The 230686-nt window shown below is 57.9% G+C and carries 195 protein-coding genes, 4 tRNA genes, 1 pseudogene and 2 CRISPR repeat arrays (2 of these 202 running past the window's edge); of the genes and pseudogenes, 65 read left to right on the forward strand and 135 right to left on the reverse strand.

Annotation, left to right across the window (positions count from 1 at the left end):
• The 4 genes from K5845_RS07970 to K5845_RS07985 form a co-directional block, all read right to left on the reverse strand.
• On the reverse strand, positions 1-829 hold the start of the coding sequence (locus K5845_RS07970) for a GMC family oxidoreductase N-terminal domain-containing protein (RefSeq protein WP_287958753.1). 833 nt of this gene lie to the left of the window's left edge; 829 of the gene's 1662 nt are visible here — the first part of the coding sequence; its start codon is at positions 827-829; its stop codon lies off the left edge, out of view.
• A 193-nt stretch (positions 830-1022) separates the two neighbouring features.
• Entirely contained in the window at positions 1023-2072 is a 1050-nt protein-coding gene (locus K5845_RS07975; RefSeq protein WP_287958754.1) for an NAD(P)/FAD-dependent oxidoreductase, read from the reverse strand.
• A 65-nt stretch (positions 2073-2137) separates the two neighbouring features.
• Positions 2138-2458 (reverse strand): 2Fe-2S iron-sulfur cluster-binding protein, encoded by a 321-nt coding sequence (locus K5845_RS07980; RefSeq protein WP_046478704.1) that lies wholly within the window; start codon positions 2456-2458, stop codon positions 2138-2140.
• 202 nt (positions 2459-2660) lie between these two features.
• The gene (locus K5845_RS07985) at positions 2661-3011 is read right to left on the reverse strand and encodes an Hpt domain-containing protein (protein ID WP_287958755.1); all 351 of its coding nucleotides are present in this window, start codon (positions 3009-3011) and stop codon (positions 2661-2663) included.
• A 369-nt stretch (positions 3012-3380) separates the two neighbouring features.
• Between K5845_RS07985 and K5845_RS07990 the strand changes: the two genes are divergently transcribed.
• The gene (locus K5845_RS07990) at positions 3381-6587 is read left to right on the forward strand and encodes an apolipoprotein A1/A4/E domain-containing protein (protein ID WP_052743941.1); all 3207 of its coding nucleotides are present in this window, start codon (positions 3381-3383) and stop codon (positions 6585-6587) included.
• Between the two features lie 59 nt (positions 6588-6646).
• Entirely contained in the window at positions 6647-7627 is a 981-nt protein-coding gene (dgcA, locus tag K5845_RS07995; RefSeq protein WP_287958756.1) for an N-acetyl-D-Glu racemase DgcA, read from the forward strand.
• Between the two features lie 3 nt (positions 7628-7630).
• On the opposite strand, the gene K5845_RS08000 is transcribed toward dgcA, so the two are convergent.
• From K5845_RS08000 to kdsA, 8 genes are all read right to left on the reverse strand, one after another.
• Positions 7631-8899 (reverse strand): MFS transporter, encoded by a 1269-nt coding sequence (locus tag K5845_RS08000; protein ID WP_287958757.1) that lies wholly within the window; start codon positions 8897-8899, stop codon positions 7631-7633.
• 248 nt (positions 8900-9147) lie between these two features.
• Positions 9148-9978 (reverse strand): bifunctional hydroxymethylpyrimidine kinase/phosphomethylpyrimidine kinase, encoded by an 831-nt coding sequence (thiD, locus tag K5845_RS08005; protein ID WP_244464928.1) that lies wholly within the window; start codon positions 9976-9978, stop codon positions 9148-9150.
• Complete coding sequence (locus K5845_RS08010) at positions 9975-10775, reverse strand: cytochrome c biogenesis CcdA family protein (RefSeq protein ID WP_046478717.1); 801 nt, start codon at positions 10773-10775, stop codon at positions 9975-9977. The genes thiD and K5845_RS08010 overlap by 4 nt, the downstream gene beginning before the upstream one ends.
• A gap of 193 nt (positions 10776-10968) precedes the next feature.
• Complete coding sequence (gene soxA, locus K5845_RS08015) at positions 10969-11802, reverse strand: sulfur oxidation c-type cytochrome SoxA (protein ID WP_046478720.1); 834 nt, start codon at positions 11800-11802, stop codon at positions 10969-10971.
• A gap of 43 nt (positions 11803-11845) precedes the next feature.
• A complete protein-coding gene (locus K5845_RS08020) occupies positions 11846-12475 on the reverse strand; it encodes a c-type cytochrome (protein ID WP_052743940.1) in 630 nt (209 codons plus the stop codon).
• 206 nt (positions 12476-12681) lie between these two features.
• Complete coding sequence (locus K5845_RS08025) at positions 12682-13884, reverse strand: phosphoglycerate kinase (protein WP_090229241.1); 1203 nt, start codon at positions 13882-13884, stop codon at positions 12682-12684.
• A 66-nt stretch (positions 13885-13950) separates the two neighbouring features.
• Positions 13951-15963, reverse strand: a complete 2013-nt coding sequence (gene tkt, locus K5845_RS08030; RefSeq protein WP_287958758.1) for a transketolase — start codon at positions 15961-15963, stop codon at positions 13951-13953.
• Positions 15964-16150: 187 nt separating this feature from the next.
• Positions 16151-17008 carry a 3-deoxy-8-phosphooctulonate synthase gene (gene kdsA, locus K5845_RS08035; protein WP_197540918.1) on the reverse strand — a complete coding sequence of 286 codons (858 nt, stop codon included), beginning with the start codon at positions 17006-17008 and terminating at the stop codon, positions 16151-16153.
• Between the two features lie 384 nt (positions 17009-17392).
• On the opposite strand from kdsA, the gene K5845_RS08040 reads away from it, so the two are divergent.
• A complete protein-coding gene (locus tag K5845_RS08040) occupies positions 17393-17974 on the forward strand; it encodes a YcbK family protein (protein WP_287958759.1) in 582 nt (193 codons plus the stop codon).
• 99 nt (positions 17975-18073) lie between these two features.
• Here K5845_RS08040 and pyrG read toward each other — a convergent pair whose 3' ends face one another.
• From pyrG to K5845_RS08055, 3 genes are all read right to left on the reverse strand, one after another.
• Positions 18074-19699 carry a CTP synthase gene (gene pyrG, locus K5845_RS08045; RefSeq protein ID WP_046478731.1) on the reverse strand — a complete coding sequence of 542 codons (1626 nt, stop codon included), beginning with the start codon at positions 19697-19699 and terminating at the stop codon, positions 18074-18076.
• A 175-nt stretch (positions 19700-19874) separates the two neighbouring features.
• Positions 19875-20276 carry a preprotein translocase subunit SecG gene (secG, locus tag K5845_RS08050; RefSeq protein ID WP_046478733.1) on the reverse strand — a complete coding sequence of 134 codons (402 nt, stop codon included), beginning with the start codon at positions 20274-20276 and terminating at the stop codon, positions 19875-19877.
• Between the two features lie 131 nt (positions 20277-20407).
• Positions 20408-20857 carry a hypothetical protein gene (locus K5845_RS08055; RefSeq protein ID WP_090229233.1) on the reverse strand — a complete coding sequence of 150 codons (450 nt, stop codon included), beginning with the start codon at positions 20855-20857 and terminating at the stop codon, positions 20408-20410.
• 242 nt (positions 20858-21099) lie between these two features.
• On the opposite strand from K5845_RS08055, the gene K5845_RS08060 reads away from it, so the two are divergent.
• Positions 21100-21480 (forward strand): YkvA family protein, encoded by a 381-nt coding sequence (locus tag K5845_RS08060; RefSeq protein WP_287958760.1) that lies wholly within the window; start codon positions 21100-21102, stop codon positions 21478-21480.
• Between the two features lie 14 nt (positions 21481-21494).
• On the opposite strand, the gene tpiA is transcribed toward K5845_RS08060, so the two are convergent.
• On the reverse strand, positions 21495-22277 hold the full coding sequence (gene tpiA, locus K5845_RS08065) for a triose-phosphate isomerase (RefSeq protein ID WP_287958761.1): 783 nt from the start codon (positions 22275-22277) through the stop codon (positions 21495-21497).
• 243 nt (positions 22278-22520) lie between these two features.
• Here tpiA and K5845_RS08070 point away from each other — a divergent pair, with 243 nt between their 5' ends.
• From K5845_RS08070 to lexA, 10 genes are all read left to right on the forward strand, one after another.
• A complete protein-coding gene (locus K5845_RS08070; RefSeq protein ID WP_287958762.1) occupies positions 22521-24434 on the forward strand; it encodes a SurA N-terminal domain-containing protein in 1914 nt (637 codons plus the stop codon).
• Positions 24431-26020, forward strand: a complete 1590-nt coding sequence (gene trpE / locus K5845_RS08075) for an anthranilate synthase component I (protein ID WP_090229228.1) — start codon at positions 24431-24433, stop codon at positions 26018-26020. Before K5845_RS08070 ends, trpE begins: the two co-directional genes overlap by 4 nt.
• 7 nt (positions 26021-26027) lie before the next feature.
• On the forward strand, positions 26028-26546 hold the full coding sequence (locus K5845_RS08080; RefSeq protein WP_046480515.1) for a SixA phosphatase family protein: 519 nt from the start codon (positions 26028-26030) through the stop codon (positions 26544-26546).
• A gap of 56 nt (positions 26547-26602) precedes the next feature.
• Complete coding sequence (locus K5845_RS08085; protein WP_090229225.1) at positions 26603-27220, forward strand: anthranilate synthase component II; 618 nt, start codon at positions 26603-26605, stop codon at positions 27218-27220.
• Between the two features lie 15 nt (positions 27221-27235).
• Positions 27236-28285 (forward strand): anthranilate phosphoribosyltransferase, encoded by a 1050-nt coding sequence (gene trpD, locus K5845_RS08090; RefSeq protein ID WP_046478745.1) that lies wholly within the window; start codon positions 27236-27238, stop codon positions 28283-28285.
• Positions 28286-28288: 3 nt separating this feature from the next.
• Positions 28289-29095 carry an indole-3-glycerol phosphate synthase TrpC gene (trpC, locus tag K5845_RS08095; RefSeq protein WP_046478747.1) on the forward strand — a complete coding sequence of 269 codons (807 nt, stop codon included), beginning with the start codon at positions 28289-28291 and terminating at the stop codon, positions 29093-29095.
• A complete protein-coding gene (gene moaC, locus K5845_RS08100; protein WP_090229223.1) occupies positions 29092-29574 on the forward strand; it encodes a cyclic pyranopterin monophosphate synthase MoaC in 483 nt (160 codons plus the stop codon). Before trpC ends, moaC begins: the two co-directional genes overlap by 4 nt.
• Before the next feature lie 2 nt (positions 29575-29576).
• Entirely contained in the window at positions 29577-30782 is a 1206-nt protein-coding gene (locus tag K5845_RS08105) for a molybdopterin molybdotransferase MoeA (RefSeq protein ID WP_046478752.1), read from the forward strand.
• Positions 30783-30931: 149 nt separating this feature from the next.
• The gene (locus tag K5845_RS08110; RefSeq protein ID WP_046478754.1) at positions 30932-31342 is read left to right on the forward strand and encodes a hypothetical protein; all 411 of its coding nucleotides are present in this window, start codon (positions 30932-30934) and stop codon (positions 31340-31342) included.
• Between the two features lie 224 nt (positions 31343-31566).
• The gene (lexA, locus tag K5845_RS08115; protein ID WP_046480517.1) at positions 31567-32277 is read left to right on the forward strand and encodes a transcriptional repressor LexA; all 711 of its coding nucleotides are present in this window, start codon (positions 31567-31569) and stop codon (positions 32275-32277) included.
• A 169-nt stretch (positions 32278-32446) separates the two neighbouring features.
• Here lexA and K5845_RS08120 read toward each other — a convergent pair whose 3' ends face one another.
• Positions 32447-34609 carry a ComEC/Rec2 family competence protein gene (locus K5845_RS08120; RefSeq protein ID WP_287958763.1) on the reverse strand — a complete coding sequence of 721 codons (2163 nt, stop codon included), beginning with the start codon at positions 34607-34609 and terminating at the stop codon, positions 32447-32449.
• A 127-nt stretch (positions 34610-34736) separates the two neighbouring features.
• Between K5845_RS08120 and gltX (K5845_RS08125) the strand changes: the two genes are divergently transcribed.
• Both gltX (K5845_RS08125) and gltA read left to right on the forward strand, forming a co-directional pair.
• Positions 34737-36179 carry a glutamate--tRNA ligase gene (gene gltX, locus K5845_RS08125; protein ID WP_287958764.1) on the forward strand — a complete coding sequence of 481 codons (1443 nt, stop codon included), beginning with the start codon at positions 34737-34739 and terminating at the stop codon, positions 36177-36179.
• A gap of 268 nt (positions 36180-36447) precedes the next feature.
• Positions 36448-37755, forward strand: coding sequence for a citrate synthase (gltA, locus tag K5845_RS08130; RefSeq protein WP_046478758.1), 1308 nt, complete (start codon positions 36448-36450; stop codon positions 37753-37755).
• An 84-nt stretch (positions 37756-37839) separates the two neighbouring features.
• Here gltA and lpxB read toward each other — a convergent pair whose 3' ends face one another.
• The 15 genes from lpxB to dnaE form a co-directional block, all read right to left on the reverse strand.
• Positions 37840-39129 (reverse strand): lipid-A-disaccharide synthase, encoded by a 1290-nt coding sequence (gene lpxB / locus K5845_RS08135; RefSeq protein ID WP_090229212.1) that lies wholly within the window; start codon positions 39127-39129, stop codon positions 37840-37842.
• Positions 39126-40430 (reverse strand): LpxI family protein, encoded by a 1305-nt coding sequence (locus K5845_RS08140; RefSeq protein WP_287958765.1) that lies wholly within the window; start codon positions 40428-40430, stop codon positions 39126-39128. The genes lpxB and K5845_RS08140 overlap by 4 nt, the downstream gene beginning before the upstream one ends.
• Before the next feature lie 69 nt (positions 40431-40499).
• Positions 40500-41300, reverse strand: a complete 801-nt coding sequence (lpxA, locus tag K5845_RS08145; protein WP_046478762.1) for an acyl-ACP--UDP-N-acetylglucosamine O-acyltransferase — start codon at positions 41298-41300, stop codon at positions 40500-40502.
• Positions 41293-41793, reverse strand: a complete 501-nt coding sequence (gene fabZ, locus K5845_RS08150) for a 3-hydroxyacyl-ACP dehydratase FabZ (protein ID WP_046478764.1) — start codon at positions 41791-41793, stop codon at positions 41293-41295. Before fabZ ends, lpxA begins: the two co-directional genes overlap by 8 nt.
• A 149-nt stretch (positions 41794-41942) precedes the next feature.
• Positions 41943-42974 (reverse strand): UDP-3-O-(3-hydroxymyristoyl)glucosamine N-acyltransferase, encoded by a 1032-nt coding sequence (lpxD, locus tag K5845_RS08155; RefSeq protein ID WP_046478765.1) that lies wholly within the window; start codon positions 42972-42974, stop codon positions 41943-41945.
• 272 nt (positions 42975-43246) lie between these two features.
• Entirely contained in the window at positions 43247-45619 is a 2373-nt protein-coding gene (bamA, locus tag K5845_RS08160; RefSeq protein WP_046478768.1) for an outer membrane protein assembly factor BamA, read from the reverse strand.
• 307 nt (positions 45620-45926) lie between these two features.
• Positions 45927-47087, reverse strand: a complete 1161-nt coding sequence (gene rseP / locus K5845_RS08165) for an RIP metalloprotease RseP (protein ID WP_046478771.1) — start codon at positions 47085-47087, stop codon at positions 45927-45929.
• A gap of 64 nt (positions 47088-47151) precedes the next feature.
• Positions 47152-48387: a 1-deoxy-D-xylulose-5-phosphate reductoisomerase gene (gene dxr / locus K5845_RS08170; RefSeq protein ID WP_046478774.1), complete on the reverse strand. Its 1236-nt coding sequence runs from the start codon at positions 48385-48387 to the stop codon at positions 47152-47154.
• Between the two features lie 94 nt (positions 48388-48481).
• Positions 48482-49360: a phosphatidate cytidylyltransferase gene (locus K5845_RS08175; RefSeq protein ID WP_287958766.1), complete on the reverse strand. Its 879-nt coding sequence runs from the start codon at positions 49358-49360 to the stop codon at positions 48482-48484.
• A gap of 11 nt (positions 49361-49371) precedes the next feature.
• The gene (locus K5845_RS08180; RefSeq protein ID WP_046478775.1) at positions 49372-50130 is read right to left on the reverse strand and encodes an isoprenyl transferase; all 759 of its coding nucleotides are present in this window, start codon (positions 50128-50130) and stop codon (positions 49372-49374) included.
• 51 nt (positions 50131-50181) lie between these two features.
• Positions 50182-50742, reverse strand: a complete 561-nt coding sequence (gene frr / locus K5845_RS08185; protein ID WP_046478778.1) for a ribosome recycling factor — start codon at positions 50740-50742, stop codon at positions 50182-50184.
• 146 nt (positions 50743-50888) lie between these two features.
• Entirely contained in the window at positions 50889-51620 is a 732-nt protein-coding gene (pyrH, locus tag K5845_RS08190; protein ID WP_046478780.1) for a UMP kinase, read from the reverse strand.
• A gap of 181 nt (positions 51621-51801) precedes the next feature.
• Entirely contained in the window at positions 51802-52734 is a 933-nt protein-coding gene (gene tsf / locus K5845_RS08195) for a translation elongation factor Ts (protein WP_046480525.1), read from the reverse strand.
• A gap of 93 nt (positions 52735-52827) precedes the next feature.
• The gene (locus K5845_RS08200) at positions 52828-53823 is read right to left on the reverse strand and encodes a 30S ribosomal protein S2 (protein ID WP_046480526.1); all 996 of its coding nucleotides are present in this window, start codon (positions 53821-53823) and stop codon (positions 52828-52830) included.
• A 267-nt stretch (positions 53824-54090) separates the two neighbouring features.
• Complete coding sequence (dnaE, locus tag K5845_RS08205; RefSeq protein ID WP_090229195.1) at positions 54091-57672, reverse strand: DNA polymerase III subunit alpha; 3582 nt, start codon at positions 57670-57672, stop codon at positions 54091-54093.
• A gap of 451 nt (positions 57673-58123) precedes the next feature.
• Here dnaE and K5845_RS08210 point away from each other — a divergent pair, with 451 nt between their 5' ends.
• Together K5845_RS08210 and K5845_RS08215 are read left to right on the forward strand one after the other, a co-directional pair.
• Positions 58124-58576, forward strand: a complete 453-nt coding sequence (locus K5845_RS08210) for a protein tyrosine phosphatase family protein (RefSeq protein WP_287958767.1) — start codon at positions 58124-58126, stop codon at positions 58574-58576.
• Positions 58577-58798: 222 nt separating this feature from the next.
• Complete coding sequence (locus K5845_RS08215) at positions 58799-59815, forward strand: tetratricopeptide repeat protein (protein ID WP_287958768.1); 1017 nt, start codon at positions 58799-58801, stop codon at positions 59813-59815.
• A 149-nt stretch (positions 59816-59964) separates the two neighbouring features.
• On the opposite strand, the gene K5845_RS08220 is transcribed toward K5845_RS08215, so the two are convergent.
• The 5 genes from K5845_RS08220 to K5845_RS08240 form a co-directional block, all read right to left on the reverse strand.
• On the reverse strand, positions 59965-60420 hold the full coding sequence (locus K5845_RS08220) for a globin family protein (RefSeq protein WP_287958981.1): 456 nt from the start codon (positions 60418-60420) through the stop codon (positions 59965-59967).
• 84 nt (positions 60421-60504) lie between these two features.
• Positions 60505-61086 (reverse strand): Tll0287-like domain-containing protein, encoded by a 582-nt coding sequence (locus tag K5845_RS08225; protein ID WP_287958769.1) that lies wholly within the window; start codon positions 61084-61086, stop codon positions 60505-60507.
• 64 nt (positions 61087-61150) lie between these two features.
• On the reverse strand, positions 61151-62578 hold the full coding sequence (locus tag K5845_RS08230) for a cytochrome c3 family protein (protein WP_287958770.1): 1428 nt from the start codon (positions 62576-62578) through the stop codon (positions 61151-61153).
• A 10-nt stretch (positions 62579-62588) separates the two neighbouring features.
• Positions 62589-64604, reverse strand: coding sequence for an FAD-dependent oxidoreductase (locus K5845_RS08235; protein WP_287958771.1), 2016 nt, complete (start codon positions 64602-64604; stop codon positions 62589-62591).
• A 563-nt stretch (positions 64605-65167) separates the two neighbouring features.
• Complete coding sequence (locus K5845_RS08240) at positions 65168-66751, reverse strand: gamma-glutamyltransferase family protein (RefSeq protein ID WP_287958772.1); 1584 nt, start codon at positions 66749-66751, stop codon at positions 65168-65170.
• 244 nt (positions 66752-66995) lie between these two features.
• Here K5845_RS08240 and K5845_RS08245 point away from each other — a divergent pair, with 244 nt between their 5' ends.
• Genes K5845_RS08245 through K5845_RS08255 form a run of 3 tightly spaced genes read left to right on the forward strand, consistent with a single transcriptional unit; the run spans position 66996 to position 69969 of the window.
• Positions 66996-68084, forward strand: coding sequence for a TRAP transporter substrate-binding protein (locus tag K5845_RS08245; RefSeq protein WP_046478798.1), 1089 nt, complete (start codon positions 66996-66998; stop codon positions 68082-68084).
• Between the two features lie 21 nt (positions 68085-68105).
• Entirely contained in the window at positions 68106-68657 is a 552-nt protein-coding gene (locus K5845_RS08250) for a TRAP transporter small permease subunit (RefSeq protein ID WP_046478800.1), read from the forward strand.
• Positions 68647-69969, forward strand: coding sequence for a TRAP transporter large permease (locus K5845_RS08255; protein WP_287958773.1), 1323 nt, complete (start codon positions 68647-68649; stop codon positions 69967-69969). Before K5845_RS08250 ends, K5845_RS08255 begins: the two co-directional genes overlap by 11 nt.
• Before the next feature lie 88 nt (positions 69970-70057).
• On the opposite strand, the gene K5845_RS08260 is transcribed toward K5845_RS08255, so the two are convergent.
• The 23 genes from K5845_RS08260 to rpoZ all read right to left on the reverse strand — a co-directional run bounded on the left by K5845_RS08260 (position 70058) and on the right by rpoZ (position 94943).
• Positions 70058-70771: an ABC transporter ATP-binding protein gene (locus K5845_RS08260; RefSeq protein ID WP_076605337.1), complete on the reverse strand. Its 714-nt coding sequence runs from the start codon at positions 70769-70771 to the stop codon at positions 70058-70060.
• Positions 70772-70782: 11 nt separating this feature from the next.
• A complete protein-coding gene (locus K5845_RS08265) occupies positions 70783-72066 on the reverse strand; it encodes a lipoprotein-releasing ABC transporter permease subunit (protein ID WP_046478807.1) in 1284 nt (427 codons plus the stop codon).
• Between the two features lie 38 nt (positions 72067-72104).
• The gene (gene proS, locus K5845_RS08270) at positions 72105-73451 is read right to left on the reverse strand and encodes a proline--tRNA ligase (RefSeq protein ID WP_046478808.1); all 1347 of its coding nucleotides are present in this window, start codon (positions 73449-73451) and stop codon (positions 72105-72107) included.
• Between the two features lie 558 nt (positions 73452-74009).
• Entirely contained in the window at positions 74010-74279 is a 270-nt protein-coding gene (locus K5845_RS08275; protein WP_046478812.1) for a DUF1467 family protein, read from the reverse strand.
• Positions 74280-74363: 84 nt separating this feature from the next.
• The gene (gene mce, locus K5845_RS08280) at positions 74364-74768 is read right to left on the reverse strand and encodes a methylmalonyl-CoA epimerase (RefSeq protein ID WP_287958774.1); all 405 of its coding nucleotides are present in this window, start codon (positions 74766-74768) and stop codon (positions 74364-74366) included.
• Between the two features lie 32 nt (positions 74769-74800).
• Positions 74801-76510: a ribonuclease J gene (locus K5845_RS08285; RefSeq protein WP_090229181.1), complete on the reverse strand. Its 1710-nt coding sequence runs from the start codon at positions 76508-76510 to the stop codon at positions 74801-74803.
• 75 nt (positions 76511-76585) lie between these two features.
• Positions 76586-77347 (reverse strand): biotin--[acetyl-CoA-carboxylase] ligase, encoded by a 762-nt coding sequence (locus K5845_RS08290; protein ID WP_287958775.1) that lies wholly within the window; start codon positions 77345-77347, stop codon positions 76586-76588.
• 17 nt (positions 77348-77364) lie between these two features.
• On the reverse strand, positions 77365-78819 hold the full coding sequence (nuoN, locus tag K5845_RS08295) for an NADH-quinone oxidoreductase subunit NuoN (RefSeq protein ID WP_046478823.1): 1455 nt from the start codon (positions 78817-78819) through the stop codon (positions 77365-77367).
• 16 nt (positions 78820-78835) lie between these two features.
• Entirely contained in the window at positions 78836-80335 is a 1500-nt protein-coding gene (locus K5845_RS08300; protein ID WP_046480530.1) for an NADH-quinone oxidoreductase subunit M, read from the reverse strand.
• Positions 80336-80337: 2 nt separating this feature from the next.
• Positions 80338-82299: an NADH-quinone oxidoreductase subunit L gene (nuoL, locus tag K5845_RS08305; RefSeq protein WP_090229178.1), complete on the reverse strand. Its 1962-nt coding sequence runs from the start codon at positions 82297-82299 to the stop codon at positions 80338-80340.
• Between the two features lie 28 nt (positions 82300-82327).
• Positions 82328-82636 (reverse strand): NADH-quinone oxidoreductase subunit NuoK, encoded by a 309-nt coding sequence (nuoK, locus tag K5845_RS08310; protein ID WP_046478828.1) that lies wholly within the window; start codon positions 82634-82636, stop codon positions 82328-82330.
• A gap of 54 nt (positions 82637-82690) precedes the next feature.
• A complete protein-coding gene (locus K5845_RS08315; RefSeq protein WP_090229175.1) occupies positions 82691-83335 on the reverse strand; it encodes an NADH-quinone oxidoreductase subunit J in 645 nt (214 codons plus the stop codon).
• 63 nt (positions 83336-83398) lie between these two features.
• Complete coding sequence (locus K5845_RS08320) at positions 83399-83746, reverse strand: hypothetical protein (RefSeq protein ID WP_090229173.1); 348 nt, start codon at positions 83744-83746, stop codon at positions 83399-83401.
• Positions 83721-84209, reverse strand: a complete 489-nt coding sequence (gene nuoI, locus K5845_RS08325; protein ID WP_046478833.1) for an NADH-quinone oxidoreductase subunit NuoI — start codon at positions 84207-84209, stop codon at positions 83721-83723. The genes K5845_RS08320 and nuoI overlap by 26 nt, the downstream gene beginning before the upstream one ends.
• A 167-nt stretch (positions 84210-84376) precedes the next feature.
• Positions 84377-85444 (reverse strand): NADH-quinone oxidoreductase subunit NuoH, encoded by a 1068-nt coding sequence (gene nuoH, locus K5845_RS08330; RefSeq protein ID WP_090229170.1) that lies wholly within the window; start codon positions 85442-85444, stop codon positions 84377-84379.
• On the reverse strand, positions 85441-87594 hold the full coding sequence (gene nuoG, locus K5845_RS08335; protein ID WP_287958776.1) for an NADH-quinone oxidoreductase subunit NuoG: 2154 nt from the start codon (positions 87592-87594) through the stop codon (positions 85441-85443). Before nuoG ends, nuoH begins: the two co-directional genes overlap by 4 nt.
• A 181-nt stretch (positions 87595-87775) precedes the next feature.
• Positions 87776-88702: a GTPase Era gene (gene era / locus K5845_RS08340; protein WP_046478838.1), complete on the reverse strand. Its 927-nt coding sequence runs from the start codon at positions 88700-88702 to the stop codon at positions 87776-87778.
• A complete protein-coding gene (rnc, locus tag K5845_RS08345) occupies positions 88695-89432 on the reverse strand; it encodes a ribonuclease III (protein ID WP_244466771.1) in 738 nt (245 codons plus the stop codon). Before rnc ends, era begins: the two co-directional genes overlap by 8 nt.
• A 10-nt stretch (positions 89433-89442) precedes the next feature.
• Positions 89443-90213 carry a signal peptidase I gene (gene lepB, locus K5845_RS08350; protein ID WP_046478841.1) on the reverse strand — a complete coding sequence of 257 codons (771 nt, stop codon included), beginning with the start codon at positions 90211-90213 and terminating at the stop codon, positions 89443-89445.
• A 332-nt stretch (positions 90214-90545) separates the two neighbouring features.
• The gene (locus tag K5845_RS08355; protein WP_046478843.1) at positions 90546-91343 is read right to left on the reverse strand and encodes a pyridoxine 5'-phosphate synthase; all 798 of its coding nucleotides are present in this window, start codon (positions 91341-91343) and stop codon (positions 90546-90548) included.
• Entirely contained in the window at positions 91340-91966 is a 627-nt protein-coding gene (locus K5845_RS08360) for a DUF2062 domain-containing protein (protein ID WP_046478846.1), read from the reverse strand. The genes K5845_RS08355 and K5845_RS08360 overlap by 4 nt, the downstream gene beginning before the upstream one ends.
• Before the next feature lie 58 nt (positions 91967-92024).
• Positions 92025-94268, reverse strand: a complete 2244-nt coding sequence (locus K5845_RS08365; RefSeq protein WP_287958777.1) for a RelA/SpoT family protein — start codon at positions 94266-94268, stop codon at positions 92025-92027.
• 249 nt (positions 94269-94517) lie between these two features.
• Entirely contained in the window at positions 94518-94943 is a 426-nt protein-coding gene (gene rpoZ, locus K5845_RS08370; RefSeq protein WP_046478849.1) for a DNA-directed RNA polymerase subunit omega, read from the reverse strand.
• 609 nt (positions 94944-95552) lie between these two features.
• Here rpoZ and K5845_RS08375 point away from each other — a divergent pair.
• A complete protein-coding gene (locus K5845_RS08375) occupies positions 95553-96185 on the forward strand; it encodes a LabA-like NYN domain-containing protein (protein ID WP_046478850.1) in 633 nt (210 codons plus the stop codon).
• Positions 96186-96229: 44 nt separating this feature from the next.
• On the forward strand, positions 96230-96922 hold the full coding sequence (locus tag K5845_RS08380) for a uracil-DNA glycosylase (protein WP_052743934.1): 693 nt from the start codon (positions 96230-96232) through the stop codon (positions 96920-96922).
• Here K5845_RS08380 and K5845_RS08385 read toward each other — a convergent pair.
• The 3 genes from K5845_RS08385 to dapA all read right to left on the reverse strand — a co-directional run bounded on the left by K5845_RS08385 (position 96885) and on the right by dapA (position 98904).
• Positions 96885-97445, reverse strand: a complete 561-nt coding sequence (locus tag K5845_RS08385) for a peroxiredoxin (protein ID WP_046478851.1) — start codon at positions 97443-97445, stop codon at positions 96885-96887. The two genes, K5845_RS08380 and K5845_RS08385, sit on opposite strands and share 38 nt — an antisense overlap.
• Before the next feature lie 4 nt (positions 97446-97449).
• Positions 97450-97926 carry an SsrA-binding protein SmpB gene (gene smpB, locus K5845_RS08390; protein ID WP_046478852.1) on the reverse strand — a complete coding sequence of 159 codons (477 nt, stop codon included), beginning with the start codon at positions 97924-97926 and terminating at the stop codon, positions 97450-97452.
• A gap of 87 nt (positions 97927-98013) precedes the next feature.
• Positions 98014-98904, reverse strand: coding sequence for a 4-hydroxy-tetrahydrodipicolinate synthase (gene dapA / locus K5845_RS08395; protein ID WP_046478853.1), 891 nt, complete (start codon positions 98902-98904; stop codon positions 98014-98016).
• A 288-nt stretch (positions 98905-99192) separates the two neighbouring features.
• Here dapA and K5845_RS08400 point away from each other — a divergent pair, with 288 nt between their 5' ends.
• Positions 99193-101535: a lytic transglycosylase domain-containing protein gene (locus tag K5845_RS08400; RefSeq protein WP_287958778.1), complete on the forward strand. Its 2343-nt coding sequence runs from the start codon at positions 99193-99195 to the stop codon at positions 101533-101535.
• A 248-nt stretch (positions 101536-101783) separates the two neighbouring features.
• Entirely contained in the window at positions 101784-102740 is a 957-nt protein-coding gene (locus K5845_RS08405; RefSeq protein WP_076605338.1) for an alpha/beta fold hydrolase, read from the forward strand.
• Positions 102741-102767: 27 nt separating this feature from the next.
• On the opposite strand, the gene K5845_RS08410 is transcribed toward K5845_RS08405, so the two are convergent.
• From K5845_RS08410 to miaA, 7 genes are all read right to left on the reverse strand, one after another.
• Positions 102768-104582 (reverse strand): helix-hairpin-helix domain-containing protein, encoded by a 1815-nt coding sequence (locus tag K5845_RS08410; RefSeq protein WP_287958779.1) that lies wholly within the window; start codon positions 104580-104582, stop codon positions 102768-102770.
• Positions 104583-104769: 187 nt separating this feature from the next.
• A complete protein-coding gene (locus K5845_RS08415) occupies positions 104770-107295 on the reverse strand; it encodes an OmpA family protein (RefSeq protein WP_287958780.1) in 2526 nt (841 codons plus the stop codon).
• A gap of 429 nt (positions 107296-107724) precedes the next feature.
• A complete protein-coding gene (gene ilvN, locus K5845_RS08420; protein ID WP_046478855.1) occupies positions 107725-108273 on the reverse strand; it encodes an acetolactate synthase small subunit in 549 nt (182 codons plus the stop codon).
• 55 nt (positions 108274-108328) lie between these two features.
• Entirely contained in the window at positions 108329-109015 is a 687-nt protein-coding gene (locus K5845_RS08425) for a glutathione S-transferase family protein (RefSeq protein ID WP_287958781.1), read from the reverse strand.
• A gap of 14 nt (positions 109016-109029) precedes the next feature.
• Positions 109030-110091, reverse strand: a complete 1062-nt coding sequence (locus K5845_RS08430; RefSeq protein WP_287958782.1) for a glycosyltransferase — start codon at positions 110089-110091, stop codon at positions 109030-109032.
• A 236-nt stretch (positions 110092-110327) separates the two neighbouring features.
• Positions 110328-112094: an acetolactate synthase 3 large subunit gene (locus tag K5845_RS08435; protein WP_046478858.1), complete on the reverse strand. Its 1767-nt coding sequence runs from the start codon at positions 112092-112094 to the stop codon at positions 110328-110330.
• A 111-nt stretch (positions 112095-112205) separates the two neighbouring features.
• On the reverse strand, positions 112206-113129 hold the full coding sequence (miaA, locus tag K5845_RS08440) for a tRNA (adenosine(37)-N6)-dimethylallyltransferase MiaA (RefSeq protein WP_287958783.1): 924 nt from the start codon (positions 113127-113129) through the stop codon (positions 112206-112208).
• 73 nt (positions 113130-113202) lie between these two features.
• Here miaA and serB point away from each other — a divergent pair, with 73 nt between their 5' ends.
• The gene (gene serB, locus K5845_RS08445; protein WP_280140635.1) at positions 113203-114120 is read left to right on the forward strand and encodes a phosphoserine phosphatase SerB; all 918 of its coding nucleotides are present in this window, start codon (positions 113203-113205) and stop codon (positions 114118-114120) included.
• Positions 114121-114139: 19 nt separating this feature from the next.
• On the opposite strand, the gene K5845_RS08450 is transcribed toward serB, so the two are convergent.
• Both K5845_RS08450 and K5845_RS08455 read right to left on the reverse strand, forming a co-directional pair.
• Positions 114140-116080 (reverse strand): ABCB family ABC transporter ATP-binding protein/permease, encoded by a 1941-nt coding sequence (locus tag K5845_RS08450; RefSeq protein WP_052743931.1) that lies wholly within the window; start codon positions 116078-116080, stop codon positions 114140-114142.
• Between the two features lie 182 nt (positions 116081-116262).
• Positions 116263-118176: a LysM peptidoglycan-binding domain-containing protein gene (locus K5845_RS08455; RefSeq protein WP_287958784.1), complete on the reverse strand. Its 1914-nt coding sequence runs from the start codon at positions 118174-118176 to the stop codon at positions 116263-116265.
• 389 nt (positions 118177-118565) lie between these two features.
• Here K5845_RS08455 and K5845_RS08460 point away from each other — a divergent pair, with 389 nt between their 5' ends.
• The 3 genes and pseudogenes from K5845_RS08460 to K5845_RS21200 all read left to right on the forward strand — a co-directional run.
• Positions 118566-119225 carry an LOG family protein gene (locus K5845_RS08460; protein ID WP_082101135.1) on the forward strand — a complete coding sequence of 220 codons (660 nt, stop codon included), beginning with the start codon at positions 118566-118568 and terminating at the stop codon, positions 119223-119225.
• Between the two features lie 124 nt (positions 119226-119349).
• The gene (locus K5845_RS08465) at positions 119350-120324 is read left to right on the forward strand and encodes a zinc metalloprotease HtpX (protein WP_052743930.1); all 975 of its coding nucleotides are present in this window, start codon (positions 119350-119352) and stop codon (positions 120322-120324) included.
• Positions 120325-120553: 229 nt separating this feature from the next.
• A pseudogene (locus K5845_RS21200) lies at positions 120554-120964 on the forward strand (DUF6600 domain-containing protein); the annotation flags it as partial.
• Between the two features lie 243 nt (positions 120965-121207).
• On the opposite strand, the gene K5845_RS08470 reads toward K5845_RS21200, so the two are convergent.
• The gene (locus tag K5845_RS08470; protein WP_287958785.1) at positions 121208-121588 is read right to left on the reverse strand and encodes a hypothetical protein; all 381 of its coding nucleotides are present in this window, start codon (positions 121586-121588) and stop codon (positions 121208-121210) included.
• Positions 121589-121860: 272 nt separating this feature from the next.
• Between K5845_RS08470 and meaB the strand changes: the two genes are divergently transcribed.
• Positions 121861-122841, forward strand: a complete 981-nt coding sequence (meaB, locus tag K5845_RS08475) for a methylmalonyl Co-A mutase-associated GTPase MeaB (protein ID WP_090229135.1) — start codon at positions 121861-121863, stop codon at positions 122839-122841.
• Between the two features lie 349 nt (positions 122842-123190).
• Positions 123191-124693 carry a DEAD/DEAH box helicase gene (locus K5845_RS08480; protein WP_090229133.1) on the forward strand — a complete coding sequence of 501 codons (1503 nt, stop codon included), beginning with the start codon at positions 123191-123193 and terminating at the stop codon, positions 124691-124693.
• A 79-nt stretch (positions 124694-124772) separates the two neighbouring features.
• Here the strand turns inward: K5845_RS08480 and K5845_RS08485 are convergent, their stop codons facing one another.
• The 3 genes from K5845_RS08485 to cysS all read right to left on the reverse strand — a co-directional run bounded on the left by K5845_RS08485 (position 124773) and on the right by cysS (position 129299).
• The gene (locus tag K5845_RS08485; RefSeq protein ID WP_287958786.1) at positions 124773-125603 is read right to left on the reverse strand and encodes a MipA/OmpV family protein; all 831 of its coding nucleotides are present in this window, start codon (positions 125601-125603) and stop codon (positions 124773-124775) included.
• A 191-nt stretch (positions 125604-125794) separates the two neighbouring features.
• Positions 125795-127429, reverse strand: a complete 1635-nt coding sequence (gene cimA, locus K5845_RS08490) for a citramalate synthase (protein ID WP_090229128.1) — start codon at positions 127427-127429, stop codon at positions 125795-125797.
• Between the two features lie 409 nt (positions 127430-127838).
• Complete coding sequence (gene cysS, locus K5845_RS08495; RefSeq protein ID WP_287958787.1) at positions 127839-129299, reverse strand: cysteine--tRNA ligase; 1461 nt, start codon at positions 129297-129299, stop codon at positions 127839-127841.
• Between the two features lie 416 nt (positions 129300-129715).
• Between cysS and K5845_RS08500 the strand changes: the two genes are divergently transcribed.
• Together K5845_RS08500 and K5845_RS08505 are read left to right on the forward strand one after the other, a co-directional pair.
• Positions 129716-130810 carry a DUF2865 domain-containing protein gene (locus K5845_RS08500; protein WP_160298712.1) on the forward strand — a complete coding sequence of 365 codons (1095 nt, stop codon included), beginning with the start codon at positions 129716-129718 and terminating at the stop codon, positions 130808-130810.
• 209 nt (positions 130811-131019) lie between these two features.
• Positions 131020-131586, forward strand: a complete 567-nt coding sequence (locus K5845_RS08505) for a GNAT family N-acetyltransferase (RefSeq protein ID WP_052743927.1) — start codon at positions 131020-131022, stop codon at positions 131584-131586.
• 14 nt (positions 131587-131600) lie between these two features.
• Here the strand turns inward: K5845_RS08505 and gltX (K5845_RS08510) are convergent, their stop codons facing one another.
• The 8 genes from gltX (K5845_RS08510) to queA all read right to left on the reverse strand — a co-directional run bounded on the left by gltX (K5845_RS08510) (position 131601) and on the right by queA (position 142442).
• Positions 131601-132971, reverse strand: a complete 1371-nt coding sequence (gene gltX, locus K5845_RS08510) for a glutamate--tRNA ligase (protein WP_046478866.1) — start codon at positions 132969-132971, stop codon at positions 131601-131603.
• Positions 132972-133071: 100 nt separating this feature from the next.
• The gene (locus K5845_RS08515) at positions 133072-133521 is read right to left on the reverse strand and encodes a hypothetical protein (RefSeq protein WP_152025010.1); all 450 of its coding nucleotides are present in this window, start codon (positions 133519-133521) and stop codon (positions 133072-133074) included.
• 126 nt (positions 133522-133647) lie between these two features.
• The gene (locus K5845_RS08520) at positions 133648-135846 is read right to left on the reverse strand and encodes a sensor domain-containing diguanylate cyclase (RefSeq protein WP_287958788.1); all 2199 of its coding nucleotides are present in this window, start codon (positions 135844-135846) and stop codon (positions 133648-133650) included.
• Positions 135847-136099: 253 nt separating this feature from the next.
• The gene (locus K5845_RS08525) at positions 136100-137743 is read right to left on the reverse strand and encodes an NAD+ synthase (RefSeq protein WP_090229117.1); all 1644 of its coding nucleotides are present in this window, start codon (positions 137741-137743) and stop codon (positions 136100-136102) included.
• Positions 137744-137858: 115 nt separating this feature from the next.
• Positions 137859-139241 carry a class II 3-deoxy-7-phosphoheptulonate synthase gene (locus K5845_RS08530; RefSeq protein WP_046478870.1) on the reverse strand — a complete coding sequence of 461 codons (1383 nt, stop codon included), beginning with the start codon at positions 139239-139241 and terminating at the stop codon, positions 137859-137861.
• 188 nt (positions 139242-139429) lie between these two features.
• Entirely contained in the window at positions 139430-140047 is a 618-nt protein-coding gene (locus tag K5845_RS08535; protein ID WP_046478871.1) for a YceI family protein, read from the reverse strand.
• Positions 140048-140164: 117 nt separating this feature from the next.
• Complete coding sequence (gene tgt, locus K5845_RS08540) at positions 140165-141328, reverse strand: tRNA guanosine(34) transglycosylase Tgt (protein WP_287958789.1); 1164 nt, start codon at positions 141326-141328, stop codon at positions 140165-140167.
• 40 nt (positions 141329-141368) lie between these two features.
• Positions 141369-142442 carry a tRNA preQ1(34) S-adenosylmethionine ribosyltransferase-isomerase QueA gene (gene queA, locus K5845_RS08545; RefSeq protein WP_090229112.1) on the reverse strand — a complete coding sequence of 358 codons (1074 nt, stop codon included), beginning with the start codon at positions 142440-142442 and terminating at the stop codon, positions 141369-141371.
• Between the two features lie 166 nt (positions 142443-142608).
• On the opposite strand from queA, the gene K5845_RS08550 reads away from it, so the two are divergent.
• Positions 142609-144249, forward strand: coding sequence for a peptide chain release factor 3 (locus tag K5845_RS08550; RefSeq protein ID WP_082101133.1), 1641 nt, complete (start codon positions 142609-142611; stop codon positions 144247-144249).
• 34 nt (positions 144250-144283) lie between these two features.
• On the opposite strand, the gene K5845_RS08555 is transcribed toward K5845_RS08550, so the two are convergent.
• The 3 genes from K5845_RS08555 to K5845_RS08565 form a co-directional block, all read right to left on the reverse strand.
• Positions 144284-144832, reverse strand: coding sequence for a glyoxalase superfamily protein (locus K5845_RS08555; protein WP_046480563.1), 549 nt, complete (start codon positions 144830-144832; stop codon positions 144284-144286).
• Positions 144833-145096: 264 nt separating this feature from the next.
• Positions 145097-147367, reverse strand: coding sequence for a TonB-dependent receptor (locus K5845_RS08560; RefSeq protein ID WP_046478875.1), 2271 nt, complete (start codon positions 147365-147367; stop codon positions 145097-145099).
• A 125-nt stretch (positions 147368-147492) separates the two neighbouring features.
• Positions 147493-147951 carry a DUF2946 family protein gene (locus tag K5845_RS08565; protein WP_287958790.1) on the reverse strand — a complete coding sequence of 153 codons (459 nt, stop codon included), beginning with the start codon at positions 147949-147951 and terminating at the stop codon, positions 147493-147495.
• A gap of 283 nt (positions 147952-148234) precedes the next feature.
• Between K5845_RS08565 and uvrA the strand changes: the two genes are divergently transcribed.
• From uvrA to K5845_RS08580, 3 genes are all read left to right on the forward strand, one after another.
• The gene (gene uvrA, locus K5845_RS08570; protein ID WP_170832467.1) at positions 148235-151306 is read left to right on the forward strand and encodes an excinuclease ABC subunit UvrA; all 3072 of its coding nucleotides are present in this window, start codon (positions 148235-148237) and stop codon (positions 151304-151306) included.
• A 15-nt stretch (positions 151307-151321) separates the two neighbouring features.
• Positions 151322-151753 (forward strand): hypothetical protein, encoded by a 432-nt coding sequence (locus K5845_RS08575; RefSeq protein WP_287958791.1) that lies wholly within the window; start codon positions 151322-151324, stop codon positions 151751-151753.
• Positions 151754-151925: 172 nt separating this feature from the next.
• Positions 151926-152726 carry a L,D-transpeptidase gene (locus K5845_RS08580; protein ID WP_244464930.1) on the forward strand — a complete coding sequence of 267 codons (801 nt, stop codon included), beginning with the start codon at positions 151926-151928 and terminating at the stop codon, positions 152724-152726.
• Between the two features lie 7 nt (positions 152727-152733).
• Here K5845_RS08580 and K5845_RS08585 read toward each other — a convergent pair whose 3' ends face one another.
• Together K5845_RS08585 and K5845_RS08590 are read right to left on the reverse strand one after the other, a co-directional pair.
• A complete protein-coding gene (locus K5845_RS08585; protein ID WP_287958792.1) occupies positions 152734-153999 on the reverse strand; it encodes a DUF1134 domain-containing protein in 1266 nt (421 codons plus the stop codon).
• Between the two features lie 113 nt (positions 154000-154112).
• Positions 154113-154946 (reverse strand): polysaccharide deacetylase family protein, encoded by an 834-nt coding sequence (locus K5845_RS08590; protein WP_052743925.1) that lies wholly within the window; start codon positions 154944-154946, stop codon positions 154113-154115.
• 500 nt (positions 154947-155446) lie between these two features.
• On the opposite strand from K5845_RS08590, the gene K5845_RS08595 reads away from it, so the two are divergent.
• Positions 155447-155845 carry a hypothetical protein gene (locus K5845_RS08595; RefSeq protein WP_046478885.1) on the forward strand — a complete coding sequence of 133 codons (399 nt, stop codon included), beginning with the start codon at positions 155447-155449 and terminating at the stop codon, positions 155843-155845.
• A gap of 36 nt (positions 155846-155881) precedes the next feature.
• Here the strand turns inward: K5845_RS08595 and K5845_RS08600 are convergent, their stop codons facing one another.
• On the reverse strand, positions 155882-157660 hold the full coding sequence (locus K5845_RS08600; RefSeq protein ID WP_287958793.1) for a tetratricopeptide repeat protein: 1779 nt from the start codon (positions 157658-157660) through the stop codon (positions 155882-155884).
• A gap of 158 nt (positions 157661-157818) precedes the next feature.
• Positions 157819-159306, reverse strand: coding sequence for a bifunctional ADP-dependent NAD(P)H-hydrate dehydratase/NAD(P)H-hydrate epimerase (locus K5845_RS08605; protein ID WP_046478889.1), 1488 nt, complete (start codon positions 159304-159306; stop codon positions 157819-157821).
• A gap of 252 nt (positions 159307-159558) precedes the next feature.
• On the opposite strand from K5845_RS08605, the gene K5845_RS08610 reads away from it, so the two are divergent.
• Together K5845_RS08610 and glnA are read left to right on the forward strand one after the other, a co-directional pair.
• Complete coding sequence (locus tag K5845_RS08610; RefSeq protein ID WP_046478891.1) at positions 159559-159897, forward strand: P-II family nitrogen regulator; 339 nt, start codon at positions 159559-159561, stop codon at positions 159895-159897.
• A gap of 82 nt (positions 159898-159979) precedes the next feature.
• Positions 159980-161389, forward strand: coding sequence for a type I glutamate--ammonia ligase (gene glnA / locus K5845_RS08615; RefSeq protein WP_046478894.1), 1410 nt, complete (start codon positions 159980-159982; stop codon positions 161387-161389).
• A gap of 94 nt (positions 161390-161483) precedes the next feature.
• Here glnA and K5845_RS08620 read toward each other — a convergent pair whose 3' ends face one another.
• Positions 161484-161798 carry a hypothetical protein gene (locus tag K5845_RS08620; RefSeq protein ID WP_046478895.1) on the reverse strand — a complete coding sequence of 105 codons (315 nt, stop codon included), beginning with the start codon at positions 161796-161798 and terminating at the stop codon, positions 161484-161486.
• 754 nt (positions 161799-162552) lie between these two features.
• Positions 162553-163845 carry an O-acetylhomoserine aminocarboxypropyltransferase gene (locus tag K5845_RS08625; RefSeq protein ID WP_090229094.1) on the reverse strand — a complete coding sequence of 431 codons (1293 nt, stop codon included), beginning with the start codon at positions 163843-163845 and terminating at the stop codon, positions 162553-162555.
• Between the two features lie 789 nt (positions 163846-164634).
• Between K5845_RS08625 and K5845_RS08630 the strand changes: the two genes are divergently transcribed.
• The 5 genes from K5845_RS08630 to egtD all read left to right on the forward strand — a co-directional run bounded on the left by K5845_RS08630 (position 164635) and on the right by egtD (position 170253).
• Positions 164635-166221 carry an AMP-binding protein gene (locus K5845_RS08630; RefSeq protein ID WP_287958794.1) on the forward strand — a complete coding sequence of 529 codons (1587 nt, stop codon included), beginning with the start codon at positions 164635-164637 and terminating at the stop codon, positions 166219-166221.
• Positions 166222-166384: 163 nt separating this feature from the next.
• Entirely contained in the window at positions 166385-166648 is a 264-nt protein-coding gene (locus K5845_RS08635) for a hypothetical protein (RefSeq protein WP_046478899.1), read from the forward strand.
• 334 nt (positions 166649-166982) lie between these two features.
• On the forward strand, positions 166983-167741 hold the full coding sequence (locus tag K5845_RS08640; RefSeq protein ID WP_046478902.1) for an arginyltransferase: 759 nt from the start codon (positions 166983-166985) through the stop codon (positions 167739-167741).
• Between the two features lie 215 nt (positions 167742-167956).
• Entirely contained in the window at positions 167957-169270 is a 1314-nt protein-coding gene (egtB, locus tag K5845_RS08645; protein ID WP_090229088.1) for an ergothioneine biosynthesis protein EgtB, read from the forward strand.
• Positions 169271-169272: 2 nt separating this feature from the next.
• Positions 169273-170253, forward strand: a complete 981-nt coding sequence (egtD, locus tag K5845_RS08650) for an L-histidine N(alpha)-methyltransferase (RefSeq protein ID WP_287958795.1) — start codon at positions 169273-169275, stop codon at positions 170251-170253.
• Positions 170254-170325: 72 nt separating this feature from the next.
• Here egtD and K5845_RS08655 read toward each other — a convergent pair whose 3' ends face one another.
• The 3 genes from K5845_RS08655 to parC all read right to left on the reverse strand — a co-directional run bounded on the left by K5845_RS08655 (position 170326) and on the right by parC (position 175009).
• Positions 170326-171477: a PcfJ domain-containing protein gene (locus K5845_RS08655; RefSeq protein ID WP_170832464.1), complete on the reverse strand. Its 1152-nt coding sequence runs from the start codon at positions 171475-171477 to the stop codon at positions 170326-170328.
• A gap of 526 nt (positions 171478-172003) precedes the next feature.
• A complete protein-coding gene (locus K5845_RS08660; protein ID WP_244464931.1) occupies positions 172004-172450 on the reverse strand; it encodes a hypothetical protein in 447 nt (148 codons plus the stop codon).
• A 306-nt stretch (positions 172451-172756) separates the two neighbouring features.
• Complete coding sequence (gene parC, locus K5845_RS08665; protein ID WP_046478911.1) at positions 172757-175009, reverse strand: DNA topoisomerase IV subunit A; 2253 nt, start codon at positions 175007-175009, stop codon at positions 172757-172759.
• Positions 175010-175189: 180 nt separating this feature from the next.
• Between parC and K5845_RS08670 the strand changes: the two genes are divergently transcribed.
• The gene (locus K5845_RS08670; RefSeq protein WP_287958796.1) at positions 175190-175888 is read left to right on the forward strand and encodes a CAP domain-containing protein; all 699 of its coding nucleotides are present in this window, start codon (positions 175190-175192) and stop codon (positions 175886-175888) included.
• Positions 175889-175903: 15 nt separating this feature from the next.
• Here K5845_RS08670 and recO read toward each other — a convergent pair whose 3' ends face one another.
• From recO to K5845_RS08775, 21 genes are all read right to left on the reverse strand, one after another.
• Positions 175904-176641, reverse strand: coding sequence for a DNA repair protein RecO (gene recO, locus K5845_RS08675; RefSeq protein WP_046478917.1), 738 nt, complete (start codon positions 176639-176641; stop codon positions 175904-175906).
• Positions 176642-176723: 82 nt separating this feature from the next.
• Entirely contained in the window at positions 176724-178007 is a 1284-nt protein-coding gene (gene nuoF / locus K5845_RS08680; RefSeq protein ID WP_090229078.1) for an NADH-quinone oxidoreductase subunit NuoF, read from the reverse strand.
• Positions 178008-178082: 75 nt separating this feature from the next.
• Positions 178083-178748: an NADH-quinone oxidoreductase subunit NuoE gene (gene nuoE, locus K5845_RS08685; protein ID WP_090229451.1), complete on the reverse strand. Its 666-nt coding sequence runs from the start codon at positions 178746-178748 to the stop codon at positions 178083-178085.
• A 322-nt stretch (positions 178749-179070) separates the two neighbouring features.
• Positions 179071-179406, reverse strand: a complete 336-nt coding sequence (locus tag K5845_RS08690) for a hypothetical protein (RefSeq protein WP_287958797.1) — start codon at positions 179404-179406, stop codon at positions 179071-179073.
• A 132-nt stretch (positions 179407-179538) separates the two neighbouring features.
• Positions 179539-179934: a DUF4267 domain-containing protein gene (locus K5845_RS08695; RefSeq protein ID WP_046478924.1), complete on the reverse strand. Its 396-nt coding sequence runs from the start codon at positions 179932-179934 to the stop codon at positions 179539-179541.
• An 80-nt stretch (positions 179935-180014) separates the two neighbouring features.
• The gene (locus K5845_RS08700; RefSeq protein ID WP_287958798.1) at positions 180015-181205 is read right to left on the reverse strand and encodes an NADH-quinone oxidoreductase subunit D; all 1191 of its coding nucleotides are present in this window, start codon (positions 181203-181205) and stop codon (positions 180015-180017) included.
• 9 nt (positions 181206-181214) lie between these two features.
• Entirely contained in the window at positions 181215-181673 is a 459-nt protein-coding gene (locus K5845_RS08705) for a GFA family protein (RefSeq protein WP_090229448.1), read from the reverse strand.
• Between the two features lie 26 nt (positions 181674-181699).
• A complete protein-coding gene (locus K5845_RS08710) occupies positions 181700-182149 on the reverse strand; it encodes a thioesterase family protein (protein WP_046478927.1) in 450 nt (149 codons plus the stop codon).
• Between the two features lie 5 nt (positions 182150-182154).
• On the reverse strand, positions 182155-182775 hold the full coding sequence (locus K5845_RS08715; protein ID WP_046480592.1) for an NADH-quinone oxidoreductase subunit C: 621 nt from the start codon (positions 182773-182775) through the stop codon (positions 182155-182157).
• A gap of 63 nt (positions 182776-182838) precedes the next feature.
• Positions 182839-183414: a NuoB/complex I 20 kDa subunit family protein gene (locus tag K5845_RS08720; RefSeq protein ID WP_046478930.1), complete on the reverse strand. Its 576-nt coding sequence runs from the start codon at positions 183412-183414 to the stop codon at positions 182839-182841.
• The gene (locus tag K5845_RS08725; protein ID WP_046478933.1) at positions 183405-183770 is read right to left on the reverse strand and encodes an NADH-quinone oxidoreductase subunit A; all 366 of its coding nucleotides are present in this window, start codon (positions 183768-183770) and stop codon (positions 183405-183407) included. Before K5845_RS08725 ends, K5845_RS08720 begins: the two co-directional genes overlap by 10 nt.
• Before the next feature lie 297 nt (positions 183771-184067).
• A tRNA-Asp gene (locus K5845_RS08730) sits at positions 184068-184144 on the reverse strand.
• A gap of 104 nt (positions 184145-184248) precedes the next feature.
• On the reverse strand, positions 184249-184446 hold the full coding sequence (locus K5845_RS08735) for a hypothetical protein (RefSeq protein ID WP_046478935.1): 198 nt from the start codon (positions 184444-184446) through the stop codon (positions 184249-184251).
• Positions 184447-184821: 375 nt separating this feature from the next.
• Positions 184822-184896, reverse strand: a tRNA-Val gene (locus K5845_RS08740).
• A gap of 187 nt (positions 184897-185083) precedes the next feature.
• Positions 185084-185356, reverse strand: a complete 273-nt coding sequence (locus K5845_RS08745; RefSeq protein WP_046480594.1) for an HU family DNA-binding protein — start codon at positions 185354-185356, stop codon at positions 185084-185086.
• A gap of 267 nt (positions 185357-185623) precedes the next feature.
• A complete protein-coding gene (gene lon, locus K5845_RS08750; protein ID WP_287958799.1) occupies positions 185624-188053 on the reverse strand; it encodes an endopeptidase La in 2430 nt (809 codons plus the stop codon).
• Between the two features lie 350 nt (positions 188054-188403).
• Positions 188404-189657 carry an ATP-dependent Clp protease ATP-binding subunit ClpX gene (clpX, locus tag K5845_RS08755; RefSeq protein ID WP_046478941.1) on the reverse strand — a complete coding sequence of 418 codons (1254 nt, stop codon included), beginning with the start codon at positions 189655-189657 and terminating at the stop codon, positions 188404-188406.
• A 491-nt stretch (positions 189658-190148) separates the two neighbouring features.
• Positions 190149-190796 carry an ATP-dependent Clp protease proteolytic subunit gene (locus K5845_RS08760; RefSeq protein WP_046478944.1) on the reverse strand — a complete coding sequence of 216 codons (648 nt, stop codon included), beginning with the start codon at positions 190794-190796 and terminating at the stop codon, positions 190149-190151.
• 212 nt (positions 190797-191008) lie between these two features.
• Positions 191009-192367, reverse strand: a complete 1359-nt coding sequence (gene tig, locus K5845_RS08765) for a trigger factor (protein ID WP_287958800.1) — start codon at positions 192365-192367, stop codon at positions 191009-191011.
• Positions 192368-192502: 135 nt separating this feature from the next.
• Positions 192503-192587, reverse strand: a tRNA-Leu gene (locus K5845_RS08770).
• Positions 192588-192888: 301 nt separating this feature from the next.
• Entirely contained in the window at positions 192889-193716 is an 828-nt protein-coding gene (locus K5845_RS08775) for an outer membrane protein (RefSeq protein WP_046478951.1), read from the reverse strand.
• A 242-nt stretch (positions 193717-193958) separates the two neighbouring features.
• On the opposite strand from K5845_RS08775, the gene K5845_RS08780 reads away from it, so the two are divergent.
• Together K5845_RS08780 and sseA are read left to right on the forward strand one after the other, a co-directional pair.
• Complete coding sequence (locus tag K5845_RS08780; protein ID WP_046478953.1) at positions 193959-195008, forward strand: cysteine synthase A; 1050 nt, start codon at positions 193959-193961, stop codon at positions 195006-195008.
• Positions 195009-195087: 79 nt separating this feature from the next.
• Positions 195088-195948: a 3-mercaptopyruvate sulfurtransferase gene (gene sseA / locus K5845_RS08785; protein ID WP_082101132.1), complete on the forward strand. Its 861-nt coding sequence runs from the start codon at positions 195088-195090 to the stop codon at positions 195946-195948.
• 28 nt (positions 195949-195976) lie between these two features.
• Here sseA and K5845_RS08790 read toward each other — a convergent pair whose 3' ends face one another.
• Both K5845_RS08790 and K5845_RS08795 read right to left on the reverse strand, forming a co-directional pair.
• Positions 195977-196948 (reverse strand): lysophospholipid acyltransferase family protein, encoded by a 972-nt coding sequence (locus K5845_RS08790; protein ID WP_353736539.1) that lies wholly within the window; start codon positions 196946-196948, stop codon positions 195977-195979.
• 70 nt (positions 196949-197018) lie between these two features.
• On the reverse strand, positions 197019-197936 hold the full coding sequence (locus K5845_RS08795; protein WP_287958801.1) for a pirin family protein: 918 nt from the start codon (positions 197934-197936) through the stop codon (positions 197019-197021).
• Between the two features lie 504 nt (positions 197937-198440).
• Between K5845_RS08795 and K5845_RS08800 the strand changes: the two genes are divergently transcribed.
• From K5845_RS08800 to K5845_RS08810, 3 genes are all read left to right on the forward strand, one after another.
• On the forward strand, positions 198441-199298 hold the full coding sequence (locus K5845_RS08800; protein ID WP_046478958.1) for a glycine/sarcosine N-methyltransferase: 858 nt from the start codon (positions 198441-198443) through the stop codon (positions 199296-199298).
• On the forward strand, positions 199295-200131 hold the full coding sequence (locus tag K5845_RS08805; protein ID WP_287958802.1) for an SAM-dependent methyltransferase: 837 nt from the start codon (positions 199295-199297) through the stop codon (positions 200129-200131). Before K5845_RS08800 ends, K5845_RS08805 begins: the two co-directional genes overlap by 4 nt.
• 203 nt (positions 200132-200334) lie before the next feature.
• Positions 200335-200751, forward strand: a complete 417-nt coding sequence (locus K5845_RS08810; RefSeq protein ID WP_287958803.1) for a response regulator — start codon at positions 200335-200337, stop codon at positions 200749-200751.
• On the opposite strand, the gene K5845_RS08815 is transcribed toward K5845_RS08810, so the two are convergent.
• Positions 200748-201452: a cytochrome b/b6 domain-containing protein gene (locus tag K5845_RS08815; protein WP_287958804.1), complete on the reverse strand. Its 705-nt coding sequence runs from the start codon at positions 201450-201452 to the stop codon at positions 200748-200750. The genes K5845_RS08810 and K5845_RS08815 overlap by 4 nt on opposite strands.
• 430 nt (positions 201453-201882) lie before the next feature.
• Here K5845_RS08815 and K5845_RS08820 point away from each other — a divergent pair, with 430 nt between their 5' ends.
• Genes K5845_RS08820 through K5845_RS08835 form a run of 4 tightly spaced genes read left to right on the forward strand, consistent with a single transcriptional unit; the run spans position 201883 to position 206495 of the window.
• On the forward strand, positions 201883-202335 hold the full coding sequence (locus K5845_RS08820; protein WP_046478962.1) for a c-type cytochrome: 453 nt from the start codon (positions 201883-201885) through the stop codon (positions 202333-202335).
• Positions 202336-202349: 14 nt separating this feature from the next.
• Entirely contained in the window at positions 202350-203699 is a 1350-nt protein-coding gene (locus tag K5845_RS08825; protein WP_046478964.1) for a cbb3-type cytochrome c oxidase subunit I, read from the forward strand.
• A 57-nt stretch (positions 203700-203756) separates the two neighbouring features.
• Positions 203757-204572, forward strand: a complete 816-nt coding sequence (locus K5845_RS08830) for a CbbQ/NirQ/NorQ/GpvN family protein (protein WP_090229445.1) — start codon at positions 203757-203759, stop codon at positions 204570-204572.
• Positions 204573-204578: 6 nt separating this feature from the next.
• A complete protein-coding gene (locus tag K5845_RS08835; RefSeq protein WP_090229062.1) occupies positions 204579-206495 on the forward strand; it encodes a nitric oxide reductase activation protein NorD in 1917 nt (638 codons plus the stop codon).
• A 327-nt stretch (positions 206496-206822) separates the two neighbouring features.
• Here the strand turns inward: K5845_RS08835 and K5845_RS08840 are convergent, their stop codons facing one another.
• The 11 genes from K5845_RS08840 to K5845_RS08890 all read right to left on the reverse strand — a co-directional run bounded on the left by K5845_RS08840 (position 206823) and on the right by K5845_RS08890 (position 220783).
• Positions 206823-207401 (reverse strand): hypothetical protein, encoded by a 579-nt coding sequence (locus K5845_RS08840; RefSeq protein ID WP_287958805.1) that lies wholly within the window; start codon positions 207399-207401, stop codon positions 206823-206825.
• Positions 207402-208276: 875 nt separating this feature from the next.
• A complete protein-coding gene (locus tag K5845_RS08845) occupies positions 208277-208519 on the reverse strand; it encodes a hypothetical protein (RefSeq protein ID WP_287958806.1) in 243 nt (80 codons plus the stop codon).
• A gap of 340 nt (positions 208520-208859) precedes the next feature.
• Positions 208860-210291: direct repeats of the CRISPR family, unit length 29 nt; unit sequence CGGTTCAGCCCCGCATGCGCGGGGAACAG.
• A 135-nt stretch (positions 210292-210426) separates the two neighbouring features.
• Entirely contained in the window at positions 210427-210741 is a 315-nt protein-coding gene (gene cas2e, locus K5845_RS08850; protein WP_287958807.1) for a type I-E CRISPR-associated endoribonuclease Cas2e, read from the reverse strand.
• On the reverse strand, positions 210722-211663 hold the full coding sequence (gene cas1e, locus K5845_RS08855; RefSeq protein WP_287958808.1) for a type I-E CRISPR-associated endonuclease Cas1e: 942 nt from the start codon (positions 211661-211663) through the stop codon (positions 210722-210724). The genes cas2e and cas1e overlap by 20 nt, the downstream gene beginning before the upstream one ends.
• A 9-nt stretch (positions 211664-211672) precedes the next feature.
• Entirely contained in the window at positions 211673-212383 is a 711-nt protein-coding gene (cas6e, locus tag K5845_RS08860) for a type I-E CRISPR-associated protein Cas6/Cse3/CasE (RefSeq protein ID WP_287958809.1), read from the reverse strand.
• A 2-nt stretch (positions 212384-212385) separates the two neighbouring features.
• Positions 212386-213141, reverse strand: a complete 756-nt coding sequence (gene cas5e / locus K5845_RS08865) for a type I-E CRISPR-associated protein Cas5/CasD (protein WP_287958810.1) — start codon at positions 213139-213141, stop codon at positions 212386-212388.
• A 6-nt stretch (positions 213142-213147) separates the two neighbouring features.
• A complete protein-coding gene (gene cas7e / locus K5845_RS08870) occupies positions 213148-214230 on the reverse strand; it encodes a type I-E CRISPR-associated protein Cas7/Cse4/CasC (RefSeq protein ID WP_287958811.1) in 1083 nt (360 codons plus the stop codon).
• Positions 214231-214248: 18 nt separating this feature from the next.
• The gene (casB, locus tag K5845_RS08875) at positions 214249-214815 is read right to left on the reverse strand and encodes a type I-E CRISPR-associated protein Cse2/CasB (RefSeq protein ID WP_287958812.1); all 567 of its coding nucleotides are present in this window, start codon (positions 214813-214815) and stop codon (positions 214249-214251) included.
• Positions 214812-216497 carry a type I-E CRISPR-associated protein Cse1/CasA gene (casA, locus tag K5845_RS08880; protein WP_287958813.1) on the reverse strand — a complete coding sequence of 562 codons (1686 nt, stop codon included), beginning with the start codon at positions 216495-216497 and terminating at the stop codon, positions 214812-214814. Before casA ends, casB begins: the two co-directional genes overlap by 4 nt.
• Before the next feature lie 123 nt (positions 216498-216620).
• A CRISPR array of direct repeats spans positions 216621-217381; the repeat unit is 29 nt; unit sequence CGGTTCAGCCCCGCGTGCGCGGGGAACAG.
• A 155-nt stretch (positions 217382-217536) separates the two neighbouring features.
• On the reverse strand, positions 217537-220224 hold the full coding sequence (cas3, locus tag K5845_RS08885) for a CRISPR-associated helicase Cas3' (protein ID WP_287958814.1): 2688 nt from the start codon (positions 220222-220224) through the stop codon (positions 217537-217539).
• Between the two features lie 337 nt (positions 220225-220561).
• Positions 220562-220783: a hypothetical protein gene (locus tag K5845_RS08890; RefSeq protein ID WP_287958815.1), complete on the reverse strand. Its 222-nt coding sequence runs from the start codon at positions 220781-220783 to the stop codon at positions 220562-220564.
• 747 nt (positions 220784-221530) lie between these two features.
• Between K5845_RS08890 and K5845_RS08895 the strand changes: the two genes are divergently transcribed.
• The 8 genes from K5845_RS08895 (at position 221531) to K5845_RS08930 (ending at position 226268) form a co-directional block, all read left to right on the forward strand.
• Positions 221531-221833 carry an RNA-binding domain-containing protein gene (locus tag K5845_RS08895; protein WP_287958816.1) on the forward strand — a complete coding sequence of 101 codons (303 nt, stop codon included), beginning with the start codon at positions 221531-221533 and terminating at the stop codon, positions 221831-221833.
• Positions 221834-222199: 366 nt separating this feature from the next.
• Positions 222200-222397, forward strand: coding sequence for a hypothetical protein (locus tag K5845_RS08900; RefSeq protein ID WP_287958817.1), 198 nt, complete (start codon positions 222200-222202; stop codon positions 222395-222397).
• A gap of 59 nt (positions 222398-222456) precedes the next feature.
• Positions 222457-223779 carry a hypothetical protein gene (locus K5845_RS08905; protein WP_287958818.1) on the forward strand — a complete coding sequence of 441 codons (1323 nt, stop codon included), beginning with the start codon at positions 222457-222459 and terminating at the stop codon, positions 223777-223779.
• A gap of 15 nt (positions 223780-223794) precedes the next feature.
• Positions 223795-223977 carry a hypothetical protein gene (locus tag K5845_RS08910; protein WP_287958819.1) on the forward strand — a complete coding sequence of 61 codons (183 nt, stop codon included), beginning with the start codon at positions 223795-223797 and terminating at the stop codon, positions 223975-223977.
• A 156-nt stretch (positions 223978-224133) separates the two neighbouring features.
• A complete protein-coding gene (locus K5845_RS08915; RefSeq protein WP_287958820.1) occupies positions 224134-224592 on the forward strand; it encodes a hypothetical protein in 459 nt (152 codons plus the stop codon).
• A gap of 183 nt (positions 224593-224775) precedes the next feature.
• Complete coding sequence (locus tag K5845_RS08920; RefSeq protein WP_287958821.1) at positions 224776-225207, forward strand: ComEA family DNA-binding protein; 432 nt, start codon at positions 224776-224778, stop codon at positions 225205-225207.
• Between the two features lie 5 nt (positions 225208-225212).
• Positions 225213-225362: a hypothetical protein gene (locus tag K5845_RS08925; RefSeq protein ID WP_287958822.1), complete on the forward strand. Its 150-nt coding sequence runs from the start codon at positions 225213-225215 to the stop codon at positions 225360-225362.
• A 54-nt stretch (positions 225363-225416) separates the two neighbouring features.
• On the forward strand, positions 225417-226268 hold the full coding sequence (locus K5845_RS08930) for a hypothetical protein (RefSeq protein WP_287958823.1): 852 nt from the start codon (positions 225417-225419) through the stop codon (positions 226266-226268).
• Here the strand turns inward: K5845_RS08930 and K5845_RS08935 are convergent.
• From K5845_RS08935 to K5845_RS08945, 3 genes are all read right to left on the reverse strand, one after another.
• Positions 226247-226471 (reverse strand): hypothetical protein, encoded by a 225-nt coding sequence (locus K5845_RS08935; RefSeq protein ID WP_287958824.1) that lies wholly within the window; start codon positions 226469-226471, stop codon positions 226247-226249. The two genes, K5845_RS08930 and K5845_RS08935, sit on opposite strands and share 22 nt — an antisense overlap.
• A 470-nt stretch (positions 226472-226941) precedes the next feature.
• Positions 226942-228258, reverse strand: a complete 1317-nt coding sequence (locus K5845_RS08940) for a site-specific integrase (protein WP_287958825.1) — start codon at positions 228256-228258, stop codon at positions 226942-226944.
• 113 nt (positions 228259-228371) lie between these two features.
• A tRNA-Lys gene (locus K5845_RS08945) sits at positions 228372-228446 on the reverse strand.
• A 270-nt stretch (positions 228447-228716) separates the two neighbouring features.
• Between K5845_RS08945 and K5845_RS08950 the strand changes: the two genes are divergently transcribed.
• Entirely contained in the window at positions 228717-229574 is an 858-nt protein-coding gene (locus tag K5845_RS08950; RefSeq protein WP_287958826.1) for a DMT family transporter, read from the forward strand.
• Positions 229575-229636: 62 nt separating this feature from the next.
• On the opposite strand, the gene K5845_RS08955 is transcribed toward K5845_RS08950, so the two are convergent.
• Positions 229637-230011 (reverse strand): hypothetical protein, encoded by a 375-nt coding sequence (locus tag K5845_RS08955; protein WP_046478970.1) that lies wholly within the window; start codon positions 230009-230011, stop codon positions 229637-229639.
• A gap of 410 nt (positions 230012-230421) precedes the next feature.
• On the opposite strand from K5845_RS08955, the gene K5845_RS08960 reads away from it, so the two are divergent.
• Positions 230422-230686, forward strand: the start of a protein-coding gene (locus K5845_RS08960) for a two-component system sensor histidine kinase NtrB (protein WP_287958827.1). It continues 1208 nt past the right edge of the window; 265 of the gene's 1473 nt are visible here — the first part of the coding sequence; it begins with the start codon at positions 230422-230424; its stop codon lies off the right edge, out of view.

Consider the following 230686-nt stretch of genomic DNA (forward strand, 5'->3'; position numbering starts at 1 on the left):
ATTCCGTGGTGCCCAGCGTGCCGGCAGCGAGAACGACGATCGGCGCCTCGATGCGCCTGGGCGCGCAAGCGTTTTCGCCGGACAGATCCTGGACAACGACCGCCCAGCCGTTTGCTGCCTTGGAGATCATCTGGACACGGCTCTCGCAAAGGACCGTCGCTCCATGGTCCACCGCATCGGCAATGTAGGTGATGCCAACGGTGTTCTTCGCACCTACGTTGCACCCCGACCAGCAGTCTCCGCAGTACTTGCAGGCGTACTGCATGACGCCCGCAGCGTTCGGTCCGGGACGATGCGAGATCGTCATGGGCGGCAACTGAACCTTGCAGCCGACAGCTTCGGCCGCCCGGCGCATCCCGGCATATTTGGCAAAGCGCTGCGGATGAGGGACTGGCGCGACGCCCAGCATCGTCTCTGCTCTGGAAAGCCCTTCGCGCAGAAGTCCGTCGCCGATGACCGCCTCAGGCCAGCCGGCCTTGCGCAATCTGTTCAGATCGGGTCGCAGAACAACGCCGGCGTTGATCAGCGATCCACCGCCGAGCCCAGATGCGCCGAACACGGTCAGTCCTTTGCCAACGGAGAGGTAGTACAGGCCCGTGGGATCACCGAGTCTCGGTGCGCGGCCTGTTAACCGTGTCGTCTTGCGCCGCGCCTTGGCCGTGATCGGAAAGTCGCCGGGACGCCAAAGTCGCCCCTGTTCCAGGATCACCACGCGCAGCCCCATGCGCGCGAGGCGGGATGCGGCGACGCCGCCGCCGTAGCCAGAACCGATGACGACCGCATCGTAGGCTGGCATCGCATCGCCGATTGTTCTGTTTGCAAAGACCATGAACCGCGTGATCCGTCTTCGGAAAGAACTCGTTCGTCCCTTCCACAAGTAGTTCACGGAGACGCGGATGCCCACCAGTGCGAGCGAATTTGACTAATAGCTTTGTTTTGAGTGGACAAAAATAAACCGTTACCCGGGATATTTTCCGGAACTGCCGACTTAGTACGGAGCGGGCTCGTACTGGGCTGGCCCTTTAGCGCACACCGAGCTTTTTCTGAAGGCTGGAGGACGATGTGGTGTATTGGAACAGCAGCTTCTTATCCGGGTAGATGATGTGGTGTGCTTGCTGTGCCATCAACGCGGCTTCGTGGAAGCCGGACAGGATCAGCTTCAGTTTGCCCGGATAGGAGTTGATATCGCCGATGGCGAAGATGCCCGGCTCGTTCGTCTCGAACTTTTCCGTATCAACCGGAATAAGGTTTTCTTCGAGATTGAGGCCCCAGTCCGCAACGGGACCGAGCTTCATCGTCAAACCGAAGAAGGGCAGCATCGTATCGACGTCGAGACGTTCTTCGCCTTCCTTGGTTTTGATTGTGACGCCTTCAAGCCGGCCGCCGCTGCCTTGTAACGCGGTGACCTGTCCAATTCGCAGCTGCATTTGATCGCCGGCCACCAGCTCGCGCATTTTGGCGACCGAATGCGGCGCGCCGCGGAATTCGTCGCGCCGATGCAAAAGCGTCAGGCTTTTCGCGATCGGCTGAAGGTTTAGGGTCCAGTCGAGCGCAGAATCTCCGCCGCCAACGATGAGAATCTTGCGGTCGCGGAAGTCCTCCATTCGGCGAACAGAGTAGTGGACGGATGTTCCTTCATAGCCTTCGATCCCTTCCAGTGGCGGGCGCTTAGGCGTGAAGGACCCGCCACCAGCGGCGATAACGACCACCTTGGCGAGAAAGCGATTGCCGATATCCGTCTTAAGTAAGAAGCGCCCATCGGGCTGACGCGTTAGCTCGTCGATGCGCTGACCGAAATGGAAGGTCGGTTCGAACGGCTTGATCTGCTCAAGCAGACGGTCGGTCAACTCCTGCCCGGTAACGATCGGAAGGGCAGGAATGTCGTAAATTGGCTTTTCCGGATAGAGCTCGGCACACTGTCCCCCGGGCTTGTCCAGGATGTCGATGACATGCGCACGAATGTCGAGAAGTCCGAGCTCGAAAACAGCAAACAGGCCGACCGGACCAGCGCCGATGATCACGACATCGGTTTCGATCAATTCGTTCGCGGCCGACGTATCAATTGCAGCCATGTCTTGCTCGTTCTCTTCAATAGCCTAGCGAAGCAGGGCGCCCCGGTGTCACATCGCAGATGAGATCAAAATTGCTTGGCGGGGACAGAAAGCACAAGTCCATCCAATGCATCCGTCACCTTTATTTGACAGCTCAGGCGGCTCGACTCGCGGACATCGAAGGCGAAGTCGAGCATATCCTCTTCCATCTCCGAAGGTGCGCCAACCTGCTCGCGCCAATCGTCAGAAACGTAGACATGGCAGGTCGCGCAGGCGCAGGCTCCACCGCATTCAGCCTCAATTCCAGGCACGCCGTTCAGTTTGGCTGCCTCCATCACCGTGGTTCCCGGCGTCGCCTCGACGACCTGAGTGCTGCCATCGGGCTGGATGAACGTAATTTTCGCCATAACCGGGCACGGGCTCCATTCGGTTTAAGACTGAGGATCACACGGATGCGCGCCGCTCCTGTCGCCACACGCAACCAGCGGACGGGTAACAGCGCAAATAAGCTTGGGAAGACTTGCTCCACACTTAACGGCCGATGGCCCTGACATCAAGTCCAACGACGGCCGGCGCGGCGGCATGGCGCGCTGCTGAGCGGTGTGATTTTTACGGTCTATGTGCGCTGAGGAAGGCCGCAACGGCTTGAGCCTCGCGCTCGATGACCACGAAGGCTTTATGGCGACTGTCCGGATCGGAAGGGTCAGAAATCGATTCAGCGGCTTGAGCGGAATCTGCAAGTGATCCAGCACCGACCGTCCGTGCCGAACCTTTCAAGGTATGGGCGGCGCGTAGCCACTCCTGCGCCGTTTCGGCACTTTTCAGTTTGCCGAGAGATGTTTCGAGTTGTGCAACAAACAACTCAAGTATTTCTTTTTGAAGATCTGCATCGCCGAGCGTGTAACGCTGCAAAAATGCGAGATCTATCGCTGGGGAGGGTGTGTCATCCAAAGGAGACATAGACGCTCAGCCTCTCATTCGCTTCCACTTCGGTGCAGGGTTGGGAGGCCTTCAAGCGGACCATCAATTTAGAGGAGCATGCCGCGTGTTTGGTAACTTCTGGTAAACGAGATTGCGCAATTTTGGGTGCTCTGGTGTAGATTTCATTAACTGTGGGTCTGCTCCAAGGAGTCGTGGATAATCTTGGTTTTGCCCAAAATTCCTCCTAGACTCAAACTTTAACGGGGTGTGTGAGTGGGGCGTTCTTCAGGTGCATGGCGAGATTCGTCTGCGTACAACCACGACAAGCTGTTTGAGCCTGTCTGGCTGATTGACTATCCTGCTTCGTGAGGGATTGCTGAGGGACTGCGATTCCATTCGGACGGGCGGATGGCAAAAGACAAGCAAAATAACCTCAAGGGTTCAGGCGCGGCAAAGGCCGACGCCGGCAAACCACGCTCATCAAGCCTAGAGGCGCGATTGGCTACGGTGAGTTCGGCTACGGTTGGCAATACTGCCGTATCCCTGCCGCCGCCTCTGCCCATTCCAACCGGGGAGTTCAACCCCGGTGAAACTAAGGATGTTTCCGACTCGCCTATGACCAATTCAGTTTCCGCAGCGGCGGCGAAATCCGAAACATCTCTGCCAAAGAATTCTCCATCCGAGGGCGACGACGCGCCGGCGAAGCCGCCGCTTCCGCCGCCACTCCAGGATGCGCCTGACGCATCCAGCTCGGCTGCGCCAAAGCGGGAGGATCCGGAGACGGCTCCTCGCCGGCGTGCTGCGCGCCGGCGCCCCGCTGGTCCCGTCCGTGGCCGTATGGCGGCCAACGATGATGCGCCGTCTATCGGCGGGCTTATCTTCGCACTCCAGCAGACGCCATCATCAAAGCCCTTCAAGTACGCGACCATCGCAAGTGTCGTATGGGTCGTGTTGGGAACGGCGTTCCTTTGGTTGACGCTGTCAGCAGACCTTGACCAAGGTGAGACGCTGCTGCGCGTGCTCTCCAAGCCCACAACCTTCCTGATGCTTACGGCTGTAGCGGTTCCGATCGCCGTAATCTGGTTCCTCGCGCTTTTGGCGTGGCGCTCAGAGGAATTGCGTTTGCGCTCCTCAACCATGGCGGAAGTGGCGGTGCGGCTTGCCGAACCCGACCGCATGGCTGAGCAATCGGTAGCGTCGTTGGGGCAGGCTGTGCGCCGGCAGGTCTCCTTCATGAACGACGCCGTGAGCCGTGCTCTGGGCCGCGCTGGTGAATTGGAAGCGCTTGTCCATAACGAAGTTACGGCTCTGGAGCGCTCTTACGAAGAGAACGAACAGAAAATTCGTGGTTTGATCAACGAGTTGTCCAGCGAGCGCGGTGCGCTTGTTCGCACGGGGGACGACTTTGCGGTGACCTTGCGGGCCCTGGGTTCTGAGGTTCCAGCTCTGATTGAGAGCCTTTCGGCACAGCAGACAAAGCTTGCTTCGATCATCCAGGGTGCAGGAGAAAACCTGACGAGTCTCGAATCGTCCCTGGCCCAAAGTGCAGGCAAGTTGGAAACTTCGCTTGGTGCCCGTGCAGAAGAAGTTAAGGGTGTCATCGGTCAGTATACGACCGCTCTTGATAGCGCGCTGACGTCACGAACGGAGCAGCTTCAGGAAGTTCTCGCAGAGCACTCCAAGGAGCTTGGAGCCACGTTGGGCACGCGTTCGGAGGAAATCCGCGGCGCGTTGGAGCATCATACGGACAAGCTCGGCAGTACCCTCGGCGACACCAGCCAAAAAATGCAGGGTATGCTGGAGGACTACACGGCTGGTCTTGCTGCCGCGTTGGGCTCGCGTACTGAGCAGATGCAGCAGGCTTTCGACGATTACATGTCATCGCTCGACGAGTCGATTGCGACAAGGACCGACAATCTCCAGGCGGTGTTTGAGGAATACGCGCGTGCGCTGGACACGACGCTTTCAAATCGCGCCCAGGCTCTCGACACGCAGCTTGTTCAACGTACACGCGCATTGGACAATGCGTTCAATGAGCGCCTGCGCTTGTTTGACGAGTCCGTCATGCGCAGTACGTCAGCCATCGACGAGGCGGTGGGTGAACGTGCTCATGCACTGACAACTGCGCTCGATGCGCACGCCAAAACGTTCCGCGAAACGATCTCCCGGCAATCGGCCGACTTCGACGACTCGCTGGCCCAAGGCATTAACGCTGTTCGCCGTTCGAGCGAGAACATCACGCGCCAGTCTCTCAAGGCGATCGAGGGGCTCGCGAACCAGTCGGATCTCCTCAAGAACGTATCGGAGAATCTGCTCGGCCAGATCAACACGGTTACCAATCGCTTCGAAAACCAGGGCCAATCCATTATGCGTGCGGCCAATGCGTTGGAGAGTGCGAACCACAAGATCGATTCCACGCTGCAGCTGCGGCACACGGAGCTTTCCGATACGCTCGATCGTCTATCAGGGAAAGCTGACGAATTCTCCAACTTCATCGAAGGCTACTCGACGACGCTCGTCGGCTCACTCAATGAAGCCGATGCCCGCGCCCGAGAAACTGCGGAGCAATTGCGCAAGGGTACGGAGACCCAACAGCGCGCTGCCATGGAGGACATTCGGCGCTTCAAGGCCGAAGCTGACGCAGAAAGCACGCGCGCGCTGCAGGACCTTCGCAAGCGCTTTTCGACAGTCTCTCGCGAAGTCACCTCACATCTCGGCAACCTGTCAACGCAGTTCGATGTGAGCTCCGAGAAATTGCGGGAACGCGCGCAGCAAGCCACGCAGGCTATCGAGGAAGAACAGGCGCGTTTACAAGCGGAACTCGCCAGCATTCCCACGAGCACAAAAGAGAGTGCGGAGGCTATGCGCCGGGCGCTGCAAGACCAGCTGCGTGCCCTCGAGCAATTGTCTCAGCTCACGACGCGAGAAGCCTCTCAGCGCGACGTCTCGACACCGCAAAATGCCGCCCGGCCCGGTGAAGCTGGGGGAGAACGTCGGCTCGCTTCAGAGCGCCAACTTTCGAGCCTTACGTCGAGCCTCGCGCGAGAAATGCAATCACAAGTTCAAACCGCGCATACCCCGGCTCAGGGCCATTCGCAACAGCCTGGCGGTCCTGCCCGGCAAGGCGGTGGTGCAAACCTCCCCGTAGCTACAGGTTCTTCGCCTTCACAGTATGATGCTGGGGGCGATCGCTGGGCTCTAGGAGATCTGCTCAAGCGCGCTTCGGTAGAAGAAGAAGCTAGCGCACCTCATGAGGCTGCCCCGGTCGCACCTCGCAGCGGCCCTGTGCTTCCAGATGTCGAACTGATGGTGCACGCAATCGACCCGGCAACCGCGTCAGCCATCTGGCAACGTTTGCGCGCCGGCCAGCGCGGCATCATGGTACCGAGCATGTACAATGGCGCTGCGCGGTCTGCATTCGATGAGCTGTCTCGCCGCTACCATTCCGACGCGGAGCTACAGCAAGCCGTGAGCCGGTTCCTGGTAGACTTCGAGCGCACGCTGCGCGACGCCGAACAGCGTGATCCCAGCGGGCGGCTTTTGCAAAGCCATCTCGTCTCTGAGATGGGCCGGGTGTATCTATTCCTTGGTCATGCGAGCGGGCGGCTGGGTTAAGTCCGTTGCCGTAATCGCGTCTCTGCTTCAGCTGGACCCAATTCGGATTTCCTAGCCTCATGGCGGACAATGGCAAGCTTCGCATTAATGCCGCAGCAGAGGATTGGCGGCTTGCGCAAGCATTCGTCATCTCACGCGGCGCTAAAACCGAAGCGCGTGTCATCGTTGCCCATATTAGTGACGGCGAGGTCTGCGGGCGCGGTGAGGCCGTGCCTTATGCGCGCTACGGAGAAGACGTCGAAGCATCACTTAATCTGATCAAGTCGTGTCATGCTCGCAGTCGCGAAGAGCTACAATCCGCGATGCCAGCGGGCGCAGCGCGTAATGCGTTAGATTGTGCTTTCTGGGATTTTGAAGCCAAACGTGCGGGCGTTGCTGTCTCCGAATTGGCTGGCGTGCCCGAGGTTCGGCCGGTGGAGACAGCCTACACGCTGTCGCTGGACAGCCCGTCTGCGATGGCGGAGCAAGCCCGACGCGTGGCGCATCTGAATATTCTCAAGCTCAAGTTGGGTGCAGATGGTGACGCTGAGCGCATGCGCGCCGTGCGTGACGCTCGACCTGACGCCCGCATGATCATCGATGCGAACGAGGGATGGGCTGTTGACGCGCTCTCCGGCTTGATGGCCGTTGCGGCGGATGTCGGCGTTGAGTTGATCGAGCAGCCGTTGCCAGCGGGTCGCGATAACGTTCTGAGCCAGGTTCAACGACCCGTGGCTGTTTGCGCTGATGAAAGCGCGCTGACATCTTCCGATCTCGGCCGACTTGTCGGATGCTACGACGCGGTCAATATCAAACTCGACAAGGCCGGGGGACTTACCGAAGCGTTGACGATGCGAGATGCCGCCCGCGCAAAGCGTTTCAAGATTATGGTCGGATCAATGGTGGCGACGTCGTTGGCCGTGGCTCCTGCCCTGATCCTTGCGCAAGGGGCAGATTGGGTCGATCTCGATGGCCCCTTGCTCCTGGCCGAAGACCGGCCGCACGGACTTGCCATTCGCGATGGTTGGATCACGCCCGCGTCTCCCGATTTGTGGGGCTGATGATCACGCTTTTTGGATGTGGAGCTCAATGACATAGCCACCACGCCAGAGACGTGCCATCGCCAAAGCGGCTATGAGCCCGAGCGCCGCAAGGCCAGCCATTCCGAGATAAGCGCCACCGGCGAAGCGCTCATAGAGAACACCAGAGATGAGTGTCGCGATGGCCATTGCGAGCCCCATGCCCACGCTCGCATAAAGCGCCTGTGCCGTACCTGCCAATTTTTCGGGTACCGCTTGCGACATGAAGTGAATGGCAGCGATATGGGCGGCCCCGAATGTCATGCCATGAAGAAGTTGCAGCGGGAAAAGCGCCCAAAGCGGCGGATCAACACTCATGGCGGTCCATCGGATGACGGCGCTGGCGGCTGCCGTGATGAGAAGGCCACGAATGCCGATCCAGGCAACGACGCGACCTGAAAAGGCGAAGAGCACCACTTCCGCGATTACGCCCAATGCCCAGAGCGCTCCTATGATCAGCGGCGTAATACCCTGGCTTGTCCAGTGGAGGGTCGCGAAGGTGTAATAGGTTGCATGAGCGGCCTGAACAGTGCCTCCTGCTATGAGGAACAACACGAAGAGTGGTGTCACAGCCAGTCGTGCGGCCATGCCTAAGCTCAAGGCGTGTGTGCCTTCGCTTTGCGACATATCGCGATCCGCTCTGGGAAGAAAATGCGCCGCTATCAACGTTATTGCGAACGCTGCCGCCAGCATCCAAACCACACTGGAGCTACCTGTTCGGGCAATGACTTCCGCTGCGCCGACGTTTGCCACGACGAACGTCAGCGATCCCCACAAACGCACGCGGCCATAGTCGTAACCTGTCGTCTTCATGCCGTGCAGTGCGATCACTTCGGTCAGCGGCATGGTGGTCGTCATCGCTATCGAGGCCGCAACGGCGAAGATCAATATCGGCCAGAACCCCGACGTCTGGCTTAGTGCCAACGTCGCAGCCACGCCGATCCAGGCGAGCATTATGATGGTCCGGCGATGGTTTGCTGTCCGGTCCGCATAGAACGCGACAGCTGGCGTCACGAGGTCACGCAGAATGTAGGGCGTGGCTGTAATGATCGCGATCTGGCCGACGCTGAGGCCTTGCCCCTTCAGCCACAACGGCATGTAAGGGAGATATACGCCGTAGATGAGAAAGAGGGCTCCGAAGAAAACGGAGACGCGCACCGCATAGCCGGTGGACAGGTGAGGTGGAGTTTGCGGTTTGGGCTTTGCAGGACGGTGCATGCTTACAATGTGAGGTGTCGCGGGCGATCCGTCCAAATCGGATAACGTTCCAGATTAAACGGCCCGATTTGTAATTAATGTAAAAAGCCGGCCCGGAGTATCTCCGAACCGGCTTTCTTTGCCGAGGTGCGGCCTTTTCGGCGCTCCCAGCCTCCCCCGTCAGCCCCCATCAGATCTACGTTGGCGATCTGAAACTGACGCTGGTTAATCTGCTGGATTGTGCGGGAGATTCAAGTCTAACTGCACAGTTAGTGTCAAAGCGGTTGGGCGGCGATGCAAACAGGTCACATGCAGGTGCGCGTGCCAAGGGCGTGCATGTGGTCAAGCGGGCCTGATCCGTGCCCCAGCTTTTGCTGCGTAGCGCTTTCCAGCGCATGCCAGACAAACTCTTTCGCACATCCTACCGCGCTTCTGAGGTCTTGCCCCATCGCAAGATAGGCTGTGATGGCTGCAGACAGGGTGCATCCAGTGCCGTGGGTGTTTTGCGTTATGAGGCGCGGCCGCTCGAAGATCTGGCAGCCTGCTTTATCGACCAATAGATCGATCGCGACGTCGCCGCTGCCGTGACCACCTTTAATCAGCACAGCGCCGCAGCCGAGCTTCAAGAGCCGGCGGGCCTGATCTTCAACGGCATGGATGTCTTCAACCGGCTGTTCTTGAAGTAAATCGGCCGCTTCAATCAGGTTCGGCGTCAGCAGATCCACGCGCGGGATTAGCTCTTCGCGTAGCGCTGCGATTGCGTCGGCTGCAAGTAATCGATCGCCGCTCGTCGCCACCATGACAGGATCAAGGACAATGGGATGAAGCCGGTAGGTCTCAATCGCGGCGGCGACGGTCTTGATGATTTCCGCGTTGGCCAACATTCCGATCTTGCTGGCATTGACCTTCAAGTCATCAAGGACGGCGGCAATCTGCGCTTTGAGGAACTCGACCGGCGTTGTGTGAACTCCTCGAACACCAACGGTGTTTTGTGCGGTAAGCGCAGTAATCGCAGAAGCGCCGTAAACCCCAAGAACGGTGAAGGTCTTCAGGTCGGCCTGTATGCCGGCGCCCCCGGAACTATCAGATCCTGCAATCGTCAGAGCGACGGCCGGCGTCTTAGCGTGGTCGATCAATTCTCCAAGCTCTTCTTCATGATGTCATGCTGCAACGAATCCGGCGTTGCCCACGCTTCCACCTGTGCAAGCCAAGGGAATGTTTCAAGCATCCATTGACCGAAGAAATTCATGGAGCCAGTTAGGAACAGGACGCCGGTGAGCACTAATAGCACACCCATTCCTTTTTCAACGACGCCAAGATGGCGACGAAAGCGCTGCATGAATGACAGGAATGGTCGGATCGCGACGGCTGCCAGGATGAACGGCACGCCAAGCCCTAGCGAATAAGCCAGAAGTAGACTGACCCCGGCACCAAGTGTCCCTTCATTGGCGGCGACCGCGAGGACAGTTGCCAGAATAGGGCCGACGCATGGGGTCCAGCCAAAGGCGAATGCCAGTCCAATCAGATAGGCGCCAAGGAAACTCGCGCCTGTCATTTCTGCATGGTAGCGCTTTTCAGCGTACAGGAACGGGATTTTGAAAATGCCGAGAAAATGAAGCCCGAAGAGAATGATCACCACACCGGCGATCATCGATAGCGTGCTCTTATGTGCCTGGATGAGCTGACCAAAAACCGATGCGCCGGCGCCCAAGCCGACAAAAACGGTGGTGAACCCCAGAACAAAGAATATCGAGGCTGCCACGACGCGACGCCACACCCGAGCTTCCAGGCCTTTTTCCGCCGTCATCTGATCGATGGTTGTGCCACCGAGATACCCAAGGTAAGGCGGCACAAGCGGCAGGACGCATGGACTTAGGAAGCTGACAAGGCCCGCAAGGGCAACGCCCAGATAGATGTGTAGGTCGGCAAACATCCCGCACCATTCTCCCCGATCGCTCGATTATCTGAGCAACTGCAATAAATCCGCCGGCCCTCACAACGTGTTCAGCGGTCGCAAGCTTATGTATGCGGCGCGAGACGGGCGCAACACTGCGCCCATCACTTCGCCGGGAGTTGTGCGTGAGTTTGGACCTTTCGGTCGTAACTCACGGTGTGCCCATTGGGTCTTAGCGCCTGACGGATGGTGTTTCGATCGGCAGTCCCTGACCGCGCCAAGCCAAGTAAAGCTCCAGATTGACGTACTCGTCGGAGCCGCGGTCGAAAGCTTTGGACCGCACCTGTTCGTTGCAGCCACGGAAACGACGATGAAGCGTCCCGGGCTTTTGCCACTTCAGCCGGTAGGTTGGAAAGCCGTTGGACTGCCCCTGGCTCAGGGTCTCTGCGCGGATGTGCTGGCCGTAGTTGCCCTCGTGGCAATGTTTGCAAGCCATGTCGAGCTGGCCACGCCGCTGATAGTAGAACTCTTTGCCTTTTTCGAAGAAGGGGGCTGCGGGCCCATCGATCTTGACGTCCACCGGCATGCCGCGCGATTGCGACTTAACGTGGATCATCATGCCGATCATCTGATCGCTTTCCCACTTGTAGGGCTTTGCCTTCATATTGTTTTCGCGGCAGTAGTTGATGCGCTGTTCGAGCACCATCATCTTCTTCCACGGTTCGAAGTAGACGGGATAGCGCGCGCCCACACCTTTCATGGATTGCGCTGCGTCGTCGTGGCAGCTGGCGCAGGATTTACCTGCTTCGCCTTCGACTTTGCTCCACTCTTCCTCGCCGATGGCCTGCCAGGGTCCCGACGGATTTGCGAACTCGTCGTCCTGCATTTCCTGCGTCGTTTCCGATGCCCATTTTTTTCCGGACCAGAGCTCTTTTAGCGGATTGTCCTTAGACGCTGGCTTAACCGCCTCGGTCACCCCATCCGCTGCGGACAGCGCGCCAACACCCGCAAAGCTTGCTGCCACTAAGATCGCTACCGGAAGTGCAATTGATTTGAAAATATTCATCTTCGTTATCCTCCCACAGCTCACATCGGTCTGTGTGTCATTGTCACTTCAGCGTTTTCAGGAACGCCACAACGTCTTCAACCTGTTGAGCGTTGAAGATCGCCAAGCCCTGACAATCTGGGTGAACACGCGTGAAACCGGAGTTCTTGTGAAAGGCCGGCATGATGGTGTCGGGGAACGCCGTCTTTGGGTCGACAACCAGCATGCGTAGTTCGCCCTCGGTGTAGCGGTTAGCTACGCCGTCTAACGGAGGGCCGATTTCTCCGTGAATGCCGAGAGGCATGGATGATGTCTTGCCATTCAGAGCCGTGACCTTAATGCTCGGGGTCTTTTCGGCCATGGCCAAGACCTTGGAGATCTTGTGGCAGGCGAGGCAGTTACCCAGTCGCCGATGCGCCATCCATCCCAGACCTTTATCGGCATCGCCCGTCTTCCCATCGAGCGGTTCGTTGATTGCCTTTTCGAGCGTTTCGCCCTTGCTGATTTTATATGTTGCGACCTCGGAGGGTTCGCCATCCTGGCAACGGTCTTTAGCCTTCGGTGGTGCCTTTGCTTCGCTCTTTGCCGCAGCAGCCGGTGCATCCTTAGCTGCGGTTGGCGCAGTCTGTGCCGATGCTGGAATGGCGAATCCAAACATCGCCGCGGCCAGCACGGCCATTGCAATACGTACCATTCGGCAATCCTCCCCTTTATCCCTGCGCACTTTGGCGCCGACGTTTTCCTATATATCCAACGAAACCTGCCGAAAATCCATTGGCAGATCGTCAATCGGGCATAACGGCGGTCTGTGATTGGCGTGGGGGTGAGTTTAGCCGTATTTCAGTGTTGCACAATTCTATTGCAAACGTTGTCGAACCGAAGCGTGTCGCAACGTGCGTTTTATTCGCTCAGAAGAGCGGCGACGCCTGGTAATTCGCGACCTTCCAGCCACTCCAGGAACGCGCCGCCTGCTGTCGATACGTAGGTGAAATTCTTACCCACACCTGCAGCGTTCAATGCTGCGACGGTGTCGCCGCCGCCTGCAACGGAAACCAGGGCGCCAGCCTTCGTTAGGGCCGCGGCGGCTCTAGCAAGTGCGAACGTTCCTTCGCCGAAGGGTTCGATTTCAAAGGCGCCCAGGGGGCCATTCCATAACAACGTCTGGCAGCTGCCGAGGACGTGAGTCAGGTGGGCAACCGATTTTGGGCCAACGTCGAGGATCATGGCGTCGGCTGGTACGGCGTCGATCGGGACCGTGTTGCATTCCGCCTGCACCTTGAATTCTCGCGCCACTACGGCGTCATCGGGCAGAAGAATCTCGCAGCCACTCTCCGCTGCAGCGGCCATGATCTGACGGGCTGTGTCGTGAAAATCTGGCTCCGCAAGGGATTTGCCGACTTCCACGCCCTTGGCCTGAAGGAACGTGTTGGCCATACCGCCACCGATGATCAGCTTGTCCACCTTTGCAACGAGGTGCGTGAGGATCGGTATCTTGGTCGAGACCTTTGCGCCTCCAACAACGGCTACCGTCGGTCGCTTCGGTTCTTCGAGCGCGGCTCGCAGCGCGTTGATTTCCTCAAGCATCAGAGGCCCTGCGTAGGAGGGCAGCAAATGCGTAATTGCTTCCGTCGATGCGTGAGCACGATGTGAGGTGGAAAATGCTTCGCCAACAAAGATATCTGCGTTTCGCGCCAGCTCTTGGGCGAATGCGGGATCGTTGGCTTCTTCCCCTGGGTGGAACCGCAGATTCTCAAAAAGCGCGATATCGCCAGGCGCAAGGTGTTCAACGGCATCGCGCGCCTCCGGGCCAATACAGTCTGCAGCGAAACGGATGGGTTTCTGCAGGACCTCTCCCATTCGCCCGGCTACGGGCACGAGGGAGAACTCTTTCAGAGGCTTACCTTTCGGGCGGCCGAAGTGGGAGATGACGATAACCTTGGCGCCGCGCGACGCGAGGTCGAGCAAACAGGGGGCGATGCGGACAATACGAGTTGCGTCGGTGACAACGCCATCGCGCAAGGGCACGTTGAGATCTACGCGCACCATGACGCGCTTCCCGTCGACGTCGAGGCCTTCGGTTGTTCTCAGTTTTGAAAAGTCCATTTTCCCGCCCTGCGCATATTTTTCTGAGGCGCTTGCCGGGATCCCGCACAAGCGCCTCTCGTTTGTTTATTTGACGAGTTCAGTGGCAATGCCGGCGATATGGTCCGCGGTCAGGCCAAATTGCTTGTAGAGCTCACCGGCCGGCGCGGATGCGCCGAAATCTTTGAGGCCAACGAAACGGTCGCCAGGGCGCAGCCACTCGTACCAGCTCTGAGCAATTGCAGCTTCGATGGCGATGCGCGGTGCAGCGCCTAAGGTCTCCTCCCGGTATGCGTCATCCTGAGCCCGGAAAAGTTCCATCGATGGCATAGATACGACGGCCGCTTTGATGCCGCGTTCTGCCAGCTGCTTGGCTGCACTGCGTGCGAGGTCGACTTCTGTACCCGTGGCGATGAGAGTGATGTCACGTGCTCCCTCGGCCTCATTGAGAACGTAGGCACCCTTCGCGCAACGGTTTACGCTGCTTGCATCGGTTCGCAGACGCGGCACGCCCTGACGCGAAAGAGCAAGGATCGTTGGAGTTTTCGTGGCGCCGATGGCGAGTTCCCAACATTCGGCGGTCTCGACGCCATCTGCCGGCCTCATAACGTGCAAATTGGGAATCGCACGCAGCGCCGAAAGGTGCTCAACAGGCTGGTGAGTCGGCCCGTCTTCGCCAAGACCAATGGAATCGTGCGTCATGACGTAAATGACGCGTTGATGCATCAGCGCGGACAGGCGGATTGAAGGACGGCAATAATCCGTAAACACCAGGAAGGTGGCGCCGTAAGGGATGATGCTTCCCGACAGAGCCAATCCGTTCATTGCGGCAGCCATGCCGTGTTCGCGGACGCCGTAGTGAATGTAGTTCGCGGAAAAGTCGTCGGGCGTCACAGATTTATGGTGAGACGTTCGTGTGCCGTTAGACCCCGTCAGATCGGCGGAGCCGCCGATAAGTTCGGGAAGTGCAGGGACGAGATGTTCCAGCGTCAGCTGCGACCAGACGCGCGTTGCCTTCTGGCTTTCGTCCGCCGCGAACTGTGTTTTGGCGGCGGTCACGGCAGCTGCGAGGGCTTTCGCGCGCGGCTCGGCGACTGGCTTGGCGAACAGAGCCTGAACATCAGAGGATGCTGAGGCTACTCGCTTGTCCCACGCTTCAACTTCGCCCTTGTGAGCGGCCCCAAGTGCCCGCCAAGCGTTGAGGACGTCCTCGGGCACTTCGAAGGGCTGATACGGCCAGCCGAGCTTTTCTCGGGTCGCAGTGATTTCGTCGGGACCCAGCGGTTCACCATGGGCCTTGGCGGTGCCAGCCCGTGCTGGCGAGCCGTATCCGATGACGGTGCGGCAGGCGATGAGCCACGGTTTGGAACTGTCCGCACGCGCCGCGGCGAGCGCCTTGCTGATCGCCTCGGGATCATGGCCGTCGATCCGCATCGTATTCCAGCCGCTCGCCGCGAACCGGGCAACTTGATCGTCAGAAACAGCTAGGCTCGTTGACCCATCGATCGATATGCCGTTGTCGTCAAAGAGCACAATTAGTTTGCCGAGACGCAGATGGCCCGCGAGCGAGATCGCTTCCTGCGAAATGCCTTCCATGAGGCAGCCATCACCAGCGATACAATAGATGTGGTGATTGATGAGATCGTTACCTGCGCGCGCGTTGAGCAAGCGCTCAGATAAGGCCATGCCGACAGCATTAGCGATGCCCTGCCCCAACGGGCCGGTCGTCGTTTCGATGCCTGCGGCGTGACCATATTCAGGGTGACCGGCGGTATTGGAGCCCCATTGGCGGAAATTCTTGATTTCCTCGATGGTCATACCCGGATAGCCGGTGAGGTAGAGCAGGGAATAAAGCAGCATCGAACCGTGACCGGCCGATAGAACGAAACGGTCGCGGTTTGGCCAATCCGGAGCGTTCGCGGAAAAGCGCAAAACGTCCCTGTAAAGAACGGTGGCAACATCGGCCATTCCCATCGGCATGCCGGGGTGGCCGGACTTTGCGGCCTGTACGGCATCCATCGACAAGGCCCGAATGGCATTGGCCATGTCGGCATGGCTGACCGCTTCGGTGGCGCCCGTGCGGGTCTGCGCCTCGTTCATTTGCTCTCCCTTCCAGGTCTCTCAGGTCTCGTATCGGCGACCTTTAGCGAGGTCGCGGGCGGGCGTCTATGCCGTTGCAATCAGACTTTGTGCCCGGCAATGCAATATTAGCGGCTGCGGCGACAGTGGCCGCATACGGGTTTCACCCATACTCTCAATGAATGAGTTCGTGTCTTTGCGTGCCGGTTTACACCGGCGCGCGTGCCGACTTAACCACGCGATCAATCGCCTGCAAGTCTTTCATGAGAGCTTCGAAGTCGCACAACGGGACCATGTTGGGACCGTCCGACGGCGCGTGGTCTGGATCTGGATGCGTTTCAATAAAGAGACCCGCGACGCCGACAGCTACTGCTGCGCGAGCCAAAACCGGCACGTATCGCCGGTCTCCGCCCGACGATGCGCCTTGGCCACCAGGCTGCTGTACAGAGTGTGTCGCGTCGAAAATTACAGGGCATCCGGTCTCGGCCATGATCGGCAGGGCTCTCATATCGCTTACGAGAGTGTTGTAGCCGAAAGATGCGCCACGTTCCGTCAGAAGGACGTTGGCGTTGCCGGACCCAACGACTTTGTCGACCGCATTCTTCATATCCCAAGGAGCAAGGAACTGCCCCTTCTTGATCTTGATGATCCGGCCCGTCTTGGCGGCGGCAATCAACAGGTCCGTCTGGCGGCATAAAAAGGCCGGGATCTGCAAAACGTCGATGACTTCGGCAACCACGGCGCACTGCTCGGGTTCATGTACGTCTGTCACAACGGGAAGACCCAAGGTTTCTCGGATCTCTGCGAAGACGGGGAGCGCAGCTGCGAGCCCCATGCCCCGTTTGCCACTCAACGACGTACGATTAGCCTTGTCGAACGACGACTTGTAGATCAGGCCGATGCCAAGCCGCTCGGCGATCTCTTTTAGCGCGGAAGCACATTCCAGCGCGTGTTCACGGCTTTCCATCTGACACGGGCCAGCAAATACGGCAATCGGAGCTGCGTTGGCTAGCGTGACGCCCGCAATCGAGACGGAGCTATTAGGACGGGGTGGGTGCATGGACATGGCGGACTTATAGCGCCCGTGTCGCGCCATGACGAGAGCGTTAATCGCTCCGCAGCTGTTCCCCACATCGCAATTTCGTGCGAACGCCACGGACTATGTTGCACAAATCCCACTGAATACTTTCGTCGCAGGCTGGCGTCCAAGTGGATTTTATTAAAAAGCGCAAGGAACCCTTTGAAAACGGGGCCTTGCAACTTCTTACGGCTTCGCAATTCGCGCGCATGAGCCTCTGATAAATCTAGCCATTTTGTCGCACTTCGCACGCTTCGTCTCGTTGCTGCCGCATTTCGGTTCGACCTGCCCGCCGCGCCTCGATGAGTGGGGGACAAAAATAGAACACGCCCATCGAGCGCCAACGGGAACAAAATCGGAGTGATTGTAGCAATGTGTAAACTGAGCGGGCTGTCGCGCCTGGGCGCGATCCTTTTTGCCCTAACTTGTTTTGCTTTTGTCGAGGCTTCTACTGTTACGGCGCAGGCCTCCTGCCTGCCGAGCGGCCTCAAAGCAAAGCTCAGCCAAATCCGTGCGAAGTTCGGCCCCGTACGTATCGTTTCAACCCATCGGCCGGGCGCCCGAATCGCCGGTTCCGGTAAGCGCAGCTATCACGCGTCCTGCCGTGCGGTAGACTTCCACCCGCCCAAGGGTAAGCACAGTCAAGTCGTTGCTTGGCTAAAGGCCAACCATGGTGGCGGTGTCGGAACGTATAGCTGCGGAATGCACCACATCCATATCGACAATGGACCGCGTGTGCGTTTCCACCATTGTGTGAATGCCAAAGGTACGCCCATCGGCAAGGGTCGCAGTTACGCTTCGAAAAAGCGTTCAGGCAATAAGAAGTACGCTTCTTACAAAGGTAAGAAGAAGAGCTCAGGTGCGCGTTACGCCAAGAAGGGTACCACGCGTCCGAGCATCGGCTATGCCGCGCCGAAGCGTTCAAACTTCAAGATTACCGCTTATGCTCACTGACATCTGGCGACTCAACCTCTGTTGAGCCGGCTAAAAAAATACGGGCGGGGGACTTCCCTCGCCCGTACGCATTTTCAGATCGCTCTAACTCGAGAAAGATCAAACAAGCCGGCTTTGCTCGAGCGCTGCGTGGATAAAGCTCTTGAACAACGGATGCGGTTCAAAGGGGCGTGATTTCAGCTCTGGGTGGAACTGGACGCCAATGAACCATGGGTGGCCCTTGAACTCGACGATTTCCGGTAGGAGCCCGTCGGGCGAGACCCCGGAAAATATGAGACCGGCGTTTTCAAGCAATTCCCGGTAGCGCATGTTGACTTCGTAGCGGTGACGGTGACGTTCCGAAATCTTGGTCGAACCGTAGATTTCTGCGACGGCACTGCCAGGCTTTAGCTCAGCAGCGTAGGCGCCGAGGCGCATCGTTCCGCCAAGATCATCCCTGCCGGTGCGTTGTTCCATTTCGTTACCGCGCATCCATTCCGTCATAAGGCCGACAACGGGTTCGTCGGTCGGTCCGAATTCAGTGGATGAGGCATTCGTAAGGCCAGCTGAACGAGCCACTTCGACGGTGGCCATCTGCATACCGAAGCAGATTCCGAAGTAGGGAACCCCTCGGCTGCGCGCAAAGCGCGCTGCGAGCATCTTACCTTCCGAGCCGCGCTCACCGAAGCCGCCAGGAACAAGGATGCCGTTTACGCCTTCAAGGTAAGGCGCAGGGTCCTCGCGTTCGAAGACTTCCGATTCGATCCATTCCAGCTTTACCCGCACCCGGTTGGCGATGGCGCCGTGAATAAGCGCCTCGTTCAATGATTTGTAGGCGTCTTTGAGTCCCGTGTACTTGCCGACGATGGCAATCGTCACTTCGCCCTCAGGGGTCGCAATGGCTTCTGAGATCGTCTGCCAGCGGCTCAAATCTGGTTCTTTGGCATCCGTGATACCGAAAGCGGCAAGGACCTGTTTGTCCAACCCCTCACGATGGTAAGCCAGAGGAACGTCATAGATCGAAGCTACGTCCAAAGCCTGGATTACAGCATCCTCGCGGACATTGCAGAACAGCGCGATCTTCTTGCGTTCCGACAGCGGGATGTGCGTGTTGGCCCGGCACATCAGGATGTCTGGCTGAATACCGATGCCGCGAAGCTCTTTGACGGAGTGCTGCGTCGGCTTAGTCTTCAACTCGCCGGCCGATGGGATGAACGGCAGAAGCGTCAGATGGATGAAGATCGACGCGCCGCGCGGCAAATCGTTACCCAACTGACGGATAGCTTCGAAGAATGGCAGACCTTCGATGTCGCCGACCGTTCCGCCGATTTCAACCAAGACGAAATCAACGCCTTCATTGCCCTTCAGCACGAATTCTTTGATGGCATCGGTGACATGCGGGATTACCTGGACGGTAGCGCCCAAGTACTCGCCGCGGCGCTCCTTGGCCAGAATGTCCTGATAGATACGTCCGGTTGTCACGTTGTCGGCTTTGGACGCCGGCACTCCGGTAAAGCGTTCGTAGTGACCGAGGTCGAGGTCCGTTTCGGCACCATCATCGGTAACGAACACTTCGCCGTGTTGATACGGGCTCATCGTGCCCGGATCGACGTTCAGGTAAGGGTCAAGCTTGCGCAGGCGCACGGAATATCCGCGAGCCTGGAGCAGAGCTCCCAGCGCGGCTGATGCGAGGCCTTTGCCGAGTGAGGAGACCACGCCGCCGGTAATGAAAATGTACCGTTGCATGGGCTTTGGGTTTCGCATGGATCGGCCATGATTCGTAGCGGCATTATCGCCACATCCACGAGACTTGGTAGGTCGGGGTGCAACCGGATGACAACTTTACGTCGCCCAAGACCAGCCGCGATGACCTCTGGTAAGAACAGAGGCCATATTTCCGCCTACCGCGAAAAATCAGCTTTTAGCGCGTGCCAGGAACGGTCGGCAGCGGCGCACGTCCGCGTTCCAGATCATCAAGCAGTCCGCCTCCACCGCCATCGGTGGGCGCTGACGGGGCCGATTTCTCTGTGCCGGCTTTCGTATCCGTCGCCGCAGGTTGGCCCGCGTTATCGAATACCGAGCCCCGCGGGCCGCCGGAATTGGCAAGCAATGTCAGAACAATGCTGGTCGCAAAGAAGCACATTGCCAAAACGGCGGTCGTTCGGGTGAGCAGGTTTGCCGTGCCGCGTCCGGTCAGGAAGCCGCCTCCGCCTCCGCCTCCTCCACCCATACCAAGTGCCCCGCCTTCCGAACGCTGCATAAGCACAACGACGATCAGCGCGACGGCGATCATGATGTGGACGACAAGGATGACGGTTATCATAAGGTTGCAGATCCCAATTCAAGGCGCTGTCGGTCGGGCAGCAGGTTGCTGGATGGGCGGCTTCTACACCAGCCGCACTCATGCCGCCACCCCCTGCGATTAATTGGACGGTCCAGCCGAACTCTTAGTCCTCAGCGGGTCGCCCGCTCCGGTAGCGGTGGCCCTGGGGGTGCAGGTTGCGGCTTTGCACGTGCCATCGTCACGGGCTTTCTCTCCGGCAGCATGGGGTTCTTGGCAAATTCCGCCAAGCGTTCTGCCCAACGTTTTGCCTCGAGAGCCTCCTGACGTGCCCGCTCCTCTTCGGCTTTCACCGCTGCAGAAGCAAAAACTTCTGGGCAGCGAAACTTCAATTGTTCGTCTAGGTGGATATAGCGCATGATTTGCTGCAGCCGGTTCGCTGGCAGGTTGGACCGCGCCCACTCCGGCCCTTTTTGCATATCCGCATCGACTCCCGTCGCCACGAGTGTTGTACGCTCGGTCTCATAGGCACGGCATTGGGCGACATCGGCTTCAAGATCTCCAGCCGTTGCGGCTGTGCTTAAAAGCACGAAAAATACGGGAGTTATCCTGCTGAGACGCATGGTGCCTCTACTCTGATCGCCGCCTGCCAAGGACTTATTATGGGGGTTCTCGCTGCCCCCTGCAACGAAGGCCGTTCGCATTACCTTAGGTGCCAGAGGCCGACGTTACGCACTGAATTGCAAAGAAAGTGTGGGAGGCGGAAGCTGGTTACCTGCCTACGGTTTGGGTTGAACCCTATTACCGATTGCCATGCGATATACATGCGCTCTTTGCCAGAGGATTAATTTTCAGAGGCGGCCAGTTGCTTGAACACCTGAAAGCTTGGGCAAAAGCGGTCAAGCGTGACGTGATCGCTCTTTGGATCGCGGCTCGCGACCGACGCACACCTTGTCTCGCGAAACTTCTGGCTGCGCTGGTTGCGGGCTATGCCCTTTCTCCAATCGACCTGATCCCCGATTTTATCCCGGTCCTGGGATACCTCGATGACGTCGTAATTCTTCCGCTTGGCATCGTCGCCGCAGTATCATTGATCCCCGCGGCTCTGATGGCTGAATTTCGCGTCGAGGCAGAGAAAATCTCTGCTCGACCGAAAAACCGAATTGCCGTTGCGGTGATTATCGCTACCTGGATCGGGACGACCATTTTGGCGGGCTGGCTCGTTTCCCGGTATCTCGCGGCATAACCCTCGCCAGCCAATTACTTGCAGTAGGCTTCCAGGATTTGGATCAAATCCACGGCTTTAAGGCTGGCGCCGCCGACCAAAGCTCCATTTACGTTTGCGACGCTCATCAATTCGGCGGCGTTCGAGCCCTTTACGGAGCCTCCATACAGGATCCGCATGCGGATCCCCGCGACATCGAAGCGTTTCTGTAAGGCCTCGCGGATCATCGCGTGCACTTCGGCGACATCGTCGGCTGTCGGCGTCAGTCCCGTGCCGATTGCCCAGACCGGCTCATAAGCAACGATTGTATTTTCCGCCGTCACTGCGTCGGGAATGGAGCCTTCCAACTGACGGGCAACGACTGGAAGCGTTAGCCCAGCCCCGCGCTGACCTGCGGTTTCGCCGACACAGACGATGGCCGTCAATCCGGCACGGTGGGCAGCTTCTACTTTGGCGCGAACACCATTGTCGGTTTCCGCGTGGTCGGAACGGCGTTCAGAGTGGCCGAGAATGACAGCACTGGCCCCTGCATCGGCCAACATTTCAGCGGAGATGTCGCCGGTGTGGGCGCCTGATGCCAGGGGATGACAGTCCTGCCCGCCAATCAAAACCTTACCGTTGGAGCACAATTCGGCCATGACCATCGTCAATGTGGCTGGAGGGCAGATCATCGTATCCGCCTTCAAAGTGTTACCCGCGCTATCGATCCAATCCGATATCGCAATCACTTCAGCCAGAGCGGCCTTGGTCCCGTTCATTTTCCAGTTTCCCGCCACAAGCGGCTGGATGGCGGGGAGAGGGGAACCGGCGTCCGTCATTCGTTAATCCTTGTTTTGCGCAGTGATGGCAGGCGTAGGAATGATCTAAGTGCCAAAAAACGCCCATTTCGCAAAGCGCCATATCGCACGCACCCTTGCTTTCGCGGACAGCCTGCGCTTGATATCACCCACGAAATGCTCAGGTTGCGCGGATTGGGATGATCGCGCATAGGGCCGTCGCTGGCGCGGTTCAGCGTCAGGCAATATCTAGAAGTCAGCGAACACAGCGGAAAATTACGCGCAATGCTCGAATCACTCAAACGCTGGGCCTCCGGTTGGGTCGCCTTTTTCATGATGTCTCTTTTGATCCTCAGCTTCGCGATCTGGGGCATCGCCGATTACATTACCGGCGTAGACCGCTCTGCTTTGGCAACCGTCGGCAGTGACGAGATTTCCGCGGACCAATTCCAGCAGGCCTTCCAGAACGAGTTGAACGCGATTTCCCAGCAAGCCGGTCAGCGCATCAGCTATGAGCAGGCGCGCGCCGTCGGTCTTGACCAACGGGTCCTCTCGCAGCTCGTTGGGTCGGCCGCCGTCGCAGAACATGCGCGCTCACTCAATCTGGCGCTCTCGCAAGAGGCCATTGTCGAAGGCCTGATGCGGGACCCTGCGTTCGAAGGTCCCGATGGAAAGTTTTCGCGGACGGCCTTGAATGCGGCTCTTCGCGAGCTTGGTCTTAGCGAAGCGCAGCTGCTTCAACGGCGTCGCCGCGATGAACTCCAGCAGCAACTAACCACGGCGCTGCTGCGCAGCACGGTTGTGCCGAGCCCGATGATCGACCTGCTTCACCAGCGGCGCGAAGAGAAGCGGGCGATTGAACACTTCACCATAGTAGCGGAAAAGGCCGTCATCATCCCTGAGCCGACGGAAGAGCAGCTGAAAGAAACGTATGATCAGAACAAATCGCGTTTTATGACAGCGCCCACCCGACATCTGTCCGTTCTGATGTTGTCCGTCGATGGTATTAAGAAGCAGGCGGATATTACAGACGAACAGCTGAAGGAGAGCTACGAGCAGACGAAAGCCAGCTACGACAAGCCCGAAAAACGGCAGGTCCAGCAAATCTCTTTCAAGGATAAGGCTGCTGCGGAAGCGGCTAAAGCTGAAATAGCTGGCGGCAAAGACTTTCTTGAGGTTGCGAAGGCCAACGGCGCCGATGCCAGCGATGTTGACCTTGGCCTGTTGGAACGCGGCCAGCTGATTGATTCCAAGATCGCAGAGGCGGCCTTCTCCCTGGAGAAGGACCAAGTGTCCGACGTCATCGAAGGGACGTTTGCGACTGTGCTCCTTCGGGTTACGGAAATTCAGCCGGGAGAGCAGAGCACGTTCGAGGGCTCGAAAGATCAAGTGCGCAATCATCTCGCCGAGACCTGGGCCCGCAATCAACTGCAAACGCTCTACTATAAGGTCGACGACGGTCGCGCAGCCGGCAAGCCTCTGAAGGAAATCGCGTCGGAGATGCAGCTGCCGTTTTATGACATCGAGTCTGTCACGCGCGATAACACAACGCCCGATGGCAAGCGTGCGCTTGATGTTGCAGACGCTTCCGCGATCATCACTGAAGGATTCCGCGGTGAGGTGGGCATCGAGTCCGATCCAGTTCGTTTGCAAGATGGCGGTTACGCGTGGGTCGACGTTCTTGATCAAACGCCGTCGACTCAGCGCCCGTTCGAAGAGGTGCAAGACGACGTCAAGAAACTCTGGTCCGACACCCAGCGCCGTCAGAAACTGTCGGCCCTTGCCAAGACTTTGACCGATCGGGTCAAGGGCGGTGAAGACATGGCCAAGGTCGCCGAAGAGGTTGGCGGAAGCGTTGTGATGGCTCCCCCAACAACACGTGCACGTCTTCCCGATGGTCTCACACAGGCAGCTATGGGACAGGCGTTCGTGCTCCCGCAGGGCGGCGTCGGCAATGCAGAAACATCTGACGGAAAGTCACGCACCGTGTTTCGCGTCGCGGAAATTACGGCGGCCGGCCCGGCGACGGAGGCCCAACGCAAAGCTCTGCAGACCGAGCTGCAACAGCAGCTTCGCGCGGACCAGATCGCTGAGTATGTGGGCGCCCTGCGTAACCGTTATGGGGTGAAAATCAACGAATCGGCCTTCCGGCGTATTACCGGCGCAGATACGGACGATCCGTCGGGGAGGGCATTTTGAGCACATTTGAGCGGCGTAGCGGGGCACCAGAAGCCTTACCGTCGCTGGCGGCCTTTAGCGAGCGTTTCGATAACGGCACGGCACAGGTCGTTTATACGCGCCTTGTCGCGGACCTCGAGACCCCGGTCTCCGCTTATCTCAAGCTCGCGGGTAAACCCGGCACGATCGGGTTTCTCCTTGAATCGGTGGAAGGCGGCGCTCAGCGCGGACGGTATTCGATCATCGGGTTGGAACCCGATCTGATCTGGCGCGCGCATGGAGATGCGGCGGAAATCAATCGCACGGCGCAAACAGATATCGAGACGTTTACGCCTGAAGATAAGCCGACGCTGGAAGCTCTGCGTTCGCTTCTGGCTGAAAGCTCGATCTCACTCCCAGACGAACTCCCTCCCATGGCTGCCGGGGTGTTCGGCTACATGGGATACGATACCGTCCGTTTGATCGAACGGCTTCCCGATGAACCGCAGGATGATCTGGGCGTGCCCGATGCCCTGTTCGTTCGTCCGACAATCATGGTGATCTTCGACAACGTGCGGGACGAGATGACCCTCGTTACTCCAGTACGTCCAGAGGGTCGCGATAATGCGGCTGCGGCGTACAAAGCAGCATGTTCACGGCTTGAGAAGGTCGTGTCAGCGTTGGAAGCGCCCCTCGCTCACGAAACGGCATCAATCGAGCGGGAGCTAGCCGCACCGGACCCTGTCTCCAACACTTCTTCTGCTGAATACCTCGATATGGTAGCCCGGGCGAAGGAATACATCGTCGCCGGCGATATCTTCCAGGTTGTTCTGTCTCAGAGATTTTCGGCACCATTTGATCTGCCGTCGTTCGCTCTCTATCGCGTATTGCGGCGGCTCAATCCGTCTCCGTTTCTCTTTCACCTCGACTTCGGTGACTTTTCGCTCGTCGGGTCTTCGCCAGAAATCCTGGTGCGCGTGCGCGATGGCGAAGTTACGATTCGTCCCATTGCCGGAACACGACGTCGCGGCGAAACCTCCACCGAGGACGCCCATCTTGAGGCAGATCTTCTGGCCGACCCAAAGGAGCGGGCAGAACACCTCATGTTGCTCGATCTAGGCCGGAACGATGTCGGACGAGTTGCAGAAGTCGGCACCGTCAACGTCACCGCTCAGTTTGTTATCGAGCGTTACAGTCATGTGATGCACATCGTCTCGAACGTTGTCGGACGTTTGGACAGCAAGACCCATGATGCTGTTGACGCGTTGATGGCCGGTTTTCCAGCGGGCACCGTGTCGGGCGCGCCCAAAGTTCGCGCGATGGAGATCATCGACGAATTGGAGAAATCCAAGCGCGGTCCTTATGCCGGTTGCGTGGGCTACTTCTCCGCGGACGGAAACATGGACACGTGCATCGTGTTGCGAACGGCGTTGGTAAAGGACGGTATGCTGCACGTTCAAGCCGGCGCCGGCATCGTGCACGACTCCGTCCCTGAAAGTGAACAGCAGGAATGCGTGAACAAGGCCAAAGCTATCGTGCGTGCAGCAGAAGTCGCCGTGCGATTTGCGTCCGGGACGGCACGCTCAGCGCCGGAAGCCTCCAGCAGCAATGGCGGATTGTTCGGGTGATCGGCACATGCTGACGTTATCCTTGTTGCGCCATGCAAAATCGAGTTGGGATGAGCCTGATCTACCCGATCACGAGCGGACGCTCTCAAAGCGGGGCACAAAGGCGGCGACGGAGATCGGACGCTACATTGAGCGCAATGAGGGCCGTCCTGAACTCATCTTGTCGTCAGATTCGGTACGGACCCGCGCAACTGTGTCCCTGGTTCTGGCAGAACTCTCCGGCAATCCGCCCGAAGTCGTGTTCGACGAGGGTCTTTATCTCGCCTTACCCGCGATGATTTTGGAACGGCTGCGCAAGGTAAAGGGCGGGCAAAAGCACGTCATGGTCGTCGGGCATAACCCCGGGTTGCATGCGCTTGCATTGTCCTTGACCGGAAGCGGGGATCGCAAGGCGATTCAGAAAATGGCGATGAAATTTCCAACTGCCGGGCTTGCCGTAATCACCTTCGATGCCGACGATTGGAATGCCATAAAACCGGCTGCCGGCACACTGAAGGACTTCATTATCCCTCGCGAGCTGGCTTGACGCGCTAGGGCCCGCTTTCTACAGCTTTGAGCTGGACTTTTGGAGTGCCGCCAAAGATGCTGCTGCTCATCGATAACTACGACAGTTTTACCTATAACCTCGTGCATTTTCTGGGTGAACTTGGCGCGGAAAGCACCGTGCGCCGGAACGACCAGATTAGCGTCGATGAGGCGTTGAAGCTCAAGCCGCAGGCGATTGTTCTCTCGCCTGGGCCTTGCACGCCCAACGAAGCCGGGGTTTGCCTCGACCTCATCGAAAAGGCGGCGGGGAGAATCCCACTGCTCGGCGTATGCCTAGGTCACCAGTCGATAGGTCAAGCCTATGGCGGCAAGGTGGTGCGTGCGCCCATTCCGATGCACGGCAAGTTATCGACGATCCGTAGGCGTGATACCGGCATCTTCAAAGGACTGCCGGAAACCTTCGAGGTCACTCGCTATCATTCGCTGATTGTCGAACGGGAGAGCCTGCCGGACTGCCTCGAGATCACAGCTGAGACTGATGACGGCATCATCATGGGACTTCAGCACCGCGAGCATCCTGTGCACGGCGTTCAGTTTCACCCTGAGAGCATCGCGTCAGAGAAAGGGCACGATCTGCTGGCGAATTTCCTCGAACTCGCAGGCTTCACGCCCAATCGGCGTGACACGGTCACGCCGCGGCCGCGCGCCGCCTAACCAACCGGGAATGCGATGGGGCAAGTAGACATAGCTGCGGCGCGTGGAGACGGTATCAAGACCGTTCTCGACAAAGTGGCTAGCGGCACGACCTTTAGCGAGGACGAAATCAGAACAGCGCTCGAGCTGTTGATGACAAGTGCCGCTAGCGATGTGCACCGCGCCGCTTTCCTGATGGGGCTGCGCGTGCGCGGTGAAACCATCGCAGAGATCACCGGCGCTGCACGCCTGCTGCGCGCGCGCATGCATGCGGTGTCCGCGCCGCCAGGCACCATCGATATCGTGGGGACGGGCGGCGACGGTCATGGGACTTATAACGTGTCGACATGCGCCGCGCTCGTTGCTGCCGGTGCCGGCGCTACAGTCGCCAAGCACGGCAATCGCTCGGTATCTTCGCGCTCCGGAGCCTCGGACGTTCTCAGTGCGCTTGGCGTCAAGATCGACATTGATGCCGATAAGGTCGCGGACGCTATTCGACAAGCGGGCATCGGCTTCATGTGGGCGCCCATGCATCATCCGGCGATGAAGACGTGGGCGCCGGCTCGCGCGGAACTCAAAGTACGGACATTGTTCAACGTGCTCGGTCCGATTGCGAATCCGGCGAACGTCAAACGACAGGTCGTTGGCGTGTACGATGTGCGGTGGGTGGAACCTATCGCAGATGCCTTGAAGGGCTTGGGGTCGGAGCACGCATGGGTCGTGCATGGATCTGATGGGCTCGATGAATTGACGACCACTGGCCCGTCAACCGTGGCAGAGGTCAAAGATGGGGCCGTTTCTGTGTTTGAAATTTCCCCCGAGCAGGCGGGGCTTGAACGCACATCACTTTCGTCCCTGCAAGGGGGGGATGCGCAAGAGAACGCCGCGGCGATCCGTGCGGTGCTCGATGGTGCGGCCGGACCCTTCCGGGATATCGTGTTGTTGAACACGGCCGCTGCCCTGGTGGTTGCAGACAAGGCGGCCAATCTCATTGACGGCGTTGAGATTGCGTCGCGCGCAATCGATAGCGGTGCGGCGCGTGCCGTGCTTGATAAGCTCGTCGCCGTTACCAACGCGGACGCATGACATATGGCTGCTGACATTTTGGAAAAAATCACCGCGTACAAGCGGGAAGAAGTCGCGGCGGCTAAAGCAGAAGCTCCGCTGCAGATCATCGCCGAGTATGCACGTAGCGCCGGACGGCCGCGTGGTTTCGTTGCCGCGATCAACGCGCGCATGGCATCGGGACAGCCCGCGCTTATTGCCGAGATCAAGAAGGCAAGTCCATCAAAGGGGCTTATTCGCGCAGACTTCGATCCCCCCGCGCTTGCCGAAGCCTATGCCGCGGGCGGCGCAACCTGTCTGTCCGTGCTAACCGACGCACCCTCGTTCCAAGGTTCGCCGGACTATCTGAGGGCTGCACGTGCAGCATGCACGCTCCCCGCTCTACGCAAGGACTTCATGATCGACACGTATCAGGTCGTCGAGGCACGAGCATGGGGCGCGGATTGCATCCTCATCATCCTGGCGCAGGTCGACGATGAAACGGCTGCGAAGCTCATCGCCGCCGCGGCGGACTGGGGTATGGACGCGCTCGTTGAAGTGCATGACTCCGCGGAATTGGCGCGCGCCGCATCGCTTGGCGCGACTTTCATTGGAATCAACAATCGCAATCTGCGCACATTCGAGACGACGCTAGAGACCACCGAGCGTCTCGTGCCCGAGGCTCCGGCGGGGGCCACGCTCGTGACGGAAAGCGGCATCTTTACCGCTGCCGATGTCGCACGGATGCAGCGCGTCGGGGTGAACGCTTTTCTGGTGGGCGAAAGCCTTATGCGGCAAGCCGATGTGCGTCGTGCGACCGAGGCTTTGATTGGCAGGACGGAGGCCGCGTGAAAAAGCTTTCCCATCTCAACGAGAAGGGCGAAGCCCGTATGGTCGACGTCTCCGAAAAGGGCGTCACCAGCCGGACGGCCATTGCGGTGGGTTTCGTCGCGATGCAGCCCGAGACGCTGGCACTTGTCGAATCCGGAGAAGCCAAGAAGGGTGACGTTCTCGCGACTGCGCGCATCGCCGGCATCATGGCGGCCAAGCGGACGCACGAGTTGATCCCGCTATGCCATCCGCTCGCGATCACCAAGGCCAGCGTCGAATTTGAAGCGTCTCACGCCCCCGCAGGGATTCGCGTTCGGGCCGAGGTTAAAGTCGCCGGTCAGACAGGCGTTGAGATGGAGGCGCTGACTGCTGTTTCGGTTGCCTGTCTGACGATCTACGACATGCTGAAGGCTGCCGATAAGGGCATGGTATTCAAAGACATCCGACTGATTGAAAAAACGGGCGGACGGTCGGGAACATTCCGCGCAGAAGGACAATAATAATGGCGCCGCTTTCCGTGCCCGAAGCCCTCGCGCGCATTCTCGACGGCGTTCGCGCAACCGAGATGGAAGAGGTTGATCTGTTTGGGGGACGCGGACGCATTCTTGCCAGCACGTTGACCGCGCAATTCTCCCAGCCGCCGTTTGATGCGTCCGCGATGGACGGCTACGCTGTGCGTGATGCAGATGTGGCAACGCTTCCAGCCCGTTTGACGGTGATCGGCGAAGCTGCGGCTGGACATCCCTTCGCCGGCACGGTCGCAGAGGGACAGGCCGTTAGAATTTTCACAGGCGCGCCGGTTCCAGAAGGAGCCGATGCGATCGTCATCCAGGAAAATACCGATCGCGAGGGTGATGTTGTCGTTGTCCGCGAGGGCAAACCGGATCCTGCGCATGTCCGCAAACGCGGAGGTGATTTCACGAAGGGCGATGAACTTCTTCCTGCAGGCCTGAAACTTGCCCCGAGGCATTTGTCGCTGGCCGCAGCCATGGGCTACGGCAAACTCCCGGTGATGCGCCGTCCGGTCGTTGCAATCCTGGCAACGGGCGACGAGTTGGTCGAGCCCGGGACACCGGTTGCGGCAGGACAGATTGTCTGCTCCAACCCATACGGCATTGCGGCGATGGCTGAAGCCGTGGGTGCGGAAGCGCGATTGATCGGCATTGCACGTGACACAGTGGACAGTCTGACTGAAAAGATCGCTACCGCTGAAGGTGCAGACATCCTTGTCACGATCGGCGGAGCGTCCGTCGGCGATCACGACCTCGTCGCCAAAGTTCTCCAAGCGAACGGCATGACGCTCGATTTTTGGAAGATCGCTATGCGGCCAGGCAAGCCGTTGATCTTCGGACGTCGTGGCGCGCAACGCGTGATCGGCGTACCAGGTAATCCTGTGTCGTCCTTGATCTGTACGCGCGTCTTCGTTGTTCCCCTCATCCGCAAACTGCTGGGCCTCGATACTGGAACCGACGCTCTCATGACTGCGCGGCTAACCCACGCAATCGAGAAAAACGGGCCGCGCCAGCACTATATGCGCGCACGTCTCATGACGGGCGAAAATGGTGTCATGGAAGTTCGCGCCGCGGGATCGCAGGACTCATCGCTGTTGGAGCCGCTGTCGGCTGCGAATTGTCTGATCGTGCGCCCGGCCGATGCTGAAGCGCTTCCGGAAGGCGCGTCCGTCAACGTGCTGCGTATTGATTTTTGAGGCCGCCTTCGCTGGCATTTCTCCCGCGACGCAAAACTACAACAGCCAGTGAGCTAATATGATGTAAGCTGTTGATCAGTTGCCTAATTTGAATTGAGTAATACTCAGTCCACGTCTAATCTCCCCACAATTTATGGGGAGGAACCTCAATGCGCGGCAATTTTTTTGTCGGATTGATCGGTGTAGTTTTGGGTGGATGTGCCTCCGCTTCGAGCGAAATTACGGCTCAATACGTTTCGCCAATTCCATATCAGAACTACACATGCGATCAGATTGGCGCGGAAGCTGCCCGAATTTCTCAACGGGCGGCTCAACTCGCCGGTATTCAAGATTCAAAATCCACAAATGATGCTGTCGCAATGGGCGTCGGGCTAGTGCTTTTCTGGCCGTCGTTGTTCTTCATAAAAGGTGATGGTCAGACCGCAGCAGAACTTGGCCGACTAAGGGGTGAGTTCGAAGCTTTGGAGCAGGTATCAATTCAAAAAAACTGTGGCCACAAATTTAGACGCGACATCCAATCTTCACCAACGACGACAAGTTCAGTCACTCCGCCAACGTAAGGCAGTTGTGTCGTCGGTGGCTGCCTATTTCTCAATACCTTCGCTGCGCCCTCTTGTAGAACGTGTCAAGAACGGTTAGTGTCTGTTCATGGTTTGTACAGATTCTGTCCTAAACGCGGCGAGAGAGTTGAGGGATGTTCTCCACGCCCATTCGGGCTTGGTTTTGAGAACGCCTGAAGCTTGCGTCGCCGATGAGAAAGCGGCTAGCGGGGCGCGCTGAAATTATGCTGACACAAAAACAAAAAGAGCTTCTTCTGTTCATTCATGAGCGCATGAGTGAGACGGGTGTTCCGCCGTCGTTCGATGAAATGAAGGACGCGCTCGAACTCAAATCGAAGTCTGGTATCCATCGGCTCATTACGGCATTGGTGGAGCGTGGCTTCATTCGACGGCTTCCTCATCGAGCACGCGCTATCGAGGTCATCAAGCTTCCTGAAGGCTCAGAATCGGGTGGTGTCAAAGTCGGCGGCTTCAGGCCAAGCGTGATCGAAGGCGGAGGCGGCTCCAAGCCAGTCGAGCTCTCAGCGCCGAGCACAACTGTGATCGACTCCCAAACGGTATCCGTGCCGATGATGGGCCGTATTGCGGCGGGCGTTCCGATTAGTGCGATCCAGAACCATACCCATGATATTTCCTGCCCACCCGACCTTCTGGCTAAGGGCGAACATTTCGCGCTGGAAGTCCACGGCGATTCGATGATCGACGCCGGCATCCATGACGGCGATATCGTCATTATCAAGCGGTGCCATACGGCGGAGAACGGCGACATCGTTGTGGCTCTTGTCGATCGGGAAGAGGCGACGCTTAAGCGCTTGCGTAAGAAAGGCTCCACCGTCGCTCTCGAAGCTGCCAATCCGCAATTCAAGACGCGTATTTTTGGTCCCGATCAAGTGGATGTGCAGGGACGGCTTATCGGATTGATCCGACGGTATTGATATGTTGTTTGGCGGATAGAAATTGCCGAAGCCCTTTCGCTAATCATCATCCTGGCATTCATTGCCGAGATCCAATCTGGCACTGGGGAGGCCGTTGTCTGGTTGTGCTTTCCCCCATTGCGTTGGCCCGGGTTGAACCGCGGATCCTGGGAACACTCCCCGAGATGTCTCACGGCGCTGCTTCATCCGTGCTTTGATAGGCCGCTGTCCACGGCCTTCTTCCCCGAGCGCCTTCAACCGTTTCGACGCGTAATGCGCCAGATTTGTCGAGATAAACCGCGTGCGTTCCCTCGCGTTCTAATGCGGATCGATCGATGATGAGTTGGGGCTGCGTGCAAGATCGCGGACGTGTGCCCTGGACAATCAGTATGTGCGCTTGACGGCAATCATCACGTAACGCTGCGGGGTGGCGCGTGATGGCTACGATCTTTCCATCAATCGCACCGACGCACCCGACACCGTCGCAGGTCAAAGCGGGTGCGCGGGTTACATCGGCAGGTCTTCGTGCATCTCCGTCACGCGCAAGCCAGCGTGAGAGTTCGAATTCATCGCGCGAACTGCTGAGGCCGTTGAGGAAGCCGTCCGCTCCGCGCAGGAGCACGAGATTCCCGGTTCCGCCGACAAGAAGCGCAGGGCGTTCTGCAGTTGGGGCAAGAGCAATGCCGGCAGCAATCACTAGGACGCCTAACAATCGCCAGCGGTACCGCATCAGCGCCAACCACAAGCACCCCGCCGCGACAAGAGCGATTGCGACATTGGGAACAACTGGTAGAAGGCTGACAGCGCCTTTGAGGCCGGCAACCCAGGTGGCGGCCGCGGTCATTGCTTCAATGCCGTACCCCATTACAATGAGCGGCAGCGTCTCTAAGCCCAGTGGCATCAAGACGAGCGTTGTCAACGCAGCCGGCATGACAACGATATTGCAGATCGGGATTACGGCGAGGTTGGCCAGAACCGCATAGTGCTGGTTTTGATGAAAGTGGTAGATGGCGAAGGGTGCGATCGCCGCGCTGGCAATAATGGTCGATAGAACGATCCCGCTGAAAAAATAAAAGAACCGCATGTGCACGCCGCGATGGGGACCAGACGGCGCACGGAACCGTTGATTGATAGCTTCGTAACTTGCGACCAGAGCAATCACGGCGGCGAAGGACATCTGGAAACCGGGATCGATGACGCTTTCTGGAAATAGAATGAGAAGTATGAATGCTGCGACGGCAACGTTACGGAGGGCCACGGCCTGGCGATCTAACAGCATGGCTGAGAACATGACGGTGATCATGAGAAACGCGCGCACCGTGGCGAAGGTACCGCCTGAGATCATGAGATAGCCAAAAGCGCCGAACATCGCGCCGACAGCAGCCCATTTCTTTATTGGGAAGCGCAGGGCGATGGACGGAAAGAGTGCAAAGAGGAAGCGTAGTGCGACGAAGACAGAGCCCCCCATGATCGCCATGTGTAGGCCTGAAATCGACAGGATGTGATAGATGCCCGACGCACGATAAATCTCGTTTGTCGCATCGGAGATGCCGCCGCGCTCGCCAGTGATCAGGGCCGTCGCGATCGCGCCGCGTTCATCCGGCAACGCGGCTGTTATGCGATCCCCGATATGTTTGCGCAGGCGTGCAACCCAAGTTTCCAGCTTCTGGGCGAGGTTTTCTGGTGCGCCGTCTTCGATGACAATTGGAGGAGAGGTGGAATACCCGACGGCTCCGATGCCTCGATACCAAGCGTATCGCGCAAAATCATAACCTCCTGGAAGTGCCGCACGCGGTGGCGGCGACAGGTTGGCTGTGAGTGTTATTTGATCTCCCAAGCTCACGCCTGCCGTTGGATTTCTCGTAGTCACGCGAATGCGCGCGGGCAGTGCGTTTGGGGTGAGCTTGTCAACGCTTAGGGGGCGTAAGGTTAAGCGCTCGCCCCCCTCCGCTTTCGGCTCGATCAGTTCCACGATTCCGCGCACCGCCACGGGCCCGATTTGCGTTTGTAACACTGGCGCGCGGACCCACTCGGTCCGCAGTTTTGCCACAACCAATCCGAGGCCTGCTAGTCCGGTGAACGCAATCAGACTGCCGAGCAAAGTGGCGCTAGGCCGCATTATGATGAGTACCGTCGCAGCCAACGACACCGCTAAGAAGAACCAAACAGCCGGTTCAAGGGGCAGTGCAAAATATAAGGCGCAGCCTGTTCCAAAAGCCACGGGCTGCCAGTAGAACCACGCTGCCCGTTCCGCTTCGAGTTGCGCAGACAGCCATGCAAAGGGCGCGCGTAAGAGCCCCGTGCGGCGCGGGGCAGCAATCACATCGCTGGGCTCGTCCCGCAAAAGCGTCATAGGCTCGGTCCCGCCTCCCCCTCACCGGCTCCTTAACCTTCGCGCTCGCCTATGCTACAGGGCCTGCAAAACAAAACCAGCCGTTGCGGCAGCTGATGTCGCGACTGCGCTCAAAACATGTGAGCTCATGACAAAACCTTCGAAGGCGGGCAGCGCCGCTCCCGTCGTCCGCTTCGCTCCTTCACCCACCGGTTTTCTTCACATCGGAGGGGCCCGTACAGCGTTATTCAATTGGCTTTACGCCAAAGCGAGGGGAGGACGTTTTCTACTCCGGATCGAGGACACCGATCGTGCCCGGAACAGTCCCGAGGCCGTTGCCGCCATTCTCGACGGTTTGAAGTGGCTCGAACTGGACTGGGAAGGTGATCCCGTCTCCCAGTACTCGCGCGCAGAGCGCCATCGCGAAGTCGCCCACGCTCTTCTGGAGGCGGGTGGCGCTTATCGCTGCTACCTGACACAGGACGAGCTCGCCCAGATGCGCGCGGAAGCTGAGGCGGAAAAGCGTCCATTCCAGGTGCGCTCACCGTGGCGGGACAAACCGGCCTCGGATGCCCCGCAAGACAAACCCTTTGCCATCCGCTTGAAGGCTCCGCGCGAAGGGGAGACGACGATCGCTGATCATGTGCAAGGGGACGTCACATACTCGAATAAAGAACTAGACGACCTCATCATTCTGCGATCGGACGGTTCGCCGACGTACAATCTCGCGGTCGTGGTAGATGATCACGATATGGGCGTGACGCACGTTGTTCGCGGCGTGGACCACCTCACGAACGCCGCTCGTCAAACGCAGATTTATCAGCTCATGGGATGGGACGTGCCGGAATGGGCGCATGTTCCGCTGATTCACGGGCCTGACGGTGCGAAACTGTCGAAACGGCACGGAGCCCTCGGCGTCGAGGCATACCGGGCGATGGGCTATCTTCCGGCCGCGCTGCGCAACTATCTCGTTCGGCTCGGCTGGAGCCACGGAGATGACGAAATCATCTCGACCGATCAGATGATCTCCTGGTTCGATTTGGACGGTATCGGCAAGAGCCCTGCGCGTTTTGACTTCGCCAAGCTGGAGGCCTTGAACGGTCACTACATTCGTTCAACGGACGATGCGGAGCTCGTCGCTCGAACCGAAGCGATTTTGCCTGAGATTGAACGTGGTCGCGATATTCCGACGAGCCTCGATGATCTCGGCCGCGCTCGGCTCGTTGCCTCGATGCCGGGATTGAAGGAACGCGCGAAAACACTTGTCGAACTGATCAACAGTGCGAGCTATCTGTTCGCGCAACGGCCCCTTAACCTGCAGGAAAAAGCAGAAAAACTCTTGGACACCGATACGCGGGCTATGCTGGGCCGTCTTTTGCCGCGTTTTGAATCGTTGTCCGGCTGGGAAGCGGTCGACCTTGAAACGGAAGTGCGGACCTTTAGCGAGCAAGAAAACCTGAAGCTTGGCAAGGTCGCGCAACCCTTGCGTGCCGCACTTACGGGTTCGACGGTTTCGCCGCCTGTTTTTGACGTGATGGCCGTGCTTGGCCGTGAGGAAGCGCTTGCGCGCTTACGAGATCAAGTTGCCTAGCCAATCTCTCCAAGGCTTTGAAAGCCATGGTGTATTTTTCTGCATCGGCTCAACTTATTCAGTCGATTGCTTAGAATTTCGGCACGGGCTTGCGTAAAAAGTTCGGCTGATGTTCTAGCTGACAATCCCACCATAGGTTATCTTGCCGCGCGTGCGAATGTGCAGTACGAGGGCTGCATTCTCAAGCGATGACGGCCCTTTCGACCCCCGTCGGGCCTACCTTCAATCATCGCCCCGAGCCGCAACGCCTGACTCGAGGGATACCATCATGACCGCGCAAAACGATGCCAGTGGCAACGCCACTCTCACGCTGCACGACAAGAAGACCGACCTAGCGGTTCGCGCAGGTACAATCGGTCCCGACGTCATTGACGTCGGCAAGCTCTACAAAGACACGGGTTGTTTCACTTACGACCCCGGTTTCACATCAACGGCAAACTGCTCGTCGAAAATCACCTATATCGATGGTGACGCCGGGATCCTGCTGCATCGCGGCTATCCTATTGATCAGCTTGCGGAACAGTCTAACTTCATTGAAGTTTGCTATCTGCTGCTGAACGGAGAACTGCCAAACGAGCAGCAATATCGCGAGTTTGACCGGGCGATCACTCAGCACACCATGGTGCATGAGCAGATGAACCGGTTCTTCACCGGCTTCCGTCGCGACGCGCACCCCATGGCGGTTATCTGCGGTGTCGTTGGTGCGCTCTCGGCCTTCTACCACGACTCCACGGACATTAACGATCCTCACCAGCGGACGGTGGCGGCCCGGCGTATGATCGCGAAAATGCCGACGATTGCCGCTATGGCTTATAAGTATGCCATCGGACAGCCGTTTATCTATCCGCGGAACGATCTCGACTACACGTCGAACTTCTTACAGATGTGCTTTGCGGTTCCTTGCGAGCCATATTACGTCAACCCGGTCGTCTCGCGCGCGCTGGACAAGATCTTCATCTTGCACGCCGACCACGAACAGAACGCTTCGACCTCGACGGTACGGTTGGCCGGTTCGTCCGGAGCTAATCCCTTCGCCTGCATCGCCGCCGGTGTAGCCTGCCTCTGGGGCCCGGCACATGGCGGCGCCAACGAAGCCGCGCTCAACATGCTGGCCGAAATCGGAACGGTCGACCGCATTCCGGAATACATCGACAAGGCGAAAGACAAGACCTCCGGCTTCCGTCTCATGGGCTTCGGCCACCGCGTCTATAAGAACTACGATCCGCGCGCGAAGGTCATGCAGAAAACCTGTCACGAGGTGCTCGATGCGCTTGGTGGGCATGATGAGCCGCTTCTGAAGGTTGCGCTTGAGCTAGAGCGTATTGCCCTTGAGGACGACTACTTCATCGAAAAGAAGTTGTATCCGAATATCGATTTTTATTCGGGCATCACGCTGCGTGCGATGGGCTTCCCGGTTTCTATGTTTACGGCTCTGTTCGCCGTAGCGCGCACCACGGGTTGGATCGCGCAGTGGAATGAGATGATCGAAGATCCCGAGCAACGGATCGGTCGTCCACGGCAGCTTTACATCGGATCGCCGCAGCGCGATTTTGTGCCACTCAATCAGCGTGACTGACCGCCGAACCCTGTGTTCAGTTGTCTCGCTGTAGTTAGGAAATAAGGGCCGGAGGGAAAAAGACGCTCCCGGCCTTTTGCTTTTTTATTCGTCTTTCTTGGCCGCGGCTTCCGCCGACGTTGGCATGGCCGCTTGGCGGCCTTCGAGGATGAACCGGTGAACGATTGCGGCTGCGGTTTCACTTGGACTGTCGCCCTCGAACCGCATTTTATCTGGGAATTTCTCCAGCGCGTTCAGCTGCGCTTGGCGTTCCGGCGTGTCCTTGAGCAGCAACTCTACAGCGTTGGCCAATTTTTCAGGTGAGCACTCTTCCTGGAGGAATTCAGGGAACGCGTTCTCCCCAAGCACGAGGTTGGCAAGAACGACCGACGGCACCTTGAGCAGGAAGCGCAACCGCGCGGCTAGCGGATCGACGCGGTAGGCCACAACCATTGGGGTGCCGACCACGGCAAGCTCCAATGTTACCGTGCCGGACGCAGCAAGGGCCGCATCTGCGAGCGCGAAGGCCTTGAACTTATCTTCTTCACCTTCAACGATATGCACGGGCCCTGGCCAGGAGGCCGCATGCTGATCGATGAGTTCGCGCACCCAGGGTACAGCTGGAATGATGATCTGTGGGAGAGACTCACGTTTTTCCAGGAGAGAAAGTGCCGCGCCAAACGGGCCCATAAGGCGGCTAACTTCAGAGGCACGGCTTCCCGGCAAGACGACCAGAACGGGGCGCTTGGGATCAATCCCGCGACGGCGGGCCAAATCCAGACCATTCATAGCCCTGAGCGATTGCATGCGTTCGCTCAGGGGATGGCCGACATATGTGCAAGGTGGACCGCCGAGCCGTTCATGAGCCTCTGGTTCGAAAGGCAGTAGAGCGAGAAGATGATCGACATAGGCGGCCATTTTTGCCGCCCGACCTTCCCGCCATGCCCAGACGCTGGGGCTCACGTAATTGATAATCGGGATCGCTGGACGACGTTTGCGTATGCGCTTTGCGATGGCGTGTGTGAATTCTGGACTGTCTATGATGACGACAACATCGGGTTCGGCAGCAACGCAGGCGTTGACCGTGTGATACACACGGCGCACGAGACGCGGAAGACGCGATAGAATTGATAACGGCCCCATCACCGCGACATCAGAAAGCGGGAACTGCGAGATCAGTCCGTGCCGCTCCATTTCCTCCCCGCCGACGCCTAGGTAGCGAACACGACCAGAGAGACGCTTGTTTAGCGCTGCCATGAGCGGACCACCAAGCGCGTCGCCGGAGTGTTCCCCAGCAACGATAAAGACGCAGAACTGACGGCTGTCCTCTTCTATGACGAGCTTGCCCCTCTGCTTGATCTTCGCGGCCTCTTTCGTGTCCGCCGAAGCTGTCATCCTGGTTCTCCCTGCCCCCACGTCAAGCCAGCGATGAACAGTCCGCGCTTGTCGGCCTCTTCGATCACCTTCCGTTCGATAGCTAGCGCGGAATCCCCAAGCATGACCGCAATGCCAGCCAAGCCGGTTTCCGCCGCGCGGGCCAGTAAAGTCGCATCCAGGTCACGACTATCGGCCAGAACCGTCACGCCAGCATTACGCATCCATACTCCTCGGCCCCATTGGCGTAAATCGCCACTTCGCAACAGGATCTGATCAATACCTTCGCCTGTTTCGATTGCGAGCACATGCGCGCGATGGACCACCGTAGCGGCTGCGGCCACCCCCTCTTGGGCCAGCACAGTCAGTACGCCACCACCCTTGATGCAATCCGACCGCTGAGTTGCGCTGGCACGGCGCCGTCCAAAGACCTGAAGATCGAGCGTTACCCTGTCGGCCTTGGCGCGTTTCTGCAATTCCCCAAGGGCAACACCTTCAACGTAAACCCCCGCGGCATCAGCCGTATTTCGCAAATCATTGCGTTCTGCCGTCAGCGTGCATCCTACAGCAACGGCGATTCCGGATAATCCTGCCGCTTGAACGTTATGCACCGTGTTTGGACCAATAGTCGGCAAATCGATTCGCATCTCTTGGCCGGGTTTCGGCCCTTTGGTGAGCACGCCGCATTCCAAGTAGTTTTGATTTGCACGCCTCGCGACCAGCCGTTGGAGCATTCTATCGGTGCCTTCGGCTCCCTCTACGGCCAGCACAACGCCCTGTGCGACCACAACACCTTGGCCGACGTCAAAGGGTGCCAGTCTCCGGATGACCGCCAAGCCTTTGGCTATGTCGAGTTTTTGCCGGCTGTCGGCACCGTGACGCCCCAACGGGCCTGAAGATACCAAAAGTTCAGGAACCACATCAGCAGGGCCCACAATGCGAACCCCGTGTTTTTCAAAAAACGCGATGACCCCGCGCAGTACAGCATCGTCTCCGCCGGCGCGGATGAGCCGGATCACTGTTGGGACTGCGCGAAAAAAGCCGAGGTCGGGTTTGATGTTTGCCAGATCCGGGCGCTTGACGGAGCCTATGATGAGCATTTCCGTCAGCTTGTCATTTTTCAGGACGCTGAGAATCTTGCCAATCTGGGCGAAATCGACGCTCGTCTGCAGCGTCGCATCGTCCTTGATCTCAGCTGCGCCATTGATTGCCAGGATGTGGACGTGATCGCCACGCGCCTTAAGGCGATACGCGATTTCTTGCGGCAGGCTGCCGCCTCCTGCCAAGATGGCGATGCGTCGGGGCAAAGGGCTACCTGTCAACGATCCTCTGGCTCCCCAGTGCTCCGTATGTCGAATACGAGCCGGCAGCGAGCGAACATGCGCCCCGAATCAGGGCGCGTCCTTTGGCGTGCATAATGACCGCTTACCGCCTTCGCGTATGAAGTCCAGTATCTCGACGACGATGGCGTGGTCTGCAAATTCCTGCGCGACATCTTCCATTCGTTCGGCGAGGTTACCTTCATCGGCGAACAGCAACCGATATGCGCGTCGTAAATCATGGATTTGCTGGCGGGTAAAACCGCGACGCTGAAGGCCTACGATATTCAGGCCTGACAGGTATGCACGGTTGCCAAGCGCCATGCCGTAAGGGATTAAATCGTTTTCGAGCCCCGACATACCCCCTAAAAATGCATGCGCGCCGACACGTGCAAATTGGATGACAGCGGCGCCTCCACCCAAAATCACGTAGTCACCGACCTGGCAGTGTCCGGCCAGCATGACATTGTTAGAGAAAATCACATGACTACCGACGTGACAGTCATGCCCGATGTGTGAGTTTGCGAGAAACGCACAATGGTCGCCAACGGTAGTTTCCATACCGCCGCCTTCAGTGCCGGGGTTCATCGTAACACCTTCGCGGATCATACAGTCGGCGCCGATCGTCAACGTCGACGGCTCGCCCTTGTACTTGAGATCCTGCGGCTGATGCCCGATTGACGCGAACGGAAAGATCCGCGTGCGTGCCCCAATTTTTGTGCGCCCCTGCACCACCACATGGCTTAGGAGTTCGACATCCTCGGCCAGTTCGACCTGAGGACCGACGATGCAGTATGGGCCAATGCGGCACCCCGCACCGACCTTGGCTCCATCTTCGATAATTGCCGTGGGATGGATCTGCAGATCAGCCATTCTTACTCGCAAAGGCACGTGCTTCGGCTGTATCAGCCAGCATAGCTGAAATTTCAGCTTCGGCGGCGATTTCACCGTTTACCTTTGCTTCGCCGTAGAATCTCCAGACGCGACCGCGATTGCGGATCTTGCGCACATGGTAGTGGAGTTGGTCGCCGGGGAGTACCGGCTTGCGGAACTTGGCCTTGTCGATTCCCATAAAGTACACGAGCTCGGCCTTATAACCTTCGCCAAGGCTGTGAACGCACAAAGCACCGGCCGTTTGAGCCAAACCTTCAATGATCAGCACACCGGGCATCACGGGATACTGAGGAAAGTGGCCCGTAAAGAACGGCTCGTTGATTGTGACGTTCTTCAGTCCAACCGCACTTTGATCGCCGTCCATATCGTAGATGCGATCAACGAGCAGGAACGGGTATCGATGCGGCAACAGCTGCATGACACGCGCGATGTCCGCCGTGCCCATCACCGGATTCTCGACCACCTCATCCATTTCCTTTTCGCTCCACTTCAATCATTCCGGGCGCGATGGCGAAGTTTTAAAGCACTCGCATCGCTCACGGCAAACTCTTCAATTACCAAGGCTTAGCCTTTGGCAAGTGTTAAACTCGCGACGGCGCATCAGCACACCGCCATAACACGTCAGTCCTCGCGTTTCGCCAGCCGCGTTAAAGCTGCCAGCTCCCGGCCCCATTGACGCAACGGCCGCGCCGGTGTTCCACCGACACGTGCTCCCGCTGGAATATCGTCCTTTGGGTGGGACGCTCCAGCCACCTGGGCGCCGGTGCCAATTTTGATGTGGCCGACGGTGCCCGACTGGCCGCCCATCACTACAAAGTCTCCCAGTTCGGTAGAACCCGAAATACCAGTGTGGGCCACGATCACGCAGTGCCGTCCGATACAGACGTTGTGCCCGATCTGTACAAGATTATCAATTTTCGTGCCCTCACCGATGACGGTATCCTTAAGAGCACCTCTATCTATTGTTGTATTAGCTCCAATCTCAACGTTATCTTGAATGATGACGCGGCCAATTTGCGGCACTTTCAGATGCCCGTCCGGCCCCATGGCGAAGCCGAATCCATCCTGTCCGATGCGTGCTCCGGCGTGGATGATGACTCGGTTGCCGAGCAATGCATGCTGCAGCGTCGCTTGCGGACCGATGTAGCTGTCGCGTCCGACGTACACGCGGTACCCGATTACTGCGCCAGCAGCGATGCGGGAGCCGCGGCCGATAGAGGCCTGCGGGCCGATGATCGCGCCAGGTTCGATCGTGCAATCAGGCTCGATATGAGCCGAGGGATCGATGTTGGCACTTCCAGGCTCTGCAACGCGTGGCCAAAGCGCTTGCGGGTAAAAAGTACGAAGCGCGAGCGCAAAGCCGTGATATGGCCGCTTCGTGAGAAGCGGCACGGTCGCTTTCGGAACCCGCTCTACGAACGCAGGCGTCACGAGACAAGCTCCGGCGCGCGTTTCACTCAAGAGCGGCAGATATTTGCGGTTATCGAGAAATGCCACATCGTCGGGTCCTGCATCGGCGAGGGTGCGGACGTCCGACAGCCTGCGGCTGGCCAATTCATCGGGAAGGCCTGCAGGAAGCGTTGCGGCCGTAGCTTTCGCGACCTCAGATATTGCGATCGGAGCTGCCCGGTCGAAGAAGCCTGGATGATCCATCGGCGCCCCCAAATTCCCGACATATCTTAAGGGTGGTACAGAACGGGCCACCAAGCGGACTATAGTTCCGGAAAGGTGGCTGGCGGGTGTCAATTGATAGCCATGTCCATAGAGGCTGAAAACCCTCTTGGGAAGCGCGATCCATGGACGCGTCACGGCGTTGCCATCTGAGGGATCGCTTTGCGCCAGAACCTTAAGGCGTTGGCTTTTGAGCTGAAACTGCTGAAGTGTAACGAAATAAGGGGGCCGAAGCCCCCTTAAATTCAATGGACTTAGAATTTCGATGAGGCGCCGAAGCGGAACCACTGCTCGTCGTCGTACTCTTCCGATGCGAGAACTTTGGAGAAGTCGACACGCAGCGGACCTACGGGCGAATTCCACAGAAGGCTTGCACCAACGGAAGCACGTACCGAGGCGTCATCTTCAAGGTTGTTGCCCAAAATGTCCTTCACGTGCTGGGAGGCATTAAAGAGCGAACCAGCGTCAGCAAAGACTGCACCACCAAGTCCGAGCTCTTCAGGCACGAACGGGATCGGGAAGCGGAGTTCCGCAGTTGCCGCCCAGTATGTCTTACCGCCGAGCGCGTCACCGGTTCGTGCGTCACGTGGTCCGAAACCCGAGCGGTCAAAGCCACGGACGGTCTCACCACCACGGAAGAACTGGTCGAGCACGCGGACATCCTCGTCACCCCAGCCTTCGATATGGCCGCCAACAACGCGGCTGACGAAGGTGATGTTTTCCGTAACCGGGTAGTAGCCACGGGCTTCAGCCTGGACGCGGACGTATTCTGCGTCGCCACCGAGGCCAGCGAAGTCTGCCGTACCTTGCAGGTAGTAGCCGCTCGTTGGGTTGGTTGGGTGGTTACGCTTATCGTAGGTGATCATCGTGCCGGCGGACGAAGTCCAGTACGTACCGTCGCCACAGTTAGCTCGGTTTGTCGCCAGGACCGTATCACCGCATGCGTCCTTGATCGCCAGCGATGCGTCATCTTCCACGTCGAAGATCTGATCGCGCGACAGCGAGTAGCTGGTCTGCATCCAGAGATCTTCCGACAGCGGGAAGCCAAGGCGCAGCTGACCGCCGCTCTTACGAGACCGGAAACCGGACTGATCGCGTTGATCGAGTTCCTTGTGATACAGGTCGAAGCCGGCCGACAGGTTACGGTCGAGGAAGCGCGGTTCCGTGAAGCTCAAGTCAACCTGGGCACGCTCGATGGAGCCACCGACACGGAGCCGGATGTACTGACCGTTGCCGAGCAGGTTGCGCTCACTGATGGATACGTCACCGATGACGCCTTCCGCTGTCGAGTAACCGGCACCAAACGAGAGCTCACCAGTTGATTGCTCGGTTACCTGCACGTCAAGAACGACACGATCGGGAGCAGAACCTGGGCGGCGCTTGACGTCGACGGCCTTGAAGAAGCCAAGCGCCTTCAAACGCTTCTCGGCGCGATCAACCATCAGCGGGTTAAAGGCATCACCTTCGGCCAGACGGAACTCACGACGAATAACGTGATCCTTCGTGCGCTCGTTACCCGAGATATTGATACGTTCGATATAAACCCGCGGGCCCTCGTCGATCACATAGTTGATCGCGATCGTGCGAGCGTACATGTCGGGTGTGGCGCGGGGACGGACACGAGCAAAGGCAAAGCCACGTTCCGCGACAGCAAGGGTCAAACGCTCAACGGTCTTGTCGAGCAGCGAGCCGTTATAGACGTCGCCGCTATAGGTCAGCAGGTCGCCGCTCAGGGACGCAGCATCCAACCCCGTGAGCGAGCTGTCGATCACGATATTGCCGAAGTGATAGAGCTCGCCCTCTTCAACCGTGAAGGTCAGGAAGAAACCTGAACCGTCGCGATCGAGTTCGGCGTTAGCTGAAGTCACGCGGGCGTCGGCATATCCGTTCTTCAGGTAATACTGACGCAGAAGCTCACGGTCGAGATTCATGCGATCTGGATCGTAGATGCTGGTGCCGGATAGGAAATCGAACCAGCCAGCCTGCGTCGTAGAAATGATGTCGCGCAGCTGCGCGTCACTGAAGGCGCGGTTGCCGATGAAGTTGATGCTCTTCACCTTCGTCGCGGAACCTTCCATGATCTCGAAAACGAGATTCACACGGTTCTGCTCAAGTTCGATGATTTTCGGCTCGACGTTAGCGGCATATCGGCCCTGACGGCTATAGACGTCAAGGATGCGCTGAACGTCAGCCTGAACGCGAGCGCGCGTATAGATCGAGCGCGGCTTCAGCTGAACTTCGGCTTGGAGAGTGTTGGTATCGACTTCGGAGTTACCTTCGAAGGCAACTTGGTTGATCACAGGGTTTTCTTCGACCCGGACCCGAACCACATTGCCGTCACGGAAAATCTCAACGTCTGCAAACAGTCCCGTCGCGAAAAGTGCGCGCAAAGACTGATCGACGCGCCCAGCGTCGTAGACATCACCCGTCGTGAACTTCAAGTACGACCGAACCGTCTCGGGTTCGACACGCCGATTACCAATAACTTGAATTTCGCTGACAACGACTTGCGCATGCGCCGGAGTCGAAAATCCTACTGCATCGACACTGATGACTACGAACGCAGTCAAGAACAGTGAAAGAGCGACGCGTAGGGCCCCCAACGACATGATCCGATACTGAGACATTCGCGGATCTGCCCTCGTTTTGCCGATCCCCAGAGATGCGGTGCCTGTCGGCAACTGAACACCACACCTTGACCTTCTTTAAGGCGCGCAACCCGCCACCACGATCACTCGTAGTGCTTCCCTCGGGTCGTTACACCAAAGCTCACTATGGGTTTTAACGATTCCGCAAGCAGTAGGGAAGTGGCAAGAATGCGTCACCCGCACTGATTTCACTTCGTTTTCTCGGGTCAGCGCCCCTTTTTTAAGCGCAATAATTGGGAACCAAGACGGCCTGCAACGCACTGTTCGTCCCCAATTTTCTCACCGCTTAGCTGAACCAGGAGAACCATCGCGCCAAAATTCCACGATCGTTGTAGAAGCCGAACACCATCAGCATAACGATCAATGCCAACCCGATTCTGAAACTGAATTCCTGCGCACCCTCACTCATGGGCCGCCCTCGCACGGCCTCGATGCCGTAAAAGAGCAAATGTCCGCCATCGAGAAGTGGGATCGGGAAAAGATTTACTAAGCCGATGCTCACTGAAATGAATGCTGTGAACAGAATCAGCTCGGCCACTCCAAGGGCCGCGAACTTACCTGCGGCGTCAGCAATTCTGACAATCCCACCAATCTGTTCCGCGCCCTGGCGGCCCGTAAAGACATCGCCAATGTAGGACAACGTGCCCGCGGCGATATCCCACGTGCGTTCCGTACCTAGCCAAACGGCTTCGAGCGGACCAACATCGCGATGAACAATCCGGCTTGTTTCCCCTGAGGCTTCGATCCCGATAACTGGTCGGCGATGTTTCCCGGCTATGGCATCGTTCAGCTCACGCAGAGCTGGTGTTACCATCAAAATGAGCTTTTGCCCGTCACGTTCGACCTCGAACGCGAGTTTTCGCCCGACGCTGGTCGAGACGACCTGCTGAACGGTTGCGAAGCCATCCACCGGTGTTCCATCAATCGCAACGATGAGATCGCCCGCCTGGAAGCCCGCCGAAGCTGCTGGCGAGTCGGGCGCCACACGTCCCACACGCGGTTCCATCGTGCGATTGCCGAACAACCAAAACATCATCGCAAATATCAGAATTGCCAGGATGAAATTGGCCGCCGGGCCTGCAGCGACGACGGCTGCTCGTTGCCACAAAGGCTTGAGCTGAAACGCGCCTTTGCGCTCCTCCTCGGTCAGACCGCTCAGCGCGTCGCGCGATGGGACGCTGGCGGCATTCTCATCGTCCATAAACTTTACGTAGCCACCGACCGGAATCCAGGCGATGCGCCAGCGGGTTCCATGACGATCCGTGAACGAATAAATCTCTTTACCGAAGCCGATTGAGAACGCCTTCACAGTAACGCCGCACCAGCGCGCCACCAGAAAGTGTCCCATCTCATGGATGAAGACGACGATCGTTAAGGCGAACAGGAAACCGATCGCAATGATGAGCGCTCCCGATAGGTTTGCGCCAAGTTGCGAGATGAAATCCATGAACCGAGTTCCTTACGAGTGTGTCGACGGTTGGGGTGCTCGCGGATGTAACGCGACAGGATAATCAGGACAACCGTTCCAGAGCGATGGCGGCCAAGCGCCTCGCTTCGTGATCTATGCTCAGGATGTCGTCGAGACAAGCGGCTGGAGCAATTACACCCGCCCGATCGGCCTGTTCCAGACAGTTTTCTACGGATCTGGCGATATCGAGGAATCTTATACGCCCCGCCAGAAACGCTTCAACGGCTATTTCATTCGCGGCGTTGAACACTGCAGGCGCAGTTTCTCCGCGCGCCAACACTTCACGCGCAAGCCGCATCGCGGGGAATCGGTCTTCATCGGGGGGCTCGAAGGTGAGCTGGCCGATCTCCGCCAGATCAAGTCGCTTCGTCGGTGCCTGCATCCGGGCAGGCCAAGAGAGTGCCAGCGCGATCGGCGTGCGCATATCGGGTTCGGACAGTTGCGCCAATACGGAACCGTCGGCAAAGGCGACTAAGCAGTGCACGATTGACTGCGGATGCACGACAGCGCTGAGTTGATGGGGTTCCACCGGAAACAAGTGATACGCCTCGATCAACTCCAGCGCTTTGTTCATCAAGGTTGCCGAATCGATCGTGATCTTGGCTCCCATCGACCAGTTGGGATGACGGAGCGCCTCTTCACGCGTTGCCTTTTCGAGCCGTTCGCGTGACCACTCTCGGAAGGGTCCACCAGAAGCCGTCAGAGTAATCTTTTCAATTGCCGAGGGCTCTCCTGTTCCAATGAGCTGGAAACAGGCGGAATGCTCGCTGTCGACCGGGACGAGTTCGGCTCCCTGGCGTTCAACTTCGGCCATAAAAACGCTGCCTGCTGAAACGAGGCATTCCTTGTTGGCCAGGGCCAACCGGCTGCCTTGTGCAAGCGCCGCAAACGAGGGCTCAAGGCCCGCAGCCCCAACAATGGCAGCCATGACGCAATCTGCCGGCTCACAGGCCGCCGTTACGAGGGCTTCTGGTCCCGCCGCTGGCTTCACCGACGTTCCAGCCAGCAGACTCTTCAGTTCAGCAAACCGCGTCGCATCACCTATCACTGCGTAAGCCGCGTTGTGCTTGACCGCGAGACGCGCGAGTTCTGCCACGCTGTTTTGCGCCGTGAGAGCAACGATTTCGAACTCTTTGGGCTGGCGAGCGACGAGATCGAGGGTGCTCTGGCCGATCGAACCGGTGGCGCCCAGTATACTTAACCTACGCGCCCGAGGGGAACGGGTGCCGCGCGCCGTCTCGGTCCGATCAGGGACAACGCTGAGCCGTCCTGGTTCCACTCGTCATTTCCTCCAGCGTTGGCCACATCGGCAAAGAATTTTTAGTCTGCCCGAGAACGTAGAAACGAATTCACAGCTTCACGCAAGGCCAGGGTCACGCACCGAACAGGAGCGCCTTGGCAGGCTGGTTGATATCCATCAGCAGGCAGATCAGAGCGGCAAAGGCCGCCGCAGCGGCGATTCCGTCCAGACGATCCATGAATCCGCCATGGCCAGGGATCAGATTACTGGCATCCTTAAGCCTATATACGCGCTTAAATGCGGATTCCGCGAGGTCACCTGCCAGAGCCACCAACCCGAGCACCGTCGTACAGATGATCAGATAGAGTGACGGCGCCCCCGTCAGTAGGAACGAGAATATCGCACCGACCAACGCACTCGCGACGAGGGCTGAGCAGGTTCCCGCCCACGTCTTATTCGGCGATATACTGGGCCAAAATTTTACTCCACCGACTGTCTTGCCCCCAACATAAGCGGCGGTGTCGGCGGCCCAGACGATAGAAAAGATCAGTAGAATCGCTGTGAAGCCATAAGGGACGTCATTGCGGAGCCAGACGAGCGAAATCGCTGGGATCCCGATGTAAAAAAGCCCGGCGGCCGACATTAGTCCATTCTGCCTGCCATAGGTGGCCGCCATAGCGATCGCAGCCACACCTAACGCGACAAGGGCAAGTTGAGATCTGCCAATTGCGGCGAGCGCAATGCAAACGACGATGGCTGCTGCGTGCAGGAGAAAGCCGAAATCGTAGCGTCGGGAGCGAACGATTCCACCCCATTCCCAAGCCATCATAATCGCCATAACTGCTACGAGCCCAGCGAAGGCATACGACCCGGCGAAGGTTGCGCCGAGGCTCACCAACCCGAGAAAGACACCGGACGCGATACGCGCGATCAACCGGCGCGGATGATGTCCGGTTGCACGTGAACGCGCATCTTCGCCGGTCCAAGGCTCATGCCAGGAGGGTTCGTGCATTGTGGTCATCCTCACGCCGTGGATCGACGCGACAATCCACCGTAACGGCGATCTCGGACGTGATACTTTGCGATTGCTTCTTCAAGCTGGTCTCGCCCGAAATCGGGCCACAGGCAATCCAGGAAGACAAATTCCGTATAGGCCGCCTGCCACAGCAAGAAATTCGACAGCCGTTGTTCACCACTCGTCCGGATCAGGAGATCCGGATCCGGGACGCCGCTGGTATCGAGAGCCTGAGAGATCGCATCGACATCAATGGATTCCAGGCTCAACCGCCCTTCAGCAACTTCCGTTGCGAGATGCCGGGCCGCACGGGCAATTTCATTGCGGGCGCCATAGTTGAAGGCAATGACCAACGTCAGGCCAGTATTCGTGCTGGTAAGGTCCGTTGTCTCGTCCACAAGAGACAGCAGTTCGGGATCTACGCCTTCTCGGTCTCCAATCACCAGAATGCGGACATTGGCCTGATGAAGTTCGGCCAAGTCCCGGCGGATGAAACGCTTCATCAGCCCCATCAACTCGTCGATTTCTTCCGCAGGCCGTGACCAGTTCTCAGACGAAAAACTGTAAATCGTGAGATAGGGGATGGAGAGTTCGATGGCGGCCTGCACGGTCCGCCGGACGGCTTCGACACCTTCACGATGGCCAATGCTTCGCGGAAGGCCGCGTTTTTTGGCCCAGCGCCCATTGCCGTCCATGATGACCGCGACGTGTCGGGGCGCCTGCGGACCGAGTGGGGGTGTTCGCGGTGTCTGCGATAAATCGGCCAACGACTGGCCCCTATCTAGATGTTGCGGACATGTCTGAGAGAAGTATACGCCTCAAACCGTCTGAATTTCGGTTTCTTTCGTGGCCAACAAATTGTCGATCTCTTTGACGTACTTGTCGGTCAATTCTTGGACCTTGCTCGAGTTTTTGTGCTGCTCGTCCTCGCTCATGTCTCCAGACTTCTCGAGCTTTTTGAGCAGGTCCATACCTTCGCGGCGTACGTTGCGGACTGCAACACGCGACTGCTCGGCGTATTTGTGTGCCACCTTCACGAGCTCTTGACGCCGCTCGGCGGTAAGAGCCGGAATTGGAAGGCGTAAAACAGCTCCGTCGATCACTGGATTAAGGCCCAGGCTCGACTCGCGAATGGCCTTTTCAACGGCGGAGACGTTCGACTTGTCCCAGACCTGGACGGAAATGAGACGAGGCTCCGGAACAGAAACTGTTGCGACCTGGTTGAGAGGCATCCTGGCGCCATAAACCATCACCTGGATAGGATCGAGCAGATGGGTGCTGGCGCGTCCCGTACGCAGGCCACTCAGCTCACGCTTCAAGGCATCCATTGAAGCCATCATGCTTACTTCAAGATCGTCCAAACTAAATGTGTCGCTCATTTCCAATTTCCTTGCCGGTGCCGGCCGAGTTCACCCGACCGACCGAGCCACCTCTTTCGACGGGCTTCATCCCGCTCATAGCGTGCATGGCATCGAAAGACCAGCCGATGCCGCTGTATTCCGTTCAGAACCCCAATTCCCGCGCTTTAGCCGGGCTGGATTACTGTGGCGCGCGCCTCTCCCTTCAATAGTTTGAGGAGATTGCCTGGTTCAGCGATAGAAAACACAACTACCGGAAGACGATTATCGCGGGCAAGTGCGATCGCCGCGCCATCCATCACCTTCAAGTCTCGAGCAAGGACCTCGGAGTAACTCAGCGCATCATAGCGCACCGCATCCGGCGTCGTCTTGGGGTCTGCAGAATATATTCCGTCAACCTGCGTGGCCTTGACGACCGCGTCGCAACCCATCTCGATGGCGCGGAGTGTTGCCGCCGTATCGGTTGTGAAAAACGGATTGCCAGTGCCCGCCGCGAAAATTACGACGCGGCCTTTTCTCAGGTGATGCAAGGCCTTGGGACGAACGTAAGATTCGCAGACGGTCGTCATGGGAATCGCCGAGAGCACGCGCGAAGATGTCTTGAGCTGCGACAGTGCGCCGGATAGGGCCAGCGCGTTCATGACGGTTGCCAGCATTCCCATGTAGTCGGCCGTTGCGCGCTCCATGCCGCGGGCGGCACCCTGCAGGCCACGGAAGATGTTCCCGCCCCCAACGACAACAGAAATTTGGCATCCAGCGGCTGCGGCTTCGGAAATTTCCTTAGCAAGGCGCCCAACGACCTCAGGATCGATGCCGTATGCGCCGTCGCCTGCAAGAGCTTCACCGGAGAGCTTTAATAGAAGACGTTTGTATTTCAGTTCACTCTGGGTCCCGCTCATGATCCCTCCCGTGGCGTGTCCAGTTCAGCAGTGATCGACGACCTTGGGATCGCCCGTTGGCAGCTCATTGGCGGCCAAGACATGCCGCATCCCGGGGTACATGACCAGAGGTTAAAAAATACCGGCTGACTGCGAAAGCAGCCAGCCGGTATCATTTTTTGAATTTTCGCGGGTTATCGGCTTATTTTGCGCCCGAAGCCGCAGCAACTTCAGCAGCGAAGTCGTCTTCCTTCTTTTCGATACCTTCGCCCAGACCATAGCGCACGAAGCCCGTTACCTTGATGGGGGCGCCAACGGTCTTGGCTGCATTGGCAATCGCCTGCTCCACGCTAGCCTTGCCATCGAGCACAAATACCTGCTGAGGCAGAACAACCTGCTGGAAGAATTCCTTCCGCAGGCGGCCTTCCACCATCTTTTCGATGATTTCAGCCGGCTTTCCGGATGCTGCAGCCTGCTCCGTATAGATCGCCCGTTCGCGCTCAATGACGGTGTTGTCGAGTTCTTCCGGAGAGAGTGCCAGCGGGTTTGCCGCGGCGATATGCATAGCGACCTGGCGGCCGAATTCAGCGAGCTTGCTCTTGTCGCCAGAGCTTTCGAGGGCGACGAGAACGCCGATCTTTCCAAGGCCGTCAGCGGCCTTGTTGTGGACGTACTCAGCTACGACGCCATCGCTGACTTTAAGCGTGGCGGTCCGGCGTACCGTCATGTTTTCGCCGATCGTCGCGACCATTTCCTTGACGTAGTCTTCGACGGTCAGGGATTTGCCAGGATAGTTCATCGCCAGCAGCTTTGCGACATCGCCCTGCGCTTCGCTTGCAAGGGACGCAATGGTACGAACCATGTCCTGGAACTGGTCGTTACGTGCAACGAAGTCCGTTTCGGAGTTGACCTCGACAACGGCGCCTTCCGTTCCGGAGGCGGTTACCGCGACCAAACCTTCCGCGGCAACGCGGTCAGACTTCTTAGCAGCCTTTGACAGGCCTTTTTTGCGCAGCCAGTCGATGGCGGCTTCCATATCACCGCCGTTTTCCGTCAGCGCCGCCTTGCAATCCATCATGCCCGCGCCGGTTTTTTCGCGCAGCTCTTTCACCATCGAGGCGGAAATCGTCGTCATATCAATGCTCATTTGTTGGCGGGCTCAGCCAGTGCTAAGCCCGCTGCTTAAAGACTTTGTGACGCCTGCCACCGCTTGGGCGACAATTGCCGTTTAAGCGGCCGACTGTGCAACGATCTTCTTGGCGGCGTCGATCCAACCCTCGGTTGCGATCTGCCCCTTGAGCTTCAGCAGACGGTCAAGCGCTTCAGCCTGCTCTGCGTCAAGATCTGCAATTTGCCAGTAATGGAAGACGCCGGCGTCGTTGAGGCGCTGCTCAAGCTTCGGGTTGATGCCGGTAATCGCCTTGAGATCGTCCGGTTCGCCGCGTGGAGCTTCGATGCCCTTGAACGTCACCACAGCTACTGGCAGATCTTCAGCTACCGGCGCCTCCGAAGCGCCGATATCCACGCCGGATGCGGTTTGGCTGCGTTCTAGACCATCCAGTGCCGCGCGTGAGACCAAGTCGCAGTAAAGAGTGATCGCTCGGCCTGCGTCGTCGTTGCCCGGGATTGGGAAGTCGATGCCGTCAGGATCGCAGTTCGTATCAACGATCGCAATAATCGGGATACCCAACTTACGAGCTTCCTTGATCGCGATAGATTCCTTGTTCGTGTCGATAACGAACAGAAGGTCCGGCACACCACCCATATCCTTAATACCACCCAGCGACTGGTTGAGCTTGTCGCGCTCACGCTGGATGTTGAGGATTTCCTTCTTGGTGCGCCCTGAAGGCTCGGCGAGGATGTCATCAAGCTGACGCAGACGGCGGATTGACTGAGATACGGTCTTCCAGTTCGTCAGCGTACCACCTAGCCAACGGTGGTTCATGAAGTACTGCGCCGAACGCTGAGCAGAATCCGCAATTGCTTCCGAGGCCTGACGCTTTGTCGCGACAAAGAGTACGCGGCCGCCACCAGCAACGGTGTCGGAAATCTTAACCAACGCCTGATGCAGCAGCGGCACCGTTTGCGTCAGGTCGATAATGTGAATGTTATTGCGTGCGCCGTAGATAAAGGGCGCCATCTTGGGGTTCCAGCGGTGTGCCTGGTGACCGAAGTGAACGCCAGCTTCCAATAGCTGACGCATGTTGAAGGCGGGAAGCGCCATCTCGCAAATATCCTTGTTTTCCGGTTGGACCGCCGCGAACCTGGAGAAAGGCGCACCCCATACATATCTGGGGCCGACCTCACCGGAGCGACCGGACGGGGCTTTTAATCCGCCAAGCGCTGAAGGTTCGCGTGTGAAGTGCGACGGCTTATACGAGTCTTCGGCCGTGATTGCAAGAAGGGCGGGCAATTTCGGCTAGCACGCGTTCGTCACGGTCTCAGGGCGAGCCACGGGGCTCTAACTCACTTGTATCAGCGCCCATCCGGATCAGATTTCTACAATCTGCTCAATGCCACGTACGGTTGCCAAGATTCCTGCCTGGGCCGGGGAAACGTCATATTTCCCCGGAAGAGCGAACTCCAGCTCACGGTCTTTGACGGGCAGCACAAAACGCACCTGTCCGCCGCGCGCGCCGGGCGCGGGTGGCTTGAGGTAACTTTTCAACTCGTCGAAAGTTGCATCGGCGTTTTTGATGTGGGCTGGGCTGAAGCGCAGTAACAGTCCACGATCTATGGCCGCCGTGGCCGCATCCAGGCTTTCGAGACGCTGGACGCGCATTTTGACCGTGTCGCCATCGCGTTCGGCTTCGACGGTCACGAGAACGGGCGTGCCCGCCTGGAGCAGATCGCGTCCGGCAGCCAGGGTATCGGAGAAGATGACAGCCTCGAACTGACCGCTGGCATCCGAGAACATTGCAAAGGCAAACTTATTTCCCTTCGCCGAGCGCCGTTCGCGCGCCGATACTACGATGGCCGCAAGTCGAGCCGAGGTTGCCCCCTTCGCCGTTGCGAGCTCGAACTCCGCATAGCGGCGGACGCCGAGCTTTTCGAGAACCATGGCGTACTGGTCCAAGGGGTGACCAGACAGATAGAACCCGACACTGGCAAACTCGTTTTCCAAACGCTCTAAAGGCGTCCAGCCTTTGGCGGGGCGCAATGCCAATGTGGGCTCGGTTTCGCCCAATCCGAACAAATCGTTTGTGCCCGCTGCTGCATCGGCATCGCGCCGCTGTGCCGCTGCGAGGATAAGGTCGGCATTTGCACACACGATCGCGCGATCGGGTTCGAGCGCGTCGAGCCCGCCCGACTGTGCCAACATTTCGATCGCGCGTTTGTTGACCGCCTTTGGATTCAGGCGGCTCGCAAAGTCGGCCAATGACTTATAGCGGCCGTTCTCCTCACGCGCCGCCACGATGGTTTCGACGGCGGCCGGACCTACGTTCTTCAACGCCGCGAGAGCATAGCGGATTGCTCCCCGTGCAGGCTGAGGCCCTGACGGTGCCTCCTCGGGTGAGGGTTCAGCGAGAAACTCAACCTCGGACGCATTCACGCACGGTGGCTTGATCTCGATGCCGCTTCGTCGTGCTTCGGCGACAAACACAGCAAGCTTGTCGGTGTTGGCCATATCGAGCGTCATCGACGCCGCAAGAAACTCTTCGCGGTAGTTCGCTTTGAGGTAGGCCGTGTGATAGCTGACCAGCGCGTAGGCGGCGGCGTGAGATTTGTTGAAGCCGTACCCGGCGAATTTGTTGACCAGTTCAAAGATATAAGCTGCGTCGGCTTTCTTCACACCGCGCTCGACGGCCCCCTCAATGAACCGCGCCTCGTGGCGCGCCATCTCGGCTTTGTCTTTCTTACCCATGGCGCGCCGAAGCATGTCGGCTTGACCAAGCGTGTAGCCGCCCATCACCTGGGCAATCTGAATGACCTGCTCCTGGTAGATGATAACGCCGTAGGTTTCCGAAAGGATGCCCTCGAGCATCGAATGGAGACAATCAACGGGCTCTTCGCCATGTTTGCGATTGATGTAGGTGGGGATGTTGTCCATCGGGCCAGGCCGATAGAGAGCAACCATAGCGATAATATCTTCGAAGCGGTCGGGCTTGAGACGCTTCAAGCTCTCGCGCATGCCCGTGGATTCCAACTGGAACACACCGACCGTATCAGCCCGAGCTAGAAGCTCGTAGCTCTTGCGATCGTCGAGCGGCAGCGCTGAAAGATCAATCTTTATGCCTCGACAGCGTTCGACCATTTCAACGGCCTTCTGCAGGACTGTCAGCGTTTTGAGGCCGAGGAAGTCGAATTTCACGAGGCCCGCGGCCTCCACCATCTTCCAGTTGAACTGGGTGACGGGCATCTGCGATTTCGGATCGCGGTAGAGGGGGACGAGTTCGTTGAGCGGCCGGTCCCCGATCACCATACCAGCGGCGTGCGTCGACGCGTGACGGTAAAGCCCCTCAAGCTTCTGCGCTTTTTCTAGAAGCTGAGCGACGATGGGTTCGGCATCTCGCTCCTCCTGGAGACGTGGTTCGGTCTCGATCGCCTCCGCCAATGTGACTGGATTGGCCGGGTTGTTGGGAACGAGCTTGCAGAGCTTGTCGACCTGCCCATACGGCATCTGCAGCACGCGGCCGACGTCGCGTAGAACCGCGCGTGCTTGCAGCTTACCGTGCGTGATGATCTGGGCGACACGATCCGCCCCATACTTTTCCTGCACGTAACGGATTGTTTCGTCACGCCGGTCCTGACAGAAGTCGATGTCAAAGTCCGGCATCGAGACGCGTTCGGGGTTCAGGAAGCGTTCGAACAGAAGGCCAAACCGCAACGGATCGAGGTCTGTAATTGTCAGCGCGTAAGCAACCAACGAGCCCGCGCCGGAGCCGCGCCCAGGACCCACCGGGATGCCCTGCGACTTACTCCATTTGATGAAGTCAGAAACGATGAGAAAGTAGCCGGGGAACTTCATCTTCGAGATAACGTCAACCTCGTAGGCAAGCCGCTTCTCGTAATCTTCCCGAGTAAAACCCGCCGCGAGAGGATGAGCCGCCAATCGCCGCTCCAGACCCTCTTCCGCCTGACGTTTAAGTTCGGCGGCCTCCTCTTCGAGCAGATCTTGCTCAGTCTTGCCTTCCAGGCTTGCAACGAACCGCGGCAAAATCGGCTTGCGGCCGAGCGGCCGGTAATGGCAGCGCTGTGCGATCTCAACGGTGTTCGCCAGGGCCTCAGGAAGGTCCGCGAATGTCTGAATCATCTCCTCGCGGGATTTGAAGTAATGCTCCCGCGTCAGGCGCCGCCGGTTGTCTTCAACGACGTAGGACCCTTCAGCGATGCAGATCAGGGCATCGTGGGCCTCATAGTCATCCGGCGTCGCGAAGTAGGCCTGGTTGGTGGCAACGATTGGAATTTCAAGATCATACGCCAGTTGCAGAAGTTGTGGCTCGTTTGTCTTTTCGACGCGGACACCGTGCCGCTGAATTTCAACGTACAGACGATCGCCGAAGGCCGCTCTCAGCTTTGTCAGCCGTTCATGGGCGAGTTGCTGTCGATCCTGCGCCAAGGCCGTATCGATCGGTCCGTCGGGGCCGCCTGTGAGGACGATAAGCCCTTCGGCCAGTTCGCAGAGAGCAGAAAACTTCACATGCGGTGGCTCTCCATCAGCCACATCCAAATGCGCCGCGCTGACCAACTTCATGAGGTTTGCGTAGCCGGTCTCGGAGGCCGCCATCAGTGCAAGGTAGCCATCTCGTGCAAAGCCGACGGGCCTTTCGGCGCGGCGCAGCTCATCCTTTTCCCCATCCTCAAAATCGACGCTCAGCGTTGCGCCGACGATGGGCTGAATGCCGGCTCCGGCTATCTTTTCTGAAAACTCTAGGGCGCCAAACAGATTATTCGTATCCGTAAGTCCCAAAGCCGGATAGCCATGCGTGGCGGCCAAGCCCGTGAGCTTTCCGATCGGCAAGGCGCCTTCCAGTAGCGAGTAAGCAGAATGCACCCGCAGATGCACAAAACCTGGCTGCGCCGTCGCAGCTACCGGTTTGGCGGTCACGGAGGATGGAGTTGGAGCGTTCATAACGGGCGAACTTATAGGATTCTATCCTCCGAAAGCGAGTAGGTCCCGTCGTCCTGTTAACAAGCTGGTGATGGCTGGCGTGGAGGATTTCCGTGGCTCGGAGAAAACACACGACCCGAAATAAACGGCACGTGTCCTTTCGAACACTAAACACTCAACAATGTCGCCATATCACACTCAGTTGAACGTTCGGCAATCCCTGGCAAAACGGCGCATTCCATCCCCCCGCGACGCAGGCGAATCGCTGACGAAATAAAAAACGAAGCTTTCCTCCAGCTATATTCTTCATTCGACTTTAAACTCAGGTTTTTTTTCGGGGAACATTTCGCCCAGTGCGGTCGTTGCTTTTTTGACAACACCACCGCAAGTCGGTGACATGCTGGGGAAATCGGCGCGTAGCGTCTCGATCACCGGCCATAATCTAGTAGCCTCGTGGAGACGAACTTGGGCGATGCAAAACTTAATTACGATAAACAAAGATTTTGCCGTCGCGAAATCTGAACCACACCCAGAGCAGCTGAAGGAATTCGCTGCTGATGGTTTTCGTTCGATCGTAAATCTGCAGCCCAAAGAAGAAAAACAAAAGATTCCCGAGGATGTCGAAAGGCGATTGGCTAAAGAAGCTGGGCTTACTTACCGCCACATCGCTGTTTCGAGGAATGAGCTGGATAGCCAGGTCGTGGAGAAATTTCGACAGGAAGTCGAAACGCTTCCCAAGCCCGTGGTAGTCCATTGCGCTTCCGGCAAGCGTGCAGGGGCGCTTACAATGATGCATGTCGGTGTGACGACAAATCAGTCGGGAGAGGAGACTCTCCAGCACGCCAAAGCAATAGGATTTGACTGTGACACGCCACAACTCGCAAACTTCATCCGGGACTACGTCGACCGCGCCCACGGTGCGTAAAATGGGTTCGCCTGCCCCTCTTGACGTAAGACATGCGGCTGGCTTGGTGCTGTACGGCTCCGTAGATGGAACCTCTGTTGCGCTCAAGCAATTCATTCGATTAGCGAAGAATGATCGCTCGCTTATCGAGAAGCTTCGCTAGATCGGCGTGCTCCCCAGAGCTCGTTTCATAATGGAGTTCCCCGCGTAACATCCCACAGCATTTGGAGCCCGTAGAGTTTGGTGAACCGGATAACGCGCTTTTGCGTTGTCCCCATCACCTCAAAGGGCCGCAATGCTATGCGTCGGGCAATCTCCGTTCTTGGAATTGGCATTCTTTCGCTTTGGGCTTCCGTTCCTAGTTTTGCCGGGATGCAGAAGGATTTGAAGGACTGCGCTGCTGCAAACCGTACGCAGAGTGCGGGAGCATGCACACGCATCCTCGCCAGCGGCCGTCTTCCGAAAAAGCAGTACTACATCGCATACTTCAATCGCGGCTGGTCCCACCGCAACGCGGACGACAATGCGAAGGCGTTGGCTGATTTCAATCGTGCCGCGAAATACTATCCCGACTACTCTCGGACATATGCGAGCCGCGCTCTTGTCCACAACGACCTGGGAAACCTCGAGGAGGCCGTTCGTGACCTCGACCGCGCGATCGCGCTGAACTCGGAGGATTGGTCCGCGTTTTTCAGCCGGGCCGTTATCCTCCGCAAACTCTCGCGTCGCGAGGATGCGCTCACCGATCTGGATAGATCCGCGCAACTCAAGAAGGACGAAGCCAAGGTCGGCATCTTGCGCGGGCTCATTCTCGCGGAATTGGGCCGCTTCGATGCGGCGCACCGACAAGTTGAAGACCTCGCGTCTACGAAAGCCAGCAAGGCGGAAGTTTCGTATGTGCGCGGCGTGCTGGATCTGCGCGAAGGAAATTTATCGAACGCATTGGCTCACTCCAACACTGCTATAGATCTGGAGCCGACATTTACCGCAGCATATGCCTTGAAGGGCGAGATCATGGAAGCACGCGGCGATAATGCGGCGGCCAAGATAGCGTACGAGCGAGCGCTCAGCGCGCCTCCTCGCCTCCTGGATGGCAAGCAGGCCAAGCTCACAGCGCAAGAGCGTGTTGCGAGTCTGACCGGCAGGCTGCCTTCCGGAACGACGGCGATGCAGAACAAACCTTCCGTTTCAGATGGTCCGTTAGGATGTCGCCGGTACATCCCCGGAGCGTCACTGACGATCGCTGTTGCTTGCGACTAGGTCCGGCAGCAACGCTGCTTCCTTCTCAGAGACAATTTTCGAATATCAGTCGGGCGGTAGACCCATTAGATCCACCGCCCGGCTGCCCCCGATCGCGTCACCCTGCATGATACTAAGACGCGCCTTGGCTCACGCCGAATAGTGCGACGCTAGCCAAACATTTTTGCGAAGAAGCCTTTCTTTTTAGGAGGGGCGGCCGCAGCTTCGGCGGCTTTGGTCATTACGCCTTCGAGAGTTGTATACGTAACGAGCCAGGCTTCTTTCGTCTCTGGCGTAAAGTCATCACCCAACCCCTTCTCCAGAGTGTAGATGAGCGCGGCACCCACAGGCTTATAGTGCTCGGCCGTTACGCCATATCCGACGTGACGACGTCCGAGATCTTCCACGGCCGGCACAATCTTCTCGATCTGATGAAGATTGGTGACCGCAGTTGCCAGCATGCTCATCAACTTATCCTTCTGACCTGAAAGGTCTTCGGGAAAGAGAGGACGAACTTCAGGCGCGATCTCGAACAGGCGCGTGTAGAAAATATCCGCCGCCTGTGGTGCGATCGGCACGACTTTCTTGAAACTCTCCTGGACGAGTTTGACTTGCTCCGGTGTCATCATTTATCTCCGACGTTGTCCAATGGCCGACCGCCGCGCGCTTGTTGCCCAGCGCACTGAGCACACGCTTGGCTACGTTGTTCCTTACTCGGTCATCGGAATGCGGATCACGACGCCGCCCAACACGTCTCCCAACTTGAAATCCGTGCGCGGACTGTCTTTGTGACCGTTGTGGCAAGATGCACAAACCGGCGCCACGGCAACGTCTGCATAGACGGCGGTGAAGTACTTCTTGCCGCCGAGCTCTTCGACCGCGGTGTACTTCTCGTCCTTGTTTTTAGATACGAATTCCAAGCCAGCCTTTTCAGCGTCTGTGCGCGGAGCGTTTTGCTTGTTGATCGGCCACAGCGACAAGAGCGAGTAGGAAAACTTGTCAGTCTTGTCAGCGACCATCTCAGCGCCGAACCGGAACATCTGCGCCGGCAAAGGGAGCGCCTTGTTGTCTTCGAAGTGCTCGCTTGCCGTAATCACTTTGTCTTTTGTGGTGAGGCGCCCAACGACCTGCTTGGTGTACACGGTGCGGTCGGCGACCATGACTGCGATCAGCATGTCGGCCACATCTTCATAAGCCACACCCTTTGCGTTGACCGCAGCTGCAGCACCCGCACACAACACAACAGCGCCAGACAGCCCCGCTACGACGGCCGACTTCGAAAATTTGATCATGTCCTTCTCTCCTTTTCACCACCTGTTAGACTTCTCGAAACTCCGACGTTTTCTTTGATGGCCATTATTGGTTGGCCTTGGCTTTCTCCCGTTCCTCAACACGCTTCTTCACCCAGTCGATGCTTTCGACCTTCACGGCGGGCTGTCCCGAAAAATTGCGTTTGATGAGGTTTTGATCGGCGAGGGCATCGATCGAAAAACCGAGTCCATGACACTCCATGCAGACGGAGCGGATCATCTTTTCGTTGGGTCTCAGATTGTCGTTCTGATTGTGGTTTGCGACGATGCGTTCACTGTAGGTCGCAGGATCTTCGACCCATTGCCGTGGCATATGGCAGGTCGCGCAACTGACGCCCGTTCCCTTCGGTTTGACGCCTGCGATTTCGTCTTGCCAGAGCTTGTAATGAGCCGATCGCTCATAGGCCTTCGTGTGCTCGTCAGCGTGACAGGACGTGCAGCTCTCGACCTGGGCTTTCACCGCATCGAAGGTGTGGGCGCTATGGCAGCTTGTGCAGGTAAGTTGTTCCGCATGGGCTTTGCTCGACATCGGCAAACGCGCCATTGAAACCTGCATGGGCGTCAGTGGCTTGTCGCGGAAGATGCCGAAGAGGCCTGCAACTTCGCTTTTCATTCCTTTTGCCAAACGCATGCCGTGCTTGCCTTGGGTGAAGGACGAGGCTTCGGGCGCATGGCATGTCGTGCAGACGGCGGTACTGGGCTTGTCGGTCCAGGCGTCAGCTATTTCGGCTGCGTCCTTTTTGTCGGGTGCGTGACAGCCCGCACAATTCACACCGGCTTGTGCGTGGGTGGTGGCCAACCAATCATTGTTGATCTTTTGGTCGCTCAGCTTGTCTGCTGGTGCATTGGCCACGCCGATAGTGATCAACGGTTCGCGCGGTTCAAGCGGCTCATTCTTTTCCGCGCGCAGCTTGAAGATTGCCAGCTCTTTCACATCCTGCTGGCCGGCGTGCTTTTCCAAGAAATCTTCATAGAGAGCGCGGTTGTCATGGTAGTTGTGGCACCCCGCGGACGCACAAGTATCAAAGCCAATATTCAAGTGGCTCGGACGATCCTTGCCGACTTTCTCGTGGCACAGTTCGCAATAGTCGCCGGGCAGCGTGACGCCCATCGGCCCCGTGATGTCCGGCTTGTGCTCTCGATGGCAGGTTACGCATTGCGTCGCGTTGAGCTTGGCCAATCGGTCGGCATTACGAGGATCGCGAAACTTCTTGAGCGGGTGTGAATCCTTGGCGGCGGCAAGCTCGGCCTTGTGGCAGCTGAGACAGGCTTCCTGCAGCACCTCTCCTCCACCAAACGGTGAAGTATGGCAGGCTTCGCAGGCCAGTTCGATCTGGTGATGACCACTCGTAGTCTTCCCAATTAGAAGGCTGGCGCGCAGAGGTCCTCCGTAGATCATCGCAGCCAGCAAGATGCCGCCGCCGACGAGCGTTGAAACTACCCACAAGATCCATAATTTTGCGGTGCGGCTCACGGGTGCGACCTCAATAAAAATAGACGCTGAGGATGTGCAGCGAGAGCAGCGTCGGCAGAGGCCAAAAGGCCAAGAGGTGCAACCAGAACGATGCATCCTTTAGTGTCGCCGCAGTCCGTGCATTACCGAACAACCGGTGTTCCAAAGCCGTTGCTATCCCTGCCGCCACGCCTGCTAGCGCGAGGGTTAGAAAGCTCGCCATCAGCCAAAGATTGAGATTGTCTCCCAGACGAAATCCGGTGTGCGCGGCGAGGACCGCCAGCGCGGTAACGCCTATGAGGATGTGGAACACGCGCCAGCCCGCGTAACCTCCGAGCTTGCGCAGGATGGGGACACGCTTACGCACCGATAAAACGACGGCGAGTACGGACAACGCCAGCAAGACGTAGCCGCTGATCTGTTTCGTGATACCGTCAAGAAAGAGGAGTTCGGGTAAGCCGCGTCCCGTGATCGTGGTCGCTGTCGACCAGATCGGCAGAACCAATATCAGCGCCGCGAGGATCGCTGCTATGCCAGATGTCACCGCGATTGCCGTTGCCGCGCCGGCAGGTTCGCGTTTCGGCGGCGCTCCCAACAATTCGCCGATGTGTATTTTACAGCTTCCGCACACGGTCGACGCGCCGGTGTCGCGCTTGATGTCGTCGAGTGATCCCGCACCAAGCGCAATCGCATCACCAATCTGGCCGCGTGTTACGCCTGTGCAATTGCAAACGGTCGCGGCGCGCGGCCAATCACGCACGGATTGAGGTTCGCGTTCCGGCCAGACGATGCCATTCGCTTTGAAGCGGAACCGCTGCCAGGGCAGCAGAAGCATCTGCTTCCTGATTGCTTCCTGCAGCCGATTGATTTCAGACCAATCGCCGATCGCGACCGCACCGACAAGGCGGCCACGCTTCAAGACCAGGCGGCGATAAATTTTGCCGTCGGCGTCGGCATAGGTCAGGCTGTCGAGTTCTGGGCGCTGATCAAGTTGTTCGGTATCGCCCATGCTGAAGACATCGGTGCCGATGACTTTCAGCTTCGTCACGGGCATCGAACCGTCGTATGTCGAAGCCTGACCTGTTATGTGGCGGGCGGCGATCGCCGCTTGGTCCAGGCCGGGTCCCACCAGACCATAGACGTGTCCGTTGAACTCCGCGCATTCGCCAGCGGCATAGACGTCAGGATCGCTCGTTTGAAGTGTGGGGCCGACCTTGATGCCGCGTCCTACGGCCAAGCCGACATCGCGGGCGAGTTCCATGTTCGGGCGGATGCCGGTGCAGATTATGATTGTATCGCAGTCCAGCACTTCGCCGGATACCAGCTCCAACCCGGTTACGCGATCTTCTCCAACGATGCGGCTGACCGTGCTTCCCGTGCGCACGCCGATGCCCATTGCTTCGACGTCACGTGCCAAGAGTTCACCGGCGCACGCATCGAGTTGGCGCGCCATGAGGTAGCTTTCGTGTTCAACAACAACCGTGTCGACGCCCCGGTCCGCCATACCGCGCGCGGCTTCCAGGCCCAGAAGTCCACCCCCGATGACGATGGCTCGTCTGGCGCGAAACGAGCGCGCGACAAGCTTTTCGACATCATCGAAATTGCGGAACGTGTAGACGCCATTTTTGTCCGCTCCCGGAATGGGGGGAACGTGGGCGCGTGAACCGGTGCAGATGATCAACTTGCCATAGGGCCAGATGCTGCCTTGGCCGGTCGTGACGACCTTATTGGTGCGGTCTATGTCGACGACGCTATGACCGGAATATACGGCGACCGTTCCTGGCCCGGAAAACTCCAAGCTTTGCGTGACTTGTCCAAGCTGGACTTCTCCGGACAACAAAGGTGTGAGCTTCACGCGGTTATAAGGACGCCAGCGTTCGGCGTTGAATACGATGACGTTCTTGCCGGCACGTGACAGTTCCTGAGCGGCGCGAATGCCCGCCGGACCACCGCCGATAACGACGATGGGGTCCTGTGCGATGCCGCGCTTTCCGTCGACGAGGGTCGATGCGTCTTTCAGTGTTTCGGCGCGGGCCGTGACGTTCATGACCGCAACTCCCAGGTACGCCTGGAGGCGGTTCTCGTCACGCTGTGGATAGTGGCTCTGTTAGAGTCGTTCAATCGTGCCCCCGCGAATTTTTGGTGCGGCGCGCCCGATGGCAGTTGCTGCCCGAACGCGCCGCTTCTATCCCGAAGGCCACTAAGGCCCCCGATGCGGCGGAGCTCCTTGCCGAGCGGCTCCAACCGCGGGTGCAGTGCGAATGACGGTCGCAGAGTTCGCACATGCGATCTGCTTAAGAACAAGATCTGTGCCAATCTGCTGCAACGCAGCATTGGCGGGCTTTCGCGAGATAAAAGCGGTATCAATCAGTGTGGAATTGACTGCCGAATTGGCAGTGTTGCCATGTAAATGTTCACGCCATCTCTAATGGGCGCGAAAATCTCGCGGCGCGGCGAGGGAAGCCCATTTCCATTGGGGCCAACGCAGTCGTTTCGGGCACTTGAACGCTCTGCAAACGGGAATAAAAATAATAATCGCAGCAATAAATGCGAGGCGACGTGCGTGATATTCCACCACGCCGCCTCGGTCATTTTCTGAGGTCGGCGACCTTAAAGGGATGCCGTTGCGCCGTCAGCGCGTGGATCCGTGGCACCTGAAATGACGCCGTCCGGTCCGATCGAAACCATGCCGGCATGCCCCATCATGTCGTCGTAAGCCTCAACGACTTCGACGTCATGACCAACCTTCCGCAGCGCATCGATCAGTTCCGGCGCGAACCGGCTTTCGACTTTCAAGTTTGTAGAGTCTTCTCCCCACGTCCGGCCGAGTAGCCATCTCGGTGCGGAAACGGCAGCCTGCATATCCTGTCCGAAGAGAACGTGGCGGGTGAAGATCGCGGCCTGTGTTTGCGGCTGCCCCTCGCCTCCCATCGTGCCGTAAGCGACCGTGCGCCCATCATTTAGCCGCGCGAGAGAGGGGTTCAGCGTATGGAACGGCAAGCGGCCGGGTTCCAATTCGTTTGGACCTGGGTGAAGCGTGAAGCTCGCTCCCCGGTTCTGCCATACGACTCCAGTGTCAGGGACGACCAGTCCAGAACCAAATTCCCAGTAGATGCTCTGGATATAGCTGACAACGTTGCCGTGTCTGTCGGCCGCGCCCATCCAAATCGTATCGCCAGGCTTTGCCGTGTGAGGCCACGGCGCTGCACTTGCGGTGTCGACCGCGGCCGCTTCGCGATCGAGTGTCGCCTGCTCAAGCCAAGTTTTCCAGATATCGCCCATGCGATCTGGATCGCCCAAGTGAGCGTTACGATGGATGAAGGCTCGCTTCGTTGACTCGACAAGACCGTGGATGTGATCGAACCCGTCTGGCTTTTTAACGCCGAGACGCTCAAACACACCCAAGATCATCAATGCCGACGCGCCCTGCGTTGGAGGTGGCATGTTGTAGATATCGCCAACGGCGAGACGGACGGTGGCAGGTGTCACGCGTTTGGCGCGGAATGCTTCGAGATCTTTTAAACTTAGAGGGCTGCCCGTCGCCTCCAATCCGGCTCCTAGCTTGCGCGCGAGATCGCCGCGATAGAAATCATCAAGCCCCGCATCCACGAGCTGTTGCAGCGTGCTTGCGAGTGCCGGTTGCTTCAGGACTTGCGCGAGCTTCGGCGGTCCATCGGAGGCGAACGTTGCCGTGAAGCCCGGCACGTCTTTCAGTTCGCTCCACTTGGCTTGCGTTAGGTGGACCTGTGATGCCGTGACAGGCACACCATCGCGCGCATGCCGGATGGCGTCTTCAAGCAACCGTGCAATCGGCACGCGCCCTCCGGCCTCAGCCGCCAGACTGTGCGCTTCCGCCCATCCCGAGATGGCTCCGGCAACGGTCAGCGCCGCACGCGGTCCTCGCGTCGGTATCGCGGAATCACCATGCTCTTCGTAGAAGGCCTTCGTCGCTCTCGCCGCAGCTGGTCCACATGCGCGTACGCCGACCGGCTCTTTGCCGGGGCGGGAAATCACCCAAAAGCCATCTCCGCCAATGCCATTCATGTGTGGATAGACGACCGCTACGGCTGCTGCTGAAGCGATCATAGCCTCGATGGCATTGCCACCCTCACGCAGGATTGTGGCGCCAGCCTCCGCCGCCAGATGGTGCGGTGCGGTGACCATCCCTCCGAGACATGTGCGTGTGCGAAGCATGTTTTCGTCCTTCTCTTTCTGGATATCCCGAGCTAGTCTTCCGTTGTCTGCACATTAATCAGGCACCATCAGACCTGAACCGGACTAGGCAGGATACGGACTGATCAATCTCTAAGCATTGTGACCTTCGATCGAGCAGCGAGTTATTCTGCCGAATGCAAAACTGGCGCGGATTCAATTGGTTATTCACTGGCATGGCAGTTGCTAGCATGTTTGGGTCCGCAACACGGGTAGGAGGATTGCTATGAAACGACGGGATTTTCTAAAGGCCGCCGGTGTGACGTCTGCAAGCACCGCTGCAGTCGTCGCCGCACCAGCGATCGCGAGGGCACAGAGCTCGTTCAGCTTTAAGATGACGAACGCGTACCCACCGGGAGCGCCTTTCTACACAGTAGGGCCGGGCAGTCCGACCGACTTCTGTAAGAAGGTCGAGACAATGTCAGGTGGCCGCCTCAAAATCCAGCACTTTGCAGCCGGTGAGTTGATCCCTGCTCTTGAAGGTTTCGATGCAGTCCAGGCCGGCACCGTCGAAATGAATGCCGCCAACGCCTACTTCTGGGCCGGCAAACTGTTCGCTGCTCAGTACTTTACGACCGTCCCATTCGGCCTGAACTTTTCAGGCGTGAATGCATGGCTCTATCACGGCGGCGGTCTGGAGCTCTGGCACGAATTGTACAAACCGCTCGGTCTTATCGCGTTCCCGATGGGGAACACGGGCTTGCAGATGACCGGCTGGTTCCGCAATCCGATCAAGTCGGTCGACGACTTCAAGGGCCTCAAGATGCGTATCCCGGGCCTTGCGGGGAAGGTCTACAAGGAGCTTGGCGTCGATGTGAAGCTGTTGCCGGGTGGCGAAATCTTCCCGGCTCTGGAGCGCGGCGTTATCGATGCTGCCGAGTTCGTCGGACCGTTTCAGGATCGCCGACTGGGACTGCAGAACGCAGCGAAGTACTACTACACGACGGGCTGGCATGAGCCTTCCAACGTTACGGAACTCCTTATCAGCCTCAAGGCTTGGGAGTCGCTGCCACCAGACCTCCAGCAAATCGTCAAGACGGCGGCTATGGCTTGCAACCTGGAAAGCTATGCCTGGTCTGAAGCCAACAACGCCGATGCGCTTGAGGATCTCGTCAAGAACCATGGTGTGAAGGCGGACGTTCTCCCGCCAGATGTCGTGACGAAGCTTCGTGAAATTACCTTCAAGGTCTTGGACGAAGAAGCCGCCAAGGATCCGCGTACGAAGAAAGTTCACGATGCATTCATGGCCTTCCGGGCGAAACATCGTTCCTGGTCAAACCTCAGCGAGAAGCCGTACCACGACTCTCTCGAATAGCTCCGGGGCGAAATTGCTCTCATGCGAACAACGCTCATGTCCGCCGTCGGCCGGATCGACAGTTTTGTCGGTCTGGCCGGCAGGGTGACCGCATGGCTAGTCCTTGGACTGGTTCTGTTGGTCGCCTTCAACGTGCTCCTGCGCTACGGCTTCGCGGTCGGCACTGTGGCTTCACAAGAACTCGAATGGCACATCATGGCGGTTACTGCTCTGATCGGTATGTCATACGGGATCAACAGGGGAGATGAAGTCCGCGTTGATATTCTCTACGCAGACTACGGCCCGAGGATGAAAGCTGCCGTCGATGTGCTGGCAGGTGTTCTGACGTTTTTCATCGCTCTCGTTTTCGCCTACCTCTCTCTGGCTTATGTGGCGCAGAGCTATTCCTTCCAGGAGGGATCTCCTGATCCGGGTGGGCTACCTTACCGCTACATTCTCAAGGCGTTTCTAACGGTCGGATTTGTATTGCTTGCGCTGCAAGCGATCGTGCAGACGGCCCGAGCCCTTGTTGCTTTCCTCGATGCCGGGAAGAGTGGCGCACAACAAGCGAGTGTTTCCCCAAATGGAAAATGACGTTTTGGCCATGTTGATGGTCGGTGGGTTCTTCCTGCTGCTCATCACAGGGATTCCAGTTGGGATCAGTCTTGCTGTTTCCGGATTGGTTTGCGGTTATCTCGGCTTCGGTCCGGGCCTCTTCAACCTCCTGCCGGCACGGGTCTACGGCGTCGTTACGAATTATACGCTGCTCGCTCTGCCGTTATTTATCTTCATGGGGGTGATGCTCGAAAAATCCCGGTTAGCGGAGGACTTGTTAGAGACGATAGGGCTCGCGATGGGCGGGCTGCGGGGGGGAATGGCGCTCGCCATCATTCTCGTGGGCGTGCTCATGGGGGCTTCGTCCGGCATCGTCGGTGCGACTGTTGTAACGGCCGGCCTGATCGCGTTGCGTCCGCTCATCAAGCGCGGCTACGATCACGGGGTTTCCTGCGGCGTCATTTGCGCATCCGGCACGCTCGGCCAGATCATCCCTCCTAGTCTCGTTCTCATTCTGCTTGCCGACATTATGGGGGAATCTGTCGGCACTTTGTTTGCCGCTGCTCTCTTTCCTGGGCTGCTGCTTTCCGGCCTCTTCGTGCTCTACGTTCTCGGGCTGGGACTACTGGCTCCCAAGACAGTCCCGGCCATCCCGCAAGACGAACGCCAGGCTCTCTCGAGAGGTGAGCTCGCGAAACGATTGGTGAAAGTCGTCCTCCCGCCGATTGGTCTCGTCATAGCGGTCCTTGGCTCGATTATCGGCGGGGTCGCCGCCCCAACGGAAGCAGCTTCGCTCGGTGCGTTTGGCAGCGCTTTGCTCGCGTTGGCATCCGGGCGGCTTTCCTGGAATGTGTTACGTCAAGTCTCTCGTGCGACGCTGTCGACGAGCGCCATGGTGTTCTTCATCCTGATTTGTTCTCAGCCTTTCAGCCTGTCCTTCCGCGGGCTTGGGGGCGAGCACATGGTCCAGGAGATGTTCGCCTTCGTCCCAGGCGGTCTTGAAGGTCAGATCCTGTTCTTGATGCTGATCCTGTTCGTGCTCGGCTTCTTCCTTGAGTGGATCGAGATTTCTTACATCGCGCTGCCGATGTTCCTCCCGATCTTCGCATCTGCCGGCGTGGACATGACCTGGATCGCAATCCTGGTTGCGGTCAACCTGCAGACGTCGTTCCTGACCCCACCTTTCGGATGGGCACTCTTCTTCCTGAAAGGGGTCGCACCTCCAGAAATCATCACTGGGGACATCTATAGAGGCGTTGTGCCCTTCATCATGATTCAGTTGGTCGGGCTCAGCATGCTGTTCTTCTTTCCGGGCATTGCCACGTGGCTACCGAATGCCATTGGTTGGTAGCGCTCACCAAACGCAAACGGGCAGCGAAATTCGCTGCCCGTTTCGGTTTCATTCCTCTCGGTTTCATTCCCCTCGAACGCATTGACGGTCAGACGAGTTGACCCGGCGTCATTTCCACGAGATGGCCGTCGGCCAATCGCACAACACGATCCATACTCGCGGCCAATTGTAGATTGTGCGTCGCGATGAGCGCGGAAACGCCAGTGCGGCGGATCAGATCAATCAGCGATTCAAATACATGATCCGACGTTTTCGGATCGAGGTTGCCAGTCGGCTCATCAGCAAGAAGCAGGCGCGGCGCATTGGCGAGCGCACGGCAGATGGCTGTGCGTTGCTGTTCGCCACCCGACAATTCCGCCGGCCTATGATGCAGACGTTCCGCGAGCCCCATGTTGCTTAGCAATTCACTGGCGCGGTGATTGGCTTGCCGCCGTGACGTGCCCAGGATCAATTGCGGAATAACGACGTTTTCGACCGCGGAGAACTCTGGCAGCAGTTGGTGGAACTGGTACACGAACCCCATCTCATGCCGGCGCACGCGCGTCCGTTCACGATCCGAAAGCTTCGAACAGTCGCGCCCTCCAATAAGGACGTGACCTGAATCCGGTGTCTCCAACAGGCCGGCGACATGTAGCAGCGTCGATTTACCCGCGCCGGACGGACCGACGAGAGCGACGGCTTGGCCGGGGTAGATTTCGATACTCGCACCGTCGAGCACGCGGATCTCACGGTTGCCCTGACGATAGTGGCGCCGCAGATCTGCGAGTTGAAGAACGGGGTGGATGCGGGGTGCCTCAGTCACGGTAGGTTGCCTCACTCGTAACGAAGGGCTTCGACGGGATCGAGCGTAGAGGCTCGCCATGATGGATACAGCGTCGCGAGGATCGACAACGCCAACGCCATTAGCACGATGTAGATTGTCTCATGAACATCGATGCTGGCGGGCAAACGTGTCAGGTAATAGACGCTCGGATCAAAGATCTGCGTGTTCGTGATCCAAGCCACGAACTGACGGACCTCCTCGATGTTCGCGCAGAACACAATGCCAAGAATCAATCCTGCGAAGGTTCCCACGATACCAATCGAAGCGCCGGTGATCAGGAACACGCGCATCATTGCGCCTCGGCTGGCCCCCATCGTTCGCAAGATTGCGATATCTCGTCCCTTGTCTTTGACCAGCATCATCATGCCGGAAATGATGTTGAGCGCCGCGACAAGGATGATCAGCGACAAGATGATGAACATGACATTGCGTTCGACTTCGAGCACGGTGAAGAAGGACGCATTGCGCTGCCGCCAGTCTGTGACCTGCACTCCCTCTCCGGCCGCCGCTCGTATGGCATTCGCGTATTCGCCAACCCGTTCGGGATTATCGACAACAACTTCGAGAACGTCGGCAGCGCCGTTTCGCGAGAAGTACTTCTGCGCCTCGTCGAGCGGCATGAAGATCATCGTGCGGTCGTATTCGGACATGCCCATCTCGAACACGGCCTGGATCTTGTAGGCCTTGGTGCGCGGCGCAGTCCCGAACGGGGTGGTGGCGCCACGCGGGGATACGAGAGTTATAGAGTCGCCAAGCATCACGCCCAGCGCGTTTGCCAAGCGCGTGCCTATGGCGATGCCGCGGGCTTGGTCAAAGCCATCAAGCGTTCCGAATTGGATGTTGTCGGAAATGAGCTTAAGGGCTTTGACGCCATCTTCGGTTATGCCGCGGACCAAGCCGCCGGTTGCTTGCGCCGGCGAGGAGACCATGACCTGGCCTTCAACCAGGGGAAGCGCATGGTGTACGCCGGGCACCCTTTCGATCCGCGCTGCCACATCATTGTAGTCGGTGAACGGTTCATTGGTTTTCAGCACGACGATGTGACCGTTTAACCCGAGGATTTTTGAGAAAAGATCCTCGCGGAAGCCGTTCATGACCGCCATCACGATGATGAGCGTGGCGACGCCGAGCATAATGCCGATAAAGGAGAAACCCGCGATAACGGAGATAAAGCCTTCTTTACGGCGGGCCCGCAGATAACGCCAAGCCAACATCCATTCGAAGGGCGCAAACGGAGCCGTGTCAGGTATCGACGTCTGCTTCACGTTTGCCATCCGCTTTCCTCTGGTTGCTACCGTCTGTCCGCTGCGTCCTAGCAGAGAACCCGCCCGGACTGCACCAGATCTATGACGCGCGCAAGGCCAGCTTCGAGCGAAACGGTCTCACGGGTGCCGTCGGCACGCACCTTAACCTCAAGTTCGCCCGTTTTGAGGCCCTTAGGCCCGACGATCAGTTGATACGGTATGCCTATGATATCCATAGTGGAAAATTTCGCCCCGGCGCGTTCGTCGGTATCGTCATATAGAACATCGATGCCGGCGTTGCGCAGTTTCCCGTAGAGATCTGCACATGCCGCATCCGTTGCCGCGTCGCCGGTGCGCAGGTTGAGAAGCCCGACTTCGAACGGTGCAACAGGCAGAGGCCAAACGATCCCTGCGTCGTCGTGGCTTGCTTCGATAATCGCCCCGACGAGACGGGACACCCCAATGCCATAAGACCCCATTTGGAGCGTAACCATCTGGCCGTCCGGGCCCTGCACACGCGCGCCCATGGGCTCTGCGTATTTCGTGCCGAAGAAGAAGATGTGTCCGATCTCGATGCCCCGCGCCGTAACTTGGCTTTCTGCGGGTACTTCTGTGTCGAAGCGCTTCGCATCGTGCATTTCATCGGTCGCCGCGTAAAGCGATGTCCAGGCGTCAACGATCGGAGACAGATCTCCCAGGAAGTCGGTATCCGCTGGGGGAATTGCGCCTTCGATGAGGTCGCGATGGCAGAAGACCTGGCTCTCACCCGTATCGGCGAGAATGATGAACTCGTGGCTCAAATCACCGCCTATGGGGCCGGTATCCGCGGCCATAGGTACTGCCTTCAGTCCCATACGGGCAAACGTGCGAAGGTAAGCGACGAACATGCGCTGATAGCTGCGCCGCGCGTCTTCCGCGGTAAGATCGAACGAATAGGCATCCTTCATAAGGAACTCGCGACCACGCATCACCCCAAAGCGGGGGCGGATCTCGTCGCGGAACTTCCACTGGATGTTGTAAAGGTTCTTGGGAAGGTCGCGGTAGCTCTTCACGCTGTCACGAAAAATAGCGGTGATCACTTCTTCGGCAGTCGGGCCATACAGCATGTCGCGCTCATGGCGATCGGTGATGCGCAACATCTCCTTCCCATAGGCCTCATAGCGCCCGGATTCGCGCCAGAGATCGGCCGATTGCACCGTCGGCATAAGTACTTCAACAGCGCCTGCGCGGTTTTGTTCTTCGCGCACAATCGCTTCAATCTTCTTGAGCACCTTGAGCCCCAGAGGGAGCCAAGAATAGATCCCCGCGGCGGACTGCTTGATCATGCCCGCGCGTAGCATCAGCTGGTGGGAGACGATCTCCGCTTCCTTAGGCGTGTCTCGCAGAACAGGAAGGAAATAACGGGAAAGATGCATGACGCGCGTTTCGTCTCCTAAGATGGGATCGCAGATGTTTCGCGGATCGCGGCAGCTCGGAGCAACGGAAGCACGAAGACGATCCCGCTCCTCATGCGTCAAACGTCAAATCTATACGGCCGTCGACCTGTGCCGCTCATAACCATGATTGGTGTAGCTTGCAATCCTGCCCGCGATTTATGCCGCGTTCTGCAGGGTTATATGCTGTTCTCAGTCCCAGCTTTTCGCGACACGAAAATCCGTTTTCTCGGCTTCGAATTTTCTTTGCAGATTCTGCACTTTCCACCGTGACAGTCGGCCGCAGCTGAGCTATGTTCCGGCCGTCAAGAAAAAGGGTCGAAGCCGATGTATCGAGCGGTAAGCGCCCAAGTCTAGGGGAAGAAGCACCATTAGAGCCGACTCGTTTGGCTCCAATGTACTCCAGTTACCCTGTTCGTGTAGCAGGGGGAGGTCCTAATAAGAAAGGCGGTTCAGCCGCCGACCAAGAAAGGAGCAGCGGCTTACACCGGGCTCCTTTTTTGTTGTCTATTGCTCGTCGGTTCACAAAGTTCGTAGCGTTCAACTGGGGCGTGCGCCCGGTGCCGTCGGCATTCCAACATCGATGAGCCGATACGTAATGACGACCCAGACGATCGCAAACACGATGGCGGCAACCAACGTGTTGATGAGGAAAGTCCGCAGCATTCGCGGCCTTGCTGGAGCACTTTCCGGCGTACCTGGCACAATCTCCCCTTCTTCATCTTGGCTCCGGACGCCAAAGGGAAGCACCGCAAACAGCGTCAACCACCAGATAATGAAGTATAATGCCGCCCCGAGGGTGAAGTTCATTTTTCATGTTCCTTAGGTGCGTTGGCTCGCCGCTTGTCGGGCTCTGCGTCCGACGCGGGAGGCCTATGGCGTTGTCGCGAGGACTTACGCTTGCTCCAATTCGGTCAGCGTTCCGCAGAAGTCTTTCGGGTGCAGAAACAAGACCGGCTTACCATGTGCGCCAATTTTCGGCTCTCCGTCACCGAGCACACGCGCACCTTGCGCTTTCAATTGGTCTCGCGCAGCGATGATGTCATCGACTTCATAGCAAACGTGATGAATGCCACCATCAGGATTGCGCTCTAGAAATTTGGCAATCGGCGAGGTCTCGCCCAGCGGCTCCAAGAATTCGATCTTGGTGTTCGGCAGTGTCACGAAGACGACCGTTACGCCGTGGTCAGGCTCGGCCGTAGGTTCGGAAACAGTGGCACCTAGCGCATTGCGATAGACGGATACCGCCGCGTCGAGATCGCGCACAGCGATCGCCACATGGTTCAAACGGCCGATCATTCTTGAAGTCTCCTGAATTCTGAAGTTGCTTGTTATTTCGAGCGGGGCGCCGACTGCTGGTCGATCACATGTAGCAATACTTTTACGATCGGCTTCTTTCCCCACTCCTCATAGATAGAGGAGCGTACCGCACGGCGAACCGCATCACGGACCATCTCGTGGTCCTTGCGTCTTGCCACCGGAATGCTGGCCATTGTGGCATCGACGGCATCGAGCGCAACATCTTCCATAGCATCGCCATCCTCCGTAACGAAGGGGATACCATCCATTGCGAGATCGGCTTCGCCAATCATGATGCCACGACGGGACAAGGCGATCGATACCACCACAATTCCAACGACAGAAAGCTTGCGGCGCTCGCGGACGGGACCTTCTTCAGCGGGAATGATCAAACGGCCATCGCGATAGAGTCGGCTGGTTGGGACGTTCTCTAAGATCTCGGCTGGCTGCGGTGCGAGCCGAACGATATCGCCGTTCAATGGGCTCACAACCTGCGGCACGCCGGCGTTGGTTGCTAGGCGCGCGTGCTCTCGTAGATGGCGTGCTTCTCCGTGCATCGGCACGGCCACCTCCGGTTTGATCCAGCTGTAAAGCTGCTTGAGTTCATCGCGGCGTGGGTGGCCCGTAACGTGCACGAGCGCTTCATTATCTGTGAGCACGTCGCAACCTATTTGCGCGAGCTTGTTTTGTATGCGGCCCACTGCCTTTTCGTTTCCGGGAATGTTCCGGGACGAGAAGATCACCAGGTCGCCCTTGGAGAGTTGTATATCTGGATGTTCGTTGTCTGCTACGCGCGCCATCGCCGCGCGGGACTCTCCCTGGCTTCCGGTCAGGAGCAACACGACGTCGGAGCGGTCGATGTATTTGAATTCCTGCTGATCCAGATACTGCAGCTTCTCAGGCAGATAGCCGGTTTCTTTCGCGACCTCTATCACGCGATGCAGGGCGCGGCCCGCGACGACGAGTTGTCGGCCGGATGCTGTGGCTGCCTCGGCGACGGCTTTGACGCGACCGACATTCGAGGCGAAGGTCGTAACAGCGACGCGATGCGTGGCCTTTTTGATGATTTCGGTCAACGACCGCGCAACCTTGCTTTCGGAAGGAGAGATCCCTTCCCGCAAGGCGTTGGTTGAATCGCAGATCATCGCGTGGACGCCCTCGGCTCCGAGAGCCTGGAGCTTCGCGGCATCGGTTGGTTCGCCCGTCATAGGCTCGGGATCGATCTTCCAATCGCTCGTGTGCAAAGCCGTGCCGACGGATGTGCGCAAAATCAGGCCGGAGGTTTCCGGAATAGAGTGGGCCATGGAGACCAACTCAACGTCAAAGGGGCCAGCCTGAAAGCGCCCGCCGACCGGGATCTCGTTAATCTCGATGGCCATTTGTCCGCCGAACTGCGCCAACTTTGCGCGCAACATTCCGACTGTGAACGGCGTTGCATAAATCGGGACCTGAAGGCTCGGCCATAGCTCTATGACGGCACCAATGTGGTCTTCGTGCGCGTGCGTGATAACGATCCCAGCGAGCGCATCTCGCTGCGCTTCGATGAAACGCAGATCCGGCAGCACCACATCAACGCCCGGCTCGCCCTCTCCGGGAAACGTAATCCCCAGATCGACCATCAGCCATTTGCGCGACTTCTTTGCGCCGACCCCGTACAGGTAGGCGTTCATACCGATTTCGCCCAGCCCGCCGAGGGCTAAGAATACGAGTTCGTCTTCGCCATTGGCGGGTTTGCGCGCCATCAATGCCTTCTTTTTGTTTTCAGTTCGTCGGATGGGCAATTTCGTCGGCCGAGAAATTCCCGGTAGTCGGAGGGTTTAGGCAAGAGCGTCCACAATCTCGCCAAATGCAATCCGGCGAATCGTCCCGCCGTCTTCCTTCAGCAAAAGTGCCCCGTCGAGATCCAACCCGGCGTAACGGCCTGAAAAGCGGGTTCCAGAGGCATTCACGGAGATTGCCTCGCCAGGTGTCCCCGCGAAGCGCTGCCATTCCGCACAAATGACTGGAAAACCAAGCCCTAATTTCCAATCCCCCATGCGCCGCCCCATCGTGGCGTCCAAGCTCGCAAGCAGGGCCGAGCTGTCAGTCACCATCCCGTGGTCATAAAGGCATGTCACGGCCCGGTCGAGCCCCTCGGGGCTGGCTTTAATGTTAACGCCGAAGCCAATCACACAAGCGAGCTGGCGCGCCTCGATCACGCTGGTCTCGACCAATATCCCGGCACATTTTGCCGTTCCAAGCAGCAAGTCATTCGGCCACTTAAGCCTGAGGTTGCCTGCTACACGCTCAAAGCCCGGTTGTTCTGCGACGGCTTCCCGCAATGCGAGGCCGGCGACAAGGGAGAGCTGAGTGGCGGTTATCGGCTCGCAGGCCAGCCTGATGAGGAGGCTCGCACTGAGATTTCCGGGCGGCGATGTCCACGTACGTCCCTGCCGACCTCGTCCGCCAGTTTGTTTTTCGGAGGTAACCCAAAAGGGGCCCGCCTCACCAGCGAGGGTGAGGCGCATAGCCTCGGCGTTCGTCGAGGCGCATTCTTCGAGCTGCAAAACTGGAGCAAAGAACTCAGAGTGATCACTCATTACGTCAAATGCACTTGTCAAAATCTCAGCGATTTAGCTGCCGCACCAGCTGCGTCAACGATAAGTCCGCCGACAAATGGCGTCGCAAATACGAAGATGAAAACTAAGGACGCAGCCATTACGAAGCCAAGCTTCCCGGACACCGGCGCGAATTTCTCTTCCGGGTCCTTCACGAACATAATGAGTACAATGCGAATATAGTAGTAGGCACCTACGACACTCGCCAAAACGCCAATGACCGCGAGCGGGAAGAGCCCTGCCTGAACGGCGGCGCTAAACACGTAAAGCTTGGCAAAGAAACCGGCGAGCGGCGGGATTCCAGCGAGCGAGAACATGAGCATGCCCAGCGTAAAAGCCATGGGCAGATTTGTCTGGGCCAGTCCCGATAGCTGATCAATTTCTTCGATCATCTCGTCGCCGCGGCGCATCGACAGAATGCATGCGAACGTTCCCAGCGTCATCACGATGTAAATCACAAGATAAATGAGAACGGCTTGCGCTCCCTCATGCGTTCCGGCGGCAAGACCGACGAGCGCAAAGCCGACATGACCAATCGACGAATAGGCCATCAGCCGCTTGATGTTTGTCTGGCCGATCGCAGCGAACGAGCCGAGCAACATCGACGCGATGGCGACAAACCAGATGATCTGGAGCCATTGCGGTTCAAGACCGGGGAAGGCTACGCCCAGCGAGCGCATCAAAAGCGCCATTGCTGCGATCTTCGGTGCGCTCGCGAAGAACGCTGTCACAGGCGTTGGCGCCCCTTCGTACACGTCGGGCGTCCACATATGGAAAGGAACCGCAGACACCTTGAAGGCAAGACCGACAAGGAGAAACACGAGGCCCACAATCAATCCGACGTTCTGAGCGGCATCGTGGGCTTGGGCGACTCCGGCGATGACGGGGAAGCTCGTCGAGCCTGTGAAGCCGTAGATCAACGATGCGCCGTACAGCAGCATGCCGGAGGCCAGGGCGCCCAGGACGAAATATTTCAAACCCGCTTCACTTGACCGAAGATTTTCCCGCTGCATCGACGCCAAAACGTAGAGCGCCATGCTCTGCAATTCGAGGCCAAGGTAAAGCGCGATGAGGTCGTTGGCGGAAACCATCATCATCATGCCGACCGTGGAGAGAAGTACGAGCACCGCGTACTCGAACTTCATCAGTCGTTTCTTCTTCAGGTAATCCACCGACAGCAAGAGCGCGCCGGCCGAACCCAACAGCACCAGCAGTTTTATAAACCTGCTGAAGCGGTCAACGACAAAGGCTCCCTCGAAGAGTTGCTCGGTCTTGGGCGGTTGCAGAACTATAAGCGCCGCTGCGGCAACGATCAGCAAGAGGGCCAGCCACGTGATCTGCTCGCCGGATTTTTCGTTGTCGGGACCGAAGGCGCCCAGCATCAGCAGCGCCATCGCGCCAACCGCTAGCAAGATCTCGGGCAGGACCGGAGCGTAACCGACCAATATGGACATGCGTTGGTCCCTTCCCTTATTGCGCGGCGACCGCTGCGGCCTGGCCGATAGCAGCTTGATAGTTCATCACGAGATTCTTCACCGACACCGCCATAACATCGAGCAGTGGCGCCGGATAGAAGCCGAAGAAGATCGTCAGGATGACCAACGGAGCAATGATGGCGATCTCACGCGGTTTCATATCCGCAATGTTCATCAGCGACTGCTTTTCGAGCGGCCCGAACACGACACGACGGTAGAGGTAAAGCGCATAGCCCGCCGACAGAATGATGCCCGTCGCCGCAAGGAACGCCACCCACGTATTGGCTTGAAACGCCCCGAGCATGGTCAAGAATTCGCCAATGAACCCAGAGGTCCCCGGCAAACCGACGTTGGCCATAGTGAAGACCATAAAGCAGAATGCGTAGATGGGCATACGCGCGGCAAGTCCACCGTATGCTGCGATTTCGCGCGTGTGCATACGGTCGTAGATGATGCCAACGCAGAGGAAGAGCGCTGCCGAAACAATGCCGTGCGAGAGCATCTGGAAGATGGCGCCATCGATTCCCTGATGCGTGAACGTGAAGATGCCCATGGTCACGAAGCCCATATGCGCCACTGAGGAGTAGGCGATGAGCTTCTTGATGTCTTCCTGCGCGAGTGCCACGAGCGACGTGTAGATGATGGCCGTCACGGACAAGACGAAGATGAGCGGAGCCAGCTCATGGCTTGCCAGCGGGAACATCGGCAGCGAGAAGCGCAAGAAGCCGTAGCCACCCATCTTCAGCAGAATGGCCGCCAGGATGACCGAACCCGCAGTCGGGGCTTCAACGTGCGCATCCGGCAACCAGGTGTGGACCGGCCACATCGGCATCTTCACCGCGAACGAGGCGAAGAACGCCAACCACAACCACCACTGCATGTCGCGTGGGAACTCTGTCTGCATCAGGGTCGGGATATCGGTGGTCCCGGCCTGCCAGTACATCGCCAGCATGGCGATCAGCATGAGCACTGAGCCCAGCAACGTATAGAGGAAGAACTTGAAACTCGCGTAGATGCGCCGCTTACCGCCCCAGATGCCGATGATGAGGAACATCGGGATGAGACCGGCTTCGAAGAACAGGTAGAACAGGATCAGATCCAGCGCGCAGAAGACGCCGATCATCAACGTCTCAAGCACCAGGAACGCGATCATGTATTCCTTGACGCGGTGGTTGACGGATTCCCAGCTCGCCAGAATGCACAGCGGCATCAGGAACGTCGTCAGGATGACGAACAGCATCGAAATACCGTCGACACCCATCTTGTAGCGCAGGGGCCCGAGCCACGCGTGCTCTTCCACGAACTGGAAATCAGCCGTCGTTGGATCGAAGTTGAGCCAGATCAACAATGATATAACGAAGGTGAACAGCGTCGCGTAAAGCGCGATCCAACGGGCATTGCGATCGCCCGCCGGTGTGCTTGGCAAGAATGCGATGCATAAAACGCCAAGCAGCGGCAGGAAGGTGATGATCGATAGGATCGGCGTAGTGGTCAGATTCATTGGCCAGCTCCACCTGTCATCACGAGGCTGCGCAGGAAGTAGGTCAGGATCAGCGCGACGCCGATCAGCATGGCGAACGCATAGTGATAGATGTAGCCGCTTTGCAGTTTGACGACGCGTCCCGTTGTCCATTGCACGCTGTCGGCCGTGCCATTGATGGTGCCATCAATGACGGCGCCATCGCCCGCCTTCCAAAGGAAGCGGCCCAGACCTTTGGCGCTCCTGACAAACAGCCAGTTATAGAGTTCGTCGAAGTACCACTTATTCAGCAGGAACAGGTAGATCGGGCGGAATGTGCGTGCCGTCGCTTCGGGCAGCCAGGGAGCCTGGACGTAGAAGATCCATGACAGCGCAAAGCCTGAAGCCATGGCCAGGAACGGTGCCCAGTAGACCCACTCTTCGACGTGATGCATGTCGTGAAGAATGTGATTTGAGGGAGCGGTGAAAAGCGCCTTGCCCCAGAACTCAGCGTAGCTTTCCCCGATGAAGTAGGGCGCGAACACAAAGCCTGCGACAACGGCACCAAAGGCCAAAACGAACAACGGCACGAGCATGACCCAAGGGCTTTCGTGGGCATGCTTGAAGACGTCAGGCGCGGCGCGCGTTTTGCCGTGGAATGTCATAAAGACGAGCCGCCACGAGTAGAACGCGGTCAGGAAGGCCGTGAACACGAGCACCCAGAAGACGAAGTTGCCAGGCGTGTGCGCGGCGAAGGTTGCCTCGATGATGGCATCCTTTGAGTGGAAGCCTGCGAACCCAGCCACATGCGGAATACCAACACCGGTCAAAGCCAGCGTGCCGATCAGCATCATTGCCCAGGTGATGGGAATTTTGCCGGCGAGGCCACCCATGTTCCGCATGTCCTGCTCGTGATGCATTGCGTGGATCACGGACCCGGCTCCGAGGAAGAGCAAAGCTTTGAAGAAAGCATGGGTGAACAGGTGGAAGATGCCGACGCTATAGGCCCCGACGCCCAAGGCTGCAAACATGTAGCCCAGCTGAGAACACGTCGAATAAGCGATGACCCGCTTGATATCGTTTTGAACGAGGCCGACGGTAGCTGCGAAGAATGCGGTAACGGTCCCAACCAGCGTCACGACCTCGAGCGCAGTGGGTGCATACTCGAAAATGGGTGATAGCCGGGCGACCATGAAGACACCGGCGGTTACCATCGTTGCTGCGTGGATCAGGGCGGAAACTGGAGTTGGGCCTTCCATCGCGTCCGGCAGCCAGGTGTGCAGCAGGAACTGCGCCGACTTACCCATGGCTCCCATGAACAGCAGCAGGCACAGCGTCGTCAGAATATCGACCTCGTACCCGAGGAAGTTGAACGATTTGCCGGCGGCCTGCGCGGTCGCTTCAAACAGCGGATCGAAGTTCAGCGTGTTGAAGACGAAGAACAAGCCGAACATGCCAAGCATGAAACCGAAGTCGCCGACACGGTTCACGACAAAAGCCTTGATAGCGGCGGCATTCGCTTCCGGCTTCGTGTACCAAAACCCAATCAGCAAGTACGAGGCGAGGCCAACGCCTTCCCAGCCAAAGAACATCTGAAGCAGGTTGTCGCTGGTCACGAGCATGAGCATCGCGAAGGTAAAGAGCGACAGGTAAGCGAAGAAGCGAGAGCGGCTAGGATCTTCGTGCATATAGCCGATGGAGTAAACATGCACGAGTGCAGACACAGTCGTCACCACAACCAGCATGACGGCCGTCAAGGTATCGATGCGTAACGACCACGCGATGTCGAGTTCACCGGAGGTGATCCATCGCATAACCGGGACGCGGGCCGTCTCGGCATCGAAGCCAACGCGCACAAAAGCAACCCACGAGAGAACGGTGGCGATGATGAGCAAGCCGGTCGTGATGAATTCCGAGGCCCGCGCTCCGATAAAGCGCCCAAATAGCCCGGCAATCAGCGCGCCAACAATCGGCAGAAAGACGATGGCAAGATAAATCATGGAGGCCGGCTCCTAGCAGCGCGGGCTGCTAGCCCTTCATCATGTTGATGTCTTCGACGGCGATGGAGCCGCGATTGCGGAAGTAGACGACGATGATGGCAAGGCCGATGGCACTTTCGGCCGCCGCCACGGTCAGGACGAACAGAGCGAACACCTGGCCGACCAGATCACCTAAGAAATGAGAAAACGCGACCAGGTTGACGTTGACCGCCAGGAGCATCAGCTCGACCGACATCAAAATGACGATGACGTTCTTGCGGTTGAGGAAGATTCCAAAGATGCCGAGCGTGAATAAACACGCGGCAACCGTCAGGTAATGCCCGATGCCGATATCCATCTCAATTCCCCCTCAACCCGCGCACATGGCGGGGCCTGATGAAGTGCGGCTCAATCATGAATTCTGTCCTTGGCTAGAAGGAACGATGGCGCTGCCGGACGGAACCTTCACGACTTCAACGGCCGTAGCTGGATTACGTGCGACCTGAGCAGCAATCGATTGGCGTTTCACGCCTTCCTTGTGGCGCAGCGTCAGTACGATTGCGCCGATCATCGCGACGAGCAAAATGAGACCAGAAGCCTGAAAGAAGTAGACGTACTTGGTGTAGATGAGCCGGCCCAATGCCTCGGTATTCGCGATCCCTGATTCTATTGGCGGCGTTGCAGCCTGCAGCTTTCCTGCGGTGCCAAGATCGAACCCGTGGACAATGAACAATAACGCCAGCTCCACCAGGACAATGCCGCCGACGACGGCGCCCACAGGGGCATTCTTGATGAAACCCGCCTTCAGCTCGGCGAAATCGACGTCAAGCATCATAACGACGAACAGGAACAACACTGCCACAGCGCCGACGTAGACGATGACAAGCAGCATCGCCAGGAACTCGGCACCGAGCAGCACGAAAAGTCCCGCTGCATTGAAGAATGCCAAGATCAAGAACAACACCGCGTGAACCGGATTGCGCGCGATGATGACCATTGCCGCCGACGCGATGCATAGGACAGCGAACACATAGAAGAAGAAGGCAATCAACGTCATTTCGATCCCGCGTGCTTTTCGTCGTCCCTGATGGACCTCCGACCCGACGGTCCGTTCGCTTGTTCAGTTCGCATCGCCCTGGCGGCGACGCGCCATCTCCTGTTTCACTGCCGCACAGTGGCCTTGCCACAGCCGTCGAATTTTGGCGCTGCGCCAAGGCCAATAGAGCAATCCGACCGCTGCCACCGACGCGTAGAGCGTCGACATGTCCGGCCCCTGCCGCGCGGCACGCCACACAAGCCAGACCGTCAGTGCGACGGAGGTCGCGAGCAGGAATAACTGGGCCCAGGCCCAACGGCGCTCCTGTCGCACCTGATCCATGGCCATAGCGGCGTACTGGTCGAGTTCCTCGTCACTCAGGACCTTGAGAAGCTCGCCCCAGCCCTCACCGGAATTTAGCGTCGAGCCCAATGTTCTTTGCTATCTCCCTCTCCCAACGATCGCCGTTATCAAGGAGGCGTTCCTTGTCATAGAACAGCTCCTCTCGGGTTTCGGTGGCAAATTCAAAATTTGGCCCTTCCACGATAGCCTCGACCGGGCAAGCCTCCTGGCAAAGACCACAATAGATGCACTTCGTCATATCGATGTCGTAGCGCGTCGTGCGGCGTGTGCCGTCATTGCGCCGGGGCCCAGCCTCAATGGTAATCGCCAAGGCCGGGCAAATTGCTTCGCACAATTTGCAGGCAATGCACCGCTCCTGGCCATTCGGATAACGCCGCAGCGCATGCTCCCCGCGAAATCTTGGGCTGAGTGGCCCCTTTTCGAACGGGTAGTTCACCGTCTTCTTCGGCATGAAGAAGTAGCGCATGGCGAGAAAGAACGCCGAGACGAACTCGGTGAGGAACATCGACCTGACTGCTTGGGCGATCGCCATATTTTAATTCGCCTCCAGGTATCGTCGAACCGCATAACGGGCGGGGGTCCGCCGCGAATATGCCGTAACAATCGGGCCCAGGACATACCTGAGCGTCATCAATAAGGCCAGCCCTTAGAGAGCCGTAATCCCGTCATTACTCCAACCGGTTGTCCGGCTGTGCGCATTCACACGAACCCGCCGTATTGGAGGACGCCGGCAACCACGACGACCATCAGGAGCGACAACGGCAGGAATACCTTCCACCCCAGGCGCATGAGCTGGTCGTAGCGGTATCGTGGAACCATCGCCTTGACCATGGCGAACATGAAGAACACCGCCACGACCTTCAGGAGGAACCAAAAGAACCCAGGGATCCAGTTGAAGGGCGCAACATCGATCGGCGGCAGCCAACCGCCCAGAAACAGGATCGTAGTCAAGGCGCACATGGTGGTGATGGCCACGTACTCGCCGAGCATAAACAATAGATAGGGGGTCGAAGAGTATTCGACCATGAAGCCTGCCACGAGTTCAGATTCAGCTTCTGGTAGATCAAAGGGCGGCCTGTTCGTCTCGGCCAGGGCCGAGATGAAAAACACTACGAACATCGGCAGCAAGGGCAGCCAGTACCAGTCGAGGAACGAATTCGGCAAACCTATGCCGGTACCGAGCCCCTCCTGCTGTGCATTCACGATTTCCGTAAGGTTCAGTGAACCGGCGCAAAGCAGCACGGTGACAATGACGAGGCCGATGGAGACTTCATAGGAAACCATCTGCGCGGCTGAGCGCAGGGATCCCATAAACGGGTATTTCGAGTTCGATGCCCAACCGCCCATGATAATGCCGTAGACACCGAGGGATGAGATTGCCAACAGGTATAGAACCCCGACATTGAGATCGGCGATTACCCAGCGCCCCCAATCGTTTTCACTCACTGGGATTACGGCCCAAGCAGTGAGTGCAAGAGTTGCCGTGGCGACCGGCGCGGCGAGAAACACGCCTTTATCGGCTCCCGCCGGAATCACAGGCTCCTTGAAAACGAACTTCAGAAGGTCGGCGAACGATTGGAATAGTCCGAAGGGCCCGACGACGTTGGGTCCCTTGCGCATTTGCACCGCAGCCCAGACCTTACGATCCATCAGCAGCAAATAAGCGATGATTAGCAGCAGGCCGACGATCATCAGGAGGCTGAAGCCGATGACCGTCAGCAGCCAGATTCCGTAGGTCCAAAGCGTGTCTATGGTTTCCTGCGTCATGCCTCTGGGCTCATCTGGTATTGGACGGACGCTTCGTCCGTACCGAACGGCGTCACGCGGGCGTCGGTTGCCGCGGCGGCTTTCAACGCGCTTAACTGGGCCATGACACGGGATGCGCGCGCGATGGGATTGGTGAGGTAGAAGTCGGAAATCACCTCGGCAAACGGCGTATCACTCACTTTGCCCTCTCGTGCGATGAGTGCCGAACAGGGATCTTCCGTAGCCGGGGTGACGTCGTCAATACGCTGAAGTTGAGGGGCCTGCTTGTACATGGCAGCGCGCAACTCGGTCAGATTATCGAAGGGCAGGGTATGACCGAGCTGCGCCGACAGCGCCCGTAAGATCGCCCAGTCCTCCTTGGCTTCCCCCGGGGCAAAGACCGCTTTGAGCCCCAACTGCACGCGTCCTTCGGTGTTCGCGTAAGTGGCGCTTTTTTCTGTGTAAGCGGAGCCGGGAAGGATCACGTCCGCGCGGTGTGCGCCCGCGTCACCATGGCTGCCTTGGTAGATGACGAACACATCGTCAGGCGGCGGCATATCGAATTCGTCAGCACCCAGCAGATAGAGCACTTCAAGCCCGTCATGCTTGGCAAATTCGAGCATGCCGGCCGTATCAAGGCCGCCTTTGCCAGGCACGAACTCAAGGTCCAGGCCTGCAACGCGTGCGGCGGCAGTATGAAGCACGTTGAACACGCGCCAGTCGGCAGCTTTGTCTTTTCCTGCGGCTCGTGCGATGCGTGCAGCAAGAGCCATGACCGCTTCGCCGTCAAACCGCCGATAGGCTCCGGCTCCAACGATCACCATTGGCGCCTTCGCCTTGCTCAGAATTTCTGCGAAGGCATGTTTTCCATCGGCCAGCTCAGAAAGCGCGGCAGGCCCTGTTCCCAGATGTTCGTAGCGATATGTCAGGGGCACCTGAGCCCCAACGAGAGCAATCTCACAACCGCCCTTTAGATAGCGCTTGCGAATACGCGCGTTGAGAATCGGGGCTTCCAGACGCGGGTTCGTTCCCACGAGGAGGATCGCGTCGGCCTCGTCGATGCCCTCGATTGTCGTGTTGAACAGATAGCTTGAGCGCGGAAGCGAGGGATCAAATGCTTCGTGGGCTGCGCGGCAATCAACGTTGGCCACACCCATGCGATCCATCAAGGATTTGAGTGCGAACATCTCCTCGGCGCCACACAGATCGCCTGCGATAACGCCGATCCGGGAGGCTTCCGTCTGAGCTAATTTCTGCGTCACTACCCCCAGCGCCTCTTCCCACGTCGCAGGACGCAGTTTGCCGCCACGGCGGACGTAGGGCTGGTCAAGCCGCTGTGTCTTGAGGCCGTCCCAGACGTGACGCGTCTTATCCGAGATCCACTCCTCATTCACTGAATCGTTGTTCCGTGGAAGAATGCGCATGACTTCCGGCCCGCGCGAATCGACCCTGATGTTGGAACCGACGGCGTCCATGACGTCGATCGTTTCGGTTTTCCGCAGCTCCCATGGCCGCGCCGTGTTGGACCACGGGCGATGGGTGAGTGCACCCACAGGGCACAGATCGTTGACATTGGCGGAGAGCTCAGAGAGCATTCCGTGCTCAAGGTAGGTCGTTATCTCCGCGTCTTCACCGCGTCCGATGAGACCCAATTCGTCGACGCCGGCAACCTCAGTCATGAAGCGCACACAGCGCGTGCAATGAATGCAGCGGGTCATGAACGTGCGGATCAGCGGGCCGAGGTACTTTTCTTCAACAGCGCGCTTGTTCTCAACGTAGCGCGAACCGCCGACCCCATAGGCCATCGCCTGGTCCTGCAAGTCGCACTCGCCGCCCTGATCGCAGATTGGGCAATCAAGCGGGTGGTTGATCAGCAGAAATTCCATCACACCCTCGCGCGCTTTCTTAACAAGCGCGCTCTTGGTGAGAATGACGTTCGGCGAACCGTCTGGATTGGGGCGCAGTTCGTTCACGGTCTGCGCGCATGAGGCTATGGGCTTTGGCGCGCCTTTGACCTCGACGAGGCACATGCGGCAGTTGCCGGCAATGGACAATCGTTCGTGGTAACAAAACCGCGGAATCTCGGCGCCCGCCTGCTCGCAGGCCTGAAGCAGCGTGATACCGTCTTCAACCTCGATTTCAGTGTCGTCGATGATGAGCTTCTTGGACATTGGTTCTCCCGCGCAGAACCGCTTCCGGCGTCGTCGACAGCCAGGCTCACAAAGTGATGTTTCCTGGTAACGCGTGAACGACGCTATGGAAAGAGTGACATGCTGACCGGATCGTCGGCACTCCTGTAACCGCTAGAACCCCACAAGCGCAAGCGACATTGCCGCAAAGCCCAAAGGTCGATCAATCTTTTGGGAAATTGAGCCCCATTTCACGATAGCGTTCAGGATCGCCCTCCCATCCTTCGCGGACCTTGACGAACAGGAACAGATGAACTTTCGTCTCAAGTATCCCTTGGATTTCCTGACGTGCCTGCGATGAAATCTGCTTGATCGTCTGTCCGCCTTTGCCCAGCACGATGCTCTTCTGACTGGCGCGCCCGACAAAGATCGTCTGTTCGATACGAACAGATTTATCGCGCAGTTCCTTCCAACTCGTCGTCTCCACCGTAATCGCGTACGGTAATTCCTCGTGGAGCCAGTGATATATGCGCTCGCGTGTGATTTCGGCCGCCAACAAACGCATGGGCGCGTCCGAAATATCTTCTTCGGGATAGTGCCAAGGCCCTTCAGGCGCCGCTGCGGCCAACCAGGTCTTCAAATCCTCGACACCATCGGTATTTAGGGCCGAGATCATGAAAACCCGCTCGAACGGAACGCGCGCGGACAACTTGGCCGCAAGATCAAGCAATGTCGCCTTGTTGGCGACCCTGTCGACCTTGTTGAGGATTAGGATGCGCGGTAGCGAGATATCCGCCAGCCTACCGACAATCGCGTCGACGCTTTCCTCCAATCCCCGTGCGGCATCAACGATCAAAGCAACGATATCTGCCTCGCCCGCCCCACTCCATGCGGCATCAACCATGGCCCGATCGAGCCGTCGTCGCGGCCGGAAAATTCCCGGAGTATCGATGAAGATAAGTTGGCTCGGGCCCGATATCGCAATGCCACGAATGGGAGCCCGGGTCGTCTGAACCTTGTGGCTGACGATCGTGACTTTGGCTCCCACGAGGGCGTTTACGAGGGTCGACTTTCCAGCATTCGTCGCGCCGATAATGGCAACAAAGCCACACTTGGTGCCTCCCGGCGTGGCAGCTTCTGAATTAGGCATTGTCATTGGTTACCCGCCGCACGCCTTCGCGCTGCAAAACAGAACTCGCCGCAGCCTGTTCGGCTGCGCGCTTGGATGGGCCTTCGCCACGGCCCGGCTCAGTGCCGTCGATTTGTACTTCCGCTATGAAAACGGGTGCGTGATCGGGGCCGGTCCGAGAAATCTCCACATAGCGCGGCAACGGCATTCCGCGGCCTTGTGCCCACTCCTGAAGTGCAGACTTCGCGTCCTGGTCGCTACATGATGGTTGACGGCACTGTGGCTCCCATAGGCTGCGCACGGTCGCGCGGGCCTTAGGAAAGCCACCGTCGAGAAAAATTGCAGCAAGCAGGGCTTCCATGGCATCGGCCAAAATCGTGTCCTTGTCACGCCCGCCATTGTCGGATTCGCTCGGAGAAAGAATAAGGTAGCGTCCGAGATTTATCTGTCGCGCTACGGTGGCGCAGGTTTCACGGCGTACGAGTTGATTGAAGCGGCGTGCAAGATCGCCCTCGCGGGCGGTCGGCATCGTTTCGCCGAGCAATTCGGCCATCACCAGCCCGAGCACTCGATCTCCAATAAATTCGAGGCGTTCGTTATCGTCGGTATCGGCATCCACGCTGCGCGCACTTGAGTGCGTCAACGCGCAGCGCAGCAAATCATGTGACTTAAATTTATAGCCCAGCGCCGTTTCAAGCGCCTTCAGGTCTTTGTTCTTTTTGATCATGCGGCCAGTTAAGTAGGCCAGCATTCGAGCCCTATCAACGGACAAGTTTGAAAAAACGCGTCCAACGAATGTCAAACGGCCAAGTCCACGGGGTGAGCAGATTAAACGCCCCCGGCTCATCCACAGCTGCGGAGAAGAAAATGATCTCGGCACGTCCTATCAGGTTTTCGTAGGGAACATACCCAACACCCCAAAGCGCGCGGCTGTCTGTGGAGTTGTCGCGGTTGTCGCCCATCATAAAATAGTGGCCCGCGGGCACCTTATAGGGGCCCACATTATCGAACGGGCCATTGGGCTCGGCGTCCAGAACATCATAGGAGACACCATTGGGGAGCGTTTCCCGATACCGGGGAATCGTCTCCGTGACACCTCCGTCCTCGTATGTCTTGAACGTTCCGGCAGGTGTTCGCTTCACTTCATCGCCGTTGATGAAGAGTATACCGCCGCGCACGACAATCTCATCGCCCGGCAAGCCTATGACGCGCTTGATGTAATCGGTCGAGTTATCGCGCGGGAGTTTGAAAACAACGACGTCGCCGCGATGTGGCTCAGCGCCAAAAATGCGACCATCGAAGAGGTCAAGGCTCAACGGAAACGAATAGCGGCTGTAGCCATAAGACAGCTTAGATACGAACAAGTAGTCACCAACCAGCAACGTGTCCTTCATAGATCCTGAAGGGATGTTGAAGGGCTGATAGAAAAACACTCGCACGATCATGGCGATGGCGAGAGCCTGAATCACGATCTTGATGGTTTCCCACCATCCGTTAGCGCGACTCCTGCTTGCGTTCGTATCCAGGCTCATCGGTTGATCTCCACCGCCGACTTTTCGGGCGACTCATTCAAGGTCTTTATCAACCGGCAGCTTGCGTAAGCCGGATGGGTTTTAACTATTGGCCCGCTATAGCCACTTATGGTGACCGCTGCAAACGAGCAGCTTGTCCAAGTGCGGACTTTTCTAGTAGCGCCAATGCGGAATCGAGGTGCTGGAGCATTACCGGTTTAGGCAAAGGCTCACGTAGCTCATATTTAATTGGGCACTATCGCTGAGGGTTCTGTTTGCGCGAGCACGTAGGTTGTCACGCGGCGAAATGTCTTTCTGAACTATGGATTTAGACTCTTTGGCTAAGATATGGCTCACGATAGCTGATCTGCCATACGCCGCGCGCGGGCTTCGCTTTCGCGGCGCGCCTCATTCATCAATTCGCGCATATGCCTGACAGCCGCATTCAGCCCGCCAAAGATTGCCTCGCCCACCAAAAAGTGACCAATATTCAGCTCGACAACCTCGGGCAGCGCCGCAATCGCTTTAACCGTGTTGTAGGTCAGCCCGTGCCCTGCATGAACCTCAAGTCCGGAGTCAGCGGCCATGGCTGTTGCCTGGGTGATCCGGTTTAGTTCTCCGGCGAGTGCCTTAGCGTTGTCTTCCAACGCCTTTTCGCAATACGCGCCTGTGTGGAGCTCGACGATGTCAGCGCCGATTTTCGCGGACGCGGCAATGGCGCGTTCATCCGGCTCAACAAAAAGCGACACACGAATTCCCGCAGCCTTCAGCTCTTCCACAATACGCCGCAACCGGTCTCCTCCGGCAATTACGTCAAGCCCGCCCTCGGTTGTGCGCTCTTCCCGCCGCTCGGGTACGATGCAGCAGGCGTTGGGAATATGGCGTAGCGCGATCGCCAGCATCTCATCGGTCGCAGCCATTTCGAGATTGAGTGGGCGCGTCAGCTCGGCCTTCAGGCGCGCGATATCCGAATCGGAAATATGCCGCCGGTCTTCACGAAGATGTGCCGTAATACCATCGGCACCCGCTTCGACGGCGATGTGCGCGGCGCGCAATGGGTCCGGGTGACGACCACCCCGTGCATTACGAATGGTCGCGACATGATCGATATTCACGCCTAGGCGCAAAGGCTTGGCCAAGCGGTTACTCATGAGTATTCCGGATCATACGTCGCCAGCAGATCGCCGAGCGGATACCCGCTGCCTTGCGGCGACAATCTGCGGCGACGTTGTTGATGCGCGTGCGCCGCACGCTTACAGAAGATATAGCAAACAGTGGCGATAACAGCGCCGACGGGCAATGTGCCAATTAGCATCGGCTTCATATAGGGCCACGCCAATCCTAATGCGGCGAGGATCATCTCGGGAGACAACTGCCAGACGGTATCCCAGAAGAGGCTAAGCTGCTGCGCAAGGTCGGCTGTCTTGGTTGCTGCCGGTATTCCAAGCAAAAAACTGCCTGTTGCATAAGTTGCAGGCCAAACGATAGCCCACGTCAGCGGATTTCCGAAAAACGTGCCAAGCATTGCTGCCGTGAAGCTCGCCCGCAGAGCCAGGGTGATTACCCCCGCGATCAGCATCTGAATGCCTACCAACGGCGTAATCGCAGCGAAAACACCCACGGCAAAGCCCAGCGCCAACTGGTGAGGTGTCGCACGCACGCGCATCAGCCGCAAGGCGATGTACTTTAGTGATCTTTCCCAGGTATGCCGCGGCCACACAAGAACCCGCACCCGCTCAAGGAAGGTTGGCGGCGTACGCCGCTTGAAGATCATCTATCAGGCCCCCCGACCTGTGGTCTTGACGATGCCGCACATGCCTACTTCCCTCAGCTCAATCAAACACGCGGTCTGCATGGCTGACAACGCTTTGCGACTTCAAACCTGACAAAATCATATTCAAATGTTCCAGATCCCACACTTCCACCTCTATGAGCATTTTGGTAAAGTCAGGGCCTCGACCGACCATTCTGACTTGGTCGATGTTGCCGCTAGCTTCGCCAATTACATGGGCGATCTGGGCTAAAGTTCCAGGCTCATTAAGGGCGGTGACTGCGATGCGGGCTGGAAAGCGCTCTGGCTGGTCACGATTGATATCCCATGTGACGTCGATCCAACGTTCATGCTCGTACGCCTTCAAGCGCGGCGAGTGGATCTGGAAGATGCGGATTCCCTCCCCTGGCGTCAACACACCGACGATGCGATCACCGGGGACAGCGCCTCCATCCTCAAATGTCACAGGAATATCGCTCTTGAGCCCCCGCAAGGGAATGCTGCCAGGCAGCGACATTCCTTCTTCGATCTCTTGCCCGACACGAAATTTCAGGCCCATCACCTTGGAAAGATTGAACCATCCTTCTTGGTTCGAGGGCTGGTGCCGGCGGGCTTTCGCGCGCGGCGATTTCGCCAGCGCCGGCAAGTTGGCATCTGGGAGAATGGCTCGCACAACCTCGTCGACCGCAATTTCATTGCGTGCCACGCCAGCGAGCACGTCTTCCACCGTTTTCCCGCCGGCGATGCGCGGAAGCGCACCTTTGAGCCGATCGTCAGAGTAGCTTTCGCTTTGAGCCTGAAGGGCAGAGGTTACGAGCCGGCGCCCAAGTTCCGTGTACTGCCGCCGCATCGTATCGCGGGCTGCGCGGCGAATTGCACTTCTGGCTCTACCCGTAACGGCAAAATGCTCCCAGGCAGCCGGAGGGGTGTGCGTCTTCGACGTTAAAATCTCGACTTCGTCGCCATTGCGGAGCTGGGTGTCGATAGGCATATGCCGACCGTTAATGTACGCCCCAACCGCGGCATTGCCGATATCCGTATGGACAGCATAGGCAAAATCGAGGGGTGTCGCTCCGTGGGGCAGCGCAATGAGGCGCCCTTTTGGCGAGAAGCAGAAGACCTGATCCTGGAACAATTCCAGCTTGGTATGCTCTAAGAACTCAACGGGATTTGACCCCTCCAGCAGAGTGTCGACCAATCTACGCAGCCAGTGATACGGGCCGCTGTCGGGATTGAGCACCGTTGAGCTACCGTTGCCTGAGGCCCCATTTGTCGGTTCTTTGTAGAAGGTGTGCGCGGCAACCCCGTATTCGGCCACATCGTGCATTTCCTTCGTCCGGATCTGCAGCTCAACGCGCTGATGACGCGGCCCTACAATGGTCGTGTGGATCGATTGGTAGCCGTTCTGTTTGGGCGTTGAGATGTAGTCCTTGAACCGGCCGGGAACGGTTCGCCATGTCGTGTGAGCGACCCCGAGCACGCGATAACAGTCGGCAATGTTTTCGACGATGATGCGAAAACCGTAGATATCGGAGAGTTGCTCCAATCCGATCTGCTTGTTCTGCATCTTGCGCCAAATCGAATAGGGCTTCTTTTCCCGACCGTGTACGGCAGCCTGTATTCCAACGTCTGAAAGCTTAGCTTCAAGCGCTATACGGATTTCTTCGACAAGCCCTTCATTTTTCTCGTGAATATCAACCAGTTTGTGAACGACCGTTTCATACGCTTCCGGATAGAGCCGGCGAAACGAGAGGTCCTCAAGTTCCTCACGCATGGCCTGCATACCCATCCGTCCGGCCAGCGGCGCGTAAACCTCGAGTGTCTCCTCCGAGATGCGCTGTCGGCTTGCCGGCTTCATGTATTCCAGCGTGCGCATGTTGTGGAGACGATCCGCAAGCTTAACGAGTAGGACGCGGATATCACTTGAGATTGCAATCAAGAGCTTGCGGAAATTCTCCGCCTGCTCCGCCTGCTTCGAGACGAGGTCGAGCCGCTTGATCTTGGTCAGTCCATCGACCAAAGCCCCGATTTCTGCCCCGAACAGCTGATCGATTTCCGCGCGCGTTGCATCGGTATCTTCGATCACGTCGTGTAGCAGCGCCGTGGTAATGGTCGCGCTATCCAAATGGAGATCGGTCAAGATCGCCGCAACTTCGAGAGGATGTGAAAAATAAGGGTCGCCGGAGGCACGCTTTTGGTGACCGTGCGCCTTCATGGCATAGACATAGGCCCGGTTCAGGAGAACCTCATCTGCGCCAGGATCATATTTCGTTACGCGTTCAACCAGCTCATACTGGCGCATCATCGAAAGGCGTGCTCCCAATCGCAGTCCTCGGGGAAGGTCAAGGGCTACACATTACAACAGCGGTGCGGTCGCGCATCCGGCCTTGACGCCAACTCGCGCGGGGCGCTCAGAATTCAACTAGGCGGCATAGCATCTAGCAGCGCAGACAGGAATAGGGGCGACACATGCTGCGCCGCCCCTGTCTCGTCAATGGGTTACAATCCTATCAAGGCTTGGGACAAGCTGGGACGCTCATGCCGAGCCTGCAGCTTAACGGCCGCGATCACGAGGCCCATTGCCGCCGGAGGCTGATGGCTCCATAGGGGTCATGGTCTCAAGCCCGCGCAGAAGCTGCTCTTCCGTCAAAACATCAACGACGTTGTCGCTCGATTGATCATCGCGACCCAACATTGGCGCGCGTCGCTCAACTGCGAGCACCGGTGCCGCGCCGGCTTCGGGTTCGTCGACTTCCACGTTACGCTGCAACGTGTGGATAAGACCTTCGCGCATGTCCTCGGGAGGAATCGTTTCTTCCGCAATTTCACGAAGTGCGATAACCGGATTCTTGTCGTTATCGGGATCAATCGTAATCGAGCTGCCGCCCGAAATGTTGCGAGCGCGGTGAGCCGCGAGCAAGACAAGCTCAAAGCGGTTAGGGATTTTATCGACGCAATCCTCAACGGTGACGCGTGCCATTCGTCAAAAACCTTTCGGAGCTAGAAATAGCTACTCGCCACGACGCACTTCAACACGTGCGGAATAATGCAATTCCACATCGATTGGAGGCGCTGCGGCGCTGTTATCAATTTAGTCTAACGCATTTTGGTAATCGCGCAAGCTGCGGGCTATGGCTATAGCCCTGGTTGCACCAACTTCTACTCGTTATATGCTCAAGTATATCCCAGACGATTTTCCCGCCTTCCAAATACTTGCCCGAACAAAGGCTGGCGTTTTTCTAATGCTGCATACCTCATATTCCACTCCTTTCGTCGAAATTGACGACGTGGGGAGAAGCAATATGATTTTTTTTCACTTTCCTTGGTGTGTTACGGGGAACTTACCTGCATGGCGCGACGTTTCGCCACAAAACCCTAGAGTTCTTGACGGTGAATATTCTTTGCCTCTCAATACATATCTGTTATGCACGCTGTTCATCAAAAAGTTGGCACCTTAGCTTTGTAGGCTCCCCACGTATGCCTTTGATATTATTATAGGCATGCCAGACTTCGATGAACTACCCCAACTACACATGATTTTCGTCGCGCCTCCTGATTTGAGCCGCTGACGCACAGCAAGGAAATCCGAATGTTCTTTTACCCGAACGAGCGTGTTGCTCTGTTTATCGATGGTGCGAACCTCTACGCAACATCGAAGGCGCTCGGTTTTGATATTGATTACAAGCGGCTACTCGCTCACTTCCGGCAGAAGGGGCATCTTGTTCGCGCGCTTTATTATACGGCGCTGGCGGAAGATCAGGAGTATTCGTCCATTCGCCCGTTGATAGATTGGCTCGATTACAACGGCTTTACGATGGTGACGAAGCCCACCAAGGAATTCACGGACGCGACTGGACGCCGCAAAGTTAAAGGCAACATGGATATCGAGCTGACGGTTGACGCCATGCGTCTTGCCGAGCACCTTGATCACATCGTTCTCTTCTCTGGTGACGGTGACTTCCGTTGCCTCGTGGCTGCCCTTCAGCAGATGGGGCGGCGTGTCAGTGTCGTCTCCACGTTGCAAACGCAGCCTCCCATGGTCGCCGACGAGTTGCGCCGGCAGTCGGATCAGTTCATTGATCTGGCGGAACTCGAAGCTCTCATCGGCCGCGACGCCGGACGCGGACCCCAACGTGAACGGGCCGCGCCACACGGCGGTTATCGCGGCGAGAATGACCCTGTTCCGTATGAAGACGACGATCTGTCGGAAGAGGAAGTTTAAGAGGGGCGCTTTGATTGCCCCCATACTGGTAGGGGGCACGAAACGTGCGGCTTGGTACGACGGAAGAACGGGCGGTTCCCCAGCAAATTACGCCGGAACCGCCACATGATTGCGCCTTGTGCCCGCGCCTTGTTGCCTACCGTAATGAAAACAAACGCGCTGAACCCGGTTGGTATAACGGGGCGGTCGGCTCGTTCGGCGAAGAAACAGCTCGCTTATTGATCGTGGGATTGGCGCCGGGACGCGGTGGCGCCAATCGTACGGGACGTCCCTTCACCGGTGATTACGCCGGTGATTTGCTCTACGCGACGCTTCTGGATTTCGGCTTTGCGGAAGGGAGCTATCAAGCTCGACCAGACGATGGGCTTGAGCTTCGCGATTGCATGATCACGAATGCAGTGCGGTGTGTTCCCCCTGAGAACAAACCTACCGGCGTGGAGATTTCCACCTGTCGTCAGTTCTTTAGCGCGCGTATGGAAACGCTTCCCAACCTCTCCGTTATCTTGGCGCTTGGGCGCATCGCACATGATCAAACGCTTTCAGCGCTAGCGTTGCGCAAATCAGCGTTCAAGTTTGGGCATGGCGCGCGCCACGAACTCGGTGGAGGGCGACTTCTCTTCGACAGCTTTCACTGCTCCCGTTACAACACCAACACCGGCAGGCTGACGACGGAAATGTTCCACGCTGTATTTGATGCGATCAGGCGTGAGCTTGACCAGATGCCGCCACGCGCTTGAACACCTCATGCGCATGGGTGTGGGGAGGATGCACGGGATAGTCCACGTGCTCAATGCATCCATCTGCGATGATCAGCGTCAACCGCGCTAGATAGCTCGTGTCTCCCGCTTTAAAGGTGGGGAGCTTAAGCGCTCGGGCGAAGGCAAATTCTGCATCGCTCAGCAACGGAAAGGGCAGCCCGATCCGTTCTGCGAATTCGGCTTGCCAGTCTGTGTCTTGGGTACTCAGGCCATATACGGAAATTTCCATCTCGCGAAGGCGCGGATATAGCTTGGCGAACCCTTCTGCCTCGGGCGTTGATCCATGGGCACCGGGAATGTCATCCCATCCCGGAGGGTTGGGCATACCCGGTTGCCCCGTCCATGGATAAGCGAACACGATCGAACGGCCTGGCAAATTTGCCAACGCAATACGATCGCCCGATGTTGCGTACAGGGGAATTTCGGGAAGCTTCAGCCCCACCCGCAGGTGGTCGGCGGCCCCATCGTCCAACGGTGCGGGATATGGCCACGGCTCGGCCATGGTTTCACCCCTTATCACGCAGCAATCGCGCTTTTTCCCGATTCCAATCGCGCTTTGCCGCGTCCTCTCGCTTATCGTGCAGCTTCTTACCTTGCGCTACGGCGAGACGAACTTTGGCGAGACCGCGCGGATTGAAATAGAGTTCCAATGGAACGATCGTCATGCCCTGGCGCGAGCTCGCGATCCATAGCTTGTGGATCTCCTTCTTGTGCATGAGCAAGCGGCGTTTCCGGCGCGGCTCGTGCTGGAAGAAGTTGCCCGCGGATAAGTACTCGGGGATGTTGGCATTGATGAGCCAAACGCCCCCATCCTCGATGGCTGCATAACTTTCAGCGATATTCGCTTGGCCTTTGCGCAGGGATTTGACCTCGGTGCCCGTCAAGACGATCCCAGCTTCATATGTTTCGCCGATCGCGAATTCGTAGCGCGCCTTCCGGTTTTCGGCGATGACCCGGCGGCCGGCATCTTTTTTGGCCGCCATGACGGACCTCTCGTGACTTAATGTGGTTTGGCGCTACGTCTCGGAAGCCGTAGCGCTCACCTATCGTGCGTCGCGTATCTTGCGATTTTACTCGGCAGCCTTGGCGCGTAGGAGTCCGACTTTGACGAGCGCGTTATCCACTGCCTGCTTTGTGGCTTCTGTGAGCGGAACAAGGGGAAGCCGAGTGTCGGGCGTGCACATCCCAATCCGCCAGAGAGCATATTTAACCGGTGATGGGTTTGTTTCAAGGAACAGCACATCGTGCAGCGGCATCAAACGATCCTGCAATCCCAGCGCGGTCGCATAATCGCCCTTCAGGCAGGCGTTCTGGAACTCCGCGCAGAGTCTTGGCGCAACGTTCGAGGCAACCGAGATGCAGCCTTGTCCACCGTGCGCCATAAAGCCAAGTGCCGTCGCGTCTTCACCCGAGAGCTGATTGAACTCAGGCCCCATGGCCGCACGTTGCTGAGAGACGCGTGCGAGATTCGCCGTTGCATCCTTGACGCCGACAACGTTGGGCAACTCAAAGCACCGGCGCATCGTCGCGACAGACATATCGATCACGGAGCGGCCCGGAATGTTGTAAATAATGATCGGCAGGTCTACGGCGTCGCTGATCGCCTTGTAGTGCTGATAGAGACCTTCTTGTGTCGGCTTATTGTAATACGGGGTGACAACAAGAGCGGCGCTCGCGCCTACAGACTTCGCATGCTTCGTGAACTCAACGGCCTCTTTCGTGGAATTCGAGCCGGCTCCAGCGATGACAGGCACACGACCTCGTGCGGTGGCTACTGTCAGCTCGACGACACGCTTGTGCTCGTCGTGAGATAAGGTGGGGCTTTCACCTGTCGTGCCGACCGGCACCAAACCATGTGTACCTTCTTCAATCTGCCACTCTACGATGCGAACAAATGCATCTTCGTCGAGTGCACCGTCACGGAACGGCGTAATCAGCGCAGTATAGGAGCCCTTGAACATCGTGACCGTCTTTCCCCGTTGCCAAAATGGCACGTTTTTAATTCGTGTTGACCAAATAGATTTCAGCTTACCGGTGCCGGCAATTGCTGTCTGCTTTCGCCATGACGCTGACAGTCAGGGCACGCGGCCGGCAGCACAATCCTTGAACGGGATTGACTCGCTTGTTAGGGTCCAGGCAAACGCGCACGCTTGTGCTGGCGCGAGTTGATTCGACCGCCGAGCAGTAGATTACGTGTTTGACTGACAGCTCGCAAGCGATGCCATGGGGCCGGGCAAAGCGAGGCAACGTTGAAGTATTTTAACCCTATCATTGGCTTTACATCAGTGCGGCGCATTCACCAGTCGTGGGGGACGCTCACAGGCCAATCTGGACACCGGCATTCAGAGCATCTCGGCCGTGTCGGGTGGCTTCTTGCGGTCGCGTTCGCGGCCTATACGATGTTGCTCCCCGCAGCACATGCGCAGCCGCCTCCACCACCCGGTACGAATCCTGAACGCGATCTCCAGTCGCTCAAGGCTGCCTACCGATTGCTGGATCACGATGGTCAACTCACGACGATCCGGATTTCCGAAGCGGAAGCCCGTTCCAACGCCATTTTTGACAAAGCCATCGCACCGGTGCGCACGCTTCCGCTTAGTCCGGCGGATGGTGAGGCTCTAAAGGCCGCTTTTGATGCCATTGGAAAAAATGATTTCGCGAATGCGAAATCTTTGCGCGGGCAAATCGATAACCCTGTCGCGCAAAAGCTGATTGATTGGGGGCTTCTGCGTCGGGGCGAGGGCGCGATCGAAAGCTACCAGGCGTTTCTTGCGGCCAATCCACAGTGGCCTAATCGCTGGCTGCTGATCGAACATCTGGAAGCCATGATGCTTCAGGTTTCCAATCCGCGCGTGGTGCTCGGGTATTTTTCTGGTCGAGAGCCTGAGACGGCTGCGGGTGAAGCAGCACTCGCGGCCGCCTATGCTGCGAGCGGTCAACGGAACCATGCCGTGAAGCTCGCCTCTAAGGCGTGGCGGGATGGCGATATTCCGGATGACTATGAGGACGATATTTTGGAGCGCATCGGATCGCTCCTGACGCATGCGGATCATAAATGGCGCCTGGATCGGCTTCTTACGGACGACTTCCGATGGAGCTCTTCGCGCAATACCCGGGCGGCAGTCGTTCGTCGCCAGATGAAACGTGTTTCCGAATTCGAACAAGCCAAAGCCAAGGCGCGCTTGTCGGTCTTCTTGCGTCAAAACGCTGCCGGGAAATTACTCGCAGACCTACCTGAAAAAGCACATACGGATTGGGGTGTGAGCTTCCATCGCATCATGCACCTGCGCCGCAGCGGCAATAAGGAGGAGGCTGCGAAGCTCCTGCTCAGCGCCCCGATCACCAAATCGGAAACAGTCAATCCGGATGCCTGGTGGGATGAGCGACGACTTACGGCCTATGCAGCGCTGGATGATGACAATCCGCAACTTGCCTATGAACTTGTGCGCGATGCGGGTCCGCTGTCTGTAAATCCGCTCAAAGAGCAAGCCTTCGTCGCAGGCTGGATCGCGCTGCGCTACCTCGGTGATGCGAAAGCAGCGATCAAACATTTTCGGGTGATGCACGAAGCTGCAGACGGTCCTCTCAGCAGAGCAAAATCCGGATATTGGCTGGGTCGGGCGCTCGAAGCGGTTGGCGATAAGGCGGCGGCCCGGGACTATTACAAACAGGCTGCGGAGCAGTTCGACACCTTTCACGGCCAGCTCGCTATGCAGCGGCTGAAGCCCGGCATTCAAGCTCTGCCGATTAGGCCGCCGCAAGCGCCGACGTCTGAACAAATCGCGCGCTTCCAAAGCAACGACGCCGTGCACGCCGCAGTCATCGCCGATAAAGCAGGGCTGGGCCGCAGCATTACGCGTCCCTTTTTAGCAAATCTGGGTGCGCTCGCAGATAATGAGGCGGACGCTGCGCTTGTGGCTCACTTAATGCGTGCTCTTGGGGATACCCAGCAGTCTTTGCGTATTGGGAAGCGGGCCATCGGTGCGGGCATGAACCTGCATTACTACGCCTACCCCGTGCAGGCGCTCCCTAAATACAAACCATTGCGGACGCCTCCTGAGACCGCTTTCCTGTTCGGCATTGCCCGGCAAGAAAGCGAATTCAATACTCAGATCGTATCAGGCGCTGGCGCGCGTGGCATCTTGCAGGTCATGCCGGTCACGGCGAAGCATGTTTGCCGCGACTACAGACTTAAATGTGAGATCTCGCGCCTGGGACGGGATGAAGCCTACAACCTGATGATCGCTTCAGCGTACATCGGCGACCGCATGGGGGAATTCCGCGGATCCTACGTGCTTGGTCTCGCAGGTTATAATGCGGGGCCTGGACGTGCGCGGCAGTGGATCCGTGAGTTAGGCGATCCGCGTGCTGCTGATCTCGATCCGATCGATTGGGTCGAGCGCATTCCGTTCAAGGAGACACGTGAGTACGTCGCGAAGGTTCTCTCTAATATCCAAGTCTATCGTGCGCGCCTCGGCGCCGGCGACAAGGCGCTCCGCCTTGAGGAAGACCTCGCGCGCGCCCAAGCCAGTGGGTCGCGCCGCAAATATGCTCCTGGTGCACGACGGACACGAGCTGCGAAGGACGGCTAAAATTCTTCACCGCAGACTTCGGTCTTGATTTGCGTCGCACGGCTGTTCGGCCGCAAAATGCTCCGAAACGGAGGAAACGGATATTTGTTTGCTCGCTCAGCGCCGGAGAAAACCCGGCTCCTGGGAAGCGCACAAAAACTTTAGCTAGCCAGACCACTGTGAGGGCGGGTGTTCTGGCTAGTATGGCTGTGGCTTACGTGATGGCGGCTAGTAGGCGCCATAGCGCTTTTTTTTGCGGGGATGTTCGCATGTCGGTCATGCAGAACCATTTTGACGATTTATTTTTTCGTGTTCGCGATGGGCTCAAATTGCACGGTCGCGTTTATCGCGCGCCGGCGTCACGGCTTAGACCTGTCGTTTGCCTGCCGGGGCTTTCGCGCAATTGCAAAGATTTCCACGATCTGGCTTGCTATCTTTCTGCTGCCGGTGCTCACGCGCGCGATGTTTATGTGCTGGACTATCGGGGTCGCGGGCAATCCGAGTGGGACCCTGATTGGAAAAACTATACGGTGCCAACTGAGGCGCTCGACGTCCTCGACTTCCTGGCTTTTGCGGGCCTCGATCATGTCGCGATCATTGGCACATCGCGCGGCGGTCTTATCGCAACCATTCTTGCAGCTCTTCAACCGGCCAGTGTCGGCACGATCATCCTCAACGATATCGGCCCCGTGATTGAAACAGACGGGCTGATGCGCATTGCAGGTTATGTGGGACGCATTCCGTTGCCGCGCTCTTGGGAAGAAGCTACCGCGCTTATGCGAGATATCAATCAGCGGCGCTTCCCCAACGTCCGCGCGGAAGACTGGGAGCTTCTGGCGCGCCAATGGTACAATGAAAAAAACGGCAAACCGGCCGTCAGCTACGATCCGAAACTCAAGAACACGATGTCCATTCTCGATGGGCCGATGCCGGCCTTGTGGCCGCAGTTCGAAGCATTGAAGCGTGTCCCGGTGCTCGTATTGCGCGGCGAGAATTCAGACATTCTCTCTCGCGCTACCGTGGAGGAAATGCACCGTCGGCATCCGGCTCTGTCCGATCTTGAAGTCCCCGGCGAGGGTCACGCCCCATTGTTGCGGGACGAATGGAGCATGCAGGCTATCGCTTCGTATCTTTCTACACACGACGGGACGCAACCGGCTTCTCACTCTGCGCATGCAGGATCAGTCAGCCCGAGAAGCCTCGCCCAGCGGGTCCTTGCGAGTTAGTCACTCGAAGGGGGGGACCATTGCAGGCTATCCACGGTCAAGGCGGCTGGAAAATTCCGTCTGCCCACCGGAAGCGAGGATGCGCGCCTGTTCTACCCAAGCTTCGCGTTCGATCCGCCCCTTGAAGTCGAGCACCTGACTGATCCTATCGATTTCAGCAGCACTCCAGTTGGCGATCTGCTCGTAGCGGTTGATACCCAGAGAGTTCAGTTTTTTCTCGATAAGTACGCCAATTCCTCGGATGCGTTTGAGATCGTCATAGCCTGTTTCGGTCTTCGCTTCGCCGCCGTTGAGCAAGGGTGACTTTACCGAACGCAAACCGGAGAGATCGGCCTCCATCGGCTCCGCGTAGCTTTGCTCTGCCTCGCCGACAGGCACCTCGACGATAGGGGTCGCGATAGCATCGGCGACGTCGAAGTTCTCTACGGTGGCATCCTTCACGGACGGTGCAGGGGTCTCTTCCGGAGAAGCTTCGAGGACTTCAGTTTCTCGCGCTTCGACGTCGGCAAACCGAGGCTGTTCGTGCCAGACTGGTTGCGGTTCCAAGCGTTGGCGACGAGAAAAAGCAGTCTCGCCTCCACCGGCAAGAATTTGCGCCTGTTCTATCCAATTTTCCTGACGGATGCGTCCGACCGGACCAATCAAGCCTTCGAAACGGCGCACCTCGTCTGGGTTCCAATTTGCAACCTGTTCGAACCGGTTCACGCCATTCGCGGACAAGATCGCGACTGCATCGCCATTGATACCGCGGATGCGCAGGAGATCATCAGTGACCGGCGGTGGTGCATCGATAGGAGCAAGGGCCGCCCTGGATGATGCGTCGTCGTTATCCGACTGATTGTCATCTGTCTGGGTTTGGGCTTTCGCAAGCACAGCCGCCGCTGCCATGATTGCCGCCATTTCATCGGCGGCCTCTGCGCTCGACTTCGTTTCAGCGCTTTCGGCTTTAGAGGTGTCGTCCCCTTCCTCAACCGGTGGCTTTGCGATCTCTTCAGTCGTGCTTAGATCCTCGCGAGGCTCCCCTAGAGCTGCTTCTTGCGGCGCGTCTGTCAGACCTTCCGAGCTCCCCGACGTTTCCGGGATGGTATCGACTTCCGGCTCCATGCCCTCCCGATAGACCTCGGCGGGGGTTGGCAGAGGCTCGCCTTTTCCTGAAAGTCGGCGTGCGTAGACCGTCTCGTGTCCACTGGCGAGGAGCTTGGCCTGTTCGATCCACCCCTCCCGGGAGATCCGCTGCTGGCCAAGGCTCGCTTCAACTCTGTCAACGTCTGCGCGTGTCAGACCCGCCAAGCGCGCATAGGAGGCCATGCCCAGTTCAGCCAAACGCGTTGCTGTTTCCTCATCGATGGCATGAATGCGCGTGAGGTCGTCAGGGCTTTGCGTCACAGAAGGTGCCAACGGCGCTGACGCACCTGTCACCCCGCCCGAGCTACCGGCGGCTGGCAAACTCGGAAATCCTTCACCCTGCGAAACCGGAGCGGATGTGGATGGGGGCTCATAAGGCGGAACGGCTGGAGCCGGAACGACGACGCGCGCCGGGGGCTGCCCGGCTTCGATAACGGGTGCGGTCTCTTGCGAACGCAAGTCACCGACTGACTTCAGACGCGTCCCAACAAGCGCGCGTTCGAACCTATTTTCATGCGACAGGTCCGCGACTTCCGGCGCCGGACCTGTCGCGGTCTCGATCATGGGCTGATCCGAAATTGCCGCTCCTGCAGCAACCAAGCTGTCGTCCGCGCTGATTGGAGCCACGAGCATTCGGTGCAACCAGCACCCACACATGGCTCCGAGCACGTACACCGTCAGCAACAAAAGCGCTGTCTGCAAAGTCAGAAACATCATTTGAGCTGCCCTTTTCCTTTACGCGCGTACTCCCGTTCGCATGCGATCAAGCGAGGCTTAGTCACGCGCACGGCTGCAGGAAAACCAGCCGACAAACAAGCCGATGGCGAAGGCGATAGCCAGATACCAAATCAGTTTGACGAACAGATAATCCATGCCCGTCTCCTCCCGATTACATTGAAGCCGGTCAATCCGTCTTTACAGAGAATTCGATCCGCCGGTTTCTCGCCCGATTACTCGCGGACGTATTAGGTACTATCGGACGCGTTTCACCGTATCCAGTTGCCGAAAGGCGAGACGTGTCGATGCCGGCATTGGTCAGATAATTGATGACAACTTGCGCGCGCTCTTTGGACAGTATGAGATTTTGATCACTGGGCCCGATAGCATCAGTGTGCCCGATGACCTCAATGCGGAAGTCTGGGCATCCCTTCACGATCTCGACCAAACGGTCCAGAGTTCCCGTGCTGCCGCTTTCAAGACGTGCACTGGCGAACCGGAAGCGTATCGAGCCCGTCGCTGCTGCAGACTGTAGCAGCTCTTCGCAACGGCTAGCTTCCGCCTTGCGTTGCTTCTGCTGTTCAGTTGACGGCGATGGATCGTTATTCGGCTTATTCGCAGCTCGTGCTTGTGCTGCTGCGGCTGCAGCCGTCTCGGCTTCGCGTCGCCGGTCGGCCTCCTCTTCAGCTTTACGTCGCGCTTCCTCAGCAGCCTTCTGAGCCGCTTCTTCCTCGGCAGCGCGGCGTGTGGCTTCCTCCGTTGCCCGCTGCGTCTCAAGGCGCGCTTGTTCTTCCTGCTTGCGCGCTTCCGCTTCAGCCGCCTGGCGTTGCGCCTCTTCTTCGGCGACGCGATCGGCCTCTTCTTTTTGCTTCGCCGCTTCCTCAGCCTGACGGCGCGCGGCCTCCTCAGCAGCTTTGCGCTTGGCTTCCTTATCCGCCCAGATCATGGCCTCTGAACGCACAATGATTTCAGGCTTTCCGACGTACCCCTTAGGCAGCGTATGCGAAATCTGATCTTTGACTGCGGAGGCAACCGCTGCGTCGCTTGCTTCTCCGCGCAACGTCAATTGCTGGCCATCAAGGATGGCCTCACCACGGCGCAATTTCGCGAGGAGCTGCAAGGCAGCAACGGAAACCTTTTGCCATTTTTCTGACGTTCCCGAAGCAAGCGTCATCTTGTTGATCAAACGTGCCCCGGAGAAAAGCTGCTCGGCGCTGCTAACCAAGAGCGTCTCGCTCGCTTTATCCGGCACCTCGCCTTCCAGTGTTAGTTCACCGTTGCCAGTGCTTTCAGCGCGCCACTTGAGATTAGGCTCGGGGGGAACGTCCAAAGCGATCTCAAGCTTGCTGTCGCATGCGCGATTGGCGGCGGCGCGCACCTGAGCCGGCAAAGCCTCTGCAAGCGCTTCATCCCGCGTTCTGCCAGTGAGTTGCATGGAACGATCGCTTAACGCGAGTGTGCCGTTTCCAAGTTTTGCCAAAGCATCCAGCCCCGCGAAGAGGCATGCCTGCCAGCCTTCCGGTGCCCCAGACCCCAGCGCGAGTTTGTCAACGGACTTCGCATCGGGCAGAAGTTTCTGGAGTTGCGTCATCACGGCGGTCCGCGCCGCATCACTTGGCACATATCCCGTGAGACTTACAAAACCCGGCCTCATCTCAATGTGTGTCGTGAAGGGACTAACAATCGGCGGCGGCGGCGGCGGATAACTCAAATCTGTGCGCGCTTTGAATGTCGCGGGAAGCGCACTCTGAAGCGCAGCTACCACGCGCGCGGCCGTCGCCTCATCGAGGGTGCGCCCCTTTAACGTGATGGCGCCATCCGATGCCTGTACGTCTGCCTCGCTGAGGCTTAGCAGGCTATTCAAAACCGCAACAGCGGCAGCATACCATCCTTCCTGCGCTCCACCGGCGACTTCCATCCGGTCGATGATTGCGAGCTTTGGGAATGTGGTTTTCGCTTTGTCAAACAGCTGCTCGCGTGTGCTCTGGTCCGGTACGTAGCCGTTCAAGACGATCTGTGTCGCTGTCTTCTGCATACCCCACTTAAAAGGGGATACGACCGGCGGCGTAATTTTATCGGCGATCAAGGTGGCCCCCGGGGGCAGATCACCGGAGAGCGCAGACTTGGCGCTTCTGTACGCAGCATGAGAAAGCGCTTCACCCGATACGGACAGCGCCAGTTGGTGAACCTCTACATTTCCAGATTTGACTTGGCCAAGACGGTCCAACCCAAAGCCGATCGTCTTGAGCCACGGATCGGGGTCGGGGCCTCCCAGACCGATCTTCATTCGATCGTCGATCGGCCGATCGGGAAAACGCTCGCGGACCAATCCGATAACGGTATTGCGTTTTGTCTCGTCAGGAACGTATCCCGCCAAGCGAATACCGCTGTCGGCCGCTTCCGCCTGCCAGAAATAATCACTTATCGTGTCGGCTCGCCTGATATCGGCTGCCAACGTCCGGACGCCCCAAACGCTGTGCGCGATTTGAATGGCCTTTTCTGGTTCGGAGTCATGCGACGTGTGTCCGGCCAAAGTGCCTTCACGACCCGAGAACGTCAGATTTGCCCAATCGACTCCGGCAACCTTCAGCGCTTGCTGCGTGCGCGCCGTCAAGTCGGCTTCGATACGCGGGCGCTCTTCCACCACCGTCAGCCAAACCAGTATGGCCAACGGAAGGAGCCCCCAAAGCCAGCGCCAAGGATTGCAACTCATCTGGCCTTCTGCTCCCACGTTCGTTGCGGATGGCTATTTCCGCGCGTTCCGATCTGGCGTTGCGGCTGACGGCCATCTACTGGCCACCGTGCCTGACGTGCCTATTGGTCGCCGACACTCTTGAGGATCGAGGATCCTGTTACCGCAAACTCGACTTGTAGCACCACAAGTGCAGATCCGTACTTATAACGCACGATCCGCCCAAGGCCCCCTATTGAGCCGTGTGGCAGGCCAAGGTGCAAGCCCCAGGATCATATTCGATCTGCCGGAGAGCATCATTTCGCAGGCAGGTGTGACCGGGCAATGACGGCTACGTAGAGGTAGAGCATCCATGTAACCAGGATATTGGCCCGTTTACCATGAACGAGTTGCCCTTGCCTCCAGCCCTATTTCCATCGTTGATCCCGGAACCGTCTGCGCTACACCAGCTCAGACAAGCCCGCGTCCGCGTGCGATTGCCGCGATGCCGGTACGGGCGACTTCGACGAGGCCGAGTTCGTTCATGATTGAAATAAACTGATCGACCTTTGATGAACGCGCACTGAACTCAAACACAAAGTGTTCTGTCGACGCATCAATCACTTCCGCCCGAAAGATTTCCGCCATACGCAACGCTTCAATACGCTTTTCGCCCTTGCCCTGAACTTTTACCAGGGCCAGTTCGCGCTCCAAGGGTTGTCCTGTCTCGGTCAGATCATGAACGCGGTGCACCGGCACCAGTCGTTCGAGCTGGTGCTTGATCTGCTCGATAACCATCGGGGTGCCTTTGGTTGCGATCGTGATGCGCGAGATGTGCTTCTCGTGCTCGGTCTCCGTCACCGTCAAGGAGTCAATGTTGTAACCACGCCCGGAAAACAAACCGATCACGCGTGCGAGAACGCCAGGTTCGTTGTCAACGATCACGGAGAGCGTTCGGGAAACGATCTCTTCGTGGGTTGAGAGGTTCGGGTAGTGAGACTGCGTTGTCGTTTGTGTCATAGGACGGTATCCATTTTCTTATGTGATGGTGTTTGATCTGATACGGGGTGCTGTTTCAGGCGGTGGCCTCGGCGCGAAGGTCAGCGACCACTTCATGGCCCTCTTCGTAGGCGTGAATTGTCCAGGTTTCCTTGAGGGCTTCCCGGTTCCAGCGCACGAATTCCGGATACGCGAGGACAGCGTCCATGTACGCCCGCGTCTCAGGCCGAACCTTGATCTGATAGGTATCGAGACGTGTCACGACCGGTGCGAACATCGCGTCCGCTGCGCAGAAGTCACCAAACAGGAATGGCCCATCCCCCGCGAAGCGCTCACGCGTCGTCATGAAAATCTCTTCGATGCGTGCAACGTCCGCCGCAACGTTCTCGCCGAAGTCGCGCGGAGCAAAGCGCTTACCCAGGTTCATGGGGCACGCTTGGCGGAGTGCTTGAAAGCCGCCGTGCATTTCCATCGAAATAGACTTCGCATGAGCGCGCGCGGCATCTCGGCCGGGCCAAACCGGCTTATCGGGAAAGCGGTCTGCTAGATAAGAAATGATCGCGAGGCTTTCCCAGACGACGACGTCGCCCGAGATCAATACGGGCACCTTGCCACTGGGCGAAAATTCGCGAATGCGTTCACTAGAATCCGGCTGTCGTAATGGAATGACAGTCTCTGTGAAGTCGAGCGCAATGGCACGCATCACAAGCCAGGGACGCATCGACCACGATGAGTAAAGTTTATTCGCGATAATCAAATGCATTGCGACGTTCCGCTTCAATGAGTGGTGGCAACGAGATCCCGTTGCCGAACATTGCTCCCCGCTGCAAACGCATGCTCGGAGAACGTCCAGTTCTGCGCCCAGGTGCCGCCCATCGTGAAATCGCAGATGAAACGGGCAACGCATGTCTCATTCATGGTCGCGATTGCCTTCTCGCGCCCGGCGCGTGCCATCTTGCGCCAGGGTTCGCCAGGACCCAGCGCGGTGACGAGCCTCCTCGATAGGTCAGCAAGACCATCGAAGAACAGCATCTCGTCTTCGCTAAACACGGCGTCATAGCCTGACGCCCTGGGCGTCGCCAGGAGCAGGCCGTTACCCAGGAACTGGCCCATGCGATCGGAAGCGTATAAGTCACCATCGCGGCGGTTAAGGTTGAGACCAATCTTCGTGTGGGACAGCGTATCGACGTAGTCAGCGCCGCGCAGCGCGTCCCCCGTTTTGTTTCCGTACAGTCCGACGCGAATGCTCGAAGGCAGTTCTTTTTGCAGTGCGGCTATGAACTGCCAGCGCGCATCGACTGGCGGCTGGTGACAGGCGAAAAAAAGCTCGAAGCGATGTTTCGTTTCGGCGAAGGCTTGTCCCGTATCGATTGAAAGATCGATGGGGTTCGGGATGAACGCGACAGGTTTGCTTCCCGCAAAATCCTGGAGGGTCTCCCCGCCTGTCGTGGCAAAGCCCGCATCGGCCGCCTCTAATAGATAGCGGAATTGCGCAGCCGGTCTTTCATGGTCGATATCGTCAATACAGATCGCGGCGATCTTAATGCCCGGCACCAATTCGCGAATACGACGCACCGTTTGCGGTGTAATCAAATAGCTGAGCAGGAGAACCATCATTTCCGGCCGCAGCTCTTTGGCTATGTCGAGCAAACGCTTGTTGGCCAGCCAGCTCCCAATTTGGCGAACACCCAGCGCGTAATCAGCCGTGTCTCGATCGCTGTAGGCGTAGACGAAGTGGCCGGACCGGATGAAGCCGTTGATCAAGCGCCGATGGAAGGCGTAGTAGAAGCCTCCCCCGTACTTGTGATTATTACCGGGCCCGACAAATAGGATTTTCATGCGGAAATCCTTCTGGACTTCAGCGTTTTTCTCGCCTGTATCGATACAGTCCGGGCCATAACCAAACAGAGTTCCGTATTCGATGACGTCTTCAACGGGGCGGCAAACTCGGTCTCAGTTCGCGCCGCTAACCTTTGCCTGCTGTGCCCACGGATTTGCTGTTCATTCGTCCGAGCGGAAGGCGCCGACAGCGATTGCCGGCGCCCAATCGGTAACTTCCAAAGACCCGGCTTGGGTCAGACGAGCACCTTGCCCTCTTCGCCGATGGCATTTTCGACATCTTCGTCGGAAACGTCCTCGCCTAGCAGCATCTCATTGTGCGCCTTGCCCGACGGGATCATCGGGAAGCAATTGGCGAGCGCTGCTACACGACAATCGAAGATCACCGGCTCCGGCGTATCGATCATTTCACGGATAGCGTCATCCAGGTCTCCGGGCTTGTCGCAGATCATCCCCTTCCAGCCATAGGCTTCGGCGAGCTTGACGAAGTCGGGCAATGCCTCCGTATAGCTCTCGGAAAGGCGGTTGCCGTGCAGCAACTGCTGCCACTGGCGCACCATGCCCATGTACTGGTTGTTCAGGATGAACACTTTCACCGGAAGACGGTACTGAACGGCGGTCGACGCCTCCTGGATATTCATGAGGATCGAGGCATCGCCAGCGATGTCGATAACCAGCGACTTGGGGTGTGCCAACTGCGCGCCAATAGCCGCCGGGAGGCCGTAACCCATGGTTCCGAGACCGCCCGATGTCATCCAGCGGTTGGGCTCTTCGAATTTGAAGAATTGCGCCGCCCACATTTGATGCTGACCGACTTCGGTCGTGACATAAGGGTCGCGATCTTTCGTCAGTTCATAGAGTCGTTCCACCGCGTATTGCGGCATGATGACGTCTTCGTTCTGCTTGTAAGAAAGCGACTTCTTCATCCGCCACTTATCGATCTGCTTCCACCAAGTTTTGTGGGCAGCCTTTTCGAGTTGAGGCGCCTTCGCCTTCCAGACGCGCAAAATGTCTTCCAGCGTGTAGGCGACATCACCGACGATCGGAATATCAACGCGAACGTTCTTGTTGATCGACGAGGGATCGATGTCGATGTGGATTTTCTTGGAATTCGGCGAGAAGGCATCGAGCCGCCCGGTGATGCGGTCGTCAAACCGCGCGCCGATGGAGATCATAACGTCGCAATCGTGCATGGCCATGTTGGCTTCGTAAGTGCCATGCATGCCGAGCATTCCTAGAAACTGCTGATCAGAGGCCGGAAATGCGCCGAGCCCCATCAGGGTCGATGTGACCGGGTAGCCCGTCAGCTTGGCGAACTCCCGCAGCAGCAGACTTGCTTTCGGCCCGGAATTAATGACGCCACCGCCCGTATAGAGGATCGGCCTCTTGGCATTGGCCAACAGGTCGACGGCCTTGCGGACGGCCATCTGATCCGGCTTCATGCGCGGCTTATACGTTTTGTGCTGTACGTTCGACGGACCGACGTAATTGCCCGTGGAGAACTGCACGTCCTTTGGAATGTCGACGACAACCGGTCCGGGGCGTCCTGACTTGGCGATCTGGAAAGCTTCATGCAGGACGCGCGACAGGTCGTTCACGTCCTTAACGAGCCAGTTGTGTTTTGTGCACGGACGCGTGATGCCGACGGTATCGCATTCCTGAAATGCATCATTGCCGATCAGATGCGTCGGGACCTGCCCCGTTATGCAGACGACGGGGATCGAATCCATCAAAGCGTCGGTGAGCCCGGTCACGGCATTCGTCGCACCCGGACCTGAGGTCACAAGAACAACGCCGACCTTGCCCGTCGAGCGTGCATAGCCTTCGGCTGCATGGACGGCCCCACCTTCCTGACGAACGAGGATGTGACGAACCTTTTCCTGCTGAAACAGCTCATCGTAAATTGGCAGAACAGCACCACCAGGATAACCGAAAACATGCTCGACGCCCTGGTCTGCCAGCGCCTTGATTACCATTTCGGCGCCCGTCATCGTTCTCGCCATAACTTTTAAGTCTCCTCTCGTTAGAGGCAGGTCGATTTGAATAGCCGTTTTATGAAGGCCGGCGGCCGGTCAGGCCTGCCCAGTCCGCCCTATGTGGCGGATGCAGCGAGGTCAGTCAACGAAACTAAAGCCTGATCGCTTAATTTGTTCCATTTCTTTCGTTTGAATCCATTTCCACGAAATCATATTTCGCCTCAGCCACGTTAGCTGCCGCCGAATGTAATGTCGGGTATCTCGACACGTGAGCCCCGAAGCCTCTTCAAGGGATATTTCTCCTGCTGTGCACGCCATCAGCGGCGCCAGCCCCAATGCCCGGGTTGCCGGCAAATCGGGATCAAGTTGCATTGACCTCATAAGGACGACCTCTTCCAAAGCTCCCTCAGAGATCATCTGGGCGAAGCGGGTATCCGCACGAGCATAAAGGTCCTCGCGGGGACGATCGACGACGAGGCCGACATACTCCTCGGGGCTAAGGAGCGGCGTGCCGGGCTTTTCCTGCCACTGTGCCAATGGTGTTCCCGTGGCTTCGTACACCTCAAGGGCGCGCACGATGCGCTGGCGATCGCTTTCGCGCAGCCGCGCAGCCGTAATAGGATCCCGGCGGCATAGCTCCTGATAAAGCTCTTTCACCGGGCGTTCACACGCCGCCTGCCGCCAGTATCTGCGTATATCGTCGGGTATGGATGGCACTGGGGAAAGGCCGCGTGTCAAAGCCATGAAGTAAAGGCCTGTCCCGCCGATGATAATCGGGACGCCCCCCGAGGCGCGCACATCGCGAATTGCCGCTTCGACATCTTTTAGCCAGGTAGCAACGGAATAATTTTGGGTGACACTGACGTGGCCATAAAGGCGGTGTGGCGCAATTTCCTCGTCGGCGGGCATCGGACGGGCTGTCAGAATCCTTAGCTCCGCATAAACCTGCATTGAATCGGCATTGATAATCGTTCCGCCGCAGGACTTGGCGATGGCTATCGCTAAGGCCGACTTGCCGCTTGCTGTCGGCCCTGCGATAAGAATTGCCCGATTTTGTTCCATATGACTTAGCTTAACCCGAGCTCGCTCAATCCGCGAGACAACGTGGCCCTCCTTACCGGACTTTTGGCGCGCGATGACCGATTCCAATGGGCAGATTCTTATCGCAACGTGCGCACACGATGCACCCTGCCTTAACCGAACGCTGACGGATACGATGGCGCGGCTTCTCGCCAAAGACGCCGTCATCGATCAACGGTGGCTGTGTGAAGGCGAGGCGTGGGAACTCAAATTTGTCGCCCAGGCCGATGGGGGCGCGCACGTCAAGAAACAAGCAAAAACAGCTACAATCGGCCTGCCTGTCGACATCAATATCGTACCCGACGAAGGTCCCCGCCGTCGCAAGCGCCTGCTGCTGGCCGACATGGATTCCACCATCATCCAGCAGGAGTGCATTGACGAACTCGCCGATGCCGTCGGTCTCGGGGACGAAGTGGCTAGCATCACCGAGCGGGCGATGCAGGGGGAACTGAATTTCGATGAAAGCCTTCGAACGCGCGTTGCATTACTCAAAGGGCTCTCGTCGGACGTGCTTGAGGCTGTGCTCGGGACACGTATTTCGCTGATGCCGGGAGCACGCACTCTGGTGGAGACAATGAAAGAGCACGGCGCGTTTTGTGCCCTCGTCTCCGGAGGGTTTACAATTTTCGCCGGACGTGTGGCGGAGGTCGTCGGCTTTGATGACCATCAAGCCAACGTGCTTGAGATCGCGGACGGCACGCTTTCGGGCCGTGTTGTTGAACCCATCCTCGGCCAGGAAGGCAAGCGAGACGCGCTCACACGCTTTGCCAAAGAGTTGAATATTCCCCTTGGCGATACGCTTGCCGTAGGGGACGGCGCAAACGATCTCGGCATGATAGCTGCAGCTGGCCTAGGAGTCGCGTTCCGTGCGAAGCCCGTCGTTGCTTCCGCTGCGAGGGTTTCTCTCAACCACAGCGATTTACGTGCCCTTCTGTATCTGCAGGGCTATGGCCGCGAAGAATTCTCCGGCTAGGGCTGACAGCAGACATCCGTCATTCAAAGGTATCGTATGCGTCGGCCTTCCGGGGAATGGCGCCTACACGTTCGGCTTCTTCTATAGCGTGGGCCAATTCCTCGCGGGCCTTCTCGGCTTCGCGCTGCCGGTTCCAGAGGCTGGCGTAGAGCCCGCCCTTGGCCATCAACTCGCCGTGGGTGCCCTGCTCAACTAGCTGTCCCTTTTCCAAGACGAGAATGTTGTCGGCATGCACGATCGTTGAGAGGCGATGTGCGATGACGAGTGTCGTGCGGTCCTTGGCAACCTGATCGAGCGCGTCCTGAATTTCCTTTTCCGTATGGCTATCAAGTGCGCTGGTGGCCTCGTCCAGGATCAAAATTGGCGGTCCCTTAAGCAAGGTCCGCGCAATTGCGACGCGTTGCTTTTCACCGCCGGACAATTTGAGGCCACGCTCACCCACCATGGTTTTGTAGCCGTCGGGCAGCATCCTGATAAAGCCATCGATCTGGGCCATTTTGGCCGCCGCCATGACCTCCTCTTCATTCGCATCAGGGCTGCCATAGCGAATGTTGTAGAGAATGGTGTCGTTGAAAAGAACTGTGTCCTGAGGCACCACGCCTATGGCCGCTCGAAGAGAAGTTTGCGTGACCTTATTGATATCCTGTCCGTCGATCGTCACACGGCCGGAATCGATGTCATAGAAGCGGAAGAGTATGCGGCTGATCGTCGATTTACCCGCCCCAGAGGGGCCGACGATCGCCACCATTTTTCCTGCCGGCACCTCAAATGAAATGTTTTTGAGGATCGTACGCTCGCGATCATAAGAGAACGACACATTCTCGAATCGGATAGTTCCTTCCGTCTGGACGAGCGGGCGCGCGTCCGGCGCGTCACGGACTTCAGGCTTTTCGCGCATGATCGCAAACATGACTTCGATATCGACCAAGCCCTGTTTGATCTCTCGATAAACCATGCCCATGAAATTCAGCGGCATGTAAAGCTGGATCATCAGCGCGTTGATCATCACGAAATCGCCGATGGTGTGCGTGCCGGCGGCAATGCCGCGAGCGGCCATCCACATCACGGCGGTCATGCCGGCCGTGAAAATTGCGGCTTGGCCCGTGTTGAGGATGGCAAGGGAGTAGTACGTCTTGATCGCAGCCTGCTCATAGCGCGCCATGGACTTGTCGAAGCGTCGCGCTTCCAGATCCTCGTTACCGAAATACTTGACGGTCTCGAAGTTCAGCAAGCTATCAATGGCCTTCGTGTTGGCCTCGGTGTCGCTGTCATTCATTTCGCGGCGAATAGCTATACGCCACTCCGAAGCTGCGAACGTGAACCACATGTAAAGTGCGACTGTCGCAAGAACGATCAGCACGTAGAACATGTCGAAGTAAAAGAACAGGATTCCACAGACGAGGAGCAGCTCCATCGCGGTGGGCACCACGTTGAGAATGCCCATGCGAATGATGAGCTCTATGGCGCGCGCGCCGCGCTCCAGGACACGCGAGAGCCCTCCGGTACGCCGTTCAAGGTGAAAGCGGAGACTGAGACGATGCAGGTGTTCGAAGGTTTTCTTATTCAGCTCGCGGACAGCGTGCTGTCCGACCTTCGTGAAGAAGACGTCGCGCAGCTGATTAAGCGCCATCATCACGACGCGCGCGACGCCATAGCTCAGGATGAGCCCCGTGATTACCAGCGATAAAGTTCCGACCGTACCAAGTTCACCGTTAGCCACGCGCGTCAGTTCATCGACTGCTTCTTTGTAGATGATCGGTGTCGCGACCGTGATCAGCTTTGCAACGAGCAGCATTGCAAAGGCGAATACGACGTTGCGTTTGAGGTCCGGCCGCGCCGCCGGCCAGACGTATGGCAGCAGACCTTTAAGGACCATCCAGTGATCCTCGCGCGCACCCAATAAGGTGTGGTCAAGCGGAGGACCGCTGGGTGAACGACGGGATGCGGAACGTGGACTCATTTAGCCTTCTTACCGGCGCGAGGTGTGAACGGCATTGCCAGTTACTGCGAAACGTGCGCTGGCAGCAATATCCAGCCTCCGCTGACAATAGTTCAGAAGCAGGCGCACTCGTGCCGGTCGTTGGATCGGGCCCACCTTCTAACCCGCCACATCGTCTCTGGCCAGTGGTGCCGTGTCGGCCTTTAGCGGCGGTGCACTCTCAGACGCGGCAACCAGAGCCGCTGGCACGGATAAATCCAGCGTGAATGCCTGATCTTGCGGCGGTTCGCGCGGCGGATACGTTTGTACAGGTAGCCTGCATTGTAGTGGCGTTCCGCGATGCCCCAGAGGGTATCGCCATACGCCACGATGTACGTCCCAGGCGGGGTAATGGTGCGTCCTGCTCTCGGATTGCTGCACCAGCGATACCGATCGAGCGCTGGCTCACCTTCGCGCTTGCTGCTGCCATTAACATCGCGCTCCGCCACCCTCACGTCTATTGCCGACTGACGGTCCGGCTTCTCGCCGGGCATTGGTACGGCTGCCGCAACGATCCTGCGCGCTTCCGGTACAGGGGGGAGCGAAACGGTTTGCTCTCGATGAGACAACTGGCGCGGCTTTGCTTCCGGCAGGGCGATGCTCGCGACGTCTTCAGCTGTTATGTCCGCGGTCGCTGGAACAGCCTCAGCCACGTGTGATTGCGATGCTTTGGCTTCAGGTGCAACGGACAGCTCGGGTTGGGCCGGTTGGCTATGCGCTGTCTCATCAGTTTGGGCGGCACGGAGCGTCGGAGCGATGGTCACCGCGTCCATTTCCGTCGGTGCAGGGAATTTTTCACGCTCGGCAAGGAGCTCCTTCAGCGCGCGTACATTCCCCGATTCTTGGTCTGCGCTGTGAGCAACACGTTGACGTTCTTCTTCAACCTGGCGCTGCTCTTCCGCCGCCCGGCGCGCTAGTGCTTTCGTCTCAGCGGCGACCCGCTGACGTTCGGCTGCCTCCGCCGCGCGGCGCTCGTCTTCCTCCAAACGGCGCGTCTCTGAGGCCTGTCTCTCTTCTTCTGTCTTGAGGGCGGCGAGACGTTTTTCGTCGACCTCTCGACCCGCCTTCGTAGTTGTCGCCTCTTCTGCAGGCTGCTCCGTTTGGTTTGATAGAGCAGCTACGTCTGTGTGTCCGTCTGCAGGTGCTTTCTCGCGGACAGCAAGCCGCTCGGCAGCTCCGCGCCTTTTCAATTGGTCAACCAGCTGCTCCTGGTATTCACGGTTAGCTTGCTGCAGCCAATTCATCGCGATCTGGATATAGCTGACACCATCATCCGGACGTTCAGGAAGCGGTGGCTTGACCGCTAAGTCTTGTTCTGGGTTTTGGGCGATGCTCCCGCGGCGGTTGGGATCGGACAGCCCGGCGACCAGCACTTCATTGTATTCACGCCTAGCACGCGCGAACCACCCCGCGATGCCGCTGTAAGAATTTCGCGGCTCGCTCGTTTTTATATCGCCATCGTTCCGCTCGGGAACCTGACCGCGCTGATCACTTTTAGATGTTGTCGGCTTTTCAGCCGTCAGTTTGTCAAAATAACTGTTGGCATCGCGCGCCAATTCGGCGGCGCGACGACGGGTAGCCGCGTTGGGTGGCTCCACATCGGCGTGTGACACCGTATCCGGTGGCGCATAAACGGGCGGTGCGAGTTGCGGGATAGCGATGCGTACTTCTTCCGAACTCTTAGGTGTTGCGCCCGGCGAGGACGTCGCGACCGCCATCGCGGCATAATCCCCCGGTGGAAGGGACTGAGCGAGGGCAACGCGCCATTGGCCTTCGCCATCAACGCGTGTCGCTACCGTCCGATCGCCGTCGATATAGAGCGTGATCTCGTCGCCCGGCGCACCTGTGCCCTCAAAGCTGATATCCGCCGGTAACGATATGATAATGCGTGTAAAGGTCGGGATTAAACTCGCAGCCGCTTTGTCGGGGGTTTGCGCCCATGCACGCGACGGCGCCAACGCGTCAGAGAGCGGCGTTTCGCCCGTCGACGCCAGGATCTTTGTTGCGGACTGCTGTGGCGATGCGGGAACAAGGACGGGGCTATGCGCGTTCACCACGCACACTAAAACTCCCGTCATCCAACAAGCCGCCAGCACCACTGGAGGACGTGGCAAGTACATCGTACCGTCCCCCCAACGGACAGAGCGTAATAACTTGAAATTCCCCGTATTTTTTAACTGCGCACCCTGTGATGTACGCAATTGCCGGGAGCTTAGCGGAGAAGCTGACGGCAGCCAAGGCGGAGGGGGCAACACCTCCACAATGCGTTGCAGATCGGCCTCTCATTTCCCCCGCGTCTTCTTAGCGATCAACCGATTGAATAAGGCCCCGGCGCCGCCATGCCCCTTTTCGGCCCAGAGTAATACCTAAATAATAGAGGAGGGCTCAGCGCTTCGTCAGGTCGTCATCGCAATGGTGCAAAACGATCCGGCAGCGTCATGCCCCTTCCCGAAGGAAAAAAGACACTATGCAGAAGAAAATTCGTTCCGAGTCAAAGGTTCACTTGCAGGCTCCCGCCGCGCGAGGCCGGGGCGGACTGAGGAATATTTGTGTTTATTGCGGCTCCGGTCCCGGTTCCGTGCCAGTCTACGCTGAAGCGGCGCGCACCCTTGGACACGATCTGGCGCGCTCGGGCATCGGGCTCGTCTATGGTGGCGGCGGTTTAGGGCTGATGGGTGAGGTGGCGGAAGCGACAATTGCTCACGGTGGCCGTGTTACGGGTATTATTCCGGAATTTCTCACGGTACGCGAACACATGCTCCGCGCCGCAGACGAATTGGTCGTCACGGCCAACATGCACGAGCGCAAACAGCTTATGTTTGATCGCTCAGATGCGTTCGTCGCTCTGCCTGGCGGCGTGGGTACGCTGGAGGAACTCGTTGAGCAGCTCACGTGGTCGCAACTCGGTCAGCACCAAAAGCCGATCATTATTGCCAACATCAACAATTTCTGGGATCCGCTTCTCACTCTTTTCGAGCACATGAAAGCGCAAGCGTTTATCCGTGAGACCCTGCATCTGAAATTCACGGTGGTTTCGCGCGCTGAGGACATTGTCGATGCTGCTGTTGAAGCGTGCGAATCCGCGCAAAATGGGGCTTCAGAAGAATCCGTACTTGCTAAGTTTTAAGGTCGGGCGACACCCGACGAGCGCGGAACTATGATTGCCGACATAGGGCTCGCCATGGCATCCTGCATGGTGCGCCCTAGACCGTTCGGCAAGACGCGTGCGCTTAGTCATTCGGGGTTTCAGTGTGTCCAGTCCGTTGCTTGATCCGGCGCAAGTAGAAGCGCACCAGCGCAGCAACTTTGTGCATTCGATTTTGCTGATCGGCGGCATTGCTCTCGTTCTGGCGGCGGGCGCCTATCTGCTGTTCGGAGCGGGCGGCATCGTTGCGGCATTCGTCTCGGTGGGCGTACTGTCGCTCATTGCCCCCCAAATCCCGCCAGAAATGGTGATGCGGCTTTATCGTGGAAAACTTCAACCGCCGGGACACGACCAACTTTCGCGCATCATCGATGAGTTGAGTGCGCGTGCTGAGTTACCCGCACGGCCTGACTTCTACGTTATTCCGAGCGCCACATTGAATGCGTTTGCGACGGGCAATCCGAAACATTCAGCCATTGCAGTGACGGAGGGTCTCCTGCGGCGGCTGACAATGCGCGAGATCATCGGCGTCATCGGGCATGAGATGAGCCACATCCGCAATAATGATCTGTGGCTAATGAACGTGGCCGATGTCATGACCCGGTACGTACAGGTGATGTCGTATGTTGCGCTTTACTTCGCGATCACCAACCTGTTGGCGCTTACGACGGGCGACATGACCGTGTCATGGTTTGGCATTGCGTTGCTCTACCTCGCACCCGCCCTATCGAGCTTGTTGCAGCTGGCGTTATCGCGAACGCGCGAATTCGACGCCGACCGGGAAGGCGCAATGTTGACGGGCGATCCCTTGGGGCTCGCCTCTGCGCTCAGCCGACTAGACAATTCGACAGGGCATTTTTGGGAAGATCTTGCCTTTCCCGTGCCGGCTCGACGAACGCCGCAGCCATCATTGTTGCGTTCCCATCCGCTGACTGAAGAGCGCGTATCCCGCCTGCGCAACCTCGTGCCTCAAGAGCGGATGCCGCAGCTTGGCATCGTCGAAGAACCCATGGTGTCCCTCATTGGCTGTGGCCCGATCGAGATGCGGCCGCGGTATCGGTGGCCCGGCGTCTGGTTCTAGTCGCCTCGAGTAGAACACGCCGTGAACAGAATTTTGTTACCCCTCATTATTCCGTACAATTTTCCCATATAATGATTTGAAATCGGAGTTTCCGTCAGCGCCTGAGACGGAACTGATAGCGTTTGCGGTTTGGCGTGGTCCGCCGGCTCGTCAGCATGATCCGAACGCCCATCTGGAAGGAGGTATCGTGTCTTGCCGACCAATTACATCTCTTCTCTCATCGTTACGCATGGTGACGCTCGCAGCAGTAACTGCGGTTGCCTCTCTTACTTTGTTTGCCGTCGTAACGTCGCAAGAAGCCTACTCTGACCAAACCTCGTCCGCACCGAAGGCGGATGTTGACCTAGATGTTCTCATTAATGCGGTATCGGATTTTGGCCGCTGGCAGCAGCACGATGACTTCGGCATCGTGTGGATCCCTAATGTCGATGAAACATGGCGACCCTACACACTTGGTCAGTGGGCCTACGATGAACAATCCGGCTGGACATGGGTTTCCGAGGAGCCCTTCGGCTGGGTGGTGTACCACTACGGCCGCTGGTCACGCGCTGACAATCTAGGGTGGTTCTGGGTTCCGGGAACGACATGGGCTCCGGCCTGGGTCGCCTGGCGCGAAACGGATGAATATGTCGGCTGGGCCCCGCTGCCTCCCGACCCTCCCACGCGTTCCGACTACCGAGGCCCACGATACGTTCCTCACACGGTTATCTATGAAGACCCGCTATATGAGCCGTTCTGGGTATTTGCTGCTTATTCGCTGTTCGTTGAACCTCACATCTACCGGCATCTCGCACCCCGGCACCGGTATCACCGCTTTTATCGAAACTCTCGCCGCGGCCCCTATGCGCGCTGGAGGCACCGCCGCGTCGTAAACCGGGGTGTTTCACTGAGAGATGTTCGTCGGCGCGCGCATCGCCATGTCCGCCCTTCGCGTGTCGTCTATTCGCACGATAAACGCGCGCGGCGCCACGCGCATCACCGCGGCAAACGTCAGATCCGACAGGTTTATCGCCCTCGGAGCCACGCGAAGCAGCATCGCCGTTCGGCGCGCCAGGATATCAAGAGCCGCGTTCGTAAAATCGAAGAACGTCGTGCGCGCAAGCATCGCAGCAAAACCCATCGGGCCAAACGTCCGGACGTCCGGCGCTTCAGAGATCGTCGCGCTGTTCATAAGTCGCGCAAAGCGCGCTCGGAACGGCGTGCCGAGCATCGGGCACGCAACACGCGGAAAGCGGCCAAGGTCAAAAAAAACGCTAGGCGGCATATCAAGCGCTCGGTCAAACGCAAAAAGCAAACCCGTGCCAATCAACACATAAAACGCAAACGTAAGGCCCACCGCCGATCGAAAGCACGGTCGCGTGTACATAAGCGGCACAGGGCGAATAAACGCGGCCGGGCGAGCGTAAAACGTCACCAGCGGTCCAGGGGTGGGCACAAACGAGGTGGCCCGCGGAAGCGACGTTAAGGTTGTGAGTTAACCGGTGCTTTCTGGCACTCTCTTGATCACTGACGCCGGTACGCGTATCAGCGATTGCCATGAACCAGAATAAGCCCCACGTGGCGGAGCAGCCCCCGGCACAGGTTGCAGACGCTTCAATTTCGGATCAGGTCGCGCGGCTCCTCGCCGGCGAGCGGCGAGCTATCGCGTCCGCTGTCACGGAACTCGAACGTCTTTCGACGTCGGCTCCGGCGTTGCTGCGGGCTCTTCAACCGCATCTGGGCCGCGCGCTCGTTATCGGCCTGACTGGTCCTCCCGGGGCAGGGAAGTCGACGCTTGTCAACGCACTTATCCGGCATGCTCGCACCCAGAACCTTAGAGTCGGCGTCATCGCCGTCGATCCGTCGAGTCCGATTTCTGGCGGCGCTATTCTGGGCGACCGGATCCGTATGACGGCAGCGCTGGATGATGATGGTGTGTTCGTGCGTTCGCTCGCGAGCCGAGGTTATCTTGGCGGCTTATCGCCGGCAGCCGTTCGGATCATTGATGCGTTAGATGCGGCAGGCTTTGACCTCATTCTGTTGGAAACTGTTGGCACCGGGCAAAGCGAGGTCGATGTGGCGGAAGTCGCCGACATTCGCATCGTTATTTCGGCGCCTGGGCTCGGTGACGATATTCAGGCGATGAAATCCGGCCTTCTGGAAATCGCGGATATTCTCGTCGTCAACAAAGGCGATCGGGACGGCGCAGAGCGGACGATGCAGCAGCTCATGGGCGCTCTGTCGATCCGCGCGGGCAATCGCTCCGAGGTGCCGGTTCTCAAAACCACGGCGACAACCGGTGCCGGCGTGCCAGAGCTTATGACGGCGATTGAAAAGATCGGTCAACCAATCCTTGCGGAAAACGCCGTAGATCGCCGCCGGCGCCGGGCCCGTTATTTAATTGCTCGCGCCGCCGCAGATTTGGTCGCGCAACGTATCAAGTCAGACAAGGATGGCGGTGTCGACAAACTGGCTGACGAGATCTTGACCGGTCAATTAAGTCCGACTGATGCTGCACGAAAGCTAATCACTCCGTGAGCAATAACGAAATACTTGTGCTGCATCAGTGCATTATAGCGTTTGTCGGGGTGCGTGGCCGTGTGGTCACTGCGGCAAGCGGCCACTCTAGTTTCCGTTGACTTGTGCGACGCAGCATGTGACAAGGCAATCGTCGCTCAGAGAGCGGTTCTACGCTCCAGATGCGTGATGGGATTGAAGGCACCGTAAAGCTTTCGCCGATGTCCCCTGCCGAGCGAATATTCCCTACTCATCCTGACAGCCCTTAGTCACGCGGGTTGTCGCCAGAAACCCCGCGTCTCTCGTTGGCGAATTACCTTCGCCAACTGTAGGCGGCCGTTCGCGCGAATATTCGCGAGAAGGAATACATTTGACTTCTTTTCATGAACTTGGCCTTTGCACCGCGCTTCTCGAAGTGCTCGACGCCGAAGGCTACACAAACCCGACGCCAATTCAGGCGCAAGCTATTCCCAGTGTCCTGGCAGGCAAGGATTTGCTCGGTATCGCACAAACCGGTACAGGCAAGACCGCTGCCTTTTCCTTGCCCATTCTGCAGCTCCTAAGCCAGAATAAGCGCGCGCCTATCCGGCGCGGGTGCCGTGTGCTCGTCCTAAGCCCAACCCGCGAACTGGCAAGCCAGATCGGAGATTCGGTCAAAACGTACGGCCGCAAGCTTGGGATCTCGCAAACAGTAGTTTTCGGTGGCGTTCCCGCCGGTCCGCAACGACGCGCAATGGCGCGCGGCGTTGATGTGCTGATCGCGACACCTGGTCGGCTTATAGACCACATGCAGGAAGGCGACATCGATCTGTCGGCAACAGAATTCCTGGTACTCGATGAAGCCGATCAGATGCTCGACCTCGGCTTCGTGAAGCCTATCCGTCGCGTCGTCTCTTTTATGCCGCGACAACGACAAAACCTGTTCTTCTCTGCGACGATGCCCACAGACATCGGCAAACTCGCAGGCGAGCTTCTAACCGATCCCATAAAAGTTTCCGTCACGCCGGAATCAACGACCGTCGAGCGTATCGCTCAAAAAGTGATTCACGTGGAACGTCCTCGTAAGCGGGCGCTTCTCTTGGATCTCCTGGCCGATCAGGGCATGACGCGCACGCTTGTCTTCACGCGTACCAAGCGCGGCGCCGATCGGGTCGCGCGTCAGCTCGAGGTCGCGAACATCCCTGCGGCTGCCATTCATGGCAACAAGAGCCAAAGCCAGCGTGAGCGGGCCCTTCACGCGTTCCGTAACGCCAAGATCCGCGTGTTGGTCGCTACCGATATCGCAGCGCGCGGCATCGACATCGATCAAGTCTCTCACGTCATTAATTTTGAACTTCCCGAAGTCCCGGAAGCTTATGTTCACCGCATCGGGCGGACTGCACGAGCTGGCACGTCGGGTGTCGCGATTTCCTTCTGCGACGGCGAAGAGCGCGGCTTGTTACGCGACATCGAACGCGTTACCCGCCAGAAGATCCCTTCAGAGGACCGCCGCGGCGACCAAGCATTGGCCGTTCGTTTGCCGGAAGTCCGCGAGCCCGAGCGTGGTCCCGCCAGAGGGGCCGCCGGTCGTCAGGGACAGCCGCATCGTTTTTCTCGCAACGGTGGCCCGCGGCGCAGGGACGGCCACGCAGAAGGTCGCGCCGACCAACTCAATGGTGCTCCTGCTCCTCGCGCGCCCGGCCACAAGCGAGCCGATGATAACGCCTCGGCGCGGCCCGAGCGGGCCCATCGCGGTTCGCCGCATGCGCATGCTCATCACCGTGGAGAGGGTCAGGGCAGTGGCGGCGGACATCGCGCCAACCAGAACCGGCCCCGCCGGGGTGGTGGGGGTAGACCCTGGACGTCTGAAAAGAACGTCGAACGCGCACAGTAACGCTTGATATAAAAAAGGGGCTGGTTCTTCGAGAACCAGCCCCAAATTCTTTGAGACGTTATCGCTAAACGCTTGCGGCTCAGTAGCCGCCGAAATCAAAGCGGTATGCGGCGCCGATCATGCCCGAGAACTGGTTTTCGGTTTCCACGATCGGGCTATCGGCTGCGTCACCGAGCAAGCGGCCGTAGCGCGCGCCAGCCCGCAATTGCCAGCGATCTGTCAGGTCGATCCGTGTACCCAATTCAAAGTGAACGTCTTTGATACCGCTGGACGCATCATATGCTGAAAGACCGGCAACCGAAGACGCGGACTGCGCAGCGGATATGCCGAAGTAAGTGTCCATATAATTGTCGTCAGCAAATGTCGCGCCAACGCGCGCTGTGACGATAGCGTTGCTGGCAACGCGCTGTTCGATTTCGCCACCGAACCGGATCTGGTAGCCCGTGTCGTCCCCCGACACGATGTGGTGATAGGAAACGTCGAGCAGTACGACACCAAAGCGATAGCCTGCGTAGGCACCCAAGACGATGCCGTCATCAACGTCACCTAGTCCCCGAAGCAGGTCGCCGTCGTCCTCGTCCCGTCCGAAGGCATAGCCGGCAAGCGGGCCCACCTCGAAACCACCGGTTTCAAACACCCTCAGGCGAACGTCATCCGCGCCGCGGATTTTGATGCGGTCCGCAAATCCGCTACCACCGCCGAACTGCGGAAAAATTATAGGGAAGCCGTAGACGTCGTATTCGTCCGAGCCTTCATATTTCGGTTTGATCGCGACGACGCCGCCAAGGCCGACACTCATGCCGGACGGAGCGTCATACCTGTCTTGCGCAACAACTGGTGTCGCAGCAGGCAGATAAACCGCAAGGGAAAGCGCTAACGCCCCAAAGCAAATGGAACTCGTTTTCACCATGTTCGGTCGCGGTGCCCCATTTTACAATTTTCACCGCGGAAAACGCATTCCACAGCCAGTCGTCGATGGAGACTACCAGATCAGCACAGATGCGGCAGCGTAGAGCGGTTGGAAAATTTAAATCTCCAACGCTTTGCACAGCCTGTGTGGCCTGGAAGATGCACCGCCGGAGCAAACTGGCGTCTTTGAGTCTAGTATCGCGACACGACCTTGACATGCTCTGCGGGGGCGCTGTCCTTCATCAGCTTGAAGTTGATGGAGTCGAGCAGCGCCTCGAAGCTTGCATCAATTATATTGGGCGAGACTCCGACAGTGATCCAACGCGCACCTGTTGTCGTGTCGTGGCTTTCCACTAGCACGCGCGTGATGGCTTCGGTGCCGCCCGTCAGGATACGCACCTTGTAGTCAACGAGTTCCACGCCCTCGATATATTTCTGGTAGCGACCGAGGTCTTTGCGAAGTGCGCCGTCGAGCGCGTTGACCGGGCCATTGCCTTCGGCAACGGACCATAACGGTTCGCGGTCGCCATTGATGAACACCTTCACCGTCGCTTCGGATACAGTCACGAGATCGCCGACGGCATTGTGACGTCGTTCGACCATGACGCGGAAGCTATCGACGGTGAAGTATTTCGGCACCTCGCCCAGCGCACGCCGGGCCAGCAGTTCGAAAGATGCTTCGGCAGACTCGTAAGTGTAGCCCTTAGCTTCGCGTTCTTTGACCTCTTCGAGCAAGTTGCCGATGCGTGGATCGTCCTTTGAGATGGCGATGCCAAGACGATCGAGTTCGGCAAGAATGTTAGAACGTCCGCCCTGATCGGAGATCAGCAGACGACGCGTGTTACCGACGGATTCGGGAGCTACGTGTTCGTAGGTCTCGGGCTCTTTCAGAATTGCCGACGCATGAATGCCCGCCTTCGTCGCAAAAGCGCTTTCCCCGACATAAGGTGCGTGTTTGTACGGGCTGCGATTGAGGATTTCATCGAGCACGCGGCTGGCATGTGTCAGCGTACGCAGGCGGGCCGGCGTCACTCCGGTTTCGAAGTGTTCGGCAAATTCGCTCTTTAAAAGCAGCGTTGGGATGATCGATGTCAGATTGGCGTTGCCACACCGTTCACCGAGGCCATTCAACGTGCCTTGGATCTGACGGCAACCGGCGCGCACAGCCATGAGCGAGTTGGCCACTGCATTTTCGGTGTCGTTGTGAGTGTGGATGCCCAGGTGTGTACCAGGCACGACCGTCACGACGTCCGTCACGATGTCATGAATTTCATGAGGTAACGTGCCACCGTTTGTGTCGCACAACACGACCCAGCGGGCACCGGCCTCGTAAGCCGTGCGCGCGACTGCGACGGCATAGTCGCGATTACCTTTGTAACCATCGAAGAAATGTTCGCAGTCGAGCATCGCCTCTCTACCCGTGGCGACGATTGCCGAGATCGACTGAGCAATGCTCTCCAAATTCTCGTCGTTAGTGATGCCGAGCGCAACGCGAACGTGGTAGTCCCACGACTTGGCGACGATGCAGATGGCGTCTGCTTCGGACTGCAGCAGGGCCTGAAAGCCGACATCGTTTTCAAGTGATCGACCGGCACGTTTTGTCATACCGAACGCGGTAAACGTTGCGTTGGCAAAATCCGGTTTGCTCGCAAATAGCTCCGTGTCGGTCGCGTTAGCGCCGGGATATCCGCCCTCAATGTAGTCGAGGCCCAGATCGTCCAGAACCTTGCAGATGCGGCGCTTGTCTTCGAGCTTAAAGGCGACGCCGGTCGTCTGCGCACCGTCGCGCAGCGTCGTGTCGAAGAGGTAAAGGCGTTCTTTTGTCATTCTGTTCTCTCACGCGAAACCGAACAGGCGCAGGGCAACATAAGCGGCTATCAAAAGCACGGCGATCTTTATGAACAAATAATAGCGGCGGTGCTTGGTGAAGGGCGGCTGGCTTGGATCATTGCTCATTGGGCTGTCCCTCCGATATTCGCGAACACAGGTTTGCGCATGCTCTGCCCTGAATTCTGGCAACCCCGGCGCCAGGTGCCGCTCAACCATCGTGACTGTTGGCCACGCGGGTTAGAGGGTAAACCAACAACATCAACCGTTATTCCGGGGCTTGTTCCCGGAATCCAACGCCCAGCAGTTACCCACGCCACGGGTGTAACAGGACCGCACAGCGGACTCCCCGGCGAACGTTGGGTCCCGGCAATAAATGCCGGGATGACCGTAGTATCTGATTGAACAGTCACCGCATAACTTCCCAAGTTGTGGTGAATTCGCCGGTTGTGGGATCCTTCGCGTCCTTGAGCTGGATTCCCATCTCGGCGAGCTCATCGCGGATGCGGTCGCTTTCCGCCCAGTTCTTTGCCTTGCGGGCTTCCAGGCGTGCCGTGATGCGCGCTTCGATTTCACCCCCATCGAGCTTGGCGTCGGCATTCCATGCCGCGAGCCACTCGCTCTGCGTCATGGTCAACAAACCGAGAAGATTAGCCGCGCTCTTGAAGCGTGCCAGTGCCGATGCATCGCCGCCGTTGCTCAGAGCGTCAGCCATCGCGTGCAGCGCTGTGATCGCCTGCGGTGTATTGAGGTCGTCTTGGAGCTTGGTTTGAACATCACTTTGTCCATCGCCTGCCCCGCAGGCCGTCGCATCGCCGATAAGCCGATACCAATTGCGAAGCACCTTTTCAGCAGCCTCCAAGGCGGTGGCTGTAAAATCGATCGGCTGGCGGTAATGCGTCATCAGCATTGCAAGCCTTAGGACTTCACCTGGCCATCTCCGTCCGCCGAACTTGTCAGTCTTGAGTAGCTCATGGATCGTGATGAAGTTGCCGAGGGACTTCGACATCTTCTCGCCCTCGACCTGCAGGAAGCCGTTGTGCATCCAGACGTTGGCCATGACAGGTGTGCCGTGAGCGCAGCGGCTCTGTGCCACTTCGTTCTCATGGTGTGGGAAGGTCAGATCAATTCCACCACCATGAATGTCAAACTGGTGCGGGCGGGCCTTTGCCTCGTTTGACAGCTTGTCTTTAACTTCTTCCCAGAGCCATCGATCAGACATGGCCGAGCATTCGATATGCCAGCCGGGGCGTCCTGCCCCTTCAATGCCGCAAGGCGACGGCCAGCCCGGCTCCCCCTCTTTTGAGGGCTTCCACAGGACGAAATCCATGGGGCCTTTTTTATATGGGGCAACTTCGACGCGCGCGCCGGCTTCCATCTCATCGAGTGAGCGGTTCGACAGGCGGCCATAGTCGGGCATTGATGCGACGTCGAACAGCACGTGACCTTCGGCGACGTAGGCATGCCCTTTTGCGACGAGCGCTTCGCAAAGCGCCTTCATTTCGTCGATGTGTTCGGTGGCGCGTGGTTCGACCGTCGGGGGCAGTATGCTCAGCGCAGCAATGTCTTCGTGAAACTGGCTAGCCGTGCGTTCGGTCAACTCCCGAATGGAGATGCCTTCTTCGGCCGCCCGCGCGTTGATCTTATCGTCGACGTCCGTGATGTTGCGAACGTAGGTAACGTGATCCGCGCCGTAGACGTGGCGCAGAAGACGGAACAATACGTCAAAAACTATAACGGGCCGCGCATTGCCGATGTGCGCGTAGTCGTAGACCGTCGGTCCGCAGACGTACATGCGCACGTTCTTCGGATCAATCGGCGTGAACGGCTCCTTGCGGCGCGTCAATGTATTGTAAAGTGTCAACGACACGACAAAACCCTTCCTGGCCCCTTCCGGCGGGCGGGGCGTCCTCTGTCCATGGAATTTCAGGCAAGGGGAATGGGCCGCGCGCCAGCGTTATGCTCAGCTCGCAATAATAATGGCGCGACAGAAATCGCCGACTGTAATGCGCAAATCCCAGTTCATGGCCGTGTTTATGGGGGGCCGCGGCCGACACGTCAAGCGGTGCATTTTGGGGATAGAGCTTATATGGCTTGCGGATGCGCCCCGCCTGTGCAGGTTTGGCCAAATTCGTAGTGCAAAGTTACGGCGACAGCGCGTCACGGCGACGGAACGCCATTATTGCGCTGCATTGACCGCCTAGCAGGCGAAGCAGATACTTTACATAAGAGGCTGTAATTGAGCCTCGCCAAGGTCGACACGAAATGGCTCGCGATACCAAAGGGATGAACAAGCGCACACGGTGGCCGCGTTGGCTGCTGGCCGCTGGCCTGATGGGTGCCGCCGTGACGGCAGGGGCAGCGCTGCCTGCGCTGGCCCAAGGTTTCACGTGGCCTTGGGAAGAAGAGCAACCGCGCCGGCCACCGCCGCGGCAAAGGCCGCAAGAGGCTCCAGTCTATCGTGACGATCCTGGTTACAATCAGGGCGGCCCTATGCAGGGTCAACCTCCACCGGGTGGTGGCTGGCAGCAGCAGTCGTCAATCTGCCTGGAGCTGGAGCAGCGTCTCGTCCAGGAATCCCAATCTGGCGGCAACGCGCGGCAACGCCTACCACAGCTCGAAGCGGAAATTCGCGATCTCAATCGACAGGTTCAATCGGCCGAGCGCAACCTCGATGCCGCGGACTGCTACGAGTACTTCATATTTTCTAAGTCGCTGCGCCGATCGAGTAAGTGTCTGGGCTTGGCGCGCAATGCTGACGATGCGCGGCGGCGTCTGGCACAACTGGAAGGCGAACGCCAGGACATCGCTTCGCGGTCCAACCAGTCCTATCAAGACGAGATTATCCGGGAACTTGCCCGCAACGGCTGTGGTGACAGCTATTCGCAGGAGGCGCGGCGCCGGGACCGTAAGCAGTTTTCGCCATTCTGGCAGGATGAAGAAAGCAGCGGCGGGTCAGGATATGCTAACTCGTACAAAGCGCTTCCATTCGCGACCTACCGGACGGTGTGTGTCAGGTTGTGCGATGGATACTATTTCCCCGTAAGCTTCTCGACCCTACCCAATCACTTCCAGCGCGATGCCGAAATTTGCCAGTCGAAGTGTGCTTCGCCCGCGACGCTTTACTATCACCAAAATCCAGGCGCTGGCGTCGAGCAGATGGTAGCGTACGGAAGCAACGAACCCTACACGCAGCTCAAGTCCGCATTCCGCTATCGCAAGGAATACATCAACGGCTGCAGCTGCAAAGAATCCGAATACATCCCACAGTCGCCCATGCCCGACGGCTCCGGCCGACAAATAGACGGCGCGGCACCCCAGCCGGACGGAGCCCCCGCTCGACGTGCTGAGGCGCCCTCACCCGCTGCGCCAGCCCAGTGAGTTTGATTTCCTCGTTTTGTGCCTGTCGGTCGACGAAAAGCTGCTTGTCGCAAAACTGATGCGTGTTCCGGTTACTTTTCCGGGATTTCGAGAGTTTTTTGCTAGTGAGACCCGGGTCGTGTTCACGTCCCTCCATGTGGTCCTTGTTTTTTGATTGGTCGCCTTGAGCCGGTCTTCAGGCTCCTTAGGAGCCCCGCGGGAGGTGAGCGATGCCCACGGAACTCGAGCCTGAAACGGAGGGCGGATTAGGCCGTACGTTGGATATCCGCCCCGTACGCGTCGATGCGCTTTCGGCTGTGCGCTACATTCACGCGTCGGCGCTGCGCAGTCAGGGCTCCGCATTTTACACGGCGGGGGAACTCGAAGCCTTTGAGAACCTTGTTCGGTCGGTTCGCTACGGTGAAACTGTGCTCAAGGACACCATGATCGGAGGCTGGATCGGCCCTGAACTTGTCGCAACAGCTGCCTGGGGCATCGTGGACGACAGCGGCCGTACCGTTCGCATATCTTCGGTTTATGTTCGGCCGTTCTTCACCGGTCTTGGTATCGGCCAGCGGATGGTCACGGCGGTGGAAGATCTTGCAGCACGGGCCGGCTACAGATCCTTCAGCGTCCGCTCTACGCTCAATGCCGTACCGTTCTTCGAACAGCTCGGTTACGCCGTGACATCACATGGTACGCGCGCGCTCGCCCCGGACATCGGGATCGCTGTCTCGTTCATGCGTAAGGATTTTCGCGGCCCTGGCGCGTCATCCGAATCAGAGCAAAAGGCCTAGCTCCAAGCCGCCTGTTATGCGGCCTGCCCCTGTAACCGGGCTAGTGCGCGTGGGCGGCCGATGAGGGGTAATAGCACCTTCAATTCGGGACCTGCTTCACGGCCGGTCAGTGCGAGGCGGAGTGGATGGAAGAGGGATTTGCCCTTGGCTCCGGTCGCCTCCTTGACTGCCTTGGTCCACTCTGACCACGTGTTTCCGCCCCACGGCTCAGGTGGCAGAAGCTCGGCCGCTCTCGTAGCGAAGGCAGCGTCCTCAATCACGGGAGTCACCGTGCCAGCAACAACCGACCACCATTCCTTGACGTCGTCGAACTTCTCCAGATTGCCACGCACTGCATTCCAAAAGGCTTCGTCTGTTTCAATTCGGAGTCCTTTCAACCGGTCAGCGACCATTGAGAAGGGCAACTCATGCAGCAGCTTGGCATTAAGCGTTGCAAGCTCTGCCGGATCGAAACGTGCCGGAGCGGTGGAGATTTTCGATGGCGAAAAGAGCTCTACGAGTTCTGCCACATCTGTGTGAGGCTCAACGGGATCAGATGTGCCGATCAAAGCGGCGTGGCTCACCACGGCCATGGGCTCCAGGCCATCTTCGCGGAGGCTCGCGATGGACAGCGCACCCAACCGCTTCGATAGGGCCTGCCCATCCGCGGCCACGAGAAGGCTATGGTGACCGAGCTGCGGCGGAGTGGCGCCGAGCGCATTAAACAACTCGATCTGAACGCCGCTGTTGGTCACATGGTCTTCGCCGCGAATGATGTGACTGATGCCAAGATCAATATCGTCGATCACGCTCGTAAAGGTATAGAGATAGGAACCGTCGGCGCGAATCATGACCGGATCGGAGAGTGAGCCGACATCGACGGTTTGTTCTCCGCGAATGACGTCGATCCAGTTGATGAGCGTTGGTAGCGGCGTCAGGCTGTCCGCACCTTCTGTGTTCGCGAGACGGAAGCGCCAATGCGCGACGCGGCCTTCGCTTTCTAACTTCTGGCGATCTTCATCGCTGAGCTTCAGGCCGGTGCGGTCGTAAATCGGCGGTAGCCCGCGCGCGAGTTGCCGGGCCCGCTTGCGGTCGAGTTCGTCAGCGGTCTCGTAGCATGGATATAATCGCCCAGCGGCCTTCAGCTGTTCAGCGACGGCATCGTAGCGTGCCGTACGGTCGGATTGCCGGGCCTCTTCATCCCAGCTCAGACCGAGCCATTGCAGATCCTCGCGGATCGCAACGACGTATTCTTCCTTGGACCGCTGAAGGTCCGTGTCGTCAAAACGCAGCAGGAACCGACCGCCCTCTTTCCTGGCAAACAGCCAGTTCAAGATTGCGGTGCGGATGTTGCCGATATGAAGCCGGCCGGTGGGGCTCGGCGCGAAACGGACGGTGACGCTCATGTGAAAAATTCGAGGCTCTCGCTAGCGATTGGCGCGCGAACCTAACCGCTTTGGCGTCCGAATAGAAGCGCAGATGGACGCACCACGCGTACAGCCGTCGTCAGCGGCCTATAGCGTGGTCGAGAAAGGCGATCAGCCGGGCGATGTCACGGTTATCCGCGCTGGTGTAAGTAACCGGCCGCGAGTCTTGGGAAAATATGCTGATACGGAAGCGACGGCGGCTCGTAACACCGCAGAGTTCCGCGAGACCGGCGATGACAAGCCCTGACAAGATCACAAACCCAGCAAGGAGGCATTCTAACCAACCGAAGCCAAGGATGCCGGCAAGCGTAACCACACCGGCGGCAAAAGCGAGCGCACCCGCAACCAGTGGCGCGCTGAAATCACGTTCCACGACCTCTTCCAGTCGATAGGAAACGATGCCTTCGAGGGGAATGCCATCCGGGCCGAAGCGCAGCACGTCTCCTTCGTCGGCGAGCCGTTCAGTACCCATACCGGGCTCAAGCCACCACATCGGCGGTGACCGATTAATCAGTACCGTATCGTTCATAATCCAATGCAGCCGATTGCTACTTACGACGCGCCACGGCGGCGGCATCCTAAGCTGCAGTCTCGCAGAATAAGGTTGGCAAGATCCTAACGACTGACCGCGCTTAGGTTGTATGGGTGAACGCTCTTACGCGGCAGTGTTGGCTTTGAGCCGCCTTTTGGTCGAGCTATTGTGGATCTCGATCCGGTTCCGGCCATTGAACTTTGCTCGGTACAAGGCCGCGTCGGCACGGCCCATGAAATCTTCCATGTTCGCCTCGCCGCGATACTGCGCGATGCCGAAGCTGCAGGTCAATTTGCCCACATCGTCGAATGTCACGTCGCTGATCAGATCGCGCAGGCTCTCCGTTAGATTTTGGGCCATGCTTTCATCAGCGCCTGGAAGCAAAATTGCGAATTCTTCGCCACCCCACCGCGCCAGGATATCCGTGCCGCGGATACGGTCAGCAATCAGATCCGAAAGCTGAATGAGAACCTTGTCGCCGACGAGGTGCCCGTGACTATCATTGATGTTCTTGAAGTGATCGATGTCGTAGAGCACGAGCGACAACGGCGTGCCGTAGCGCTGTGACCGCATCATCTCTAAAGACAAGACTTCGTTGAAGCGCCGCCGATTGTTGAGCCCCGTGAGCGGGTCGGTAATTGCGCTAAGCTTTAACTCACTTGCCAGTTTTTGCAGCTCCAGCCGCTTCATCATCTGGATGCTGTCCTGAATCGACCAGCCTCGGCCCAGAGCATAAATCAATGTCGCGATCATCATGAACAGCGTGATGACAATGCCGAGCATGCGGCTCGCAAAGACTTCCTGCACTGGCCTGATAATTACCAACGACCAATCGCTCGCATGGATAAAGCGACGCTTCACATAAGCGCGTTCGCCATCAATCGACGCCCACCTTCCCTCTGACAAGGAGCGACTTAATAGCGGCTTATCCTGAAGGTCAGGAAATTCGTTCTGCAATTGTGCGCGTACTGCGTCGCGTACCGGCCACATCGTGCGATATCGCATCTCCGGCCTATTCGTGAGAACGACGACACCATTCGGATCAACCAGGTAGAAAGGGCGATCGTATCGCCTGAGGTCATCGATAAAATCGGAAAGGGGTTTTTCTAAAACGGCGACGCTGACGATTTGCCCCCATTCGCCGAAAATCGGGCTGCTGGCATAATAACTGGCGCTGCCAGTATCATTGTCGAAGATAATGCCCTGCGCCACCTGGCCCTTCATCGCCGCGTAGAAACAACGCGAAGAAGGAAAGTTGCGCGCGCTTGTTAGGGCTGCTTGCTCACGACCTGATGTTGCCAGAATACGTCCAGCGGGATTGATGATGTAGCCGAGCTTAGCCCCGGTCGCCTCCACCGCCAAGTTCAGTATACGCTTTTCATTTCCGGAGATGCCGACAACTGCCTTCTGCACGTCCGGCGCGCCAGCCACAACCTGCACCATTCCGATGACACTCGCGGCGTCGCCGTTAAAGCGGCTCGCAATGAGATCAAGTTCGCCACTTGTCTCAGCTTCGGTGTTCTTTTTATAGACAGATCCCAAGTATTCCGTGAGCGCCCAACCGGACAACAAGACAATTGTCAAGGCTGCGAGCGTTCCAACAATTTGCCTTTGGAAGTGCGTCGTATAGCGCCCAGTCGAGAGATCCTCGATCAGTCTCTCCCCCCATAATCCCCAGATGGACAGTGCGATACTATACGCGACAGCTCCGCGAATGAGCTGAACGGGAACCCCCGTCATATCTGCGAACCAATCTTCGTTCACGACAGACGCAGGCCACACAGGCGCAACGGGCACGACCAGTCCTGCTACAACCGCGTAGGTCAAGAAGCCAGCTGCCGCCGCATATCCGCAAACTTTTTGTCCTCCAGTCACTTTATTTGCGTTCCAAGCAAATGCGAGAGCAGCCAACGCTGCACCTGGAATTGCCAGAGTGTACCGCGCGAACACAATTGCCATACCCGTGCCCTCTGAGAGCCAAGCGGCAACTACGATCATTGCTACTGGAACGTAGATCCAAGGACCCGGCACCTTGGCACCGAGCCGCTGCCCTTCAAGGCGAGCAAACTCAAGCAGAAGAGCATAGGAGATAGCGAGAAGCGCCACACGTGCGCTGGTAAAGATCTCATGATCAAATATTGTGAAAGCGATCAGATCAAGCCATTCAACAACGCCATGAGTAAAGCCGAACGCAGCTAAAAACAGCCAAGGCCCACCCCGGTGTCCACGCGCAATGGTAACGCTGACGGCGCCCAACAGCAGGAAAGCCAGCCCATAAAAGAAATAAATGAAATCGAGCTGTGAGCTCATAAACGCGGCCATGAACCCTCTGTGGCAAAGGGAAAATATCTTCTGCGCAAAGTGCCGGCTGCGCTGATTTTCCGGTAACGTGCCTGAGGCTGAGTGATCGCGCTAAATGGTTACTTCGGCAACAACATATATAGTATTGCTATAAAATCCGCTTAACAAAGTACTTATCTCAAGAACCGCATTTTATTATTTTTAAGTTTTAGATATTCACCAAAACCGATTTCCATATTCGATACGGATTTATAAACGGACGGTCTCAAAGAGCTCAGTGCTCGCGGAAACGGTTGGTGATCGGGTAGCGACGGTCACGCCCAAAATTGCGCGAAGAAATCTTGACGCCTGGCGCCGCTTGCCGTCGTTTGTACTCGGAAATATAGAGGAGGTTCTCGACGCGTGTAACGGTATCGTGATCAAAGCCCTGCGCCACGATTTCGCTAATGGGCAACTCCTCCTCAACCAGACCTTGCAATATGGCATCAAGAACATCGTAAGGCGGCAGACTATCCTGATCAGTCTGGTTCTCACGTAGTTCGGCGCTCGGAGCTTTCGTCAAAATGTGCTCAGGAATCACGATGCCGCCCGGCCCTCTCCCACTTTTGGGCGTGTGAGAGTTGCGCCACCGCGCCAAGCGATAAACGTCCGTCTTGTAGAGGTCCTTTATGGGATTGAAGCCACCATTCATGTCGCCATAAAGCGTCGCGTAACCAACCGACATCTCGGATTTATTGCCGGTGGTTAAAACCATGCTGCCAAGCTTATTGGAAATCGCCATGAGAAGCGTGCCACGGACACGACTTTGAATATTTTCTTCCGTGATGTCCGGCGTACGGCCTGCAAATAATGGAGCCAGAGAGGCATTCATCGCCTCCACGGGTTCAACAACCGGCACAATGTCGTAACGTACCTCCAGGGCTGAAGCGCAGGCTTTGGCGTCTTCGAGGCTTGCCTTCGACGTATATCGATAAGGCAACATCACGCAGTGAACACGATCAGCGCCTAGCGCATCGACGGCAAGTGCCGCCACGAGTGCTGAATCAATGCCACCGGACATGCCCAGGACGACACCAGGGAACCGGTTTTTGTCCACGTAGTCGCGAAGGCCAAGCATGCAGGCCTGATAGGCTGCCGCATCTCTTTCGCTGAGGGTTGCAAATTCGCCCTTTGCGCAGACCCAACCGTCTTCGGTTTTCGACCATTCGGTCAGAGTGAGACTTTCTTCCCAACCCGGCAGTTGCGCCGCGAGGCTGTGGTCGGCGTTGATCACGAAGGAGGCGCCATCGAATACCAATTCGTCCTGGCCGCCCACCTGATTAAGATAAACCAGCGGAAGCTCGGTCTCCACCACCCTGGCCAAGACGACGTTTGTCCGCGCGTCGGGCTTATTCCAGTCGAACGGAGAACCATTGGGAACAATCAGTATTTCTGCGCCGCACTCTGAGAGACATTCCACAACGTCTTCGCGCCAAATGTCCTCACAGATCGGAACGCCGAGCCGCACTCCGCGGAAATTGATGGGGCCCGGCATGGGGCCCGGCTCAAACACGCGCTTTTCGTCAAAGACGCCGTAATTGGGAAGATCCACCTTGTAGCGAACGGCTACTACTTCACCGGCATCGATGAGTACGGCAGCATTGTAGACCTTGTCCCCGTCCGGCCATACCGTTCCCAGAAGGACGGCGGGACCATCTCCTAAGGACTTCGCCAGCGCTTCGACTGTCGAACGGCAAGCGGTCTGGAAGGATGGCCGGAGAACCAGATCTTCTGGTGGATATCCAGATATGAAGAGTTCTGGAAATACGACGAGATCCGCCTCCATAGCGGCGGCTTTCTCACGCGCCTCACGAACGCGCGCAACGTTGCCGGCAATGTCTCCGACGGTCGGGTTGAGCTGGGCGAGTGCGATCTTCATCGGAGAACCAGTTCATCACGCGATGTCGAAACAAGAAGCGGACCGCGTATCCAAACATGCGGCGCCATCTCAATGATGACGCCGCTTTTTCATGCGCACGAAGTCATGCGCGATTTTAGGCGCTGGCCGCGACGGGCACAGGCCCGCTCGCCCTCTTGCGGCGCATGCGCTCCGCGATGAGGAACGCCAGTTCCAACGATTGGTCCGCATTTAAACGCGGATCGCAATGCGTGTGATAGCGATCCGAGAGATCGGCCTCCGAGATCGCTGACGCACCGCCAGTGCACTCGGTGACATTCTGGCCGGTCATTTCGACATGGATGCCGCCCGCATGGGTGCCTTCACTGTCGTGTACTGCGAAGAATGCCTCGACCTCACGCAGGATGCGATCGAAGGGCCGCGTCTTATACCCACCGGCGGCGCCAATCGTGTTTCCGTGCATGGGATCGCATGACCAGACGACGACACGCCCTTCACGCTCGATCGCCCGGATGAGCTTGGGCAGATTAGCCTCGACCTTATCTGCTCCAAAACGGCAGATAAGCGTCATGCGACCCGGCTCATTTTTCGGATCCAGGACATCAAGAAGCTTGAGCAAGCCATCCGGCTCCATTGAGGGGCCGCACTTGAGACCAATCGGGTTCTTCACCCCGCGCGCGTATTCAACATGCGCATGATCTGGCTGACGCGTCCGGTCGCCAATCCAAATCATATGACCGGACGTCGCGTACCAATCGCCGCTTGTTGAATCGAGCCGTGTCAGACCCTGCTCGTAGCCTAGAAGCAAAGCCTCGTGGCTCGTGTAGAAGTTGGTCGTATGGAGCTGCGAAGTGTTGCTCGAATTGATGCCGCACGCACGCATGAAGGTCAGGCAATCGGAGATGCGATCGGCCATTTCCTGGTAGCGGTGGCCCTGCGGCGAATCCTTCACAAAGCCCATGTTCCACTGATGCACGCGCTCAAGGTCGGCGTAGCCGCCCTGTGCGAAGGCGCGGATCAGGTTAAGGGTCGCAGCTGCTTGCCGATAGGCCATAAGTTGACGGCGCGGATCCGGGATACGGGCTTCCGGCGTGAACTCCATGCCGTTGATGATGTCACCGCGATAGCTGGGCAGTTCCTCGCCGTCGCGCTTCTCGACGGGAGAAGATCGTGGCTTGGCAAATTGCCCTGCCAGACGGCCGACCTTCACCACCGGAATAGCTCCGGCATAGGTCAGCACGATCGCCATTTGCAGGAAGACCCTGAAAAAATCGCGAATGTTGTCGGCGCCATGCTCGGCAAAGCTCTCAGCACAATCGCCGCCCTGCAACAGGAAGCCGCGCCCAGCGGCTACTTCCGCCAGATTTTTTTTGAGCTCACGCGCTTCGCCCGCGAACACGAGCGGCGGGAACGTCGCAATCTGAGCTTCGACGTCTTTTAACGCTTCGGCGTCGGGGTAATCCGGCACCTGCTGGATTGGCTTCGCCCTCCAGCTATCGGGAGTCCATGTCGGTGCCATGGTGGTGTGCTCCTTCGTCATTAGCAACGCGGAAACCAGTCGGCGCGGCTAAAGCCCGCTCCGTCCGGCTTTGTCATCCGGCAACTGCCCTATCGTGTGATTGCCATCTGCATATGGCTTATAGGTAATTTGCCCGGCCGTGACCAGTCGGCAACATGTAGGTCGCCTTACTTCTGGAAACCAGTCTATCAGGGCCGCTTAAGCATCTCGACCTCAATCGTGATGCGTATTTCGTCCGAGACCAGAGGAATAGTACGCGAAATTCCCCATTCAGAGCGCAAAATTTGCGTTCTTGCCGAGAAGCCTGCGGCCTGGACATCCTTGTAAACGGGATTGACGTTCGCCAGCGGGTGTTCGCCCAGAAAGTTCCAAACAGCGCTCAGGGTCACCGGCTTCGTAATGCCGTTAATCGTCAAATCGCCTTCGATGTTCGCGCTCTTGGCGCTGGTCATCGCGACGCTGCGGCTGCGAAATGTGATATTTGGGTACTTGTTGACGTCGAAGAAGTCCGTGGTTTCTTTCAAATGCTTGTCGAGCGCGGGCACCCCGGTGGAGATGCTGGCCACCTTAATGGTTATATCGACACTGCTTTGCTCCGGCCGGTCGGGCGAGAACTCTACGCGACCAATCACGTCGTTGAAATTGGCGGATTGCCGAGAGATCCCCAAATGATCCCACGACGCCCGCACCTCAGTGTGATCGCGGTCGAGGACAAACGTCTCAGCCCTTGACTGCGTGACCGTGATCTGGAGCAAACTGGCTGCTGCTAGAAGCGCTAGAGCCAGATTTCGCAAACGCCCAACCATGCTTCGTCCTCGATTGCAGATCCTCTTGAAACCGGTTCCCGCTGTGGCTGTTGCCCCCGGCTGCCCACCTGTAACAGCTCGATCCTCATGGTGGAACATATCACATGCGCGCAGGCGCTATGCTGTGCCCTTTGAGGGTGTCTCCCCGAGCCGCGCTTTGGTTTCGGCCGCCCATTCGTCGAAACGACCCTCGCTGATCGCGTCGCGCATAGCTTGCATCAGCTCCTGATAGAACCAGGTGTTGGCCCATGAAATCAGCATCGCCCCGAGGTATTCGCCAGATTTGACCAAATGGTGGAGGTAAGCGCGAGAATAGTCGCGCGCTGCCGGGCAGCTGCTTTCAGGATCGAGTGGGGACGTGTCCTCAGCATGGCGGGCGTTGCGCAGATTGACACGACCGTTCCAGGTGAAGGCCAGCCCATGGCGACCATTGCGGGTCGGCATCACGCAATCGAACATATCGACACCACGGGCAACCGCCTCAATCAGGTCGAGCGGCGTGCCTACGCCCATCAAGTACCGTGGCTTTGCCTTGGGAAGGAACGGTAGCGTTGCCTCCAAAGTGCTCAACATGAGTTCATGACCTTCCCCAACAGCAAGGCCGCCAATGGCGTATCCCGGGAAATCCATGTCGACTAAAGCCTCAGCGGAAACCCGCCTCAGAGCCGCATCGGTGCCGCCCTGGACGATCGCAAACAAGGCCTGACCGTCACCGGCTAAACCGTTGTCTCGTGCCTCTTCGAATGCGGACTTCGATCGCTCCGCCCAGCGCAAGGACAGCTGCATCGCGCGCTCAACCTCGGACCGTTCGGCGGGAAGTTCGATACATTCGTCGAACTGCATCTGGATGTCTGAGCCAAGCAGGCACTGGATCTCGATTGAGCGTTCAGGGCTAAGCATGTGGCGAGCCCCATCGATATGGGACGAGAATTCCGCCCCGGCCTCCGTGATTTTTCGGATCGTCGCTAGGCTCATCACCTGGAAACCGCCTGAGTCAGTCAGGATCGGGCCTTCCCAGCGCATAAAGCTATGCAAGCCGCCGAGGCGGTGGATCCGCTCGGCGCCAGGACGCAGCATCAGGTGGTATGTGTTGCCGAGAATGATATCGGCGCCGGCAGCCTTGACCTGATCAGTGTAAAGCGCCTTCACGGTGGCGGTCGTCCCGACAGGCATGAATGCAGGTGTACGAATGACGCCGCGCGGCGTCAGGATCTCGCCACGTCTCGCAGCACCGCTTTGGGCCAAGAGGCGGAATTCAAATTTCGAAGTCGTATGTTGCATATCGCCGTTTCTTGCTCGAATACCGCCTGCCGCTTTTTACTTACTCTGCGCGGAACAACAGAGATGCATCCCCATAAGAGTAAAAGCGATAGCGCTCGGCCACCGCATGGGCATAGGCTTTTGTCATTGTGTCCGTCCCTGCGAGAGCACAGACCAGCATGAACAGGGTCGACTTTGGCAGGTGAAAGTTCGTTAAAAGAATATCGACGGCCTTGAAACGGTAGCCGGGTGTGATGAAGATGTCAGTGTCTCCGGAAAACGTCTGGATGATGCCGTGATCGTCTGCCGCGCTCTCCAAGAGGCGCAAGGCCGTCGTGCCGACCGCAACAATCCGGCCTCCGTTGCTTTTCACAGCATTAAGCGCCGCAGCGACCTCGGAGGACACCTCTCCCCATTCGGCATGCATGCGGTGGTCTTCGGTGTTCTCAACCTTTACCGGCAGGAACGTGCCCGCACCCACGTGAAGCGTGACGAATTGGGAGCACATGCCCTTATCGTAGAGGGCGGACAGAAGCTCTTGCGTGAAATGCAAACCGGCCGTGGGGGCGGCCACAGCACCCTCTCGGGTTGCATAGATCGTTTGGTAGTTCACGCGATCAGTATCATCCGCCGCGCGGCGGGCCGCGATATAAGGCGGAAGCGGCATCTGCCCAACCAGGGCAATGGCTGAATCCAAATCCGGCCCAGCCTGGTCGAAAGCAAGCGTTACTTCCCCCCCTTCGCCCTTAGCCTTCACCGTTGCCTCCAAAGGTGTGGCATCGGTTTCTCCCGCGGACTTCACGAAGCGGATGCGGTCCCCGTCCGCCAAACGCTTCGCTGGACGTGCGAATGCCCGCCAGTGCCGTTCGTCAACACGGGCATGGAGGTTGAAGTGCACTTCTGATACTTGATCCCCACGTATACGCTGACCGAGCAACGCTGCAGGAACGACACGAGTATCGTTAAAGACGAGGCAGTCTCCCGGCCGCAGAAGACTGGGCAGGTCGCAGAACATACGGTCGGCGGGCGGCTCGCCCGGCTTCACAACCAACAGCCGGGACGCGTCGCGCGGCGACAGCGGTCGGAGGGCTATGAGGTCTTCGGGTAGCTCGAAATCGAAGAGGTCAGTGCGCATGGGGCAACCCTCTGGCGATCCTGACCGGCTTCGTCAACAGGTATGATGCCGCGTAGCTTCAGCCCGCCGGGCGCGCTATGCGCCTGATTTTTTTGAAATGTACAACCACACGCCCGCCCGAACGATGCTATAGGGGCGGGCTAATTCGAATTGCTGAACAGAGCCTATGGACGACAAGACCGCCACCGATGAGCTTAAACCCGCCGCAGATGCGCCAGCCCAGGGCAAGCCTGGGAAGCTGGCGCACGAGATTTCGCGGCGGCGCACCTTCGCGATCATCGCGCACCCTGACGCCGGTAAAACAACGCTGACCGAAAAGTTGCTGTTGTTCGGCGGCGCCATTCAGCTTGCGGGGCAGGTTAAGGCGAAGAAGGACAAACGCAACACGCGGTCCGATTGGATGGCGATCGAGCGTTCGCGCGGCATCTCGGTCGTGACTTCGGTGATGACGTTCGAATATCAGGATACCGTCTTCAATCTGCTCGACACACCCGGCCACGAGGACTTCTCCGACCATACGTATCGCACTCTGACGGCCGTTGACTCAGCGATCATGGTGATCGACGCGGCACGCGGTATCGAATCTCGGACGTTGAAGCTATTCGAGATCTGCCGACTCCGTGACATCCCCATCATCACCTTCATCAACAAACTGGACCGCGAAGCGCAGGAGCCGCTCGAACTGCTCGATGAGATCGAGAAGACGCTGGCGCTCGATACCGCGCCGATGGTCTGGCCGATTGGCAAAGGCCGCCGCTTCCGTGGCACCTATGACCTCGCGACACCTCGTATTCGCTACATCGATCAGGACCCGGCGGGACAGCCCGTGTCCGGCCCGGACGATCCGATTATCGATACGCTAATGGAGCCGGAGGAAGTTGGTCCCTGGCGCGAAGAAGTGTCCCTCGTGCAAGACGCCTGCGGCAGCTTCGATCTCAAGGCGTTCCGCGAGGGGACGTTGACGCCGGTATACTTCGGCAGCGCCCTGCGCAATTTCGGCGTCCGCGATCTCCTTGACGCGTTGGTGTCCTACGCCCCGCCGCCGCGCAATCAGAAGGCCGCAACGCGAACCGTTGAAGCTGCCGAGGACCGGATGACCGGGATCATTTTCAAGATCCAGGCGAACATGGACCCGAACCACCGGGACCGCATGGCGTTCATGCGGGTTTGCTCGGGGCGGCTCACGCGCGGCATGAAGGTCAAGCTGGTTCGCACCGGCAAGACGATGGCACTCAGCGCGCCGCAGTTTTTCTTCGCTCAAGACCGATCGCTAGCGGAGGAAGCCTACGCGGGCGATGTCGTCGGCGTGCCCAACCGCGGTGTGCTGCGGATCGGGGACGCGTTGACGGAAGGCGAAGACATCACCTTCCTCGGCATCCCCAGCTTTGCCCCGGAAATCCTGCGCCGTATTCACCTCAATGACGCGATCCGTGCGAAGAAGCTCAAAGACGCGTTGCGGGAGATGGCGGAAGAAGGTGTCGTCCAGCTCTTCAACCCGGTGGATGGCTCGCAGCCCGTCGTCGGCGTGATCGGGGCTCTGCAGCTGGACGTTCTTGGTGACCGTTTGACGGAAGAGTACGGCCTCCCGATCGCGTTTGAGGCTGCGCCTTGCGACACGGTCCGCTGGTTTTCGTCGGACGATGCCGCCGCACTCAAGAAATTCCTCGAACGCTATCGGTCCACGATCGCGCAGGATCTGGACGGCGACTACGTTTATTTAGCGCCGTCCATTTATAACCTGTCGTCCACGCAGGAGCGTCATCCCGAGATCAAATTCGCGAACGTGAAATCGGTCAACGTGGGCTAACTCGCGGCACCGTAACGCTGCTGCAACGAGTGTGTTAGTCCTGTGGTTCGCAGAATGTAATCCGGTTGCTGAAGGGGTCTGTAACCGTGAGTTCCCGGCCCCATGGCTGGGTCTCGATGGCGGGCTTCATATACCGGTAGTCCTTGGCATTGAGTTCAGCATGCAGGGCCTCGATGCCGGATATATTGACGAAGGCCCGTGCGCCGGGGCTGGCGTCACCGGCATGTTCGCTCAAGTGAAGCGTCAAGCCGCTGCGAGAGACCTGCGCATAGAGCGGAAAATTGTTTCCGAAGCGATGTTCCCAATCGGCGGTGAAGCCGAGAAAGTCCCTGTAGAACTCGAAGGCTTTTTCGACGGAGAATATTCGGAAAATTGGAATGGCAGACCGGATCGCTACCGCTTCGCCTCGTCCGCCGTCATTCTTCTCGGCCTCTATCTTCGCAGCCAGAATATTCCAGTTCGCGAGGCCAAATTGGCGGGCGACGATCTCCAGGGCTGTGCTGTGTGAAATTTCCAGGTCCCGGGTGGCAACCTCTTCGCGCAGAGCCTTCGCCATTACCTTGGCGTCTTGAAACGTACGCACGTCATTATCCTTCCGTTTGCGACGAACAGGACTTGTCAGTGCCCGCATTGCTGACCCGTTCGCCATCAAACGCCTTCCGGCAGGGATATGACGGTGGTCTCGTGGACGCATTCACCTTGAGCGCGTGAAGCGCCGCGGGCGGCCGGCTGCGTCTGGCCGACCGCGAGGATAGCCGAGTGTTCTCCCAGCGATCAAGCTGCGCGCCCCCTTGGCTCTCAGCGGCAAGGGCGGGCTCTGTTGTGCGAACCCACCCTTACCCTAGGTTCAGTTCAGCTTGATGCTACCGAATACCCGCACGCTTGCGCCTGGAAGTAGAACATTTTCGCGACGCTTGAAGGAAGCGTGGTTGAGCACCTCATCGTCGGCAAGGTTCTCGCCTTTCACACCGATCGTCACTGTTTTGCCAAAGCCGCTATTCACGTCGAGTTCCGCCGTGTAGCTCAGTTCGGCGGACACTAACGTGTAGCCCGGTGTTGCTATTTCTCCGTCTGCAAACTGGTTCTGGTCGAAGGCGTGCAGAACACCGGCGCGCGCGAACCAATTTGCATCCTGATAGTAGAGGCCACCACCGAGGCGGTGCGGAGGGATGCGCGGAACGTTTTCGCCATTGGAGAAACGCGCCCGAACGAAGTCATACTGCCCATCGATACCCCACACGCCGTTCCAGATGGGCGCAACATCGTATTGGCCGGCAATTTCCGCACCAGTGAATGTCGCATCCCGCTGCTTAAAGAACATCAGGTCAAAAGCGTGGTCATGACCATGACCGCCGCCATGCCCTGCAGGATCGCAGTGGAAGTGTCCGGCGTGCGGCTCGGGATCACATTCGAGCCCCGTGTCCTGCCGGTAGATGAAGCCGTTGTAGCGGGTGTGATAGACGGAGGCGTCGAACCGAAAGGCACCCGTCGCCTTCTTCAACCCAGCTTCGATTGTTGTCGCCTTTTCGACGTCAAGGAAGGGGTTGCCGACTTCGAAGGTTCCCGTCGCTTCGTGCATGCCTTTGGAGAACAGTTCTGCAGCATCCGGGGCACGTTCGACGTATTGCCCCGTGAGGCGTGCGACCGTCGCGAAGGGAAGTTCGTAGAGTATGCCCAGTGCGCCACTTACGGGCGTGAAGCTGCGCTCTCCCGCGAAGGTGTGGGTATGGTACCCATGCCCCTCTTCCTCGAATTCTTCCCAGCCCGTGCCATCGACCTTCGTACCTTCAATGCGCGCGGCGGCCTGCAACCGAAGGCGGTTCGTGACGTCGAACTCCTCAAACCAGAACGCGGCAAGACTTTTGGTGTGAGCGGGTTCAAGGAGGGATTCCCCTTCGAAGCTTTGACCACGCGTTTTTCGGTTGCCCCAATGCACGCCGATGGCACCGCTCATCCGTCCCAGCACGGTGCCGACGGGCACATGCTGAATTTCGACGCGAGCCTCCTGCTCCTTATTGGTGAAGAGTGAGCCGACCTCGTACTCGGACTCATGATCGGGATCGTGGATGGCCAATTCTTCGTGCGCGTAATCCGACGCGCCGAACCAAAACCGAATGGCCTCGATCGCGCTGTCGCGCACGCGCCATTCTCCCTTGGCCTGAAATCTATCCTGGGTGAGATCGATACGCGGGTTGACGCCTTCTTCTGCTTCCTCTCCGGGAATGCCATAAAAGCTATTAATCCGCGCGAAGGATACGCCGACGAAACCATCTGACCAGACGTAAGATGTGCCAGCTGCGAGCCCCTCGCTATCGACGAAAGTGTTAGCCTGACGACCGTTGGGCGTGTCGTAGTCATCGGTTTTACGCTTGAAGCCATCGGCATGGATGACAATACCGTTGGCACCAGCTGTGGCCTTGAATGCGCCATCGCGTCCTTCGTCGACGGACGTCAGACCGCCCCTGATCTCGCCACTGAACCCATTGCGCGGCATGAAGGTGGGGATGCGTTCGTTTTCTACTGAGACAACGCCGCCGATAGCTTGGCTTCCATAGCGCAGAGTCGCCGGGCCACGCACGACTTCGACGCGGTCCGCCGCGAACGGATCGATGGGGACCGCGTGGTCCTCCGATATGGCGGCGACGTCATGCGCGCCGATACCATTTTCCTGCACCCGGACGCGATAGCTGTCGAGGCCGCGGATGATGGGTCGGCTGGCACCGGCAGCAAAGTTGGTGGCGCTTATGCCGGGCTTGGTCTGCAGCGTATCGGCGATGGTTGCGCCTTGCTGGGCGATAATCTCGCGCTCGGTAGCTACGGTCACTGGAACAAATGCGTCTTCGACAACGACCAATGTTCCCGGAGTCGTAACAAAAGGCTGTGGGGTGGCAGGCACTGGAGGTGCTGCTCCCGGTGAGCTTAATGACGATTGTGTAGATGTGGGCTTCTTCGGATTTTTCTTTACCGGACTTGGCGTCGTGACAACGACGGCTGGGAGTTCAACGACATCACCTGTCGGTGCTTCCTGAGCTTGGGATGAGGAAATGGACGTAGAAGATAACAACGCTGCAGCCGCCGTCAGAACACGGCATGGCTTTAGGGTCGGCGCGCGTTTCATGGAACTGCCCCCTGATACATGGCATTCGAATTTTTGGATTTGTCGGACGCGCCAAAGCGCCTTACCTGGCAGGAAGGCGGGCGCAGCCGTTGCTGGTCCGGGACGCCAGATGCGCGCCGCGCGGACTAACTCACGAGGGTAGGAGGTGCGCGCGCGTGGAAGCCATGCGGGATGGGAAAGGTCGGGAGTGCTGTCGTCTGTGACGGCCTCGCGATATGCTGTAGAGGTCGCCGCAACGCGATGACCGGAAAGGCCGGTAACGTGAGGGCACCTGCAAGCGCCTTGGTCCAGCACGTCGGGCAGTCGGGGTGATCGGCGGGGTGGTGATCGCTAGGATTATGCGCCCCCGTTGAGGGGCCCTCGTCATGTGCGTGCTCTAAGTGATTTGCGGTGTGCAGCTTATCGAAGCCGGCAACGCCAAGGGCACCATTGCTCGCATTGTGAAGGTGCACGTGGCCAGCCGCCCAGGTGAGCTGCACCGCCAGAGCGAGCACTCCCCAGATAAATAGCCAACGTTGTTTGCGCAGCACTTTCACGCCGTATCCCCCAACATAGTTTGTGATATTATCCGTTAGCTCCCGCATGACAACGGAATTCTCCGCGCACGGCGTGTGTCCAGAGATGGAATGCCTTCGCGCATCCGCTTATTTTGGGGCTTTTGGAGACTGGAAGAGGCGGCAACCGATACCCACTTATGTTCAGCGGCGTGGCCGACGGGTCACAAAATCTCGAGGTTTGCAGATCACATCAGAGTTGCACGCGTCCTGCGAGGCTGCGGCGTTTTCGCGCTGCGCGTGGAGCCGGCGGATTCCCTCAAATCACACAAGTCTGATTGCCGCCCCGCGCGGGTTCGGCTAACTGGTTGGCATGGCAAAACAACGTAAGACCGGGGGCGCTCTGACGCCTCAGCCTATGGCTGGCGTCATTCACGTGCGTGGCGCGCGTGAGCACAACCTGAAGAACGTCGACCTCACGATCCCGCGCGACTCTCTCGTCGTGTTTACGGGACTATCCGGCTCGGGCAAATCGTCTCTCGCGTTCGACACCATCTACGCGGAAGGCCAACGCCGTTACGTCGAAAGCCTGTCAGCCTATGCGCGCCAGTTTTTGCAGATGATGCAGAAACCCGACGTCGATCACATTGATGGTCTGTCTCCCGCCATCTCGATTGAGCAAAAGACGACTTCGAAGAACCCGCGCTCGACTGTCGGCACCGTAACCGAGATCTACGACTATCTGCGTTTGCTGTTTGCGCGGGTGGGTGTCCCGCATTCTCCGGCGACGGGCTTACCCATTGAGAGCCAGACGGTCAGCCAGATGGTGGACCGGGTGTTGGCGCTAGAGGCAGGGACCCGTCTTTATCTGCTGGCGCCGATCGTGCGCGGGCGAAAAGGCGAATACCGCAAAGAGCTCGCCGAACTTCAGAAGAAGGGCTTCCAGCGGGTCAAGATCGACGGGACTTTCTATGAGATCCCGGACGCGCCCGCTCTCGACAAGAAATACAAACACGACATCGACGTCGTCGTGGATCGCGTGGTCGTGCGGCCCGATATGGCGTCGCGGCTCGCGGACAGTTTTGAAACCGCGCTCGATCTTGCTGATGGCATCGCGATTGCGGAATTTGCCGATAAACCTCTCTCAGCTGAAAAATCCGGTGGTGCGGAAGGCAAGGCCGCAGGTAAGGACAAGGACACCGGCATCCTTCGTAATAAGAACGAAACGCACGAACGCGTTGTCTTCTCCGCACGCTTTGCTTGTCCCGTGTCCGGTTTCACGATTGACGAGATCGAGCCACGTTTGTTTTCGTTCAACGCGCCTGCGGGTGCTTGTCCCGTGTGTGATGGTCTCGGTACGGAACTGCAATTCGAGCCTGACCTCGTTGTGCCTGACGCAACGCTTTCTCTGGCCGATGGCGCTGTCTACCCATGGGCCAAGACAGGCGCGACGTCACCTTATTACGAGCAAACGCTGGATGCTCTCGCCAAGCACTACGGGGTGTCGATGCGCACACCGTGGGAGCGGCTGCCTAAGCACGTACAGCTAGCCATCCTCTTCGGCTCTGGCGAAGAGGAAATCGCGTTCATCTACGAAGACGGGGTCCGGCGCTACAAAACCGAGAAACCATTTGAGGGCGTCATCGGCAATATCGAGCGGCGCTGGCGGGAGACGGAGTCCGATTGGGTTCGCGAAGAGCTGTCGCGGTATCAAGGCGCGCATCCGTGCGAAGCCTGCGGCGGGTATCGTCTCAAGCCGCAAGCCCTAGCGGTCAAGATCGCTGGACTGCACATCGGTGAGACCGTCGAGATGTCCGTGAAGGCTGCGGATGAGTGGTTCTCGACGCTGCCCGAAAAGCTGACAAAGAAGCAAAACGAAATCGCCGGACGCATTCTCAAGGAGATCACCGAGCGGTTGCGTTTTCTCAATGACGTCGGTCTCGAATATCTCACGCTGTCTCGTAATTCCGGAACTCTATCGGGCGGTGAGAGCCAGCGTATCCGGCTCGCGAGCCAAATTGGTTCCGGACTTACGGGCGTGCTTTATGTCCTCGACGAACCGTCGATCGGCTTGCATCAACGCGATAACGACCGGCTTTTGGTGACGCTGAAACATCTGCGCGATCTGGGCAATACGGTGCTCGTGGTTGAGCATGACGAGGATGCCATCCTCAGCGCCGACCATGTCGTTGATATGGGTCCCGGAGCCGGCGTGCATGGCGGCGAGATCGTTGCACAAGGCACGCCGGATGAAATCAAGGCTTCAAAATCCAGCCTAACCGGCCAGTATCTGACTGGGGTGCGTAACGTCCCCGTACCTTCGGTGAGGCGTCAGCCGCAAAAGGGACGGACGCTTTCCGTCGTCGGTGCGCGTTCCAACAATCTGCAGAACGTCACGGCAGAAATTCCGCTCGGCCTGTTTGTGTGCATCACGGGCGTTTCGGGTGGCGGCAAGTCCACCCTCCTGATCGATACGATTTACAAGGCCGTTGCCCGACGCCTCAACGGCGCGCGAGACAACCCTGGTGAACATGACCGTATCGTTGGCCTCGAACATCTCGACAAGGTGATCGACATCGATCAGTCACCGATTGGGCGGACACCAAGATCGAACCCGGCGACGTATACGGGCGCATTCACACCCATCCGCGAATGGTACGCCAATTTGCCGGAGGCCAAGGCCCGCGGGTACGCGCCTGGCCGCTTTTCCTTCAACGTGAAGGGCGGACGCTGCGAAGCGTGCCAGGGCGACGGCGTTATCAAAATCGAGATGCACTTCCTTCCGGACGTCTACGTCACGTGCGACCAGTGCAACGGCAAGCGCTATAATCGAGAAACGCTTGAAGTGCGCTTCCGCGATAAATCGATTGCCGACGTTCTCGACATGACCGTCGAAGAGGGTGCCGAGTTCTTCAAGGCGGTGCCGTCAATCCGCGACAAGCTCGAGACGCTGACCCGCGTTGGATTGGGCTACATCAGGGTCGGTCAACAGGCGACGACACTATCCGGCGGCGAAGCCCAACGCGTTAAACTCGCCAAGGAACTTTCCAAGCGTGCCACGGGTCGAACGCTTTATATCCTCGACGAGCCTACAACCGGGCTGCATTTCCACGACGTCGCCAAGCTTTTGGAAGTTCTCCATGAACTCGTTGACGCCGGCAACACCGTCGCCGTCATCGAGCACAATCTGGAGGTGATCAAGACTGCGGACTGGATCATCGACCTCGGCCCGGAAGGTGGCGACGGGGGCGGGCGTATCGTCGTAACCGGGACTCCGGAAGTTGTAGCGGCGGAAGATGCGAGTTACACAGGAAGATATCTGAAGGATCTTCTGCAGCGGCGCGGCAAGACACCAGCCAAACCGCCGGATAGCGACGCAAAAAAGCCCGCTCCGAAGCGCAAGACTTCTTCCGGGAGACGGACAAGGCGGCAGGCAGCCGAGTGAGGCGTCAGTGCGTAGATGAGCGAGCATCGGAAAATCACCACGATCGATGCCGCTGGCGAACTTCTCGACTGGTCCATACGCGTTCTGCTCGACTACCATTCTCCTCTGCCGTCGATCGCGCTCGCGACAGCGGCCGATAATATTCTCGCTCACATTGTCCGCGCCAAAGAGGGACATCTTTCCTTAAAGGAAGCGTTGGCGCTCGAACGCCATTCGCATCCGCGCGAAAATCCGGAGCCGATGGACACGCTGCGGGATCTCATACGCTATGGGCAACGCGACGACTGGCTTATGGCTGGGCGTGATCTTGAAACCGAAGCCATCGAACTGATCGTCCGTGGCATCATAGACTTGCATGGCCTTGGCGGCACAGTCTCCTACGAAGCCGAACGTTTCCGTCATTGGGTGCTGCAGGCCCGGCCCGAACTTCGTGAGGATGAAGGCTGATCCGGGCTTTACCGTCCGTTTAACTTGCGTCCGGCAAAGAGACGCTTAGCAAGATCGCATTATCCATTGATTCTTATGGACAAAGCTTTTCCATCAGATCACTTCTCAATTTAATAAATCCTCAGAACCCGACATCGTAATCACTTCAGCGTTGTACCCGAGTTGGAGATTAATGATGCGGAAGTTCGCCTGCGCCTATGTCGCGCTCGTCACTTTGGGTTGCGGCGTTTCAGATGCGGCAGAACAGGTTGTCGCGAACGTTGCACCCGGTAGCGGTCTGTCCATTTCAGAGGACCCACCTGCTCCCTCGGGCAAGTCTTCCGCCGAGAGTAATGCGGTTACGGCGGTCATTACTCCGCCAGCGCCAAAGCCAGCGGATATCAAGCCGCTGCCCCCAAGCCTCAAGGTGGCCATCAACCTTTCAAGACAGCGCATGACCGTATCCTCGCATGGCGAAGTCATCCATAGCTGGCCGATCTCGTCGGGCCGCGAAGGCTACCGGACGCCGACGGGCACCTATAAGCCGCAATGGATGACGCGCATGCACTACTCCAAGAAGTATGACAACGCGCCGATGCCGCATTCGGTCTTCTTCCATCACGGCTACGCAATCCACGCGACCTATGCCACGGGCGCTCTTGGCCGCCCGGCTTCCCATGGCTGCATCCGTTTGGCGCCATCGCATGCAAAGACATTTTACAAACTCGTTGAGAAACACGGAAAAGCCCGCACGCGCATCTCGCTAAGTGGCGTTGCCCCGGCCTCTGTCGCGAAACGGCCGAGCACCACGCGGCAGGCTAAATCGACATGGAGTTCTGCCAGTCCCTCCGCCTCAGCCGGCAGGCAGGCACGGCGTTCCGCGTCGCGGCAAGTCTACCGCGCGCCGTCTCAGGGCTACGTTTGGCCCGGCGATCCGACGCCGCGTTACTACAAACCGCGCTACGGCTCCCGAACCTATTCCTACGGGTACTAGAGGGCGATCAGAACGGGTTCCACGTCGGTTCAGACGTAAAGCGGACGTAGCCGACATTGGCGCCGACGCGGAGACCTAAACCGGTTCGGATCGGCGCCATGATCGTCGGTCCGCCCTTCAGTAGGGTGACGCCAACGCCGCCGACCAAATAGGCCGAGCCATCAACGCCGATGTACCTGCGGAACAACTTTGACGGATCGTGCATGTTGTAGATGAGGAACATGGTCCGCGAGGACTCTGCGCCGAAGTCATAGCCGAGCGAGGGACCGTGCCAGTGCACCGTCTGAGTTCCGCCCGTTCGCAGATAAAGCATTCCCTTGCCGTAGCGTAGTCCGGCGAGCAGAGCGCCCCCGCCCTCGGTTCCCAGAACGTAGGCTGTCGGACGCCCCCAGTTCCGGAACGTGTGCTCGATAACTGCTGCCAAGTTCGCAGAGATAGACCCGAAAAAACCACGGCTCGCATCGCGAATTTCTTCAATCGTGTAACCATCATCCGGATTTTCGAAGGCATCCGGTGGAAGTCCCGCCGGCGGCAAATTTTCTTGCGTGTATCCGGGTACACTTGCGTCCGGTCGGCGTTCCAGAAACGCGGTGTCCGGCACACGCGACGTGTCCCCGGCGGACGAGTGGGACGGATCGGATTGCGTTGTCGTGTTCCAGGGCGCCGGTGCCGCGTGCTCCTGCATCTTCGGCGCCGGCGCTTTTTCAGCAGTCCGCTGTTGCGGAGCAGCCCTCGGAGCTGGCTCCTGAGATGGTGCGATCAAAGGCGTACCCGTTTCGCCGCCTGCGACCAGTGGGGCGGAGGGTTTGGCTTTGGCGGGGTTCAACTCCCCATCAATCTTACCCAAAATGTATTTCGACTTTGCCTTCATGACCGCGAGCAATTCCAAGCTCGTGGCCTTTAGTTCGTTGAGCTTGCTACAGTCGGGGGCGACGTTTTCGTCGGTGCTACCAAGTTCATCGACCTTGGCAAGGAGATCGTTGGCTTTCTGATCGAGGCCCGCGATGCGCGCGTCATGCAGATAGTCCATCGCCATCTGCTCGTAGGCGGCATCCGTCCACCCTTTGCGAGCTTTGAGTTGGCGCAGCTTGGCCGACAGTTCCGGCGCGGCAGAGCTATTGTAGGACCGCATCGCCGCACCCGCCTCATCAACCGCTGAGGCGAAATCGTCTCTCGTGCATGTATTGGCGGAGCTCGCGCTCGGCACGATGCACACGAGCGCGAAGATAACGGTGGCGAGCCCGCCGCATACGCCACGCAGCAACTTCTTCATTGCCGTCAACTCTCCCATCCGCGCTCATTATAACGCCGACTTGTACTTAAAAGCGGCGCGGGTCGTCTTGCGCGTTTATTCCCAAGCGACCCCAAAACGCAGTGGAGGGGCCGTCAGTTGCCTGTAATTGTCCGGACCACGCTCGACACCGGGCGGCTCGATGCGGTGGGTCCGGCAAATTCCTTAGCGATCTCCGTATCATACTGTTCCAGCGACACCACTCGATCCTTCGCCGTCAAGTGAACGACGCGATAGCCCTTTTCCTTGAGCTTTTTCAAAAGCTCCGGCATCGCCTTTGCCGTCGACTTCTGGAAATCATGCATCAAGATGATGCCCTTGCCCTGCTTCTCGAGCTTATCGAGAACCGCCTTGATCACGCCCTCGGGCTTACGGTGCTTGAAATCGAACGAATCCAGATCCATCGAAAAAATGGCGATGTTACGCTCAGCTAGGTAGCTGACCATTTCCTTCGGGTCTTGAAGAAACGGGAAACGGAAGAAGGGGGACGGGGCGTCGCCCAGTGCGAACTTCGTTGCGCTTATCCCTTTTTCGATTTCAGCTTTCCCGGCATCCCCCTTCATTTTCCCTTTGGAGAGATTTGCGTGTGACCAAGTATGGGTCCCGATGGTGTGGCCTGCCGCCGCAACTTTTTTCAGGATTTCCGGATGCCAGACGGCGTGTTTTCCGATGATGAAAAATGTTGCTTTGGTGCAATGGCTGGCCAGAGCGTCGAGAACCGCCGGCGTGGTATTTGGCCATGGTCCGTCGTCAAATGTCAGGACGACTTCACCTGGTTCAAGAAAGTCGTAGATCTTATATTGAGCAAAGCCAAACCCCGGCCCTCCCTGGGTGTCTATTTCGACCGTACGTGAAACGCCAAGCGCTTGGTCATTCCCGGGGCACTGCTCGGCCGAGACTGGAGCAGAAATCGCCAAAGTGGCGGCCATGGAAATTACGGCGGATATGAAAATCTGTCTCACGTCTGGCTCCCAAAATATCGTGGCCGGATAAAATGCTGCCACGTCCCGTGGGGGATAATGCGCCGCGCGACCTAGCGAATTCAAGATGCCCCATGATGGCATACACAGCCAGCGCACTCTTAGTGTTGCAGCAATGCCGTCTATCGCATGCAAGGCGTTGAAAATTTAGGTGGCACCTGTTTCCCACGGAACAGAATGTCGATTGCTGCATTCTTAAGTTCACAGTGGCGAGCGCGTTAGCCCATCGTAACGTTTTGACGAACGGATCGCTGAGCTGGGTACTCGCCGACGCTCCACTTGTTCCCCAGAGCCTGACTGCCCCGAGACCGCGCGTTTCGGGGCATTTTTCGTTTTTTCGCAGTTTTGTACCCAGCCGCGATCTTCGCGCCGGAACATGCGCAACTGCCAGAGCGTTAGGAGATCAAATTCGGGAAACTTGACATCGGAATTTTGAGGGAGAAGCGATCATGGCTCGCATCGTTGGACTCATTGCGAGCAGTCCTGTTGCTCTTGCTACCATTCTTACCGTCTTTTCAACGTCCTCCGCGTCGGCCTGCTTCCGTCACACGTTCGACAAGTGTGCCTCTCAAGAAGCGCAGATCTATAGGCTGAGTTTGGATCGCAAGACTGGCAAAACCGAAATCGAAGAAGTGGTCGACGCACCTCTACCGCGTATGGCTCCGGAACGTTTCCAACAGGTCGTCGACAACGTGAAGACCAAGGACGCGGAAGAAAACAGCAAGGGAAGAAAAACGGCTCCGATTACAGAGGGTTGGGACGCGAAAGTTACCCCGACGAAACCGCGAAAAAAGCCTGTCGCCACCGTGTTTGCGCAGTCTGAGGCCGTAAAGCACACGGTTCGCTAAAGCCTTCCCGATTGGCCGAGGCTACCGGCGTCAGGTCTAGTTGCCGAACAGTAGTTGAAAAAATGATTTCGGCTTCTTGGCCTTTCGGGCTCGACTCGCTGAGCGCGAACGGTGGGACGGGTCAGACGCCCACGGGCCTTCGTTCCAAGGTGCCCAATACGGATCCGAAGACTCGTCACGGTCTTGCTGTCGATAACGAGAAACGGTCGGCTCCTGTCTCACTTGACGCAGCGTGAATTCGTCGGTCACACCATCAACGCTTGCGATCGTCACGCGGCCATTCTCTCCCCACGTCCAGTTGGAGACTTCCTTGCCTTGCCGATGTGGTTCGATAGCCACCACACTATTGGACTTCAAATCGATAATAGCGGCTAATTCGACTTCTTCCGGCTTCTCGCGGCCCTCAATCACGCCGCCATGATAGGTCAGCACACCAATATCGCGGAACGGTGCGTCCTTGAGCTCCCACGACAAAATTCGCGGTTGACCTTCTCCGAGTGGCTCGAGCGGCACCCGGATGTTGGGGTGATTGTCGCTCACAGCGTAAAAACGGCCACTGTTGGTGATCACCTGCCAGCCGAACCCACCAAGTCCTTTAACTGGGGTGTCACTTGCCGAAGCGAGCACAAAACCCAAACGTTGGAGAGAATCGGCCGCGCGTTTGAAGTCAGGTTTGATCGCCAGAGCGCGTCGCAAATGCTCGATAGCTTTCTCTGACCTGCCCTGCGCTTCTTCTGATTCTGCCAATGCCCAGAGGACTTCGGGGTTGTCCTTTTCCAACGCCGCCGCGGCGTCGAGATCACGTTGGGCGATGTCGGGTTGGCCGTTCCGAACATAGGCAAATCCGCGATACGCAAATGCCGTAGCGGAACGCGGATTGAGGCGGATAGCCTCATTAAGATCCGCAAATGCGGCATCGAACGCTTCGGCCATTGTATTCGCCAGCCCACGCGCCTCATACCCGATCGTATCGGAGGGCGCCAACTCGATGACGCGTGTGAAATCCGTGACAGCAGCCGGTGCGTCGCCAATCGCCAGATAGGAATGACCGCGCAATAGATAAGCCTCGGGGTTCGCCACATCGAACGCGATGGCCCGGGAAAGGTCTTCTATGGCTTCGTTGTAGTGGGCAACCTCAATTTTGGCTTCGGCGCGGTTGCGATAGCCTGTCGCGAATCGCGCGTCCGCACCGACGGCCCGCGAAAAGTCGCGGATTGCAGCGTGGGGGCGGTCTTGAGACAGATACGCTTTGCCGCGTCCGGCCAGGGGCGCCGGGCTCGATGGCATCAACTTGATCGCTCGCGTGTAATCGCGGATCGCATCATCGGCGTGACCGAGACGCGACTGGGCTCCGGCACGATTGTTATAGGCCGCAGCATAGCCTGGCGCCAAAGCGATGGCGCGATTGAAATCTTTCAATGCTTCGCCGTGGAGCCCAAGCGCCATCAGAAGATTGCCGCGGTTATTGTAGACCGCTGCATATTCGGGAAATAGGACAACGGCTTTGTTGTAGTCTTCAATCGCCTCGCGTGTCTTACCAAGACGAACATAGGCGACCGCTCGATCGTTCAGCAGAGTTGCCCGCCGGTCGTCGGGAATGTTCTCTTCAGCAAGAATTGCTGTGTAGTGATCAACGGCAGCAACCGAATCGCCACGAGAGAGCGCGATCGCCGCGTCGCGGGCGCGTAATTCGCTTATTTCCGAACGCGCCGGCAAAGCTGAAAACAAGACCGCCACAGCTGCAGATACGACTGCAGCTGTTATCGCCCGCGTCGTCGCGGCCCTTTTTTCAACTGACCTATCGGTATCCGACATTGTCATAAATCGCGGGGTGCTCATCCAGATGGTCACACGTCTGACGAACCGAATGCGTCACGTTGGTTAAGTCGCGACGCGTCTTCAACTTATACAGCTAACACGTCCCGCCCGTCGATGTGTGACCGAGCTGCGGCAATCAGCATGTGCGTTTCGCTTCATAACACGTACCGCTCCAGCACTTTCGGTAGAACCTCCGGTAAATCTTCTGAGATCAGTCCGGGTCCGAACATATTGGCGCATTCGCCGTGGAGCCAAACGGCGGCACACGCAGCCTCGAACGCGGGCATGTGTTGCGCCAGAAGACCGGTCACGAATCCCGCCAACACATCGCCGGAGCCTGCTGTCGCCAACCACGGAGGCGCGTTTTCATTGATCGCAGCGCGTCCATCAGGCGCCGCAACGACGGTATCAGGTCCTTTGAGGATGATCAGCGCGCCGCTCAATACGGCTGCGCGGCGCGCGCGCTCTAGCTTGGAGACAACAGTCTGCGCCTTGTCAAAGAGGCGCGTAAACTCGCCTTCGTGCGGCGTCATGACGGTTGCCAAGCCGGGCCGACGTCGCCGGATCTGGTCGAAAAAGGCTACACGAAGATTAGAAAACGAAGTCAATGCGTCGGCATCGAGCACGACGCTCGCCTGCGACACGAGCGCAAGCTCCACAGTGCGCCTCGTTTGCTCCGAGACGCTCGCGCCGGGTCCAATCAGCACGGCATTGCGGCGGGTATCTGCCAGAACATCCGCGAAGCCGTCGGGAAACTCCGTTGGAATCAGCATAACGGACGTTAGATGCGCGGCATTGACGGCAATCGCGTCAGGCGGGCTCGCGACAGTGACGAGCCCTGCGCCGATGCGGAGCGCGCCCCGCGCGCCCAGGCGCGCTGCCCCGGTTGCATGCGCCTGCCCCGAAACGACGACGGCGTGTCCGCGAGAATATTTGTGTCCGCCCGGTTTCGGCCGCGGAAAAACGTGCGCCCAGAGATCGGGAGCGTTGGCAAACGCCTGGGGTTTAATCTCCTCCAGAACGTCGCTTGGAGTTCCGATGTCTGCGACGCTTGTCTCCCCGCAAAGGCTACGACCCGGCTCAAGCAAATGGCCGGGCTTACGGCGAAAAAACGTTACGGTTTCCGTTGCCTGGACCGTGCCCTCGAAAGCGCGTCCTGATCCGCCATCGAGGCCAGTGGGAACGTCTACGGCGACGACGGGTAGAGTGACGGAATTCATCGCGCCGGTCACCTCGGCGACTTCTTGTGTTAGGGGTCGGGCGAGACCGGAACCGAAGATCGCGTCTATAACGAGCCCAGCTCCTTCGAGAATCTGAGGCCCCCAGGGTTCGACATTTCCCTCCCAGCGCTGCGCCATCACTGCCGCGTCGCCGTGCAGGCGATCCCTGCTCCCCAACAACGCCACGCGCACCTCATAGCCGCGCTCGCGCAGCAAACGCGCGGCTACAAACCCATCTCCGCCGTTGTTCCCAGGTCCGCAGAAAACGCCGATCGGTGCGCCTGCGGCCAGCCGCTCTGCAGCGTCCGCCACCGCCCGACCTGCTTTTTCCATCAGGGCCGTTCCTGGCACTCCGCGTTCGATGGCAAGCCGATCCGCCTCCGCCATTTCGGAGTTGGTCAGTAATTCGAGGCCTTGGTGCATTGAGAACCAGCTCCTTTTGTGGTGGATCTTCTCGTCAGATATTTCAATCCGATCGTTTTTTGAGCAGAACGGCTAATTATTGTGCAATCAAATAACGGCATTCTGCTCTAAATTTCGCCGCTCCGTCGTTACGCGATTGTTTTCTAATGACTTTATATGTCACTCACGAACTGGCATGCCGCGTGCTAACCAAGGCGGGTCTACCGTCCGCGTTCACGCTGACAGGCAGATGAAGGGAAGTCCGAGGAAATCATGAAAAAGATCGAAGCCATTATCAAACCGTTCAAGCTCGACGAAGTGAAGGAAGCTTTGCAGGAAATCGGCCTGCAGGGCATCACGGTAATCGAGGCCAAGGGCTTCGGACGGCAGAAGGGCCACACCGAGCTCTACAGAGGTGCCGAATACGTCGTCGACTTCCTTCCTAAAGTGAAGGTGGAAGTTGTGCTTGCTGACGAGATGCTGGACAAAGCGGTGGAAGCCATCCAGAAAGCCGCGAAAACTGGCCGCATCGGCGACGGGAAGATTTTTGTTTCCGCGATCGAGGAAGCTATACGCATTCGTACCGGCGAGACCGGCGCGGAAGCCATTTAGTAGCGCCTCGAGGTGCCCCGCCAATAGCGGGGCCAGACTTCAAATCAATGACCTAAAACTAGCCGCTCACAGGGGAGCCGATATGAAGACCGCAGGTGATGTAATTCAGTTACTCAAAGACAAGGACGTCAAGTTCGTAGACTTCCGGTTCTCGGATACGAGGGGCAAGATGCAGCACGTGACCGCCGATGTATCATGCATCGATGAAAGCGTGTTTACGGATGGCTATGCTTTCGACGGCTCCTCCATTGCAGGTTGGAAGGGCATCGAAGCCTCCGACATGCTTCTTATTGCAGACCCAACCTCTGCCCATGTCGATCCCTTCTTCGCCCAGACGACGCTGGCGGTCTTCTGCGACGTACTCGAACCCTCCACGGGCGAGCCTTATGAGCGCGACCCTCGCTCTATTACAAAGAAGGCCGAAGCCTACATGATGTCGACCGGCGTTGGTGACGCCGTCTACTTCGGTCCGGAAGCCGAATTCTTCATGTTCGATGACGTGCGCTTCACCGCCGATCCTTACAACACCGGATTCCGCGTAGACTCCACCGAATTGCCGTCAAACTCTGGCACTGAATATGAAATGGGCAACCTCGGACACCGTCCACGCATGAAGGGTGGCTACTTCCCGGTACCTCCCATCGACAGCGGACAGGACATTCGTTCTGAAATGCTCTCTGTCATGGCCGAAATGGGCGTGAAGGTTGAGAAGCATCACCATGAAGTTGCTTCGGCTCAGCACGAGCTCGGCATCCAGTTTGCGCCGATCGTTACGATCGCTGACCATCTGCAGATCTATAAGTATGCAATCCACAACGTGGCGCAGGCTTATGGCAAGACTGCCACCTTTATGCCGAAGCCTGTCTTCGGCGACAACGGCTCGGGCATGCACGTGCACCAGTCGATCTGGAAGAATGGATCGCCGGTGTTCGCAGGAGACAAGTATGCAGATCTCTCCGAGACCTGCCTGTTCTATATCGGCGGTGTCCTGAAGCACGCCAAGGCGCTGAACGCGTTCACGAACCCGTCGACCAACTCTTACAAGCGATTGGTTCCAGGCTACGAGGCTCCTGTGCTGCTGGCCTACTCGGCTCGCAACCGCTCCGCTTCATGCCGCATCCCCTACACCACCAGCCCGAAGGCAAAGCGCATCGAAATCCGCTTCCCGGATCCGACCGCGAACCCCTACCTTTCATTCGCTGCGTTGCTCATGGCTGGCCTCGACGGCATTCAGAACAAGATCCATCCGGGCGATGCGATGGATAAGAACCTGTATGACCTGCCACCTGCCGAACTGGCGAACATCCCGACGGTTTGCGGCAGCCTACGCGAAGCTCTGGACAGCCTCGACAAGGACCGCGCCTTCCTCAAGATGGGCAACGTGTTCACGGACGATACCATCGACGCTTACATCGAGCTGAAGATGGAAGAGAACATGCGTTACGAGATGACGCCGCATCCCGTCGAGTACGACATGTACTACTCTGTTTAATTCGACCATCTTCGTCTTTCGAGACGCCAACGGCCCGGGAGCAATTCCGGGCCGTTTGATTTTCAGGCGAATGGAGTGACGGAACCAGCCGACATCAGATGTAGATGAGGATGAGCAGTAGCGCGCCACAAGCGCAGATATAGCCGAAGTGGCCCATGTTCTCGTTCAGCCATTTCACTACGCGGCGAGGGATCTCTATCCAGCAAATCTTGGCCAACTGACACAGGGCGACCCCACCCAAAACGCCCGCGATAAACGATATCGGATCAATGTGTAGCTGAAATCCGTTTTGGGCGAGTTGTCGGCCGATGGCATCTGCCGAGTCCGGCTGAGAGAGCCCCGTTGAAAGAAAAGTTCCAGCAATCAGAACACCGGCGAAAATCGATAAGATACCGAGAACGCGCTCCATATCCTGCCTCGCAAAAATCTCCCCAAAACTCCAAGACTTGAGCCGCAGATCACCCTGTCAATCGGTCCACGGAAAGTCGGCGTTCGAGTAGTTTAATGCTTCAGATTTCAATACCGGGTTAACCACGACGAAGATCGCCAGTGACGGTTTTCGAAAAAATGAAAAATCAAAACTCTCGGGTCTTGCGAGGCTACCTCGGCATTGACACATAGATAATACGAGCGCAAGATTAGCGTCTCGAACAGAAGGAGGTTTAAGAAAATGCTCCCACCTGGTCAGATTATCGCCGCGCAACTTCTCGCCCAAACACAGTAGTTTCGCGTGGCGTCTCAATAATCAAAATTTGAAATCTATGATCGAATAAGGTTTGTCTTTGCACGCTCTATCGTAGAGCTTTGCGACAGCATCGTGGGAGAAGGATTCGATGCGAACGTCCAACGATGGGCGAAGGCGCAGGGGCTCCGATCCAGCAAGCTGAGATGATCCGAATTCGAAAATGACCTGAAGTGTTCTGGTCGGACGCCCAAGGAGGATAGGACCAACTGGCGTGCGAGGTCGGCACCGCGTCAAACACCGAACGGAAACCGCGCTTAGTCGTGGTGCGGTTAGGCCCGGCAAACCGAACCCGCAATGCTTCATGTCCACCCCACCGCTGAAAGGTGCGCCCAAAACCGACACGGTTGAGCCCGGGGGTTTTTAACCCACCGGGCTCTGTCTTGCTTGCGATGATCCTCAGTCAGCAAAGCCCGAATGCTCACACCGCTTCGAGCGCTTGCTCCAGATCCGCGATAATATCAGCCTTGTCTTCGATGCCGATTGAGAGCCGCACGACATCGTCGCCAGCCCCAGCAGCAGCGCGCTGCTCGTCCGTAAGCTGGCGATGCGTAGTCGAAGCTGGATGGATCACAAGGCTGCGGGTATCGCCAATGTTTGCGAGGTGGCTGAACATCTTCAGCCCCGCAACAAACTTCACGCCAGCCTCGTAACCGCCTGCCAGCCCAAACGTGAAGACGGCTCCCGCCCCCTTGGGACAGATCTTGTGGTGTAGCGAGTGGTACTTGTTGCCGGGCAACCCCGCGTAGTTCACCCACTCGACTTTCGGATGGCGTTGCAGCCAGTCTGCGACTGCAAGGGTATTTTCGCAATGGCGCTGCATGCGCAGAGGCAACGTCTCTACCCCTGTTAGAATGAGAAACGCATTCATTGGAGAGATCGCCGGACCCAGATCCCGCAATCCCATTACGCGTGCCGCTATGGCAAAGGCAAAGTCGCCGAATGTCTCGGCGAGGCGCATGCCATTGTATGAGGGATTTGGCTCAACCAGCGTCGCATAACGATGACGGCTTCCCAGCCAGTCATAGGTTCCACAGTCGACGAGCGCGCCACCGATTGAGTTCCCGTGGCCGCCCATAAACTTCGTGAGTGAGTGGATGATGATATCTGCGCCGTGTTCCTTGGGGCGGCACAAGTATGGGGTCGCCAAAGTGTTGTCGACAATGAACGGCACTCCAGCTTTCTTTGCGACCGCCGCAATGGCCGGGAGATCGACGATGATCCCGCCTGGATTTGCAATTGACTCGCAGAAGATCGCTTTTGTCTTAGGCGTTACAGCCGCCGCAAAACTCGCGGGGTCCGTAGCATCAGCCCAAACCACGTTCCATCCAAACTTTTTGAAGGCGTGATTGAATTGGTTGACGGAGCCGCCGTAAAGCTGCCGGCCAGCGATGAACTCATCACCCGGCTCTAGCAACGTTTGAAACGTGAGAAGCTGGGCAGCGTGACCTGATGCAACGGCCAGCGCGGCTGTACTATCCTCCAACGCAGCAATGCGGGCCTCCAGCACAGCTTGTGTTGGATTCATAATCCGCGTGTAGATGTTGCCGAAGACCTCAAGGCCAAACAATGCCGCGGCATGCTCGGCATCATTGAATACGTAGGACGTCGTCTGATAGATCGGCGTCGCTCGCGCACCTGTTGAGGGATCTGGTGCGGCGCCGGCATGTACGGCCAGCGTCGCGAATTTGGGGGCGCCTTGATCTTGCGTCATTGCGAATCCTAGTTGGTATGGACTGATACCAATGGATATACGCGAGGCACCGAACGACGGGAATACCGCAGGAAACCCTTGAACTTAGTTGGTGAGCAGATCAGGCCTTCGCCGTTTGCTTTACCCGTCCACACGTCCAGCGTGCTACGCGCCAATTGGGGTGGCCTTCTTGCCACCTAGCAATTTCGCTCTGCCCATGAAGCATGCACTGATACGGCGTGATGCTCCCAGCCATGTAACTTAGGTTTACATCTTTGCAATTCGCGGGTTCAGCGATCAAACAGACCGATAGTACAATCTCTATCATGGTTATGCTCCATAAGTCTCGATGGACCGGCGGCTATAGCCAGGCACATTCCACTTAGGCGCACTTCCCAACCTGGATTTTTTTTGTTATCTATTCTCGCCAATATTTTCAGGTTAACTTTGCAACGACATCCTAGACAAGATAGAAACTTAGGCAGGATCTGGTTATCCGCTAGGCATTATCTGTGATTCGGCGATGTTCCTTTTCAGTCAATCACGATAATTGATGCTTTTACATCACTTATTGGTGCTTTTGCGCGACGCTTAGTTTATATGGTCGCATCTGAGCTGCTCGAAAGTTAGCCATCACTTTTCGAGAAACATGGGAAAAATTCCCGATGACACTCTTCTGAAGCAGTTTCTTCGGCCCGGATCGGTATCGAGTTATGAGTCGTGCATGACGGTATTTCTTCGTCCGCGCTTGCGCGGTATGGTACTTCTCAGACATCGTTCGAACTGGATCTTCATGTAAGTAGACGTGGCATGGCCGGTTCACCTGTCTCCAAGCCTCAGATTGACACGCTGTTCGCTGGTCTTCTTGCGGGCCGGGATTTTTTCGGACCCGATAAGATCGCGGTTGAGGATTCTGAGGGGCAAAAACTCAGCTACAGTCGCCTTGTTCTCGCCAGCCTGATTCTGGGACGGCGACTGTGTAAAGGCTCTCGTCAGGGCGAAGCCATCGGGATTTTGCTCCCCAACGTTTCCGGCTTTCTCATTACGTTATTCGGCCTGAACGCCTTTGGACGGGTTGCAGCGATTCTCAATTACACATCGGGTTCGCGCAATCTGACATCAGCTGCCCAGACGGCTCTTATACGGACTGTCGTTACATCGCGCCGGTTCGTAGAGATGGCCAAACTTGAACCCGTTATCGAGGCGATAAGCGAAACGCGGACCGGCAGCGGCCAGATGGTGCGCATCGTCTATCTTGAGGACGTGAAAAAAAGTATCGGCCTCTTCGATAAAGCTCTTGGGGCGATGCGTAGTCTGTATGCTGGGTGGTTTCATCAAGGGCAAGGCAGCGGTCCCTCAAAAGCTGCCGCGGTACTCTTTACGTCCGGCACTGAGGGGTTGCCGAAAGGCGTCGTCCTGACCAACGCCAACCTGATGGCCAACTCTCGCCAAATGTTCGCGCATGCGGATGGAGCGCTTTCGACGGCCGATGTCGTGCTCAACCCACTGCCCATGTTTCATTCTTTTGGCCTCACGGCGGCGACGCTCATGCCGCTGCTCAACGGTTTGAAAGTCGTATTGTATCCAAATCCATTGCAGTATCGGCAAGTGGCGCGCGCCATTCACGCGAGCCGCGCTACCGTTCTGATGGCCACGGATACCTTCCTGCTGGGGTATGCGCGCGCGGCAGAACCCGGAGAGCTGGATAGCATCCGTTTGGTTGTTGCTGGGGCGGAACCCGTCAAGGAGGAAACGCGTCGCCGGTGGGCTGCTTTCGGAACTGAGATTTTGGAAGGGTATGGCGCAACTGAATGCGCGCCCGTTATCGCGTTCAACTTACCTGCTACCAATCGTTTCGGCACCGTTGGGCGGGCGTTGCCGGAAATTGAAACCAACCTCGTGCCGGTACCGGGACTTGCCGACGGAGGACGGCTGCGAATTCGTGGTCCCAATGTCATGGCTGGATATTTAGCCGCCGAAAATCCGGGTGTTGTTGTTCCTCCCGAAGGCGGATGGCATGACACCGGAGATATCGTCAGGATAGATGACGATGGCTTTATATCGATCCAGGGGCGCGCGCGGCGATTTGCGAAGATCGGCGGCGAAATGGTTTCGCTCGCTGCGATCGAACTCCTAGCACAGGGGCTATGGCCGGAATCGCAGCACGTCGTGGTGAGCCTGGCGGATGTCCGGAAGGGCGAACAGCTTGTGCTGGTTACGGACGCTCGGGAAAGTTCCGCCGAAAAGTTGCGTGCTTGCGCACGGGAGCAGGGCTTTCCGGAGTTGTGGGTGCCCAAGATGATTTTGGTCGTCCCGGCGATCCCCGTTCTGGCTACAGGCAAGGTAGATCTCCCAGCCACAATCGCCATGGTACATCAATGGCGCGATGTCTCCTGAGGGCGTCGTCATAAATGCATTGTTTGGTATATTCAGGGATCGTGATCAGGCAGCAACGGCGCTCTGCGAAACGCACAGAAACGCTTTCGGCCTATTGACCAGAAACCCAACCTCTTCCATCAAAAGCCTATAGTTAACCCTCGGGGTTCAGCAGTGCCCCAGGATGCGTTTGAAGGCCGGTGTTGGCCTTTTCTTTGGGGCATTTGTCATGAGCATGGGTTCGATTCCCGAACAAGCCGCCGAGGCTGGTTTCGGGGCACCTAAATTCGGTCTCGTGTGGGCGCTTAAGCGCGCCCTTCTTGGTATTATTATTTTAGTTGTTTCTCTTGGCAGTCTAGCGTGGCTGACGCATGCCGCCATCGATCCGAATCTTGAAGAGGCTGACGGCCTTATCCCCACGATCGGGCGCGTCGTTGGTAATTTTTGAACCTGCCCCGCGATCGCAGGCCTAATACTTTCGAATAGCAGCCGGTTGCGTTTTGCTGTGCTTGCACAGTGTGCCACCTGGTTTCATCGCCTTTGAATGTGTGCGTCGGGAGATGCCTTGTTTCCTTGAAACCGGCTCAATACGAGCGCATGTCCAGTCTTTACCGCGCACACGACATTTATTCAGATCTGCGAAACCCTTCGCACTGCAGGGCGGCCGCGCAGTACCGCAAGTGGCTTGATCAGCCCAGCGGTTCACATAAGATCATCATTTGCCTCCGTTTATCGTGACGGCGGCACACGCCGGTGGTCCAGCCGGCTGTCGAGGGATACAGATGTCGGAACAAGGTAAAACGTTTCCCGAGTTCTACATTACCTCACCCCAGCCCTGCCCTTACCTGCCTGGCCGGCTGGAGCGGAAGCTTTTCACGCATCTCACTCGCGATAAATCGCCAGGCCTGATCGACAATCTCTTGAAGGGCGGTTTCCGGCGCAGTCAGAATATCGCGTACATGCCTTACTGTGACGGCTGCAACGCATGTGTTTCCGTGCGCGTCCTGGTCGATGAATTTGCTCAGGGCCGTTCGATGCGGCGCATCGTAGACCGCAACCGCGACCTCGCTTCTCGTTGCGTTGCACCGGTTTCTACGAGCGAGCAATACCGCTTGTTCCGGCAGTACATCGATACGCGGCATGGCGATGGAGGGATGGCTGACATGACCGTCCTCGACTACGCGATGATGGTCGAAGACAGCGTTGTTGACACGTTCTGCACGGAGTATCGCCTCAAGCCCGAGGATCCTCTCAGTTCAACTCAAGTGTCCGACTGGCCGTTGATGGCTATGGCACTTTGTGACCGGCTGTCTGACGGGATTTCTATGGTGTATAGCTACTTTGATCCTGACGCACAGAGCCGCAGTCTCGGCTCCTACATGATCCTCGATCACATCGATCGGGCCCGGCGTCTTGGCCTACCTTATCTTTATCTCGGGTACTGGATCGCAGGGTCTCGGAAGATGTCTTACAAAATGCGTTTCCAGCCGCAGGAGCATCTCACGCCCCAGGGATGGCTTCCCTTATCGCCCCGCCGCTAATCCATAAGTCTCTACCGTCTCACGGACATTTCCAGCCTCAACCTATTGTGAACAAGAAAAAGGCGTTCTCGCCCTTTTCTCGATACAGACGGTCTGTTCGTATTGGCGCGCATCGTTTGCCGGTGAACCATTCCGGTCTATCGCGCGTTGACGCATGACGTCGGCGCTTAGCCTCCCAATCCGTTCATAGCTACTCCAAGAAGGGACTTTTTTTCATGCCAGCGTCCCCCGAGGATTCGGCGCAACGCCATCGCTTTTCCGATACGTCCGTCTCCCTAGGAGAACGGCTTCACGCAAGCCGAGAGCTCTCCCTCACATTGGCCCGGCCACTCACGGACGAAGATCAGACTGTGCAGGCCATGGATGATGCCAGCCCGACGAAATGGCATCTCGCGCATACGACTTGGTTTTATGAAGCGTTTGTGTTGCGCAACCACATGCCAGGCTACCAGCCATTTTCCGATCGGTTTGAGTACTGCTTCAATTCCTACTACGAAACGCAAGGCCCCCGACATCCTCGTGCGCACCGCGGATTGCTGACCCGCCCCTCGGCGGAAGAAGTTCGCCGCTATCGAAGCCACGTCGATGAAGCGCTCATGGGGCTTATGAGTGACGAGGGCTCTCTTGCCCCCGAAGTTAAGGAATTGATCGAGCTCGGAATCAATCACGAGCAACAGCACCAAGAATTGCTCTTAACTGACATCCTCAGCCTTTTCGCGGCTCAGCCTCTGCGTCCCGCTTATCAACCTCTGACGCTCGTAACAGAAGCCAACAGTCTCGCCTCAGAGACACGTTGGATTTCTTTCGATGGTGGCATCAAAGAGGTGGGCCATGACGGACAGAGTTTCTCCTACGATAACGAACTGCCCCGCCACGACGAACTGATCCGTCCATTCAAGCTTGCGCATCGCTGTGTCAGTAACAGCGAATGGCTCGAATTCATCGAGGATGGCGGCTACGTTAACCCGCTCTTATGGCTTGCGGACGGCTGGGGCGCAGTCAAATCAAATGGCTGGCAGGCACCTGGCTACTGGGAGGAAACGGCTGACGGCTGGCGGCAAATGACTCTGCACGGTCTCGTCCCACTCAATCCAGCGGCACCCGTAAGTCACGTCAGCTATTATGAGGCTGATGCTTTCGCTCGCTGGGCAGGAAAGCGCCTCCCGAGCGAATTTGAATGGGAGCGCGCTGCACAGACAACCGATGCCGCAAACAATCCCGCTAATACGCTTGGTAGCGGCACGCTTCGCCCTTGCCCGGCTAGTGCCGATGCTCCGGTGGACCGCGTCCAACAAATGATGGGCGACGTGTGGGAGTGGACGGGGAGCGCTTACCTACCTTACCCGGGCTACCGTCCGCCGCCCGGTGCTGTTGGCGAATACAATGGCAAGTTCATGTGCTCGCAGCACGTGCTGCGCGGCGCATCATGCGTTACGCCTGACGGGCATTCGCGCATTACGTATCGCAATTTCTTTTACCCCCACCAGCGTTGGCAATTCATGGGCCTAAGGCTCGCGGAGGATGCGTGATAATGTTTGAAGAGATCGACGACAATCTCCAGGATGATTTCGAGGTTTCATCAACCCAGCGCGATAATGATTTCGCGCAGGCGCTGCTCGCCGGATTGTCCAAGAAGAAGAAATCGATTCCCTGCCGCTTCTTTTACGATGGGCGTGGCAGCGAGTTGTTCGAGGAAATCACGCGGCAGCCCGAATACTATCCGACGCGGACGGAGACCGCGATTTTACGCGCCTGCGCGCCCGAGATTGCGCAAGGCACACCATCGGGTGCGGTCCTTATCGAGTTTGGATCGGGTTCGAGCCTCAAGACCGAACTCCTGCTAACGGCACTCGATAAACTTCACGCGTATGTGCCGATCGATATTTCACATGATGCGTTGGCGGAAGCGAAAGCCCGGCTTTCCAAAAAATTCCCGCGTATCGCTGTTCGCCCGATTGCAGCCGACTTCAGCCGTCCTGTGAAACTTGATCCGGATCTGGCGAAGCGCTCTCTGCTCGGCTTCTTCCCAGGCTCTACGATCGGTAATCTGGAGCCTGACGCTGCGATCGACCTTCTCAAAACAATGCGCCGCGTTCTTTCACCTGAGGGTCGACTGATCATCGGGGCGGATCTCCGGAAAGACGAAAAGCGCTTGCTCGCAGCCTATAACGATGAGGCCGGCGTCACAGCGGCGTTCAACCGCAACGTCCTGATGCACGCTAATCGAGCTCTTGGCACGCACTTCGATCCTGATCGTTTTGAGCATTCTGCCACCTACGACTCTGAACATGGCCGCATCGACATGCACCTCGTCAGCGCACGTTCTCAGACGGTGCGTGTTTTAGGGCACGACATTCATTTCAAAAAGGGCGAACGCATCCATACGGAGCATTCGCACAAATATACGATTGAAGGGTTCCAGGCGTTGGCTCGGAAAGCAGGATGGTCCCCCGATAAGGTTTGGACGGACCCCGACCGACTCTTTTCGGTGCACGAACTGCGCTGTCCCTAATCGCGCTGCGCTACGAACGCAAACAGCAGAGCCCAACGTTTTCCGTCGGGCTCTGCCTATTTTTGGTGTCGATCACCGCGAGCTAGAGGCGATGATCTGCTGCAAGGCGTCGGCGTCGCGACGCAGCCTGTTCAAGGTCGCAGCTTCCGCCGAGAGCCCTATCACGCCCTTCGCCGTCACGTAGGGCCGCCAGATCCTTTCCCACCGCTCGGGCGAGATAACGAACTCGTCGCCCACCCCGAGCATGGCATGCGGGTCTGCCGGTTGGACCGCGAGCCACTCCAAGACGGCACGCCAGATCTGCTCAGAGACCCGGGTGTTTCCCGGCCCCTGAAGCTGAACGATGGCATAGCCACCCCCAGGCGTGCCCCGTGGTCGAATCTCAACCGTAGCCACGCGCTTATCCTGGACGCGAACCGAGAGGATCGTGCAGACACCCTGTGCCACTAGCGCGGCATAAGTCGCCACGCAGTGGTTCATGATACTGCCCTCTTGGTGCAGCTGGGCCGCCGTGCGAAGCGGTACCACGCGATAGCCATTTCGCACCCGCTGACGGCTGTAACGCCCAGGACCACGCCGTCTGATACGCGGAGCCTCGAAGCACGCCACGATCTTTTCGATCCATGCGATCGTGGCGGTCGCAGCGACGCTGAACGGCATGCGACGGTTCCACGGTTCATCGATCAACTCGCGTGCCGCGCCTTCCTCGACACCGGAGTACCAAGCGTAAGCGGCAAGCGGCAGGAGCGGAAATCCGAGGCCCAGTTCGCGCTGGAAGAACTTCTGGCTGGCCAGCCACATGGCGAACTCGGAGTTCGCCGCGCAATGACCAAACTGCACCCACTGCAACCAACGCCTAGCCGCTTCCGGGTTCTTCGGCACGAGTTGCGCCATGCGTCCCTCGAAATTCGAACCCACCGGCAAGGCGTTCAACGGCTGCGCCAGAACTTCCGGAGGCAGACGCCGTGCCCAATACGGTACGCCCAGCACACGAGAGACCTCACGCAGGCTCTCACCGTCCTTGGCCATACGCGTAGCCGTTCCCCTGGCGCTCGCATTGAGCTCAGGAGAGACGATCGCCACCACCGCCGCGGGGAAGCTCGTCACGAGGTCCGCGAGGCGGGGAGACAGGCCAGCGTATTGGCGCACACGACGGCGAAAGCTCGGGTGGTATCGCCGGATCTGCCGTTCAATGGCTTCGTTCTTTTGAAGCGTCTGTGCCATGGTCTTTAAGTCCTGCTGCATCAGACGCACGTGCAATGGCGCAGCCGGAAACGCTCAGGGCTTAGATGAGGCCCTTCGTGGTTCAGGTTTGGCCGTGCTTCCTCTCGGAAAACCGGTGTCCACTTTTCCGGAAGCACTCTCTTGCTCTGGCCGTGCTTCCTCTCGGAAAACCGGTGTCCACTTTTCCGGAAGCACTCTGGCCAAATCAGCCGGAAATCACGTACGTCGTACCTGCTCGCGCTCCACGCTCATGCGGGGAACGTGCCTGTCGTCATCGAAGGCAACGAAGTTCGGCTCAGAAGCCGAGGTCGAGCGTTGGCAAATAATCGCCAATGACGCGCGCAAGCTGCCACGCGCCAATTACTGGCGTGTCGAGTAAATCTCGTTGGGCTTCGCGCATGGGGTTCTCACAACAGTAGAAAAAATGATTGGCAATGGCGCGGGCTTCTAAACAGAGAAGTCGGCAAAGTAAAGGCCGTAGGGTGAGAAATTATTCAGAGGCGCGTTTAACGCAGCTCCGTGTCGGCTATTTCTTCAAAGCTGTCTCAAGTTTTGAGAACATGTATTTCCATTTTTCGGTCTGCGTTTCGACCAGCACTGTCATCCTGGCTTTGAGTTCGGAAAGCACTGCGCAATCGGGCGTGCTCGCTTCTGCGCCTTCCTGCCCCAACGTCGCGATCGCCGCGAGCAGATCCTGCGATTTTGTATCGTAGACCGCAATGGTGTCGTCGCGAACGAACGGTGCGGCTGCGACCATGAACTGATCATGATCCCACCCGTTTTTCTCTTTCAGCTCGCGTAGCTTTTCCTGAAATACAGGCCGATTTGCATTGTTCAGATCGCGCAGGGCGGAAGCGGCGTCATCAACCACAGCTTCAAAATCACCGCGCGCGCAATTCGTCTCCTGAGCCTGTGCCGGGGTCCGGACAAGCATCAAAAATAACGCAAAAAGGATGAGTGCCCACTTCCCCATCAGGGGTCTTTCCCAGCCTATCAATGCCCAATCGAACGATACCCATGACTTAGTTGTGAGCCAAGTTCAAGGCATGGGACGCGGCTGTTCCAGCAGATGGGTGTTGAAAGCCACACCGCTGCGGTATTCAAGTGACGCCTACCGGAAGAGCGCCCGGCAGGCATTTGGTACGCCAGGCATCCGGACGGACTGGCTTTGTTGCGCCGTGCTTCTTATCGGAAAACCGGTTCCCACTTTTCCGAAAGCACGCTCTGGTTTGAACGTGCTTCTTATCGGAAAACCGGTTCCCACTTTTCCGAAAGCACGCTAGCCGAACGCTGGACCGAAGGAGTTGGACCGCGGGAACCTCGGCGGCACCGTGCGGCCAGCCTGCGCCCGCGCCCCGACCCAATCAGCGAGATCATCCAGCGACATCGTGAACGTGCGGTTGGCGCTGTCGACCCAGGTCAGGCCCGTCTCGGCATCGAAAGCCTTAACATCTGAGAGACCACCATCACGGAACCGCTGCAGGATCACGCCCTTGCCGCGCGTCATCTCATTGACTTCCTGCGTTTCAAAAATGAGAAGCCTGCGGTTATCTCCAACCGTTGCAATCCGGTCGCCTTCGACAGGAACAACAAGCTTCGCCTCATCCGGCTCGCTGACATTCAGCACCTGCTTGCCCTTGCGGGTTGCGGCGACGACTTCATCCTCGGGCACAATGAATCCGTAACCCGCCGTAGACGCGACGAGCAAACGGCGTCCCGGCTGATAGACAAACGCAGTGACGATGTCGTGATTATCCTCAAAATCGACCATAAGACGGACCGGCTCACCGTGTCCGCGTCCGCCGGGCAACTGGCTTGCTTCCAGCGTGAAGAATTTACCGTTGGTCGCGAACATCAAAATCTTGTCGGTGGTGTGCGCGTGGAAGGCCCGCTTGAGCTTATCGCCCTGCTTGAAGTCCAGCTTACTCAGGTCGTCAACATGGCCCTTCAGAGTCCGCACCCAGCCCTTTTCGCTGAGGATGACGGTGACGGGCTCCTTCTCGACAAACGCCTGATCCAGATCGACCTCAATGGTGGGCGTTTCCGCGAACGAAGAGCGCCGACGTCCGAGGTCAGTTTTTTTCGAATAGCGCTCGCGCGTCTCCTTGATCTCTTCGGCAACTTTGGTCCACTGCAGATCTTCTGAGGCGAGCAACGCCTTTAGGCTATCGCGTTCCGCCGACAGCTTGTCGTGCTCGGCACGGATCTGGATTTCTTCAAGCTTGGAGAGAGCCCGCAAGCGGAGGTTCAGAATGGCTTCGGCCTGCACATCGGTAAGCTCGAAGGTCTCGATCAGTTTCGCCTTCGGTTGGTCCTCGAAGCGAACGATACGGATGACCTCGTCGATGTTCAGGAATGCGATCAGATAGCCCGCGAGTACCTCGAGGCGGTGCTCGATCTTCTGCAAGCGATGGTTCGACCGCCGGACCAACACTTCAATGCGATGTTCAAGCCATTGCCAGAGCACATCGCGCAAGGACAGAACGTTGGGAATCTGTCCGCCGGACAGAACGTTCATGTTGAGCCCGAAGCGGATTTCGAGCTCGGTGAGCTTGAACAGGCTCTCCATAAGCAGGATGTGATCCACCGTGCGGGTTTTGGGCTCCAGCACGAGCCTGATCTCTTCCGCCGACTCGTCACGCACATCGCCCAAGAGCGGCAGCTTGCGCTCACTCATCAGTTCGGCAATTCGCTCCACGAGCTTCGACTTCTGAACCTGGTAGGGCACCTCTGTAATGACGATCTGATAGCCGCCGCGGCCGAGGTCTTCTCGCTCCCACTTGGCGCGCAGCCGGAACCCACCCCGTCCCGTGCGATAGGCCTCAAGAATCTGCTCACGAGGCTCGACTATGACGCCACCCGTCGGGAAGTCGGGTCCTGGAATATACTCGACGAGCTTCTCGATCGTGGCGTTGGGATGCTTGATCAGATGCAGGAGTGCGTTGCAGAGTTCCTCGGCATTGTGCGGAGGAATGTTGGTCGCCATGCCCACAGCAATTCCGGAGGAGCCGTTCGCGAGCAAATTGGGGAACGCAGCCGGGAGAACGACGGGTTCATTATTCGTGCCGTCGTAGGTCGGACGGAAATCAACCGTATCGTCATCGATGCCGTCCAGCAGCAGCGTTGCGGTCTCGGTCAGACGGCTCTCGGTGTAACGCATCGCCGCCGCGTTATCGCCGTCTATATTGCCGAAGTTGCCCTGGCCGTCGACCATCGGGTAGCGCACGGCAAAGTCCTGCGCGAGACGGACGAGCGCATCATAGATCGCCTGGTCGCCGTGCGGGTGATAGTTACCCATCACTTCGCCGACAATCTTCGCACACTTCTTGTAGCCAGAATCCGGGTCGAGCTTCAGCTCGCGCATCGCATAGAGAATACGCCGATGCACAGGTTTGAGACCGTCGCGCACATCTGGCAGCGCTCGGCCCATAATGGTTGAGAGCGCGTAGGCGAGATAACGCTCTTCGAGCGCATCGCGCAGGTTTACGGGCTCGATCGGACTGTCGTCGGGTAGAATCGGTTTTTGGCTCATGGAGATCGGTTACTGCGCCGGACCTGCCGGCTCAAGTGCTGCAACGCCACAGGTTGCAGAAACACACTTAATTGAAGGGCTGCGCGCTGCAAACGGCGCACTTCGGTTATTTTACAAAGTCTTGCCGCAACAGGCGAGCATAACAATGCGTCACGCTCCCCCAATCGAGAGACGGTCCACATGACACCCGTTGCTCCGGATGTTCCGGCGGTTGAAGTCCAAATTATCGAGATGACCAATGCCTACCGCGCCAAAAATTCGCTAGGTGCGGTCCACCGCAACGCAGCTTTAGACAAGGCGGCCCGGGCCTATGCGGAATATTTGAGCCGCACCAACACCTTCGCGCACGATGCCGATGGCCGACAGCCATCGGCTCGGGCTGAAGCGGCGGGCTATACCTACTGCCAGATCGCAGAGAATCTCGCGATGGCGCTCGATAGCCGCGGCTTCACCACTTCCGCCCTCGCGAACCAAGCTGTGGAGGGATGGATCAAATCTCCTTCGCATCGCAAGAACCTGCTTGCTCCCTACGTCAAGGAAATCGGTGTCGCCGTCACGCGCGTCCCCGATAAGCATCCGAAATACGTCTCCGTGCAGCTTTTCGGTCGGCCTACATCCGAGATGTACGCGTTTCGCATTTCCAACCGTGCCCGACAGAGCGTTGACTACACATTCGGCGGCGAAACGCACGAAATCGGACCGGGATACTCCGTGCAGCATAAAACCTGCGAACCAGGCGTCATCGCCTTTGATATCGCAGGAAAAAGTGCAGGGAAGGTCCAGAGTCGTTATACGGCCGCCGATGGGCAATCCTATCGCCTGAGCCAGGATCGCTCCGGCCAGATTCGCATCGAGATCGAACCCGTGAGCGGACGTTGATCACCTGCTGGTCTGTTACGCCTCGGCCTGCGCGCGCCGCTCAATCAATTCAACCATGCGGTGGCGCACATCCGGCACCTTAGCGTCCCTTGGTGCGAAGACGCGCGTTTGCAGAAAATGCCCAGTCAGCGCCAAGCCGGCACGCACATCCTCGGATGTAACGGGTACTTTTCGCCCCTTGATCAGGAAGGCCGGGAGCGCCAGAAGCTTGTCGCGATAGGGTTCGCCAGCGGACGCGGATACCGCGCGGCCCGACTTAGGCGAGACGTAGATCAGATCATCATTGATGCCGGTTGCAGCACAAGCTGTGAGGTCCAAGCCGAACCCCATTTCATCGAGCAGTGCCAATTCCCACCGCACCATCAAGGCAGGCCAAACGCTATCGTCGTCGAGGAAGCCTAGAACAAAGAGAGTGATCTCATAGAGATTGGGGTGAGGGTCGCGCTCCGGCATCAGGTGCAGCAGCGTACAGAGGGATGACAGCGCGGCGAGCGAGCCGGGGTCAGACATGGCCGTTGCGGCAAAGCCCCGACGCAGTTCGATTTGCATATGGCCCAACTGATCCGCCAGACGGGCCTTCCAGGTTGCATCGACGTGATTGCCGATTTGCAGCACGGGGCGTAACCGACGAGAGCGGCCGCCATGGACGAGACCGAGATGGCGCCCATGGGAGCGGCTGAATAGCTCCGCGACCGCCGCCGTCTCACCGTGCGCACGGACCGCGATGACAATGCCTTCGTCCGTCCATTGCATAATCGAGCGTAACCGGGCTCCTACCCATGTTTCGGCGATGCGATCCACCCAACTCCGCCGACAGACGTATCGCGCTGAACCCTTATTCGGCAGCCTCGCTCATCGCAGCTTGATTGGCGTCGATACGCGCCTCTATTTCGTGGCGGAAGTGGCGAATCAAGCCCTGGATGGGCCAAGCGGCAGCATCACCCAGCGCGCAAATGGTGTGGCCTTCAACCTGCTTCGTGACATCGAGCAGGAGATCAATCTCGCGTTTTTGAGCCTCGCCCTTTACCAACCGCTCCATCACGCGCCACATCCAGCCTGTGCCTTCGCGACAAGGCGTGCACTGGCCACAACTCTCGTGTTTGTAGAAATACGAGATGCGGGAAATCGCTTTGATCACATCGGTGGACTGGTCCATCACAATGACGGCAGCGGTGCCGAGACCAGACTTCACCTTCATCAAGGCGTCGAAGTCCATGGTCAGATCTTCACACAGATCCGCAGGCACGAGAGGGACTGACGATCCGCCGGGGATCACAGCCTTCAGGTTCTTCCAGCCGCCACGCACACCGCCAGCGTGTTTCTCTAGGAGTTCGCGAAGCGGAATGCCCATTTCCTCTTCGACGACGCAAGGCCGTTCGACGTGACCGGAAATCTGGAACAGCTTGGTGCCGGTGTTATTCGGCTTACCCAGCGAAGAAAACCAGGTCGCGCCTCGGCGGAGGATTTCCGGCACAACCGCGATCGACTCGACGTTGTTGACCGTCGTCGGCGCGCCGTAGAGGCCGCAACCTGCCGGGAAGGGAGGCTTCAGACGCGGCTGGCCCTTCTTGCCTTCCAGGCTTTCGAGCATCGCGGTTTCTTCGCCGCAGATATAAGCCCCCGCGCCGTGATGCACGACGAGGTCAAAATCCCAGCCGTGAATGTTATTCTTGCCGATCAGTCGTGCCTCGTACGCTTCATCCACCGCAGCTTGAAACCGCTCACGTTCGCGAATGTATTCGCCACGAAAATAGATGAAGCACTTGTGCGCGCGCATCGCGAAGGAGGCCAGGAGCGCGCCTTCAATGAGTAGATGCGGATCATGCCGCGTAATCTCGCGGTCCTTGCAGGAGCCGGGCTCAGATTCGTCGGCATTGATGACGAGGTAAGACGGCCGTGGATCGCTCTTGGGCATGAACGACCATTTAAGCCCCGTTGGAAAGCCCGCACCGCCGCGACCACGCAGGCCTGAGTCCTTGACCTGATCGATGATCCAATCGTGCCCTTTATCGATAAAGGCCTTGGTCCCGTCCCAGCCGCCGCGCTCCCGTGCGCCGGCAAGCCCGGCATCGTGGAAGCCGTACAGGTTTGTAAAGATTCGGTCCTTGTCTGCGAGCATCGCTTGTATTCGCTCCCGGTATCGTCTCGGCTTGCGGCGAACGGTGATCGCGTCTAGGGGCGCGACCGGCCTACCTTAGTTCTTCGTTCCTTCGCCAATATTGCCGTCAGAAACATTCCTGCGCTGCGTCATGACGTGCGCAACATCCTTCAAAGTTGTTGGACCACCTGCTGGGCACGAAGCCGTGCGGCCAATCTGCGACCCCGGTTTCGGAGGATTTCCAGCAGCAAAGCTATCCAACAGATGTTCAAGCAGTTCCGGAGTGAGGTCTTCATAGGTGTCCTTGAAGATCTGCAGCATCGGCGCGTTCGCGCACGAGCCCAGGCATTCGACCTCTTCCCACGAAAAGCGACCATCCGCTGTCAGCGTATTTTGTGTCGGGGAAATACGCTGTTTGCATACTTCCATGAGAGCCTCAGCCCCCCGCAGCATGCACGGTGTCGTACCGCACACCTGGAGATGCGCCGTTGTTCCAACCGGCGAGAGGTGGAACATCGTGTAGAACGTCGCAACCTCGTAGACGCGGATGTAGGCCATACCGAGCATTTCCGCGACGTAACGGATAGCCGGCTCCGGCAGCCAGTTCTCGTGCTGTTCCTGAGCGCGCCACAAAAGCGGAATAACCGCGGACGCCTGCTTGCCTTCCGGGTACTTGGAGATGGTCTCCTTGGCCCAGGCAAGGTTCTCTTTATTAAACTCGAATGAAGCTGGCTGAACGGGGTCTAAGCGTCGGACGGCCATCGGGGCTCCTTCATCGATTGCCAGCGTACGGTATCCGGCCGCCTTGCCGTCATCATACCCGTGCGCACACGCGTCGACCAAACCTAGTGTCGCCGCGCCCTCTTCGGAACTTCTCAAACATCCGCGCCTACCACGTTTCAGCCGTTTCGGCCCAGCGGCGCAGTTAATGCCGATAAGGCTCTAAGGTGTGCCGCGCTGCAACGCAAGAGGCAGGGTGAGGTCCCCTAGGGATGTAATCGCCCGCCCGCCCTCTACCAAGAGACCACGTGCCACAGCGTCACACGCATGATTGCGGCTCGCCAGCCTGCCACATTGTTTCACGTTAAACGCTGCCAAGCCAACCCAACACAAGGAGTAGTGCTGCTGCCGGCACCAGAAAGAGCGCTATTTGGGATCCGACACGTAAGAAGCCGGTCCAGAAGGCGGCCAGCAACAGGCCACAACCAAGGATAATCCAGCCTCCCTCCGTTGCGCGCGTTGCAGCGAAGGTGACGCCCAGTAACAGCGCCACTGTGCCGATCGTTATGGGTATCAGCGGTTGCGAGACATGTACCGCGCCCATGGGCCAGCCGTAATGGGTGGCAATAAGCCGGTAGGTGGCAAGGCTCAGGCCCAGGCCCACGGCAAACAGGGCAAGGAGAAACAGGCCGTCGATCATCTGATCGGTCCTCACACAAACTCACGGCTGCGCTCGTTCTGCGCACAGGTCACGTAGTATAGCCAAACACTCTGCCAAATTCAGCAGTTAGGCGTTTTTGCCAACTTATCGTGGAAGGCGCCAGTGTGATCGCTAGCCGGCGTGCGCTTCCTTGTTGGACAGACGCCATGCGGCCACGCCTAAAACCAGGCAAAAGACGCCTGAGCCCGTATGGAAGGCGATGGCCAGCCGTGGACCTCCGGACGTCGCCACGATGGCCGCGTCGGCCCAGCAGACCAGGACACCGAACAAAAACCACAAGGCCAACGCACGCCACTGGCCAAGCAGGGCGAAAGCGATGGCAAGTGCTCCGAGCCAGATGTCCCGCAGACCAATAATGGCGTGGAGTTGAGCGCCCGCCATTGCCGGGGTTAGCCCAAAGGTTTTGGCCGCGCTATCGGGCACTAGAAGGAAGCGGATGCCAATTAACGTCAGGAGAGCCCCGGCAATGACCGCCAGGGCCACAATAGGTTTGCGTCTTGTCAGCATCGGGCCATTCCCTTCACGTGTGCCGGGTGAAGGATGGCGGAAGAGCAGGGCGTGCGCAATGCTGGCCCCCCCTACATCTGCTAACGGTCGATTTCGCCGAAGACGATGTCGAGAGAGCCCAGAATGGCCGATACGTCTGCAAGCATATGGCCTCGGTTCATGAAATCCATGGCCGCCAGATGCGGGAAGCCCGGCGCCCGGATTTTGCAGCGATAGGGCTTATTGGACCCATCTGACACGATATACACGCCGAACTCGCCCTTCGGAGCTTCGACGCAGGCGTAGACCTCGCCTTCGGGTACACGATGACCTTCGGTGTAGAGCTTGAAGTGATGGATGAGGGCTTCCATCGAGCGCTTCATTTCCGGGCGCTTAGGCGGCACCACCTTTTTGTCATCGGCGACATGCGGCCCAGCCCCTTCGGGCGAACGCAGTTTCTCGCAGGCTTGCTTCATGATGCGCACCGACTCGTGCATCTCGCGCATGCGGATCAGATAGCGGTCGTAACAATCGCCGTTTTTGCCTACGGGAATGTCGAAGTCGAATTCCTCATAGCGCTCGTACGGCTGGGATTTGCGTAGGTCCCACGCTGCGCCGGACCCGCGTACCATTACGCCTGAGAAGCCGCGATCGAAGCAATCGTCCAGGTCCACGACGCCAATATCTACGTTCCGCTGCTTGAAGATCCGGTTGTCTGTCAGCAGGCCTTCGATATCGTCGCAGACCTTCAGGAACGGATCACACCAATCGTAGATATCGTCGATCAACTCTGGCGGCAGATCCTGGTGAACCCCGCCGATCCGGAAGTATTTTGCGTGCATACGGCTGCCCGAAGCTCGCTCATAAAACACCATCAACTTTTCGCGCTCTTCAAAGCCCCAAAGTGGAGGCGTCAGCGCACCGACGTCCATGGCCTGTGTTGTGACGTTCAGGAGATGGGACAGGATGCGGCCGATCTCCGAATACAGGACACGAATGTAGCTCGCGCGCGGAGGAATGGTGAGTTCAAGGAGGCGTTCGGCCGCGAGGCAGAAAGCGTGCTCCTGATTCATCGGGGCAACGTAGTCAAGGCGATCGAAATACCCGATCGCCTGAAGGTACGTCTTATGCTCGATCAGCTTTTCGGTACCGCGATGCAAGAGTCCGATATGCGGGTCAACGCGCTCGACCACTTCGCCGTCCAGCTCCAGAACGAGCCGGAGCACGCCGTGCGCGGCAGGGTGCTGCGGACCAAAATTGATGTTGAATTGGCGCAGTTCGGTTTCAGCCATTTATGCGTCTCAATCGTTTGTTGCGTCACCGGTGAATAGCGCGAAAAGCTCTGCGCCGGTCATCTTTTCGGTGTCGTTGGCGAACTCATAATAGGGAGGCTTTTGGTCGATAAAGACTTCGGTCTTGAAAACCAAGCCTTCATCCGAGTCGAGCGCGCCGACAGAAATGACAGCGTGGCTACCGTCCTGAGTGCGCCAAAACAGCGAAGCCCCGCAATCGCGGCAAAAACCGCGTTCTCCCCAGTCGGACGAGCGGTAGACGCCGAGGCTTGCTTCGCCCGACGTAATCTCGATCGGCATGCTCGTATCGACACCGAGGAACGGGCCGGCCGCCCAGCGCCGGCACATAACGCAGTGGCACGTGCCAATTTCCGGCTTGCCTATATGCGCTTTGAATTGCACTGCGCCACAAAGGCACCGCCCCGTTTTTTCAACATCTGGCGCTGTGCTTGCTTCCGTTCCGCTCATGGATCTTATCCACTCCGCTTCGCCGTTCATTCCTTCACGGGCGCCAGTGGCGCGACGCCTGCGGCTTTCGCCTTCTTACCCAGAATCGCCTCGAAGCGATTCCAGGCCATAACGATGCGTTCGTGCCGCCCCTCGCCGATCGTCTCGATTCCGTCGTGGGCACGAACATAAAAGCCAATACGGCGGCCTTGTATCGACGTGCACTCCGCATCCACCGTGACCGTCTGGCCGGGCAGCGTCGCAGCAGAATGCGACACGTCGATGTGAACCCCCAAGCTTCCCTCGCCTTCGTCCAGATGATCGGCAAGAACTTTCATGCAAGTCCATTCCATCAGGCCGACCATGAAACCCGTGGCGAAGACCGCTGGCATTGCGGAGAACTCTTTCGCTTCCGGATAAAGGCCCGGAACGGTTTTCGATGCCGGCACCTCGTAGGCAAACTGAACCCGATCGCCGACCTTCAATGTGTCCCGCATCGATACTAGCTCTTATTGCCAGGCGCTTGGCTGGCTTTTTCGTCTCCGGGAAGGATGTACTCCGTGCCTTCCCAAGGGCTCTCGAAATCGAATGCGCGAAATTCCTGAGTGAGCTTCACAGGCTCATAAACGACGCGCTTCTTGGAGTCGTCGTAACGGACCTCGACATACCCTGTCAGCGGGAAATCCTTGCGCATCGGATATCCCTGGAAGCCGTAATCCGTCAGTAGACGGCGCAGGTCTGGATGGCCTGAAAACAGGATGCCATACATGTCGTAAGCTTCGCGCTCGTACCAGTCCGCGTTGGAGAATACTTCTACTGCGCTTAGAACAGGTGTTGTCTCATTGACCTCAAGCTTGACGCGGATGCGCTGATTATTGCGCGGCGACAGCAGATGGTAGACGACGTCAAAGCGGTTAGCGCGCGCTGGCCAGTCCACGCCGCAGATATCGATCAACACTTCGAAACGGCAGCGGGCATCGTCGCGCAGAAACTTGAGGACACGCAGGATGTGCTCACGCGCGATATTGATCGTGAGTTCGCCGTAAGCGACGTTCGTACTCAAAAGCGCGGTTACCATCTTGGAGTTCAGGTAATCGCCCAGATCGTCGTTGGTTTCGTCCATTTTCATCCGCACTTCTCAGATGTCGTCGGTCGCATGGTCGTCGTCGACGACTAGTTTTAGCAACTAGCGCGCGATCGTACCCGTGCGCCTAATCTTTCGTTGCAGCAGCAGGATACCGTAGACCAGCGCCTCGGCTGTCGGTGGACACCCGGGAACATAAATATCGACAGGTACAATCCGATCGCAGCCACGCACGACGGCATAAGAGTAGTGATAGTAGCCACCGCCGTTTGCGCATGACCCCATGGAAATGACGTAACGCGGCTCAGGCATCTGATCGTACACTTTGCGAAGTGCCGGCGCCATTTTGTTGGTCAGCGTGCCCGCAACGATCATCACGTCGGACTGTCGCGGCGAAGCGCGAGGGGCGAAGCCAAAGCGCTCTACGTCATAACGCGGCATCGATGCCTGCATCATTTCGACCGCACAGCAGGCCAGCCCGAACGTCATCCACATCAGCGAGCCTGTACGTGCCCAGTTGATCAGATCGTCCGTGCTCGTGACGAGGAAACCTTTGTCCGCCAGCTCATTGTTGATGTCGGTGAAAAAAGGATCTGCTGCACGCTCGACGGTGGTTGCTCCGCCTGCGCCTTCGCGCGGCGTATCACGGACGAACTCAGGAGGCAGGATCAATCCCATTCCAGGGCTCCCTTCTTCCATTCGTAAATGAAGCCGATCGTGAGAACGGCGAGGAAGATGATCATCGACCAGAAGCCGAACAACCCGATGTCGCGGAAGGCCGCCGCCCACGGGAACAGAAAGGCGATCTCAAGGTCGAAAATGATGAACAGCAGACAGACGAGGTAAAACCGGACGTCGAACTTCATGCGGGCGTCATCGAACGCATCAAATCCGCATTCGTAAGCCGAAACCTTTTCCGGGTCCGGATTGCGCACCGCGATGATGAAGGGCGCGATCATCATAGCTAACGCGATCGCGAGTGCGACAGCCAGGAACACCGCAATTGGAAGATATTCGAGCAAGAGCTGCGTCATGAAGTCAGATCCCTTTGCCGCATTTGGCCTCGTCCAGCCGGGATACGGCGGCGTCCCAGCTTTTAGACCGGGCTAGGATGGTCGAAGCGGCTACGGCCGTTCGCCTGTTCGATCAGGTGTTAGCTTAGCCTTCAGGCCCGCGCAACTGCGCCAGCGAGGGTGCGCCTATTCTTTTAACGTGGAGGCCTCTTGTGCTGGGGACAAGACCGGCGAGGTTATCCGCGGCACAGTAGACGTCACCCCCCTCAAATTAGGGGGCGCGCATCACATCAAAAATGGGCTGAGTGAAAGAAAGGATGGCGCGAGAGACGGGACTTGAACCCGCGGCCTCCGGCGTGACAGGCCGGCGCTCTAACCAACTGAGCTACTCCCGCAATCCTTGCGCTCGGCATCTCGTTGATGCCTGCGTTGCAGAGCGCTGGATGTACGTGTTCGTGACGCTTAAGTCAAGCGGGAGAAACCGCCTTTTCACACACGTTCAAGCAGCGTCGCGTTCTGCTTTTAAACTGGCGAGATCGCTGGCGCGCAAAAGGGAATCGACGTTAGCGCGGACTTTGCGCAATTCTGCGACCAATGCGTCAGCCTTGGTGTCGAGTTCGCGCTTATCGTTCGCCTTTGAAACGAGATCGAGGGTGCGTCGCTGTGCCATCGACGTATCTGCGATTGCGTTGCTCATGAGAACGTCTCCTGATCTTTACCCTGGTCGCTGTAGAGGTCGCCACCATGCCAACGCCGCCACACCACACACAGTGGCAATCCTGTCTTGTCCACCTCTCAAGTGATTCGGTGGAGAGATCGTGGCGGGCTCTTTGACGTGGCGTAAACTCCCCACGGCAGGTTCCACGGGATAGCATAGGCAACGCGCAAAACCTGTTACCTCAGGAACAACATTGGGAAACTATTGGTTCCGTGCGTGCGCTCAGAGAGGGGGGATAAAGCTCTCCGATTGATTCGCTCGTAGAGGGCCCCGGGCCGCTGTCAGATCGACAGAGCGTGAGGAGCCGCAAATCGGGCCCCTGCGGGGAAGAAGAGCGTAGCTTAATCGGAAGAATGGTGGGCGGTGAGAGGGTCGAACTCCCGACATCCTCGGTGTAAACGAGGCGCTCTACCACTGAGCTAACCGCCCACAACATGAGCCGCAGACATTAGCGGGCTGAAGCCAGCCGCGCAATGAGGGCGAATTGCCGCTTATACGAACGATGCGACAAGAAATCGATTTTGTGTCCCGCTCCTATGAGGTGGAGGGACACGAAAGAGGGGCGTAGTGCGCCCCTCTTCATTATGTACTCTCAGCAAATGCCGAGCACCTGCTCTTAGTTGAGCAGATCCTTCAGGCCCTTCGAAGGGGTGAACTTGGCCACCTTCGAAGCCTTGATCTTGATGGTCTCGCCGGTAAGCGGATTGCGGCCGTCGCGAGCCGCGCGCTTTGTTACCTTGAAGGTTCCAAAATCAGGGATGCGTACCTCTTCGCCCTTCTTCATTGACGACTTGATGTGCGAAAGCATCGCGTCGACAGCCGAGCCCGCCTTCTCCTTGGTCAAATCACATTCTTTGGCGATGGCGTCGATGAGGTCTTTCTTGCTCATTGCTTTCCAATCCCTTGATTCACGCTGCACCCGAATTGCGATCAGGACATTACCGATGACTTCGCCTGGTGCTTCTTGATCTGTACGTGACAGAGGTCGCAAAAAGCGCTGAAAATAGGCGGTCGTCAAGAGGTAATACACGCTGAAAAGCCCGAAAATACAGGGAAAATGGCCTGATAAGGTGTATAGGACAACATAAAGACGCCGCCCGAGGCAATCCAGGGGCGGCGTCCTTGACTTTATGGCACGGTTGGCGCTGGCGTCAGGTCAGTGCGCAACCGGACGTTCGTCCGTGCTATCAGTGCCTTTTTCGGCCACCGTAGCGGCCTGCTGGGCATCCTCATCCCACGTGATCGGCTCAGGCATGCGATCGAGCGCCTGCTTCAGCACTTCTTCGACTCTTGAGACCGGGACGATTTCAAGTTTCGTCTTAATCTCATCGGATATGTCAGCGAGATCTTTGACGTTTTCCTCTGGGATCAGGACTTTCTTGATGCCGCCGCGCAGCGCTGCCAGGAGCTTTTCCTTCAGACCACCGATCGGCAGCACGCGACCACGGAGCGTGATTTCGCCGGTCATAGCCACATCCTTGCGGACAGGAATCTGTGACAACACGGAGACAATCGCCGTCACCATCGCAACACCAGCAGATGGACCATCTTTCGGCGTCGCACCTTCCGGCACGTGTACGTGGATATCGAACTTTTCAAAGATCTTCGGAGAGATTCCGAAATCGACCGAACGCGACCGCACGTAGGCGTTCGCGGCCTGAATCGATTCTTTCATCACATCGCGCAGGTTGCCCGTGACGCTCATCTTGCCTTTACCGGGCATACGGATGCCTTCGATGGTCAAGAGCTCGCCGCCGACTTCTGTCCAGGCCAATCCCGTGACGATACCGATCTGATCTTCGAGTTCGGCCTGGCCATAACGGTACTTGGTCACACCCAGGTAATCGCCGACGTTCTCTTCCGTCACCGTTACCGAGGTATTTGACGATGTCAGGATCTCCTTCACCGCCTTGCGGGCCAGCTTAGCTAGTTCCCGCTCCAAGGAACGAACCCCAGCTTCGCGGGTGTAACGACGGATGATCTCGAGCAACGCGCTATCTTCGACAATCCACTCGCCTTCTTCCAGCCCGTGAGACTGACGCTGCTGCGGCAGCAAGTGCCGCTTGGCGATTTGCAGCTTCTCGTCCTCTGTGTAGCCGGCGAGACGAATGATCTCCATACGGTCCATAAGAGCCGGTGGAATATTCAGCGTGTTGGCCGTCGTGACGAACATCACATTCGAGAGATCGTAGTCGACCTCAAGATAGTGATCGTTGAACGAAGCGTTCTGCTCGGGATCAAGAACCTCAAGCAATGCCGCTGCCGGATCGCCGCGGAAATCAGAACCCATCTTGTCGATCTCGTCGAGCAGGAAGAGCGGGTTGGTCCGCTTCGCCTTGCGCATCGACTGGATGACCTTCCCCGGCATCGAGCCGATGTAGGTCCGACGGTGGCCGCGAATCTCAGCTTCGTCGCGAACACCACCGAGGCTCATGCGAACGAATTCGCGTCCGGTCGCATTCGCAATCGATTTGCCAAGCGAGGTCTTACCGACACCCGGGGGACCAACGAGGCACAGAATCGGGCCCTTGAGTTTGTTTGTGCGGTTTTGGACGGCGAGATATTCAAGGATGCGTTCCTTGACCTTCTCCAGTCCGTAGTGTTCCGCATCAAGGATCGACTCGGCTTCGTTGAGGTCTTTCTTTACCTTGCCCTTGACGCCCCAGGGGATCGACAACAACCAGTCCAGGTAGTTGCGGACGACGGTTGCCTCAGCGGACATCGGGCTCATTTGCTTGAGCTTCTTCAACTCAGCGAGCGCCTTGTCGCGGGCTTCCTTCGACAGCTTGGTGTTTTCGATCTTCTCCTCGAACTCAGCGATATCATCGCGTTCGTCCGTGTCGCCGAGCTCCTTCTGAATGGCTTTCATCTGCTCATTCAGATAGTACTCGCGCTGCGTCTTCTCCATCTGACGCTTGACGCGCGAGCGGATCTTCTTCTCGACCTGGAGAACGGAGATTTCGCTTTCCATCAAGGTGTAGACGCGCTCAAGGCGCTCGGAGATCGTCGTGACCTCGAGAACCTCCTGCTTGTCGGAGATCTTGATCGCTAGGTGTGACGCAATCGTATCGGCCAGCTTCGAGTAGTCCTCGATCTGGCTAATCGTGCCGAGCACCTCTGGCGAAATCTTCTTGTTGAGTTTCACGTACTGCTCGAACTGGGACACTGTCGAGCGTGCGAGAGCTTCAATCTCCTCTTCGGCGCCGACTTCCTCTTCGACGCGCTCGATTTCAGCTTCGTAATATTCGGCGTTCTCCGTGAATCGCTTGATGCGCGCACGCGTCGTGCCTTCGACCAGCACCTTAACGGTGCCGTCGGGCAACTTCAGCAGCTGCAGCACAGAGGCGAGGGTGCCCATTTCATAGATTGCGTCGGATGCCGGATCATCATCGCCAGCGTTCTTTTGGGACGCCAAGAGGATATGCTTGTCGCTGCGCATCACCTCTTCGAGGGCGCTAATCGACTTCTCGCGGCCAACGAACAGCGGCACGATCATGTAGGGGAAGACCACGATGTCGCGCAACGGCAGGACCGGATACAGCTCCGTGCCGTGCTCGGGGGACCGTGTCTCGTTAGTTTCGCTCATTCTATCACCTGTCCATCAAAGTCGAGCACCGAAGGGCATTCGACTGGAGTTTGCAGTCCCTTGCGACCAAGGCCGGCGCCCCTTGATAAAAGGCAGCGATGCCTCGTCAGTCTTGGACTGCTTTCGGAGGTCACTTTAACATCTTCGCGTACTCATACGATACCGCTTGCGGTACCCCGCCCGACTTGAGCGAGCCATCGTATCACTTTTGGTAACCTTAGCACGCACAGCCGACGTAATGTGGTGGCTCACCAGATCAGATCAAGTCTGCACCGACGCTGTCTGTCGTTGCTCTGCGACGTGCCGATATTGTGCATCAGCAACGCCGCAGAACAATTTTCTGATCGCGATCAGGACGCAGTGGAGCCCTTTTCTTCGGCGCGGTCAGCGTAGATACGCAACGGACGCGCGCCGCCCTCGACAACCTCCGGACCTATTACAATCTCTTCGACACCCTTCAGCGCTGGCAAATCATACATTGTGTCGAGAAGAATGCCTTCCATGATGGATCTCAATCCACGGGCACCAGTCTTGCGCTCGATCGCTTTCCGGGCAATTGAACGTAGAGCCTCGTTGGTGATGTTGAGATTGACATCTTCCATCTCAAACAGCCGTTGATACTGCTTGACGAGCGCGTTCTTGGGCTCGGCAAGGATCTGCACCAAGGCGTCCTCGTCCAAGTCCTCGAGTGTTGCGATCACTGGCAGACGACCGATGAATTCGGGGATGAGGCCGAACTTCAGGAGATCTTCCGGCTCGACCTCACGGAGGACTTCACCGGTACGACGCTCCTCGGAACTGCGCATCTTCGCGCCAAAGCCGATAGACGATCCTTTCCCGCGGCCAGAAATGATTTTCTCTAGGCCCGCGAACGCACCGCCGCAGATGAAAAGTATGTTGGTCGTGTCAACCTGCAGGAATTCCTGCTGGGGATGCTTGCGTCCCCCCTGTGGTGGCACGGATGCAACCGTCCCTTCCATGATCTTCAGCAGCGCCTGCTGAACGCCTTCGCCTGACACGTCGCGTGTAATCGAAGGATTGTCAGACTTGCGCGAGATCTTGTCGACCTCGTCGATATAGACGATGCCGCGCTGTGCGCGTTCGACGTTGTAGTCAGCGTTCTGCAGGAGCTTGAGAATGATGTTTTCGACGTCTTCGCCGACATAGCCGGCTTCGGTAAGCGTCGTGGCATCAGCCATCGTGAAGGGCACGTCGAGAATACGCGCCAGCGTTTGCGCCAGCAGCGTCTTACCGCAGCCTGTCGGACCGACCAGCAGGATGTTCGACTTGGCGAGCTCGACGTCATTGTTCTTGGACGCGTGATTGAGACGCTTGTAGTGGTTGTGGACCGCAACAGAGAGCACACGCTTAGCGTGATACTGGCCAATGACGTAAGAGTCCAGAACCTCACAGATTTCCTGTGGTGTTGGAACGCCGTCACGCGACTTTACGAGGGTGTTCTTGTTTTCCTCGCGGATGATATCCATGCAGAGTTCAACGCATTCATCGCAGATGAACACGGTTGGCCCGGCAATCAGTTTTCGAACCTCGTGCTGGCTCTTTCCGCAGAAGGAGCAATAAAGGGTGTTCTTCTCGTTCGCCATTCTCTTATCTCACCCGTAGTCGAGGAACGCGATCTGCGCGCCTTAGCCAGTTTCGGTCTGTTATCGGCCGCCCAGCGATCTGGGGGACGAGGCCTTTGAGAAGGCACGGGATCCGAATAAGCCGATCTGAGCACGCTACCCCAGCGCAGATCAAGATTGGATTAACGGCCCGTACACCACCTTGGCCCGCATGAAGACCAGATTGCCACAAAACTGTGACGTCGAACGCCTAACATAGGCAGGTTGTAAGCCGCTTGTAATGCTTCGTCCCCAGCCTAATCGAAAAATTGCTGAAAACGGGCGTCTAGCTGCCAATAACCCTACCGCCACGTAGGCATGGTTGTCCGACAAGGCGACGGCAATAGGGCTTCTAAGCGTCAAAGCAGCGAAATATCCGCAAATGAGATCCTAAGTATCTCTTGCGCCGTCATTTATCTTTGAAAAACCGGCGCGGCTGAATCGCCGCGCCTAGAGCACAAACTATAGCGCGCTCAGCTTTCCTTTGGAGTTGAATCTTCTGTCTCCACGTCAGCGCGTTTCGTTAATACTTGATCAACGAGACCAAATTCCATCGCTTGCTCCGCAGTCATAAAGTAGTCGCGATCAAGCGTTTTCTCAATTACCTCGTAGGGTTGAGATGTATGCTTGACGTACACTTCATTCAATCGACGCTTCATCTTGATGATATCTTCAGCGTGGCGTTCAATATCTGAAGCCTGACCCTGGAAGCCGCCGGAGGGTTGATGCACCATGATGCGCGCATTGGAGAGCGCGTAGCGCATGCCCTTATCCCCAGCGCACAGCAGGAGCGAGCCCATAGAGGCCGCTTGACCGATACAAAGAGTCGCGATCGGCGGACGGATGAACTGCATGGTATCGTAGATCGCCATGCCGGCCGTGACCACGCCACCGGGCGAATTGATGTACATAGAAATCTCTTTGGTCGGGTTCTCCGATTCGCAATACAGCAGCTGCATGCAGATGGATGCAGCCATGTGGTCTTCGATCGGTCCGGTCACAAAGATGATGCGTTCTTTAAGCAGGCGGGAGGGCAGATCGTAGCCGCGCTCGCCGCGATTGGTCTGCTCGACGACCATCGGCCAAAAGGTATTCGTCAACGTTGCGATGGGGTCGCGCATGGGGTCGTTTCTCCTGCTTATCGAACGGGCGGGCGCCCGAAATGGGCTATCGGTGGGCGGACGGTAAGACGTCCAGTCATGTTGTCATGGAGCCAGAATCGTCCGCCGCACGCAATCTGCCTGTTTCATCACCCGACGCCAATGCCGGGCGAGCCGGATATCACCCGCCGGTCGTGGAATATGGGGAATTAAGCCTGCCCAACAAGGACACCTTAAGACTGAACCGCCTCGTCCTCATCGGGCTTTAACAGCTCTTCCTTGGTGACAACCTTCTCGGTTGGCTTCGCCAACTCCAAGATATAGTCGACGACCTTGTCCTCAAACAGAGGGGCACGAAGTTCGTTCAAAGCGCCGGGCGTCTTTTCGTAATATTCGTAGACGAACTTTTCCTGACCGGGATAGCGGCGGGCCTGCTCCATGAGAGCCTTGCGCAATTCGTCCGACGTGACGTCAATTTTGTTCTTGTCGCCAATCTCGCCGATTACCAGACCAAGCCGCACGCGACGTTCGGCGATGGCGCGGTATTCCTTGCGCACTTCCTCCTCGGGCTTTCCCTCATCCTCGAACGTCTTGCCTTCCTGTTCGAGGTTGCGGGTCAGCTGCCCCCAGATCATGTCGAATTCGCGATCCACCATTGAGGGTGGAAGCTCAAACTCGTGGGCTTTTTCAAGTTGATCGAGAAGTTTCCGCTTAAGCTTCAAGCGCGAGGCCTCGCCGAATTCGCTCGTGATGCGCTCACGCAGCAGCTCTTTCAGCTTTGCCAAGTCTTCGATGCCCAACGTCTGGGCAAATTCGTCACTGGCTTCGGGTTGCTTAGGCTTGGAAACCTTGTTGACCTTGACCTCGAACTCAGCAGCCTTACCGGCCAGATGGGTCGCCGGATAATCCTCTGGGAACGAGATATTCAAGGTCGGCGTGTCACCTGCCTTCGCCCCTGTCAGCCCTTCCTCGAAGCCGGGGATGAACTGGGCCTGTCCAAGGACGAGATCAACACCTTCTGCCGATCCACCTTCAAATGCTTCGCCGTCGATCTTACCGACGAAATCGATGTTGATCTGATCGCCTGCGGATGCAGCACGACCCTCTTCCTCTTCATAAGCGACATTACGCTCAAGAAGCTGGCCAAGCGCATCCTCGATGTCCGCATCAACCACCTCAGCGACCGGCCGCTCAAGCTGCAACTTTGCAAGATCGGTCACCTGAATATCCGGAATGACCTCGAAGGTCATCGAATAGGCGAGATCAGCCTCACCGTTGATGATCTTCTCGATTTCCTGCTGGTCTTCAGTCAACGCGATAGCTGGCTGGAATGCAGGGCGCTCCTCGCGATCCTTCAGTGCCTTGACGCTGGTTTCCTTGACCGCCTCTTCCAGGACTTCGGCCATCACCGCCTTGCCATACACCTTCTTCAGATGTGCGACGGGGACCTTGCCCTTGCGAAACCCCTTGAGGTTCACGCGATCCTTCATGGAGCTCAAGCGGGCGCTGAAGCGCTCGTTAAGCTCATCGACGCCAACGACCACCTGAAGCTCGCGCTTCAATCCTTCCGAACTGGTTTCCGTGACCTGCATTGATAATTCTTACCTACGATCAATTTCGATTGTCATGCGACAGCGTAAAGCCACCTTCAGCGCAAATGCAGCGGCTCGCAACGAGCAGGTTGCAGCCTCGGTGACGCGAAATCGGATTGCGGTCGCGGGTCATGTTGGTGCGGGCGGAGGGACTTGAACCCCCACAGCCGAAGCCACCAGAACCTAAATCTGGCGTGTCTACCAATTCCACCACGCCCGCATTCGACATCGGCCCGAGAAGGCAAGGGCGCGTTCCAATTACGCCAGTAACAGGCTCTCGCGCCGCGGTCCAGTCCTAAGGTCCGGCGGCGGAGCGCTCGCGCGCATCCCGGGAGTTCACAGGACAAGCATATATCGGGTGTTTCGCAATAAGATCAATCGCAAATCAATCAGTTGCCTCAGCACTTTCTGCAAGCGCGACAAAACAGACTGTTGGCCACAGAAAAAGAGGCCGAACCCTATTAGGAGTTCGACCTCATCTATCCCACGGTCGGCTGCATGAAGTAGTGCCCTGCAGGGCACTACTTCATTGCATATTGGCAGCAGTTATCGCGACCACCAAAATGGTAACGCAGACCAACCTTGATTTCATGAGCATACAGATCGTCGATGTAGACTCGCGGATTCACGTAACCAGCATTGTCGAGATATCCCGACTTGGCTTGCCCCAGGTCGATGAAACGGTAGCCAAAGTCCAGAATCATGCGGTCGGAGATCTGGTAACCGACACCTGCCATCACGGCCCATGCAAACGAAGTTTTACTGGCACCGTCGATGGTATTCACCAAGTTTGGATTCTCGGTGAAGTATGCGTACCCCGTCTTATTGAAACTAACGCCGATGCCTGCGCCGACATAAGGCACAAAGCCATAATAACGACCGAGGTCGTAGAAGGCATTGAACATTAATGTGTGGGATTCGACGTTGGTGTGCAGAGGATCCTCGTCGAGGGGTATCGGATCCCAGAGACCTGGCTCGCCATCAATGTCGCGCTTGCCTCGATAACTGTACGTGAACTCGCCACGAAGCCCTCGTGAACCAGAGCCGCAGCCGACACCGACCTCGCCCAGCCACGTGTTCTCCATAGAGACGTTGGTGACATCGTCGGTTATGAATTCGCCTGTGACATCGTCAGTGACCAGCCAGTTGACCTGCGGCGTTTGCGAGATGGAGTAGCCCGCATCAGCGCGCAAATAACAAGGACCTGCAGGCCGATGCACGACCGGCATCGGAGCGATATAGCCGTCCTTTAAGGAACCACCTAGATCGGCGGCGTTTGCCGGGACGCACAGCACAGCAAAAACCGCCACGGCCGCCGAACCTAGCGCCGCTTTCACGACTGAATACATCGAATACCCCTCCTGCGCAGGCACACTGACTTGGCCGCCCGCCACCCTCTCGTTTGCATATTGACATTAGGGAGGAGGGGTTAAACGGCAGTTAAGTGTTGTTTCGCTCCGCGACAGCGCGCCTTGGAAACCAGCTTCATGCCGGTTGCAGGCAGCAAGGGTCGGCTTTACTTTGTGCGCCCAACCTAGAACGACATAAGGGCGCCGCTGAGCGCTTCACACGCCTTTGGAGGGCGCTTCTCTTGAATTTCAAAGCCAGCATTGTCGATGCGGTCGGCAAAACGCCTCTCATCAAGTTGCGCCGGGCCTCGGAGATGACGGGCTCTACGATCCTGGGCAAAGCCGAGTTTATGAACCCGGGCCAGTCAGTTAAAGATCGTGCCGCGCTTTATATCATCCGAAACGCTGTTAGCTCAGGCGCCCTTAAGCCAGGAGGCGTGATCGTTGAGGGTACAGCGGGTAACACTGGCATCGGACTAACGGTCCTCGCCAATGCCATGGGCTTTCGTTCGGTCATCGTCATTCCCGAAACGCAATCCCAGGAGAAGAAGGACACGCTACGCCTGCTGGGAGCGCAACTCGTAGAAGTGCCGGCGGTCCCTTACAAGAATCCCAACAACTATGTGAAGTATTCACAACGGCTCGCCGCCGCCCTCAATGAGCGCGAAGCGGCAGGTGCGATCTGGGCCAACCAGTTCGACAACGTCGCCAATCGCCAAGCGCATATTGAAACCACGGCAGAAGAGATTTGGGCCGACACGGATGGCGAGGTCGATGGCTTCATCTGCGCAGTGGGGTCCGGCGGTACACTTGGTGGTGTGTCTCTTGGGCTCAAGGCGAAGAACAACGCCATCACCATCGGACTTGCTGATCCACCGGGCGCGGCGCTCTTCAGCTACTACTCGAGCGGTGAATTGAAGGCAGAAGGCTCATCGATCACCGAGGGTATCGGACAAGGTCGGATTACAGCCAACCTGGAAAATGTCGTCGTCGACAAGGCCTACCAGATCCCCGATGCGGACGCCGTTTCGACGGTCTTCCAGCTCCTTCAGGAAGAGGGGCTTTGCCTCGGAGCGTCCTCGGGCGTCAATGTCGCCGGGGCCGTTCGGCTGGCGCAGGACATGGGCCCCGGTCATACCATTGTGACCGTTCTGTGCGACTACGGCACACGGTATCAGTCGAAACTGTTCAATCCAGAATTCCTACGCGGAAAGGGCCTACCGGTGCCACCTTGGCTCGATGGCAAACAGGCTGACGTTCCGGATGTGACAGAAACCGTGGCCAACTCGTAAGCCTTTTCGTTCCTATCGTTTCTGACCTAGCCGGCTACCCCACAACCGTTGCCGGAAGATAAAAATTGGGAGGGTCGCGGTGTCGATCGAAGCCAGTAAGTGGATTGTCGAGACAGATTGGCTGGCGGAGCATCTGGACGCTCCAGATCTCGTAATTTTTGACGGCTCGTGGCATCTGCCAACGCAGAACCGCGATGCAAAGGCTGAATTCGAGGCCGAACACATCCCAGGCGCGCTGTTTTTCGATATCGACGAGATCGCGGATGACGCGACCGACCTACCCCATATGTTGCCCGATCCAGCCAAGTTCGCGAGCCGCATGAAGCAAGCCGGAGCGGGCGATGGTGTCAGGGTCGTCGTCTACGATTCCGTCGGGCTTGTTTCTGCACCGCGTGTGTGGTGGATGCTCCGCGCGATGGGGCATGAGGAAGTTGCCGTCCTCAACGGTGGCCTGCCGAAGTGGAAAGCAGAGTCTCGCCCCCTTGAGGATGGCCCCGCGCAGGTCCGAACGGCGCGTCACTTCACCCCGCGCGTCAATGCAAATCTCATCCGCGATATCGACGACATGCGCGCGATGCTTACCACGCCTAACGCACAAGTTGTGGATGCTCGTCCCGCGGCGCGTTTTGAGGGGCGACAAGCGGAACCCCGCGCAGGCCTTAGGTCCGGGCATATGCCAGGCGCTCGGAACGTACCATTCAATCAGGTCCTCAACTCTGACGGGACGTTGAAATCACCGGAAGAGATCCGGGCGATTTTTTCCGGGGCTGGGATCGATGCCGTGCGCCCCGTTGTTACGACCTGTGGGTCGGGTGTCACGGCCGCTGTGCTGGCGTTAGCGCTCGCCATATCCGGCAACCCCGACGCGTCCGTCTATGATGGGAGTTGGGCGGAGTGGGGACAGGACAACGGCTTACCGGTTGCCACTGGGCCTGCTTGACTACACCGGCCCGTGGGACTTTCCCTCGTCAGTCCCATGCATATCTGATCCGGCTCCCGAGCGGCGGAGGCTTTAGATCTTCGTCGCTCAAGTTTTCGGCTCCCGGTCGCAGACGCTGCACCATCAGATAGAGTTCATCGTTGAGCGCTTTGCGGTCCTCGCGATGTTTTAGTTCGTTGAAAGGCGTCACCGCACCAACGCGTGCGGTATAGGGCTTACCTGGGAAATTTCGGAATTCTGAAACCAACAACGACAGACGCAGCGTCAAACTGAAACGGCTGACGGCATGAAACAGCGCTGAATTCTGCCCCTCGAAGTAAACCGGCAGGACCGCCGCTTCGGCTAACTGAACAAGGCGCGCAGCGAACGTCTTCCAAGGCAATTCTTGGGCCCGTCCGAATGGGTTTGGAGCAGTCGCAACACCGCCGGCCGGAAAGATGATAATGGTGGTGCCTTCCTTGAGCAGGCGACGCGCCTCCGCCCTTGAGCGCAGGTTCATCTCGGTCGCTTCGCGCGTCTCCGAAAAATCGATCGGGAGAGAATATGGCCGTATCTCCGGGACCTTCAGCAGGTCGTTGTTTATCAGCACACGATATGGCCGCCCGAGTTGCTCCGCCAGGGCCAATGCCACCATGCCGTCGCCGATCCCGAAGGGGTGGTTCGCAATCATCACCAACGGCATCCCGTCGGAGATTTTCGGCGGCCACGGCCACTTCGATTCTATACGCAGATCGACATCAATCAGCTTAAGGCAGTCCCCCATAATCTGATGTGACGTGCCGACAACTTCCTGGCGCCACTTTTGATACAGAGGCAGATAGCGTTGACGACCTGAGAGATCTTCAATCGCCCCAATTGTCCAGCGCTTCCAGGCAGGATCGCCGGGTGAAACGTAGCTCAGTTCGCGCATCGGCTCATGACAGCTCTCGTTGCCGGCCTTTTGCAGACCTTCGGTACATGTTTTCGTGCGTACGTAAGTAAGTACGCCATGCACGTTCACAAACTATCATGGCGCGACCCAATCAAGCCAGACGTCCATCCCCTGGAAAAACCACAGTCTCAAAACCGGGTTACTCGGGCAACGGGATGAACTCTTTCTCGTCGCCTGGAACGGGAGCGAAATTTCCCGATTTCCAATCCGACTTCGCCGCTTCTATCCGGTCCTTGGAAGAAGAGACGAAATTCCACCATATATGACGCGGACCATCCATCGGCTCGCCGCCAAGCATGATCACGCGCGCTTGGCTTAACGCGAGGACAGAAACCCTATCGCCGGGATGAAGGACTAAGAGCCTCCCAGCGCCAAAAACATCGCCGGCAATGTCTATTTCGCCCGAAGCGACATAGATTGCTCGTTCATCGTACTCAGGATCAATGGGCAGGACTGCGCCGGGTGCCAACACCGCTTCGGCATACAATGATGGATGCGGAAACTCTGCAGGGGATGTTTCTCCAAATAATGTCCCCATGACGAGACGTACGCGTTTGCCATCTCCCTCTATCCGCGGAAGCTCGTTGAGTCCGTGGTGCGCAAATTGCGGCGCTCGCTCCTCGTGTGCTTTCGGCAGCGCCGCCCAGGCCTGTATACCGAAGATGCGCCCTCCCACACGGCGATCTATCTCGCTAGTCCGTTCGGAGTGAGCAATTCCACTCCCTGCGATCATCAGATTCAACTCGCCAGGACGAATTGCCTGCTCTGTTCCCAGGCTGTCACGGTGGAGTATCTGTCCATCGAACAAGAAGGTCACGGTCGCCAGACCGATGTGGGGATGCGGCCGAACGTCGAGTCCCTCGCCCAGCAGGAACTCTGAAGGTCCCATCTGGTCGAAAAATATGAAAGGGCCGACCATCTGGCGACCTGCAGCAGGCAACGCTCGCCGGACTTCAAACCCGCCAATGTCGCGGGCTCGGGGCACGATCACCTGTTCAATGAGATCACATGCACGCGCATCGCCTAACTTAGGATCGTCGCAGGGTTGCCAGCTCATGGGGCGTTTCCTCGCTTGCAGGGGGCGCTTTTGAAACGTGCATGCGCCACCGAGGGGGCCTGTAGATCTTAAAGTAGATGATCCGCGCGAGACAGCCCGCCAGCGGCCGCAACCAATCACAAAATGGGTAGGCCATTCACTGCACTGCGCAATCGGACGGATGCGGAAAAACTGACTTGTGACGGCAAGATAGCGGTATTTTTCCGTGCAGATTTCAAGCGTCGCCAGATCCGCATTTCCAAATTATTTCGATGATACTGTTGAGTCATTCGGCTCATGCGTTTACAAGAAACCAGTCTCCGATTGGCGTTCGCCTTATATCGGGACAGCACGCCACGCCATCTCGGCATTGCGCCTGCGCACATGTATTTGCATCATTCAACAGCTAATCTTTGACTTTTTGTAAGTCTTAATGCGCGCGCGATCCGAAATACATATGAACAACACGATTGTACGGGTAGATATACTTTTGCGCGTCAATCTCTTTCAAAATGGGAGTCGAGAATGACCGTAGCGAATACCGATCAGGAGGGGAAACTCCGTACAAGCTCACAGGCAGCTCAGGATTTTGGAGATGACCCTCTGGCGGTGCGCGAAACCAGCCACTACCAGATGGAGTACGTGGAATCTTTCGTCGACAAATGGGACGCGCTGATCGATTGGGACCGGCGCGCGAAAGCAGAAGGCGAGTTCTTCATAGAAAAATTGCGGGACCTCGGCGCCAAGAAGGTGCTCGACGTCGCGACTGGGACTGGGTTTCACTCGGTCATGCTTCTCAAGGCTGGCTTTGAAGTCACCAGCGTCGATGGCAATGAGGAGATGCTTGCCAAGGCGTTTTCCAACGCACGCGACCACGGTCATATGCTGCGCACGATCCACGCGGACTGGCGATGGCTAAACCGGCATGTGCACGACCTTTACGACGCCGTCATCTGCCTAGGTAACTCCTTCACGCACCTGCATAAAGATAACGACCGGCGCAAGGCACTTGCTGAGTTCTATGCGACTCTACGTGCCGAAGGGACCCTCGTCCTAGACCAGCGCAACTATGATGCGCTTCTCGATCACGACGTCGAGCCGACACACAACTACTACTACTGTGGCCAGGACGTTCGCGCTTTCCCCGAGCACATCGACGAGAGCCTCGCCCGCTTCTGTTACGAATTCAACGATGGCGCGCAATTCCACCTCAACATGTTCCCGCTACGCAAAGCGTACGTTCAGAGGCTCATGAAAGAGGTCGGCTTCCAACGCGTGTCGACGTATGGGGACTTCCAGGAGACTTTCCGCGAAAAGGAACCAGACTTTTTCATTCATGTGGCTGAGAAGGCCTACCGCGACCTCGAGGATGACAACGCGTGACACAGGCTTATTCAGAAACCGTGCAGACGGCGCGGGAATACTACAACAGCGAAGATGCCGATAACTTTTACTTCCACGTGTGGGGCGGGGAAGACATCCATATCGGCCTTTACGAACGTGAGGACGAGCCGATTGGCGTCGCCAGCCGACGGACGGTTGAACGGATGGCGGATCACTTGCCTCCGCTCAATGCTAATTCGCGGATTCTCGACATCGGATCGGGCTATGGTGGCGCCGCGCGCTATCTTGCTGAACGGTTTGGCTGCAACGTCACTGCGCTCAATCTTTCAGAGAAAGAGAATGAGCGGAACCGGGAAATGTCGCAGGCAGCCGGACTGGCCTCGCGCATTACCGTGGTCGACGGATCCTTCGAGGATATCCCGCTGGAGGACGCCAGCGTCGATGCCGTCTGGTCACAAGACGCCATTCTGCACTCGGGTCAACGGGAACGCGTTATTGCCGAAGTCGCACGCGTCCTGAAACCCGGGGGGCACTTTATCTTCACGGATCCCATGGAGAGCGGACGGTGCTCGCAAGGCGACCTGGAGCCTGTTCTTGCACGCATCCATCTCGACACGTTGGGATCGCCGGATTTCTATAAGAAGACCGCCATCGCAAACGGTCTTGAGTTCGTCGAGTGGCTTGATAAGACGGATCAATTGATCCGTCACTATTCGCGCGTTCGCGAGGAACTCCTGTCGCAACGGGCGATTCTCACGAAGGGCATTTCAGAGACCTACATCGACCGTATGGCGACTGGTTTGTCGAACTGGGTCACTGCTGGACAACGTGGCTGTCTGGCGTGGGGCATCCTGCACTTCAAAAAGCCCTAGGGCTTATGTCTGCACTTTAAGACATTGAGTTTGAAGTGAACTTTCAGAGCCCGGTGACACCTGTCGCCGGGCTCTTTGCGTTTCTATCCGACTTTTCTCGGTGCCTCCCTTTAGCAGTGGACAGCTTTGCGCAAGTCCTTTCTGGCACCCAATCTAGCCTAGTCGGTACGGCGTTGTGCTCACCTAGCAGAGGTTATCGAAACGTGACTGCGCAATCTGTGTCCGTGCTCATCGTCGAAGATCGTATCGTTATGCAGAAAATACTCTGCAGACTTTTGGCTCAGCTCGGCTTTAAACGTATCGATACAGCGCTGAATGGCCAACTCGCGCTGAACCTCGTCTCCAGCAAGCATTACGATCTCATATTGTCAGATTGGAATATGGACGAGATGAATGGCCTCGAACTCTTAAAGGCCGTTCGACAAAACAAAAAGAGCGCAGACACACCCTTCGTTCTCATTACGGCCGAAGCAAAGTCAGCCAACATCCAAGCAGCCGAACTCGCCGGTGCCAACGGTTACCTGATCAAGCCATTCAAGCTGATCCAGCTGCAGAAGACGATTGAACAGATCCTGGGTCCGATTGATCTTCCGGATGTGTCCTACGCCCCCACCGCCTAGATCAGGCGCCCACCTAACGCCCATATCGCCCCGAACACCATCATCGATGCCGCAATGAGCAGCAGAACGGCCTTTAGCGCCAGATGTGACGTGATGCCCACTGAGGCATCAGAATAGTCGCGGCGCGGCTTGCGGCCGGTAATCATCGCTGTAATCAGCGGCTCTCGCTTGAAGAGCTGGTAGATCAGATTTGCCCCGATGTGCAGAAGGATCAGCGGCAGAATCAGTCCCGTAAAGGACCAACGGTGCCATCGTGAGATATCCTTGACCGTGCCACTCCCAACCAAGCGGTACAGCGGGCCTGCGGTGAGATCGTTGTGTTCGACAGTGAAAAGACCAAGCACTGCCTGTATCGCTACGATGCAAAGCAATCCGATGACCATCAACGCTCCGAGTGGGTTGTGGCCGAGGTAAGGCTGTGCCTTCCCGAACAGCGTGTCCCGTGCATGTGCCATGGCGCCAGCAATGCTGGGGATAAAGTTCCCGAAGCGGGATGTCGATGAACCAAACACGCCCCAAAGCAAGCGCCAGACGATGAGAACCAGGATCGCGTAGCCGTTCCAGCGGTGCCATTTCAGAAGTGGATCACCAAGCGCTTCGGCGTACTCGAAACTCACCCAAGCGCTGATTATCAGAATGACGAGTGTCCAATGGAAGACTCTGGTCGGCCAGTCCCAGACCGCTACGTATTCCTGCTTCACGTTCCGTTTCCCTCCAGACATCATGCACGAGTAAACGCACTCGGGGGTTCGCACCCGTCGCGATGCTGTCGTTGACAGCCGCATACAGGGGTCAGATTGCCCCTTCGACGACATCACGTTGGATTGCGGAGACCCTCCCCGATCGTCACACAGCGCTCGGACCTCAATAACCCCCGACGCGCAATATGAGCACGCTTCCTGCCCCTCTCAACTGCGCAATCCATGTCCTGCCAAAAGGCTGACAGTAAGCGACCGGCCGTAAAGCTTACGAGGTCCTCGCATCTCACCCCATCTTCGAATCCACCCCTCCCCGTGACGTCACGCCTCATGGGGAGGCGCGGAACATAAGCATAAAGATGTATTTCTCGCGCACCTTTCAATCGGTGAGCAGAGGGAAAGCTGTCTTGATCTCGGCAATTGGAGCGGTTTCATGAGCGAACGCTTTACCAAGGCTGCGGCTCGCAACATTTTTTATGGCGGCTCGGTTTTCTTCTTCGTGCTTTTCGTGGCTCTGACAGTCCACAGCCACGTTTTTATCGTCAACACCAGCAGCAACTCCGACACGCTCAACGCCAATGTCGCGCGGGGTAAGCATGTCTGGGAGAAAAACGCGTGCATCAACTGCCACACGCTTCTTGGCGAGGGTGCGTATTTCGCGCCCGAACTCGGCAATGTCTGGGTGCGCTATGGCGGTCGCGACGACGCTAAGGGGGCTCGCGATACCCTCATCGCTTGGATGCAATCGCAGCCGAGCGGCGTCGAAGGTCGTCGGCAGATGCCCGACTTCAAACTGAACGATCAAGAGCTCAACGATCTCGTCGATTTTCTGGAATGGGTTAGCCGGATTGATACGCAAGGCTGGCCGCCGAACGATGCTGGCTGAGGAGTACGATCCCAATGAAATACGCAACGCAGCGGGTCGCCTACCCGTACTTCATCTGCGCGATGGTGCTATTCCTGGTCCAGGTGCTGTTTGGCGCTCTCGCCGGGACCGTCTACGTTTTTCCAAACTTCCTATCCGAAACACTGCCTTTCAACATTCTTCGCATGATCCACACCAACGCGCTGATCGTGTGGCTGTTAATGGGGTTCTTCGGGGCGGCCTACTATTTGATTCCTGAAGAGGCAGAGCGTGATCTTGAGAGCCCGCTCCTCGCTTATGTTCAGCTCGGGCTCTTGATGTTCGGTGCTCTGGCCGCCGTGATCGGCTACATGTTTGGGATCCACGAGGGCCGCGAATTTCTTGAACAACCGCTTTGGATCAAGATCGCCATCGTCGTCGTCGCCCTGATCTTTCTCTACAACGTCTCGATGACCGTATTGAAGGGGCGCCGAACAGCAGTCACTAACGTGCTGCTGCTTGGAATGTGGGGCATCGCGGTATTTTGGCTGTTCGCATTTTACAATCCAGCCAACTTAGCACTCGACAAAATGTACTGGTGGTACATCGTCCACATCTGGGTCGAGGGCGTGTGGGAATTGGTCATGGCGTCGGTTCTCGCTTTCCTTCTGATCAAGATGACGGGCGTCGATCGCGAAGTTATCGAAAAATGGCTCTACGCCATTGTCGGCCTCGCCTTGTTTTCCGGATTGCTCGGCACCGGTCACCACTACTACTGGATCGGAACCCCGGCCTATTGGCAGTGGATCGGCAGCGTCTTTGGGGCTCTCGAGGTGTTGCCCTTCTTTGTCATGGTGATCTTCGCTTTCACCATGGTCTGGCGGGGACGTCGCGACCACCCAAATCAGGCCGCGATGCTATGGTCTCTCGGATGCACGGTCGGCGCGTTCTTCGGCGCTGGCGTCTGGGGCTTCATGCATACGATATCGTTCGTGAACTATTACAGTCACGGAACCCAAGTGACGGCTGCACATGGGCATCTCGCTTTTTACGGTGCCTACGTGATGTTGAACCTCGCCATCATCACCTATGCGATGCCCTATTTGCGCAACCGAAAGCCGTATAACCAGGTACTCAACATGTGGAGCTTCTGGATCATGAGTTCCGGCATGGCCTTCATGACGTTCACACTAACTTTCGCAGGCGTTGTCCAAACCCATCTGCAGCGCATCCTCGGCATGTACTACATGGAAGTGCAGGATCAGCTCGCCCTGTTCTATTGGATGCGCCTTGGAGCGGGTGTGTTCGTCGTCCTGGGTGTCTTGCTTTACCTCGTAGCGATATTTGGTCCGACACGGGAAGAAATTCCGGGACGGATGAAAGCAGTGGCTCAGCCGGCAGAGTAACGTTTGCATCGGTGACGAGCGGGCGCTTCGCGCCCGCCGTTACGGGAAAGATTCATGATGCCCAACGCTTCTTCAAAAGTTGCGGCGATCACTATGGGTGATCTGCCGTTCTATTCCCCTGCAGGTTCCGAATGCGAGTTGTTCGAGCGTGCCTATCGCAATCAGCTCCCCGTCCTTTTGAAAGGACCAACGGGCTGTGGCAAAACACGCTTCGTTGCGCATATGGCTGCCAAACTCGGGCGGCCGGTTTACACCGTGTCGTGCCACGATGACCTGACAGCCGCGGACCTGACGGGTCGCTACCTTCTCAAAGGCGGCGACACGGTCTGGGTCGATGGCCCTTTGACCCGTGCGGTGCGCGAAGGCGCGATCTGTTATCTCGACGAAGTCGTGGAAGCCCGCAAGGACGTGACAGTTGTGGTGCATCCACTTACGGACGATCGTCGCATATTGCCGCTCGAACGTACTGGCGAGCTGTTGCAGGCCCCTGCCGAATTTATGCTCGTCGTGTCCTACAATCCTGGCTATCAGAACGTCCTGAAAAGCCTCAAGCCAAGCACACGGCAGCGTTTTCTAGCCCTTGAGTTCAGCTTTCCTTCTCCCGACATCGAGGCATCAATCGTCGCCCGAGAAAGCGGTCTGCCGAGGGATCGCTGTGTGCCGCTCGTGCGCATCGCCAATGCCCTGCGTGATCTCAAACAACAGGATTTGGAGGAAGGCGCGTCGACCCGGCTTCTCGTATATTGCGCCGTTCTAATCCGTGATGGTGTCAATCCACAAACTGCAATCGAAGCGTCGCTCATAGAGCCCTTGAGCGACGACGCGGACGTGAAGCAGGCGCTGTTACGCGTCGCAGACATCGCTCTGGGCTAACACGCCATGTCGATCTTCGAGCCCGAAGAGACTATCGGCATCTACTGGCATCGCATGATCGGCGGCGCTAGCACTTACCGCCATTATCCGCAGGCTGCAGTTTCTCTTGATGCTCTACGCCGCCGCCTCGCTATCCTGTTTCACGCACTGGGCGGGAGTGGCGCGGTGCGAATTTCTGCTGGAGCCCCGTTCGACACCGGGCATCGGCTGAGCCTGAAGCAGCGTATCGGTCTGGGGCGCGAGCGTATTGAACATGCCGTACTCGATACGAGTACGTTGCGCTTGCCGACGTCGATCGACATTTTTCCGACGCGCTCCGACAATGAAGCGCTCTACGAGTGGCTTGCGGCCTGGTTCGCCCACGCCGTCCCACCTACCGCAATCTCTAGCGATCCATTGCAAAGCGATATTGTAAGACTGCGTGCCTGCCTCGCAACCACGGAAGCGACCATCACGGCCTGGCCCGGTCTGAGACCGATTTACAGACGACTAACGGGCGAACTCATCAGCGCTTGGCCTCAACGTTCGCTGCCACGGACCGAAGCCGCTATCGACGCTTCCATTCAAACGCTGCTTGATGGCGCCCCACGGCCGGCCACCGACGCCGAGCTTCTCCGTGCTATTCGCGATCCGACCGTTCCACTCGAAAACATCCGTGCCCCGCGCGGTTACAGGAGATTTCTTCCAGTTCCGCTCTGGGGCGATTTGCAAGTCGATGCTGAGGGCACACAGCACGACGACATCGATGAGGGCACAGGTATTTCGGCCCCGGTCGACAATCGCCGCCGCCACGCGTCGCGCCGAGAGACCGACCGCAGCCAACGTGACGACCCGCTGCTACTCCACCGGTTCGAGACAATTTTTAGCTTGTCAGACATGGTCAACGTCAATCGCCCGGTGGAGGACGACGATGAGGATTTAGCCCGCCAAGCCGCTGACGATTTGAACGACCTTACAATTGGCTCAAATCAAAAGCGCGCCTCGACCCGGCTCAAACTAGATCTCGACCTGGCCCCGCCGGCCACGGAGGATGGCGCGATTGTCGCTGACATCACTTATCCCGAATGGGACTGGCGCCGAGGGAGCTATCGGCCTGACTACTGTCGCGTTGTCGCTGGAATGGCTTCCGAGGAAGGTGAGGACTGGGCACCGGACGCCACCATGCAACGCTGCATAAAACAGGTGCGCCGCCAGTTCGAAGCGCTTCGCCCCAAACGCCAAACCTTCTACAGTCAGCCGGATGGCGACGAACTCGATTTGACGGCGTTGGTTCAGGATGTCGCTAACCGGCAAGCCGGGGCTCCTGCTACCGAACGAATCTTCCTTCAAGCGCGAAGTGCTGCACGGGATGTGTCTCTCGCCGTCCTTTTGGACGTCTCGCTCTCAACGGACGCTTGGCTACAGGATTGCCGTGTGCTTGACGTTGAAAAGGGCGCGTTACTGGCTCTTACGCACGGTTTGGCCGCCTGCGGAGACGAGCATGCGATCTTTACCTTCACGTCGCGTCGTCGCCACTGGGTGAACGTCCAGACCGTAAAGGATTTCGGCGAGGACGTTGGACCTAGGGTAAGCCGTCGCATCCAAGCTTTGAAACCCGGTCAGTACACACGTATCGGGGCCGCTATCCGCCACGTTTCGATTGCGCTTCAAGAACGTCCACAACGTCATCGGCTGCTGCTTGTTATCACCGATGGAAAACCGAACGACATTGATCATTATGAGGGCCGTTACGGCATTGAGGACACGCGGATGGCTATCCGCGAGGCCCACCGTGCTGGATTGCGTGTCTTTGGCGTCACGGTGGACGAACAAGCCCGCGATTATTTTCCCTACATTTTCGGACGCGGCGCCTACGCGATCTTTCCAAACATCTCTCGACTACCTACGGCCCTACCCGCCATCTATCGCCAGATAACGAAATAAAACATAGCCCGACGCCGTGGCGCCAATCGGCCGGCAGACGTAGCAGCCAAGTATCGAATCGGCATCCGAGACGCTTATGGGGCTTTGGAGAACAATCACCTCAAACACATGTTAAGCAGGATATTAAACAGCTCTGCATAGCATGGGCGCACATAGGGCGCGATTTTGAGAATTTTTTGAGGGGGTTACCGTATCTTGTCAAAATTGCATATGGTAGACGGGGAGGCTATCAAATCACCCGAGGTGCGCGACGCAAGCCATTGATATATTTCGATCATTTTTTTATGCGTCGCGCGTGTACCCCTAAATGTACCCCAGAATGTACCCCTAACGTTGCATGCGCCCAAGGTTGGCGCGCACATTCAAGACGGTCCCAGTCTTAACATTCAGATCGCACTCGTAGCGATAGCGGTGCCAAGCCCCGAAGCCGTTCTGGAATTTAATCTCATCCCCGAGGTACGTGATCACGTCGTTCCCCTTGCTGCCCCAGCGCATGCGAGAGAAGCGGGTAAGCCATGCCGTCCACTCATGATCATACTTAGCAAGGCCCTCGATCTCTGGACTGCACGCCTTGATCGCTGCGGCGTTGTGCTTTTCACCGATGCATGAGAGGTCTTTCGCGCACGCCTCCTCTTCTGCTTTTGCCTTGGCTTGAGCAGCTTGCTTTTCTGCCTCCACCTCAATCCGCATAGCCTCTCTTTGTTCTGGCGTTAGGCTTGCGTTGTAAGTCCAGCCCCAGATGATAAACGGCCAGATAATGATGTTGATCGCATAGCAAAACTTCCAGAACGCGCTTGTTGGTTTCTTTTGTTCGCCGCCCCCATTTTGCCCAGCAGACGGCGTTGAGATCCCGTGTGCAGAACGCAAGAACTCATCAAAGTCGCTTGGCTTCCTATCTTCGCTCACCGCGCTTATCTCCCAACTGATCTTCAGACCTCAAACTAATACCCGCCTCAGAAAACAAGAAAAGCCACTGTTATTCAGGTGAGCCGGAGCAATAGGCGGGTTCAACCGCGCGTACACGACGAGAAACCGACCGGCGGCCGTAATCCAGTCAACAGCGCGCGCGGGTTAGCCCCTCGGCGCGCGGGGACCAGGTGGCGAGGTTGGGCAAGCTGCGCCCGTCGATCGGTTTCAGCCCCGCGTGTGCGGGGTAACAGGAACGCAGCCGCGGCCATGCGCGGGCTTATGCCGCTTCAGCCCCGCGTGCGCGGGGAACGGAACGGCGCCTCCGTAAGCGTCGCCGTCGCGAACGGTTCAACCCCGCGGGCGCGGGGAACAGTGCTCTGTATAACGCGTACCACCACGCGCATCCGGTTCAGCCCCGAATGATCGGGGAACAAAGGCCAATAAGTATCCATGTGATCGGCATGGCTGGTTCAACCCCGCATGCGCGGGGAACAGGAGGATAATGACGGCACAGTAAGCCTCTACGACGGTTTAGCCCCGCGTGCGCAGGGAACAATCGCGCCCCTCGTTGTCATGACCAGATTGAGCCGGTTCAGCCCGCGTGCGCCGGGAACAGTTATAATGCTCATCGGCCATCGGACCCGTAATCGGTTCAGCCCCGCGTGCGCGGGAACGGCCGGCCATTGGCGATGAAGCATGAGCACCGGCGATAAGGGAAACGGGAGCCCTTTACCCGTGGGTCGGAAGCGGGCTCAACGCAGTGCACACTTGGAACTCCGAGCGCACGCGCACTAGTACAGCATAAGGTTTCCCCTCAGGTGCATAGCCCGCCCCTAACGCATGCCTAGTCCGCAACGTATGTGAGGGAACGTTCAGGGCCTGTGGATCTTAACGGATGCCAGATATTGCGTGTTATGGCGGCAGACTTCGTTCCCGTTCACCGCCTCGATAATCCAAACCTGCTTGCTGCTGCGCATGTCGTCGACGGAAATCGTTAGCGTCCGGTCGTTGCCAGCCTTGATGCTGTTATCAACACCGTCAAAATGAATTGAGTAGACGCTCTCTCCGTGCAACGTGCTCAGACCATCGAGATTTTCTTTAATATTTTGCTTCATTTAAATATTCCTTTTTAGTGCTAAACTAATTCTTCAAACTATTGCTGTTATATAGCATGCGTAATATACCACGAATATACATGGTTACATACGACAACATTGGAAAATTCAGTTTTATTTAGGATGTGACCGAAGTGTTTTTCACCTATTCTTCAGAAACGGGAGCTGCAATGGCGTTGGACGCGGTTCAGCCCGGCGTAGGTGAGACCGTCACGACGCAACGATGCACGATGCTCGTTCAGCCCCGCGTGTGCAGGTAACGAGCCTGAGCTCAACGTCCGGTGCAGCCCCGCATAAGCGGAAAACCGTTTGCTGGATCGGCCGGACTGCGGGTGATGTCCGGCTCAGCCCCGCATGCGCGGGGAACAGACATAATCATCGGGATCGTCAGGGCCGTCGCCCGGTTCAGCTCCGCATGCGCGGGGAACAGCCAATCTTCAAAGTGATACAGATGCACATTCACGGTTCAGCCCCGCATGCGCGGGGAACAGGAACGCACCACCCACTCAGGTGCACCGCTCGGCGGTTCAGCCCCGCATGCGCGGGGAACAGGATTGGCTGCGGACCGCTCATACCGTCTCCCCCGGTTCAGCCCCGCATGCGCGGGGAACAGGCGGAGATATCAGGCGCACCGTCTGCGCCGAACGGTTCAGCCCCGCATGCGCGGGGAACAGGTGCCCAAGAGGATGCGCCGCAGATCGGCAGCCGGTTCAGCCCCGCATGCGCGGGGAACAGCGTTCTCGAGGTGGGTGCGTTGACGATGGGATCGGTTCAGCCCCGCATGCGCGGGGAACAGGCAGCTATGACCTCGCTATAAGAGCTATACGCCGGTTCAGCCCCGCATGCGCGGGGAACAGTGACGAGACGCGCCGCCCCGCCCTGTTGATGTCGGTTCAGCCCCGCATGCGCGGGGAACAGGTCTGCCACCGTGCAAATTCAGCCGATGCGCCCGGTTCAGCCCCGCATGCGCGGGGAACAGGTTTCAATGTTACGACCGCCGCATTTCGTGCACGGTTCAGCCCCGCATGCGCGGGGAACAGCACGGCAGACAACTCGTAAAATAATCATGGCGCGGTTCAGCCCCGCATGCGCGGGGAACAGTATGCCGGCGGACGACACGGCGTTTTCCAGCTCGGTTCAGCCCCGCATGCGCGGGGAACAGAGACGTGAAATAAGGCGGCCTATCCAGACCGCCGGTTCAGCCCCGCATGCGCGGGGAACAGGTCTTCAACAACCGCGTGATTGCATCGGCGTTCGGTTCAGCCCCGCATGCGCGGGGAACAGGCCAACTTCCCCACTCGGTGCAACGGTGGCAGCGGTTCAGCCCCGCATGCGCGGGGAACAGGCGCGCACGGCTGCCTCAACGATCAGCAGAGCCGGTTCAGCCCCGCATGCGCGGGGAACAGGCCTCAAACGGACGCAAATACGCCTCAACAGCCGGTTCAGCCCCGCATGCGCGGGGAACAGCATAGTCCTCATCAGAGACCGGAAGCCGTCGTCGGTTCAGCCCCGCATGCGCGGGGAACAGGCTTCTCCTACGCCGATCCTCTTTTAGACCGCCGGTTCAGCCCCGCATGCGCGGGGAACAGGCCAGCGGTGGCAACATGCGAGTTGATACCGGCGGTTCAGCCCCGCATGCGCGGGGAACAGTCGTCCTTCGACAATTTATTCCGCCAGGAATGCGGTTCAGCCCCGCATGCGCGGGGAACAGAATTGGATCAAGCGTGTTCTCAACGAAACGGACGGTTCAGCCCCGCATGCGCGGGGAACAGACTTGTTTACAACGCCTTGATTTCATGTGGCTTTTAATTTGTCAAAAAGCGCACCGAAATTCGTTGCACGTTTCACACACGAAAGTCGGCCTCTAAAGCACTCAAACGGCTACGTCTGTGGCGCTGGAAAAAAGCTCAACGCGGCGTTCCCGCTGGTCCCTCGGGAGGGCCCAAAGGTGGCTTGAACCGCACCAAGGTCAGGCCGTCGTAATCTGTAGGCTCGCGGCGGTTCTCGCCGATCGCTTCAAATGCGAAACCGCTGTCGGTCGGCGCCGTCCAAGCGATCACGGCGTTCCCGTCGCCAATCATAATCTTGACTTCGTCCCATATGCGCTCGCGCACACGACGATTGTAAACGCCAATGTAAACGCCCGCACGCACCTCCGAAAGCCATAGGGCCAGTCGCCCGCGCAAGCGCGGCGGCGCGTTCTCAACCACGATGACCATCATCGCCCGAGGCCTCCTTTCGTGGAATGGCAGGGGCCGACGCCTCCGGCGCATCCTCCGGCGGCTCGATGCCGCCGGCCTTGAGAATTTCCTCCATGGACGGAATGATCTTGTCGAGCAACCCCGTGCGTCGGAAGAGGTCACGGCAGGCGATGCGAACCTGACGTTCGGGGGGACTGCCATCGCCGCGGCCCTTGGCTATGGCGGCGGCAGTTTCAAATGCCGCCGGCACGACGGTTTCAAATTTGTAGATATCGGCAATGTCGTAAACGAAGCTTTGCGGCTTGCCCCGATGGAGAAATCCGATGGCTGGTGCATAGCCAGCAGCCAGAATAGCGGCTTCACTTAAACCGTAGAGGCAGGATGTCGCGGACGAAAGACAACGATTAGGAATGTCAGCCGCGTCCCACGACTGTCTGTCATAGTTTCTTTTGGCCCAGTCAACGCCGTACTTTTGAGCCATGAGCTTGTAGAGTTCTCGCACGCGGGCACCCTCTATGCCGCGCAGTTGATCGACAGATCGACGGGAAGGCGCTTCCTCATCAAAACGCCGTCGGTACATCTCGCGGACAACGTTGAGCCTTGCCCCCTCGTCGAGGGCAAGACTGGCCTGATAAAGCAGACGATCTGCGCGGGCACCACCCGGTTGACCGGAAGCGTAAAGGCGCACTCCGGCCTCGCCCACCCAGACGAGCAAACAGCCGACCTGGGCGGCGAGCACGACAGCCGCGTGAGACACACGCGTGCCGGGCTCCAACATCAAACAGGCCAAGCCGCCAACTGGGATCTGTGTGCGAATACCAATTTTGTCGACAAGCACAAAAGCACTGTCGAGGACATCGAGTTCGCCGTACTGAAGAAAGATGATCCCCGCCCGTTCCTTCATCGGGATAGGCCGGAGTGGCACATAAGCTTGCTCCGACATCCTGCCCCCTCAAGCGGCTCGGCGGATCAGCATCAGGCCGTAGCCGAACGCCTTCGCGGAACCGAAGCCGTGAGCCAAACGGGCAAGGAACGTATCAGGATCAAAAATCTCGATCACTCCGGCCACATCTACGACCGAAATACCTGCCGCTCGGCCGACCTTTCGTTCGATCGAAGTCTGCGTATACCCCTCGACGGATGGCTCCTGGGGTAGGCGGAACCCAGCGCGTGTGCCTTGCGCAACAAGCCACTGCGACACAGTCTGTTGTGCCAATCGTTCACGCTGCCCAGCGCGTTCCCCCTTGGGGATCTTATGTAGGGCATGCATGACAACATCTACGCGCTTTCCGCGACGTCGCTCGCCACGCTCTTCAAGCGTAAGCGCTTCCTTAGTGGAGACAACTGGATTGGCGCGCAGCGCGAAGCGAAGCCTATCGCCTTCCTCCAAGCTGGGTTTGAACGGTTTGCTCTCTAGTTCGAACAGACCTTTGGGATCGCTGGGCCGTCTGTGAGATAGGATCAGGTAACGTCCGTTCCCCTCATCGCGCCAAAGAAAGTCACGCTTGCTGTCAGGGTCATTCTGGAACAGCAGCCATAAGATGCGATGCGCATGACCGGCACGGCTACCTGGATCGCGCGGGAGCAGAAGCGGCGCGATTGCCGACAAGGCCTCGCCGCGAGAAGCTCTGAGACGTGCCCTAGAAAGGTGTAGTTCAGCCATCGCTATTCTCCGTCGGTCGTGGCTGGACGCAGTAGCGCTTCTGCACGTAGGCCAAAGCGCCACTTGCTCCGGCTCTCGGGAACATCGCGGCGCTCTTCCAGCCGTTGCCGGCTATCGGGAGGAATGGCTTCAACATCCGCGAAGATTGGACGCTCCGAGCGAGGTTTAATGCCAAGAACCGCTTTGAGTTTGGTGATTGCCGGACGCTGATCGTGCTCGTTTAAATCACGGGCGACAAAGGCCGCTTCAATGTCCTCGGCCTCAATGATCTCGGGTTGCGCCGGTAGCATCAGCGGAAACGCCTTACGTCCGGCGAAAGGTTGGAAGACAGGGGTTTTGATAGCCTCCTTGATCTGCTCCAATGATGTTAGCGCACTCGGCTTTAGCCAGATGCAGATCGTATAGAAGCTCCCGATACGAAATTCCCGCCGGGACAGGATGGTCTTGAGTTCGTGCTTAGGAACCGCGAGTTCTTCGGCGCGAGTAGCGAAACGACGGTTCCTGCGTGTTGGCGGAACTTGGGTCGTATGATAGTCACTCGCAAGCTGGCCTGGATCGTCGACACGAACAGCGAAGCCCATGTTCGCCGCCAGAACTTTCTGCTGTTCTTCATCAGACCGTTCGATACCCAGCGCCCCGGCAATAAGCCCAAGGGTCTGCGACTTACTGGGCCGGTCCCAAGTTGCACGACGCTCGCCTACAGCAATGCTACCAAAGGCGGCCAGCGGCGCCGCGAGCGTGAAAAGCAGATATTGCAAGGCCGCTCACTCCCCTGCAGCGAAGGTGACGAGATCTGGTAATGAGCCCGTATTGTCACCCTCTCCTGCGATGAACTGCATAACTCGGGCGTCGTCAAAGCAAGCGCCATAAGCTTCATTCATTTGCGTGACGAGCCCGGTCTTCTCACCTTCAAGACGGTCGATTGATGCTTTCAGCATATCTTCCTCCCGCACTGGTTTCAGGAATGCTGCGGCAAGGCTGCGAGGTTGCTGGTCACCTTTTTCAACGCGCAGATAGCTAGCGCGTGCACGGCTGGCGAAACTGGCCTGCTTACCGGACGGTGATGCCGTCGCGATGCCTTCAATGAGTGCAGCAATTGCCGTGGCCGCGAGGCTCTTGTCGCCGCAAAGGTTCTTCTCCAGAAGGTCACGGTCCACGCAAGCGTAGATGTAAAAGACGCCTGAGCCGAACCCAAGTTCGCCGATGAAGCCTGCGCCGGCATCCTCCGACGGCTTTTTGAGATCATCGACGGCGGTATAAAAATCATCTTCCACCTCGACCCTATGGGTCGTGATTGCGTGCGCGATCTGAACGGCAGCCTCGCGATTGTACTCGGGGTTATCGGCCAGCATACGGCCGAACATAGCGATGTCGGTGGCGGTGTCGGCCTTGCGGAGAACTTCCGGAATGAGATCATTCGTCTTTTCAGGTAATGCGTCGCCAGCGGCCAACCTGTCGGCAAGCGCTAAGGCTGCCTCCCTCTCTTCTGGGGAAATGAACGCGAGCTGCTCGATATAAGTGGGGTTCCTGTCTTTCTCCGGCTTGATCTTACCGAATACCGCAGCGATGGCCCGAGCGCCCTCTGTAGCTTTCTCCGTTGGGACGTCCTTGCTAAGCAGATAGTTGCGGATCTCTTCACCCAAACGCTGAGTGCGGTCACCCCGGTTCTCTTTCACGTGCGCTTTGAAAGCGTCGCTCGTGCGTATGGCGCGCTTCAGAGCTTGGGAGGAAATGCGCAAGCGCTCAACGCCACCAAACTTCGCCGTCTTTGGACGGCCAGTGTCGTCCCGGTTGAGGTTTGACGGAGCATATACGGTCAATGCATGGATCTGAATAAAGCGAGACATGGTGGCGTGTTCCTCAGTCTAAATTGTGATTTGTTCGGCTTCGAGTTTCGGCGCGGCGAGGGATGCCCCATGGTAGGCGAAGGCGAATTGCGTACGAGTGATGTCGCCCCATCTAGCGTCAGTAAAACCGAGCAGAACAGCAGCGATGTTTTTGATGTCCGCTCTACCGCCCAGAATGGCGACAACTCGGCGGAAGACGATAAGAAGTTCGTCCGGTTCACGAGCGGAAACGATCCGCTTGAACCGAAGCGGTGAAATAAGAGCGGCGGTCTCATCGCCTGATCTTGGTGCCCCGATCGCTTCGGCTACGGGGTGCAGTGGATCGTCTTTCTTAACGTGAGCAAGAACCGCCGCAAGCAATGCGGCACGTGGAAGATCTATGCTTGGGCGCGTGAAGCCGACCCTTCTGTACAGGTTAGCCGCTGCGGGTTCGGCCGCCGCCTCTAAAATGTTGGGGACCCGCTTTAGGCGAGCGATGGCCGCCCTGTCACCGCGTGTGGAGCGCCCTTCAGCATCTTGTGGCTGGAGTTGTCGCCACCATGCTAAGACTGCAGCCTTTTCTTCCTTGAATGGTTCATTGCTCATGCGGCCATCCTCCCTTTTGCTGGCTTCTTCGCGGGGAGCGGCAGACTGAGTTCGCCGAAGATCTTCTTCCCCACCGGGCCATAACCCTCCAGTGCGAACACGAGCATCTTCCGACCTTCGATGACATCCTTGATCTTGTCGCTCTGCGCGTCTTCAATCGGAACCGCGTCATCGAAGATGGCGAGGCATGCCTGTCTCAGGACGATGCGCCAACTGCTGCCAAACTCCTGCTGGATCGCCGCAAGTTGATCCGCCAAGTTCTCTCTGCTTGCGAACAGGTTCTTGGCCGCTATGCCGAGGGTCCGGTAGAATGGCTCTTCCGTGTCGGACCAAATACGGTTGCGAACGGCATCGAAAACGGAGCTATTCCACTTGGCATCGCCTCTCTCTCCGTAAAGGGCTCGCTTCGTTGCGCTGATGAGCTGACTGGCTGCAAAATCAGCGGAAGTTATAAAACGTTTGGCTAGTTCGCGGACTTGCTCATCGCACGTTGTATCGCCAGTCATGACGAGGGGCATTAGGGCTTCGCCGAAATCGAGCGCCTTCATATTATCCATGGCATAGCCCACAGCTAGTAGCCGGCAATTCAGTAGCGCTCGTCTCTCCTCTCCCTTGAAATACTGCGCCCGCGTCTGAAAATCGCTGACGCAGCGGGCAGGCACCCGCAAACCGTCTGGATCGGGCACCACCAGACCGAGATACTGCCGATATCCGACGCGGGACGATTTGAGGTGAAGCGGCAAATACTCCGCGTCAGTCTCACGCGGCTTGTAATAGGGGCTGAGCGGATGCCCCCGGCTCCAACTCACGTAGTTCGCGCCCCACGGTCGCGTTGCGTAATTGGTGACTATCACGTCATCAACGATGCCGAGAAGATCGCACGGCCGCCGTTCCGGGTTCGGCTCAAAATTCAATCGGATGCGTCGCGGCATGCCGAAGAAAGCTTGCGCCTCATGAACATCTTCCGGTGTCGTGGTTACTCCAGAGCTGTCGGAGACGCGCGTTTCGATGACCCACGGAAACACGCGCGCGTACCCGTCAGTACTCTCGCGCATGCCTCCGGGCACGTTGGCCCACAACCGTTGCCATAGTGTCGGTTCTGCATTGCCGACCATTCCGGGAAGTACGAGCGTCGTTAGTGGTCCTCCTCCGCGCAGCGAGGTGCGATGCCCGGCACCGCCCGACGGAGCACTCGTCTGCAGCGTCAATAGAGCTATCGCCGCTCCGGCCCGGGATAGGGCTCCGGTACGTCCCCGCTTCACGAAATGGTCGGCATTGTCCCGCGTGGTGCTGCTGCCGGGCGCATCAATGAAAAGGGCTTCAACGGAAACGTCGTCGCCAGTGAGCTGTTCCTGATCCTGGAAGAACAGCGGCCCCTCGCCATCAAGCGTAAGCGTGGCTTCGATTGGACGTAGTGCGGCTTCCAATTCATCTTGCGAGGGTGGATCGCTGTAGAGCGCTTTCCAGGCGTGCCCATCATGAGGGCCGAAGGTAACGGCCAGAAGGCCGATTAGGAATTCGGTAGTGCTGATATCGCAGTCCGGCCGTCCGCTGGCGATGCGCATAATTTTCTGGCCATCAATGGGCTGGGAAATGTCACCCGGCCTGACGGAGGCGCGCTTCCCGTCTTCAAGCTCTACAGGGAGCCAAGGTTCGCGCAACAAATTAAAAGAGGTTTCCATTGGAAGGTAGGACCTCCAAAAAAGGGATTTATGCGTGCGCGGATAATCCAGCACGAAAGTGTCGGCGCGTCTCCTATGTTGGGCACGCGTTCCACAGGATGTCCAATGCTCTGATGTAATCGACTGTGCAGCCCCGCGTGCGCGGGGAACAGGGTGTGACGTGGCGTCTCGGTAGCAATGGCATCGGTTCAGCCCCGCGTGCGCGGGGAACAGCCACGTTCCTGAATTGGAGCCAGTGGTCTGAACGGTTCAGCCCCGCGTGCGCGGGGAACAGGCGTCTAGCGATGCGTCACGAAGGACTACAGGCGGTTCAGCCCCGCGTGCGCGGGGAACAGCCACCGTTGGAACGGACGCCCGAAGAACTGGACGGTTCAGCCCCGCGTGCGCGGGGAACAGCAGGTCATGACGGATGAGCGTAGCCAGGGGCTCGGTTCAGCCCCGCGTGCGCGGGGAACAGGAGATGGCTGCTGACGAACGTGCCCCTACAGACGGTTCAGCCCCGCGTGCGCGGGGAACAGGAAGAAGCAGCGCTGCGCAGTCAGGCGGAGGCCGGTTCAGCCCCGCGTGCGCGGGGAACAGTCGAAGCCCAGTCGACACCCTTCACCTGCATGCGGTTCAGCCCCGCGTGCGCGGGGAACAGCGTAGATGGTCCATCCATGGCTTCCACTGCACCGGTTCAGCCCCGCGTGCGCGGGGAACAGGACAAATCACCCGACGGAACGAGTGTTGCGATCGGTTCAGCCCCGCGTGCGCGGGGAACAGGATAATCTGCGCGAGTGGGCGAAGGGGTTAGGCGGTTCAGCCCCGCGTGCGCGGGGAACAGCGCAAATTGCGCTCGTGAGTACGAGACGCACTCGGTTCAGCCCCGCGTGCGCGGGGAACAGACTTGTTTGCAACGCCTTGATTTCACGCCGCTTTTAAATTGTCAAAGAGCGCACCGATGTTCGCTGTGCGTTTCTCACGCCGTCGGTGGCGACGCTTGGCGTCTTGCCGGCCGTTATTCTGACCGCCTATTCCCCATGCGCCAAGAGACCGGCAATCAGCCGGCGGCGAGACGTAATCCGATACGCCTGTCATAGAAGGCGAGCACTTCATCCGTGTCTTTCACCACACGCCCCGCCCATCCCTCCCCCTGAGGCTCCAGCACCAACAGCGGTATCTGGCGCTCCCACTCCGGCCAGTGCGCCTTGGCCGCTGCGATCGATTGTGCCTGCCTCAGATCCATCGCTTCGGGGACGCCAGTAGCCTTCTTGCAGCTAAGGCTCACCTCGGAAAGCGCCCACGCAAGCATGAGTTTTTCATTTGAATACCACGGTATGATTGCGCCACCCTCGATCCTACCGAGACGGAAGACGGTAATGGGATCGCCAAGACGGGTCTGCGTGATCGTATCGCGCGTCCAAATTTGAACATTACCACCGTAGCCATCGTCTAACTTGAGCAGGTTGGCACCTGCAAACGAGCGCGCCGCGCTGAAGTCCCCCAGAGACCTCGTCGAAGCAGCACGAAGCTTCTCGGGGATATCATCCATATCCTCGCGGCCATAGACCTGCTCGATAAGTGAGCGAACACCGTCAGGCGTGACGATCGCACCAGTCTCGCACAGCACCTTCGCGCTGCGCCAGATGACGCCATGGTGGCCGTAAACAGCGGCGGCGCGTACGGACATGGCGTGGTACCAATGTGGATCGCGCACTTCGTTCGGGTCTGGGGCGAACATGACAAGTTCGGGTGCAGCGACAGGTCGGCCATGCCGTGTAAGGTGGCGCCACAGGCGCCCCGCGCGTTGGATGATGAGATCGATCGGCGCGAGATCCGTCACCATCGCATCGACATCGTAGTCCAGTGACTGCTCTAGGATCTGCGTGCCAACAATGACGCATCCGGTTCGATTGCCGGTTTCGTCCTTGCGGCCAAGCGTCCGCCGCACCCGGTCCTCGATATCAAGCCGGTCGCCCATGGCAAAACGGGCATGTAGTAGAGTGGGAGACAAGCCGCGTCGTTTGAGTTCAGCCACCGCCTCGATGGCATCATCGACGGCGTTTCTGATCCACGCTACCGCAGCACCCTGCCGCGCCATCTCGACGACATGGTCCGCTGCCGTCACGAACGACGCAACGCGGCGGACGGGGAGCGTGCGTGTGCGGTCCGCACGGGACGCCGAGGCCTCAAAGGCGCAACCTGCTGAAGAGACGACCGTGGTGGCCGGGTATGCGTCATGCCCAGCGGTAACGGCTGTGGTGCCTAGGCCATTGGCGAATGCATTTGCAAATGACTGCCGCTGGGCCACTGGCAGCGTCGCCGACAGAATAATCGCGGAGCCGCCCAATGCCGCCTGAAAGCTTAGGAGCGTCTCCATTTCGCGGCTCATGTAGGCATCGTACGCGTGGGCCTCGTCTATGATCAGCACGCGGTTGCTCAGGCCCCACAGGCGCATGACCTGATGCCGCGCGGGTAAAACACCCAGCAACGCCTGATCAATCGTACCGACGCCGATTTCCGCGAGGAACGCCTTGCGGCGGTCGTCTGCAATCCAGGCTGCGCAAATTGCGGCACCGTCACCTTCGTCCCCCTCGTATCCCTCGGAGACGGCGTGGGTTTCGAGCACCGATTGCGTAAATGCCTCGTTGAGTTTGCCCTTGCCGTGGGCAAGCACGAGGGAGGGATGGGCGTCGTCTGAGAAGAGGCGTCGATAGGACCCTTCGAGACGATCATACATAGCGTTGGCGGTTGCCATTGTCGGCAACGCGAAATAAAGGCCGCTGGCACGCCCCGCGCTCATGAGGCGCGCGGCAAGCAGCAACGCAGCTTCTGTTTTGCCGCTGCCTGTCACATCTTCAATGATCGTCAGCGTCGGTCCATCCGGCAGCTCCATCGTGTTCATGCGCTGCTGCAAGGGGCTCAGCGATCGCGCAATGTCCGGAAGCAAACGATCGACCGAAAACGCCGACGGCAAAGCAGAGTGTATAAGGCCTGCATTAGAGATCGCAGCCGCCGCATCCTTCCTTGCCCGTTCCCAATATTCTGCGAGCGTCCATTGCGGTGCGCGATAGGGGAACCAGCCTCGATTGGACCCGATCCAATCGGAGACGACCGTCAGCCCGCAAACAAGCCAGGAGAGGACGGCGAGATCTCGTTCTGTCGGTTCCGGTATTGCTTCCAACGGATCGTACAAAGCGCGGACTTCGCGGCAGAAGGCGATGGCGGCTTTCTTGCAAGCCGTATTGACCCCGGCCACTACACTTGTAGGCTTGCCGTCGTCGTTTGCAGGCTTTCCGTGGTGTCCGGTTACGGCCGCCCACAGCTGATTGAAGCGAGGCTCGCACCATTCTTTTGTGGCCGACCGCAGAAGCTCGCAAACGTCGAGAAGCCCCCGCATCGTGTAACCATCTTCGTCGTGCCGCCTGCCTCGAAGCGCTTGCCACTCACCAAGGAAAGGTTGAACGCTGTCGGCCCAGGCTTCCGGGCTCTTGGCCTGAAAATGCGTTGTGAACTTACCAACATCATGAACTGCTACTAGGCACACGATGAAGCGGTGCGCGTTAGCGACGTCGGTCCCCAAGAGGCGGGCCATTGCAGATAGCTTACGCGGATTATCAGTTAGAAGTGCATCAGCGACGGCTGCCACATCGAGCGAGTGATAGGGCAACGGATGCCATGCCGGCTCGCCGTCTAGGGCGCCGCCGGCCTTCCCCCAAAATTGAAGCGGATCAGGTCTCTCTGTCATGCAATCTGCCTAACCTATCTCCGGCGGCGTCTCCGAATGGAGCAGGCTAGCATACGGTACACAGATGCTGCTGGTGAGATCGCGACGGAAGCAAACAAACTCGCAAAGGCTTACCCCAGAATATGTCCCTTCTTCGCGGGGAGGCGCATCGCAAGTGGTGAAAGTCCAGCAAGGATCCATGATCGCCCCCCCTTAGGACCACAGCTCAGGAGCAACGCATTTAAGTAGCTGAAGAACTCTGGCAATTACGGTGCGCTCGGGGTCAACTTGTCCCCCTCAGAACCGAAAGACCGGGCTTGCGAGCTGGCTTGTCTTAATTCGACGGTCGAGTGGCGTTCTACTTGCGATAACCCTCTGGCCAGCGATCGCCAAACCAGCGCTTACCATCCTTGCTGCCGTTCCAAGGATCGCCAAAGCTTCTGGTGGGTGGGACTTCGGCTCCTGCCTCCAACGCCACTTTAACAGCCCGACGCGCCCGCCGGTGCTCTATGACCTTAAAGGTTTTATCGCTATCTGCGGCGACACCAGCTATCGGTGTCTTTCTGCGTGAACGTGCCATTATCCACCTCCGATAACAGACTATCATAGCACAGACCGATCGTGACAACACCGCTTCCGAGACCTTCTTGATCCGCGCGTGCCCTTCGCGGTTTCTGCGCCGTCGGTGTAACGACAAATGCAGGCGTGATAGCAATCCAAGAACCTACATCCGCAGCGGTGCGGGCCTCTATGGTCTTCTCGATCCGAAGGCGTGTCCCGCGACAGTCTTCGTCAATCTAAATCATCTTGCTCTGAACTGGGTTTCAGTCGGAAGCAAGTAGCGCGCTTCTCTAGGCCCCATTCTTCAATCGAACGCTTTTCGAGTGCCGATACGAAGTTGGGGCGCCTCCGGATTTCCCGTAAGAAGGTCTTTGGTGGAGCTCCAGCCTATCCGGGCCATCGCTTCCCGGAACGGCACACGTCGGATCCCCGCGCAGGCGCTCTTCGACATAGCGGAGGGTTTCACCCGCCCGACCTCGTAGTGTCCTCTCAAACGGCTCCCACGGTGTGATATGCGCGCCCGGAAAGATCGTAGGCAGTTCGATCGGGATGCCCGTCGCCGAGCTGGCGATGATGTAGGCTATCAAATCTCCCAAAGAGCGCGACGCAAGCAATTGATATATTGCAATAGCAATTTTCATGCGTCGCGCGTGCACCCCTAAATGTACCCCAGAGCGTACCCCTGACGTTGCATGCGCTCCTGTTTGTCTTCGTTGACGACGACGGCTAGCCATTTCAACGTCGTTGCTGAGGGACGGTGGGGGAAATGGCCAGAATTGACGAACTGCAACCGCTGCTCGCGGAACCACGCGAAGATTTGAGTGTCGAGTATAAGGGCTGGTTAGATCTTCGCACCAACGATCATCGTGCACTTCTAGCGAAGGCATCCATTGCGTTAGCCAATCACGGAGGGGGGTTCATAATCATTGGCTTCGATGAAGTCGAAGACGTTCTTAGGCCAATTGCGCGGCCATCTGACGTTCCGCTGATCACGCAGGACGCTGCTATATCCGAAAGTCCGGACCACGCAGCGAAGAGCCAAAGACCGGAGAAGAGTGGCGGGGCCTAATTAGCCGATGCGTCCGCGCTACGCGCGACGATATGCTGGATGCGATCCATCAAATCATGTCGGGTACGAGCGCTTCGATTTCTTTCAACTTACGAGCGAACTCGTAAAGGGAGAGATTGACAACCTCAAGAGCCGCCGTTCCTAGACTAACAGATGGCTTCGTCACGCCATTGGCATGTTCCTCACGAAGATCTTCATTTCTAAATTCAATTGTATTTTTTCAATGATCCCATTCTTTCTTATGCAAAATGGCGCAATTGCCATTTAAGGTATTGACCAGGGCTATCTACCCACCAATTCTAGGTTCGATGCACCAGCATGCGACGCCCTGAAACACCATGATACAACATAGAGCCAAGAAGAATTATGGGTAAAAATCTGTTTTCGGTGACTGAATTCTGCAACCGAAATGGTCTCAATAAAAGTCAGTTTTACCGGGAAATTGCACGAGGCCGCTTGATTGCACGTAAGGTTGGCGTGCAACCGTATGTATCCGCAGAAGATGAACGCTCCTGGCTTGATGCCCTTCCTCGCGCGCAAATCCGTGAAGCCGCAGCAGCATAAACAAAACGGCGCGCCGACCGTGGAGATTGGCGCGCCGTGATAGTGAGTATTCCTAGAAGATGCAAGAAACAAATAATTTGCCGTCCGTTTCGGCGCAATACCGAAACGGCAAAAACGACAAAATTACTCCTGGTATTTTGTCGCGTGACCGCGCCGAATACATTGCCGAAACCGTTGAGGTTTATCGTGACGATACTGGCGCGAGCGTCATTTCCGTTCGCGAGAAGGTCGAACCGGCGAAACCGAAGGTCCGGCGAAACCGAGCAGCGGCTGACCGCGATAGCGCTTCCGGCCCGGAGAACAAGGAGAAGAACGCCGAAAGGGCTCAGGCATTCAGGCGTCTCTCGTCGCTGAGGAAGATCTACGCGACGCGCAGCCCGGCCCTATTTCGCTCACGCCATCGGGTCGCCCTGCTGACCCTTTCCGGTGGCCTGCTCGCGTTTGTGGCAGGGCATGATGGGCGCAAGTTCTCGCCCGCTGACCTTCAGCGGTGGGCCGGCAAGCACGTTCGCGAAGCGACGCCTGCCGAGATCGCGCAGGCATTCGAGGCCGCCATGAAGGCGCCTCGGGCCATTCCGGCTTCGGCGCACGTCGGCTTCGCTCTAGAGCTTAGCAAGGAGCACTGGTTTCGAGCCGGACGCCCGTGGGGCATCCATCCCGCCGACATGACAGAGGATGACGTAAAGGGAGTGCAGCGCGCGGCCAAGCGTGCCCATGATAGGCTGAGCGCCGCCGCGAAGCGCGCCGCGAACGGGGCAACGCCCAGGGAGCAGTCCAAGGCCGCGATAGCGCGAAAGCTCGGGATCAGCCCGCCTACGCTTCGGAAGCGGATGCGAGAAGCGGGCTTCGATAAGGCCAGCGAATTTTTCGATTTCGTCGCGTCTACTTTAAGAGAGAAGAATTATAGGCGCGACGCAAATGGAAAATGTCCGCCGACTGACGCGGGCGGCTCGAAGGCCGCCGCCGGAAGATCTGTGCGGACCAAAACCAATCACGCAAGCAATGGAATGGGTAGGGCCAGCATGGGGAGCAAGGGGGGCGGTCGTGCCCCCGCTAGCCGAGGTGTGCCGCGCGGCACGCGCTGGCGTGGGGCATATCGCGCTCGGCATTCGCCAACTGACGGCCAGAAATTTCATCGGCTCGACAAGGGCCTGCGAACTGGAGCACCCATCACTAGCCATTCAGACATCCATCGATCACGGCTCCGGTCGGGAGGCGACGCGTCCATAGGTGGGGTGGGCTCTAGGTTCTTCCTGGGGTGGCATGAACGTGCGGGGACACCGCCCCCGGAATTCGAACGTATTCGCAACTTCAGAAGTTACGTTTTGTTTTGCCGACGCCGCGTTCTGAGTGCGTCGATTGAATTGTTCCAACTCCATTAAGTCATGAAGATTTCAATGATGAACAGTGACGAAGGCGCGTTCCGCGCCGGAGCGCAATCCGTGATCGACGATGTAACGCATCGCCACGTCACCAACCCATGGCTGCGCGAACGGGTGTTCGGACATCGGATTGATCGTTCGTCCGTGCGCCCGCTGGATAACCTTGCGGCCTTGCTTCGGCTCGACGGGATACGGTGAGGCCGTGACCTACATAGCGACGCACCACATTGACGGAACTCCGTCCGGCTCGAGGTTTCTAAAGCCGTAGTGCGTCCTGATGTTGCGCTCGGGTTGTATTTTTACAATCCCCCAGCGCGTCTCTCCGCAAATCGTCGGAAATTTACGACGCGACAAATGCGAACTGTCGAATTATTTCTCGTGACACTCGAATACCTTGATCGCTCTTTTTTGGAAGGGGGAGCTATGCGTGAGATGATCGTCAATTCACCTATACCTTTTGGTGTTTTCGAAATCGAACATGATGGTGGTTCAATTCCAGTATTCGGTTCGATTGACGGAAGCTTTGGTATTTTTTCCAAAGTTTCGGCTGAAGGAGCTTTTCTCCATTTAGTTCACATTCCGACCAAATATGTCCTGGGTGAGTTTGTCGATATCGACGCCGCTCAGCGTGCGCGAGAGATCGCGCAACGGCTCATTCCCAAAGCAATCTTTGGCGATGAGATCGTTCCTGCCAGCGGCGTGCTCTATCGGATATGGCTTGCATATGGCTTTACCCCATCGGGGTTTGTTGACGACGACAGCAACAACGTCCTGGCATTGACTGACAAAGGTAAGGCTCAATGGCTGCACTAACACCGGAAGGAAAGGAAACGGGACCCGTTGTTATTGTCCGCCGCCATTGGAACGATTTTGCCAAGGCGGAATATCGCTTGAGCGACGTAACGGGGGTTTATTGGGACGGTACCAGCGGAGGCATTGGCGCGCGAGCGCCGCGAAAGTTCATGCATGCCTACGTCATGTGCGGCGCGATGGTAAGTGGAGCCGTCTCCCACTCCTGTCACCGCGGACCGCCGCCATCGCATCAAGGTCTGTATCGTCAAGCGCGACAACACGCCTGCCGTGTTGCGTGCCCTCGAAGAGCAAATGGAGAAGCAAATGACGATGAAGCCCACGACATGGGAAGAAGGTGCACGGATCGGCCGTGAGAGAGTGAAAGCTGGCATGGAGGCGAGCGCGACACGCCATAGCGAGATGCAAGCTGCGCGCCTCGCGAGCGGCATAGCGAGCGACCTTGGCTTGGCTCAGAAAGCCGCCGAAGCCCTTGTGGCAAGGGGCGTCGGTTGCCGTGAACGCCAGCTGTTCATGAGTTTGGATGACATCAACCGCATTCCCGGCATCGGGAAAGCGGCGATTGAGAAAATTCGTGCATATCGCATCCGGTTTCTTCCTTCTGACGTTGCCGAGTGACGCTAATGGCAAACCTGATCTCGCAACTTGTTGTTCGACTTATCGATGGCGTTAGCGGTCCCGCAAAGTCGGCTGCTGCTGCTATTCGGTCGCTTAACGGCGTCGCGAATGGCCATAGCGGTGGCAGGACGGTGGTGCCGTTTCGGCGCAGTTAGGGATGGCCTTGTGGTCTGTTCATTTGGAAGTTTGGGTAGGGGATATCGCAACTCATGACTATGACACTGAGCACTGAAGACACGCTTGGCGCTATCCTTGATGACTGGACCAAGCTTACCCTTGAGGCACGTGCCGCCGAGCATGACTGGTTGCGAAAACTTGGCGTCAGCCTGCCCAGGGAAGTTGATGATAACGACCGCAAGTTGACCATGGATATGGCGCGGGATGCCGAGCCTCACCTTGCGGCGTTCCTTCGAGACAATTCGGACAAAACGCCTCTGGAGTTGGAGGAACTTGCGGTGAAGCTGTCACCCGGTGGGGCTCATGATGGCGGCCTGTTGGTGCGCTTAATCCGGGCCAATATGTGGGATGCCGATCCGCTCTTGTTGGCGGCTATCATTCGTTGGAACTGGCATGGGGGAAAGAGGGGCTTTCAATTTCTTTCGGATCCGGCTGAAACGGATCTATACGACTACGAAGAAGAGGCAACCAGCCTGATGGAGCTGTTTGACGAGGCGCTGGACGGTGATCCTCACCGCATCCTTACGGGTGAGGACAGAGCCTTCTTCGACAGCCTGCCCGATCGGTTTACCGCTTATCGTGGTTGCGCTGGCGTTCCGGTTGAGCATGCCGCAACTGGTGTCTGTTGGACGACCCGGCGCGCCGTCGCTGAGTGGTTTGCCTTGAGAACAGCGGACTTTATGAAAGCCGAGCCGATTTTGCTAAGCGCGAGAATTGCCAAGACGGAAGTTCGCATCGCAAAGGCATCAGAATTCGAGGTTGTCGCGATCCCAAGCCGATCCCGCGTACTCAAATGTCGTCGGCGTTTGTATCCGAGTTGGCAGCCTGAAATGGAATGGCAACCGGTGAACGGGCAGAAGGATCAATTCTCTGGTGCGGCTTGAACTGCACCTGGGGCGTCCGTCATAGAGGTCAGCACCGCGTCCAGCTTCTGGTCGATTGCGGCAGCGCGCTGTTCGATGGCGGTAAACCGCGTCGTGTGGAGTGCCATTGTGTCCGCGACCGCATCAAGACCGGCATGCAGCTCTGCAAACCGCACATCCAGGCAGCGTTGGATACGAAGATAGGCGGCGGGCACGTCTGGCATATTGGTCCTCCTAGAGTGATGCGCACTGATCAAATTACACCGCTGAAACCGGCAGGCAAGACGACCACGTGTTAATAGTCCTTCGGCAAGTGAGGCGGCCGTCATCGGCTCGGGAGGGTGGTAGTGGTTTCTGGCTACGAGAAATCCCCCGACTAAGGAGGGCCGCCGCCTACGTGGCGCGGTGAGGTCGTATTTGTGATCGCGCTTGTTGCCCTGTTCAGCTTTGTTACGTGGCTGATGCTATAGGCCGTGCCGGGATCGCCGATCTCAACACCGCTGTGCTTCGGAGATCATCGACAGATGAACGCTGTCGATCGCTAGGTCGTCGTCATCGCTCCACGCGACCGACCTCCCATAGTCAGATACTCGCGCAGTCTCGATGGAGGTCGGGCCGATAACCTTGACGCTGCGGATGCGGTTTGGCTTTCTAAGCAACGATTTCCACTCAAGTTTTTGGGCATGGCGCGCCGCTATAGGGCGTTGGGCGGCTTGAAAGCGATCTTGCTCAGCACTGACTGAAGCAACTTCAGCGATGGACCTTCGCCGTATTTCTCTCTCGTTTGCTTGTGACCCATTAAAGTCGCCACGATCTTTTCCGGGATCTTTAGATCGGTCAGCCGGTCCTCAAACGAGTGACGTAGGCTGTATAGCGAATGACGATCGGTCGGCAGCAAGTCGTTTTCTTCGAGGAACTTGTTGACCGTCGCGGATAGACTGTTGCCCTTGTCAAAATATCTGGGAAAGCCGTTCGGTTGTAGTTTCATGGCCTCCAGGGCGCATCCCACCAGCGGCATATCTCGCTCCGAGGGCTGTGTCTTCATTCGCCGCCCGTCCGGCCGGACAGAGACGTAAGGGATCTTCGCATCTAGGTGGATGTTCTGCGGTAGCAGGTTGACCACCTCGACGGGTCTCATGCCGGTATCGGCGCAGACGTAGACCACGCGTCGAGCCTCATCGTTGAGCCTGTCTAGCGCGCCCGTCGCGAGGATATTGTTTTGGATAAAGTCCTGCTCAAAGGCAGGCCGTCGCCGGTCACGTCCACCCTCGATCCGAAGATCCGCGAAGGCATGAAGTGGGATGCCGATCTGCTTCTCGCGTTCAACGACGCGCAGCATCCTTGATATGCTGCCAATCTCTTTGTTCGCTGACGTGATCAGTATTTCATCGGCCTTGATGCGCTTCTGCCAATACTTGCGGAACGCGATGCCGTCTTCACGCGTGAGGGCAAGGACCGATTTGTCTCCAACCACACTAACGAGCGTGTCGAGGGGGCGCGTTTTGTTCGTCTCCCAGCGCTTGAGTTGGCCCGGCGACATGTCGGTGACAGATGCGGCTTGCTCTTCCTTGAAGGCATCGAATAGCTCAGAGAGCATGAGATCCGGCTTATCGATAGCGCCCAGCACCGCATCGACGACGTTAGGACTATCCACAGTCCTGGTCCGCTCCAATGTCTCGATGCGACGGACGATCTCCTCAAGCGGCCCGGTCGCCAGCTCTTCGGAGGTCTGGTAGGCTAGGCCATAGTGCCCCGCCATCCGAACCGCTCGCTGGAATACCTTGCGATGGCCGGGCTCGCGTCCCGCCGCAAGATCCCGCCACATCTCCTCAAGCTGCTCGTTGAGTTCTGGTAAGACGCGCGCTGCCCTAGCGCCGCGTGGATCGTCAGCAACGCGGATGCCGGTACTCATCTTCGCAAAGCGACGTTTATCGACGCTCTGATAAGCCTTTGGCACGCGTCTGACTAAATACCAAATTCCTGATCGCTTTTGCGGAAGCAATCGGTCCATAATGCCCCTCGTGTACCCCAAAATGTACCCTTGTTATGGGTACAATGGTACGAAGAGAGGGACAAGGCTCTTGAAATTCTCCAACAAAACCAATTGCTTAGCTGAGTTGTTGGTGGTAGACGGGGAGGGGATCGAACCCTCGACCATTCGATTAAAAGTCGAATGCTCTACCACTGAGCTACCCGTCCAAACCAATGAAAACGGGCCCCTCGGGGCCCACGTTGTTGATTAGCCGATCAAAGCCACAGGATCAACGCCTAACGTGACGCGGCCTTGAGACACGAGCGGAAGACCGGCAGCAGATATTTCTTGCCTGCTGCATGGCCATCAATCCGTACGCGATCCAGGTTTGAGCCGAACCTTGAAGATCCTCGCGAACACAAAGTCTGATGACGCATCTGCCGCCGCCTGTCCAGTACCCTGCGACACATATCCGAGATTTTGGCAGAGCAATCGCCATGATGGCGGTCGCGCTGATCCTATTTTCATGCCTTGATGCGACAGCGAAATACCTAGCTGGGCGGGTTGGGGTTCCGGTAACTCAGATCATTTGGGTCAGGTTTCTAGGTCAGTTTTTCCTGATGCTCACGTTTGTACCGTTGCTTGGCCTCATGGACGTGCGCTCGATGTTCAGGACCAGGCGGCTTCCCTGGCAGCTCGCGCGATCGACGCTTATGGTGACGGTCACTGCGCTAAATTTCCTCGCGCTCAAGTACCTCAGGCTCGACCAAACCGTCACGATTACCTTCCTGGCCCCCCTGGTGGTGGCCTTATTGGGGGGGCCTCTCCTCGGCGAATGGGTCGGCTGGCGGCGGCTCATTGCCATTCTGGTAGGGTTTGGCGGCATACTTATCGTCGTGCGGCCTGGCTTTGCCGAGATTCACCCCGCGGTGGGCTTTTCGTTCGCAAGCATGCTGGCCTATGCGCTGTTCATGCTAATCACGCGACACATCGCCGGCGAGGATCCGCCGATCGTGACGCTCTTTTATTCAATGTTTGTAGGAGTTTTTTTGGGAGCGCCTTTCGCCATTTCAGAATGGCAGTGGCCGCAGCAGCCCGAGGTTTGGCTGATGCTACTCTCGCTTGGCGCGTTTGGGGGCGCCGGGCATTACCTGTTCATCCTGGCCTATAAGCTGGCTCCGGCGAGCAGAATCACGCCCTTTCTTTACTTGCAGATACTTTCAATGGCAGGGCTTGGATATCTGGTCTTCGGTGATCTGCCGGATATCTGGACGGCCGTGGGCTCCTGCGTCGTCGTATGTTCAGGTATCTACCTGATAGACCGGGAGCGGCGCGTGCGTGCAGGTGAACGCTAGAAAGGCGCTGCCCGACGCGATGCGTCGGGCGCCACGTAAGTGAAACACGGACTGCAGTCCCATTACTGATTGGCGGGGGCCGGTTCGGCAGCAGGTTCGCTGGCTGGCTCAGAGGCAGGCTCAGTAGCGGGTACTGTTGTGACGGGAGACGGGTCAGCTGCCGGCGCTTGTGCCGCAGGCTCCGCGGCAGGGGCCGCAACGGCGGGGTTCACTGTCTGACCTGAGACATGAGTTTGGCCAACGTCGATGCCGTGCGGATAGTAATTCCAGCCAACATACCCCACCGAAAACAGGATTGCGGTCAAGATCGCGGCAAAAAGCAGCGTATCACCCAGGGCTCTGTTGATCCCCATGCCGATGAGGGACGCAATAAATGCCAGTCCGGCATACACGCCGACATCGATCCAATTCACTTGCGACCAATCTATAATGTCCATACTTCTTCTCCATTGGCGGCTAGAGCGAATGACTCTAGACTAGAATTCGATCCAACCTGGTAAGTTGCGCAGAGCCGGGACGGCTTTGTTTGGCAACCGTCTTGGCACGAATTAACCAAATACGCCATGATTTGCGACGGGAGTATGATGGCAAGGCAAGATCAATGTCGCGCTGCAGTTGCTTTATATGCCATCCATCTACCTAGAAACGTCCAAGCGCTCACAGCGCAGCTGCTCCGGCACCAATGCCCTCAGATGCGCGTGCCCGCACTACCCGCCTCCCGCTATTGGATTGGGTTCGCAGCAGGTATAGAAGCGTCTTTCCAGCCGTATGGGGTAGGCCAGTGTGTCGCTTCAACAGCTACCTGAATTCGGGTTTGAAGTCCTCAAACCCGCAAGAAATCAATTGTTTGGCCGAACCTGCGGTCTCTGCGGACGTGCTCGGCTTTATCGTTGCGCTCGTTGGCATTCCAGCAGCTCTCGTAATTCAGTCGCTTTGGAGCTCGTTCGGTAGCCACTGGTTGATCGTTCTGCTGCCGCCCATTGCTCTCGCGGCTGCTTATCTCGGTGGGCTGCGCGGGGGGGCTTTGGCGCTTTTGCTTTCGATCGGAGCTCTCCTCGTTGCAAACGCCTTCAAGCTCCAACCCAATGTGACACTAGGTGAGATACTGCTGT

It is taken from the genome of Filomicrobium sp., from assembly GCF_025698805.1.
Lineage (GTDB): Bacteria > Pseudomonadota > Alphaproteobacteria > Rhizobiales > Hyphomicrobiaceae > Filomicrobium > Filomicrobium insigne.

Excerpts from the sequence above, each read along its gene's own strand:
- K5845_RS07975 (WP_287958754.1), bottom strand. The coding sequence starts at position 2,072 with ATGGCTGCAATTGATACGTCGGCCGCGAACGAATTGATCGAAACCGAT.
- K5845_RS07980 (WP_046478704.1), bottom strand. The coding sequence starts at position 2,458 with ATGGCGAAAATTACGTTCATCCAGCCCGATGGCAGCACTCAGGTCGTC.
- K5845_RS07985 (WP_287958755.1), bottom strand. The coding sequence starts at position 3,011 with ATGTCTCCTTTGGATGACACACCCTCCCCAGCGATAGATCTCGCATTT.
- K5845_RS07990 (WP_052743941.1), top strand. The coding sequence starts at position 3,381 with ATGGCAAAAGACAAGCAAAATAACCTCAAGGGTTCAGGCGCGGCAAAG.
- dgcA (WP_287958756.1), top strand. The coding sequence starts at position 6,647 with ATGGCGGACAATGGCAAGCTTCGCATTAATGCCGCAGCAGAGGATTGG.
- K5845_RS08010 (WP_046478717.1), bottom strand. The coding sequence starts at position 10,775 with ATGTTTGCCGACCTACACATCTATCTGGGCGTTGCCCTTGCGGGCCTT.
- soxA (WP_046478720.1), bottom strand. The coding sequence starts at position 11,802 with ATGAATATTTTCAAATCAATTGCACTTCCGGTAGCGATCTTAGTGGCA.
- K5845_RS08020 (WP_052743940.1), bottom strand. The coding sequence starts at position 12,475 with ATGGTACGTATTGCAATGGCCGTGCTGGCCGCGGCGATGTTTGGATTC.
- K5845_RS08025 (WP_090229241.1), bottom strand. The coding sequence starts at position 13,884 with ATGGACTTTTCAAAACTGAGAACAACCGAAGGCCTCGACGTCGACGGG.
- tkt (WP_287958758.1), bottom strand. The coding sequence starts at position 15,963 with ATGAACGAGGCGCAGACCCGCACGGGCGCCACCGAAGCGGTCAGCCAT.
- kdsA (WP_197540918.1), bottom strand. The coding sequence starts at position 17,008 with ATGTCCATGCACCCACCCCGTCCTAATAGCTCCGTCTCGATTGCGGGC.
- K5845_RS08040 (WP_287958759.1), top strand. The coding sequence starts at position 17,393 with ATGTGTAAACTGAGCGGGCTGTCGCGCCTGGGCGCGATCCTTTTTGCC.
- pyrG (WP_046478731.1), bottom strand. The coding sequence starts at position 19,699 with ATGCAACGGTACATTTTCATTACCGGCGGCGTGGTCTCCTCACTCGGC.
- secG (WP_046478733.1), bottom strand. The coding sequence starts at position 20,276 with ATGATAACCGTCATCCTTGTCGTCCACATCATGATCGCCGTCGCGCTG.
- K5845_RS08055 (WP_090229233.1), bottom strand. The coding sequence starts at position 20,857 with ATGCGTCTCAGCAGGATAACTCCCGTATTTTTCGTGCTTTTAAGCACA.
- tpiA (WP_287958761.1), bottom strand. The coding sequence starts at position 22,277 with ATGACGGACGCCGGTTCCCCTCTCCCCGCCATCCAGCCGCTTGTGGCG.
- K5845_RS08070 (WP_287958762.1), top strand. The coding sequence starts at position 22,521 with ATGCTCGAATCACTCAAACGCTGGGCCTCCGGTTGGGTCGCCTTTTTC.
- K5845_RS08080 (WP_046480515.1), top strand. The coding sequence starts at position 26,028 with ATGCTGACGTTATCCTTGTTGCGCCATGCAAAATCGAGTTGGGATGAG.
- K5845_RS08085 (WP_090229225.1), top strand. The coding sequence starts at position 26,603 with ATGCTGCTGCTCATCGATAACTACGACAGTTTTACCTATAACCTCGTG.
- trpD (WP_046478745.1), top strand. The coding sequence starts at position 27,236 with ATGGGGCAAGTAGACATAGCTGCGGCGCGTGGAGACGGTATCAAGACC.
- trpC (WP_046478747.1), top strand. The coding sequence starts at position 28,289 with ATGGCTGCTGACATTTTGGAAAAAATCACCGCGTACAAGCGGGAAGAA.
- K5845_RS08105 (WP_046478752.1), top strand. The coding sequence starts at position 29,577 with ATGGCGCCGCTTTCCGTGCCCGAAGCCCTCGCGCGCATTCTCGACGGC.
- K5845_RS08110 (WP_046478754.1), top strand. The coding sequence starts at position 30,932 with ATGCGCGGCAATTTTTTTGTCGGATTGATCGGTGTAGTTTTGGGTGGA.
- lexA (WP_046480517.1), top strand. The coding sequence starts at position 31,567 with ATGCTGACACAAAAACAAAAAGAGCTTCTTCTGTTCATTCATGAGCGC.
- K5845_RS08120 (WP_287958763.1), bottom strand. The coding sequence starts at position 34,609 with ATGACGCTTTTGCGGGACGAGCCCAGCGATGTGATTGCTGCCCCGCGC.
- gltX (WP_287958764.1), top strand. The coding sequence starts at position 34,737 with ATGACAAAACCTTCGAAGGCGGGCAGCGCCGCTCCCGTCGTCCGCTTC.
- gltA (WP_046478758.1), top strand. The coding sequence starts at position 36,448 with ATGACCGCGCAAAACGATGCCAGTGGCAACGCCACTCTCACGCTGCAC.
- lpxB (WP_090229212.1), bottom strand. The coding sequence starts at position 39,129 with ATGACAGCTTCGGCGGACACGAAAGAGGCCGCGAAGATCAAGCAGAGG.
- lpxA (WP_046478762.1), bottom strand. The coding sequence starts at position 41,300 with ATGGCTGATCTGCAGATCCATCCCACGGCAATTATCGAAGATGGAGCC.
- fabZ (WP_046478764.1), bottom strand. The coding sequence starts at position 41,793 with ATGGATGAGGTGGTCGAGAATCCGGTGATGGGCACGGCGGACATCGCG.
- lpxD (WP_046478765.1), bottom strand. The coding sequence starts at position 42,974 with ATGGATCATCCAGGCTTCTTCGACCGGGCAGCTCCGATCGCAATATCT.
- bamA (WP_046478768.1), bottom strand. The coding sequence starts at position 45,619 with ATGTCTCAGTATCGGATCATGTCGTTGGGGGCCCTACGCGTCGCTCTT.
- rseP (WP_046478771.1), bottom strand. The coding sequence starts at position 47,087 with ATGGATTTCATCTCGCAACTTGGCGCAAACCTATCGGGAGCGCTCATC.
- K5845_RS08175 (WP_287958766.1), bottom strand. The coding sequence starts at position 49,360 with ATGCACGAACCCTCCTGGCATGAGCCTTGGACCGGCGAAGATGCGCGT.
- frr (WP_046478778.1), bottom strand. The coding sequence starts at position 50,742 with ATGAGCGACACATTTAGTTTGGACGATCTTGAAGTAAGCATGATGGCT.
- pyrH (WP_046478780.1), bottom strand. The coding sequence starts at position 51,620 with ATGAGCGGGACCCAGAGTGAACTGAAATACAAACGTCTTCTATTAAAG.
- tsf (WP_046480525.1), bottom strand. The coding sequence starts at position 52,734 with ATGACGACGATTTCCGCCTCGATGGTGAAAGAGCTGCGCGAAAAAACC.
- K5845_RS08200 (WP_046480526.1), bottom strand. The coding sequence starts at position 53,823 with ATGGCGCTTCCCGCCTTCAACATGCGTCAGCTATTGGAAGCTGGCGTT.
- dnaE (WP_090229195.1), bottom strand. The coding sequence starts at position 57,672 with ATGAACGCTCCAACTCCATCCTCCGTGACCGCCAAACCGGTAGCTGCG.
- K5845_RS08210 (WP_287958767.1), top strand. The coding sequence starts at position 58,124 with ATGCAAAACTTAATTACGATAAACAAAGATTTTGCCGTCGCGAAATCT.
- K5845_RS08220 (WP_287958981.1), bottom strand. The coding sequence starts at position 60,420 with ATGACACCGGAGCAAGTCAAACTCGTCCAGGAGAGTTTCAAGAAAGTC.
- K5845_RS08225 (WP_287958769.1), bottom strand. The coding sequence starts at position 61,086 with ATGATCAAATTTTCGAAGTCGGCCGTCGTAGCGGGGCTGTCTGGCGCT.
- K5845_RS08235 (WP_287958771.1), bottom strand. The coding sequence starts at position 64,604 with ATGAACGTCACGGCCCGCGCCGAAACACTGAAAGACGCATCGACCCTC.
- K5845_RS08240 (WP_287958772.1), bottom strand. The coding sequence starts at position 66,751 with ATGCTTCGCACACGCACATGTCTCGGAGGGATGGTCACCGCACCGCAC.
- K5845_RS08245 (WP_046478798.1), top strand. The coding sequence starts at position 66,996 with ATGAAACGACGGGATTTTCTAAAGGCCGCCGGTGTGACGTCTGCAAGC.
- K5845_RS08250 (WP_046478800.1), top strand. The coding sequence starts at position 68,106 with ATGCGAACAACGCTCATGTCCGCCGTCGGCCGGATCGACAGTTTTGTC.
- K5845_RS08255 (WP_287958773.1), top strand. The coding sequence starts at position 68,647 with ATGGAAAATGACGTTTTGGCCATGTTGATGGTCGGTGGGTTCTTCCTG.
- K5845_RS08265 (WP_046478807.1), bottom strand. The coding sequence starts at position 72,066 with ATGGCAAACGTGAAGCAGACGTCGATACCTGACACGGCTCCGTTTGCG.
- proS (WP_046478808.1), bottom strand. The coding sequence starts at position 73,451 with ATGCATCTTTCCCGTTATTTCCTTCCTGTTCTGCGAGACACGCCTAAG.
- K5845_RS08275 (WP_046478812.1), bottom strand. The coding sequence starts at position 74,279 with ATGAACTTCACCCTCGGGGCGGCATTATACTTCATTATCTGGTGGTTG.
- mce (WP_287958774.1), bottom strand. The coding sequence starts at position 74,768 with ATGATCGGCCGTTTGAACCATGTGGCGATCGCTGTGCGCGATCTCGAC.
- K5845_RS08285 (WP_090229181.1), bottom strand. The coding sequence starts at position 76,510 with ATGGCGCGCAAACCCGCCAATGGCGAAGACGAACTCGTATTCTTAGCC.
- K5845_RS08290 (WP_287958775.1), bottom strand. The coding sequence starts at position 77,347 with ATGAGTGATCACTCTGAGTTCTTTGCTCCAGTTTTGCAGCTCGAAGAA.
- nuoN (WP_046478823.1), bottom strand. The coding sequence starts at position 78,819 with ATGTCCATATTGGTCGGTTACGCTCCGGTCCTGCCCGAGATCTTGCTA.
- nuoL (WP_090229178.1), bottom strand. The coding sequence starts at position 82,299 with ATGATTTATCTTGCCATCGTCTTTCTGCCGATTGTTGGCGCGCTGATT.
- nuoK (WP_046478828.1), bottom strand. The coding sequence starts at position 82,636 with ATGGATATCGGCATCGGGCATTACCTGACGGTTGCCGCGTGTTTATTC.
- K5845_RS08315 (WP_090229175.1), bottom strand. The coding sequence starts at position 83,335 with ATGACGTTGATTGCCTTCTTCTTCTATGTGTTCGCTGTCCTATGCATC.
- nuoI (WP_046478833.1), bottom strand. The coding sequence starts at position 84,209 with ATGGCGATCGCCCAAGCAGTCAGGTCGATGTTCCTCACCGAGTTCGTC.
- nuoH (WP_090229170.1), bottom strand. The coding sequence starts at position 85,444 with ATGACGCAGGAAACCATAGACACGCTTTGGACCTACGGAATCTGGCTG.
- nuoG (WP_287958776.1), bottom strand. The coding sequence starts at position 87,594 with ATGTCCAAGAAGCTCATCATCGACGACACTGAAATCGAGGTTGAAGAC.
- era (WP_046478838.1), bottom strand. The coding sequence starts at position 88,702 with ATGCCTAATTCAGAAGCTGCCACGCCGGGAGGCACCAAGTGTGGCTTT.
- rnc (WP_244466771.1), bottom strand. The coding sequence starts at position 89,432 with ATGCTGGCCTACTTAACTGGCCGCATGATCAAAAAGAACAAAGACCTG.
- lepB (WP_046478841.1), bottom strand. The coding sequence starts at position 90,213 with ATGAGCCTGGATACGAACGCAAGCAGGAGTCGCGCTAACGGATGGTGG.
- K5845_RS08355 (WP_046478843.1), bottom strand. The coding sequence starts at position 91,343 with ATGAGTAACCGCTTGGCCAAGCCTTTGCGCCTAGGCGTGAATATCGAT.
- K5845_RS08360 (WP_046478846.1), bottom strand. The coding sequence starts at position 91,966 with ATGATCTTCAAGCGGCGTACGCCGCCAACCTTCCTTGAGCGGGTGCGG.
- K5845_RS08365 (WP_287958777.1), bottom strand. The coding sequence starts at position 94,268 with ATGATGCGCCAGTATGAGCTGGTTGAACGCGTAACGAAATATGATCCT.
- rpoZ (WP_046478849.1), bottom strand. The coding sequence starts at position 94,943 with ATGGCACGCGTCACCGTTGAGGATTGCGTCGATAAAATCCCTAACCGC.
- K5845_RS08375 (WP_046478850.1), top strand. The coding sequence starts at position 95,553 with ATGTTCTTTTACCCGAACGAGCGTGTTGCTCTGTTTATCGATGGTGCG.
- K5845_RS08385 (WP_046478851.1), bottom strand. The coding sequence starts at position 97,445 with ATGGCCGAGCCGTGGCCATATCCCGCACCGTTGGACGATGGGGCCGCC.
- smpB (WP_046478852.1), bottom strand. The coding sequence starts at position 97,926 with ATGGCGGCCAAAAAAGATGCCGGCCGCCGGGTCATCGCCGAAAACCGG.
- dapA (WP_046478853.1), bottom strand. The coding sequence starts at position 98,904 with ATGTTCAAGGGCTCCTATACTGCGCTGATTACGCCGTTCCGTGACGGT.
- K5845_RS08405 (WP_076605338.1), top strand. The coding sequence starts at position 101,784 with ATGTCGGTCATGCAGAACCATTTTGACGATTTATTTTTTCGTGTTCGC.
- K5845_RS08410 (WP_287958779.1), bottom strand. The coding sequence starts at position 104,582 with ATGATGTTTCTGACTTTGCAGACAGCGCTTTTGTTGCTGACGGTGTAC.
- K5845_RS08415 (WP_287958780.1), bottom strand. The coding sequence starts at position 107,295 with ATGAGTTGCAATCCTTGGCGCTGGCTTTGGGGGCTCCTTCCGTTGGCC.
- ilvN (WP_046478855.1), bottom strand. The coding sequence starts at position 108,273 with ATGACACAAACGACAACGCAGTCTCACTACCCGAACCTCTCAACCCAC.
- K5845_RS08425 (WP_287958781.1), bottom strand. The coding sequence starts at position 109,015 with ATGCATTTGATTATCGCGAATAAACTTTACTCATCGTGGTCGATGCGT.
- K5845_RS08430 (WP_287958782.1), bottom strand. The coding sequence starts at position 110,091 with ATGAAAATCCTATTTGTCGGGCCCGGTAATAATCACAAGTACGGGGGA.
- K5845_RS08435 (WP_046478858.1), bottom strand. The coding sequence starts at position 112,094 with ATGGCGAGAACGATGACGGGCGCCGAAATGGTAATCAAGGCGCTGGCA.
- miaA (WP_287958783.1), bottom strand. The coding sequence starts at position 113,129 with ATGGAACAAAATCGGGCAATTCTTATCGCAGGGCCGACAGCAAGCGGC.
- serB (WP_280140635.1), top strand. The coding sequence starts at position 113,203 with ATGACCGATTCCAATGGGCAGATTCTTATCGCAACGTGCGCACACGAT.
- K5845_RS08450 (WP_052743931.1), bottom strand. The coding sequence starts at position 116,080 with ATGAGTCCACGTTCCGCATCCCGTCGTTCACCCAGCGGTCCTCCGCTT.
- K5845_RS08455 (WP_287958784.1), bottom strand. The coding sequence starts at position 118,176 with ATGACGGGAGTTTTAGTGTGCGTGGTGAACGCGCATAGCCCCGTCCTT.
- K5845_RS08460 (WP_082101135.1), top strand. The coding sequence starts at position 118,566 with ATGCAGAAGAAAATTCGTTCCGAGTCAAAGGTTCACTTGCAGGCTCCC.
- K5845_RS08470 (WP_287958785.1), bottom strand. The coding sequence starts at position 121,588 with ATGCCGCCTAGCGTTTTTTTTGACCTTGGCCGCTTTCCGCGTGTTGCG.
- meaB (WP_090229135.1), top strand. The coding sequence starts at position 121,861 with ATGAACCAGAATAAGCCCCACGTGGCGGAGCAGCCCCCGGCACAGGTT.
- K5845_RS08485 (WP_287958786.1), bottom strand. The coding sequence starts at position 125,603 with ATGGTGAAAACGAGTTCCATTTGCTTTGGGGCGTTAGCGCTTTCCCTT.
- cimA (WP_090229128.1), bottom strand. The coding sequence starts at position 127,429 with ATGACAAAAGAACGCCTTTACCTCTTCGACACGACGCTGCGCGACGGT.
- K5845_RS08500 (WP_160298712.1), top strand. The coding sequence starts at position 129,716 with ATGAACAAGCGCACACGGTGGCCGCGTTGGCTGCTGGCCGCTGGCCTG.
- K5845_RS08505 (WP_052743927.1), top strand. The coding sequence starts at position 131,020 with ATGCCCACGGAACTCGAGCCTGAAACGGAGGGCGGATTAGGCCGTACG.
- gltX (WP_046478866.1), bottom strand. The coding sequence starts at position 132,971 with ATGAGCGTCACCGTCCGTTTCGCGCCGAGCCCCACCGGCCGGCTTCAT.
- K5845_RS08515 (WP_152025010.1), bottom strand. The coding sequence starts at position 133,521 with ATGAACGATACGGTACTGATTAATCGGTCACCGCCGATGTGGTGGCTT.
- K5845_RS08520 (WP_287958788.1), bottom strand. The coding sequence starts at position 135,846 with ATGGCCGCGTTTATGAGCTCACAGCTCGATTTCATTTATTTCTTTTAT.
- K5845_RS08525 (WP_090229117.1), bottom strand. The coding sequence starts at position 137,743 with ATGAAGATCGCACTCGCCCAGCTCAACCCGACCGTCGGAGACATTGCC.
- K5845_RS08530 (WP_046478870.1), bottom strand. The coding sequence starts at position 139,241 with ATGGCACCGACATGGACTCCCGATAGCTGGAGGGCGAAGCCAATCCAG.
- K5845_RS08535 (WP_046478871.1), bottom strand. The coding sequence starts at position 140,047 with ATGGTTGGGCGTTTGCGAAATCTGGCTCTAGCGCTTCTAGCAGCAGCC.
- tgt (WP_287958789.1), bottom strand. The coding sequence starts at position 141,328 with ATGCAACATACGACTTCGAAATTTGAATTCCGCCTCTTGGCCCAAAGC.
- queA (WP_090229112.1), bottom strand. The coding sequence starts at position 142,442 with ATGCGCACTGACCTCTTCGATTTCGAGCTACCCGAAGACCTCATAGCC.
- K5845_RS08550 (WP_082101133.1), top strand. The coding sequence starts at position 142,609 with ATGGACGACAAGACCGCCACCGATGAGCTTAAACCCGCCGCAGATGCG.
- K5845_RS08560 (WP_046478875.1), bottom strand. The coding sequence starts at position 147,367 with ATGAAACGCGCGCCGACCCTAAAGCCATGCCGTGTTCTGACGGCGGCT.
- K5845_RS08565 (WP_287958790.1), bottom strand. The coding sequence starts at position 147,951 with ATGCGGGAGCTAACGGATAATATCACAAACTATGTTGGGGGATACGGC.
- uvrA (WP_170832467.1), top strand. The coding sequence starts at position 148,235 with ATGGCAAAACAACGTAAGACCGGGGGCGCTCTGACGCCTCAGCCTATG.
- K5845_RS08575 (WP_287958791.1), top strand. The coding sequence starts at position 151,322 with ATGAGCGAGCATCGGAAAATCACCACGATCGATGCCGCTGGCGAACTT.
- K5845_RS08580 (WP_244464930.1), top strand. The coding sequence starts at position 151,926 with ATGATGCGGAAGTTCGCCTGCGCCTATGTCGCGCTCGTCACTTTGGGT.
- K5845_RS08585 (WP_287958792.1), bottom strand. The coding sequence starts at position 153,999 with ATGAAGAAGTTGCTGCGTGGCGTATGCGGCGGGCTCGCCACCGTTATC.
- K5845_RS08590 (WP_052743925.1), bottom strand. The coding sequence starts at position 154,946 with ATGGCCGCCACTTTGGCGATTTCTGCTCCAGTCTCGGCCGAGCAGTGC.
- K5845_RS08595 (WP_046478885.1), top strand. The coding sequence starts at position 155,447 with ATGGCTCGCATCGTTGGACTCATTGCGAGCAGTCCTGTTGCTCTTGCT.
- K5845_RS08600 (WP_287958793.1), bottom strand. The coding sequence starts at position 157,660 with ATGTCGGATACCGATAGGTCAGTTGAAAAAAGGGCCGCGACGACGCGG.
- K5845_RS08605 (WP_046478889.1), bottom strand. The coding sequence starts at position 159,306 with ATGCACCAAGGCCTCGAATTACTGACCAACTCCGAAATGGCGGAGGCG.
- K5845_RS08610 (WP_046478891.1), top strand. The coding sequence starts at position 159,559 with ATGAAAAAGATCGAAGCCATTATCAAACCGTTCAAGCTCGACGAAGTG.
- glnA (WP_046478894.1), top strand. The coding sequence starts at position 159,980 with ATGAAGACCGCAGGTGATGTAATTCAGTTACTCAAAGACAAGGACGTC.
- K5845_RS08620 (WP_046478895.1), bottom strand. The coding sequence starts at position 161,798 with ATGGAGCGCGTTCTCGGTATCTTATCGATTTTCGCCGGTGTTCTGATT.
- K5845_RS08625 (WP_090229094.1), bottom strand. The coding sequence starts at position 163,845 with ATGACGCAAGATCAAGGCGCCCCCAAATTCGCGACGCTGGCCGTACAT.
- K5845_RS08630 (WP_287958794.1), top strand. The coding sequence starts at position 164,635 with ATGGCCGGTTCACCTGTCTCCAAGCCTCAGATTGACACGCTGTTCGCT.
- K5845_RS08635 (WP_046478899.1), top strand. The coding sequence starts at position 166,385 with ATGCGTTTGAAGGCCGGTGTTGGCCTTTTCTTTGGGGCATTTGTCATG.
- K5845_RS08640 (WP_046478902.1), top strand. The coding sequence starts at position 166,983 with ATGTCGGAACAAGGTAAAACGTTTCCCGAGTTCTACATTACCTCACCC.
- egtB (WP_090229088.1), top strand. The coding sequence starts at position 167,957 with ATGCCAGCGTCCCCCGAGGATTCGGCGCAACGCCATCGCTTTTCCGAT.
- egtD (WP_287958795.1), top strand. The coding sequence starts at position 169,273 with ATGTTTGAAGAGATCGACGACAATCTCCAGGATGATTTCGAGGTTTCA.
- K5845_RS08655 (WP_170832464.1), bottom strand. The coding sequence starts at position 171,477 with ATGGCACAGACGCTTCAAAAGAACGAAGCCATTGAACGGCAGATCCGG.
- K5845_RS08660 (WP_244464931.1), bottom strand. The coding sequence starts at position 172,450 with ATGGGGAAGTGGGCACTCATCCTTTTTGCGTTATTTTTGATGCTTGTC.
- parC (WP_046478911.1), bottom strand. The coding sequence starts at position 175,009 with ATGAGCCAAAAACCGATTCTACCCGACGACAGTCCGATCGAGCCCGTA.
- K5845_RS08670 (WP_287958796.1), top strand. The coding sequence starts at position 175,190 with ATGACACCCGTTGCTCCGGATGTTCCGGCGGTTGAAGTCCAAATTATC.
- recO (WP_046478917.1), bottom strand. The coding sequence starts at position 176,641 with ATGCAATGGACGGACGAAGGCATTGTCATCGCGGTCCGTGCGCACGGT.
- nuoF (WP_090229078.1), bottom strand. The coding sequence starts at position 178,007 with ATGCTCGCAGACAAGGACCGAATCTTTACAAACCTGTACGGCTTCCAC.
- nuoE (WP_090229451.1), bottom strand. The coding sequence starts at position 178,748 with ATGGCCGTCCGACGCTTAGACCCCGTTCAGCCAGCTTCATTCGAGTTT.
- K5845_RS08690 (WP_287958797.1), bottom strand. The coding sequence starts at position 179,406 with ATGATCGACGGCCTGTTTCTCCTTGCCCTGTTTGCCGTGGGCCTGGGC.
- K5845_RS08695 (WP_046478924.1), bottom strand. The coding sequence starts at position 179,934 with ATGCTGACAAGACGCAAACCTATTGTGGCCCTGGCGGTCATTGCCGGG.
- K5845_RS08700 (WP_287958798.1), bottom strand. The coding sequence starts at position 181,205 with ATGGCTGAAACCGAACTGCGCCAATTCAACATCAATTTTGGTCCGCAG.
- K5845_RS08705 (WP_090229448.1), bottom strand. The coding sequence starts at position 181,673 with ATGAGCGGAACGGAAGCAAGCACAGCGCCAGATGTTGAAAAAACGGGG.
- K5845_RS08710 (WP_046478927.1), bottom strand. The coding sequence starts at position 182,149 with ATGCGGGACACATTGAAGGTCGGCGATCGGGTTCAGTTTGCCTACGAG.
- K5845_RS08715 (WP_046480592.1), bottom strand. The coding sequence starts at position 182,775 with ATGGACGAAACCAACGACGATCTGGGCGATTACCTGAACTCCAAGATG.
- K5845_RS08720 (WP_046478930.1), bottom strand. The coding sequence starts at position 183,414 with ATGGGATTGATCCTGCCTCCTGAGTTCGTCCGTGATACGCCGCGCGAA.
- K5845_RS08725 (WP_046478933.1), bottom strand. The coding sequence starts at position 183,770 with ATGACGCAGCTCTTGCTCGAATATCTTCCAATTGCGGTGTTCCTGGCT.
- K5845_RS08735 (WP_046478935.1), bottom strand. The coding sequence starts at position 184,446 with ATGAGCAACGCAATCGCAGATACGTCGATGGCACAGCGACGCACCCTC.
- K5845_RS08745 (WP_046480594.1), bottom strand. The coding sequence starts at position 185,356 with ATGAGCAAGAAAGACCTCATCGACGCCATCGCCAAAGAATGTGATTTG.
- lon (WP_287958799.1), bottom strand. The coding sequence starts at position 188,053 with ATGAGCGAAACTAACGAGACACGGTCCCCCGAGCACGGCACGGAGCTG.
- clpX (WP_046478941.1), bottom strand. The coding sequence starts at position 189,657 with ATGGCGAACGAGAAGAACACCCTTTATTGCTCCTTCTGCGGAAAGAGC.
- K5845_RS08760 (WP_046478944.1), bottom strand. The coding sequence starts at position 190,796 with ATGCGCGACCCCATCGCAACGTTGACGAATACCTTTTGGCCGATGGTC.
- tig (WP_287958800.1), bottom strand. The coding sequence starts at position 192,367 with ATGCAGGTCACGGAAACCAGTTCGGAAGGATTGAAGCGCGAGCTTCAG.
- K5845_RS08775 (WP_046478951.1), bottom strand. The coding sequence starts at position 193,716 with ATGTATTCAGTCGTGAAAGCGGCGCTAGGTTCGGCGGCCGTGGCGGTT.
- K5845_RS08795 (WP_287958801.1), bottom strand. The coding sequence starts at position 197,936 with ATGAGCTGGCAACCCTGCGACGATCCTAAGTTAGGCGATGCGCGTGCA.
- K5845_RS08800 (WP_046478958.1), top strand. The coding sequence starts at position 198,441 with ATGACCGTAGCGAATACCGATCAGGAGGGGAAACTCCGTACAAGCTCA.
- K5845_RS08820 (WP_046478962.1), top strand. The coding sequence starts at position 201,883 with ATGAGCGAACGCTTTACCAAGGCTGCGGCTCGCAACATTTTTTATGGC.
- K5845_RS08825 (WP_046478964.1), top strand. The coding sequence starts at position 202,350 with ATGAAATACGCAACGCAGCGGGTCGCCTACCCGTACTTCATCTGCGCG.
- K5845_RS08830 (WP_090229445.1), top strand. The coding sequence starts at position 203,757 with ATGCCCAACGCTTCTTCAAAAGTTGCGGCGATCACTATGGGTGATCTG.
- K5845_RS08835 (WP_090229062.1), top strand. The coding sequence starts at position 204,579 with ATGTCGATCTTCGAGCCCGAAGAGACTATCGGCATCTACTGGCATCGC.
- K5845_RS08845 (WP_287958806.1), bottom strand. The coding sequence starts at position 208,519 with ATGAAGCAAAATATTAAAGAAAATCTCGATGGTCTGAGCACGTTGCAC.
- cas2e (WP_287958807.1), bottom strand. The coding sequence starts at position 210,741 with ATGATGGTCATCGTGGTTGAGAACGCGCCGCCGCGCTTGCGCGGGCGA.
- cas1e (WP_287958808.1), bottom strand. The coding sequence starts at position 211,663 with ATGTCGGAGCAAGCTTATGTGCCACTCCGGCCTATCCCGATGAAGGAA.
- cas6e (WP_287958809.1), bottom strand. The coding sequence starts at position 212,383 with ATGGCTGAACTACACCTTTCTAGGGCACGTCTCAGAGCTTCTCGCGGC.
- cas7e (WP_287958811.1), bottom strand. The coding sequence starts at position 214,230 with ATGTCTCGCTTTATTCAGATCCATGCATTGACCGTATATGCTCCGTCA.
- casB (WP_287958812.1), bottom strand. The coding sequence starts at position 214,815 with ATGAGCAATGAACCATTCAAGGAAGAAAAGGCTGCAGTCTTAGCATGG.
- casA (WP_287958813.1), bottom strand. The coding sequence starts at position 216,497 with ATGGAAACCTCTTTTAATTTGTTGCGCGAACCTTGGCTCCCTGTAGAG.
- cas3 (WP_287958814.1), bottom strand. The coding sequence starts at position 220,224 with ATGACAGAGAGACCTGATCCGCTTCAATTTTGGGGGAAGGCCGGCGGC.
- K5845_RS08890 (WP_287958815.1), bottom strand. The coding sequence starts at position 220,783 with ATGGCACGTTCACGCAGAAAGACACCGATAGCTGGTGTCGCCGCAGAT.
- K5845_RS08895 (WP_287958816.1), top strand. The coding sequence starts at position 221,531 with ATGGCCAGAATTGACGAACTGCAACCGCTGCTCGCGGAACCACGCGAA.
- K5845_RS08900 (WP_287958817.1), top strand. The coding sequence starts at position 222,200 with ATGGGTAAAAATCTGTTTTCGGTGACTGAATTCTGCAACCGAAATGGT.
- K5845_RS08905 (WP_287958818.1), top strand. The coding sequence starts at position 222,457 with ATGCAAGAAACAAATAATTTGCCGTCCGTTTCGGCGCAATACCGAAAC.
- K5845_RS08910 (WP_287958819.1), top strand. The coding sequence starts at position 223,795 with ATGATGAACAGTGACGAAGGCGCGTTCCGCGCCGGAGCGCAATCCGTG.
- K5845_RS08915 (WP_287958820.1), top strand. The coding sequence starts at position 224,134 with ATGCGAACTGTCGAATTATTTCTCGTGACACTCGAATACCTTGATCGC.
- K5845_RS08925 (WP_287958822.1), top strand. The coding sequence starts at position 225,213 with ATGGCAAACCTGATCTCGCAACTTGTTGTTCGACTTATCGATGGCGTT.
- K5845_RS08930 (WP_287958823.1), top strand. The coding sequence starts at position 225,417 with ATGACTATGACACTGAGCACTGAAGACACGCTTGGCGCTATCCTTGAT.
- K5845_RS08935 (WP_287958824.1), bottom strand. The coding sequence starts at position 226,471 with ATGCCAGACGTGCCCGCCGCCTATCTTCGTATCCAACGCTGCCTGGAT.
- K5845_RS08940 (WP_287958825.1), bottom strand. The coding sequence starts at position 228,258 with ATGGACCGATTGCTTCCGCAAAAGCGATCAGGAATTTGGTATTTAGTC.
- K5845_RS08950 (WP_287958826.1), top strand. The coding sequence starts at position 228,717 with ATGATGGCGGTCGCGCTGATCCTATTTTCATGCCTTGATGCGACAGCG.
- K5845_RS08955 (WP_046478970.1), bottom strand. The coding sequence starts at position 230,011 with ATGGACATTATAGATTGGTCGCAAGTGAATTGGATCGATGTCGGCGTG.